This is a genomic window from Streptomyces sp. NPDC102270, assembly GCF_044766405.1.
In the GTDB taxonomy this organism is placed as follows: Bacteria; Actinomycetota; Actinomycetes; order Streptomycetales; family Streptomycetaceae; genus Streptomyces.
Genome location: NZ_JBIWLX010000003.1, coordinates 328,756 through 517,587, shown reverse-complemented (window position 1 = coordinate 517,587; position 188,832 = coordinate 328,756). Strand labels below are relative to the sequence as shown.

At 70.8% G+C, this 188,832-nt stretch carries 170 protein-coding genes, 4 pseudogenes and 1 riboswitch (1 of these 175 only partly in view); of the genes and pseudogenes, 82 read left to right on the top strand and 92 right to left on the bottom strand.

Annotated features, from left to right (window positions below; genetic code table 11):
• The first annotated feature begins 1,536 nt into the window (after window positions 1-1,536).
• The 6 genes from ACIRP7_RS07765 to ACIRP7_RS07740 all read left to right on the top strand — a co-directional run bounded on the left by ACIRP7_RS07765 (window position 1,537) and on the right by ACIRP7_RS07740 (window position 8,947).
• On the top strand, window positions 1,537-2,148 hold the full coding sequence (locus ACIRP7_RS07765) for a TetR/AcrR family transcriptional regulator (protein ID WP_403655108.1): 612 nt from the start codon (window positions 1,537-1,539) through the stop codon (window positions 2,146-2,148).
• A gap of 45 nt (window positions 2,149-2,193) precedes the next feature.
• The gene (locus tag ACIRP7_RS07760; RefSeq protein WP_403655106.1) at window positions 2,194-2,865 is read left to right on the top strand and encodes an enoyl-CoA hydratase-related protein; all 672 of its coding nucleotides are present in this window, start codon (window positions 2,194-2,196) and stop codon (window positions 2,863-2,865) included.
• A gap of 254 nt (window positions 2,866-3,119) precedes the next feature.
• Window positions 3,120-5,477: an alpha-L-fucosidase gene (locus ACIRP7_RS07755; protein ID WP_403655104.1), complete on the top strand. Its 2,358-nt coding sequence runs from the start codon at window positions 3,120-3,122 to the stop codon at window positions 5,475-5,477.
• A gap of 507 nt (window positions 5,478-5,984) precedes the next feature.
• Window positions 5,985-7,478: a rifampin monooxygenase gene (rox, locus tag ACIRP7_RS07750; RefSeq protein ID WP_403655102.1), complete on the top strand. Its 1,494-nt coding sequence runs from the start codon at window positions 5,985-5,987 to the stop codon at window positions 7,476-7,478.
• A 243-nt stretch (window positions 7,479-7,721) separates the two neighbouring features.
• Window positions 7,722-8,177: a hypothetical protein gene (locus ACIRP7_RS07745; RefSeq protein ID WP_403655100.1), complete on the top strand. Its 456-nt coding sequence runs from the start codon at window positions 7,722-7,724 to the stop codon at window positions 8,175-8,177.
• A gap of 152 nt (window positions 8,178-8,329) precedes the next feature.
• Window positions 8,330-8,947 carry a TetR/AcrR family transcriptional regulator gene (locus ACIRP7_RS07740; protein ID WP_403655098.1) on the top strand — a complete coding sequence of 206 codons (618 nt, stop codon included), beginning with the start codon at window positions 8,330-8,332 and terminating at the stop codon, window positions 8,945-8,947.
• Between the two features lie 56 nt (window positions 8,948-9,003).
• On the opposite strand, the gene ACIRP7_RS07735 is transcribed toward ACIRP7_RS07740, so the two are convergent.
• Window positions 9,004-9,612 (bottom strand): TetR/AcrR family transcriptional regulator, encoded by a 609-nt coding sequence (locus ACIRP7_RS07735; protein WP_403655096.1) that lies wholly within the window; start codon window positions 9,610-9,612, stop codon window positions 9,004-9,006.
• 92 nt (window positions 9,613-9,704) lie between these two features.
• On the opposite strand from ACIRP7_RS07735, the gene ACIRP7_RS07730 reads away from it, so the two are divergent.
• The 3 genes from ACIRP7_RS07730 (at window position 9,705) to ACIRP7_RS07720 (ending at window position 11,641) form a co-directional block, all read left to right on the top strand.
• The gene (locus ACIRP7_RS07730) at window positions 9,705-10,445 is read left to right on the top strand and encodes an SDR family NAD(P)-dependent oxidoreductase (protein WP_403655094.1); all 741 of its coding nucleotides are present in this window, start codon (window positions 9,705-9,707) and stop codon (window positions 10,443-10,445) included.
• A gap of 49 nt (window positions 10,446-10,494) precedes the next feature.
• A complete protein-coding gene (locus ACIRP7_RS07725; RefSeq protein ID WP_403655092.1) occupies window positions 10,495-10,887 on the top strand; it encodes an ester cyclase in 393 nt (130 codons plus the stop codon).
• Between the two features lie 67 nt (window positions 10,888-10,954).
• Window positions 10,955-11,641 carry an SDR family NAD(P)-dependent oxidoreductase gene (locus ACIRP7_RS07720; protein ID WP_403655090.1) on the top strand — a complete coding sequence of 229 codons (687 nt, stop codon included), beginning with the start codon at window positions 10,955-10,957 and terminating at the stop codon, window positions 11,639-11,641.
• Window positions 11,642-11,738: 97 nt separating this feature from the next.
• Here the strand turns inward: ACIRP7_RS07720 and ACIRP7_RS07715 are convergent, their stop codons facing one another.
• Window positions 11,739-12,110, bottom strand: coding sequence for a winged helix-turn-helix transcriptional regulator (locus ACIRP7_RS07715; protein ID WP_403655088.1), 372 nt, complete (start codon window positions 12,108-12,110; stop codon window positions 11,739-11,741).
• Window positions 12,111-12,193: 83 nt separating this feature from the next.
• Here ACIRP7_RS07715 and ACIRP7_RS07710 point away from each other — a divergent pair, with 83 nt between their 5' ends.
• Entirely contained in the window at window positions 12,194-13,102 is a 909-nt protein-coding gene (locus ACIRP7_RS07710) for an NAD(P)-dependent oxidoreductase (protein WP_403655086.1), read from the top strand.
• Window positions 13,103-13,192: 90 nt separating this feature from the next.
• Here the strand turns inward: ACIRP7_RS07710 and ACIRP7_RS07705 are convergent, their stop codons facing one another.
• The 5 genes and pseudogenes from ACIRP7_RS07705 to ACIRP7_RS07685 all read right to left on the bottom strand — a co-directional run bounded on the left by ACIRP7_RS07705 (window position 13,193) and on the right by ACIRP7_RS07685 (window position 20,827).
• Window positions 13,193-17,368 carry a beta-galactosidase gene (locus tag ACIRP7_RS07705; RefSeq protein WP_403655084.1) on the bottom strand — a complete coding sequence of 1,392 codons (4,176 nt, stop codon included), beginning with the start codon at window positions 17,366-17,368 and terminating at the stop codon, window positions 13,193-13,195.
• 138 nt (window positions 17,369-17,506) lie between these two features.
• Window positions 17,507-17,668: pseudogene (locus ACIRP7_RS07700) on the bottom strand (sugar kinase); the annotation flags it as partial.
• Between the two features lie 318 nt (window positions 17,669-17,986).
• Entirely contained in the window at window positions 17,987-19,081 is a 1,095-nt protein-coding gene (gene chvE / locus ACIRP7_RS07695) for a multiple monosaccharide ABC transporter substrate-binding protein (protein ID WP_403655082.1), read from the bottom strand.
• A gap of 335 nt (window positions 19,082-19,416) precedes the next feature.
• Window positions 19,417-20,035: pseudogene (locus tag ACIRP7_RS07690) on the bottom strand (RNA-guided endonuclease TnpB family protein); the annotation flags it as partial.
• A 72-nt stretch (window positions 20,036-20,107) separates the two neighbouring features.
• The gene (locus tag ACIRP7_RS07685; RefSeq protein WP_403655080.1) at window positions 20,108-20,827 is read right to left on the bottom strand and encodes a FadR/GntR family transcriptional regulator; all 720 of its coding nucleotides are present in this window, start codon (window positions 20,825-20,827) and stop codon (window positions 20,108-20,110) included.
• A gap of 320 nt (window positions 20,828-21,147) precedes the next feature.
• Here ACIRP7_RS07685 and ACIRP7_RS07680 point away from each other — a divergent pair, with 320 nt between their 5' ends.
• A complete protein-coding gene (locus ACIRP7_RS07680; protein WP_403655078.1) occupies window positions 21,148-23,328 on the top strand; it encodes an alpha-L-fucosidase in 2,181 nt (726 codons plus the stop codon).
• A 24-nt stretch (window positions 23,329-23,352) separates the two neighbouring features.
• On the opposite strand, the gene ACIRP7_RS07675 is transcribed toward ACIRP7_RS07680, so the two are convergent.
• Both ACIRP7_RS07675 and ACIRP7_RS07670 read right to left on the bottom strand, forming a co-directional pair.
• Complete coding sequence (locus ACIRP7_RS07675; RefSeq protein WP_403655076.1) at window positions 23,353-24,624, bottom strand: cellulose binding domain-containing protein; 1,272 nt, start codon at window positions 24,622-24,624, stop codon at window positions 23,353-23,355.
• A gap of 74 nt (window positions 24,625-24,698) precedes the next feature.
• Window positions 24,699-26,345 carry a glycoside hydrolase family 27 protein gene (locus ACIRP7_RS07670; protein WP_403655074.1) on the bottom strand — a complete coding sequence of 549 codons (1,647 nt, stop codon included), beginning with the start codon at window positions 26,343-26,345 and terminating at the stop codon, window positions 24,699-24,701.
• Window positions 26,346-26,729: 384 nt separating this feature from the next.
• Here ACIRP7_RS07670 and ACIRP7_RS07665 point away from each other — a divergent pair, with 384 nt between their 5' ends.
• The gene (locus ACIRP7_RS07665; protein ID WP_403655153.1) at window positions 26,730-28,373 is read left to right on the top strand and encodes a glycoside hydrolase 43 family protein; all 1,644 of its coding nucleotides are present in this window, start codon (window positions 26,730-26,732) and stop codon (window positions 28,371-28,373) included.
• 55 nt (window positions 28,374-28,428) lie between these two features.
• Window positions 28,429-30,447, top strand: a complete 2,019-nt coding sequence (locus tag ACIRP7_RS07660) for a non-reducing end alpha-L-arabinofuranosidase family hydrolase (RefSeq protein ID WP_403655072.1) — start codon at window positions 28,429-28,431, stop codon at window positions 30,445-30,447.
• Between the two features lie 52 nt (window positions 30,448-30,499).
• On the opposite strand, the gene ACIRP7_RS07655 is transcribed toward ACIRP7_RS07660, so the two are convergent.
• Window positions 30,500-31,357: an oxygenase MpaB family protein gene (locus ACIRP7_RS07655; RefSeq protein ID WP_403655070.1), complete on the bottom strand. Its 858-nt coding sequence runs from the start codon at window positions 31,355-31,357 to the stop codon at window positions 30,500-30,502.
• 140 nt (window positions 31,358-31,497) lie between these two features.
• Window positions 31,498-31,647: a hypothetical protein gene (locus tag ACIRP7_RS07650; RefSeq protein ID WP_365657875.1), complete on the bottom strand. Its 150-nt coding sequence runs from the start codon at window positions 31,645-31,647 to the stop codon at window positions 31,498-31,500.
• A gap of 162 nt (window positions 31,648-31,809) precedes the next feature.
• Here ACIRP7_RS07650 and ACIRP7_RS07645 point away from each other — a divergent pair, with 162 nt between their 5' ends.
• On the top strand, window positions 31,810-32,202 hold the full coding sequence (locus ACIRP7_RS07645; protein ID WP_403655068.1) for a VOC family protein: 393 nt from the start codon (window positions 31,810-31,812) through the stop codon (window positions 32,200-32,202).
• Between the two features lie 25 nt (window positions 32,203-32,227).
• Here the strand turns inward: ACIRP7_RS07645 and ACIRP7_RS07640 are convergent, their stop codons facing one another.
• On the bottom strand, window positions 32,228-32,818 hold the full coding sequence (locus ACIRP7_RS07640) for a TetR/AcrR family transcriptional regulator (RefSeq protein WP_403655066.1): 591 nt from the start codon (window positions 32,816-32,818) through the stop codon (window positions 32,228-32,230).
• 135 nt (window positions 32,819-32,953) lie between these two features.
• On the opposite strand from ACIRP7_RS07640, the gene ACIRP7_RS07635 reads away from it, so the two are divergent.
• The gene (locus ACIRP7_RS07635) at window positions 32,954-33,889 is read left to right on the top strand and encodes an alpha/beta fold hydrolase (RefSeq protein WP_403655064.1); all 936 of its coding nucleotides are present in this window, start codon (window positions 32,954-32,956) and stop codon (window positions 33,887-33,889) included.
• A 57-nt stretch (window positions 33,890-33,946) separates the two neighbouring features.
• Here ACIRP7_RS07635 and ACIRP7_RS07630 read toward each other — a convergent pair whose 3' ends face one another.
• On the bottom strand, window positions 33,947-34,741 hold the full coding sequence (locus ACIRP7_RS07630) for an alpha/beta fold hydrolase (protein ID WP_403655062.1): 795 nt from the start codon (window positions 34,739-34,741) through the stop codon (window positions 33,947-33,949).
• 62 nt (window positions 34,742-34,803) lie between these two features.
• On the opposite strand from ACIRP7_RS07630, the gene ACIRP7_RS07625 reads away from it, so the two are divergent.
• From ACIRP7_RS07625 to ACIRP7_RS07610, 4 genes are all read left to right on the top strand, one after another.
• Window positions 34,804-35,226: a MarR family winged helix-turn-helix transcriptional regulator gene (locus ACIRP7_RS07625; RefSeq protein WP_403655060.1), complete on the top strand. Its 423-nt coding sequence runs from the start codon at window positions 34,804-34,806 to the stop codon at window positions 35,224-35,226.
• Between the two features lie 64 nt (window positions 35,227-35,290).
• A complete protein-coding gene (locus tag ACIRP7_RS07620; protein ID WP_403655058.1) occupies window positions 35,291-35,782 on the top strand; it encodes a DUF2975 domain-containing protein in 492 nt (163 codons plus the stop codon).
• A complete protein-coding gene (locus ACIRP7_RS07615) occupies window positions 35,782-36,051 on the top strand; it encodes a helix-turn-helix domain-containing protein (RefSeq protein ID WP_403655056.1) in 270 nt (89 codons plus the stop codon). Before ACIRP7_RS07620 ends, ACIRP7_RS07615 begins: the two co-directional genes overlap by 1 nt.
• A gap of 282 nt (window positions 36,052-36,333) precedes the next feature.
• The gene (locus ACIRP7_RS07610) at window positions 36,334-36,909 is read left to right on the top strand and encodes a hypothetical protein (RefSeq protein ID WP_403655054.1); all 576 of its coding nucleotides are present in this window, start codon (window positions 36,334-36,336) and stop codon (window positions 36,907-36,909) included.
• A 33-nt stretch (window positions 36,910-36,942) separates the two neighbouring features.
• Here the strand turns inward: ACIRP7_RS07610 and ACIRP7_RS07605 are convergent, their stop codons facing one another.
• Window positions 36,943-37,704 (bottom strand): polysaccharide deacetylase family protein, encoded by a 762-nt coding sequence (locus ACIRP7_RS07605; RefSeq protein ID WP_403655052.1) that lies wholly within the window; start codon window positions 37,702-37,704, stop codon window positions 36,943-36,945.
• 230 nt (window positions 37,705-37,934) lie between these two features.
• On the opposite strand from ACIRP7_RS07605, the gene ACIRP7_RS07600 reads away from it, so the two are divergent.
• A complete protein-coding gene (locus ACIRP7_RS07600) occupies window positions 37,935-38,441 on the top strand; it encodes a GIY-YIG nuclease family protein (RefSeq protein WP_403655050.1) in 507 nt (168 codons plus the stop codon).
• Window positions 38,442-38,468: 27 nt separating this feature from the next.
• Here the strand turns inward: ACIRP7_RS07600 and ACIRP7_RS07595 are convergent, their stop codons facing one another.
• The gene (locus tag ACIRP7_RS07595; protein WP_403655048.1) at window positions 38,469-39,398 is read right to left on the bottom strand and encodes a LysR family transcriptional regulator; all 930 of its coding nucleotides are present in this window, start codon (window positions 39,396-39,398) and stop codon (window positions 38,469-38,471) included.
• A gap of 72 nt (window positions 39,399-39,470) precedes the next feature.
• Between ACIRP7_RS07595 and ACIRP7_RS07590 the strand changes: the two genes are divergently transcribed.
• A complete protein-coding gene (locus tag ACIRP7_RS07590) occupies window positions 39,471-40,325 on the top strand; it encodes an alpha/beta fold hydrolase (protein WP_403655046.1) in 855 nt (284 codons plus the stop codon).
• A gap of 102 nt (window positions 40,326-40,427) precedes the next feature.
• Here ACIRP7_RS07590 and ACIRP7_RS07585 read toward each other — a convergent pair whose 3' ends face one another.
• From ACIRP7_RS07585 to ACIRP7_RS07575, 3 genes are all read right to left on the bottom strand, one after another.
• On the bottom strand, window positions 40,428-40,952 hold the full coding sequence (locus ACIRP7_RS07585; protein WP_403655044.1) for an ATP-binding protein: 525 nt from the start codon (window positions 40,950-40,952) through the stop codon (window positions 40,428-40,430).
• An 88-nt stretch (window positions 40,953-41,040) separates the two neighbouring features.
• Complete coding sequence (locus ACIRP7_RS07580; protein ID WP_403655042.1) at window positions 41,041-41,742, bottom strand: GAF and ANTAR domain-containing protein; 702 nt, start codon at window positions 41,740-41,742, stop codon at window positions 41,041-41,043.
• 274 nt (window positions 41,743-42,016) lie between these two features.
• On the bottom strand, window positions 42,017-43,018 hold the full coding sequence (locus ACIRP7_RS07575) for a zinc-binding dehydrogenase (protein WP_403655040.1): 1,002 nt from the start codon (window positions 43,016-43,018) through the stop codon (window positions 42,017-42,019).
• 237 nt (window positions 43,019-43,255) lie between these two features.
• On the opposite strand from ACIRP7_RS07575, the gene ACIRP7_RS07570 reads away from it, so the two are divergent.
• On the top strand, window positions 43,256-45,013 hold the full coding sequence (locus ACIRP7_RS07570; protein WP_403655038.1) for a protein kinase: 1,758 nt from the start codon (window positions 43,256-43,258) through the stop codon (window positions 45,011-45,013).
• Window positions 45,014-45,044: 31 nt separating this feature from the next.
• Here the strand turns inward: ACIRP7_RS07570 and ACIRP7_RS07565 are convergent, their stop codons facing one another.
• The 5 genes from ACIRP7_RS07565 to ACIRP7_RS07545 all read right to left on the bottom strand — a co-directional run bounded on the left by ACIRP7_RS07565 (window position 45,045) and on the right by ACIRP7_RS07545 (window position 52,266).
• Window positions 45,045-45,683, bottom strand: a complete 639-nt coding sequence (locus ACIRP7_RS07565; RefSeq protein WP_403655036.1) for an FG-GAP repeat protein — start codon at window positions 45,681-45,683, stop codon at window positions 45,045-45,047.
• A gap of 23 nt (window positions 45,684-45,706) precedes the next feature.
• A complete protein-coding gene (locus tag ACIRP7_RS07560) occupies window positions 45,707-46,660 on the bottom strand; it encodes an expansin EXLX1 family cellulose-binding protein (RefSeq protein WP_403655034.1) in 954 nt (317 codons plus the stop codon).
• A gap of 53 nt (window positions 46,661-46,713) precedes the next feature.
• Window positions 46,714-47,898 (bottom strand): 4-hydroxybenzoate 3-monooxygenase, encoded by a 1,185-nt coding sequence (locus ACIRP7_RS07555; protein ID WP_403655151.1) that lies wholly within the window; start codon window positions 47,896-47,898, stop codon window positions 46,714-46,716.
• Window positions 47,899-48,032: 134 nt separating this feature from the next.
• Window positions 48,033-49,931 carry a glycoside hydrolase family 97 catalytic domain-containing protein gene (locus tag ACIRP7_RS07550; RefSeq protein WP_403655032.1) on the bottom strand — a complete coding sequence of 633 codons (1,899 nt, stop codon included), beginning with the start codon at window positions 49,929-49,931 and terminating at the stop codon, window positions 48,033-48,035.
• Between the two features lie 25 nt (window positions 49,932-49,956).
• Window positions 49,957-52,266: a glycosyl hydrolase family 95 catalytic domain-containing protein gene (locus ACIRP7_RS07545; protein WP_403655030.1), complete on the bottom strand. Its 2,310-nt coding sequence runs from the start codon at window positions 52,264-52,266 to the stop codon at window positions 49,957-49,959.
• 212 nt (window positions 52,267-52,478) lie between these two features.
• Here ACIRP7_RS07545 and ACIRP7_RS07540 point away from each other — a divergent pair, with 212 nt between their 5' ends.
• Window positions 52,479-53,666 carry an acyl-CoA dehydrogenase family protein gene (locus ACIRP7_RS07540; protein ID WP_403655028.1) on the top strand — a complete coding sequence of 396 codons (1,188 nt, stop codon included), beginning with the start codon at window positions 52,479-52,481 and terminating at the stop codon, window positions 53,664-53,666.
• A gap of 253 nt (window positions 53,667-53,919) precedes the next feature.
• Here ACIRP7_RS07540 and gap read toward each other — a convergent pair whose 3' ends face one another.
• The 10 genes from gap to ACIRP7_RS07490 form a co-directional block, all read right to left on the bottom strand.
• On the bottom strand, window positions 53,920-54,918 hold the full coding sequence (gene gap, locus ACIRP7_RS07535; protein WP_403655026.1) for a type I glyceraldehyde-3-phosphate dehydrogenase: 999 nt from the start codon (window positions 54,916-54,918) through the stop codon (window positions 53,920-53,922).
• Between the two features lie 129 nt (window positions 54,919-55,047).
• Complete coding sequence (locus tag ACIRP7_RS07530) at window positions 55,048-56,004, bottom strand: GlxA family transcriptional regulator (RefSeq protein ID WP_403655024.1); 957 nt, start codon at window positions 56,002-56,004, stop codon at window positions 55,048-55,050.
• Window positions 56,005-56,024: 20 nt separating this feature from the next.
• A complete protein-coding gene (locus ACIRP7_RS07525; RefSeq protein WP_403655022.1) occupies window positions 56,025-56,453 on the bottom strand; it encodes an OsmC family protein in 429 nt (142 codons plus the stop codon).
• A 34-nt stretch (window positions 56,454-56,487) separates the two neighbouring features.
• Entirely contained in the window at window positions 56,488-57,459 is a 972-nt protein-coding gene (locus tag ACIRP7_RS07520; protein ID WP_403655020.1) for a phosphotransferase enzyme family protein, read from the bottom strand.
• 36 nt (window positions 57,460-57,495) lie between these two features.
• The gene (locus tag ACIRP7_RS07515; protein ID WP_403655018.1) at window positions 57,496-59,160 is read right to left on the bottom strand and encodes a hypothetical protein; all 1,665 of its coding nucleotides are present in this window, start codon (window positions 59,158-59,160) and stop codon (window positions 57,496-57,498) included.
• A 138-nt stretch (window positions 59,161-59,298) separates the two neighbouring features.
• Window positions 59,299-60,657 carry a cytochrome P450 gene (locus ACIRP7_RS07510; protein WP_352385129.1) on the bottom strand — a complete coding sequence of 453 codons (1,359 nt, stop codon included), beginning with the start codon at window positions 60,655-60,657 and terminating at the stop codon, window positions 59,299-59,301.
• 52 nt (window positions 60,658-60,709) lie between these two features.
• Window positions 60,710-61,318, bottom strand: coding sequence for an ATP/GTP-binding protein (locus ACIRP7_RS07505; RefSeq protein ID WP_352385127.1), 609 nt, complete (start codon window positions 61,316-61,318; stop codon window positions 60,710-60,712).
• Window positions 61,290-61,667 (bottom strand): DUF742 domain-containing protein, encoded by a 378-nt coding sequence (locus tag ACIRP7_RS07500; RefSeq protein ID WP_007386762.1) that lies wholly within the window; start codon window positions 61,665-61,667, stop codon window positions 61,290-61,292. The genes ACIRP7_RS07505 and ACIRP7_RS07500 overlap by 29 nt, the downstream gene beginning before the upstream one ends.
• Window positions 61,664-62,065, bottom strand: a complete 402-nt coding sequence (locus ACIRP7_RS07495) for a roadblock/LC7 domain-containing protein (protein WP_037713893.1) — start codon at window positions 62,063-62,065, stop codon at window positions 61,664-61,666. The genes ACIRP7_RS07500 and ACIRP7_RS07495 overlap by 4 nt, the downstream gene beginning before the upstream one ends.
• Entirely contained in the window at window positions 62,062-63,249 is a 1,188-nt protein-coding gene (locus ACIRP7_RS07490) for an ATP-binding protein (protein WP_403655015.1), read from the bottom strand. The genes ACIRP7_RS07495 and ACIRP7_RS07490 overlap by 4 nt, the downstream gene beginning before the upstream one ends.
• A 436-nt stretch (window positions 63,250-63,685) precedes the next feature.
• On the opposite strand from ACIRP7_RS07490, the gene ACIRP7_RS07485 reads away from it, so the two are divergent.
• Complete coding sequence (locus ACIRP7_RS07485; RefSeq protein ID WP_403655013.1) at window positions 63,686-64,612, top strand: GNAT family N-acetyltransferase; 927 nt, start codon at window positions 63,686-63,688, stop codon at window positions 64,610-64,612.
• Window positions 64,613-64,636: 24 nt separating this feature from the next.
• On the opposite strand, the gene ACIRP7_RS07480 is transcribed toward ACIRP7_RS07485, so the two are convergent.
• On the bottom strand, window positions 64,637-65,803 hold the full coding sequence (locus tag ACIRP7_RS07480) for a serine hydrolase domain-containing protein (protein ID WP_403655011.1): 1,167 nt from the start codon (window positions 65,801-65,803) through the stop codon (window positions 64,637-64,639).
• A 331-nt stretch (window positions 65,804-66,134) separates the two neighbouring features.
• Window positions 66,135-68,159, bottom strand: coding sequence for a DUF1996 domain-containing protein (locus ACIRP7_RS07475; RefSeq protein ID WP_403655148.1), 2,025 nt, complete (start codon window positions 68,157-68,159; stop codon window positions 66,135-66,137).
• Window positions 68,160-68,423: 264 nt separating this feature from the next.
• Here ACIRP7_RS07475 and ACIRP7_RS07470 point away from each other — a divergent pair.
• The 5 genes and pseudogenes from ACIRP7_RS07470 to ACIRP7_RS07450 all read left to right on the top strand — a co-directional run bounded on the left by ACIRP7_RS07470 (window position 68,424) and on the right by ACIRP7_RS07450 (window position 71,101).
• A pseudogene (locus ACIRP7_RS07470) lies at window positions 68,424-68,992 on the top strand (exonuclease domain-containing protein).
• A complete protein-coding gene (locus ACIRP7_RS07465) occupies window positions 68,989-69,153 on the top strand; it encodes a hypothetical protein (protein WP_403655009.1) in 165 nt (54 codons plus the stop codon). Before ACIRP7_RS07470 ends, ACIRP7_RS07465 begins: the two are co-directional and overlap by 4 nt.
• A gap of 264 nt (window positions 69,154-69,417) precedes the next feature.
• Window positions 69,418-70,092, top strand: coding sequence for a nucleotidyltransferase domain-containing protein (locus ACIRP7_RS07460; protein WP_403655007.1), 675 nt, complete (start codon window positions 69,418-69,420; stop codon window positions 70,090-70,092).
• Entirely contained in the window at window positions 70,089-70,379 is a 291-nt protein-coding gene (locus ACIRP7_RS07455) for a BON domain-containing protein (protein ID WP_403655005.1), read from the top strand. The genes ACIRP7_RS07460 and ACIRP7_RS07455 overlap by 4 nt, the downstream gene beginning before the upstream one ends.
• Window positions 70,376-71,101 (top strand): metallophosphoesterase, encoded by a 726-nt coding sequence (locus ACIRP7_RS07450; protein WP_403655003.1) that lies wholly within the window; start codon window positions 70,376-70,378, stop codon window positions 71,099-71,101. The genes ACIRP7_RS07455 and ACIRP7_RS07450 overlap by 4 nt, the downstream gene beginning before the upstream one ends.
• Window positions 71,102-71,125: 24 nt before the next feature.
• Here the strand turns inward: ACIRP7_RS07450 and ACIRP7_RS07445 are convergent, their stop codons facing one another.
• Window positions 71,126-72,346: an amidohydrolase gene (locus ACIRP7_RS07445; RefSeq protein ID WP_403655001.1), complete on the bottom strand. Its 1,221-nt coding sequence runs from the start codon at window positions 72,344-72,346 to the stop codon at window positions 71,126-71,128.
• 231 nt (window positions 72,347-72,577) lie between these two features.
• Between ACIRP7_RS07445 and ACIRP7_RS07440 the strand changes: the two genes are divergently transcribed.
• On the top strand, window positions 72,578-73,141 hold the full coding sequence (locus ACIRP7_RS07440; protein ID WP_403654999.1) for a hemerythrin domain-containing protein: 564 nt from the start codon (window positions 72,578-72,580) through the stop codon (window positions 73,139-73,141).
• A gap of 66 nt (window positions 73,142-73,207) precedes the next feature.
• Here ACIRP7_RS07440 and ACIRP7_RS07435 read toward each other — a convergent pair whose 3' ends face one another.
• Both ACIRP7_RS07435 and ACIRP7_RS07430 read right to left on the bottom strand, forming a co-directional pair.
• The gene (locus tag ACIRP7_RS07435) at window positions 73,208-73,735 is read right to left on the bottom strand and encodes a hypothetical protein (protein WP_403654997.1); all 528 of its coding nucleotides are present in this window, start codon (window positions 73,733-73,735) and stop codon (window positions 73,208-73,210) included.
• Window positions 73,736-73,864: 129 nt separating this feature from the next.
• Entirely contained in the window at window positions 73,865-74,659 is a 795-nt protein-coding gene (locus ACIRP7_RS07430; protein ID WP_403654995.1) for a maleylpyruvate isomerase family mycothiol-dependent enzyme, read from the bottom strand.
• Window positions 74,660-74,735: 76 nt separating this feature from the next.
• Between ACIRP7_RS07430 and ACIRP7_RS07425 the strand changes: the two genes are divergently transcribed.
• Window positions 74,736-75,368, top strand: a complete 633-nt coding sequence (locus ACIRP7_RS07425) for a lipoprotein (protein WP_403654993.1) — start codon at window positions 74,736-74,738, stop codon at window positions 75,366-75,368.
• An 87-nt stretch (window positions 75,369-75,455) separates the two neighbouring features.
• On the opposite strand, the gene ACIRP7_RS07420 is transcribed toward ACIRP7_RS07425, so the two are convergent.
• From ACIRP7_RS07420 to ACIRP7_RS07405, 4 genes are all read right to left on the bottom strand, one after another.
• A complete protein-coding gene (locus ACIRP7_RS07420; protein WP_403654992.1) occupies window positions 75,456-77,258 on the bottom strand; it encodes an acyl-CoA dehydrogenase in 1,803 nt (600 codons plus the stop codon).
• A 233-nt stretch (window positions 77,259-77,491) separates the two neighbouring features.
• Window positions 77,492-78,706, bottom strand: coding sequence for a DSD1 family PLP-dependent enzyme (locus tag ACIRP7_RS07415; RefSeq protein ID WP_403654990.1), 1,215 nt, complete (start codon window positions 78,704-78,706; stop codon window positions 77,492-77,494).
• 14 nt (window positions 78,707-78,720) lie between these two features.
• Window positions 78,721-79,002: a hypothetical protein gene (locus ACIRP7_RS07410; protein WP_403654988.1), complete on the bottom strand. Its 282-nt coding sequence runs from the start codon at window positions 79,000-79,002 to the stop codon at window positions 78,721-78,723.
• Window positions 79,003-79,009: 7 nt separating this feature from the next.
• Window positions 79,010-79,651: a transcriptional regulator gene (locus ACIRP7_RS07405; RefSeq protein ID WP_403654986.1), complete on the bottom strand. Its 642-nt coding sequence runs from the start codon at window positions 79,649-79,651 to the stop codon at window positions 79,010-79,012.
• A gap of 186 nt (window positions 79,652-79,837) precedes the next feature.
• On the opposite strand from ACIRP7_RS07405, the gene ACIRP7_RS07400 reads away from it, so the two are divergent.
• The 4 genes from ACIRP7_RS07400 to ACIRP7_RS07385 all read left to right on the top strand — a co-directional run bounded on the left by ACIRP7_RS07400 (window position 79,838) and on the right by ACIRP7_RS07385 (window position 88,483).
• Entirely contained in the window at window positions 79,838-82,849 is a 3,012-nt protein-coding gene (locus tag ACIRP7_RS07400; protein WP_403654984.1) for a SpoIIE family protein phosphatase, read from the top strand.
• A 96-nt stretch (window positions 82,850-82,945) separates the two neighbouring features.
• Window positions 82,946-85,738: a SpoIIE family protein phosphatase gene (locus ACIRP7_RS07395; RefSeq protein ID WP_403654982.1), complete on the top strand. Its 2,793-nt coding sequence runs from the start codon at window positions 82,946-82,948 to the stop codon at window positions 85,736-85,738.
• A 133-nt stretch (window positions 85,739-85,871) separates the two neighbouring features.
• On the top strand, window positions 85,872-87,236 hold the full coding sequence (locus tag ACIRP7_RS07390) for an FAD-dependent oxidoreductase (RefSeq protein WP_403654980.1): 1,365 nt from the start codon (window positions 85,872-85,874) through the stop codon (window positions 87,234-87,236).
• Window positions 87,237-87,331: 95 nt separating this feature from the next.
• Window positions 87,332-88,483, top strand: a complete 1,152-nt coding sequence (locus ACIRP7_RS07385) for an FAD-dependent oxidoreductase (protein ID WP_403654978.1) — start codon at window positions 87,332-87,334, stop codon at window positions 88,481-88,483.
• Window positions 88,484-88,502: 19 nt separating this feature from the next.
• Here the strand turns inward: ACIRP7_RS07385 and ACIRP7_RS07380 are convergent, their stop codons facing one another.
• Window positions 88,503-89,480 carry an ABC transporter substrate-binding protein gene (locus ACIRP7_RS07380; RefSeq protein WP_403654976.1) on the bottom strand — a complete coding sequence of 326 codons (978 nt, stop codon included), beginning with the start codon at window positions 89,478-89,480 and terminating at the stop codon, window positions 88,503-88,505.
• Between the two features lie 155 nt (window positions 89,481-89,635).
• Between ACIRP7_RS07380 and ACIRP7_RS07375 the strand changes: the two genes are divergently transcribed.
• Window positions 89,636-91,021, top strand: a complete 1,386-nt coding sequence (locus ACIRP7_RS07375) for an alpha/beta hydrolase family protein (RefSeq protein ID WP_403655146.1) — start codon at window positions 89,636-89,638, stop codon at window positions 91,019-91,021.
• 10 nt (window positions 91,022-91,031) lie between these two features.
• Here the strand turns inward: ACIRP7_RS07375 and ACIRP7_RS07370 are convergent, their stop codons facing one another.
• A complete protein-coding gene (locus ACIRP7_RS07370; protein WP_403654974.1) occupies window positions 91,032-91,937 on the bottom strand; it encodes a peptidoglycan-binding protein in 906 nt (301 codons plus the stop codon).
• A gap of 285 nt (window positions 91,938-92,222) precedes the next feature.
• On the opposite strand from ACIRP7_RS07370, the gene ACIRP7_RS07365 reads away from it, so the two are divergent.
• From ACIRP7_RS07365 to ACIRP7_RS07355, 3 genes are all read left to right on the top strand, one after another.
• The gene (locus tag ACIRP7_RS07365; RefSeq protein WP_403654972.1) at window positions 92,223-93,563 is read left to right on the top strand and encodes a jacalin-like lectin; all 1,341 of its coding nucleotides are present in this window, start codon (window positions 92,223-92,225) and stop codon (window positions 93,561-93,563) included.
• Between the two features lie 170 nt (window positions 93,564-93,733).
• Window positions 93,734-95,110 carry a glycoside hydrolase family 43 protein gene (locus tag ACIRP7_RS07360; RefSeq protein ID WP_403654970.1) on the top strand — a complete coding sequence of 459 codons (1,377 nt, stop codon included), beginning with the start codon at window positions 93,734-93,736 and terminating at the stop codon, window positions 95,108-95,110.
• An 84-nt stretch (window positions 95,111-95,194) separates the two neighbouring features.
• Window positions 95,195-95,689 carry a lamin tail domain-containing protein gene (locus ACIRP7_RS07355; RefSeq protein WP_403654968.1) on the top strand — a complete coding sequence of 165 codons (495 nt, stop codon included), beginning with the start codon at window positions 95,195-95,197 and terminating at the stop codon, window positions 95,687-95,689.
• On the opposite strand, the gene ACIRP7_RS07350 is transcribed toward ACIRP7_RS07355, so the two are convergent.
• Complete coding sequence (locus tag ACIRP7_RS07350) at window positions 95,673-96,677, bottom strand: hypothetical protein (protein WP_403654966.1); 1,005 nt, start codon at window positions 96,675-96,677, stop codon at window positions 95,673-95,675. The two genes, ACIRP7_RS07355 and ACIRP7_RS07350, sit on opposite strands and share 17 nt — an antisense overlap.
• A complete protein-coding gene (locus tag ACIRP7_RS07345) occupies window positions 96,674-97,054 on the bottom strand; it encodes a PadR family transcriptional regulator (protein ID WP_403655144.1) in 381 nt (126 codons plus the stop codon). The genes ACIRP7_RS07350 and ACIRP7_RS07345 overlap by 4 nt, the downstream gene beginning before the upstream one ends.
• Before the next feature lie 352 nt (window positions 97,055-97,406).
• Here ACIRP7_RS07345 and ACIRP7_RS07340 point away from each other — a divergent pair, with 352 nt between their 5' ends.
• Window positions 97,407-98,513, top strand: coding sequence for a hypothetical protein (locus ACIRP7_RS07340; RefSeq protein WP_403654964.1), 1,107 nt, complete (start codon window positions 97,407-97,409; stop codon window positions 98,511-98,513).
• Here ACIRP7_RS07340 and ACIRP7_RS07335 read toward each other — a convergent pair.
• Window positions 98,506-99,165: a maleylpyruvate isomerase N-terminal domain-containing protein gene (locus ACIRP7_RS07335; RefSeq protein ID WP_403654962.1), complete on the bottom strand. Its 660-nt coding sequence runs from the start codon at window positions 99,163-99,165 to the stop codon at window positions 98,506-98,508. The two genes, ACIRP7_RS07340 and ACIRP7_RS07335, sit on opposite strands and share 8 nt — an antisense overlap.
• Window positions 99,166-99,275: 110 nt before the next feature.
• Here ACIRP7_RS07335 and ACIRP7_RS07330 point away from each other — a divergent pair, with 110 nt between their 5' ends.
• The 3 genes from ACIRP7_RS07330 to ACIRP7_RS07320 are packed head-to-tail and all read left to right on the top strand — an operon-like array spanning window position 99,276 to window position 102,952.
• On the top strand, window positions 99,276-99,815 hold the full coding sequence (locus ACIRP7_RS07330) for a (2Fe-2S)-binding protein (RefSeq protein ID WP_403654960.1): 540 nt from the start codon (window positions 99,276-99,278) through the stop codon (window positions 99,813-99,815).
• Complete coding sequence (locus tag ACIRP7_RS07325; RefSeq protein ID WP_403654958.1) at window positions 99,812-100,804, top strand: FAD binding domain-containing protein; 993 nt, start codon at window positions 99,812-99,814, stop codon at window positions 100,802-100,804. Before ACIRP7_RS07330 ends, ACIRP7_RS07325 begins: the two co-directional genes overlap by 4 nt.
• 9 nt (window positions 100,805-100,813) lie before the next feature.
• Entirely contained in the window at window positions 100,814-102,952 is a 2,139-nt protein-coding gene (locus ACIRP7_RS07320) for a xanthine dehydrogenase family protein molybdopterin-binding subunit (RefSeq protein ID WP_403654956.1), read from the top strand.
• Here ACIRP7_RS07320 and ACIRP7_RS07315 read toward each other — a convergent pair.
• The gene (locus ACIRP7_RS07315; protein ID WP_403654954.1) at window positions 102,940-103,968 is read right to left on the bottom strand and encodes a hypothetical protein; all 1,029 of its coding nucleotides are present in this window, start codon (window positions 103,966-103,968) and stop codon (window positions 102,940-102,942) included. The genes ACIRP7_RS07320 and ACIRP7_RS07315 overlap by 13 nt on opposite strands.
• Before the next feature lie 211 nt (window positions 103,969-104,179).
• On the opposite strand from ACIRP7_RS07315, the gene ACIRP7_RS07310 reads away from it, so the two are divergent.
• From ACIRP7_RS07310 to tgmB, 3 genes are all read left to right on the top strand, one after another.
• Window positions 104,180-104,497, top strand: a complete 318-nt coding sequence (locus tag ACIRP7_RS07310) for a YkvA family protein (protein ID WP_403654952.1) — start codon at window positions 104,180-104,182, stop codon at window positions 104,495-104,497.
• A gap of 131 nt (window positions 104,498-104,628) precedes the next feature.
• Complete coding sequence (gene tgmA / locus ACIRP7_RS07305) at window positions 104,629-104,820, top strand: putative ATP-grasp-modified RiPP (RefSeq protein ID WP_352385061.1); 192 nt, start codon at window positions 104,629-104,631, stop codon at window positions 104,818-104,820.
• Window positions 104,821-104,836: 16 nt separating this feature from the next.
• Window positions 104,837-105,808: an ATP-grasp ribosomal peptide maturase gene (gene tgmB, locus ACIRP7_RS07300; RefSeq protein ID WP_403654950.1), complete on the top strand. Its 972-nt coding sequence runs from the start codon at window positions 104,837-104,839 to the stop codon at window positions 105,806-105,808.
• Window positions 105,809-105,815: 7 nt separating this feature from the next.
• Here tgmB and ACIRP7_RS07295 read toward each other — a convergent pair whose 3' ends face one another.
• Together ACIRP7_RS07295 and ACIRP7_RS07290 are read right to left on the bottom strand one after the other, a co-directional pair.
• Complete coding sequence (locus ACIRP7_RS07295) at window positions 105,816-106,031, bottom strand: hypothetical protein (protein ID WP_403654948.1); 216 nt, start codon at window positions 106,029-106,031, stop codon at window positions 105,816-105,818.
• Window positions 106,032-106,148: 117 nt separating this feature from the next.
• The gene (locus ACIRP7_RS07290; protein ID WP_403654946.1) at window positions 106,149-106,604 is read right to left on the bottom strand and encodes a hypothetical protein; all 456 of its coding nucleotides are present in this window, start codon (window positions 106,602-106,604) and stop codon (window positions 106,149-106,151) included.
• Window positions 106,605-106,781: 177 nt separating this feature from the next.
• Here ACIRP7_RS07290 and ACIRP7_RS07285 point away from each other — a divergent pair, with 177 nt between their 5' ends.
• Window positions 106,782-107,756 (top strand): GlxA family transcriptional regulator, encoded by a 975-nt coding sequence (locus ACIRP7_RS07285; protein WP_403654944.1) that lies wholly within the window; start codon window positions 106,782-106,784, stop codon window positions 107,754-107,756.
• Between the two features lie 24 nt (window positions 107,757-107,780).
• Here ACIRP7_RS07285 and ACIRP7_RS07280 read toward each other — a convergent pair whose 3' ends face one another.
• A complete protein-coding gene (locus tag ACIRP7_RS07280) occupies window positions 107,781-108,023 on the bottom strand; it encodes a DUF5133 domain-containing protein (RefSeq protein ID WP_403654942.1) in 243 nt (80 codons plus the stop codon).
• A 173-nt stretch (window positions 108,024-108,196) separates the two neighbouring features.
• On the opposite strand from ACIRP7_RS07280, the gene ACIRP7_RS07275 reads away from it, so the two are divergent.
• Both ACIRP7_RS07275 and ACIRP7_RS07270 read left to right on the top strand, forming a co-directional pair.
• Window positions 108,197-108,544 carry a hypothetical protein gene (locus tag ACIRP7_RS07275; RefSeq protein WP_403654940.1) on the top strand — a complete coding sequence of 116 codons (348 nt, stop codon included), beginning with the start codon at window positions 108,197-108,199 and terminating at the stop codon, window positions 108,542-108,544.
• A 134-nt stretch (window positions 108,545-108,678) separates the two neighbouring features.
• Window positions 108,679-109,019: pseudogene (locus tag ACIRP7_RS07270) on the top strand (IS200/IS605 family accessory protein TnpB-related protein); the annotation flags it as partial.
• Here the strand turns inward: ACIRP7_RS07270 and ACIRP7_RS07265 are convergent.
• From ACIRP7_RS07265 to ACIRP7_RS07255, 3 genes are all read right to left on the bottom strand, one after another.
• Window positions 109,016-109,279, bottom strand: a complete 264-nt coding sequence (locus ACIRP7_RS07265; RefSeq protein WP_403654938.1) for a hypothetical protein — start codon at window positions 109,277-109,279, stop codon at window positions 109,016-109,018. The pseudogene ACIRP7_RS07270 and the gene ACIRP7_RS07265 sit on opposite strands and share 4 nt — an antisense overlap.
• An 88-nt stretch (window positions 109,280-109,367) precedes the next feature.
• Window positions 109,368-109,910 (bottom strand): hypothetical protein, encoded by a 543-nt coding sequence (locus ACIRP7_RS07260; RefSeq protein WP_403654936.1) that lies wholly within the window; start codon window positions 109,908-109,910, stop codon window positions 109,368-109,370.
• A 25-nt stretch (window positions 109,911-109,935) separates the two neighbouring features.
• Complete coding sequence (locus tag ACIRP7_RS07255) at window positions 109,936-110,487, bottom strand: ATP-binding protein (RefSeq protein WP_403654934.1); 552 nt, start codon at window positions 110,485-110,487, stop codon at window positions 109,936-109,938.
• 217 nt (window positions 110,488-110,704) lie between these two features.
• Between ACIRP7_RS07255 and ACIRP7_RS07250 the strand changes: the two genes are divergently transcribed.
• Complete coding sequence (locus ACIRP7_RS07250) at window positions 110,705-110,926, top strand: DUF397 domain-containing protein (RefSeq protein ID WP_393598904.1); 222 nt, start codon at window positions 110,705-110,707, stop codon at window positions 110,924-110,926.
• Window positions 110,927-111,058: 132 nt separating this feature from the next.
• The gene (locus ACIRP7_RS07245) at window positions 111,059-111,976 is read left to right on the top strand and encodes a helix-turn-helix domain-containing protein (protein WP_403654932.1); all 918 of its coding nucleotides are present in this window, start codon (window positions 111,059-111,061) and stop codon (window positions 111,974-111,976) included.
• Here ACIRP7_RS07245 and ACIRP7_RS07240 read toward each other — a convergent pair.
• The 3 genes from ACIRP7_RS07240 to ACIRP7_RS07230 form a co-directional block, all read right to left on the bottom strand.
• Complete coding sequence (locus ACIRP7_RS07240; RefSeq protein ID WP_403654930.1) at window positions 111,964-112,155, bottom strand: hypothetical protein; 192 nt, start codon at window positions 112,153-112,155, stop codon at window positions 111,964-111,966. The genes ACIRP7_RS07245 and ACIRP7_RS07240 overlap by 13 nt on opposite strands.
• Before the next feature lie 242 nt (window positions 112,156-112,397).
• Complete coding sequence (locus ACIRP7_RS07235) at window positions 112,398-113,216, bottom strand: SAM-dependent methyltransferase (RefSeq protein ID WP_403654928.1); 819 nt, start codon at window positions 113,214-113,216, stop codon at window positions 112,398-112,400.
• Window positions 113,217-113,318: 102 nt separating this feature from the next.
• On the bottom strand, window positions 113,319-114,176 hold the full coding sequence (locus ACIRP7_RS07230; protein ID WP_403654926.1) for an aldo/keto reductase: 858 nt from the start codon (window positions 114,174-114,176) through the stop codon (window positions 113,319-113,321).
• A 258-nt stretch (window positions 114,177-114,434) separates the two neighbouring features.
• On the opposite strand from ACIRP7_RS07230, the gene ACIRP7_RS07225 reads away from it, so the two are divergent.
• On the top strand, window positions 114,435-115,334 hold the full coding sequence (locus ACIRP7_RS07225) for a Gfo/Idh/MocA family protein (protein ID WP_403654924.1): 900 nt from the start codon (window positions 114,435-114,437) through the stop codon (window positions 115,332-115,334).
• Between the two features lie 9 nt (window positions 115,335-115,343).
• Here ACIRP7_RS07225 and ACIRP7_RS07220 read toward each other — a convergent pair whose 3' ends face one another.
• Window positions 115,344-115,526 (bottom strand): hypothetical protein, encoded by a 183-nt coding sequence (locus ACIRP7_RS07220; RefSeq protein WP_403654922.1) that lies wholly within the window; start codon window positions 115,524-115,526, stop codon window positions 115,344-115,346.
• 79 nt (window positions 115,527-115,605) lie between these two features.
• A complete protein-coding gene (locus ACIRP7_RS07215; protein WP_403654920.1) occupies window positions 115,606-116,502 on the bottom strand; it encodes a GNAT family N-acetyltransferase in 897 nt (298 codons plus the stop codon).
• Between the two features lie 332 nt (window positions 116,503-116,834).
• Between ACIRP7_RS07215 and ACIRP7_RS07210 the strand changes: the two genes are divergently transcribed.
• Entirely contained in the window at window positions 116,835-118,025 is a 1,191-nt protein-coding gene (locus ACIRP7_RS07210; RefSeq protein ID WP_403654918.1) for a glycoside hydrolase family 64 protein, read from the top strand.
• A gap of 56 nt (window positions 118,026-118,081) precedes the next feature.
• Window positions 118,082-119,161, top strand: a complete 1,080-nt coding sequence (locus ACIRP7_RS07205) for a PP2C family protein-serine/threonine phosphatase (protein ID WP_403655142.1) — start codon at window positions 118,082-118,084, stop codon at window positions 119,159-119,161.
• Here the strand turns inward: ACIRP7_RS07205 and ACIRP7_RS07200 are convergent.
• Complete coding sequence (locus ACIRP7_RS07200) at window positions 119,118-121,367, bottom strand: MMPL family transporter (RefSeq protein ID WP_403654916.1); 2,250 nt, start codon at window positions 121,365-121,367, stop codon at window positions 119,118-119,120. The genes ACIRP7_RS07205 and ACIRP7_RS07200 overlap by 44 nt on opposite strands.
• Before the next feature lie 186 nt (window positions 121,368-121,553).
• Between ACIRP7_RS07200 and ACIRP7_RS07195 the strand changes: the two genes are divergently transcribed.
• Window positions 121,554-121,760, top strand: a complete 207-nt coding sequence (locus ACIRP7_RS07195) for a hypothetical protein (protein ID WP_352385026.1) — start codon at window positions 121,554-121,556, stop codon at window positions 121,758-121,760.
• A gap of 64 nt (window positions 121,761-121,824) precedes the next feature.
• The gene (gene sthA, locus ACIRP7_RS07190) at window positions 121,825-123,228 is read left to right on the top strand and encodes a Si-specific NAD(P)(+) transhydrogenase (RefSeq protein ID WP_403654914.1); all 1,404 of its coding nucleotides are present in this window, start codon (window positions 121,825-121,827) and stop codon (window positions 123,226-123,228) included.
• A gap of 6 nt (window positions 123,229-123,234) precedes the next feature.
• Here sthA and ACIRP7_RS07185 read toward each other — a convergent pair whose 3' ends face one another.
• On the bottom strand, window positions 123,235-123,717 hold the full coding sequence (locus tag ACIRP7_RS07185) for a DUF5709 domain-containing protein (RefSeq protein WP_403654912.1): 483 nt from the start codon (window positions 123,715-123,717) through the stop codon (window positions 123,235-123,237).
• Window positions 123,718-124,077: 360 nt separating this feature from the next.
• On the opposite strand from ACIRP7_RS07185, the gene ACIRP7_RS07180 reads away from it, so the two are divergent.
• A complete protein-coding gene (locus tag ACIRP7_RS07180) occupies window positions 124,078-125,550 on the top strand; it encodes an APC family permease (RefSeq protein ID WP_403654910.1) in 1,473 nt (490 codons plus the stop codon).
• An 11-nt stretch (window positions 125,551-125,561) separates the two neighbouring features.
• Window positions 125,562-126,521: a hypothetical protein gene (locus ACIRP7_RS07175; protein ID WP_403654908.1), complete on the top strand. Its 960-nt coding sequence runs from the start codon at window positions 125,562-125,564 to the stop codon at window positions 126,519-126,521.
• A 15-nt stretch (window positions 126,522-126,536) separates the two neighbouring features.
• On the opposite strand, the gene ACIRP7_RS07170 is transcribed toward ACIRP7_RS07175, so the two are convergent.
• The 5 genes from ACIRP7_RS07170 to ACIRP7_RS07150 all read right to left on the bottom strand — a co-directional run bounded on the left by ACIRP7_RS07170 (window position 126,537) and on the right by ACIRP7_RS07150 (window position 132,992).
• A complete protein-coding gene (locus ACIRP7_RS07170; protein ID WP_403654906.1) occupies window positions 126,537-127,694 on the bottom strand; it encodes a HoxN/HupN/NixA family nickel/cobalt transporter in 1,158 nt (385 codons plus the stop codon).
• A 126-nt stretch (window positions 127,695-127,820) separates the two neighbouring features.
• Window positions 127,821-129,317 carry a hypothetical protein gene (locus ACIRP7_RS07165; protein WP_403654904.1) on the bottom strand — a complete coding sequence of 499 codons (1,497 nt, stop codon included), beginning with the start codon at window positions 129,315-129,317 and terminating at the stop codon, window positions 127,821-127,823.
• Window positions 129,318-129,455: 138 nt separating this feature from the next.
• Entirely contained in the window at window positions 129,456-131,810 is a 2,355-nt protein-coding gene (locus tag ACIRP7_RS07160) for a glycoside hydrolase family 65 protein (RefSeq protein WP_403654902.1), read from the bottom strand.
• Entirely contained in the window at window positions 131,807-132,544 is a 738-nt protein-coding gene (locus ACIRP7_RS07155; protein WP_403654900.1) for a beta-phosphoglucomutase family hydrolase, read from the bottom strand. Before ACIRP7_RS07155 ends, ACIRP7_RS07160 begins: the two co-directional genes overlap by 4 nt.
• 43 nt (window positions 132,545-132,587) lie before the next feature.
• Window positions 132,588-132,992, bottom strand: coding sequence for a YybH family protein (locus ACIRP7_RS07150; RefSeq protein ID WP_403654898.1), 405 nt, complete (start codon window positions 132,990-132,992; stop codon window positions 132,588-132,590).
• A 76-nt stretch (window positions 132,993-133,068) separates the two neighbouring features.
• On the opposite strand from ACIRP7_RS07150, the gene ACIRP7_RS07145 reads away from it, so the two are divergent.
• On the top strand, window positions 133,069-133,716 hold the full coding sequence (locus tag ACIRP7_RS07145; RefSeq protein WP_403654896.1) for a nucleoside/nucleotide kinase family protein: 648 nt from the start codon (window positions 133,069-133,071) through the stop codon (window positions 133,714-133,716).
• A 52-nt stretch (window positions 133,717-133,768) separates the two neighbouring features.
• Here ACIRP7_RS07145 and ACIRP7_RS07140 read toward each other — a convergent pair whose 3' ends face one another.
• The 6 genes from ACIRP7_RS07140 to ACIRP7_RS07115 all read right to left on the bottom strand — a co-directional run bounded on the left by ACIRP7_RS07140 (window position 133,769) and on the right by ACIRP7_RS07115 (window position 142,002).
• Window positions 133,769-135,604 carry a hypothetical protein gene (locus tag ACIRP7_RS07140; protein ID WP_403654894.1) on the bottom strand — a complete coding sequence of 612 codons (1,836 nt, stop codon included), beginning with the start codon at window positions 135,602-135,604 and terminating at the stop codon, window positions 133,769-133,771.
• A gap of 12 nt (window positions 135,605-135,616) precedes the next feature.
• Window positions 135,617-137,326, bottom strand: coding sequence for a hypothetical protein (locus ACIRP7_RS07135; protein ID WP_403654892.1), 1,710 nt, complete (start codon window positions 137,324-137,326; stop codon window positions 135,617-135,619).
• 2 nt (window positions 137,327-137,328) lie between these two features.
• Entirely contained in the window at window positions 137,329-138,231 is a 903-nt protein-coding gene (locus ACIRP7_RS07130) for a carbohydrate ABC transporter permease (RefSeq protein WP_403654890.1), read from the bottom strand.
• Complete coding sequence (locus ACIRP7_RS07125) at window positions 138,228-139,148, bottom strand: carbohydrate ABC transporter permease (RefSeq protein ID WP_403654888.1); 921 nt, start codon at window positions 139,146-139,148, stop codon at window positions 138,228-138,230. The genes ACIRP7_RS07130 and ACIRP7_RS07125 overlap by 4 nt, the downstream gene beginning before the upstream one ends.
• Before the next feature lie 131 nt (window positions 139,149-139,279).
• Window positions 139,280-140,602 (bottom strand): extracellular solute-binding protein, encoded by a 1,323-nt coding sequence (locus ACIRP7_RS07120; protein WP_403654886.1) that lies wholly within the window; start codon window positions 140,600-140,602, stop codon window positions 139,280-139,282.
• A 278-nt stretch (window positions 140,603-140,880) separates the two neighbouring features.
• Window positions 140,881-142,002: an ROK family protein gene (locus ACIRP7_RS07115; protein ID WP_403654884.1), complete on the bottom strand. Its 1,122-nt coding sequence runs from the start codon at window positions 142,000-142,002 to the stop codon at window positions 140,881-140,883.
• A gap of 308 nt (window positions 142,003-142,310) precedes the next feature.
• Here ACIRP7_RS07115 and ACIRP7_RS07110 point away from each other — a divergent pair, with 308 nt between their 5' ends.
• From ACIRP7_RS07110 to ACIRP7_RS07100, 3 genes are all read left to right on the top strand, one after another.
• Window positions 142,311-143,210: an N-acetylglucosamine kinase gene (locus ACIRP7_RS07110; RefSeq protein ID WP_403654883.1), complete on the top strand. Its 900-nt coding sequence runs from the start codon at window positions 142,311-142,313 to the stop codon at window positions 143,208-143,210.
• A 180-nt stretch (window positions 143,211-143,390) separates the two neighbouring features.
• Window positions 143,391-145,322 carry a phosphatase PAP2 family protein gene (locus tag ACIRP7_RS07105; protein WP_403654881.1) on the top strand — a complete coding sequence of 644 codons (1,932 nt, stop codon included), beginning with the start codon at window positions 143,391-143,393 and terminating at the stop codon, window positions 145,320-145,322.
• Window positions 145,323-145,415: 93 nt separating this feature from the next.
• The gene (locus ACIRP7_RS07100; RefSeq protein ID WP_403654879.1) at window positions 145,416-147,095 is read left to right on the top strand and encodes an ArnT family glycosyltransferase; all 1,680 of its coding nucleotides are present in this window, start codon (window positions 145,416-145,418) and stop codon (window positions 147,093-147,095) included.
• 29 nt (window positions 147,096-147,124) lie between these two features.
• Here ACIRP7_RS07100 and ACIRP7_RS07095 read toward each other — a convergent pair whose 3' ends face one another.
• Both ACIRP7_RS07095 and ACIRP7_RS07090 read right to left on the bottom strand, forming a co-directional pair.
• Complete coding sequence (locus tag ACIRP7_RS07095; RefSeq protein ID WP_403654877.1) at window positions 147,125-147,526, bottom strand: DUF3662 domain-containing protein; 402 nt, start codon at window positions 147,524-147,526, stop codon at window positions 147,125-147,127.
• Window positions 147,527-147,566: 40 nt separating this feature from the next.
• Entirely contained in the window at window positions 147,567-147,731 is a 165-nt protein-coding gene (locus tag ACIRP7_RS07090; RefSeq protein WP_403654875.1) for a hypothetical protein, read from the bottom strand.
• Window positions 147,732-147,900: 169 nt separating this feature from the next.
• Between ACIRP7_RS07090 and ACIRP7_RS07085 the strand changes: the two genes are divergently transcribed.
• From ACIRP7_RS07085 to ACIRP7_RS07070, 4 genes are all read left to right on the top strand, one after another.
• Complete coding sequence (locus tag ACIRP7_RS07085; protein WP_403654873.1) at window positions 147,901-148,824, top strand: MurR/RpiR family transcriptional regulator; 924 nt, start codon at window positions 147,901-147,903, stop codon at window positions 148,822-148,824.
• Between the two features lie 354 nt (window positions 148,825-149,178).
• The gene (locus ACIRP7_RS07080) at window positions 149,179-149,565 is read left to right on the top strand and encodes a hypothetical protein (RefSeq protein WP_352384985.1); all 387 of its coding nucleotides are present in this window, start codon (window positions 149,179-149,181) and stop codon (window positions 149,563-149,565) included.
• 50 nt (window positions 149,566-149,615) lie between these two features.
• On the top strand, window positions 149,616-150,182 hold the full coding sequence (locus tag ACIRP7_RS07075; RefSeq protein WP_403654871.1) for an antibiotic biosynthesis monooxygenase: 567 nt from the start codon (window positions 149,616-149,618) through the stop codon (window positions 150,180-150,182).
• 159 nt (window positions 150,183-150,341) lie between these two features.
• Window positions 150,342-152,732 (top strand): SpoIIE family protein phosphatase, encoded by a 2,391-nt coding sequence (locus ACIRP7_RS07070; protein WP_403655140.1) that lies wholly within the window; start codon window positions 150,342-150,344, stop codon window positions 152,730-152,732.
• 195 nt (window positions 152,733-152,927) lie between these two features.
• Here the strand turns inward: ACIRP7_RS07070 and ACIRP7_RS07065 are convergent, their stop codons facing one another.
• The 3 genes from ACIRP7_RS07065 to ACIRP7_RS07055 all read right to left on the bottom strand — a co-directional run bounded on the left by ACIRP7_RS07065 (window position 152,928) and on the right by ACIRP7_RS07055 (window position 155,022).
• Window positions 152,928-153,419: a flavin reductase family protein gene (locus ACIRP7_RS07065; RefSeq protein ID WP_403654869.1), complete on the bottom strand. Its 492-nt coding sequence runs from the start codon at window positions 153,417-153,419 to the stop codon at window positions 152,928-152,930.
• Window positions 153,420-153,428: 9 nt separating this feature from the next.
• Window positions 153,429-154,103 (bottom strand): peptidoglycan-binding protein, encoded by a 675-nt coding sequence (locus ACIRP7_RS07060; RefSeq protein WP_403654867.1) that lies wholly within the window; start codon window positions 154,101-154,103, stop codon window positions 153,429-153,431.
• Between the two features lie 76 nt (window positions 154,104-154,179).
• On the bottom strand, window positions 154,180-155,022 hold the full coding sequence (locus tag ACIRP7_RS07055; protein WP_403654865.1) for a hypothetical protein: 843 nt from the start codon (window positions 155,020-155,022) through the stop codon (window positions 154,180-154,182).
• A 144-nt stretch (window positions 155,023-155,166) separates the two neighbouring features.
• Here ACIRP7_RS07055 and ACIRP7_RS07050 point away from each other — a divergent pair, with 144 nt between their 5' ends.
• Together ACIRP7_RS07050 and ACIRP7_RS07045 are read left to right on the top strand one after the other, a co-directional pair.
• Window positions 155,167-155,856 (top strand): TetR family transcriptional regulator, encoded by a 690-nt coding sequence (locus ACIRP7_RS07050; RefSeq protein WP_403654863.1) that lies wholly within the window; start codon window positions 155,167-155,169, stop codon window positions 155,854-155,856.
• A 159-nt stretch (window positions 155,857-156,015) separates the two neighbouring features.
• On the top strand, window positions 156,016-156,429 hold the full coding sequence (locus ACIRP7_RS07045; protein WP_403654861.1) for a Zn-ribbon domain-containing OB-fold protein: 414 nt from the start codon (window positions 156,016-156,018) through the stop codon (window positions 156,427-156,429).
• Window positions 156,430-156,462: 33 nt separating this feature from the next.
• On the opposite strand, the gene ACIRP7_RS07040 is transcribed toward ACIRP7_RS07045, so the two are convergent.
• Window positions 156,463-157,815 (bottom strand): Gfo/Idh/MocA family protein, encoded by a 1,353-nt coding sequence (locus tag ACIRP7_RS07040; protein ID WP_403654859.1) that lies wholly within the window; start codon window positions 157,813-157,815, stop codon window positions 156,463-156,465.
• 210 nt (window positions 157,816-158,025) lie between these two features.
• Between ACIRP7_RS07040 and ACIRP7_RS07035 the strand changes: the two genes are divergently transcribed.
• Complete coding sequence (locus tag ACIRP7_RS07035) at window positions 158,026-160,770, top strand: alpha/beta hydrolase family protein (RefSeq protein WP_403654857.1); 2,745 nt, start codon at window positions 158,026-158,028, stop codon at window positions 160,768-160,770.
• A 58-nt stretch (window positions 160,771-160,828) separates the two neighbouring features.
• On the opposite strand, the gene ACIRP7_RS07030 is transcribed toward ACIRP7_RS07035, so the two are convergent.
• Complete coding sequence (locus ACIRP7_RS07030) at window positions 160,829-161,209, bottom strand: PPOX class F420-dependent oxidoreductase (protein ID WP_403654855.1); 381 nt, start codon at window positions 161,207-161,209, stop codon at window positions 160,829-160,831.
• A 445-nt stretch (window positions 161,210-161,654) separates the two neighbouring features.
• Between ACIRP7_RS07030 and ACIRP7_RS07025 the strand changes: the two genes are divergently transcribed.
• Window positions 161,655-163,025, top strand: coding sequence for a S1 family peptidase (locus tag ACIRP7_RS07025; protein WP_403654854.1), 1,371 nt, complete (start codon window positions 161,655-161,657; stop codon window positions 163,023-163,025).
• Between the two features lie 12 nt (window positions 163,026-163,037).
• Here ACIRP7_RS07025 and ACIRP7_RS07020 read toward each other — a convergent pair whose 3' ends face one another.
• The 3 genes from ACIRP7_RS07020 to ACIRP7_RS07010 all read right to left on the bottom strand — a co-directional run bounded on the left by ACIRP7_RS07020 (window position 163,038) and on the right by ACIRP7_RS07010 (window position 165,433).
• A complete protein-coding gene (locus tag ACIRP7_RS07020; RefSeq protein ID WP_403654853.1) occupies window positions 163,038-163,898 on the bottom strand; it encodes an EamA family transporter in 861 nt (286 codons plus the stop codon).
• Between the two features lie 54 nt (window positions 163,899-163,952).
• Window positions 163,953-164,138 (bottom strand): hypothetical protein, encoded by a 186-nt coding sequence (locus ACIRP7_RS07015; RefSeq protein WP_403654851.1) that lies wholly within the window; start codon window positions 164,136-164,138, stop codon window positions 163,953-163,955.
• 134 nt (window positions 164,139-164,272) lie between these two features.
• Entirely contained in the window at window positions 164,273-165,433 is a 1,161-nt protein-coding gene (locus ACIRP7_RS07010) for an ROK family protein (RefSeq protein WP_403654849.1), read from the bottom strand.
• Window positions 165,434-165,600: 167 nt separating this feature from the next.
• Here ACIRP7_RS07010 and ACIRP7_RS07005 point away from each other — a divergent pair, with 167 nt between their 5' ends.
• From ACIRP7_RS07005 to ACIRP7_RS06990, 4 genes are read left to right on the top strand one after another with little or no spacing between them, the layout of a single operon-like run.
• On the top strand, window positions 165,601-166,566 hold the full coding sequence (locus ACIRP7_RS07005) for a carbohydrate ABC transporter permease (protein WP_403654847.1): 966 nt from the start codon (window positions 165,601-165,603) through the stop codon (window positions 166,564-166,566).
• Between the two features lie 16 nt (window positions 166,567-166,582).
• Complete coding sequence (locus ACIRP7_RS07000; RefSeq protein ID WP_403654845.1) at window positions 166,583-167,515, top strand: carbohydrate ABC transporter permease; 933 nt, start codon at window positions 166,583-166,585, stop codon at window positions 167,513-167,515.
• Between the two features lie 10 nt (window positions 167,516-167,525).
• Entirely contained in the window at window positions 167,526-168,866 is a 1,341-nt protein-coding gene (locus tag ACIRP7_RS06995; protein ID WP_403654843.1) for an ABC transporter substrate-binding protein, read from the top strand.
• A gap of 29 nt (window positions 168,867-168,895) precedes the next feature.
• The gene (locus ACIRP7_RS06990; RefSeq protein ID WP_403654841.1) at window positions 168,896-170,098 is read left to right on the top strand and encodes a Gfo/Idh/MocA family protein; all 1,203 of its coding nucleotides are present in this window, start codon (window positions 168,896-168,898) and stop codon (window positions 170,096-170,098) included.
• A gap of 29 nt (window positions 170,099-170,127) precedes the next feature.
• Here the strand turns inward: ACIRP7_RS06990 and ACIRP7_RS06985 are convergent, their stop codons facing one another.
• Both ACIRP7_RS06985 and ACIRP7_RS06980 read right to left on the bottom strand, forming a co-directional pair.
• Window positions 170,128-170,823, bottom strand: coding sequence for a L,D-transpeptidase family protein (locus tag ACIRP7_RS06985; RefSeq protein ID WP_403654839.1), 696 nt, complete (start codon window positions 170,821-170,823; stop codon window positions 170,128-170,130).
• Window positions 170,824-170,926: 103 nt separating this feature from the next.
• Complete coding sequence (locus ACIRP7_RS06980) at window positions 170,927-171,730, bottom strand: SDR family NAD(P)-dependent oxidoreductase (protein ID WP_403654837.1); 804 nt, start codon at window positions 171,728-171,730, stop codon at window positions 170,927-170,929.
• A gap of 49 nt (window positions 171,731-171,779) precedes the next feature.
• Between ACIRP7_RS06980 and ACIRP7_RS06975 the strand changes: the two genes are divergently transcribed.
• Window positions 171,780-172,316, top strand: coding sequence for a hypothetical protein (locus tag ACIRP7_RS06975; protein ID WP_403654835.1), 537 nt, complete (start codon window positions 171,780-171,782; stop codon window positions 172,314-172,316).
• Window position 172,317: 1 nt separating this feature from the next.
• On the opposite strand, the gene ACIRP7_RS06970 is transcribed toward ACIRP7_RS06975, so the two are convergent.
• The 3 genes from ACIRP7_RS06970 to ACIRP7_RS06960 all read right to left on the bottom strand — a co-directional run bounded on the left by ACIRP7_RS06970 (window position 172,318) and on the right by ACIRP7_RS06960 (window position 175,068).
• Entirely contained in the window at window positions 172,318-173,232 is a 915-nt protein-coding gene (locus ACIRP7_RS06970) for an SDR family oxidoreductase (RefSeq protein WP_403654833.1), read from the bottom strand.
• A gap of 94 nt (window positions 173,233-173,326) precedes the next feature.
• Complete coding sequence (locus ACIRP7_RS06965; protein ID WP_403654831.1) at window positions 173,327-173,956, bottom strand: MBL fold metallo-hydrolase; 630 nt, start codon at window positions 173,954-173,956, stop codon at window positions 173,327-173,329.
• The gene (locus ACIRP7_RS06960) at window positions 173,956-175,068 is read right to left on the bottom strand and encodes an S-(hydroxymethyl)mycothiol dehydrogenase (RefSeq protein WP_403654829.1); all 1,113 of its coding nucleotides are present in this window, start codon (window positions 175,066-175,068) and stop codon (window positions 173,956-173,958) included. Before ACIRP7_RS06960 ends, ACIRP7_RS06965 begins: the two co-directional genes overlap by 1 nt.
• A gap of 328 nt (window positions 175,069-175,396) precedes the next feature.
• On the opposite strand from ACIRP7_RS06960, the gene ACIRP7_RS06955 reads away from it, so the two are divergent.
• Window positions 175,397-177,151: an ABC transporter ATP-binding protein gene (locus ACIRP7_RS06955; RefSeq protein WP_403654827.1), complete on the top strand. Its 1,755-nt coding sequence runs from the start codon at window positions 175,397-175,399 to the stop codon at window positions 177,149-177,151.
• A gap of 60 nt (window positions 177,152-177,211) precedes the next feature.
• Here ACIRP7_RS06955 and ACIRP7_RS06950 read toward each other — a convergent pair whose 3' ends face one another.
• Window positions 177,212-177,502: a hypothetical protein gene (locus tag ACIRP7_RS06950; protein WP_403654825.1), complete on the bottom strand. Its 291-nt coding sequence runs from the start codon at window positions 177,500-177,502 to the stop codon at window positions 177,212-177,214.
• 172 nt (window positions 177,503-177,674) lie between these two features.
• Between ACIRP7_RS06950 and ACIRP7_RS06945 the strand changes: the two genes are divergently transcribed.
• A complete protein-coding gene (locus ACIRP7_RS06945) occupies window positions 177,675-178,040 on the top strand; it encodes a nuclear transport factor 2 family protein (protein ID WP_403654823.1) in 366 nt (121 codons plus the stop codon).
• Window positions 178,041-178,067: 27 nt separating this feature from the next.
• On the opposite strand, the gene ACIRP7_RS06940 is transcribed toward ACIRP7_RS06945, so the two are convergent.
• Window positions 178,068-178,592, bottom strand: a complete 525-nt coding sequence (locus tag ACIRP7_RS06940; RefSeq protein ID WP_403654821.1) for a MarR family winged helix-turn-helix transcriptional regulator — start codon at window positions 178,590-178,592, stop codon at window positions 178,068-178,070.
• 61 nt (window positions 178,593-178,653) lie between these two features.
• On the opposite strand from ACIRP7_RS06940, the gene ACIRP7_RS06935 reads away from it, so the two are divergent.
• Both ACIRP7_RS06935 and ACIRP7_RS06930 read left to right on the top strand, forming a co-directional pair.
• Window positions 178,654-179,493 carry a hypothetical protein gene (locus ACIRP7_RS06935; protein ID WP_403654819.1) on the top strand — a complete coding sequence of 280 codons (840 nt, stop codon included), beginning with the start codon at window positions 178,654-178,656 and terminating at the stop codon, window positions 179,491-179,493.
• 26 nt (window positions 179,494-179,519) lie between these two features.
• Window positions 179,520-179,602: riboswitch (ZMP/ZTP riboswitch) on the top strand.
• A 22-nt stretch (window positions 179,603-179,624) separates the two neighbouring features.
• Window positions 179,625-180,476 (top strand): bifunctional 5,10-methylenetetrahydrofolate dehydrogenase/5,10-methenyltetrahydrofolate cyclohydrolase, encoded by an 852-nt coding sequence (locus ACIRP7_RS06930; protein WP_403654817.1) that lies wholly within the window; start codon window positions 179,625-179,627, stop codon window positions 180,474-180,476.
• Between the two features lies 1 nt (window position 180,477).
• Here the strand turns inward: ACIRP7_RS06930 and ACIRP7_RS06925 are convergent, their stop codons facing one another.
• Entirely contained in the window at window positions 180,478-182,445 is a 1,968-nt protein-coding gene (locus tag ACIRP7_RS06925; protein ID WP_403654815.1) for a ricin-type beta-trefoil lectin domain protein, read from the bottom strand.
• A 204-nt stretch (window positions 182,446-182,649) separates the two neighbouring features.
• Between ACIRP7_RS06925 and ACIRP7_RS06920 the strand changes: the two genes are divergently transcribed.
• On the top strand, window positions 182,650-183,879 hold the full coding sequence (locus ACIRP7_RS06920) for a glycosyltransferase (protein ID WP_403654813.1): 1,230 nt from the start codon (window positions 182,650-182,652) through the stop codon (window positions 183,877-183,879).
• A 100-nt stretch (window positions 183,880-183,979) separates the two neighbouring features.
• On the opposite strand, the gene ACIRP7_RS06915 is transcribed toward ACIRP7_RS06920, so the two are convergent.
• Window positions 183,980-184,642, bottom strand: a complete 663-nt coding sequence (locus ACIRP7_RS06915) for a TetR/AcrR family transcriptional regulator (protein ID WP_403654811.1) — start codon at window positions 184,640-184,642, stop codon at window positions 183,980-183,982.
• Between the two features lie 183 nt (window positions 184,643-184,825).
• Here ACIRP7_RS06915 and ACIRP7_RS06910 point away from each other — a divergent pair, with 183 nt between their 5' ends.
• Complete coding sequence (locus ACIRP7_RS06910; protein WP_403654809.1) at window positions 184,826-186,070, top strand: YncE family protein; 1,245 nt, start codon at window positions 184,826-184,828, stop codon at window positions 186,068-186,070.
• Window positions 186,071-186,128: 58 nt separating this feature from the next.
• Here the strand turns inward: ACIRP7_RS06910 and ACIRP7_RS06905 are convergent, their stop codons facing one another.
• Window positions 186,129-187,988: an endoglycosylceramidase gene (locus ACIRP7_RS06905; RefSeq protein ID WP_403655138.1), complete on the bottom strand. Its 1,860-nt coding sequence runs from the start codon at window positions 187,986-187,988 to the stop codon at window positions 186,129-186,131.
• Between the two features lie 119 nt (window positions 187,989-188,107).
• On the opposite strand from ACIRP7_RS06905, the gene ACIRP7_RS06900 reads away from it, so the two are divergent.
• On the top strand, window positions 188,108-188,832 hold the 5' portion of the coding sequence (locus tag ACIRP7_RS06900; protein ID WP_403654807.1) for an XdhC family protein. The gene runs 376 nt beyond the window's last position; only the first 725 of its 1,101 coding nucleotides appear in the window; its start codon is at window positions 188,108-188,110; its stop codon lies beyond the right edge, outside the window.

Here is a 188,832-nt window from a genome sequence, read left to right as displayed (position 1 = left end):
CGCATCCCTCCGCCGTTCGGATGGCCCGAGCGCCGCACGCCGAGCGGCTTGGCAGGCGCTGAGGTAAACGCCCACCGCGGGGCACGTCCTGGGTGCGGGTCTGGCGTGGGCCTGACCTGCTGCGCCCTGTTCGGAGGAGCCGACTTTGGTGCCGGAGTCCGGGACCTGCTGACCGGGGGCGCCGAACGCGGCAGGGCCCGGCACACCCTCATCGAACACAGCATCGGGCCGGTCTGGGAGGCCCGCCAGCTGCCTGGCGCAGCATAGGCCGTCGGCCACAGGCCCCACAGTCGGCAACCCGAGCGCACAGGGCAGCCGCAGAACGGCGAGGAGCCTGGTGCATGACCGGGCATGGGTTGGTAGAAGTTCGTCTTGCACAGCTTGGTGCGGTTGATCATCGCCGACACCACCGGGACCGGCCGCACCGGCTGGGGCCTGGCCGTTGCCCTGGGCTCACTCGGCGCGGTCGTCGGCGGCGTACTGACGACGAGATGGCGGCCCCGGCCCGTGATCCTGGTCGGCTACGCGCTGACGGGCCCGACGGCGGTGGCCCCTCTGCTGCTCCCCCTCGCCCCGTACACCTGGCTGCTGGTCCTGGCCGACTTCGTCGCGGGCGTCGGCATTGAGCCCTTGTGCCGGGGCCCTGTCGGCCGGGCCCCGCCACAGGACAGGACGGGTCAGAGGGTGAGGAGGACCTTGGTGGCGCGCCACTCGTCCATGGCCTTGTTGGTCGTTCTGGCACCCCGGGGCGCCGGTTCTGGTTCAGGAAGGCACGGAATCGCCCGGCTACGGTTTCTGCGTATGCCGCCGCCGAGCCCGCCGGAAAGGCCTAGCGGCTCGGCGCATGCCGCCCGCCGGTGGTCCAGGCGGAGGATGGCTCCGTACGGCGTGGGCCTCCCGCAACGTGCGCGACGGTTCCCGGCATGCCGCGCCACCCCGTGGGCCGGGCCCAGCACCACTCGTGTGGGTGATGACAGACCTACGGTCCGGCGAGACGCTCTGCGGAACGTCGAAAACTTCTCCCCGACCACAGACCACTTCAGGGCCCGGTCCGTTCAGCGCGTCCCGGGCTCGCGCCATGCGGCGGCACTGCCGTACCGCAGCGGCCGCGCCGCCGACACGCCGCCTGCTGGCTGAGCGGGAGCGCCGGCAGGCGGCCGTCGCCGCCAAGCACACACCGACCGGGGGGGCGTGGCCCGTTGACGTCGCCGCCGCGCGGCCCGTGACGCGGCCGTCGGCCGGATCGGCGCGGACGTACGAGGTGAAGGTCGGCGGACACCGCCCGTGGCGAGGCAACCGAAGACGGCGTGCGCCGCACGGCCTGGCGCTGACCCGTCAGGGCGTGCCGGCGTACACGCTCCAGCCGAACGCCGTCGAGCAGGGCACGTGGATTCACAAGGCACCGCTCGTCCGGAACACACGAGGCTGAACCACCCTCGCCGCGACTCTTCTCTTGCATGTTCTATGGCCTACCCCTTAAGTTACCGGCAGGTAGCAACCTCCAGGGGCGCTTCGCCGTCGAGGGGACGTGGGTGGGTGAGTCCGCGCAAGAGTGACACCCGGGACCGGATGATCCTCAGCGCCGCTGCTCTGCTGCGCGAGTACGGGGCGAGCGCGACCAGCATCGACCGGGTCCTCGCCCGCAGCGGCGCCCCGCGAGGCTCGGTGTATTACCACTTCCCCGGCGGGCGGGCGCAGCTCATCGACGAGGCTGTGGCTCTGGCGGGGGACTTCATCGCCGGTCTGATCGATGCCGCCCTGCAGGCGGACGACCCGGTGCAGGCCGTCGACGCGTTCTTCGCGCTGTGGCGTGATCGGCTTGTGGAGAGCGGCTTTCGGGCCGGCTGTCCGATCGTGGCGGTGGCCGTCGAGACCAACGACGACGCACCCCAGCTCGCCCGATCGGCCGCCGCCGTGTTCGCCCGCTGGCAGGAAGCCCTCGCGGGACTCTTGCTGCGGCACGGCCTGGGCGAGGAACGCAGCCGCAGACTCGGCGCCTTCATCATCGCCTCGGTCGAAGGGGCGGTCATCATGTGCCGGGCCGAGCGCAGCACCGCCCCGATCGAGGCCGCCGCCGCCGAGATCCACGACCTGCTCCTCCACGCCCTGCGCAACCGCCCGGGCGCAGAACCCGGGCCCCAGGCCTGACCCGCAGCCCCCTGCCATTTCACCGCACAGCTCGAAGGAGTCGCCATGCTCTCGCTCGACCGTCAGGACAACGTCTTCATCCTCGACCTCGGAGACGGTGAGAACCGCTTCCACCCGGACTGGATCGCCGCCTTCGGGGCCGCGCTCGACGAGGTGGAGAAAGCCGAGGGTCCGCGCGCCCTGGTCACCGCCGCCACCGGCAAGTTCTACTCCAACGGGCTCGACCTGGAGTGGCTGTTCGCGCACGCCGACCAGCACCAGGACTATGTCGTCTCCGTCCACGAGCTGTTCGCTCGGCTGCTGTCGCTGCCGGTCATCACGGTGGCCGCACTGCAGGGGCATACCTTCGCCGCCGGCGCGATGCTCTCCCTCGCCCACGACTTCCGCGTCATGCGCGCCGACCGCGGCTACTGGTGCCTGCCCGAAGCGGACATCAACATCCCCTTCACCCCCGGCATGGCAGCCCTCATCCAGGCCCGGCTCACACCTCGGACCGCTCACGAGGCCATGGTCACCGCCCGCCGCTACGGCGGCACCGACGCCGCGGCCGACGGCATCGTCGACCGGGCGACCGGCGAGGACGCCGTGCGCTCCACCGCGATCGAGATCGCCCGGTCGCAGGTGAACAAGGCCGGTGACACCCTCGGCACCATCAAGGCCCGCATGTACGGCCCGGTCCTGGCCACCCTGCGCGACACCGCCGACCCGCTCGGCTGAGGCGGCACCTCACCTCTTGCTGCCCAGGAGAAGCTCATCAATCGCCGAGTTCGCCCCAGGCCGGTTGAAGAGCCTGCCTACACGCGCGTGTCCGTCATCGACCCGCTGCAGATGTCCGGCATCGGCACGACCGGGCGAGCCCATCCAAAGCATCGACCCATCCGACCTCTCCTTCAACTCTCTTCCTTGCTCGCCCCATTGACACTCCCCTACGCCTCCCCAATCATCAAGACATCCGATGATTGGGAGCCGCCATGAGTACGTATCCAAGACGTCAAGTCCTCGGCGTCACGGCGGGTGTCGCTGCCTCAGCCGCTCTTCCCTTCGCCTCCGCGACCGACGCACACGCTGCTCCGACGGCTACAACGGTCGCCCAGCAGAGTCGGACTTGGGCGCCCGTGCCCGCTCCGGTTCCCGTCCCCCTCGACAGCCTCTACGACAACGACGGCATCGACACCACATCCGCCCGGGGCGGCGATTTCGACGGCTCCGGTTACACGTTCCCGGGCGAGGAACTCCCGGCGGGCCAGGTGGAGGTGGACGGCGTTCCCTTCCTCTTCCCGTCCTCGGCCGCAGGCGCCAAGAACAACGTCGTCGCGCTCGGTCAGCGCATCGACCTGCCCAAGGGCCGCTACATGGCGGCCTACTTCCTCACCTCGGGGAGTTACGGCAACGCCTCGGGCAAGGCCACGGTGCACTACGCGGACGGTTCGACCACGACGGCCGGCCTCACCGGAGCGGACTGGTACGCGGCGGGCGGTTCGCTGTCGGCGCCGTACCGCTACGGTCCGAGTGGCGCGAAGGACGAACACAGCGTCGGCATCGGCACATCGGAGGTGTGGGTCGACCCGCAGCGCGAGGCGATCGCCATCACCTTGCCGGTCACGCACGCACCCGAGCCGAACCAGGCCTCGCTGCACGTGTTCGCGCTCTCTCTCCAGCCGGTCGCCCAGGGACGCGCGCTGATCCTGCGCGACGCCCACTCCACCAACTCGCTCCTGCCGTCCACCGGCGCCCAGAGCGTCGAGGCCACCGTCGTCAACGCGGGCACCGCCGCCGTCCTGGCCGGTGACGACGTGTCGGTCCACGTCACGGTGCCGGGTGCCCGAACCGTGGAGCCGGCCGCAGTGCGCCGCCTCGACCCCGGCGAACAGGCTCGCGTCCGCATCGGCATCCGCAACCGCACGGGGACGGCGCCCGGCACCGCCCAGGACGGGGTGGTGACGGTCACCGGCCGCGGCGCCACGGCCGCCACCCAGCGCAGCCGACTGTCCCTCGGCGTCGCCGACTACCAGCCGACCGAGACTTCGCTCTCCGGTCACCAGGCGCCGTACTGGTTCCACAGCGCCAAGTTCGGCATCTTCATCCACTGGGGTGTGTACTCGGTGCCCGCCTGGGCGCCGGTCGGCACGCAGTACGCCGAGTGGTACTGGGACCAGATGCAGGACCCGAACAACCCCACGTACGCCCACCACCGGGACACCTACGGCGAGGACTTCGCCTACGACGACTTCATCCCGCGCTTCACGGCCGAGAAGTTCGACCCGCGATCCTGGGTCGAACTCTTCCGGGACGCCGGTGCCCAGTACCACGTGCTGACCTCCAAGCACCACGAGGGATTCGCCCTGTGGGACACCAAGGTCTCCGACCGCAACGCCGTGAAGATGGGCCCGAAGCGGGACCTGATCAAGGAGCTGTTCGAGGCGTCCCGGCGCTACACGCCCGAGCTCCACCGCGGCCTCTACTTCTCGATGCCCGAGTGGTTCAACCCGGACAACCCCTGGATGGGCCACGCCCCGCGCAACCCGTACACCCTCGACCCCGTGCCCTACACCGGATACACCGCGGGCAAGGATTTCGTGAAGGACTATCAGGCCCCGCAGATGCTGGAGCTGATCCACGGTTACGACCCGGAGCTCATCTGGTGCGACATCGGCGGCGCCAACGACAGCGTGCACGTGCTCGCCGAGTACTTCAACCACGCCAAGAACCGGTCCCGTCCCATCGACGTCACCGTCAACAACCGCTCGGGGATCTCCTTCCACGACTTCACGACGCCCGAGTACACGACGTACGACAACACCGTGATCGCCAAATGGGAGTCCAGCCGCGGTCTGGACCCGTTCAGCTACGGCTACAACCAGGCCACCCCCGACGGTTCCTACATGACGACGGAACAGGTCGTGCAGAGCCTGGTGGACATCGTCTCCAAGAACGGCAACTTCCTGCTCGACATCGGCCCGCGTGCCGACGGCACCATCCCGGAGATCATGCAGACGCGGCTGCGCGAGACGGGCCGGTGGCTGCGGACGAACGGCGAGGCCGTCTACGACACCACGTACTGGTCGAAGATGGCGGAACTGGGTGACGACATCCGCTTCACCGTCCGCCCGAACCGGGCCTTCTACATCCACTCCCTGGTACAGCCGGGCTCACGGCTCACCATCGAGGCGCCGGTCCCGATCCGCAGCGGGGACACGGTGACGGTGCTGGGCCACGACCGGCCACTGACCTGGAGCGTCAGCAAGGGCGCGCTGGTGATCGACGTCCCCGCGGCGGCCCGCAAGGCCGGACAGCACGTCTGGGTCTTCAAGGTGAAGTGGAACTCCTGACCGCTCCACCTCCTGCCGAAGGCAACTCCTTGGCGCCGGCACTCAGTGTGTCGGCGCCGCGGTCAACTCAGGCAGCTGCCGGCGGGGCCCGGATCGCCTACTCGCACTTCTACGTCAGTGAGTACGTGGAGCCCGGCTTCGACCCCACCACACAGGCAGGGCGACGCTCATGCTGTCCGACGCGGAGCCCGTCCCGCAGACGGAACGTTGGCAATGCTCGGCACATGGCCCTATCCCCCGGTGTACGGCGGGCGGATGGAGATGGCCGGCCCGCCGAGCACCGCTGTGGGCACGGTGTGGTGGACGAGGCGTTGACCCGCAGGAAAGGGCTGGACGGGGTGATGATGGGGCTTGTAGCTTGCACTTGACCGTGACACCGCCTGAGGAGGTGAGACCCATGAACGCTGTAGCGATGTGGGTGCTCCCCCTTTCCCGTCATGGCCGGCGATTGACGTAGGTGTCGCCGGGAGCGCCTGGCCAACAAGGCACTCCCGAAAGGCAACACCTATGGACTCTCCGCAGTTCACCGCAGAGCCCTCGTCGGCTTCCGGCACCGATCGCCCGACCCTCCGGTTCGACTTCGACGTGATCATCGCCGGGTGCGGGCCGACCGGCGCGATGCTGGCCGCCGAACTACGGCTGCACGATGTGCGGGTGCTCGTGCTGGAGAAGGACACCGAGCCCGTGTCATTCGTCCGCATCGTCGGTCTCCACATGCGCAGTCTCGAGCTGATGGCCATGCGCGGGCTGCTGGATCGCATTCGCCGACACGGCAGACAGCGACCGGCCGGGGGACTCTTCGCCGCCATCAACAAGCCCGCCCACCAGGGCCTGGACTCCCCCCACCCCTACCTCCTGGGAATCCCGCAGCCCGTCATCGTCGGGCTGCTCGAAGAGCATGCGGCCCAGCAGGGTGCGCAGGTCCGGCGTGGGTGCGCGGTGGCCGGTTTCGAACAGGACGACGAGGGCGTGACCGTCGAGCTGGCCGACGGCGAACGGCTGCGCTCGCGCTACCTCGTCGGCTGCGACGGCGGCCGCAGCACGGTGCGCAAACTGCTCGGCGTCGGGTTCCCCGGCGAGCCCTCGCGGACCGAGACGCTGATGGGCGAGATGGAAGTGGGTGTGCCGCAGGAGGAGATCGCCGCCAAGGTGAACCACCTCCGGGAGACCCTTCATCGGTTCTGGCTCCGACCCTTCGGCGGAGGGGTCTACAGCGTCGTGGTCCCCGCCGCGGGGATCAGCGACCGCACGGATCCGCCCACCCTCGAGGACTTCAGACGACAACTGCGTGCCGTCGCCGGAACCGATTTCGGCGTGCACTCCCCGCGCTGGTTGTCCCGTTTCGGGGACGCCACGCGGCTGGCCGAACGCTATCGGGTCGGGCGGGTGCTGCTGGCCGGCGATGCGGCACACATCCATCCACCCACCGGCGGCCAAGGTCTCAACCTGGGCGTTCAGGATGCGTTCAACCTCGGCTGGAAACTGGCCGCACAGATCCGCGGCCGGGCGCCGGAAACTCTCCTGGACACCTACCAGACCGAACGCCAACCGGTCGCCGAGGACGTGCTGGCCAACACCCGCGCCCAGATGGAACTCCTGTCCCCCGAACCCGGCCCGCAGGCCGTGCGCAAGCTGCTCACCGAGCTGATGGACTTCGACGTGGTGAACCGCCATCTGGTCGAGAAGATCACCGCGACGGGCATCCGCTACGACTTCGGCGACGGCCCCGACCTCCTCGGCCGCCGCCTGCCCGACCTCGACCTGAAACACGGCCGCCTCTACGATCTGCTGCACCGCGGCCGCGGTCTGCTGCTGGACCGCACCGAGCGCCTGACCGTGGGCGGCTGGGCGGACCGGGTCGATTACCTCGCGGACCCCACCGCGGCCCTGGATGTTCCGTGCGTCCTGCTACGCCCCGACGGCCACGTCGCCTGGATCGGCAACGACCAGCACGACCTGGACAACCATCTCTCCCGCTGGTTCGGCAGGCCCATCGACTGATTGAGGGGGGAAAGGCACCGCCGAGTGGATCACTCGGCGTCGCGGGCGGACGACCTGCCGGGGATCACGATCACCGGCAGGTCGTTCGTCGCCCGAGTCTCCTGCGACTCTCCTGCGACGGGATGGGAATCGGACAGCTTGTCGGTCACAGTGGACGCAACTCGGTCGAGGGCGGGGGGATCCGTGGCGGCGGACGAGAGACGAACGACGGAAGCCGGGCTGTTCGGGATGGAAGCCGTCGTCGTGGCGCAGCCGAAGCGTTCGCGGTGGCGCAGGTACACGGGACCGGCTCTGACCGTGTCGACCGTGGAGGGGACCCTGCTCGCCCACGTCACGCACACGGACGACACACACTCGGTCCTCACGAAGGCGTCCGGCGAGTGCCTCGTCCGTATCGAGCAGTTCGAGCCGGCGACGTTCCGCTTCACCGACGACACGGGCCGGGCGGCCGGCACTGCCAGTGCCGGGACGTTCATCAGGACCTGGCAGCTCACGGAGACCGATCCGCATCGGAGTCCGGTACCGGAGGTACTCGGCCGGGTCACGGTGAGTACCCACGACGGGTGGATCGGATTGCAGCAGTACCTTGTCGAGACATCCGCCGGCCTGGACGCCGCCGAGCGGCGGACCGTCATCGCCTCGGTCGTGTGTCTGCACCTGCTCCGTCGTCCTCCGGGCGGCAGCAACGCGCCCGCATGAGCCGCGGCCGGCGTGCGCCCACGGCACTGGTGCCCGGCAAGAGGCGGCCCGACGGCTCGATCTGCCATCATGGCGAAACGGAACTCCGTTCCACAGAGCGATACGGACACGGATCCGCAGTGCGATGTGACGACAGACGAAGGAGACTCGCGGTGAGCGACAGTCGCCAGGGCACGGAGAAGGCCGCCGGGTCCCAGCGCAAGGACGTGCGGCGCAACAAGCAGATCCTGCTGGACGCGGCCGCCGCCGTCTTCGTCACCTCGGGCGTGGACGCGCCGGTGCGCGACATCGCGGCCCGGGCAGGCGTCGGGATCGGCACGGTCTACCGGCACTTCCCCACCCGGGCGGATCTGATCGTCGCGGTCTTCCGCCATCAGGTGGAGACCTGCGCCGCGGCGGGCCCCGCGCTGCTGGCGAGCTGCCCCACCGCCTACGAGGCGCTGGAACAGTGGATCGACCTCTTCGTCGACTTCCTGGTGACCAAGCACGGACTCGCCGCCGCCCTGCAGCATGACAACGCCGGTTTCGAGACGCTGCACGCCTACTTCATCGACCACCTCGTGCCGGTGTGCACGCAGCTCCTCGACTCGGCCGCGGCCGCCGGCGAGATCCGCTCCGACATCGGAGGGCTTGAGCTGATGCGCGGCGTGGGCAACCTGTGCGTCGGCGCGGAGAGCGACCCCACCTATGACCCGCGCACCCTGGTCGCGCTCCTCGTCGCAGGACTGCGCCAACCGCGCCGGGCCCGAGCAGGCCTCCGGCCCGGGTGAGCCGTGATCCGTGCGGCCGGCGTGACCGGTGACCGGAAGACGCATGCCGGGCGGTGTCAGAGGGCGGGCCAGTTGCGCAGGGCGGTGTCGGCCAGCTCCTGGAGTTCGTCGCGGCCCACACCGCTCGCGGCCTGTACGGCGATGCCGTAGGCGAAGGTGGTGACGTAGCGGGCCAGCAGCCCCGGATCGGTGTGCGGAGGCAGATCCCCCTCGTCGACGGCCCGCTGGAACCGCTCCCGGATGCAGGAGCAGCCGTCGGCACGCCAGGCGACGAGGAGGTCACGGACTTCCTGCCCGGAGTCGCTGGTGGACAGGGCGCCCTGGACGCCGAGGCAGCCGTGGGGCCGGGCGGGACGGGTGGTGGTGCGAACCGCTCCCGCCAGGATCGCGGTGGCGACGCCGAGGGCGGTCGGCTCCTCGAGGGCGCGGGCCAGATAGGCGCTCGGGCCTTCGGTGTAGCGCTGCAGGGCCTTGCGGAAGAGCTCCGCCTTGTTGCCGAAGGCCGCGTACATGCTGGTGGTGGAGATGCCCATCGCGTTCGTCAGGGCGGCCGTACTGGCGCCCTCGTAGCCGTGCTCCCAGAAGAGCAGCATGGCGCGCTCGAGAGCCTCGTCGGTGTCGAATCCTCGCGGTCGGCCCGCAGGGCTGTTCCTCTTCGTCTCCACTCCCGCAGCCTACCTCTTCTGCAGTGACCGCTGCGGAAGTGTTACGGTCGACTTCCGCAGCGATCGCTGCAGAACTCGAAGGGACCTTTCTCGTGGGACTACTTGAAGGCAAGACCGCTCTCGTCACCGGGGGCAGCACCGGCATCGGCCTGGCCAGTGCCGTCCGGCTGGCGGCCGAAGGCGCGCACGTGTTCGTCACCGGTCGGCGCAAGACCGAACTCGACGCGGCCGTCGAAGTGATCGGTTCAGCGGCCACCGCGGTGACCGGCGACATCTCGAACCTCGACGACCTGGACCGGCTCTACGCGACGATCCGCAGCCGTGGACACGGGCTGGACGTCCTGTTCGCCAACGCGTCCGTCGCCAGGCTGGTGCCGTTGGAGCAGATCACCGAGGACCACTTCGACGCCCTCTTCGGCGTCAACGTCCGGGGCATGCTGTTCACCGTCCAGAAGGCACTTCCCCTGCTCAACGAGGGGGCGTCGGTCATTCTGAACGGCTCCACCAACGTGGACGTCGGCGACGAGGGGCTCGGCGTGTACGCGGCGACCAAGGCCGCCACCCGATCCTTCGCCCGGACCTGGGCCAACGAACTCAAGGGACGCGGTATCAGGGTCAACACCGTCACGCCCGGACCGACCGACACCCCCGCCCTGTCGGGACTCACCCCCGACCCGGAAGCGTTCCAGCGGCAACTGGCGACACGCGTGCCGCTGGGCCGGCTCGCGCGTCCCGAGGAGATCGCCGCCGCCGTGGCCTTCCTCGCCTCCGGGCAGAGCAGCTTCATCACCGGTTCGAGCCTGTACGTCGACGGAGGCCTGAACCAGATCTGAGTGCGCGCGAACCTCGTCACCCGCAACTGCCCCACGAAAGGGTCCCCTCATGTCCAACGGTGATCTGCGCGCCTTCTACCTGCGGTATATCGAAGCGCTCAACGCCCACGAGTTCGACGGAATGGACGAGTTCATCAACGACCGGACCACCCTGAACGGTGAGCCCGCCACCCGGGACGACCTCATAGCGGTCCAGAAGCACGACGTGGACGCGGTTCCCGACCTGCACTGGGAGCTCAAGGAACTGCTCTTCGACGGCGACCGTCCGGCCGCGCGGCTGGTCAACACCGGTACCCCGGTGAAGACATGGCTCGGCGTGGCGCCGACCGGGGCCTCGTTCGAGATCGCCGAGTACGCCATCTACCAGGTCCGCGACGACCGGTTCGTCCATATGACCGCCCTGCACGACGCCGCTGAGCTTCACCGGCAACTGACTGGCTGAGTCTTCGCCACGACAGTCCGGGCACCATCAACGGCCCTTTCGGGCCATATGACTTGTGAGGACACGCATGCCCATCACACTGATCACCGGAGCCAACAAGGGCATCGGCTTCGAGACCGCCGGACAACTGCTGGCGCTGGGCCACGTCGTCTACATCGGTGCTCGTGACGTCGAGCGGGGCGAGAAGGCCGCGGCCTCGCTCGGTACCCGGTTCGTACAACTCGACGTCACCGACGACGCGTCGGTGCGCAGCGCGCTCGCGACGATCGACTCGGCCGAGGGCCGGCTCGATGTCCTGGTGAACAACGCGGGCGTCCTGGGGAACGGGGCTCTTGACGGGCCCACGGCTCTGCGGGCCTTCGACACCAACGCGGTGGGCATCGTGCGCGTCACGGAGGCGGCGCTTCCCCTGCTGCGCAAGTCCTCGAACCCCACCGTGGTCACCGTGTCCAGCAGCGCCGGGACCTTCTGGGCGGTGAACAATCCGGACCGGCCGGAGTTCAACCTGCCGTTGGCGCTCTACTCCGCGTCCAAGGCCGCGGCCACCATGCTCACCGTCCAGTACGCCAAATCCCAGCCGGGCATCAAGTTCAACGCGGTCGAGCCAGGGACCACCGCGACCGACCTCACCGCGGCGTTCGGGATCGGAAGGTCGCCGGAGGAGAGCGCCAAGGTCGTCGTGCGCCTGGCGACTCTCGACGTGGACAGCCCCACGGGAACCTTCCAGGACGAGAACGGGGTAGTGCCCTGGTAGACAGGTGAACGGGGCGGGGGGCAGCCTCCGGCGGGCTGCCCCGGGACCGTTCCGGCAGGAGGTGTCAAGGCTCCTGAGCGCCGACGCCCCCGCATGCTCAACTGCGTGATGCCTCGGCCACCTCAACCGCTTCGGAGCCTTCGCGGCGTATCCGCTCGGCTCCCCAGGCGCCGAGCGGCTCGAGCGCTTGGTTGAGTGTGTGCCCGTGCTCGGTGAGGGAGTACTCCACGCGCGGCGGCACCTCGGCGTACACCTTCCGGTGCACGAGACCGTCCTCCTCCATCTCGCGCAGGTGCTGTGTCAGCATCTTCTCGCTCACGCCCGGTAAGCCGCGACGAAGCTCAGCGAAGCGGCGTATGCCATGGGCTTCGAGTTCCCAGAGGATCAGCCCCTTCCACTTCCCGCTCACCACGTCGAGTGCGGCGTCGATGCCACAGATGTACGGCCCGCACCTTGGCGGCTTGGCCATCCCCGAACCCCTTACTAAAAGGTAAGTACCGCAGAAAATAGTGGGTACTTCCGACACTAGCCGCGCTCTCCGAGCATGGAGAGGTGAACGAACAACTGCACTCCACCACCGGGCAGAACAGCGCTGTCACCGTGATCGGGCTCGGCCCGATGGGCCGGTCGATGACCCGCACCCTCCTCACCGCCGGCCATCCGGTCACCGTCTGGAACCGCACCGCCGGCCGGGCCGACGGCGTCGTCGCCGACGGAGCGACGCTCGCGGCGACACCCCGCGAGGCGGTCGAGGCGAGCGACCTCGTGATCCTCAGCCTCACCGACTACCAGGCGATGTACGACATCCTCGACAGCGCCACCGCGTCGCTCGCCGGCCGCACACTGGTCAACCTGAGCTCCGACACTCCCGACCGCACACGCGAGGCGGCGAACTGGGCGGCGGGCCATGGCGCCTCGTTCCTCACCGGAGGGGTCATGGTTCCCGCGCCGATGGTCGGCACAGAGGCGGCCTACGTCTACTACAGCGGCCGCGACCAGGCGATGGAGAACCACCGGACCGCGTTGACGGCACTCGGAAAACCCAGGTACTTGGGTGACGACCCGGGCCTCGCCCAGATGATGTACCAGGCCCAACTCGCGGTGTTCCTCTCCAGTCTGTCGGCACTGATGCACGCCACCGCGATGTTGGGTACGGCAGGGCTGAAGGCATCGGAAGCGCTGCCGGAGTTGCTCTCCTTCACCGACTCGATCGGCGACATCCTCAGGGCCGGTGAGGAGAAGCCCGGCACGGCGCTTGACGCCGGACAGCATCCCGGCGACCTCAGCACCGTCACCATGATGGGTGCGACGGCCGACCACATCGTCGCGACCAGCACCGCGCTCGGCCTCGACCTGGCGCTCCCGTTGGCCGTACAGGCCCACTACCGGCACGCGATCGAGAACGGCCACGGCAGCGACCACTGGACCCGCATCATCGACAGCATCCGAGCACCGCACTGACCGACCGCGCCCGGCCGCCTGCGGATAGGCAGTGGAGACCGTGTCGTGGTGCTGACAAGGTGAGACCTCATCCGGACATGTACGCAACCGTCAGCCGCACGTCAGTGTCGGTACCGCCCAGTCGCCGTGGTCGTTGCCGTTGCCGTCTCCGCCATCGCCGACCTTGAGGTCGACCACCTGGGCGCCGCTGACGTCGACGTCGATGGGGACGGCTGTCTGTCGGCCGCTGATCGTCGGGGTGGTGACCAGCGTCTTGCCGTCGGCGATCACGGAGAACGTGACCGTTCCGGCGCCGCCCGTCTCGTCGTCGACGCCGACCTGCGCCGTCAAGCGGGAGCAGTTTCCGGCGAGGTAGAGCTGGACGTCGCTGAGGGCATTGGTGCCGAGGCCCTTGGCGTGGCCCACGCCGCCGATACTGATCCCACGGCCGTCCCCGGCGGCCTGCTCGCCGACGCTGCTGTCGCGCTCGACCGGGCCCCACCCGTTGGTGGAGGACAGGAACGGCAGGTCGCTCACCGCGTTCTTACCGGCCGGAGGAGCCGGTGGTATCCCGCCGATGATGCGCTCGTCGGCTCCGGTGTGCTGCCGTCCGTTCTGGTCGTACCGCACCGCGGTGCTGAGTGCCGAGGCGGCGGGCAGATCCCCGGTCGGTGGCCGGACCGTCCAGGTGAAGGTCGCCGACGCGCCCGGCTGCAGGCGCTTGAGGGACACGGGGCTCGGATCGCTCACCGTCCATCCGTCGGGAGCGGAGAGCGAGGGCGTCAGCCGGGACGCGGGCGATCCGCCCTTGGGCACCCGCACGGTCGTCCGGGCCGTGAAGGTCTCCCCCGGCTGAGCGGTGTCGGGCACATCCAGAGTCACCTCGGCGCCCGGAGGCCTCGGCATCGCGTACTTCCGGGAGTCGTAGCGGGGACTGTCGTTCTGCGCGACGCGCAGGGACGAGGCGTAGCTGCCGTAGTCGGTGAGCGAGACCTTGCCGAGGCCGCCGGTGCTGCCGTCCAGGTTCCACACGGCGATGGCGATGCTGTTGCGGCCGTTCGGGTCGAGGATGCCGTTGGGGACGGGAAACGTGTGCTGCGGGCCGAGGTAGTTGACGTAGTTGCCGACCTGCCAGCCGTTCACGAAGATCGTGGCCCGGTACTTGCGTGCCGGGTCGTCGGTGAACGTCAGGCCCAGTGAGGTGTCCTGGCCGCGCGGCAGGTCCAGAGTGGCGTCGGTGCGGTACCAGGACACTCCGGGGCGGGTGTCGGTCGTCGGCAGGGTGACCCGGTTCCACTTGGCGTCCGGGTAGCCCGGCAGGGACCAGCCCGCCCGCTCGCCGTACAGGCCGCCCGTCGAGAGCGGGCCGCGCACCGTGTCCTGCAGGTCCTCGCCACCGCGTACGCCCTGAAGGCGCCAGGTGACGGAGGTCAGCGGCGCTCCCACGAGGGAGGCGCTGGTCAGACCGCGCGCGGTCTTGTTGCCGTTGGTCGAGTTGTAGTCCTCCTCGTGCCCCATGTTCACGGTGAGCACGGAGAGGACGTTGTCGCCCTTGGACTTGACCGCACCGGCAGGGAAGGTGAAGTCGGCGCTGCCGGTGGTGGAGCTGCCCAGGAAGGTGCCGTTCAGCCAGGCGGAGAACGCCTGTGCGCCGCCACCGGAGTCCGAGACCAGGTGGATGCCGGTCTCCTTGCCGGTGGCGTGGAAGCGGCCGCGGTACCAGGTGTTGCCGGTGTGGAAGCCGTAGTCGTCCGCGTAGAGCACCGGCAATTTGTTGATGCCGGACACGCTGTTGGTCGTGGTCTTGTCGGCCACCTGCCAGCCGGTGTCGTCGAAGCCGGGGGCCGCTTCGGGGGACTCCTCGGCGTGCTTCCAGTTCGTCAGGGCCGGCAGGTGGATCGCGGCGGCGGTCGGGATCCTGCCGGTGAGGCTTCCGGTGGCGGTGTTCCGGGTGTCCACCTTCCGGCCGTTCCAGGTGACGCGGGCCGCAGAGGTGAACACCTCGATGTTCTGGTCGTCGGCGTTGTCGCCGCTGAGCGCCACCGTACGGCCGCCGTTCAGGCTGGTCGCCGTCCGCAGCAGGTGCGTGCCGCGCACCAGGACCGGTCCGGCCGCGGTGTCCTGACGCCAGAAGGTCTTCGCCGTGACCTTGTCGCCCACGAGCAGCAGCAGCGGGCGCTGCCCGCCGCCGCTGACGCTGATCCGGATGAGGCCCTTGTGGGTGTAGTTCAGCCGCAGATCGCCGGTGGCCGGGTCCCAGGTGGTCGTGACGGAACCGCCGGTGGCCGTCACCGTGGGCTTGGATGCGTAGCGAAGGACGGTCTCGCCGTCGCTGTCCGAGTCGCCGTAGAGCACGGCGAGGTCCCGGTCGCCGATGGTCGCGCCGGTCATGATCTCGGAGGTCGAGTACTGCAACTGGGCTTCTCCGAGGCGGTAGTTCGCCACGATCACGTGGGAGTCGCGTCCGTCGAGCGTGATCGCGGTGCCGGGCTGCTCGGGCACGACGGGGTAGGTCGGCTCCGCGGCGGCGTCACCGGTCGGCACGTCGATGGCGTCGATGGCCACGTAGTTGTCGGTGGACCCGGAGCCGTGGTTTCCGGCGACGACGATCTTGAGCGTGTGCGCCCCGGACGGCAGGCCGGTCTTCTGGAAGACGACCGCCTGGTTCTCGGCGCCGGAGTCGTCGACCGTCGCCACCTTGGTGCCGTCGAGGTAGACGTCGGCGTTGCCGTGGTTGTTCGTCTTCGAGCCGATCCAGCGGATCGCGGTGCCGTCGAAGGGGACGGTGACCGAGTCACCGGCCTTGTTGGAGAACGACTCGGTCTTCTTGTAGTCGCCGCCGGTGTAGCTCTGGTTGGCCACGTGCGACCACGAACCGGCGTACTGCAGCGCGGAGTCGGGGTCGTCCCAGGTGTAGGTGGTGTCCCCGGCCGGCTGGGCGTTGAAGTCCAGCGAGATGTGGGCTCTGTCGACCGCCGTGGACGTGGAGTTCCCGTGCCGCAGTACGTGGAACTGGGTCTTGGTGTCCGGGTTCATCCGGGCGGTGTCGACGACCGCGGAGTCGTCCGGTGGCGTGCTCCTGATCGCGTCGGTCTTGGTCAGCGGGGCCACCGACTGGGTGAAGTACCCGATCAGCTTGTCCTCGTCGTACTTCGGATCGAGCTGCCGGGTCTCGCGGATCGCGGCTCCGTAGTCGTACGACGTGTAGTTCTGGGGCATGCTCAGCCAGCCCCAGTTGGTGCCGCCGTAGGTCATGTAGAAGCTCTGCGCGGTCGCGCCGACGGCGATGTTCTGCTTGTAGAACACGTTGGCGAACTGGTCGTTGATCAGCTGGGCGCACTTGTCGTAACCCGGTCCGCCCCAGGGGTCGAAGGCGCCGCCCTGGAACTCGGGCGAGTACAGGGGCTTGCCCGCCGGATGGTCGTAGCTGATGTCGGGGACGCCGTTCCACTTCGTGGGGTTGGAGCAGTCGAAGCCCTGCGGGTAGGAGTCCGGGCCGTCGACGTCCAGGGCGCCGGCACCGGAGTTGAAGGTGCCGTTGTTGTTGCCGGTCAGCGGCACGGTGATGCCGTCGGCGCGGGCCTTGTCCTCCAGGTGCTGCATGTAGGAGCGGGCGGAGGCGGAGCCGTTGTAGTACTCGTTCTCGACCTGATAGGCGATCACGGACCCGGTGCCGTTGGTGAGTTGGTGCCGGGCGATGATCCGGTCGATCTGGGTCAGCCACTCGTCGGCGTACTTGAGGAACCGCGGGTCGTCACTGCGGTTGTCCTCCGCCTTGGTGGTCAGCCAGCCGGGCAGGCCGCCGCTGTCGACCTCCGCGTTGATGTACGGCGCGGGGCGGGCGATGACGTAGAGGCCTGCTTCCTCGGCCATGTCGAGGACCTTGTCGGCGTCGCGCACCCCGGTGAAGTCGTACACCCCCGGCTTGGGCGAGTGGTAGCCCCAGTCGAAGTACAGCGAGGTGGAGTTGAAGCCGGCGGCCTTCATCTTCTGGAAGATGTCCCGCCACAGGTCCGGGCTCGGGAGGCGGAAGTAGTGGAACTCGCCGGACCAGAGGTAGGTGCGCTTGCCGTCGACGAGGAACGAGTAGCCGTCGAGACTCACCGTGTGTGGCTGCGGGTTGGCGGCAGGCGCGGCAGCGGGTGACGGTCCTCCGGTCTCCCGGGCCGCGGCGGGCGCGGTCAGGCCCACGGCCAGGGCGAGGGTCGCGGCCGTCGCGAGGACCGCCCTCCACCACCCGCGGCGACCGGGTCTCGCGGTCTCTGCATCGGTCCGATTGCCTCGCACTGCGGCCTCCCTCTCGCCTGAGCGATCAGCATCAAACAGACTCAGGCAAAGTCGAACAGTAGGGGGGCAGTTGGCTAAGCACAATGGGGCGGGAGAAGACGGACGGGGCGTTGGGGGCGGAAGGTCGGCCCGGGCCGCTCAGGACGTGGTCGTACGTCGCTCGAAGACCAGCTCCCGGGCCGTGCCGAGGGCTGTCGCCACCGCTCCCAGGAGCACCGCGTCCTCGCCCAGCCGACTGGGGACGAGTTTCGGGCGCAGCGGGGTCAGAGCCCTGAGGTTGTCGCGCACCGGCTTCAGCAGATGGCAGTCGTCGGGCGGCGTCGCCGGTGCCGCACCCGGCTCGCTGACCTCACGGCCCTGATGGTGCCGTCGGGGCGGTCTCAGCCTTGAAGGCTTCCGACCGACCCCTTGATCGTCTCACTCCGGTGGCCGACCCGCACTCCGCTGAAACCCTGTCGGACGAACTGGACAGCCACGGACAGCCACGCCAACTGCCGTTCACCAGCGGCTGGGGATCCTGCCAGAGCAGCATCCCGACGAATACAGCGCGTTGCTCCGAGAGTTGTCCGAGCGGCAGCCGGCCTGAGGGCCGGGGCCGGGCTCGGACACATCCCGTCGCTACGTGAGCTCCTCGGCGGTGTAGTAGCCGTCCCTGACCAGTACTTCGACATTGGTCTTGTCGAGGCTCTGCGGCTGGAGCAGGTAGGCGGGCACCTTCTTGACGCCGTCGTTGTAGCTGAACCGGTCGTTGATCCGCGGCGCCCGGCCCCTGAGGATGTCGTCGACCACCCACGCGGCGGCGTCGGCGAGGGCGCGGACGTCCTTGTAGACGGTCTGCGACTGCCGGCCCGCGATGATCGACTTCACCGAGGGCAGCTCGGCGTCCTGACCGGTGACGATCGGGAAGGGCTTGCCGGCGGAGCCGTAGCCCTGCTCCTCCAGCGCGGACAGGACACCGCGGGAGATGCCGTCGTACGGTGACAGGACCGCGTCGAGAGTCCTGCCTACGTACCACCGGCTGAGCAGGCCGCTCATGCGCTTCTGCGCGGTGGGGCCGTCCCAGCGCGGGGTGGTGAGCTGGCCCAGCCCGGTCTGATGGGACGGGACGACCAACTGTTTGCTGTCCAGGAACGGTTGCAGGAGCGCCATCGAGCCGTTGAAGAAGTACTTGGTGTTGTTGTCGTCGGGGGAACCGGCGAAGAGCTCGATGTTGAACGGGCCCTTGCCCTTCTCCAGGCCGAGCTTCCCGATGATGTAGTTGGCTTCCATCCGGCCGACCATCTCGTTGTCGAAGGAGACGTAGTAGTCGACGTTCCCGGTGCCGAGGATGAGCCGATCGTAGGAGATCACCGGGATGCGCGCGTCGGAGGCCCGCTGAAGCACGCCGTTCAGCGACTTGGCGTCGATGGCCGCGATGATCAGTGCGTCGACGCCCTGCTCGATCAGGGTCCCGATCTGTGACAGCTGGGCTTTCGGGTCGTCGTCGCCGTAGACCAGCTTGGTCTTGTACCCCCGTCTCTTCAGACCCTCGACGACGCTCTTGCCGTCGGCGAGCCAGCGCTCGGAGGACTGGGTCGGCATGGCGATGCCGACGGTACCGCCCTCGGTGCGGCTCTGGGAGCTGCCCTCGCTCTCCTTGCCGCAGGCGGACACGGTAAGGGCGAGGGAGGCGGTTCCTGCGAGGGCGGCGAGGGCGGCTCTTCGGTCGAGCATGGTGAATGGGTCCTTGTTCTTGTCGTCGTTGACAGGATGACGGCGCATCAGACGTGCAGGTGCTCGGACGGGTGCCGTGCGGGTGGAGCGGGTGGATACCCGGTTGCCCTGGACGGGCCGAACGTCAGGGGGTCGGCGGTCCTGCCGTACAGACCTGCCTCCCGCTGTTCCGGGCATGCACAGGGGAACCGCCTTCGAATGTCCGAGATTTCGTCACGCGTTCTATATGGCGGCGCGACCGTAGAGGCAGGTGAGGAAGATGTCAACGGTGTGAACACGATCGGTTACAGAGAGCGCGTGCGGGACGGGAACGCCGGACCGGGCGCCGACGGGAGTCACGGCCCTGGCGGGGCCTCGCGCCCGGGAACACGGCCTCGGAGTCCTAGCAGGACTCCGTCAGGTCCGCCATCAGCATCAGCCGGGCTGAGACCCAGACGGACGAGCATCACGCGGGCGGAGTTCTTGTCCCTGGGGGACACGTTTCCGCACGTGGTGCAGGTGTAGGTGTCGGTGTAGGTGCGCTCACCCAGCGGCAGGCGATGCCCGACTCTCGCATCGCAGTGCGCGCAGTCCATCGTGGTATGCGCGGGGTGGACGAGGCGGATGTCCCGCCGGCGTTCGCAGCCCATGTCGATCAGAGCGGCCTTGGTGGCTCCGATGGCGGCGTCAGCGGCCTTGCGGGCCATGGTCACCTTGGGCAGGAACTTCGGGCGGAAGTGCTCGACAGCGATGGCGTCGCGGTCGCGGACCCACCTTCTTGACCCACTCGCGGCGGCTGCCCTCCCGCTTCCTGGTGACCTTCATGTGGGCCTTCGCCCCGCGGTTTCTTCGCCTCGCGGTAGCCCTTCGATGCCGGTTGCCCCTTCTTCGGCCTGCGCGGGCCACCATCCGGGCGTACCGGGTCAGCTTCCCCCGGGCCTTCTTGCCGTGCCGGCGGTGTCGGAGGCGCCTCGCGCGCAGCAAGTCAGGACCGACCAGGCCCTTGGCGGCCCTGCCCCATGAGGACGCGGGCGGGCGGGCTCCCCGTCAGCCCGCGGTCGTACCGGAGGGAAGGGCCTCGGCCGCGCTGAGGTGCGCCTTCAGCCACCGTTCGGTGTTGCTCACGTGCAGCAGCGCCGCCGCCTGACTGAGGACCGCGTCGCGTGCGGCCAGCGCCTCGAAGATCGCCTCGTGCTCGGCGAGGGTGCGGCCCGCCGCCCGGGAGTCGACCAGGCCGCGCCAGATCCGGGCACGCAGCGTGCGGCCGGAAATGCCCTCCAGGAGCGCGAGGAGGGATTCGTTGCCCGTGGCCGAGACGACGGCCCGATGGAAGGCCGCGTCATGGGCGTTGAGTCGTTCGACGTCCTCACGCGCCTCACGCATGGCATCCAAGTGCCCCTTGACTTCGGCCAGTTGGTCGTCGGAGATTCGGGTCGCGGCAAGGGCCGTGGCAACCGGTTCGAGGAGCCGCCGTACCTCCATGAGGTCCTGGAGCGCGACCGAGTCGCCCTGCAACAGTTCCACCGCACCACCGAGTCCCTCCAGCAGAAGGCTCGGCTGGAGGCTGGTCACATAGGTGCCGTCGCCCCGCCGGACCTCCAGGACCCGTGCGACGGCCAGGGCCTTGACCGCTTCACGGGCGAGGTTGCGGGACAGCCCCAGCTGCGCGGCCAGATCCGGTTCCGGAGGGAGCTTCGACCCCGGAGGCAGCGCTCCGGTCCGGATCAGCTCACGGATCTGCTCGATCGCCCTGTCCGTCAGAGACACCGCGCATCCCTTCTCCACGTCGCGCCCCGACCCACGCCGCAGTCCGCGTGCCAAAGGCGACGCTGATGATACGGGGCTGCGTATGACGGGACGGCGACCGCACCGGCGGGCAGAGACGGTCCGGTGCGCCTCATAGACCTCGGCGATGGCAGCAAGACATACGATGTCTGCCTAAGCCAATTCCCCGAGAAAAAATAACAAATAGGGCAACTTGCCTTACGCATCAGCTACTTTCATCCCTGTAAAGTAATTGACATCCCACGGAGCCATGACAGACCGTCATGCGTAACAAGCGGCCCCCACGCCCCAGGGATGTCTCCATGTCGAGTTCCACCAGCAGACGCAACTTGCTGGCCGGTGCCGCCCAGGCGGCGCCCAGCACGTACACGCCCGACTGGAACTCGGTCGACCAGCATCCGCCGGCCCCGGAATGGTTCCAGGACGCGAAGTTCGGCATCTACTTCCACTGGGGCGTCTTCAGCGTCCCCGCCTTCGACAACGAGTGGTATCCGCGCAACATGTACCAGGCCGGGAGCAACGCGAACCGCCATCACATCGCGACCTACGGCCAACCGGCGGCCTGGCCGTACCACAACTTCATCAACGGCGCGCGAGACCTGACGGGCAACACCGTGCAGTTCGCACCGAAGCTGAAGTCGGCCGGCGGGAAGTTCGACCCCGACGAGTGGGTGCAGTTGTTCGTCGACGCCGGGGCCAGGTTCGCCGGTCCGGTCGCCGAGCACCATGACGGCTTTTCCATGTGGGACAGCCAGGTCAACGAGTGGAACTCGGTGAAGAAGGGGCCCGGCCTCGACCTCCTGCGGCTGTTCTCCACGGCGATCCGCGCCAGGGGCCTCAAGCTGCTGGTGGCCATGCACCACGCGTACAACTTCACCGGCTTCTACGAGTTCGCCCCCGCCCAGACGGACCCCAGCCTCAAGAAGCTCTACGGGCAGCTCGCCCCGGCCGCGGAGAACCAGCTCTGGTTCGACAAGCTGAAGGAGGTCATCGATCGCGTCCAGCCCGACATCCTGTGGCAGGACTTCAATCTGGACGCCGTCGACGAGACGCAGCGCCTGAACTTCCTGGCGTACTACTACAACCAGGCCGACAGCTGGGGCCGCGAGGTCGTCGCGACCTACAAGGACGGCATGAACGGCAAAGGTGAGGTCTTCGACTACGAACGCGGCGGCCCTGCCGATCTCACCTCGCCGTACTGGCTGACCGACGACAGCATCTCCAGCAGCAGTTGGTGCTACACGCAAGGCATCGGCTACTACACCGTTCAGCAGATGCTGCACTCGTTCATCGACCGGGTCAGCAAGAACGGCAATGTGCTGCTGAACATCGCGCCGATGGCCGACGGCAGCATCCCCCAGGCGCAGAAGGACATCCTGCTCGGTATCGGTGACCACCTGAGGCGCTTCAGCGAGTCGGTGTACGCAACCCGGGCCTGGACGACGTATGGCGAGGGGCCGACGAAGATGGGCGGCGGCGCCTTCACCAGCCCGACCGCCGGGACCCCACAGGACATCCGCTTCACCCGCGACAAGGCCGACAACGTCCTGTACGCCACCGTCCTGGGCTGGCCGGGCAGTTCACTGACGATCAAGACGCTCGGCTCGGACCGGATCAACCTCTCGTCGCTGACCTCGGTCAAGCTCCTCGGCTCCACCGCCGGCACCTACATCGACCTGCCCGCGCCGGCCCAGACCTCCTCCGGGCTCGCCGTCACCCTGCCGACCTCGGCGCCGTACGGCGCCAACGCCTACGTACTGAAGCTCACCTTCTCCGGCACGATCCCCGCTCTGCGGCCCCTCGCCGGCGCCGTCGTCTTCCCGGACACCGGCTACACCGGCAAGGCCGCCGTGCTCGCCGTCGGCGACTACACCGCGGCGGACCTGAGTGCGGCCGGGCCGGGGCCGGGCACCCTCTCCTCCCTCCGGCCGGCCCCCGGCTACCAGATGATCGGCTACTCCGGCGACGACTTCACCGGAACCGCGTGGACGTTCACCGCCGACAACCCCGATCTGAGGGTCACCGGCAACAACGACCAGATCGCCTCGGTGAGGGTCCAGTTCAACCCGGCGACGTACTTCCGGATCGTCAACGCCACCGACGGCCTCGCCCTGGACAGCGGCGGCAACGTCGCCTCCGGCGCCAACCTCAAGCAGTGGACCTGGGACGGCAGTTCGAACCTGCAGTGGCATGCGGAGGCTGTCGGAGGCGGCTACTACCGGCTGGTCAACCGTACGAACGGCATGGTCGCCGACGGCTGGGGGGCCACCGAGGACGGCTCCGCCGCCCGGCAGGCCCCCTGGAACGGCGGCACCAACCAGCAGTGGACGATCACCCACCGGGGCGGTGACCGCTGTTCGATCGCCAACCGCACCACCGGTCTGGTCCTCGACGGCGGCGGCGACGTCGCTTCGGGCTCCGTCACCAAGCAGTGGACCTTCGGCAACAGCACCAACCTGCTGTGGAGCTTCACGGCGGTGTAGTCGGTCTCTCTGCGGTCGGCTCCGTCAACTCCCCGATACGGCGCAGGCGTTCCCGTTGAGGGTGTAGGAGCCCGGCGCGGCCGTGTCGCCGGTGTGGACGGCCTGGTAGCCGATGCCGACGGAGGCGCCCGGCGCGATGGTGGCGTTGTGGGAGAGGTTCCTGGCCGTGACCTGGCCGGAGGCGGGTGAGTAGTCCGCGTTCCAGCCGGAGGTGATGTTCTGCCCGCCGGGCAGGGTGAAGGCCAGGGACCAGCCGTCGATCGCGGTGGTGCCGGTGATGGTGATGGTGATGTTCGAGGTCAGGCCGCTGGTCCACGCGCTGACGGTGCGGTTGACCTTGCAGGTGGCGGTACCCGGTGACGGGTCGGAGGTCTGGAACTGCGTGAAGAACTTCCACACCTCTCCCGGCACCCAGGTCCTGCCGCTGTCACCGGGCGCCCCGTCCTGCGGGGCGGCGATGTGTCCCTCGTCGAACGCGGCCCAGGCGACCGGATGCCCGGCCGAGCAGCCCGAGTAGGTGGTGACCCGGTGCGTCAGGCTGCCCTGGGCGGGCTCCGGCGGATTCTGCGCGGTGCAGCCGTTGTTCCTGACGAACCGGTCCCGCATCGCCCGTCCGCCGGAGATGCCGAGGACGTTGTCCCTGAGGCCGTGCACTCCGAGGTAGGCGATGGGCTGGGTGCCGCCGGCGCATCCGCTGAGCTGCCCGCCGCTCTGCACCGCGACCGCGCGGAAGACCGTGGCGCGCTCGCACGCGAGGGCGAACGACATGGCGGCGCCGTAGCTGAAGCCGAGCGCGAAGCGCTGGGTGGTGTCGACGCACAGGTCCGCCTCGATCCGCCGGATCATGTCGTCGACGAAGGCGACGTCCTCCCCGCCGGAGTTGGCCCAGCCGTTGTTGAGGCCCTGTGGGGCGACGAAGACGGCGCTGTTGTTCGCCAGTCGCTGCAGCCCGTAGTAGGCCCAGGTGCCGGTGTCGACCGTGCGGCCGGTGGCGACGTCGGTGGAGGTACCGCCCAGCCAGTGGAATCCGAAGACCAGCCGGTAGGGGTGGTTGCGGTCGTAGCCGTCCGGGATCCTCAGGATGAAGCTGCGGTTCTTGCCGCCGCTCTGGATCGTGTGGGTACCGCTGGTCAGCGTGGGGGTCTTCCCGCATCCCGCGGTCGGGGTGGCTGTGCCGGAGGCGGTGAGCGGGACGTTCTCGCCTCGGCCGGCGGCCACTGCCGGGCCTCCCGTGGCCAGCACGAGCAGCACCGCGACAACGGTGTGCCATAAGCGGAATCGTGCCCTTGTCATCATGCGACTCCCCTTGTTCGGCGGGTGCTTTGTCCGGTGGGTGCTTTCCTGGTGGGGGGACAGGAGCGCGACGCCCCTCATGCGCGGGTCCACCTCTGGCCGGCCTGGCCGTTGCAGGTCCACAGGACCAGGGGCGTTCCGTTGGCGGTGCCGGACTGATCGGCGTCGAGGCACAGCCCGGCGTGGAGGTTGCGGATCGTCCCGTCGGAGCCGAGGGTCCACTTCTGGTTGTCCTGGCCGTTGCAGGACCAGATGATGACCCGGGTTCCGTTGGCGGTGCCCTGGTTGTAGGCGTCCAGGCACTTGTCGCCGTAGACGCGGATCTCGCCGCCGGCCCACGTGGTCCACAGTTGGTTGGCGGCCTGGTGGCAGTCCCAGATCAGTGCGGTGGCTCCGGCCGCGGTGGCGGCGTTGTCCACGTCCAGACAGCGGCCGGAGGCGTTGCCGCGCAGTCGCGAGGTGGTGGCGGCCAGCGGGCTGCCACCGCTCACCCGGAACACGGCCACGCCGTGCGCGGGGACGCTCGCCGAGATCTGCCCGGAGGTGCTGGAGGTACCGCCGCTCCACAGGTCCGTCAGGGTGAACGGACCGCCGGACAGCCCGACTTGTGCGGCCGTGGTGGTGAGGGTCGCGGTACCGCTGCCCCGGTTGAACAGCCCGACCGCGACCGAGCCGTCGGACAGGGGCTTGGCGAACACCTCGGCGCTGCCGTCGTCGCGGACCCTGCGCCCGCCGGCGCCCAGTGCGTCCTGGTTCACCGCCAGCAGACGCGGGTTGCGCAGGACCGCGCTCACGTCGGGGGACATGGTGCGGATGTCGTTGCCGGCCATGAGCGGGGCGGCCAGCAGGGCCCACAGGGCGAAGTGGGAGCGGGACTCCGTGAGCGACAGGCCGGGGCGGCCCACGACCAGCATGTCGGGGTCGTTCCAGTGCCCCGGACCCGACTGGGCCGCCAACGGCGCGGTGATGTCCAGGACGTTGCCGACGCCCATCGGATAGCTGTTGGTGTTGCCGTTCTGCCAGATGTCGAGGAGGTCCTCGGTGGTCCGCCACAGGTCGGCGACCTCGCCCCAGTTGTACGTGGCACCGGTGATGGCGTGGAAGCTGTTGGGGTTGATGCTGTAGACGATCGGCCGTCCGGTGGCACGCAGGGCGTCCCGCATCAGCGAGAAACGCGCGACCTGTTCATCGCGGGTGCCGCTGGAGGAGCACCAGTCGTACTTGAGGTAGTCGACGCCCCACGAGGCGAAGGTCGAGGCGTCCTGGGCCTCGTGTCCCCTGCTGCCCGTCGACCCCGGATAGGCACCGCTGGTCTGCGCGCAGGTGCGCTCGCCCGGCACCTGGTAGATACCGAACTTCAGACCTTTGCCGTGGATGTAGTCCCCGAGCGCCTTCATCCCGCTCGGGAACTTGGCCGGACTGGCCCGGAGGTTGCCGGCCGCGTCACGCTGCGGGTCGAACCAGCAGTCGTCGACCACCACGTACCGGTACCCGGCGTCCCGCATGCCCGAGGAGACCATCGCGTCCGCGGCCTGGCGGACCTGTGCCTCGGTGACCCCGCACCCGAAGCTGTTCCAGCTGTTCCAGCCCAGGGGCGGGGTGAGCGCGGGGCTGCCGGGGGCGGCCGAAGCGGTGGAGTGGGCGGAAGCCGTCAGGGACGCGGTGACGGTCAGCGCGGCGGCCGCGAGGACGCGGAGCAGTCGTCTGGCTGAGGGTCGGGGCATCGGTGATTCCTTTCAGGGAACGTCGCGAGACACGGCAAGACAGTGGATGAAACCGCGCGGGGCGACCTCATGTCAGGCGCATGACATTCATCGACGGCTCGAAATTTCGGTCTGGTTTCGGATCGTTGGCTTTACGGATGCTAGAGGTAGTCACGTATGTGTCAACACCTGATGGACTGTCAACTGTTCACTTCAGTACATCGGGACCCTCAAATCGCCGAAACATTTCGATGCCAACAGCGAATCCTGCGATAGGCATTGACGGGATGTGTCAGGCACATATCATCCTGATTGCCCGACACGTCAGTCGGCGTTCACACTCTCGAACGAGCAGGACAGCCCCGCCCCCGCAGCGCTCCCTCGCAGAGAGAACGACACATGGATATGTCATGTCCTCGCCAACCCTTGAATCGCCGACAGGCGTTGACCGTCGGCGGCGGCCTGGTCGCCGGCGCCTTCCTGTCCCTGGCGGGGCCCTCCCCCACCGCCGCTTCCGCTACCGCCCGAGGACCGGCCCCCACGGCCGCCGCGCCGTACACGAACCCGGTGATCTGGCAGGACTTCGCGGACATCGACGTCATCCGCGTCGGCGGCACCTACTACGCCTCCGCCTCGACCATGCACTACTCACCGGGCGCCCCCGTCCTGCGTTCGTACGACCTCGTCAACTGGGAGATCGCCGGTCACTCGGTGCCCGTGCTCGACTTCGGCGCCAAGTACGACCTGAACGGTGCCCGTGGCTACGTCAGGGGGATCTGGGCGTCGTCACTGGCCTACCGTCCGGCCAACAGGACGTTCTACTGGCTCGGCCAGATCGACTTCGCCAGGACGTACGTCTACACCGCCACCGCCGTCGAGGGGCCGTGGAGCAGGCTGACGACGATCAACACCCCGTACTACGACGCGGGGCTGCTCGTCGACACCGACGACACCTTGTACGTGGCGTACGGGAACACCACCATCAGCGTGGCCCAGCTCTCGCCCGACGGCCGGAGCCAGGTCCGCAGCCAGCAGGTGTTCACCACACCGTCGAGCGTCGGCACCCTCGAGGGCTCCCGCTTCTACAAGATCGACGGGCAGTACTACATCTTCCTGACCCGTCCGGCCAACGGGCAGTACATCCTGAAGTCGTCGGGCGGTCCCTTCGGCCCGTACACGATGCGACAGGTCCTCCTCGACCTGCGCGGGCCGATCCCCGGCGGCGGTGTCCCGCACCAGGGCGGGCTGGTGCAGACACAGGGCGGCGCCTGGTACTACATGGCCTTCGTGGACGCCTATCCCGGCGGCCGGGTGCCGGTCCTCGCACCGGTCACCTGGACCCCGGACGGCTGGCCCGTCGTCCAACTGGTGAACGGCGCCTGGGGCACGTCGTACCCCGGCCCCGCCGTGCCCGCTCCGCCCCGCCAGGTCACTCCCATGACCGGCGTGGACACCTTCGACGGCACGGCCCTCAAGCCGAGATGGGAGTGGAACCACAATCCGGACAACACCAAGTGGTCGGCCGGCGACGGCCTGACCCTGCGGACCGCGACCGTCACCGACGACCTGTACTGGGCCCGCAACACCCTCACGCACCGCATCCAGGGGCCCACCTCCACCGCCACGGTCGAGCTCGACCACTCCGCGATGCGGGACGGCGACCGGGCAGGACTCGCGCTGTTCCGCGACTCCTCCGCGTGGATCGGCGTCAAGCGCGACGGTGGCGCGGCGCGGGTGACGATGGTCAATGGGCTGACCATGGACGGCAGTTGGAACACCACCGCGACCGGTACCGAGGTCGCGAGCGCGCCCCTCGCGGGAGGCCGCGTCTGGCTGCGCGCGACCGCGGACATCCGCCCCGGCGCGGCTCGCCCCGGAACCTTCTCCTACAGCACCGACGGCACCCACTTCACCCGGCTCGGGCCCGCCTTCTCCATGGGCAACGACTGGCGTTTCTTCATGGGCTACCGATTCGCCCTCTTCAACCACGCCACCCGGGCGCTCGGCGGCGCGGTCCGCATCGCACGGTTCGAGCTGTCGACGCCCTGATCCCCTCCCGTCCATCGCACGGCGCAACCCCCCACCCGACCGTACGAGGAGAACCATGAACCCGCTGAAGCGGCTCGGCCGTCGCCGAGCCTCGGTGTTGTCCCTGCTGGCCGTGGCCGCCCTGGTCACCCCCGGCGCCGCGAGCGCCGCACCCGACGGCGTCCGGGCCTCCACGCTGGGCGCCCAGGCGGCCCAGTCCGGGCGGTACTTCGGTACCGCCGTGGCCGCCGGACGCCTCGGCGACGGCACGTACACCGGGATCCTGGACCGTGAGTTCAACGCGGTCACGCCCGAGAACGAGATGAAGTGGGACACCATCGAGCGCTCCCGCGGCTCGTTCAACTTCGGCCCCGGCGACCAGATCGCGAACCGGGCCCAGTCACACGGACAACGCCTGCGCGGACACACCCTGGTCTGGCACCAGCAACTGCCCGGCTGGGTCAGCTCCATCAGGGACGCCAACACCCTGCGCAGCGTGATGAACAACCACATCACCCAGGTGATGAACCACTACCGGGGCAAAATCTACGCCTGGGACGTGGTCAACGAGGCCTTCGCCGACGGCGGCAGCGGCCAGATGCGCAGCTCGGTCTTCCGGGACGTGCTGGGCACCGGCTTCATCGAGGAGGCCTTCCGCACCGCGCGCTCGGCCGACCCGTCGGCCAAGCTCTGCTACAACGACTACAACATCGAGAACTGGAGCGACGCCAAGACCCAGGGCGTCTACCGCATGGTGCGCGACTTCAAGGCGCGCGACGTGCCCATCGACTGCGTCGGCCTCCAGTCCCACTTCGGGGCGGGCGGCCCGCCCGGGAGCTTCCAGACGACCCTGTCGAACTTCGCCGCGCTCGGCGTGGACGTCCAGATCACCGAGCTGGACATCGCGCAGGCGCCCACGGCCGCGTACACGAACACGGTGCGGGCCTGCATGAACGTGGCGCGCTGCACCGGCATCACCGTCTGGGGCATCCGCGACAGCGACTCCTGGCGCAGCGGTGAGAACCCGTTGCTGTTCGACCGCAACGGCAACAAGAAGCCCGCCTACCAGTCGACGCTCACGGCGTTGGGCGGCCGCGCCGGGGCACAGCGGACGGACGCATCCGCGGCCCGGTCCGCCGCGGCGCTCCCCTCCTCCTTCCGCTGGAGTTCCAGCGGCGCCCTGATCGGGCCGAAGTCGGACGCGACGCACAACATCGCGGGGATCAAGGACCCGTCGGTCGTCTACTACAACGGCAAGTACCACGTGTTCGCGAGCACCGCGAACTCCGCCGGGTACAACCTGGTGTACCTGAGCTTCTCCGACTGGTCCCAGGCCGGTTCGGCCACGCACCACTACCTGGACCGCACCGCCATCGGCGCCGGGTACCGGGCCGCACCGCAGGTCTTCTACAACGCCCCGCAACGCCTGTGGTACCTCGTCTACCAGACCGGCAACGCGTCGTACTCGACGAACCCCGACATCAGCAACCCCAACGGGTGGAGTGCCCCGAAGAACTTCTACTCGTCGATGCCGGACATCATCCGCCAGAACATCGGCAACGGTTACTGGGTCGACATGTGGGTGATCTGCGACAGCGCCAACTGCTACCTGTTCTCCTCGGACGACAACGGTCATCTCTACCGCTCCCGGACGACAGTGGGCCAGTTCCCCAACGGCTTCACCGACACCGTCATCGCGGCCCAGGACTCCAAGTACGCCCTGTTCGAAGCGAGCAACGTCTACAAGGTGCAGGGCAGCAATCAGTACCTGCTGCTCGTCGAGGCGATCGCCTCGGACGGCCGGCGCTACTTCCGCTCCTGGACTTCCAGCAGTCTCGCCGGCTCGTGGTCACCCCTGGCCGCGTCCGAGAGCAACCCGTTCGCCAAGTCGAACAACGTGACGTTTCCCGCCGGTACCTGGAGCCGGGACATCAGTCACGGCGAGATGATCCGCGCGGGCTACGACCAGACACTCACGATCCCGGCCTGCAAGCTCCAGTACCTGTACCAGGGGAAGGACCCCAACGCCGGCGGTGACTACAACAGCCTGCCCTGGCGGCTGGGTCTGCTGACCCAGACCAACTCGACCTGCTGACCGTGTGGGCCCCGTACGGCGTGCGGGGCCCACATCGTGCGCCCGCCGGGCCTCACTCCACCGGCGAGCGCGCTCCCGGGGTCATGGCCCAGCGGATGGTGTGCGTCAGCAGCAGACCCGCGGGCTGGACGGCGAGCCCCTCCACGACCGGGACCCGGGGCAGTCGCAGGACGCTGCGCGCCCACGGCGGGAGCAGTGCCACCGCGTTCGCCGCCAGGACGCCGTAGAACGGCCGCACGGCGAGCGGAACGGGTGGGTGCAGCAGCAGGAACCGGGCGGCGGCCCGGGCTTCCGGGGTGGCCCGCAGTTCCGGCTGGTAGGTGGCCAGCAGTGCGGCCAGGGCCCGGCGGTCCCGGGGTGGGTCGACCACGCCCAGTGCCTCGGCCACCCGCGCGGTGTCGGCCACGTAGTCGTCGTACTCCGCCGGGTCGAGGAGGCGGGCCCCGTAGCGTTCGTGGGCGCGCAGGAAACTGTGGGTCTCGGCCGCGTGCACCCAGCCCAGCAGATGCGGGTCCGCGGCGTGGTAGGGCAGTCCCTCGGCGGTGGTCCCCCGCACCTGCCGATGGATGGCGCGCACGCGTTCGACGGCTGCCTCGGCGTCGGAGACGGTGCCGTAGGTCGTTACGGCGAGGAAGGTGCTGGTGCGCTGCAGCCGCCCCCAGGGATCTCCGCGAAACCCGGAGTGCGCGGACACGGCGGCCATGGCGAGCGGGTGCAGGGACTGCAGGAGCAGAGCGCTCAGCCCGCCGATGAACATCGACGCGTCGCCGTGGACGGTGCGGATGGGACGTCCGGGGCCGAACCAGCGGGGTCCGGGCGTGTCGTGGATACGGGCGCGGTTGGCGGGGCCGTCCGGCCCGGCCACTCGCCGGAACACGGCCCTGCCCAGCCGATCACGAAGGTCGGTCATCTGCGCCGCACCTCCTTCCCGCCCCGCGGCACGCCCGGTGGTCTGTCTTCCCCGGCAGCCGTGCGGGTGGATGCGGTGTGCTCGGTTTCTTACCGAGCGGCGTCACCGGCGTCCACCCGCCGTGGCGAGCGCGCTCAGGTTCAGTGGCTGCGTCCGCGGAGCCTGCCGAGCAGTTGCCGAGCCTGGGCGCGGCGACGCGGATCGGCCGAGGCACGGCGCACCTGCTCGGCGGCACGCCGTCCCTGCGGGCTCCTGCTGAACTGCTTGATCTTCTCCAACATGCCAGGCACGACTGTCCTCCCGTGAAGGTCGACGACAACTGCCGCACGACATGGCCTGCCGCACGACTTGGTCTTCGTACAGACGCGGTTACCCCGGGCCCGGCGTCCCACCCCTGTGCGACCCGCGCGGCACGTCGGTCTGACAGCAGCGGAACCGGGCAGCACTACTGCATGAAGCCCGCACCGCGTTTCACCTTGGCCGCGACCACTCTGGACGCACCGGACGCCCACGAGCTCGCACGGTTCTACCAGGCCCTGCTCGGGTGGCGGCTGCGGACGGAAGAACCCGGCTGGGTGGAGATCGCATCGGCCGACGGCACCACCGGGTTGTCCTTCCAGACAGAGCCGCTCTTCGCACGCCCGCAGTGGCCTTCCCGCCGGTCCGAGCAGCAGATGATGATGCATCTGGACATCGAGGTGGACGACCTGCCCTCAGCCGTCGAGCACGCCCTCGAACTGGGAGCGACCGTGGCCGATGTCCAGCCTCAGACCGATGTACGGGTCTTGCACGACCCGGCGGGCCACCCGTTCTGCCTCTTCGTGCGCAGCGGCCCCGGCGGCTGACGGGTCGGGTCGGGTCGGCCGGACTTCAGGCGCTCCGGGCCAGCGTGTCCGCCACCGTCGCGCCCGCCAGCCGGGTCACGGCACGCAGTTCCTCGTGCGGCACACCGGCCCGGCTGAGTACACCCAGGGACTGGTTGACGGCGACGACGTACAGGGCGAGTTCGTCCAGCACCTGTGCATCCGCCGCCGCGCTCCCGAGTGCAGCGCGCACCCGGGCGCGCTGGGCGGAGACCAGTGCGCGGACATGGGCGCCGTTCTCCTCGTTGAGCGTCGGCGCCTGGGCCGAGGACTGGGCGATGAGACAGCCGTCCGGCACCGCGGGATCGGCGATCCGGGCCAGGGTCGTGTCGAGGAACGCCGCCACGGCACGCACGGGATCACCGGCGTGCCCGGCGAGCGCCTTCTCCTGGCGGCCGCCGTAGACCGAGACGTACCGGTCGAGGCACTGACGGAACAGGGCGTCCTTGTTGCCGAAGGTGCCGTACAGCGAGCCGCGTCCGAGACCGGTGGCAGATCCCAGGGCGTCGAGCGAGGCGCCCTCGTATCCCTGCTGCCAGAACACGCGCATGGCCTGATCCAGTGCGGCGGTGACGTCGAACTGCTTTCGGCCGGACATGCCGTGCACCTTTCTCCGCGGGATCTCGCTCCGAGTCTACCTCCATCTTGTATCGACCGGTCCAACTATGTTTGACTAATCGTTCCAAGATGGTGGGTGTGCCTGCCGTCGCCATTCCAGCGAAGGTGATCATTGATGACGCCCTCTGCCGCCGCCCTCCTCACCGCCGACGACCCCGGCTCCGTCTCCCGCGCGCCGCAGCTCCCGGACGGCTTCGCCCGCACCTTCACCAGCCACTACGTCGACACCGGCAAGGTCCGCCTGCACGCCGTCACCGGAGGCTCGGGGCCTGCGCTGCTGCTCCTCGCCGGATGGCCTCAGACGTGGTATGCGTGGCGTCTGCTGATGCCGGCCCTCGCCCATGACTTCCAGGTCGTCGCGCTCGACGCCCGCGGGGTGGGCCTGTCGGACAAGCCTCTGGACGGCTACGACACCGGCAACCTCGCGCGCGACGCGGCGGCCGCGATGACGGCGCTCGGGCACGACCGCTTCCACGTCGCCGGGCACGACGTGGGCGTGTGGGTCGGTTACGCGCTGGCCGCCGATCACCCGGGCCGCGTCGACCACCTGGCCGTCGCGGAAGCCCTCATCCCGGGCCTCGCCCCCTCACCGCCCCTGCTCGGCAGCACCGAGAACAACGACCGGCTGTGGCACTTCACGTTCAACCGGCTCCCCGAACTCAACGAGCAACTGGTCCAGGGCCGCGAAGACCTCTTCTTCGGCCGGCAGTTCGCGGCCAAGGCAGCCGCACCACTGCCCGAGCACGCCGTCCGGCACTACATCGACACCCTCGCCGGGGACCCGGACGCCCTCCGTGCGAGCTTTGCGCCCTACCGCGCTCTCGACACCACCATCGCCCAGAACGAGCGGCGCGCGGCCCGTCGCCTGCAACTGCCCGTCCTGGCGATCGGGGGGACGGCGTATCTGGCCGACCACGTCGGCGCGATGATGCGCCTGGCCGCGGACGACGTGGAGACGGTCACTGTCCCGTGCGGCCACTACCCGGCGGAAGAGGCACCCGACGAGACGCTGGCCGCGCTGACGGCATTCCTGACCCGGGGGCGCACATGATGCGGCAGGAAGGGTGGCAGTCGCCGGCGCGCTTTTCGCAACGGTGAGCAGCACCGCTCAGTGCTGGCGCAACCGGCCGTCCGTCTGGCGCAGGTACTCGTCGATCAGCGCGAAGGTGGCGTCCGGCTGCTCGATCTGCGGAAGGTGGCCGGCCCTGGGGATGACCTCGAGCCGGCCGCGGCCGAACGCTTCGGCGTACGCGGCGCCATAGGCGGGCGTGACAATGCGGTCGCTCTCACCCCAGAGCAGGAGAGCGGGCACCTGGACCTGCCCGAGCCGGGACAGCAGCGTGGGGTCGTGCATGTAGGGGTCGCCGGCGAGCAGGCGCATGGTGGCCATGTTGGCCCCTCTGCGTGCCAGTTCTTCGGCCGGGCTCCCGGCCGGGTCCAGGTAGTAGCGGTCCGGTTCGTGCCAGGAGTGCTCCGCGACGCCGCGGGCGTCCAGGGCGAAGAAGTCGGTGATCGGTTCCGTCTCGACCCGCACGCCTACCGCGTCGATCAGGACCAGGCCGGTGACACACCCCGTGGTGTCGCGGGCGGCCATCTCGGCGGCCGTCCAGCCCCCGAGGGAGGAGCCGACGACGAGAACGTCGCGCAGTCGTCGTTCGCACAGGAGGTGCAGGTACGCGAGGGCGAGGTCGTCGATGCCGGTGAGCCACGCCGGGCGGTCCGTGCCGTCCCAGCCGGGATGCACGGGCGTGATCGTGTGAGCGGTGCGGGACAGATGGTGGGCGAGGCCGGCGACGGTGGCGGGGCCTCCGCCGCCGTGCAGGACGAGGACCGGCCTGCCCTCCCCGGCCTCGGACAGAGTGAGCGACAGGTCGGCGTACATGGCGGATGCGTTGGTGGACATGCCGACCACTGTAACTAAACATCTTTATATAAGCTAGCTTGGTCATGTCGTAGACTTGGCGTATGCACGGTGAGCTGCAAGAACTCGGCAGAGCGGTCAAACAGGCCCAGTATCGACAACACCGGGCCCTCGACAGCGCCCTCCAGGCCGTCGGCACGACACTGGCCCAGTGGGACGCACTGCGCGCGATCAGCCGTTCCCCCGGAGCGTCCGCCCGCGAACTGGCCGCAGCGACCTTCCAGACCGAGCAGGCCTTCGGTACGCTCGCCGGCCGTCTCACGGCCCAGGACCTCGTCGAACGCCGGCCCGGACACGGCCGACGCATCGAACACCACCTCACCCCCACCGGCGAGCAGGTCCTGGCGGCCGGCCACAAAGTCGCCGACCACGTACTCGCCGACTGCTTCTCCGCCCTGCCAGGCCCGGACCGCGCCACCCTGCTCGGCCTGCTTCAACGCCTCACGGCGGAGCCGGACGCGCACTGACGACACTTGCTCAATCTATCGAGATTCGATAGATTTCCATCGTTGCTCGATGTTGGGATGGGACATGGGAAAGCTGACCGTCGGTGCCCTGCGCGCCGTGCTCGCAGTGGTGCTCGTCGGCACCCTGTTCGTACAGACGTTGATGGTGTGGACCTTGGTCAGCGGGAGCGACCCGGAGGACGGGTCGCTCCCGCTGACCTCGCTGCGTGTGATCACGATCCTGGGCATGGTGTCGGTCCAGGTGGCACTGGTCTGCGTAGGGCGGCTGGTGACGATGGTGCGACGCGGAACCGTGTTCTCCCTCGCCGCCTTCCGGTACGTGGACGGAGTGATCGGCGCGATTGTGGCGGCCGCCCTCGTGTGGTTCGCGGTCACCCTCGTCAATGCGCCGGGCCAGCGGGACGACCCGGGCGTCACCCTCATCATGGGCGGCATCGGCGTGGCCATCCTGGGAGTCGCCCTCATCGTGCTCGTGCTGCGGATGCTGCTCGCCCAGGCCGTCGCGCGCGACGTCGAAGCATCGCAGCTGCAGGCCGAGTTGGACGGGGTGATCTGATGCCGATCGCCGTCGACATCGACGTGATGCTGGCCAGGCGGAAGATGTCCGTGGGCGAACTCGCCGACCGCGTGGGGATCACGCCCGCCAATCTGGCGGTACTCAAGAACGGCCGCGCCAAGGCGGTACGTTTCGCGACGCTCGCCGCGCTCTGCGAGGTGCTCAAGTGCCAGCCGGGCGACCTGCTGCGCTGGGAGCCCGAGGAGGGCACGGACGAAGACGTGCCCGCAGCAGGCCGGACCGCGGCCGGCGCCACCGGCACCTCCTGACGTGCGGGACGGATCGGGCCGCCGTGGTGGACCCGCTGGACCGCCGGCCTGCTGGACGTGGTGATCTCACGCGCCGGCTCCGGGGAAACGCGAGCGCCACCGCACTCCGTGGGACCAAGGGTGCAGGCAGGCGTACCTCTGCGGGTGCACGGCGGTCACCGCCGTGAGCCGTGTGGGGGAGCAATACGTCAGCTCCGCAGGCGATGTGAGGATCCGTCAGCCGGCGAGAGTCTGTGATGGCGCCCCCGGAGCAGGGGCGCCATCCATGAGGAAGGACCACCGATGAGCCGCAATGCGTCAGCCTCCACCCGCCTCCGTGTCGCCGCGGGCGCCGCCGTCCTGATCACCGTCGCGTGCACCGCCTCCGCCGCGGCCTTCGACCGTTCGCCCGGAACCGACTCCCCCCGCGCGCCCCGGGAAGCCGCGGCCCTGACCGGGTCCGCCAAGCTCTCCCGGACTCTCGGGGACGACATCACCTTCACCTTCGACGCGCATCTCGCCGCCGAGCACCGGATGGAGCCGGCGAAGGCCACCGGGACGTTCCGCTTCAGTCACTACCTCAACGGCGAGGGCGCCTGGGCCAAGGGAAGGATCGACTGTCTGGTGACCGGAGGGAAAGTCGCGGTCGCCACCGGTGTCATCACCGGCAGCGATCTGCCGGGAACGAAGGGCAAGCGGGTCGGCTTCACCGTGCACGACATGGGCCGACACGACCGGCTGGGCTACAGCTGGGCCGTGAGCAACCCGGTGGAGACCAGGAACCTGCCCAAGTGCGTGAGTTCAGCGCCGTTCGAACGCGTGAAGAACGGCACCGGCGACTTCCGCGTCCTGCCCTGGCAACCGGACTTCGTCGGGTAGGGAGTTGTGGGGCGTTTGAAGGAACCCCCCGGTTCAGCGCACGGGGAAGCCGAAGGAGTAGCCCTGCTCCTTGAGCCGGGGCAGGATCTGGCGCAGCGCCTCCACCGTTTGGGAGCGGTCGCCGCCCGCGTCGTGGAACAGGACGGTCGGGCCGCCCGGCAGTTCACGTTCGACCGTGGCGACGATGGCGTCCGTGCCCGGCCGTTCGAAGTCCTTGGAGTCCACGTTCCAGCCCAGCGGACGCATGCCCCGGGAAGCGGCGAGCTTGCGGCTGTAGGGGGTGAAGGCGCCGCCGGGGGCCCGGTAGTACATCGGCCGTACGCCGCCCGAGGCCTGGGTGATCATGCGTTCGGCGTCGAGAATCTGCTGCGACTGGTATGCCTCGGACTTCTTGTCCATGGTGGTGTCGTGGGACACCGAGTGGTCGCACAGCCGGTGTCCGGCGGCGACGACCTGCTTCACCAGGTCAGGGTGGGCCTGCGCCTGCGTTCCCACCATGCAGAACGTGGCCTTGACCCCGTACTCCCGCAACACGTCCAGCACTTGGGGGGTCCATACCGGGTCGGGTCCGTCGTCGATGGTGATGTTGACGCCGCGTGCTCCCTTGTCCGAGGCGTGCACGATGGTCACATCGACGGGCTTCACCGCACTGGCCGGCTTGGACGTCTTGGGCGGCGTGACCCCTACGGTGCCGGCCTGCGCGGTCCACACGGAGGCACCGGCGGCGAGCATCGTCACCCCGAGCGCCGCCCCGAGCACCTTGCCGTTCCAGCCCCGCCCACCGTGCCGTGCCATGTCCGCCCCGCTTTCCCGCAGTTCCTCGTCAATTCCCTGGTCACTCCGTGACCACCTGGCAAGACGAGGAACTGCGGCCACGGGATGCGTCCGTTACGGATCAAGGACAATTCCGGGAGAGTTCACGGACAACCCGGCCGCGGAACACGGTGTCACACCCCCGTGGGAGCGTGAGAGGACGGACAACGGCGCGCGGTCGCCCTGCGCCCCGGACTGAGGGAGGCCGTGTCATGACCGACATCGACACCCAGTTCCTGCGCAGCCTGTTCGACGAGGAAGGCAGCCTGCACACCGCGGGCCGCACCGCCCTGTACCGGCTCTACGGCCTCGAAGGCCTGCTGTACGTCGGCATCTCCACCTGCCCGCTCACCCGTATCCGCACCCATCTGCACCAACAGCCCTGGGGCCCCCGCGTCATCGGCGTCCAGATCGACTACCCCGACGACGCACACGCGGCCGAACGCGAAGCGGTCCACACCGAACGCCCCCTGCACAACGTCGTCTTCAACGGGACCGCCCCTCCCCCACCCCCCAACCGGGCCGCACGACTCAGGGCGGAACTCGCCGCGCACCGCAGGAGGTTGGAAGAACTCGAAGCCGCTGTACCCGAGTCCGCCGCCCACCTACGTCTCATACTCCGCGGCATCACCGCGGCACAGGCGCAAGTCGCCAAACTCGCCGGAGAAGCCGAGGAGGCCGAGGCCGCACAACCCCCGGATCCGACCCGCGCCCCGTGATCCTCCACGCCTCGCAACGGGCGTCCGTCAAGCGCCGGCCGGCGGCCGTGCGAGTTCCGCCGCGACCTCCACGGCGATGTCGACCGCGCGGGCGGCCAGTGGTGAGTGGATACGGCCTGCCTGCCAGTGCAGGTAGATCTCGCGGGGTGGCAGGGACGGCCGTAGTGCGTGGATGCGGAGTCGGTCGTCGGAGGGGACGCCGGCGCCGAGGACGGCGAGCCAGGGCAGGAGCGCCGATCCCAGGCCGGCTCGCACCATCGACAACAAGGTGTCGTTGACCGCGGTGCGGAACACGACCTGCGGACGGGCGCCGGCGCGCGCGACCGCCTGCTCCATCAGCGGCTGGTCGCAGGTCAGCGGCCAGGCCACCATCGGCACGCCGTCGAGCAGTTCCAGCGGCACCGGCCCCTCGGGGAAGGTGCCGGTACGGGCCACCAGCAGGTAGGGATCGTCGAGCAGCTTGCGGTGCTCGACATCGCCGTCGACGCGGCCGTCGTAGAACAGCAGGTCGAGGTCGCCGATCCGCGGCTGCTCCGGCTCCCCCTCGGACAACCTGATGTCGCATCCGGGGTGCTCGTCGCGCAGTCGGCGTACGAGCGACGGCAGGATCACGTTGGACACGCTCTGGAAGGTGCCGATGTCGATCCGGCCGTCCCCCGCCTGGAACCGGTCCACGGCGTCGGCCAGTGCCTCGGCCTTCGCCAGCAGGGCGCGACCGTGGTCCAGGACCACGGAGCCGAGCGGGGTGAGCCGTACCGGCTTGGGGCCGCCCGGCCGGTCGAACACCGGGCCGCCGACGGCTCTCTCCAACGCGGCGATCTGTTGGCTCACCGTCGACTGGGTGTAGCCGAGACGGGTGGCCGCCCGGCCGAACGAACCCTCCTCGGCGATGGCGGCCATCGCCGCCAGATGGCGCAGCTCGACGGTGCTCACGCACGCCAGCCTAGCGACATCCATCGAAGGAAGCGATCAAATCAATCGGAAATCATCGCTTTTCAGAATGGAGTCCGGGGTTCTAGCGTGCTGGACATGACCTCAAATCAATCCCACGGCGAGCGACTGTTCGGGATCAACGGCGTCGAGCTGTGTGTCGAGACCTTCGGAGACCCCGCGGACCCGGCGATCACGCTGGTCGCCGGGGCGGCCGCCTCGATGCTGTGGTGGGACGCCGACCTGTGCGGACAGCTCGCCGCCCGCGGCCGCTTCGTGGTCCGCTACGACCAGCGGGACACCGGCCGGTCGACCTGCTGTCCACCGGGACAGCCGGACTACTCGTCCACGGATCTGAGCCTCGACGTGCTCGGCATCCAGGACGCTCTGGGCATCGAGCGCGCCCATGCGGTCTGCCAGTCGATGTCCGGCGGGATCGGACTCGCCCTCGGTGTCGACCATCCCGACCGGGTCGCGTCGCTGACGTTCGTCTCGACCTCGACCGGTGCCGACGACCTGCCGCCGCCGTCGAGCGACCTGGCCATGGCCGCCGCGCCGGACGTCTCCGACGTGGCCGCGCTCGTGGAGTACGTCGTCGACGGCGCGCGGGCGTACGCCGGCGGCTCGCCGTACTTCGACGAGGCCGCGATCCGGGCGTTGGTCGAGCGGGACGTGGCGCGGGCCAGGAACTACGCGTCGACGTTGGTCAACCACTTCGCCATCCGGTTCGACGGGCCGGCGCGCGGCGGCTTCGGCGACATCGTGGCGCCGACGCTCGTGGTCCACGGCGACCGGGACCCCCTACTGCCGTTGCCGCACGGCGAGGCGCTGCGTGACGCGGTCCCGGGGGCGGAGCTTCTGGTTTTCGGGGGCGCCGGACATGATCTGCCGCGGCCCGTATGGGACGACTTCGTGTCGGCCCTGGTGCGGCACACGGAAGGAGGTCGCTCATGAACCGGCTGCGGTCGGCACACTGATCGCCGCTCTTCGACCGGATCAGCCGTGCCGGCGGCGCCGGGTCCGCCGGGCGCGCCCCTCACCCGGCGCCGGCACTGGTCATGAGGTCTGCCGGGTCCGGTCCGCACGCGGGGCGGACAGCACGGTCCTGTCGAGCGTGCCGGCCTCGTCGCTCGCCACGAGTCGCAGGTGAGCGGTGATCTCCTTGCCGTCGTCACGGGGGGTGACGACGACTCTGTCACTGACCGAGTGCACCAGGCGGAGGCCGTGCCCGCCGACGCGGCACCGGTCGGGCGGCTGGACCACGGGAGCGTCGGGCGAGGTGTCGTACAGGCTGATCGACAGCTCGGTTCCGGACAGCCGGAGCGTCAGCGCACAGGGGCCGGGAGCATGCCGCAAGGCGTTGGTGACGAGCTCGCTGACGACGAGTTCGGCGTCCATGACCCTGGACGAGGGGACGGCGGGGCGGTCGCCGCACGGAGCGTGGGCGAGGACGGCGCGCACATCCCGTCGCGCGTCCACGGCGCGAGGGGTGCTCGGGCCCCAGGCTGCGGCATAGCGCAGCCTGGCCTGCTCGTCTGCGCCCAGTTCATCCGCCGCCTGCTTCATAAGCGGGATGACCATGTAGAACTCTTTCGTCGCGTTCACACTTCGGCCGGTTGCCGCTCTTGCGGCTACCCGTGCGCGGGAGGCGTACGCCAGGTGGTGCGGGTCAGGCCTTCTTCGCGCGGTCGGAACGGACCCGCTGGGCGACGTCGCGCAGCTTGATGTTGTGCTGCTGCGAGATGCGGCGCAGCACGTTGAAGGCGTCGTCCTCGCTCAGCTTGTGGCGTTCCATGAGGATGCCCATGGCCTCGCCGATGGCGTGCCGGGTCTCCATGGCCTCCTCGAGCTGGTCGATGGTGCGGGCGTCGGCGAGGGCGACGGCGGCGTGGGAGGCCAGCAGCCAGCCGGCGGTCTCGATGTCCTTGCCGAAGGCGCCGGGGCGCCGGGAGTACAGGTTCAGCGCGCCGAAGTCCGCGTCGTGGGTGTAGAGCAGTACGCCGGTCATGCTGCCGATACCCAGGTCGCGAGCCGCCGCGCCGAACCGCGGCCAGGACGGTTGCGGCTCGGTGATGTCGGGGATCCGGAAGACACGCTCGCCGTTCACCCCGTCGGCCCGGGCGGCGAGATCGAAGCACGGGCCTTCGGCCAGCTCACCCTGCAGCCGGTCCGATGCCTCCACCAGCTCGCCGCATGCGGAGAGCGTGACCGCCCGCCCCTTGCGGACCGCCAGGATTCCGGCCGCGTCACAGCCGTCCACCAGTCGCACCGCCGACGCCGCGATCTCGTCCAGCGTCCCCTGCACCGACTCCTGCGCCAGCAACTGCCGCGCGAGCTGAGCCATCGCCTCGGCGAACTCTCGCCACTCCACCGCCACCACCCGCCTCGACCTCCGGTGCGGCCACCCTACCGCCGCCCCGTTGTGCGCCTTCGCACCGAGTGCCTCGCCGTGACGCCTGCCGCGCGCGGCGTACTGCCCTGAGGCATGTCCTGGAGTGTGGGCGGTCTCGCCGGCCGCGGCTTCCCCGGCTCGTTGGCTGAACCGGAGAAGCCTGGCCGGTGCGGCCCCCATGGGTGCGCCGCCGCGCCGGCCTGCTCATCAAGTCCCCACCCCGGACAGTGCTACTCCTGTGCAGCCGGTGCCGTCAGTGCCGGACCCGTACGACGAGCTTGCCGGTGGCGCGGTCGTGTTCCATGTCGTCGTGGGCCTGCGGCACCTGCTCCAGGCCGTCGTAGACGCGGTCCACGGGGAAGGTGAGCCGGCCGGCGGCGACCGCGTCGAGGATGTCCTGGAAGGCCTCCCGGGGCAGGTCGGCGGCGTCGCCGAAGTAGCCGGCGAGGCGTACGCCCCTGGGCAGGTACTCGTTCGGGGAGAAGTCCCGCACCGTCCACTGGTTGGAGAGGCTGCCGCCGAAGCAGGCCGTGCCGTGCACGCGTACCGCGCGCAAGGTGTCGGGCAGGGTCGGTGTGCCGACGAGGTCGAGGGCGGCGTCGACGCCGTGCGGGTACAGCTCCCGTACGGCGGGCGCGATCTCGCCGGTGTCGAGCAGGGGGTGGTCGACGCCGTGCTCGGCCAGCAGAGCGAGGCGGTCGGCCCGCCGGGTGGTGGACAGGACGGTGGCGCCGCGCCAGGTGGCCAGCGCGGCCGCTGCCAGGCCGACCGAGGAGGTGCCGCCCCGGATCAGCACGGACTGACCGGGGGTGAGATCCAGGCCGACGGTGAGCGAGCCGTAGGCGGTCTGCACCATCTCCGGCAGGGCGCCCAGCACCTCCCAGGGCAGGTCGGTGTCCACGGGGAGGACCTGGGACAGCGGCACCGAGGTGTACTCGGCGTAGCCGCCGTCGTAGGTGCGCCCCATGTCCCCCATCATCGCGACGACCTTCTGCCCGGGAACCAGTCCGCTGCCGGGCGGGGCCGCGTCGACGGTGCCGGCGGCCTCGATGCCCGGTACCCGGGGAAAGGTGACACCGACGCCCAGGCCCAGCCGCAGTTTCAGCTCCGAGCGGTTGAGGCCGAACGCCTCGACGCGGATGCGTACCCAGCCGTCCCTTGCGGGCGGGACCGGGAGCGTCGTGAGCCGCAGGTTCGCCACGGGGCCGGGAGCGGAGAGCCGGACGGCGCGCATGGTGTTCGGCGAGGACGTCATGAGCCTGCTTTCTTCCCGGGACCGGGGAGTGCCGGTCGGCGGGTGCGCAAACATGCGGAGGCCGCAGGTTCATTCCCGACTCGCCCCGGATCACCTCCCGGTGGGGACTGCGCGGCGCTGTTCCAGCACCCACGGGACGGAGGTGAGCGATTTCCTGAACACTCGCGCGAGCTGAGTTACGCTCTTCTCTCACTGGGGGTGAACTGGCGTGCATCGAACGTGACTTCGGGGGACTTTTTGTCGGTACAGCGGCCGGCGTCGGCGGACGACGCGACTGCCGCGCTGCGGCAGACCGGTGCGTTACCACTGCGGCTCGGCGACCCGGCGCGCGTCGGCCCCTACGCGCCGGTGGCGCTGCTGGGCAGTGGCGGTATGGGTCGGGTCTATCTGGCGCGTCCCGCGGACGACAGTCCGGGGCTGGTCGCGGTGAAGGTGATCAGGCCGGAGTACGCGGAGGATCCCAGGTTCCGGCGCCGCTTCGAGCGCGAGGCAGCGGTGCACGCCCGCCTGCGGACACCGCACGCACCGCGGCTGTGCGGCACGGGCTTCGAGGACGAGCTGCTGTGGATGGCCACGGAGTACCTCCCGGGCTTCGATCTGGCGGAAGCCGTGAAGGAGTACGGCGCCCTGGAGCCGGCCGCGGTGTGGCGGCTGGTCGCGGAGCTGGGGCAGGCGCTTGCGAGCCTCGCCGTCGAGGAGATCGTGCACCGGGACCTGAAGCCGTCCAACGTGCTGCTGTCAGTCCGGGGCGGGCACGTGATCGACTTCGGTATTTCGAAGGCCGCTGACGCGAGTGCGATCACCGGCACGGGCAACCGGGTCGGCACTCCGGCCTACATGTCGCCCGAGCATCTGAGAGAGGGCCGTTCCGACACGGCGTCGGACGTGTTCTCACTGGCCGGGACACTGGTCTACGCGACAACGGGACGTGCGCCGTTCGGTGACGGCACAGGGGTCGACGTGATGCACCGGGTGGCGTACGAGGACCCCAACCCCGAGGTCGTCGACGAGATCTCGGCGGCGGACGAGGAGCTCGGCGCCCTGTTGACCGCCTGTCTGGACAAGGAGCCCGCGCGGCGGCCCACTCCGCAGGAGCTGATCGACGCCGCCCGGGCACGTCCCGTGGCCTCCGCCTGGCCGGAGCCGCTGGGCGGCGAGCTGCTCGCCCGGCAGCAGGCGTACGAGGCGTTGCACCGTCTGCCGGTCGCGAGGATGGACCGACTACGGTCTCCGGACAATCTCCCCCTGCTCCTGTCCGCGCGTCTGCCCCAGCCTGCTGCTTCTCGTGATGCGCAGCCGCCCGCGAAGGCCGAGGGCACTCCGCCCCCGCCCCCGCCGACCCCGTCAGGTGCCCCTGCCCGGAACCGGAGGAGGGCGTTACTGGTCGCCGTCGCGGGCATCACGGTCTGTGTGGTGGCTGCGACGGCGTTGCTGCTGATGCGTCAGGATCCCCCTGCCGTCGCCTCTCCGAAAGCCGGTGCCACCAGGGCGGACGGCACGGGCTCCGGTGACGCCTCCAGTGGTTCGGGGTCCCCGAGTACAGGCGGACTGAGCCGCACGGACGTCGACGGCGCCGCGGCGGAGGACCGCCACACGAAGACGGGGACCTCCTCGGCGCAGCCCAGGGTGTCGGGCTCCGCCGGCGACCGGGACGACGTCGACGCGCCGCCTCCCGATGACGATCCGTCCACCACGCCGTCCCCCACTCCGTCCGCCGACAGCCCGTCGGTCGGAACCGACACCACTCCCTGGCTCTCGGAGTGCACGTACTACGCCGGCAAAAAACGCACCCGCCTCGGCGACAGCGGCAAACGCGTACAGCAGGTGCAGTGCATCCTGACGCAGCGCGGCTACGGCGTCGGAAGCGCCGGTGTGGACGGTGAGTTCGGCTCCGGGACCGAGAGCGCGGTCCGGGCCTTCCAGAACGAGCGGGGCCTCGACGCCGACGGTGTCGTGGCGCACGACACCTGGGTCGCGCTGCGCAGCGCCGAGTGACGGCCCCAAACCCGGACCGGATGCGTCACGCTCACTCGTCGATGACCGCGCCGAAGTGGGCGCCGTGGGCACTCCCGCCGAGGGCGGCGGCGCCGTAGGAACCGAAGCCGTCGGCGAGCAGGCCGTTGCCGCTCGCGGGCAGCAGCCACACCGCGCCGTCACCGGCGTTCTCGTCGGGCGCCGCGGCCACCAGCTCGGCCCGGCCGTCGCCGTCGATCAGCCGCACCTGGACGCCCCAGCCGTCACCGGCCTCGGCGGCTCCTGGGATGCCTCGCGTGTTCTGGTCGAAGTGCTGGTACCCGGTAGCGGTCACGCCCTCGCGCGAGCCGCGCAGCAGCGACACCGCGCCCGCCCTCTGTTCGCCGTCCGCGTCCTCGCCGGGCCCGCCCACCGCCAGGTCGGCATAGCCGTCACCGTCGACGTCGGACACCGAGAGGTCGTTGCCCCGGGCGTCGTGCTCCCCGGGCGAGCCGATCAGGCCCGGGGAGTTCTGCGACCACCACTGCGGGGCGGTCCCGGGGCCCTTCCCCGTTGAATACTGACGCTCCGTCAGTCGACTGGTCCGGCCGACCGGTCTTGTCTCAACGCAGGGTTCGACACGACGACCGCGGAACAGGTTGTGGGGGCCTGGCGTGCTGTGACACGCCAGTGACAACCGTTGCCGCGCCACGACGGCGAAGGGCGGGGGTGGGGTCAGTGCCGGGCGAACTGGACCCCGGTCGACTGCACGACGTCCGGCTTCACGCCGATTCCGTCGATCTCCAGCCGCTCTCCGTAGATGTCGGTGATCCTGATCGCGGCACCGCACCCGCTGCCCTTCTCGGAGAGGAAGTAGTTGTAGCCGGTGCGGGGCAACTCGGTCCATCCGGCAGAGGTCCGGACTTCCAGCCGGGCCAGCGGGTTGCGGTGGCCGATCGCCTGGATGCCGCACCAGTAGCGGGTCGATCCCGTCTTGTACCGGATCGAGATCGTGTCGGAGGTGCTGGGGCTCAGCAGGCTCCACGTGATCGGTGTCTGACCCTGCACGGGGGCGGCGAGTTTCGCGAACGCCTGCGGGCTCAGGTCGAGTTGGCCGGGAGCGCAGGGCAGGGGGCACTCGTTGGTGATGCGGACCGTGACAGAGGCGCCACTCGCGGCCCGGACGAGGATGTACGCCCCGCACGCCTTGGACGTCTCGTAGTCGGTGTGGTTCATCGCGGCGGTCATGACGTCGGTCGTGGGGCCGTACAGACAGGCGCCGTTGCCGTTGCCGACGTCGTAGAAGGTGGCCACGCCGTCGTAGGAGACGCCCGGCTTGATCCGTCCGGTCAGGGAGGCCGACGTGGACGTCTTCCGCGCCGGCTGCGTGACCGGCTTCTTCGAGGGGCGGGGCGAGGCGCTGCTGCTCGCGGTGGCCTTCGGGCTGCCGGTGCGGGCCGACGCCGAGGGGGACGCCGTGGTGGGCTCCGATTTCTCGGTCGTCGGGGTCGGCGTGCCACGGGTGCCGGCGACGCGCGTGGCCGCGGCCGGGCCGGCGTCGGTGTCGTGGTCGGGACTGAAGGCGAGGATCAGCGCTGCCACGAGTGCCACGGCGGCGACGGCGGCCGCCGAGACGAAGGCCGTGCGCCCCCTGCCCGACGAAGGGGAACGATGCGAACGAGATGCCACTGGTGCGTCCTTGGTGATCCGTGCGAGCCTCCGGCGGAGGGCCTTGCGACTTGTCAGTCGCCGCCGGGCCCGGAAAGGTTGCCGCGGATTTCGAGGGCCGCCGCGTCCCCGGCCGGGTCCAGGCCCGTCATGAGTTCGGCGAAGGCGCGAGCCGCGGCCGGGGAGTTGAAGAGGCGGTCCAGGCGGGCGCGGGCCAGGTTGCGCAGGAAGGGTTCGGCGTCGCCCGCGTCGTGCAGGGTGCGGGTGAGCCAGTGGGAGAACTCCTGGTCGTTCCAGACGCGGCGCAGACAGCGCGCCGAGTAGGTGCGCAGGCCGGAGTCGTCGCCACGGACGAAGTCGCGTACGGCCCGGGCCAGGAGATCGGCGTCGTACAGGGCGAGGTTCATGCCCTTGCCGCCCATGGGTGACACGATGTGCGCCGCGTCGCCGACCAGGAAGAGACGGCCGTACTGCATGGGGTCGTGGACGAGGCTGCGGAGCCGGAAGACCTCGCGGTCGGTGATCGGGCCGCGGACGAGGGCGGCGTCGCCGAGCCGGGTACGCAGGGCGTCCCAGACGCGTTCCGCGGGCCAGGCGCCGGGGTCGTCGTCGGGCGGGCACTGGAGGTAGTAGCGGCTCGCGTGCGGACCGCGGGGGAAGTGGGCGGCGAAGCCCTGTCGGCCGGCGGCCAGGAGGGGGTGGGCCGGGGGCGGGGCGTCGGCCAGGACGGTGAGCCAGCCGATGCCGTGGTCGAAGGCGTACGCCGTCAGCTCGCCGGCCGGGACCGACGTACGGCTGACGCCGTGATCGCCGTCGCAGCCGGCGACGATCTCGCAGGTGATCGTGTGGAGCGTGCCGTCGGCGCTGCGGTAGCGGACGGTCGGGCGATCACCGCTGAGGTCGTGCAGGGAGACGTCGGCGGCCTCGAAGCGCAGGTCACCGCCGTCGTCGAGGTAGGTGGCGGTGAGCTTCTGCACGAGGATCTGCTGGGGGCACAGGCGGGCCGCGGAGCCGTCGGAGCCGTCGGAGCCGTCGCTGTCGGACACCAGGTGGCTGCGGCCGTCCACCCGGAACTCCAGAATGCCGTCGTAGGGGACACCGCCGAGGACCTGGTCCGAGAGTCCCCAGGAGTCGAACATGCGGACCGCGCGCGTTTCGACGATGCCGGCCCGCTGGCGTTGCGCCACGTGGTCGCGCGAGCGGCGTTCCAGGACGACGCAGTCGATGCCGCTGTGCCGCAGCAGCGTGGCGACGGTCATCCCGGCCGGGCCGGCGCCGATCACGACGACGGTCGTGGATTCGGGAACCTCGTGCAACTGACTTGTTCTGATGGCCACTTGGGCACCTCCGGCGGCAGCCTAGCGAGGGCTGCCGCCGGAGGTGCCGGATTCGATCAGCGATGGCAGGTGGTGATGCCCGGTCGCCAGGGGCAGGCGAGCCCGGCGAAGCCGCCGTTCGCCACGACGTCGACATCGAGGGTGTCGCCGCCGCGCAGCACCCGCCGGTCCCGGACGAGTCCGTCGGCCCCGTCCCGGATCGTCTCCACCAGCCACCGTCCGGGGCCGAGGGCCAGCGGTACCTCGGCCGTGCGGGCGGCACCGGCGTAGACCCCGCCCAGGAACCAGCGGTTTCCGCCGCGGCGGGCCAGTACGGCCTCCTGCCCGGGTTCGCCGGCCAGGAGGCGGGTGTCGTCCCAGGCCGCGGGGACCTGGTCGAAGTAGGCCCGGGCGAGCGGCCGGGCCTCGTACGACTCCGGGGTGCCCGCGAACATCTGCAGTCCCGACTCGTAGGCGACGGTGAGGCCGATCTCGGCCGCGTCGGAGGTGGGGCGCAGGCCCACCCGCTGGAAGGCGCCGGGGGTGAAGTCCATGGAGCCGATGACGTTGCGGGTGAAGGGCAGGGTGGTGAGGTGGGCGGCGGTGTTGGTGCGCTTCTCCTCGCCCGCGACACCCTCCAGGGTCATGACCTGCGGCCAGGTGCGCTGGATGCCCTTGGGGATGGTGGAGCCGTGGAAGTCGACCATGAGGTGGTGGGCGGCCGTCTCCGCGAGGACGGTGTCGTACCACTGGAGCATGGGCTGCGCCTCGGAGTTCATGAAGTCGATCTTGACTCCCTTCACTCCCCACTTCTCCAGGGTGGGCAGCCACTGGTCGCGTTCCTCGGGGGTGTCGAGGTCGCGCTGGTGGATCCAGACGATGATGCCGACGCCCTTGGCGCGGGCGTACCGGACGAGTTCCGGCATCCAGCTGTCGGTCTGCCAGTCGGGGTCGGTGACGTCCCACTCCCCCGGCCGGTAGTACCAGCCGGCGTCGACCGCCTCGTAGGGCCAGTGGCGTTCGGCCGCGTAGTCGACGTACGCCTTCTGCGCGGCGAGGCTCTGACCCGCCGTCCTGCCGCCGGCGAGCCAGGTCCACAGGACGGTGCCGGGACGGATCCAGGACGTGTCGCGGACCTTGGAGGCGGGGGCGAGGTCGTCGGTGAAGGTGGAGCGGGTGACGGTGGCGAGGTCGCCGGTGACCATGGCCCGCCAGGGGGTGGCAAGGGGGCCGTCGGCCGTCACCCGCTCGTCGGCCAGCTCGATGCGGTAGGTGCCGGTGCCCTGGGTGTGGGCGAGGCGGGCGCCGGAGTAGGCGCCGGCGAGGCCGGACTCGGCGAGCAGGGTGTAGCCGCAGGGGGTCGAGAACAGGGCCTGGTCGGAGTACTCGCCGGTGGGGGCAGCCGCGGCGGTGTAGGGGGCGAACTGGCCCTCGTTGTCCACCCGGTAGGTGCCGAGCCACGCCCGCGCGTCGGCCGGGAGGTTGAAGGCGGACGTCTCACCGAGGACGTCACCGGCTCCGGCGGGCAGGACATAGCGGTAGGCGACACCGTCCGCGGAGGCACGGACGACGAGGTCGAGACGGGCGCCCGCGGCGGTGGCGAAGGACAGCCGGGTCTCGTTCATCCGGACCCGGCGGTCCAGCCGTTTGCCGGACTTGGTGCGGTAACGCTCCTGCACCGTACGGCTCTTGCGGTGCAGGAAGCGCAGGTCCTTGGACAGGTCGGCCTGTTCGGTGACGATGCCGACGGGCGACGGCTCGATGACCGTACGGCCCTCCCGGGACACGGCGAGGCTCAGCGTGCCCGTGGTGTCGTCGAGGGTGACCTGTGCGCGGGGCGCGTGTGCTCCTGCGGACACGGACCACGCCCTGTCGCGCAGGTCGTGCTGTTCGGCTTGTGCGGGTGCGGTGGTGAGGAGTGCGGCCGCCAGCGAGGCGCAGAGTGCGGCGACCGCGGTTCTGATCGGAACCGCCATCGGAATCCTCCGTGTCGTGTGGCCTTTACGGCAGTCCCCACGCCGGCCCCGGCTCGCTGACGGCGACGGGCGCGATGCTCAGGTCGGGACGGGAGCCGGTGTGGACGAGCACCTCGCGGCCACGCGGCAGATCGATGGCAAGGGTGCCGTCGCCGAGGTCGTGGGTGCGGGCCGGGGTGCCGTCGTCCAGCACCGCGGTGAGGCGTCCGGTCAGGCCGTGCCGGAGCTTGAGGGGCTCGCCCGTAAGGCTCCTGACCCTGATGAAGCGGGTGGTGCCCGCCTTGCGGACGGCGCTGACCAGGAAGGCGCCCTGGGTGCGGAAGTTGTGCAGGGTCAGGTCCGCCCAGGCGGTCGGCACGGCCGGGAAGACGCGGATCACTCCGCCCCAGCTCTGGCAGAACATGTCGTGCAGGGACTGCGAGGCGGACAGCGGGGTCTCGATGACCGGGCCGGCCTCGGTGTAGTGGGTGTTGGCCCGGCAGGGGTAGCGGGTGGTGGGGTCGAAGAACTTGCGGAGATAGGTGATCGCGGTGTCACCGTCGCCGGTCATGGCGTACAGCGAGGCGGCGCCGGTGTAGCTGTAGCCGCGGTGGGCGCCGGTCAACGCGTGCCAGTGGACGACCGACTTGGTGATCAGGTCGCGGTTCTCTGGCTGGTCCCAGTTGACGAGGTAGAGCGGGTAGACCATCAGCAGGTGGGAGTAGTGGCGGTGGGACTGGGCGTAGGGGGTGTCTGCGCCGATCATGAAGCCGTTGGCGTCGACCGGGTACGGCGTGAGTCTGGCGAGCACCTCCTGCCAGCGCGGGGCCAACTCGTCCTCGATGCCCAGGAGTTCGGCGGAGTCGATGAGGGTCTGGCAGCCCCAGCGGATCAGGGCGAGGTCGTAGTTGGTGTCCTGCGGCGGCACCACGGGGTATTCGGGCGAGAGGGTGCTGGGCAGATGGAGCTTGCCGTCGCTGCCCGGGGTGAGGAAGTGCAGGTAGTAGTTGATGGCGCGGCGCAGTACCGGGTAGATCGTGTCGCGCAGCAGGGATTCGTCCATGGAATGGCGGTAGGACAGCCACACGTTGTGCAGGGCCCAGGTGAGGTCGCCGGTCTCGGCTCCGGTGCCCGGCCGGCCGACGCCGCGGTTGGCGAACATGTCGGAGCTGCGGCCGATGCCTGAGCTGTCGGCGCGGTAGGCGGCCGGCACGTTGGCGATCAGCTGTTCCTGGTTCTGGCGCAGGGTGGTGGCCAGGGAGTCGAGCTCGGGGTGATTGAAGCCGTGGATGAGCCAGTACTCCAGTTGGACGTTGAGGTTCCACCAGACCGCGGGCCAGGGGGTGGGCTCCAGCCAGGGTCCGGAGGTCGCCATGACGGGGCCGCCGGCGCGGCTGGCGGAGGCGACCTTGTAGAGCTGGATCCAGTGGAAGCTCTGCAGACGCTGGTCGGGGAACGACACGAAGCTCTTGCGGTAGAACGCGTGCCACCAGCGGATGTGCCGTTCCCTGAGCGCGCTGTAGGACTTCGCGCGGCGGAGGTTGCGCAGCGAGTCGGCCTCGGCGGCGGTGTCGGACGGGTGGCTGTGGCCGACGCTGAGGAGCAGGTCGTTGCCGGTGCGGCGGTGGGCGGTGGCGGTCTGGCCGCCGCCGGTGAGGGGCTGGAGGACCTGTTCGGTGCCGTCGGTGGCGGTCCGTGTGGTCCAGGGCGGGTTGGCGGTGTAGTCGGCGGGCGGGGCCTCGCTGATCTTGCGCGGGCTGATGGCCTCCTCGGGGTGGAAGGTCCAGGTGGCCCGTTCACCGCCGGCGGCCTTCACCCGTACGGCCAGGACCTCGTCGTGGATGAGGGCGGCGAGGGTGAGGGTGCCGGCCGAGGTGGTGACGGTGCCGGTGAGTTCGGCGTTCCACAGGCTCAGCCGCCAGTCGACGGCGGTAATGGTACCGACCGGTTCGAGGGTGAGGTGGCCGACGGGGAGGCGGCAGGTGCCCCACCCGCTGCCGAACTCGGGGCGGTGGTCCTGGACTCGGCCGTGCTGGACGGTGAAACGGATCTGGTTGGCGCCGGGTTCCTGGTAGATCATGCTGCCGAGTTGGCCGTCACCGAGGAACGGGCCCTCGTACCAGAGGGTGGGCAACCTGGCCCACAGCAGGTCCTGGTCGCGCAGGAAGCGGGCCCAGGCGCTGTCGGTGGTCATGGTGTCGCGCAGTTTCCAGGGGCTTTTGGCGACCCGCTGCGAAGCCATCAGTTCTTCGGCGTGGGCCGTACCGGGTAACGCGACCGCCGCGGCGCCCCCCAGCGCGGTGCCGAGTACGGCCCTGCGGGGCGGCTGCGCGTGTCTCTCGGGCTGTGAGGTCATCGTCGTCCTCCAGAGCTGGCGGATCCTTGATACATCGGGTGTATCCGGGAACCTAAGAGGCGTCCGTGTGCCTGTCAATGACTCGGCGCCTCACGAATCACTTGACCCATCCGATGTATTGCGCCGCGAGCTGGGCCTGAAAGGAGCGTTGACACCCGTCAGGTTCGGCGTCACGGTGAGGGTTCTCGCGCATCGGGCCCGGAGGTCGTGTCTTGGCTGGTTCATCCGCACCGAACTCGGACGCCGCACTCGTCGAACGCGTACGGAAACTTCAGCCCCTCATCCGTTCGCACGCCCTGCGCACGGAACAGGAACGCCGGGTCACGGGCGAGGTCGTCGCGGCTCTGACGGACGCCGGGGTCCACCGTATGAACGTCCCTCGCCGGTACGGCGGTTACCAGTCCCCGGTGCGCACGCAGGTCGACGTGCTGAGCGAGGTCTCGGCCGCGTGCGGGTCGACCGGGTTCACGGCGCTGATCCAGGCCGGGTGCGCGTTCATCGCGGCGCTCTTCCCCGACGAGGCGCAGGACGAGATCTTCACCGACCCGGGCGTACGGGTCAGCGGCACGCTCGTCCCGAAGGCGAAGGCCCGACCGGTGGACGGCGGTTACGTGGTCGACGGGACCTCACCGTTCGCCACCGGCTGTCAGGACTCCGACTGGCATCTGCTGACCGCTGTGGCGGACTCCGGTGACGGCCGCCCACCGGACCTGCTGTGGACGGCCGTTCCGATGACCGATCTCGACGTGCTCGACGACTGGAAGGTCTCCGGTCTGGCCGGGAGCGGCAGCAACAGTGTCGTGGCCCGAGACGTCCATGTCCCGGCCCACCGCGTGCTGCCGCTGGGACCGTTGCTGGCCGGCTCCTTCCCCTCTCGGCTCAACAGCGCCGACCCCTTCTACGGCATGCCCGTCCTCCTGCTGTTCTGCGCCTGGACGGCGGCCGGCGCGCTCGGTCCGGCGAGGGCGGCGCTGGCGGAGTTCGGCGAGCGCATCCATCAGCGGGGCATCACCTACACGTTCTACGGCCGTCAGCACGAAGCCCCCGTGACGCATCTGCAGTTCGCCGAGGCCGCGATGAAGATCTCCTGCGCCGAACTGCTCACCGCGGACTTCGTCTCGCTGATGGACGCCCAGGTCGCCGACGGCAACTCCTACACGACACAGGAACGGGCTCGGATCCGGGCCCAGGCCGGCTATGTGGCGCGGCTGTGCAAGGAGGCCGTGGATCTGATCGGTTCCGCGTCCGGCGCGTCCTCGCTGAACCTGGAGGTGCCGGTCCAGCGGGCCGTGCGGGACCTGAACGCCCTGAACCTGCACTCCTTCGTCAACCCCGCCGCCAACCTGGAGCTCTACGGCAGGGTCCTGTCCGGACTGGACGCCGGGACGCCGTTCCTCTGAAAGCCCCGGTGCGGCGGGGATTCAACGGCCCGTCAGCGTGGTGACCGGTTCGTCCAGGCCGCCGCCGAAGCGTCCGGAAGGCGTCGCGGCCCGTCGGCGGGTCACCGACGGGCCGGTGGAGGTGGGCGTTCCGCATCCCCGCCGCCTGGGCTCCGAGCAGGTCCCAGGCGGGCGCGGCCACCATCCGAACGCGGTCCGGCGCGCATCCGGCGGTGCCGACGCGAGTCGCCAGACCTCCGTGCCCGAGAGTCGCTCAGCCGTTCGCCAGGAGCTCCAGTGTGTCGATCACGCGGTTCGAGAAGCCCCACTCGTTGTCGTACCAGGCGACGACCTTCACGTGACGGCCCTCCACGCGGGTGAGGGCCGAGTCGAAGATCGACGAGGCGGGGTTGCCCGTGATGTCCGAGGAGACGAGCGGGTCCTCCGAGTACTCCAGGATGCCGGCGAGGGGGCCCTCGGCCGCGGAGCGGTACGCCGCGAGCACGTCCTCGCGGGTCACGTCGCGGGCGACGGTCGTGTTGAGCTCCACGATGGAGCCGACCGGAACCGGGACCCGGATCGAGTCGCCGGACAGCTTGCCGTCCAGGTTCGGCAGCACGAGGCCGATCGCCTTGGCGGCGCCGGTCGTGGTGGGCACGATGTTGACACCGGCGGCGCGGGCACGGCGGGCGTCGCGGTGCGGGCCGTCCTGGAGGTTCTGCTCCTGCGTGTAGGCGTGCACCGTGGTCATGAAGCCGTGCTCGATGCCGGCGAGCTCGTCGAGGACCGACGCCAGCGGGGCGAGCGCGTTGGTCGTGCAGGAGGCGTTGGAGACGATCGTGTGCACGTCCGGGTCGTAGGCGTCGGTGTTGACCCCGTACGCGAGGGTGACGTCCGCGCCGTCCGAGGGCGCGCTGACCAGGACCTTCCGCGCGCCGGCGTCGAGGTGGGCGCGGGCCGCCTTCGCCGAGGTGAACCGGCCGGTGGCCTCCAGCACGAGGTCGACGCCGAGTGCGGCCCAGGGAAGCTGCGCCGGTTCGCGCTCGGCGAGCACGGTGATACGGCGGCCGTCGACGACCAGGGTGTTCCCGTCGACGGTCACCGGACGGCCCAGGCGGCCGGCCGTGCTGTCGTAGGCGAGCAGCCTCGCGAGGGTGGCGGGCTCGGTGAGGTCGTTGACCGCGACGATCTCCAGGGCGCTGTCGCGTTCGAGGAGCGCGCGCAGCACATTGCGTCCGATGCGGCCGAATCCGTTGATGGCGATGCGAGTCATGAATGGTGTCCCGTTTCCGATGTCCACTTCCTACGCCCACCAGGCTCGCGCGCGGCATCCACCGGTGACAGTGGCGCGATCGCCACGGTTCAAAAGGATCGCGCCAAAGGCGGTGCGGACGCGGGGAGGCTACTCGCCCCGGGTGAAAGTGCGCCGGTACTCGCTCGGCGTCGTCCCCAGGATCCGCTGGAAGTGCGTCCGCAGATTCGCGCCCGTCCCGAGCCCGACGTCGGTGGCGATCTGCTCGACACCCCGCTCCGACCGCTCCAGCAGCTCGCGGGCCATGTCGATGCGGGCCCGCATGACCCACTGCATCGGCGTGTACCCGGTCTCCTCGACGAAGCGGCGTGAGAACGTGCGCGGCGACACCGCCGCCTGCCGCGCCAGGACGTCGAGGGTGAGGGGCTGGTCGAGCCGGTGCAGGGCCCACTCCCGGGTGGCGGCGAAGCGCTCACCGAGTGGCTCGGGCACGCTGCGCGGCACGTACTGCGCCTGACCGCCGCTGCGGTAGGGGGCCGCGACCAGGCGCCGGGCCGCGTGGTTGGACGCGGCGACGCCGAGGTCGCCGCGCAGGATGTGCAGACACAGGTCGATGCCGGAGGCGGCGCCGGCCGAGGTCAGCACGCTGCCCTCGTCGACGAACAGCACGTTCTCGTCGACCCGGACGAGGGGATGCCTCGCCGCGAGCGCTCTCGTGTAGTGCCAGTGGGTCGTGGCGCGCCGGCCGTCGAGCAGGCCGGTCGCGGCCAGCGCGAAGGCGCCGGTCGAGATGGCGGCGAGCCGCGCGCCCCTGCTGTGAGCGGCGACCAGGGCCTGGACGACGGCCGGCGGCGGGTCCTCGCGGTCCGGGAACCGGTAGCCGGGGATGAAGACGAGGTCCGCCCACGCGAGCGCCTCCAGACCGTGGGCGACGTGGTACGACAGCCCGTCCCCGCCGCTCACGAGTCCCGGGGCCGCGCCGCACAGCCGTACCTCGTACGGCATGCTCGCGCGCGTGGTGAACACCTGCGCGGGGATGCCGACGTCCAGGGGCTTCGCGCCTTCGAGGACGAGAACGGCGACGCGGCGAAGGCGGGAGGCTGACACGGGGACAGGCTACGCAGAGGTCAGGCGTCCTCGACGGTCGCTGTGACGGGCGTGCCGATCTCGACCGTGCGGCTGACCGTGCACAGGCGGTCGTGGGAGGTCTTCACCGCCCGGGGCAGGATCGTGCGGGCCCGGTCGGCGCCCTCGCCGTCGGGGAAGGCCACGGTGAAGGTGACCGCGAGGTCGGTCAGCCGGTTGCCGAGTTCGTCGTCGACCTTGTTGCCGCTCACCTCGACGGTGAAGGAGCTCGGCTCGGCGTGGCGGCTGGTGGCGAGGTCGACGTCGACCGCCGTGCAGCCGCCGAGCGCGGCGAGAAGCAGTTCGACCGGGGTGAACTCGCTCTCGGAGCCGGTGCCGAAACTGATCGTGCCGCCTCGGGTGTTGGTGGCGACGAAGTGGCCGGTACTGGTGCGTTCGACGGTGACGGACCGCGCGGAGTTTTCGCTCATGCCGAGGACATTAGTGCCGGGCCCGATCCTCGGGTCACCACTCGGCCTCCAGCGCCTCCGTCAGGCGCCGGACGGCGCTCAGGTCGGGCAGGCCGCGCAGCTTGGTCAGGGCCTCGCCGCTCCCGAAGGCGCGCTGCTCGGCGGTCACCGCCGGATCGACCGCGCATGCGGCCTGTACGTACACGTAGTTGAGGTCCGTCGCGAACAGCATGGAGAACGCGTCCGGGCCCTTGACGACCGCGCGGCCGCCGGCGTCCCGGTAGGCGCGCACCAGGCGCCGCGCCGCCTCGGCGTCGAAGCGGTTGCCGCCCGACCACACGTACACGGCACGGGCCAGTTCGCGCTCCGCCGAGACGGGCCCCGCGTTGTCCCAGTCGAGCAGGACCGGTCCGTCCGCGCCGGCCAGGACGTTCTGCGGCCGCACGTCGAGATGGGACGTCACCACCTCACCGGAGGACGACGGCGAGACGTACCGGGCCAGCTCGACGGCCGTCGTGGCCACGAACCGGCCCAACTCCCCCGCCCAGGGCAGGCCGGCCCGCTCCACCTTGCCGAGCAGTTGCGCCCAGTCGGACGCCGGGTTGCAGCGTTCGTACCAGCCGCTCGGGGTGTCGCTCGCGCCCTGACCGGCTTTGTGCAGAAGGGCGAGCGTACGGCCGCACCAGCTCAGGATCTCCGGGTCCGACGGATCGGCCGCGGTGCCGTCGACCCAGTCGTACAGCTTCACGTAGGAACCCCCGGGGAGCCGTACGACATGGGCGCCGGTGCGGTCGGGCAGGAGACGCGGTGCGGAGATGCCCAGCGTCTCGGCCGCGTCGCGCAGTGCGGACTCGGCGCCGACCTCCGGCTCGTCCTTCTCGAAGAGCAGTTCCTTCACGGCCCACGCGGTGCCGTTCCCGGACAGCTTCCAGATCTGTCCCAGGGCACCGCGGGCGACGGGCGTCATCGTCCACTCTCCCGGGCCGAGCGCGTAAGCCTGCGCGATGAAGTCACCCGTGTTAAGCATGCAACTCCCCGCTACCACCGCCCTGTTGCGGAGAGCCTATCCGCAACAGCCAGAACCGGTCTCCAGACGGCAGAAGCACGACGCCTGCACCGGTACGTCTGCCAGCGCGGCGGCGACCCGCAGCTGCTGGGCGACGATCCGTGCCTCTCCTTCCTTCCCCCCGCGGACCAGGCACTCGTGGAGGCCGTGCAGCGCCCACACGTTGCCCGGGTGCTGGAGCGGGCGCGGGAGGGTGTCGTCGAGGCCGAGGTCGGCGCGGTAGACGGCCTCGGCCTCGGTGACGCGACCCTGTTCGAGCAGGAGGGCGCCGTAGGCGTGCCGGGTCGGCTGCATCCAGCCCCAGGGCTCGTCGTAGGGGAGGTTGTCGTCCAGCTCGACCGATCGCTCCAGGGCCGCGAAGGCGGTGTCGAACTCGCCCTTGCGGTAGGCGAGTTCGCCGTCCAGCATCGCCGAGGCGATGGCCAGGATGTCGGCGCACGTGTTGTTGAAGAGCGTGCGGGTCTCGGGGACCTCGCCTACCGCCTCGTGGAACAGGGCGCGTTCGCCCTCCGCCTCGGTGATGCGGCCGAGGGCGGACCAGGCGACACCGCGGGCGTAGTGGAGCATCGCGGTCGTCACGCAGTACAGGCGTGGGTCGGCGGGCAGGGGGAGGTCCAGGATGTCGGCCCAGCGGCCGAAGCGGATCAGGACGTGGACGCGCATCGCGAGGAAGCCTTCCAGCCAGTCGGCCATGGGCGGGCTCTCCACCCGCAGCAGCTCCTCCGGGATCGACTCCTCCAGCTGGGCGGCGGTCTGCAGAGCGGTCTGCGACTGGCCCAGGAACATCGCGCCGTAGATCTTGAAGTGGTAGTTGTGCGAGCGGTAGAGCGTGTAGAAGTTCATCGCTCCGGCCCGGGCGAGGGCCTTCTCGTCTGCGGCGATCGCGGCGCTGTTGTCCGTCACCACTCGCCGGTAGTCGCCGCACAGCACCTCCAGGTGCGAGGGCATGTGCAGCAGGTGTCCGGCGTCGGGCACCAGACCACGCAGCCGGTCCGCGACGGGCAGGGCCAGTTCGGGCGTGGGCGACATCTCCATGAGGTGGACGTACAGGTGCAGGACGCCCGGGTGGCTGCGGCCGAAGGCGCCGGCGAGCGCCCCTTCCAGGACGGCCCGTGCCTCGCGGGTGCGAGCGCCGGCGGCGGGTTCGCCGGTGCGCAGGTCCCACAGCTGCCAGGGCGTGAGGTTCATCAGCGCGTCCGCGTACAGCGCGGCCACGTCCGCGTCGTCCGGGGCGAGTTCATGGACGGCGGCCATGCTGTCGGCGTACGGCACGTTCCACACCGCGCAGTCCTCGGCGGGCTCGGCCTGCGGGTAGCGGGAGCGCAGGGCGCCGATCAGGGCCCGCTCGACCGCGGTGGCCCGCATGGCCGCCTTCTGGTGCGCGGCCTCGACGGCCGCATGGGTGCGCTCGACGGTCCGGGCCAGGTCCCGGTCGTCGAAGAACTCCCAGGGTTTGTTGTAGTTGGGGCCGAGCGCGTAGGCGATGCCCCAGTGGGCCATCGCGCAGTCCGGGTCGGCGGCGGCCGCCTTCTCGAAGCAGGCCACGGCCTCCTCGTGATGAAAGGCGTACGTCCACACCAGGCCGCGGTCGAACCAGAGTTGGGCCTCGGCGGAGTCGGTGGTGACGGGACGGCCGTGAGAGCCGAGGTCGTAGTACTCCATGCACCGCGATTCTGCCCGAAGAAGGGCTTGTCGGCCGCGTGGGAGCCGATCTGTCGCCCGAACGAACGCAGGTGCCGGAGAGGGGACTTGTGAAACGGTCAGCCCTCTCTCCGGCACCTGTCGGGCGGTGCTAAGCCGTCACACACGGAAGATCTCGAGGAAGCTGCTCCAGAAGCCCTTCTTCGCCGGCTTCTGCGACACGGGTGCGGGTGCGGGGACACGCGCCGCCTGCTGGGGCTGCTGGACGACGGTCGGTCGGGGCGCGGTGGGCACGCCGTACGCCGATGCCATCCGGGTGGCCGGGGTGGGGCTGAACCGGACGGGAAGGGCGGCCAGGGCGCGGTGGAACGGGCCGGGACGCCACTGCAGTTCCTGGGCAGGGACGCTCAGGACCAGGTCGGGCAGCGCGTTGAGGATCAGCTCGATGGCGGTGACCGCGATGACCTGGGCCGGGCTCTTGGCCGGGCAGGCGTGCGGGCCCGCACCCCAGGCGAGGTGGGCGCCGCGGCTGTGGGCCTGGCCCGACGAGGCGAGCGCGGGGTCGCTGTTGGCTCCGGCGAAGCTGATGACCAGGGGGGAGTTCGCCTGAACCACCACTCCGCCGAGGTCGACGTCCTGGAGCGGGAAGTGCGTCGCGTAGTTGGCGATGGGCGGGTTGTTGAGCAGGACGTGGTCGAGGGCGTCCTCGATCTGCATGCTCGGCCCGTCCTCGCCGTCCCGGTCCAGGAGCAGGAGCAGGGCGTTGGCGATGAGGTTGCGCTCGGGCTCCACGCCGGCGCCGACCAGCATGACCAGTTGGTCCTTGAGCTCCTCGTCGCTGAGGCCGGCGGGGTGCTGGACCAGCCAGGAGGTGATGTCGTCGCCGGGTTCGCGGCGCTTGAGGGAGACCAGTTCCATGAAGCAGGCGGTGAGTTCGTCGCTGGCCTTCAGCGCGTCCTTGCCGTCGAACATGTCGGCCATCGCGCTGGTCACCCGGTCGCCGATGGCGGCGGGGCAGCCGAAGAGCTTGTTGATCATCAGCAGCGGCAGCAGCTTGGCGTAGTCGTTGATCAGGTCCGCCCGGCCCCGCTCGCTGAACTGGTCGATGAGATAGGCGGCGATCGGCTCGACGTCGCGGCGGATGCGGGTGACGTTGAGGCGGTCGAGGCTCTCGGTGACCGCCTTGCGCAGCCTGAGGTGCTGGGCGCCGTCGGTGAACAGGCAGTTGGGCCGGTAGGCCATCATCGGCAGGACGGGGCTGTCGAGGGGGACCCGGCCGTCGTTGAGGGCGGTCCAGCGGCGGCCGTCGCGCGCGAACAGGTTGGGGTTCTGCAGCACGCGCAGGGCGGTCTCGTGGTCGACGACGAGGGTGGCGTCGACTCCGGGGGCGAGTTCGACCGGGCCGGCGGGGCCGTGGGCCCGGAGGTAGTCGTAGACCTTCTGCGGGTCGGCCGCGAAGGAGCCGTCGTACATGGGGCATCTGGCCGCACCGGTGGCGGCTGTGTCGTGAACGTCCATGTGTGTGTCCTTTGGTGGCCCGGACCGTGCGGTCCGGGCGGGGGGTGGTGGTTCAGGCGGCGCGGTCGAGCAGGTGACGCACGAGGGCGATCAGGGCGCGGGCGGAGGAGCGCTGGTCGCGGGCGTCGCAGTAGATGACGGGAGTGTCCGGAAGCAGGTCGAGGGCTTCGCGGATCTCCTCCTCCTCGAAGTGGCTGGTCTGCGAGAAGGTGTTGACGGCGATCGCGTATTCGAGGCCGTACTCGTCGATCAGGTCGATGACCGGGAACGTCTCCTCAAGGCGTGAGGGGTCGACCAGGAGCAGGGCGCCGAGCGCGCCGCGGGCCATGTCCTCCCACAGCTGCATGAAGCGCTGCTGTCCGGGGGTGCCGAACAGGTACAGCACCAGTTCGTCGCTCAGCGTTAGCCGGCCGAAGTCCAGCGCCACGGTGGTGGTCGCCTTCTCCGGTGCCCCGCGCAGGTCGTCGACGTGCATGGACGCCTGGGTCATCTTCTCCTCGGTGCGCAGAGGAGTGATCTCCGACAGGGACCCGATGAAGGTCGTCTTGCCCACGGCGAAGTGTCCGACCACCAGGATCTTCGCGGCGGTGGTCACGTCGGCGGAGACGTAGATGGAGCCGTTCGCCCCGGGGTCAGCCGATGTTGAGGGTTTCGAGTCCATGCAGAACCTTCTCGAGTATCGCTCGGGGGACGTGCTGGGCGGGGGCCGGTTCAGCGCGGCGCAGGAGGTGCCCCTGTTCGAATAAATCGGACAGCAGCAGTCGGGCCACGCCGACGGGCAGACCCAGATGACCGGCGACCTCGGCGACCGAGAGGTAGCCGCCCGAACACAGCTCCCAGATGGCCCGTACCTCGGGGCCGGCCCCGAGCGGCAGGGTCCGGTCGGGGGCCAGGCACACCAGGGTGTGCAGGGCCAGGTCGTCGTCGGAGGGGAGACGGCGGCCGCCCGTGATGACGTAGGAGCGGACGAAGTCGCTGGTTACCGGAGCGTCCTCGCCTGGCCAGGTCATGCGTCTGCGCCGGTGTGCTGGCGCGGGGTCGCGCTCATCGCCTTGGTCAGCGCGCCCACCGTCTTCTGCATCCGGATCGACATGGCCTCCATGTCGACGTCCAGAGCGGTCGAGACGGCGAGGTAGGAGCCGCTGCCCCCGGCGATGAGGAAGATCCATCCGCCGTCGAACTCGATCAGTGTCTGCTTCCACAGGCCCTTGCCGCCGCCCACGAAGGGGGCCACGCTGCGGCACAGGGACTGCAGCGAGCTCATCGCGGCGGCGTTGCGCTCGGCGTCGTCACGCACGATGCCGTCGGACCGCTGCATCAGCAGACCGTCCGCCGAGACGAGGATGGCGTGGCGGGCTCCGCGTACCTCGAGCACGTCGTTCAGCACCCACGACAGGTCGGGATTCACTGGTTCTGAGGTCCTTCCGTGTTGTCCGAGTCCCGCCCGAGCAGGGTTCCGCGAGCGAATGCCTTGAGCCGTGAGGCGGTCTCCTCGCCGGCCGCGTCCAGGTCGGGCGCCTCGGCCCTGGGGGTGGCGACCATGGAGACGGCGCCGTTGCGGCGACGACGGCGCTTGGGCAGGCCGCCCGCCGTCTGTCCGACGACGAGGGAGGCGACCGGGGTCGGCTTGGCCGCCACGGGCTCGCCCTCCTGGTCGTCGAGTTCGACGGGCGCGGGTGCGGGCACGTCCGCCGTCAGGAGATTCTCGGGCACCCGGATCACCGCACGCACACCTCCGTAGGGGGAGACCGCGTCGACCGAGACGTGGAATCCGTAGTGCGCGGCGAGCTTCCCGGAGAGGGCGAAGCCGAACTTGGGCGGGTCACCGAGGCTCGTGATGTCCACGGAACCGCCGCTGGTCAGCAGGGACGCGGCGCGGGCCTTGGTCTCCTGGTCCATGCCGAGACCGGCGTCGTCGACGATCAGGCAGATCCCGGTGGGGACGGCCTGGATGTTGATCTCGACGGGGGTGCCGGGGGCGCTGTACTTGGTGGCGTTGTCCAGCAGTTCGGCCAGGACCATGGCGACCGGTTCGACCGCGCGGCTGGTGATCGCGACGCTCGCCTGCGAGTGGACCTTGACCCGCTCGAAGTCGCGGATCCGCCCCTGGGCGCTGCGGGCGACGTCGTAGACCGAGGCGTCCCGGTCACGTCGGCCGAGCCAGCCGCCGCAGAGCACCGAGATGCCCTTGGTACGGCGGCTGAACTGGCTGCCGGTGTGGTCGACCAGCATCAGGTCGGCGAGGACCGCGTGGTCGTCGCCGTACTTCTGCTGGAGTCCGTCGAGCAGCGACAGCTGCTCCTCGGCGAGGGTCGCCAGGGTGCCGACGGCCGACTTCAGGGTCGCCTTGGTCGCCGACTCGGCGTCCTTGCGCACCTCTTCCAGATCCGCGGCGTGCCGTGCGCTCACCGACGAGTAGGTCGTCTGGAGCTCGGCGAGCTGGCCTCGCACACTCGCCATGTCGCCGTGCAGTTTGTTGTTGTTCGCGCGGAGTTGGATGTTGGTTCTCCGTGCGCGCATCACTGCGAAAATCGCAGCGATGAGTACCACGAGCAGGACCCACAGGAGTGGATCTTCGAACAATGACGTCATGAGACTCTCTTCAAGTCGCCTCGCGTCGGGAGACTGACCGTGCATGGGACCCCGGAAATGCCCGTCGCCGTGCGGCGCGGACGTCACCGGCGGACCAACCGTCACTCCTTCACGATGGGGCCGTTTTGGCTGTCCCCCGTACGCGCGTATGACGCGTCATCAGCCTACTGAAAAGTGTAATGATCTTATCAGCCGTCACAGTGTCAACAGGCGTACCAGGCGCCACACTTGAGGACTCTCCACAAAGATCCCGCAAAGGACTCATCCACGCCGGGCCGGGGTGGTGGTCGCTGCGGCGGCGGTCCGCAGGGGATCCCCCTGTTCCGGCCGCTCGCTCATGATCAACGGGCGCAGCCTACCAAGGCCATGTGAACGCTTTCCCCCGCTCACGCAAAACTCGTTTGCGACCGCCGCGCCCGCCCCCGACCCTTGGCTCATGCCCTATCTCCTGCGCGCTGCCGCGCCCACCGACGCGCCGGCCGTCACCGAGTTGCTCAACGAGATCGACCGGATCGAGATCGGGCGGCCCGAGACGGATCTGCACACGGTGGAGTCCGATCTGGGGCACCCCGAGACCGACCTCGACCGCGACTCCTGGCTGGCCTTCGACGGACCGCGCCTGGTGGCGTACGCCCTGGTGTGGGACGACTCCAAGGGCGAGCGCATCAACGCCGACCACTATGTGCTCCCCGAACACCAGCAGGCCGGTGAACTCCTCCTGGAGGCGGTCGAGACCAGGGCGCTGGAGAAGGCCCGGGCGAACGGCGCCTCCCGGGCCGTGCTCCATCTGCACCTCAACGCGGCGCCCACGACCGACCTCGGGCTGATACGGGCGCGCGGGTGGTCGGTCGTACGCCGCTATCACGTGCTGGAGCGGGCGCTGCGGGCCGACGAGGACCTGCCGCCCGAGCCGCCCGCGGGCGTACGGGTGCGGGACTGCTCCGACGAAGCGGACCGGAAACAGGCGTACACCCTCTACCAGGCCGCCTTCGCCGAGCACTTCGACTTCCAGGCGCGCCCGTACGAGCAGTGGCTGACCGACATCCACGCCGACCGGCTCGACTGGTCCCTGGTGTGGCTGGTCGCCACCGAGGACCTCGGGGACGTCGGTTTCCTGATCGCCCGCGACGACCGCGAGGCCATGGGGTGGGTCCGCAGCGTCGGAGTCGTCCGCGAGGCCCGCGGCCGGGGCCTCGGAGGGCTGCTGCTGCGGCAGGCCTTCGCGGCGTTCGCGGCCCGGGGGCGGGACACCGTCGGACTCGGCGTGGACACCGAAAACACCACCGGTGCCCCCGCGTTGTACGCGCGCAACGGAATGTCGGTCCATTACGCCGTGGACACCTGGGAAATCGTGGTGGGTTGACCTGCGTATGGCCGCGGAATATCGCTATTGATTCGTGCCGTGCAGCAATGCGCAGACGAAGTTCTCCTGAAGTGCGCGCATTCTTTGCAGCTGTTCCGCGTCGGAGGACCGGGTGATCTGAGCGGTGACCGAGAAGGTCAGTGAACGGCGGCCGTCGGGGGTGGCCGCGATCAATTGGGTATATCCGAGCGTGTTGCCGGTGTGCCCGAGGACGACACCGCAGCGCGTCTCGTAGCGGAAGAGGGCCAGGCCCGCGGAGTTGCGTCCCGGTCCGGCGGGTTCGGACGCGCCGCCCTCGACCCATCGCCGTTGCTGCTCCACGACCGGCCCGCCGTACAGCCGTCCGCCGGCGTAGTTCCCGATGAAGCGGGTCATGTCGGCCGGTGTGGAGACGATGCCCCCGGAGGCCCAGACGCCCGACATGCCGATGACCTCGCTGACGTCCTCCGGGGCCGCGGGCCGGCTCACGTCGTAGCCGTGCAGATAGGGCTTCGGCATCCGATTGCCCTGCGGCAGGCTGGTGGAGTGCAGCCCGAGCGGCTCCTGGACGATGTCCCGCAGGAGTTCCTCGTACGGCCTGTGGGTCGCCGCCTGGGCCATGAGCGCTACGGCGATGTTGTCCGAGTTGGAGTAGCGGTACTGCGTGCCCGGCTTGAAGAGCAGGGGCTGGCCGGCGACGTAGTCGAGCAGACGCTGGGAGTCGAAGTGATGGAGGGGGTCGGCCCGCAACTGGTCGAGGAACCCGTCGCTCCGGGAGTAGTCGGGCAGACCGCTGGTGTGGTTGAGGAGTTGACGGAGCGTCACGGACTCCCATGCGGCGGGGAGTTGGGGAAGCCGCTCGCCCAGCGTGTCGTGCAGGTGCAGAGCGCGCCGGTCGACCAGGGTCAGGGCCACCGCCCCGCTGAAGGCCTTGGCCGTGCTCGCGATGCGCATGTGGTCGTCGGGGCTGGGCCGGCGGTCCGTGCCGACCTCGGCGACGCCGGCGCGCACGACTCTCGTCCCCTTCTCGGTCCGCAGGACGGCGATGGCTCCGGGCGGGCCGCCCGAGCGGCGCACGAATTCGTCGAGCTGACGCTGAAGCGCCTGGTCACCCGATGGATCGGCGGTGGCACCGGCCGTCGTCGGGGCCAGCGCGGCCAGGCAGACCGCCAGGACGGATGCCGCTCGCAGGCGGGGTCGGCGTAGAGACATGGGGGCTCCCGGAGCTGGGACGTCCTGGCCCGTCAGGCCACGCCGGGAGCCACGGTCCCCTGCTTCCCGGGCTGCCGCATATGGACCAGTGGCGGGGTCACGGAGTAGTGCCGTGAATTCACCCCGCCGGGATCAGCGGCCGCCCGTGTTCAGCTTGGTTTGCGGATACAACGACCTTTCCCGAGGCGGTCGCGGGGTAGGGTCCGAATTCGGTTTCCCAGACCAAGGGTAACCACGTCGATTTCGAGGTGCATGTCAGCCGCCGAGGTGGCTGTCCGCCGGTGGAACCGCGCGGCGGACAGCCACTCCGCTTGTCATTCGTGCCGGTTGATCACATCGAGCGGCGGCTGGTGCGTCGTAGGAGGACGAAACCGGAGATCAGGAGGATCGCGCCGAGTGCGGCCGGCCACAGCTGGGTGCCGGTCTCGGCGAGACTGCTCTGGTTGCCCTGGGGTTCCGGCTGTGCGGCGACCGGGGGCTGGGCGACGGCAGCGGGGGCGTCGGTGGCGGTGTCGTCCTGGGGAGCGGGCTGGGTCGCCTGGTTGTTGCCGGTTCCGGTGCCGGCCACGGTGCCGGTCCCGTTCTCGGTCTCAGGCGAAGGGGCGGTCGTGCTGTGGGCGGTGGGTGAGCTGTAGGTCTTGGGCTCGTTGTCGGCCGGGGCGGTCGTCTGCCCGCCTGCGGGGGCTTCGGCGGTCTGCGTCGGCTGCTGCTGCGGCTCGTCGTTGTTTCCGGGGTTGTCCTCGGATCCGTTGTCGCCGCCGTTGCCGTTGTCGTTCCCGTTGCCCGGGTTCTGGCTGGCGCCGGGGTCCGGGGCGGAGCCGCCGCCGTTGTCGCCGTTGCCGCCACCGTTGCCGCCGCCGTTGCCGTTGTCGCCGCCGCCGTTGCCCGGGTCGTCCTGGCCCGTGCCCGCGCCGCACTGACGGCCGTCGTTGATGCAGCCGACCATCTCGTTCATCAGGTCCTCGTCGAAGACGTTGATGAAGTCGCCGTGGTCGGTGACGGGCTTGTGGAGCTGCTCCGGGAAGGAGTCGACCGCGAACAGCGGGGTCGTACGGCCGCCGTCGTTCAAGCTCGGCGCGTCGACGTCGTAGACGATCCGCTGGACCAGCTGCGGGATGGCCTCGAAGCCCTGCGGGCAGGTGCCGTCGTTCTGGGCGAACGCCACGTGGGTGCGGTGGTTGGCGCTGTCGATGTTGCGGCCGTCCCAGCAGCTCTGGAACTTGAAGGTGCGCACCACGTCACTGCCCTGCGGGCACAGCGGGTACTTGTCCTTGAGCTGCCGGTCCTCGAACCCGGTGCAGCTCCAGGACGCGTTGGCGTTGGCGGTGCCGTTGACGAATGCCTTGGCGTCGCCGGTGATGATGCGCAGCAGCCGCGGCATCGCGGTGACCTTGCTGCGGGGGTTGCCCACGAACGTCAGCGTCACCTCCTTGGGGGTGACGATCTCGCCGGCGTTGCCCTCGACGCCGCCGCCGGGCGAGTTGGCGTCCTGTTCCTGCGTTCCGTTCTGGAGCCGGATCACGGGCCAGTAGTACGTGGACTTGTCGCCCTGGTCGACGCAGCTCGTCTCGGCGTTCGCCAGGTCCTGGTCGCTCGCAAAGGCGGTGTTGGACTGGTTGCCGATGTAGTCGTGGAAGTGGTGGGCGCCGTTGGAGACACCCGGGGCGACGATGACGTTGTCCGAGTTGAACAGGCCGTTCGCGTTCACACCACAGCTGGTGACGAAGGTTCCGCGGGAGGCGTCGCCCTGAGCCTGCGGCGCCTGTGCGGTGGACGGAGCGCTGTTGATGTCGGCGTAGTCCGCGGCGACGGGGCCGTTGCCCGCCTGCCCGCCGTTGCCCTGCTGACCACCCTGGTCCTGGCCGTCACCCTGCTGGCCGTTGCCCTGCTGGCCGTCCTGGTTCTGACCGTCGCCCTGCTGGTCTCCCTGGTCCTGACCGTCGCCCTGCTGCTGGTCCTGACCGTCGCCGTTCTGGTTCTCGGTCTCGCGCAGGGTGCAGTCGGCCATGTCGCCGAGGCCGTCCGGCTGCTCTCCCGCACCTTCGAGCGCGGCGCCGATGCGCTGGATCGTGGCGGCGCGGTTCTCCTGGAGCGGGTCGACGATACGACTCTGCGCGTCCTCGCGGTTCTGCACCGACGGGTCCTGGAGTTGCTGGTAGGCCTCGGCCACCTGCTGGTCCAGCAGGGCGAGTTCCTTGTCGACATCCGCCCTCGACCCGTCCGGGACACTGGTGAGCGTGTCCCCGACGTCCGGGCAGTCGATCGTGACGGCTCCCCACGACGTCTGCTGCGGCGTGCCGCTCTCCGTGGCGGAGGCGTACACATTCGCCGCGACCAGGCCACCACCCCCCAGCATCAAGGCCACTGCGGCGAAGGTCGCACGTCGTGCGCCTGTCGGTCGTCTGCGATTGCTGCGTCCCACGGAAGTACTCCTGCGCGTGTCGGCTCTCCGGGCATGCAAATCCCTCGCCCCATACGGACGGCGGGCCCCCGGCGTTCAAGCGCCTCGGAAATTCACAGCACTCTCATACGGAACACCGGGTTCCATCACTCCTTCTCGAACCTCCTTGCAGGGAAAACGAGATGACTCGCACACATCTGCGCCCTTACGGTTCTCGTCATGAACGGCACGGGCAGTGGGCGCCTCCTGAACGTGGTGGACGTCGAAGCCACGTGCTGGCCGGGCTCCCCTCCCCCGGGTGCGGTCGGCGAGATCATCGAGATCGGACTGACGGTGGTGGACCTGTCGACGGTCGAGCGCGTCGAACGGCACCGGATCCTGGTGCGGCCCGCCCGGTCCGAGGTCAGCGACTTCTGCACGGAGTTGACCGGACTGACCCGGGAAGAGGTCGACGGCGGGCTGTCGTTCGGGGAGGCCTGCCGGCTGCTGGCCGCGGAACACGCCTCCGGGGCGCGGCCGTGGGCGAGTTGGGGCGACTACGACCGCCACCAGTTCATCCGGCAGTGCGGGGCCACGAGGGCGCCGTATCCCTTCGGCCGCCGCCACCTCAACGCCAAGGCGGTCTTCACCGAGGTGCACGGGCTGCGCAAGCGCCCCGGGATGGCGCAGGCGCTCGAGATCGCCGGGCTGCCTCTCGAAGGACGGCATCACGCGGCGAGGACGACGCGTGGAACATCGCGGCACTTGTGCTGCATCTGGCGGCGCGGGACGGCTGGCCCCAGGAATGAGCGAGCCGGTCACCGAGCCCGACGGCACCCTCGCCGTGGCCGCCGCCGTGACCATCCCGGTCCGGACGCCTTCTCGTCGCCGGCAGGACCAGGTCCGGGCACTCACGTCGCTGGAGCGGGTCCCGATGACGACGACCGTCTACGACAGTGTCGGCCGGTGATCGTGGTGCCTCCACCTGCTGGAGGTTGAAGTGCCCCTGGCGACGACCGACACTTCCGCCGGCCGAGGGCCGACCCGTCCCCTTCTCGCAGGCCAACCACCCACCGGCCCACGTTGACCCGCCCCCCGGCCGCAGGCCAACGCCTCCACTCCCCCAGGGCGCCCGCCCACGCCCGACGTCCCGCCGTGTCGAAGCCCGACCCCCGGGTACTCGGGGCTCGCCGTCACGGCCCCTCGGTGCGGGCCGTCCAGGAAGGGGGCACTGATGACGCAGCACGCCGACGACGACGTCGACCGCCACGGGGGCGTCGCCGGACTGCGACTGGCGACCGAGAGCGCCGCGGACGCGCTCGCCTCGAGTCTGCCTGTCGACCGCAACCAGGCGATCCTGGAGGCGGCCAAGCAGGTCGGGGCGATCCTGAAACGGGAAGGGCACCCGTTCGCGCTGGCGGGCAGCGTCGCCGTGTACGCCCACGGCGGCGCCCAGAATCTTCAGCACGACGTCGACTTCGCGATCCTCCCCGAGGACGCGCAGGCCGTGGCCGAAACCCTCAGCCAGGCGGGTCTGGAGGTCCGGACGCCTCCGGAGGACTGGCTGCTGAAGGCCGACTGCATGGGCCAGCAGGTCGACCTGATCTTCGAGCTGGCCCACCAGCCCGTCACCGGGGAACTGCTGGCGCGGGCCGACGAACTCTCGGTGGACTCGGTGCTCATGCCCGTGCTGTCCCCGACCGACCTGCTGCACAGCCTGCTGTCCGCGTTCTCCGAGCACCACTGCAACTTCGGTGCCGTCCTGCCGATCGCCCGCGCGCTGCGGGAGAAGGTCGACTGGGAGGCCGTACGCAGGGACTGCGGGGACGCACCGATGCCGGACGCGTTCTTCTACTTCCTGGAACGCCTGAAGGTCATCGAGCCGAGGACGACGGAGGGACGGCCATGAGCGATCCTCTGACGCAAGGCTCCGAGGAGACCGGCGAGAACGAGGAGAACGTCGAGTACCGCGTCGCCCACCTGCGCGACCGGCTCGCCGCGGAGGAACTCGGCGAACTGGGTGTCCGCGCGGAGGTGCGGGCCGGGGCGGTCGTGGTCACCGGCACGGTGCCGTCCGCGCAGTGCCGGGAGACCGTGCTGCGGACGGTCCGTGAGGAGCTCGCCGGGCTCGCCGTGCACACCGACGTGGTGGTGGCGGAGACCGCCACGCCCGATCATGCGGAGGAACTGCCGTGATCCGTGTCGCCGCCGTGGGGGACATCCACATGGGACTGGAGAGCCAGGGCGTGCTGCGTCCGGCCTTCGACACGCTGCCCGACTGCGCCGACCTGCTCCTGCTGGCCGGGGACCTCACCCGGCACGGCACGCCGGAGGAGGCCCGGGTGGTGGCCCAGGAGGTGCGGGGCCTCCCGGTGCCGGTCGTGGCGGTCCTCGGCAACCACGACCACCACGACGAACAGCCCGAGAAGGTCGCCGCCCTCCTGGAGGACGCCGGCGTGCGGGTGCTGGAGGGCGAGGGGACGGTCGTGGAGTGCGGCGACACGCGCGTGGGCATCGCCGGCACCAAGGGGTTCGGCGGCGGGTTCGTGGGCCGCAGCGCCGGGGAGTTCGGCGAGCCGCTGATGAAGGAGTTCGTACGGTACTCACGGCGCTGCGCGGACGGGCTGCGCACCGCGCTGGAGGAACTGGAGCGGCAGGGCTGCGGGACGCGGGTCGCGCTCACCCACTTCTCCCCCGTCGCCGACACGCTCGCCGGTGAGCCGCCGGAGATCTATCCGTTCCTCGGCAGCTATCTGCTGGCCGAGGCGATCGACACCGCGGGGGCCGATCTGAGCGTGCACGGACACGCCCACGCGGGCACCGAGCACGGGGTGACGGCCGGCGGCGTACGGGTGCGGAACGTGGCCCAGCCCGTGATCCGGCGGGCTTTCAACGTCTACCACCTGCACGCCGACTGACGGCCCGGCCCTCAAAAGCGGACCTCAAATCGGGCGCAGACTCAGACGCGGGCACGGGCGGGGGGCGGACGCCCGGTCGTGGTCCTCCCACGCCTCGTCCCGCAGCTCGGGGCGCAACAGGACCTCCACCGCGGTGCGGGCCAGCGCCTCCGCTGCCGCGAGCATCACCTGCCGGCCGCGCTCGGAACCGGCCGCGACGGCGAACTCGGGGGTGTGGTCCGAGCCGTCCTCCTCCATGATCGCCACGAAGGGGTGGATGGCGGGCACTCGACCGCTGACGTTGCCGACGTCGGAGGAGCCCAGGTAGACGCCCGGGGCGGGCGGTGTCATCTCGATGCCCGTGTCCGCCAGGTGCCGGGCGAACCGGGCCGAGAGCACCGTGCTGTCCCGGAAGTGCTCGTAGCGCGGCGTGGCCCGTTCCACCGTGACCGTCGTGCCGGTCGCCCGCGCCACCCCCTGGGCGCAGGTCAGCAGCTCCCCCGCCAGGTCCTCCAGGGCGGACGTCGTCACCGCGCGCAGCCCGAAGAGGCCCTCCGCGTACTCGGGGACGATGTTGGTCGCCCGGCCGCCCTGCGTGACGATGCCCTGCACGTGCGAGCCCTCGGGCAGTCTGCGCCCCAGCACGGCCAGCGTGTTGAACAGCTGGATGAGCGCGGCGAGCGCGTCGATGCCCTCGGTGGGGTTCCCGGTCGGGTGGGCGGCGCGTCCGCGGAACGCGACCCGGTACTGGGCCTGTGCAGTCAGGGGCGCCCACTGCCAGTTGTGCACACCGGGGTGGAACATCAACGCGGCGTCGACGTCGTCGAACACTCCGGCATCGGTCTCGGCGACCTTGCCTCCGCCGCCCTCCTCGGCGGGCGTGCCGATGGCCCACACGGTGCCCGCGTCCCGGTCGAGCACGGCACGGGCGGCCAACGCCGCGCCCAGGCCGGCCGCGGCGATCAGATTGTGGCCGCAGGCGTGGCCGAGGCCGGGCAGGGCGTCGTACTCCAGCATCAGGGCCACCGCGGGGCGGGCCCTGGTGCCGGAACGTGCGGTGAAGGCGGTGGGGAGTCCGGCGACGTCCCGCCGCACCTCGAACCCCGCCCATTCCAGTTCCCCGCACAGCAGTGCCGCCGCCCGGTGCTCCTCGAAGGCGTACTCCGGGTCGGAGTGCAGCATCCGCGCCATGTCCCACAGCCGATCCGCCCGTGCGGCCACCTCTCCGCGCACTCGCGCCAGCACCTCGTCCACGGCGTCGGTCACATCGGCCTCCCAGGAACGTCGTACGCCTGTGTCCTGGAGCGGGTTCCTTCCAGCGGGCCGCCTTACACCCCGGGCGCCGCCACCGGCTCAAACCGGCCGCCCGCGCGGGCTTTCTTCGGAGCAGCGCAGTCTCCGTACTGATCGAACAATCGTCCCCACGGCTTGCGGCAAGCCTGTGACCAGGCATAGAGAGGGCGGCACAGGGCACCCGGGGGCCGGAGGTGAAAGAACATGGGACACGGAGGAAACGTCATCGACGAGCTGGTGACCGATCACCGCGAGGTCGAGGAACTGTTCGGGAAGATCGAGGCGCTGGCACCCGGTGAGAAGGACCGGAAGGTGTACGCCGACCAGGTCACCATGGAGCTGATCCGGCACTCGGTCGCTGAGGAGGAGTACCTCTACCCGGCGGTGCGGGAACACCTGGTCAACGGGAACACCATGGCCGACCGGGAGATCGAGGACCACTCCAAGGCCGAGCAGCTCATGAAGGACCTGGAGAGCTGCGAGGCGGACGATCCCGAGTTCGACCGGCTCGTGGGTGAGTTGATGGGAGAGGTCCGCTCGCACATCGCCGAGGAGGAGGAGACCCTCTTCCCGCAGCTGCGGGTCGCGTGCTCGGCCGAGGAGCTGGACAAGCTGGGCGACAAGGTGCGCCGCGCCAAGAAGATGGCGCCGACCCGCCCCCACCCCTCGGCCCCGGACACACCTCCGGCGAACAAGCTCCTCGCCCCGGGGGCCGGCCTGGTCGACCGGCTGCGGGACGCGCTCTCGGGCCGCGGCAAGCAGGACTGAGGTCCGGGGACGAGAAACGGCGGGGGCGCCGGCCGACGCCGGCCTCGCTGCTCCCGGCGCCCGCCGTCAGGCGACGAGCGCCTCGTCCGACCCGAGCCGGTCCAGAAGCTCGCCCCGGTGCAGCCCGGCCACCGGCGCGAGCAGGTCCGGGTGGCGGAGCAGGGCGGCGGCATTCCGGTCCGTCGCGTCCGGGGCGAGCAGACGACGGAACGCGGCAGGTGAGCCCGTCGTGTGCTCGCCCTCCGCCAGGTCGGCCACCGCTCGCTCGGCCAGGTCGGGGTGCGTGAGCAGACAGGCCGCCCAGCTGGCCACGACCTCGTCCACCCAGGTGCGCCAGGCGTGCTCCTCGGCGCCCTGGTCGATGGTGGCGTCCGCGCCGGTGACCCAGTCGAGACGGGCGGAGCCGCCGGGACCCGCCATGCCGACGAGCGCGGCGTCCATCGTCGTCGGATAGCGCAGCCACGCGGCGACCGTCACGGCCTGTCGTGCCTGCACCTCACACAGCGCGGCGGCCAGCGCGCCGCCCGCCGACGGGTAGGCGCGGGTCAGCCAGTGTGCGGTCGCCGCGATGACCGGTGAGAGATCTGCTTGCACTGCCGGGCCGCCCGAGGGACTGGTGGAAGAGGGGACTGCGCGAACGGTAGCCCGCGCTCCCGCCAGGACGACATGGCTCCGGCCTCACCCGGCACGTGGCTTCGGCCACACCGAGGGTCGCTCGCGCGCCTACGCCTCCAGCCAGAACCGGGTGCGCCTCAGCCACAGATCCAGCAGCCCCGAGTCCCCTCGCGTCTCGGCACCGGGCGCCGGGCGGGCGTAGAGGAACAGGAGCAGGTCGGTCACCGGCCCGCGCACGCTGACGGTGGCCGCGCCGGCCCCGCGCCGCCACACCGGCCGTTCTCCGCCGAGGTCGAGCAGCCACTCCCCCGCCGTCCCCGCGTCGAAGCCCACGGTCCGCCCGTGCCCGAGCAGCCCGGGCACACCCGGCAGGGTCTCGTAGGCCTCGGGCACGGTGGAGAATTCCAGCCACTCCTCCACGGCGTCCACCGCGAGGGACTCCTCGGCCAGGAACTCCGCCCCGGTCACGAGCGCCGCGTCGGCCCGGTGCAGCAGCGTCTCGTACGTCATGCGCCGGGCCCAGAACATCGCGGACTGCTCGACCAGTTGCTCGTCGGCGGGGGTCCACACCGGCAGGTCGGGCCCAGCCGCACGCAGGGTGCCGGCCAGCCTCGTGGCGCCCTCGGCGAGCCAGCCGCCGAGCTCGGAGTCGACGACGCCGGCGTAGGCCGCGGGGTCGTTGACCGAGCCGTCGTCGACGGGCTCGGTGGCCCGGGTCCGTACGATCTCCTCCGCCCAGCGGTGATCGCCGCCCACGTGCCGCAGCAGCCGGCCCAGGTCCCAGCCGGGGCAGGTGGGCACCGCGAGGGTCGGATCGGCGCCCTTGACGTGGCGGGCGAGCAGTTCGGTCTGGGCGACGATCGCGTCGCAGTACTCGTCGAAGGCCAACAACGCTTCCCCCATCGCTGCACGATTCGTTATTCCTGCCACCCAACCTGACTCCTTCGAGTACCACCACTGAATAGAGGGAGACACGGCCATGCTGGTCAGGGCGGGGAACACGTGGCTTCGGATGGCCCATGTGGCGTTGCTGGCTGGTGTGCTGACGGGCTGTTCGGAGGCCGCCGAGGGGGACGACTCCCGCGGGTCCGCGCGGCCGTCGGCGGCGGCGCGGACGTCCGCTCCCGACGACACGGCCGCGAGCAGCGGGGGCTCGGTCGGCGCCGCCGGCTCGGCGTGCGAGCTGCCCGTCACCTTCGACACGGCGAAGAGCTGGAGGGCCGAGGCGGTGAAGGCGCCTCTGAGTCAGGGGCCCGTCAGCTTGGCATGCGAGATCGACGCGAAGCCCGCGGGCAACATCGGCTTCCTCCGCGTCTGGGCCGGAAAGCCCGGTGCCGCCGACGCCCGCACCGTGCTGGAGGCCTTCGTCGCGGCCGAGGACGGGGTGAGCAAGGAGAAGTACAGCGCCTTCACGTCCGGTGGCCTGTCGGGGGTGCAGGTCGAGTACCTGTACGCGAGCGAACTGCTGGAGGAGACGAAGAAGGAGAGCGCCTTCGCCGTCACGACCGCGGACGGGCCGGTGGTGGTGCACCTCGGCGGCCTCGACACCGACGAGCACGAGGAGATGCTCCCGGCGTACGAGCTCGCGCGGCGCACTCTGCGCACCGCCTGAGCCGGGGATGTGAGCCAGGCCTTGAAACAGAAGTCCGGGGCCGCGGAGTGTGCCGCGGCCCCCGGGCTCAGGACGCGGTGAAGCCGGTCACGCCGGTACCACCTCGGATCGCAACATGGGATGGCGCGCCGTGATCTCGTCCGACACGGCGAAGGCTTCGGTGAGCGAGAGGGCGTGCGGCACCAGTGCGGCGACGGTGGCCTCCAGGACCTCCGGCAGGTACCGGACCTGCTCGGCGGTCAGTCTCTCGTGCGCGAGCAGTTCACCGCTGTGCGCGGCCACGTACCGCAGGGCGAACAGCCGGTGGAGGTGCTCCAGCAACAGGGCCACCTGCGGGTCGGTCACCTGCGCGGCGGCGGCGAGGAGTTCCTGTGCGGCCAGCCGGTGGACGTGGGCGTCGACCAGGGACAGTGCCGCGCCGGAGGCGCCGTTCCAGCGGTCCAGGGGCGAGCCGGCCCGTTTCGCGCGCAGCCGCACACGGGCCCGCTCGTGACGTATTCGTTCCAGGTCCCCCATCAGGTCGTGCAGGTGGGCCGGATCGTGCAGGCTCCGGGTGGCCGGGGGCACCTCACTGGGCGGCCTCGGAGTGAAGCCGCCCAGCAGCATCTCCCCGGCCGCCTTGACCCAGATGACGGCGTTGTCGCCCTCCGCGGTGATCGTTCCCTCGTTGGCCGCGAGCTGGCCCGCGATCCCGTTGGAGAGCAACAGGCCCTGGGCGCCGCAGCGTTCCCGGCACTCGGTCATGACGGCGCGCGCCTGCCAGGTGATCCACCCCTTGGCCACGGCCACGAGCCGCTCGGCCTCCTCGCGCTCCTCCCCCTCGGCCTTCGCCCATCGCCGTACGACCTCACGCTGCAGCAGGGTGGCGGCGTAGGTCGTGGCGAGCGCCTCCACGAGCGGGGCGTGGTGGGTGCGGTGGGCGAACAGCGGCACCCGCTGCCCGCTGGTCATGCCCGTGGTGACCCGCTGGTGGGCGTGGCGCACGGCGACGGTGAGGGCGTGCCGCGTCACCCCCAGGCTGTAGGCGCTCATGCACAGCTTGCCCATGGTCACGCGGCCGATGGAGCGCAGGAACCGTTTGCGTGGACTCCCCAGGCAGGAGACGAGTTCGCCCTCGTCCGTCAGCCTGCCGTGTTCACCCTGGAGCATGGCCGTCCGCGGCAGTCGCACGCCATGGAAGGAGGTGGCGCAGTGGTCGACCGGGCTGCTGGCGGTCTGCGGCAGCAACTCCACTTCCACGCCCGGCAGATGACGGCCGTTCGTGTCGGTCAGCGAGGTCAGGAAGAGGAAGACGCCCTGGTCCTTGCCGTCGATCACCAGACGGGCGGCGACCAGGGCGTCCTTCGGGCCGCCTGCCACTGACGTGTTGGGCATCCACTTGCGTGCCCCCCGCGTCGGGGTGCTCAGCACGAATCCGCCCGTGGCCCGGTCCAGGGTCGCGGTGGTCTCCAGCTGGGGGGCGTCGTTGCCGTGCGCCTGCTCGGTGCACAGGAAGGTGCCGATGCGTTCCATCCGCAGATAGGGGCCCAAGTCCCGCCCCTCGTGGTCGTGTTCGAGCAGACTGCCGAGGAACAGGTTGTAGTGGATGCTGGCGATCGTCGTCATGCCGGCGTCCACCACCCCGGCCCACTCGTGCAGGGCGCTCAGGGCGACCGGGTCCCGCGCCAGGGCCTGGGGGTCGGGTACCGCCGCGTTCAGTGTGCGCAGGCGTTGATAGGACAGTTCCGTGCGCTCCTGGTGGGTGAGCCCCTCGTGGTAGGCGAACACGTCGGAGCTGAACAGGCGGCGCCAGGGTTCGTGGATCTCGCCCTGTGCGCCGAAGAGGAGGTGCCGGATCGCGGCCGTCTCGGTCAGCGGGGGTGCCGTTACGGGGAGTTGAGAGGTGATCACAGCGGCAACGTAGTCCGAGGCGGCCCCTGATCACATCATGATCATCACCACGATTGAACGCCCGCGTGCGGTGGTAGTTACCCCTTAAACGGCCTCTCTAATACCACAAGCCACGATCTACACAAGGGTGATTCCCCTCCCACACGGCACTTTACGCCCGTGTGTCGGAACGACTTTCGGTCACCGTCCCCGGCGTGTCGCCACGGGGGCCGGGGGTGGTGATCACCACTTGATCACCACCCGCTGACCCGGCTCCAGAAGGCCTGGACGACCGGCGCGCCCGCCGTCGCCGACGTGCTGTCGACCACGTGGTAGCCGTGGTGTTGGGCCGCGGTGGCGCAGGCGTGGTTGGGCAGCACGCGCAGGCGGGTGCCGATCGGCAGGTCGGGCAGGGGGGCGCCGTCACGGGCGGTGAGGGTGCCGTGTTCCTGGCTCGCGGCCGTCATGACCAGACCCGGGACCGGATTGCCGTCGAGGTCGGCGACCAGGCCGTACCCCTGGTCCTGTGCCTGGGCCGCGGTGCCGCGGTCGCGGGACATGGCCATCCAGCCGCCGTCGGTGAGGATCCAGCCGAGCTCGGGGCGGTGGCCGATGACGGTGACGACGACCGACAGGGCGAGGTCGTCGAGGCGGCATACACCGAGGCCGGCCATCACCAGGTCGAAGAACACGTAGTTCCCCGCCCGCAGTTCGGTGACCCCGGTGAGGTCCTCGGCGGCATGGGCGGTGGGGGTGGAACCGACGCTGACGGTGGCAACGGGCAGGCCCGCCGCGCGCAGCCGCTCGGCCGCGGCGACAGCACTGTCGCGTTCGTTCCCCGCGGCCAGGCGCTGCTCCTCGGCGGTCCGGGCGAAGTAGGACTCGCCCGCGTGGGCCAACACCCCGTCCAGGCAGCCCGCTTCGTGCAGGACGCGGCCGATCTCGGCGAGAGCGGGCGCATCGGGCCGGAGGCCGCCGCGGTGACCGTCGCAGTCGATCTCGATCTGGGCGGGGACGGGAAGTCCGGCCCGGCGCGAGGCCTCGGCAACGAAGTCCGCCTGCTCCGCGCTGTCCAGCAGGACGCGCAGGGTGACCCCGCGTCGCAACAGGGCGACGACACGCGGGAGTTTGTGGGGGTCGATCCCCACGGCGTAGGTGATGTCGGTGTAACCGCCGTCGGCGAACGCCTCGGCCTCGGCCAGGGTGGACACGGTGACCGGGCAGGGCGGGGCGCCTTCGTGCAGGAGAGCGGCGATTTCGAGGCTCTTGGCCGTCTTCACGTGGGGCCGCAGGGTGACACCGAGCCGCTGGGCCCTGGCCGCCAGCCGCTCGACGTTGCGCCTCACCCTGTGGACGTCGATGACGGCGAACGGGGTGTCGGGATCGGCCAGGGTCCGCGCGGCGGCGCTCGCGGGGGTCCGGACAGGGCTTGCGGGGGCCGCAGGACTCACGGGACTCACAGGACCCATAGGGCTCACGTCGCTCACAGGGAGATGTCCATCCTCTTGAGTAGGGCCAAGCCCGGATACAGGTCCTGCACTCCGATCCCGGAGCTGTCGAAGACCGTGATGTCGCCGTCGGAGAACACTGGGGCGCGGGCGAAGAGTTCGAAGACCGGGCCGTCCACCGTCGCGGCGAAGGCGACGCGGGCGGCTGCCAGGGTCAGATCCTCGTCGACGGGCGCGGCGGTCCACTCCTCCGTGATGTGCGGCAGGGCGCGGGCGGCCGGTGACGGGCCGGGGTGCGAGCCGGCGGAGATCATCACGGGCCCCTCACTTGCTGTAGTTGTAGACGGTCGCCCGGGACACGCCGAGCAGATCCGCGATGGTCTGCGCGGCGTCCCGCGAGTCGAAGTAGCCGTCCCGGTGCAGCCGCCGTACGAGCTCCTTCTTGTCCTGTCTGCTCAGCGAGCGGGGCGTGGCGGCGCGCTCCGCGGCCAACTCCTCCACCGTCCGGCGCAGTTCGCGCATGGTGCGGTCCCGCAAGGTCTCCAGCGGCTGCTCGCGATGCTCGGTGTCGGTGGCCACGAGGTTCGACAAGGCGAGCGTCACGGGTGACAGCACCGACACGTCGAGATTGAGACACAGGGCCGCGACGTACTCACCGGCCTCGTTCTTTATCCCGATGGACGTGCTCTTGGCCGGACGGCCGTCGGGGAACCGATTGGGGTAGTTCTGGATCACGCTCGGGTACTCCGGATCGGCGATGCGCGCCAGCCCCAGCTCGGTCGCGGAGTCCCCGACCCGGCGGCCGGAGAGGTTGTTCTCGATCGCCCGGATCGCCTGCCGCGGATCCCGCAGATCGTGCAGCACCACCTCGCACAGGCCCGGAAACATACGGCCGAGCGCGACAGCGATCTTCTCGGCCTCACCGATGAGGTGCTCGTCCGCACCGTCGACGTCGCCCTTCACCATCGGCGCTCCGTCCAGGGATTCGGTAGACTTATTGTCTAAATCTGGAGGTTCAGCCTAAGAGCCCGACCGGTGGTTGTCCAGCAGGGTGGGGGAGGTATACATATGGCCGCCCGGGTGCGGGCCGGTGTCCTTGTGGCGCATTCTTGCTGTGTCGCCCGCGGGACGGTGCACGGACTAGGTAGGCCGATGACTGGGAGCGTCGAGGACCCACGACCCACGGCCGGGCGGCTGGCGGCGCTGCTGATCGACGCTTCGACAGAGGCGATCAGTGCGGCCGGCGGCCACGCCGGAGGGGTCTATCTGCGCTCCCGCACGCCCGGACTGCTCCGGCTCGCCGTCCTGTCGGGGCTCCCCGGACCGCTGTTCCGCCCCTGGTGGCGGCTCCACGCCGACCGCCCTTTCCCCGTCGCCGACGCCTACCGGCTCGGTGTCCAGGTGGTCCTGCCGAACGCCACCGAGACGATGCGGCGCTACCCGCAGTTCGCCGCCGGCCTGCCGTTCCAGTTCGGTTCGCTCTACGTGCCCGTCGTCTTCGGTTCGACGACCTACGGTGTGCTGACCGTGCTGCGCCCGGCCGTCACCGATGCCGCCGAGGTGCTGTCCGGCCGCGACCGGATGGTGCGCCTCGCCCAGGAGCTGGGCGAGGCGCTGCGGGGCCTGGAGGAGGCGAACCCGGACCAGGTCGCCTGGGAGGGTGAGCCGGTCTGCCTGCGGCCGCCGACCTCCTCCACGTCCGTGGGACGCGCCGGACGCTTCGCCTGGGACCCCGAAACGGCCGACATCGCCCTGGACGAGGACCTCCACACCCTCCTGGGCGTGCCACCCAGCGAGTTCTCCGGCACGACCGAGGCGTTCGCCGAGGCCGTGGCCCCCAGCGACGCGCACCGCATCCTGGCCTCCCTGCGCGACACCGCCACCGGCCGCCCTCCCGCGCTGCCCCTCTACCTGCGGGCGGAGGACGGCGAGCTGCGCCTGCTGGACCTGTGGAACGCCTACGAACCGCCCGCCGCCCCCGCGGTCCGGGGCGTCGTCGTGGCCCCGGGTCCGGCCCCCACCGCGGACTCGGCGGCCGACCTGCTGCCCGACGGCGTGTTCTGCGTGGACCGGCTGGGCCTGGTCGTCTACGCGAACCCGCGCGCCGCCGAGCTCCTGGGCCGCCCCCGCGCCGAGCTCGTCGGCCGCGACCTGTGGGAGGCCGTGCCCTGGCTGGCCCGCCCCGAGTTCGAGGACCACCTGAGAGCGGCCCTCCTCACCTCGGACCCGGTCCACTTCCATCTCGTACGACCACCCACGCAGGACTCCGAGACACGGCCGACCGCTGAGGACACCGGGTCACCGCGGCCCACTCGGGACGCCGGGCCGCCACCTGCCCAGGACGCGGGGTCGCTGAGGTCCACTCAACAGACCGGGCCACCACCCGCCAGGGACGCCGGCCCACCGCCTGCCCAGGACACCGGGTCACCGCGGCCCACTCGGGACGCCGGGCCGCCACCTGCCCAGGACGCGGGGTCGCTGAGGTCCACTCAACAGACTGGGCCACCACCCGCCGGGGACGCCGGCCCACCGCCTGCCCAGGACACCGGGTCACCGCGGCCCGCTCAACAGACCGGACCACCACCGCCCACCCGCGACGCCGGACGAACACCGCCTGCCCCGCACACCGACTCGCCGTCTCCCGCCCAGGACACGGGATCGCCGTCCTCTGCCCACCACACCGAGTCACCAGCGCCCGCCCACCCCACCGCACCCCCCGCTGACCACACCGCCCCACCCCCACCCCCTCAAGCGCCCCCACAAGACCCCGCCCCCGCCCACCAGCCGTACGAAGGCGACTGGCTCGCCCTCTCCGTGCACCCCGGGCCGGACCGGCTGACCTGTACGGTGCGGCCCGCGAGCCGGGTGACGGGCAGTCCCGCGGGGCAGGGGGCCGCCCAGGTGTCCGAGGCGGGCGTGAGCCCCCTGGCGCACCTGTACCGGCCGATCGCGCTGGCCATCGCCCTGACCGAGGCGGTCACCGCCCGGCAGGTGTCCGCCGTCGTGATGCGGGAGCTGCTGCCGGCGTTCGGCGGCCGCCGGCTCGCGATCTACCTGCTCCAGGAACGGCATCTGTACCTGGAGTGGGAGACCGGCTTCCCCAAGGGCTTCCTCGCGCCCTTCGACGGTGTGGACATGGGCACGCACCTGCCCGGCGTGGAGACCCTCACCACCGGCCGTCCGCTGTTCTTCGACTCGATGGAACAGCTGACGGCCGCCTATCCCGGCATCGCCCTGGACGCCACCGAGGGCGCCCGGGCCTTCCTGCCGCTGATCGCCTCCGGGCGCCCGGTCGGCTCCTGCATCCTCGGCTTCGACCGGCCGCGCAGCTTCAGCACCGAGGAGCGCACGGTCCTCACCGCGCTGGCCGGACTCATCGCCCACGCCATGGAGAAGGCGCAGCGCTACGAGTCGGAGACCGTGCTCGCCCGGGGCCTCCAGCAGGCGCTCCTGCCCCGCCGTCTGTCGGCGCATCCGCTGGTGGAGACCGCCGGGCGCTATCTGCCGGGCACCGCGGGGATGGACGTCGGCGGCGACTGGTACGACGTCGTCGAGTCCGGTGACGGGCTGGCCCTGGTCATCGGGGACGTCCAGGGGCACGGGGTGCAGGCGGCGGCCACCATGGGGCAGCTGCGCAGCGCGGTCAGGGCGTTCGCGCTCGGGGACCGGCCGCCGGACGAGGTCATGAGCAGCACCAACCATCTCCTCATCGACCTCGATCCCGGCCTGTTCGCCAGTTGCTGCTACATCCGGCTCGACCCCGCCACCGGCGTGGCGAGGGCGGCCCGCGCCGGACATCCGCCGCCCCTGCTGCGCAGCCCAGACGGCCGCACCCGGGTCCTGGACCTGCCCGGCGGGGTCGTCCTCGGGGTGGCCCCGCGGGCCCGCTATCCGGTGACCGAGCTCCAGATGGAGCCGGGCGCGATCCTGGCGCTCTACACCGACGGGCTGGTGGAACGGTCCGGCACCGACATCGACGAGGGGATCACCGCCCTGCGGGTGGCCCTCGCGAAGGCCGGCACTCCTGCTGCCCGGCCGGGCAGCAGGTTCCTGGCGGCCGTGGCGGACCGGCTCACGGCGACCGCCCGGCACGCCGTGGACCGGCCCGACGACATCGCGCTGCTGCTCGCCACCCGGCGGACAGCTCCGTCGCGGTCACTGTGAGGAGCTCCGTATGACAAGCTGTGCCGGTTTTCGATGGGCCGTCACACCGTGTGACGGCCCTCGCCTCCTGGGGCGCGGCAGTGTAGACATGGGCACATGGTCCGACTCCTGGGCCGCTTCGGGGGCGGGCCGGCCCGTCGCCCCGGCGGTCCCCGCCCACCGCAGACACTTGACCACGCCGACGACCGCCACGAGGGCCCACTGAGGGGCAGTTCGCCCACGCGGGCGGAGCGCGACGGAGCCCGGACGCGACGGCCGCCGGGAGCGCTGCGGGCGGCGGTCGGCGGACGCAGCGTGGCCGGACAGGTGTTCGTCCTCCAGGTCGTGATCGTGCTGCTGCTGGTCGTGGCCGCGGTGGTGGCGCTGGTGCTCCAGGTGCGGCACGACAGCACCGTCGAGGCCCGCAACCGTTCGGTGGCCGTCGCCCAGGCGTTCGCCAACGCCCCGGGCACCGTCGAGGCCCTCAGCAGTCCGGACCCCTCCGCGGTGCTCCAGCCGCGTGCCGAGGCGGCCCGTCGGGCGACCGACGTGGACTTCATCGTCGTCATGGACACCGAAGGCATCCGGTACACGCACCCCAAGCCGGACCGCATCGGCAAGAAGTTCGTCGGGAACATCGCCCCCGCGCTGGCCGGCCGTGTGGTGACCGAGGACATCACGGGCACCATCGGACCACTCGTGCAGGCCGTCGTCCCGATCAAGGCGGACGACGGCAAGGTCGTGGGCCTGGTGTCGGCCGGCATCACCACCGCCAAGGTGGGCGGCACCGCCAACCAGCAGCTGCCGCTGCTCCTGATGGCCGCCGCGGTGGGGCTCGCCCTGGCCACGGCGGGCACGGCGCTGGTCAGCCGACGGCTGCTGCGCCAGACGCACGGCCTGGGTCCGCACGAGATGACCCGCATGTACGAGCACCACGACGCGGTGCTGCACGCCGTACGCGAGGGTGTGCTGATCGTCGGCGGCGAGGGGCGGCTGCTGCTCGCCAACGACGAGGCGCACCGGCTGCTCGACCTGCCCGCCGACTCCGAGGGCCGGCACGTCCTGGACCTCGCGCTCCCCGCCGACATCGCCGGGCTGCTGGCGTCCGGGCGCGTCGCCACCGATGAGGTGCACCGGGTCAAGGACCGTCTCCTCGCGGTCAACCAGCGGCCCACCGACATCCAGGGCGGCCCGCCGGGCAGCGTCGCCACCCTGCGCGACTCCACCGAGCTGCGCGCCCTGTCCGGACGCGCCGAGGTCGCCCGCGAGCGCCTCGACATGCTGTACGACGCCACGGTCGGCATCGGCACGAGCCTGGACGTGACCCGCACCGCCGAGGAACTGGCCGAGCTCGCCGTTCCGAGGTTCGCGGACTTCGCCACCGTCGACCTCTTCGACGCGGTGCTCAGCGGGGGCCAGCCGGAGGCGGCGACCACCCTGCGCCGCACCGCGCTCAGCGGCATCCGCGAGGACGCCCCGCTGTACAAGGTCGGCGAGCGCATCCCCCTGGTCGACTCCGCTCCCCAGTCCCGCGGCATCAGCAGCGGCCGGGCCGTCCTGGAGCCGCGTCTGGCAGAGGCCGCCGGATGGCGCGCACAGGACAAGGAGCGCTCCGCCCACGTCCTCGAATACGGCATCCACTCGCTGATCGCCGTCCCCCTGCGGGCCGGCAGCCTCGTCCTGGGCACGGTCAGCTTCTGGCGCTCGGACAAGCCCCAGCCCTTCGACACCGAAGAGGTCGCCCTCGCCGAGGAGCTCGTCACCCGGGCCGCGGTCTCCATCGACAACGCCCGCCGCTACACCCGCGAGCACACCATGGCGGTGACGCTCCAGCGCAGTCTGCTGCCGCGCCGGCTGCCCGAGCAGGACGCCCTGGACATCGCCTACAAGTACCTGCCCGCGCAGGCCGGGGTGGGCGGCGACTGGTTCGACGTACTCCCGCTGTCCGGTGCGCGGGTGGCGCTCGTGGTCGGCGACGTCGTGGGGCACGGGCTGCACGCCGCGGCCACGATGGGCAGGCTGCGCACGGCGGTGCACAACTTCTCCGCCCTGGACCTGCCGCCCGACGAACTGCTTGCCCTGCTCGACGAGTTGGTCGCCCGGATCGACCAGGACGAGGCGGAGGAGAGCGGCAACTCACCGGTCACGGGGGCCACTTGTCTGTACGCCGTCTACGACCCGGTCTCCCGGCTGTGCACGGTCGCCCGGGCCGGCCATCCGCCGCCCGCCGTCATCCACCCCGACGGCAGTGTCGAGTACGCCGACGTGCCCGCCGGTCCCCCGCTCGGCCTCGGCGGCCTGCCGTTCGAGACGGCCGACCTGGAACTCGCCGAGGGCAGCCGCCTGGTGCTCTACACGGACGGGCTGGTGGAGGACCGGGAGCGCGACATCGACGTGGGCCTGGAGCTGCTCCGCACCGCACTGGAGCAGGCCGGCCCCTCGCCCGAGGACACCTGCCGGGCCGTGCTGGACGCGCGGCCGCCGGCCCGGGCCACCGACGACATCGCCCTGATAGTGGCCCGTACCCGGGCGCTGGCGGCCGACCGGATCGCCGAGTGGCAGGTCCCCGGCGACCCGGCGGCCGTCGCCGACGTCCGGGCGACCGTGTCCCGGCAGCTCGCCCGCTGGGACCTGGACGACCTCGCGTTCACCACGGAGCTGATCCTGAGCGAGCTGGTCACCAACGCGATCCGCTACGGTGGCGACCCCATCCACGTCCGCGTGCTGTACGACCGCGCCCTGATCTGCGAGGTCTACGACAGCAGCAATACCTCACCGCATCTGCGGTACGCGGCCATGACCGACGAGGGCGGCCGCGGACTGTTCCTCGTCGCCCAGCTCAGCGACCGCTGGGGCACCCGCTACACCCCGGCGGGCAAGGTCATCTGGGCGGAACAGCAGCTCCCGTGACCGGCTTCGAGACCCTTGGCCACTCATAAGGTGACCTTATGAGCTCATAGAGTGGACCCGCGTACCGACTTAGGCTTGCCTTAGCTTAGGCTTCCCTCGAGTTGATCTGTCACCGCTCGAAGGGAACCTGATCATGCCCCGCCCCCTGCGGGTAGCCATCGTCGGAGCCGGCCCCGCCGGGATCTACGCCGCCGACGCGCTGCTCAAGTCCGATGTGGCCGCCGAACCCGGTGTCTCCATCGACCTCTTCGAGCGGATGCCGGCCCCGTTCGGACTGATCCGTTACGGCGTGGCTCCGGACCACCCCCGGATCAAGGGCATCATCACGGCCCTGCACCAGGTGCTCGACAAGCCGCAGATCCGTCTCTTCGGCAACGTCGACTACCCGACCGACATCAACCTGGACGACCTGCGCGCGTTCTACGACGCCGTGATCTTCTCCACGGGCGCGACCGCCGACCGCGAGCTGCGCATACCGGGCATCGAGCTCGACGGCTCCTACGGCGCCGCCGACTTCGTCTCCTGGTACGACGGCCACCCGGACGTGCCGCGCACCTGGCCCCTGGACGCCGAGAAGGTCGCCGTCCTCGGCGTCGGCAACGTCGCCCTCGACGTGGCGCGCATCCTGGCCAAGACGGCCGACGAACTCCTGCCCACGGAGATCCCGCCGAACGTCCACGAGGGCCTCAAGGCCAACAAGGCTCTGGAGGTCCACGTCTTCGGCCGCCGTGGCCCGGCGCAGGCGAAGTTCTCCCCGATGGAGCTGCGCGAGTTGGACCACTCCCCCAACATCGAGGTCATCGTCGACCCCGAGGACATCGACTACGACGAGGGCTCGATCGAGACCCGGCGCGGCAACAAGCAGGCCGACATGGTCGCCAAGACCCTGGAGAACTGGGCGATCCGCGATGTCGGCGACCGTCCGCACAAGCTGTTCCTGCACTTCTTCGAGTCGCCCACCGAGATCCTCGGTGAGGACGGCAAGGTCGTCGGTCTGCGCACCGAGCGCACCGCCCTCGACGGCACCGGCAACGTCAAGGGCACCGGCGAGTTCAAGGACTGGGACGTCACCGCGGTGTACCGCGCGGTCGGCTACCTCTCCGACAAGCTGCCCAAGCTGCCCTGGGACATCGACTCGGGCACGGTCCCCGACGAGGGCGGCCGGGTCCTGCAGGAGAGCGGCGAGCACCTGCAGTCGACGTACGTCACCGGCTGGATCCGGCGCGGTCCGGTGGGCCTCATCGGCCACACCAAGGGCGACGCCAACGAGACGGTGTCCAACCTCCTGGACGACTTCGCCAACGACCGCCTCCAGACCCCGGGTTCGCCCGAGCCGGAGGCCGTGGACGCGTTCCTCGCCGAGCGGAACGTCCGCTTCACCACCTGGGAGGGCTGGTACAAGCTGGACGCCGCCGAGAAGGCGCTGGGCGAGCCGCAGGGCCGCGCGCGCGTGAAGCTCGTCGAGCGCGAGGACATGCTGCGCGAGAGCGGCGCCTGACCGGACGGGACGGCGGCGGAACCCCCGCCGCCGTCCGGTCGTTCCTTCCGTGTCCGTACGACCGTGCGGGCCGACGCGGGACGAACGGGGTGGGTGTGGCACGCGTACTGGTCATCGGCGGCGGTATCGCCGGTACGGCGGTGGCTCTGGCACTGGACAGGGCGGGCTTCGAGGCCGTCGTGCACGAGGCGCATCCCGACTCGGCGGAGGACATCGGCGCGTTCCTCACCCTGGCGAGCAACGGCATGCGCGCCCTGGCCCAGTTGGACGCCTCCGCTGCGGTCACCGCGATGGGCTTCCCGCTGACCTCACTGCGGGTCCTCGACGACACGGGCACCGAGCGGGCGCACGCCCCCATGGGCGAGACCTCCGACCCGCTGCTCCACTACCGGTGCCTGCGCCGCGGCGACCTCAACACCGCGCTCCAGGCGGAGGCCGCGCGCCGGGGCATCACCGTCCGGCACGGCGCACGGCTCGCCTCCGTCGAGGACGGTCCCGGCGGGGTCACCGCGCACTTCGCCGACGGCACCACCGCGACCGGCGACCTGCTGATCGGCGCCGACGGCCTGAACTCCACCGTACGACGCTCGGTCTCACCCGGGACGCGGCCCTTCTACGCCGGTCAGTACGTCTTCTACGGCTACACGCGCGCCGCCTCTCCTCCCGGCACGGACGCCTGCATCACCATGGTCCGCGGCAGCGGGGCCGCCTTCGGGTACGCGGTGTCGCCGGACGGGGAGGCGTACTGGTTCGCCAGGGTGAGCGGCGACCCGCTGCCCGCCGAGGAGTTGGCGCAGGGTACGCCCGCCGACTGGCGTGCCCTGTTGCTGCCGCTGCTGCGCAAGGACGCCACGCCGGCCGCGGATCTCGTCGCGGCTACCGGCGACGACCTCATGGTCACCAACGCCACCGAGATCCCCACCGGCACCCCGTGGCGGTCAGGACGGACCGTGCTCATCGGCGACGCCGCCCACGCGGCCTCCCCCGCGACCGGCCAGGGCGCCTCGATGGCGCTGGAGGACGCCGTCGTCCTGGCCAAGTCCCTGCGGGACGCACCGGACACGGAGGCCGCGCTCGGCCTCTACGAGAGACTGCGCCGCCCCCGCGTGGAGCACAACATCACCGTCAGCGGCAACATCTCCCGCGGCACCCACACCCCCTCGGCCGCGCCCCGCCCGTCCGACGAGGACCTCGCCCGGCTCCTGGAATGGGGCGGCGACCTCTGGGCCGAACGGCACCCTCTCTAGAGCTCAGCCCCCTGCCCCCTCAGGAGAACAGCGCCTGGATGTCCGGCTTCTTGTCGCCGAAGATGCCGTCCTCCTCGCCGAGCGCGGCGAGCTTCTCCAGTGAGGCCGTGTCGACCTGGGGCGGCCAGCTCGGGAGGATGAGCTTGGTCAGCACATCGCCGCTGATCTTGGTGTAGACGGTGAGGATCTGCCGGGCCTCGTCCGGGTGGCCGGAGGCGTACTTCAGTGACTCCGTCATGGCCTCGGTGAACTTCTTCACCAGGTCGGGGTTCTGCTGTGCGATCTTCGTCGAGGTGAACCAGGTCGCGACGGTGAGATTCGGATCTGTCTCGGCGAAGGGCGAGGCGATGACCCGGGCGCCCTGCGCCTTGGCCACGGTCTGGGCCGGCTCGCCCATCCACGCGGCGTCCACGCGACCGCCGTCCAGCGCGGCCGGCATCTGGTCGAAGGGGATCTCGACGAACTTCACCTTCGCCGGGTCGCCGCCGTCCTCGCGCACCGACTCGCGGACCGTGGTGTCCCCGATGTTCTGCAGGGTGTTCACGGCGACCGTGCGCCCGGCCAGGTCCTTCGCGGACTTCACCGGGCTGTCCTTCTTCACCAGGACACCGGTGACGTCGGCTCCGACCTTGCCGTTGGAAGCCGCCCCGTTGACCACGGACTTCACAGGGACGCCCTTGGTCTGGGCGAGCATCAGGGACGTGGTGTTGCTGAAGCCGAACTGGAACTGACCGCTCACCACCCCGGGGATGATCGCCGCACCGCCCTGCGCGGTCACCATCTTCAGCTCGATCCCGCGACGGGCGAAGAACCCCTGCTTCTGCCCGAGGTAGAGCGGCGCCACGTCGACGATGGGGATGACACCGACGGTGACCTGGGTCTTCTTCGCTCCGTCCGCGGACGATGTGCCGCCGCTCCCGGAGTTCGACGATCCGCATCCGGCGGCGCCCGCGAGGGTCACCACCGCAACGGCAAGTCCGAGCACACGCCTTTGCATGGGGCCCTCCTGACGAGGCGTCAGAGCGCCTCACGACCCGTCCACTGATGTTGTGCACATCATTGACGCCCGCAATGTACACGCCTACTTTCGCCGGTGTCAGTCCCCCCGACCGCAGCAAAATACGGACTGCCCCAAGGAGCCCACGTCTCGTGATGCACCGCATCCGCACCCGCACGCTCGTCACCGTGGCGGCACTGCTGCTCGCCGCTCCCCTCACCCCGGCCGCCCACGCCGCCGAGGACGTCCATCTCGAGGGCCGCCTGCCGTCCGGCGCGACCTACCTCATGGACGTGCCGGCCGGCTGGAACGGCACGGTCCTCCTCTACAGCCACGGCTACACACCGCCCGGCGTCCCCAACGCGGCCCGCAACGCGCCCGACGACACCACGAAGTCCCTGCTCCTGAAGCAGGGTTACGCGCTCATCGGATCCTCGTACGCCACCACCGGCTGGGCCGTCACCGAGGCCGTACCCGACCAGCTCGCCACCCTCGACACCTTCACCGCCCGCTTCGGACGCGCGGGACGCACCATCGCCTGGGGCACGTCCTACGGCGGCTTCGTCACGACCGCCCTCGCGGAACGCCACGCGTCCCGTCTCGCCGGTTCCCTGTCGATGTGCGGTCTGGTCCAGGGCGGTGTCGCCAACTGGAACAGCACGCTGGACCCGGTCTTCGCGCTGAAGGCGCTCCTCGCACCCGGCTCCGGCATCCCGCTGACCGGGCTGCCGAGCCCGGCCGCCGCCACCCGGGCCTCCGACGACATGACGGCTGTCCTCACCGAGGCGCAGCGGACCGCCGACGGACGGGCCCGCATCGCGCTCGCCGCGGCCCTGCACAACATCCCCGGCTGGAACGATCCTTCACAGCCCCGGCCCGAGCCCACCGACCGGGACGCCCAGCAGTTGGGCCAGTACCAGGCCGTCGTCGGACTGGTGAAGTTCCCCGCCTTCGTGTGGCGTCAGGAGGCCGAGGCCCGGGCGGGCGGGAACATGTCGTGGAACACCGGCGTGGACTACCACGCGATGCTCCGCGGCTCCCCCTACCTCAAGGAGGTCAAGGAGCTGTACGCGAAGGCCGGTCTCTCGCTGAAGTCCGACCTCAACACCCTCGACAAGGCCCCGCGCACCCGCGCCGACAGGAAGGCCGTCGACTGGATGACCCGTACGAGCACCTTCACCGGCCGCCTCAGCAAGCCCCAACTGAACATTCACACCACCGGCGACGCACTGATCCCGGTGCAGTCCGAGAGCGCCTACCTCCGGGCCGCGACCGCCGGGGGCTCGGCTCCACTGCTGCGGCAGCGCTACGTCGACAACGCGGGCCACTGCACCTTCAGCCCCGGCGAGCAGATCGCCGCCCTGCACGCGCTGGAGGACCGGATCAGGAGCGGCCACTGGCTCGGCAGTGATCCCGCCGCACTCAACTCCCGTGCCACCGAAGCCGATCCGGCCTCACCGGCCCGCTATCTCCCCTACGCGCCGACCGGTTACCCCCGCCCCTACGACCGGGCACACCCATCCGACGGGCACCGGAAGTAGCCCCAGGCCGTCACGGCTGCGAGGTCTCCGACTCGAGCGCGGCGCGCGTCGCCGTGCCGTAGACGCCGGGCTCGTCCTTGGTGACGAAGCGGGTGACCTGGTAGGTGCGCACCGCGCTCTCGACCTGCTGGTCGAAGTCGCCGTCGGCCTCCCCGGCGTAGACGCCGAGCTGCCGCAGGCGGAGCTGGAGTTCGACGACCTCGGGCCCCTGGTCACCGAGGCCGAGGACAGGAGGCCGGCCGCTCGACGCCGTCGGGCCGGGGCCCACCGTGGCCGTGGCGGCGGCGCTCGACGGGGCGCGGGTCGGGGTGGTGGTGCCCGTCGGGGACGCGCTGTCACTGGACTCCGCGCTCGGCGAGGAGGAGGGCGGTGCGGACGACCGCGTCGAGGTCGCCGTAGGGGAAGACGCCGTGACGGAGGGAGCGCTCGACGACGGGGGCGCCTCCGGCACGCCCGCGCGTACGCCGCCGACCACGGAGCCGTCCCGTGAAGGGCCGTCGTAGGTGAAGAGCCCGCCGACGAATCCGCCCGTGACCAGGACGGCGACGGCTGCTCCCGCCCCGGCGACGATCAGGTTCCGCCGCCCGCGGCCGTGCGGGGCGCTGTCGGCCGGGGACGGGACGCGCGGCTCCTCGCGAGTTGCCGGTCCCGCGTCCACCGGGACCAGGACGGTCTCACTCAAGTCCCCTGCCGGGGCCGGTCGTTCCGGCTCTCCGGCCGGGTCCGCCGGTTCCTCGCCGACCTCCACGAAGGGCCGGATGCGCACCGGATCGAAGTCCTCCACCGCGGCCGCCTCGGCCGTACGGGACTCGCGGTGGGCCTCGGATGCGCGGTGTGCGCAGGTGCAGGAGGGAGTGCCGTCCGCCGCCCTGGGCGCCCCGCACTCCGGGCAGACGAGGACTGGTGGTTCACTCACACGCGTCCCCTCTCCCTACGATCTTCATATCGTAGACAGATATGCCGCGCAGAAATTCCACACCCCGTATCGCTCGGAAACCATGGCATCCACAGGGCCGGGATTCAGCCACCGTGCGTGAAGGAGAGATGAACGTCGGTGGGCACGGGGCCCCAACGCCCGGTCCGGCGCTGGGAACTTGGCGATCCGGGCGTGCAGAAGACGGCGACAACATGGGGTAACCAGCGGTAACTTCTCTCCCGCCCCGCCACTTCACCCGTGCCACTCCTCCAGGAGACACCCCCCATGCGCAGACTTCTCGCCGCTCTGGCGACGACCACCGCCGTCCTCGGCGGACTCACCGCGGCCGCCCCGACCGCCACGGCCGCCGACTCGGGCAGCTTCAGTGTCCTCAGCTACAACGTGGCCGGCCTGCCCTCGGCCATCTCCAGCGCATCGACACCCCGTGAGTCGAGCACCACGGCGATCGGCCAGCGGATCGCGCCGTACGACATCGTCCACGTGGAGGAGGACTTCAACTACCACGCCTACCTCTACGCGGGCGACACGAACCACGCCTACCGCACGCCCACCAGCGGCGGCGCCGGCATCGGCAGCGGCCTGAACACCCTGTCCAAAATCCCCTACGACGCCGACGACTTCGAGCGGGTGCGCTGGAACTCCTGCCAGGTGGACTCGGGCGACTGCCTCACGCCCAAGGGCTTCACCTTCATGCGCGAGCGCCTCGCCGAGGGCGTCTACGTCGACTTCTACAACCTGCACACCAACGCCGGCACCAACGACGGGGACCTCGCCTCGCGCGCGGACAACCTCAACCAGCTCACCGCGTTCATCAAGGCCCACTCCGCCGGCAACGCCGTCGTGGTCATGGGTGACACCAACACCCGCTACACCCGCTCCGGTGACACCATCGCCGAGTTCGCCGCCGCCAACGGCCTCACCGACCCCTGGGTCCAGCTGATCCGTGGCGGCACCCCGCCCGCCAAGGGCAGCGACGCCCTGGTCTGCGACCAGACCGGCACCACCGTCCCCAACACCTGCGAGGTCGTCGACAAGGTCCTCTACCGCAGCAGCCCCCTCGTCTCCCTCAACGCGACCTCGTACAACAACGAGCACGCCAAGTTCCTCACCAGCGACAATCTGATGCTCTCCGACCACGACCCGATCACCGTCGGCTTCACCTGGTCGCGCAACTCCGCCTACCGGCTCAGCGACCAGTACGGCGGCCCGCACGGCGACTACTTCAACGACATCGCCGCCGTCCCCGCCGGTGCCCGCGCCACCACGGTCGCCCTGCGGGCCGGATCCCGCGTCGACCAGCTGGGCCTCACGCTGGCGAACGGCACCGCGCTCACCCACGGCGGAACCGGCGGCACCGCATCCTCCCTGTCCCTGGGCAGCGGGGAGTACGTGACCGCGGCCCAGCTCTGCCAGGGCGAGTACAGCGGCCACACGCGGATCTTCTACGCCAAGTTCTCGACCAACCTCGGCCGCACCCTGGCCGGCGGCACCACCACCTCCGACTGCGTGACCCGCACCGCACCGACCGGCTGGCAGATCACCGGGTTCCACGGCCGTGGCGGCGACGAGGTCGACAAGCTCGGCTTCATCTACACCCAGCGCTGACCCACCCGCCCCGGGGCGCTCCCGAGCGCCCCGGGTGCACAGGAATCACAAAAGAGTGACAGGACGATTGACGCGCCCACGGCCAGGGCCTACTTTCTGACCGATTTACCGAACCGCGTTCGAAATACCGGTCACTTGAGGTGCCCCCGCACGCCAGCTTGGAGAACAAGATGAGCGCAAACCCCCACCTGTCCCGTCGCGGCCTCCTGGGCATGACGGCCGCCGTGCCGCTCGCCCTGACGCTCGGCGCGGGCACCGCGCAGGCCGCCGACTCGGCGTACGCGATGGTCTACTTCACCGAGTCGACCAACCTCGGCGACGGCACCGACTACGGGCTCCACCTGGCCGTGAGCCCCGACGGGCTCAACTGGACGCCGCTCAACCAGAACAACCCCCTGGTCACCCCCACCGCCGGCGCCCTGGGCCTGCGCGACCCGTTTCTCATGCGCAAGCAGGACGGCACCTTCGTCGTACTCGCCACCGACCTCAAGGGCACCGACTGGAGCTACAACAGCCAGTACATCCACGTCTGGGACTCCGCCGACCTGCGCACCTTCACCGGCTACCGGCGCCTGAAGCTGCACGACATGACGACCCACAGCTGGGCGCCCGAGGCGTTCTGGGACGCGAGCCGGGGCCAGTACGCGGTGATCTACTCCGCGGTCAACTCCAGCGGCCACAACGTGATCATGGTCAACTACACCAGCGACTTCGTCACCGCCTCGGCCCCGCAGGTCTTCTTCGACCCCGGCTACGACGTCATCGACGGCGACATGGCCCTCGGGGTGAGCGGCTACAACTACCTCTTCTTCAAGAAGAACCAGACCCTGGTGAGCGCCCGATCCACCACCCTGAACCCGGGCAGCTTCACCGAGTACAGCGCGGGCGTGGCCCACGGCGGCACCGAAGCCCCCACCGTGGTCAAGTCCCTCACCTCCGGAACCTGGTGGCTGTGGGGAGACACCTACACCCCCAACGGCGTCTTCTACGCCTGGCAGTCCAGCAGCCCCGCCACCGGCACCTGGACCGCTCTCGACCAGAAGACCTACACCCAGCCGGTCAACTCCAAGCACTGCGGCATCGCCACGATCACCACCGCCGAGTACAACAACCTGCTCACCAAGTGGGGCGCGCCGACCTGGAACCGGCTCAAGTCCTACAACTTCCCGGCCCGTTACGTCCGCCACTCCGACTACACGGGCCGCATCGACGAGTACCCGATCGAGCCGTACAAGGACTCCCTGTGGACCCTCGTCCCGGGTCTCGCCGACAGTTCCGGCGTGTCCTTCCGGTCGGTCAACTACCCCGACCGCTACCTGCGGCACTACAACTACCAGCTCCGGCTCGACGTCAACGACGGCACGTCGACCTTCGCCGGTGACGCGACCTTCTACCGCACCGCGGGCCTCGCGGACGCGAGCTGGGCCTCCTTCCGCTCGTACAACAACCCGACCCGCTACATCCGCCACTCCAACTACGTCCTGCGCATCGACCCGGTGTCCACGACCACGGAAAAGCAGGACGCCACATTCCGGGTAGGTTACTGATTCAACCGAAAAGCCCCCCTTGGCGCCCCGCGTTGTATACGCTCCAGGTCTTCTTCACGAGACCTTCACAGGGGGGCTTTTCCCATGCGCAGAGGACACATAGCCGTCGTCGCGGCCGCAGGCGCGCTGACCGTGCTGACCGCGGTCCCGGCCCACGCCGCCGAGTACTCGTCGGCGCTGAAGATCAAGGGCGTCCAGTACGACGCCCCGGGCCGGGACTCCAACAGCTGTGCCACCGGCAACACCGACGAGGAGTACCTGACGATCAAGAACTACTCGAGGACCGCGACGGTGAACCTCAAGGGGTACGTCGTCCGGGACTCCACCAGCACCAACAAGTTCACGTTCACGAAGAACCACACGCTCCAGCCCGGCGACCATGTGAAGCTGCGCGGCGGCCACGGCACCGATTCCGACGGGAACAACGTCGTCTACCGCAACAACTGCAACTTCATCTGGAACAACGACAAGGACACGATCTACCTCTACAAGCCCTCGGGCGCGCACGCCGACACCCACGCGTACACCAAGAGGGCCGACGACCGGGACGGCAACGGGTACATCACGTACCACGGCTGAGCAAGTCGCGTCCGCTCACCACGGCCAACGCGGCGGTCAGGGTTACCAGGACCACCGCCTGGGTCAGGACACCCACGCGCAGCGCCCCGGGCAGGACGTCGAGCCACGGGTAGACCGCGGTGATCCGGACCGCCAGCAGGAGCAGCCCCAGTGCCGCGAGGGCGGCGGCCTCCTCGGCGGGGACGCGGCGCTCGCCCCGCACGCGGTACAGCAGCCGGGCGAGGGCCGTCACGAGGTAGCAGGTGACGAGCGCCCAGACGGTGCCGACCCCGCCGGGCAGCGCCACGGCGGAGCCGCCCATCAGCACGCAGGAGGCCGCGAAGACCAGGCCGGGCGTGCCCGCGGGCAGGGCCGCCGCGGGCGCGTCGCGGTGGTGGGCAGTGCACAGCGCCAGCGCCGACGCCCAGGCCGGCACGGCGGCCGCGACGACGTAGGCGGAGTCCGACGGGGCGAAGTCACGGGCCCAGATGTCGACCAGCGGCCACAGCGTCGGCAGGGCCGCCACGAGCGCGGAGACCTGGGCGAGGCGGCGGTGGTCGCGCAGGAGGGCGACGTAGGCGACCGTCCACAGCAGCGGCAGGAACCACTGGGCGAGCGCGCCGGCACCAACCCATACTCCGTGGCCCGCAAAGCCGTCCGTGAACATGTCCCACTGGCTCCCGCCACGGGTCGACGCCCAGGTCAGCCCGAGGACCCGGTCGGCCACGGCGGACGCCGCCTGGAGCAGGACGGCGAAGAGCGCGAAGAGACGGACGGCCGAGCCGACTACGGCGTAGCGGCGAGGCGCACCGCCCGCGCCGAGCCTGCTGCGCACGGCCAGGGCGACGATGCTCGCCACCTCCCCGAGGGTGGGCCGGCTCTGCTCCTGGGTCTCCTGGTCGACGTCCCAGAGGTAGGTCTCGACCATCTCCTCCTCCCGCTCGTGCCGGTAATAGGCGGGCAGCAGGCGCAGGACGGCGCGGTAACGGGCTTCGAGCAGCGTCGTCATGCCAGACCTCCGGCGAGTCCGGGCCCCGTCGCGGGCACGTCGGTGGTGCCAGGAGCACCTTGGGATGTACGGCGCCCCTCGGCGATCCGCTTCTTGGCGGCGCTCGCTCCGGCGGCCAGCCGCTCAGCCTCGGCGGCCAGGGCCGCGGTGCCCTCGTCGGTGAGGCGGTAGTAACGCCGGAGCCTGCCCGACTGCACCTCCTCGCGGTCCAGCACGATCAGTCCGTCGGCGGCGAGCCGGTCCAGTACGCCGTAGAGGGTGCCGACGCGCATCTGCACGGCACCCTCGGAGAGGTCCTCGACCTCGCGCAGGATGCCGTAGCCGTGCCGCGGCTGATCGGCGAGGGCGGTCAGGACGAAGAAGGCCGCCTGTGTCATGTTCCTCGGTGCCATGAACACGAATATATCGGCTGCCGATATATACAGCCAGCCGAATCGCGCAAGCGGGCGGAGACGACGAACAGGGCTCGCCCCAATGCGGATGGTGGGCGGGCCCTGTTCGAGAGGTCATTTTGGCGTGCCGGCCCGCGAACCGGGCACGAGTGAACCGCGGTTGCTCTGTGCGAAGCGTGTGCGCCCCGTGTGCGCGGGGCAGTTCACGGTGAGCGTTCCGTACCGGCGGGCGCCGCACGCCGGGCGTGTCCGCCTGCCGGACCCCGCCTGGTCCGCAAGGGCCGGCGACGACGATACTTGGCCCTGGCACGCACCACTCCTTCTCACAGATGGACCCATGTCAAGCACTCCCACGGCAGACCCCACGGCACCTTCCACCGTCTGGCTGGCCCACGGCCGCCATCTCGGATCCGATGCGGCCGACGTCCTGCGCCGAAACCTGGAGCGACTGAAGGAGAACGCGACCCTCGACGACTTCCAGGAGCCGTCCGAGACCGGGGACGCCCCGGAGCGGATCTTCGAGGCCCGCTGGCGGGTCGCCGACGAGGTGACCGTCCGGGCCCGGCTCTCGCTCGCCCCCGTGTCGAGCGGCGGACAGGAGTGGGTGCTGGCGGCCGAGGCCGAGCAGCCGTGGGACCTGCGGTGGCCCTCGCCCGCGACCATGTTCTGGCCCGACGGTGATGACGTCTTCTGGGACCGCGACGCCGCCACAGGGCTGCGCCTGAGGGACCTGAGCATGCTGCCCGAGGAGGACAAGGACGTACGGCGGGTGCTCCGGCAGGCCGTGCGCGGCAGCTGGGCGGTGCATGTCGTCGTCCACGAAGCCATGACCCCTGGCGCGAGCGGCCGCCGACCGCTGGCGGACATGCTGCCGCCGAGCCTGCGCCACCGGGTGGTCGAGCACCGGGCGCAGCCGCACCAACTGCGGGTCCTGAACTGGGCGGTGAAGGAGTTCGGCGTGGAGGTGCCGCGCGGCGGTGCCGTGGTGCTGCCCGGGACGCCGGTGCCGCCCGGCTTCGACGGCCAGGACTTCTCCGTACGCAATGTGTTCCTCGACGGCTCGGAGCCCACCGAGCTGATCGCGACCGTGACGCGGTACGCCGCGATGCCCAAGCCGCTCCCGGCGGGCGCCGAGGCGGCCGTGACCGCGCTGCGGGAGCAGTGGCAGCTGTTGACGCTGGAGGAGGAGCTCGAACGCGAACGGGCGCTCGTGGCGATGTACGCCGAGGCGCTGGAGGCCATGACGAAGTCCCGGGACCTGTACCGGGAGGCAGCCGAGCGGGCCAACGAGGCCCTGGCGATCTACCGCGAGAACGCCCCGGAGCCCCGGGCGGACCCGGAGGCCGCCTCGCCGTTGCAGCAGCTGTCCAAGACGTTCGGGCGCTGGAAGGGCACCCTGCGGCCGCCGGCCCGTGACGAGGACCCGGACCGGCAGATCAGCTGAAGAGCGGGAACCGGTCCGCGTCCGCGCCGAGGGCACCGCGTTCGGGCTCCGTGAGCGGTGCGCGTCCGGTGGCGGCGCGGGCGTAGTGCTCGTCGCTCCAGTCGAGCGGAAGGGGCCGCCCGAGGAGGCCGTCGAGCGTGGCACGCACCGCGGCCAGTCCGGCAGGTGCGGGGCCGGGCGCGTCCGGCAGGTCGATGACGAGGTCGAGGTGGTGGACGGTGGCCTCGACGACGAGGGTGACCACGAGGTCCCCGGTCGTCAGCACATGGCCCTGGGTGGCGACCCGCAGATCCGGCCGGGCGTCGGCGGCGGCGTTCACGGTGGCCGTGGTGGTCTCCAGGTACAGGTCGCGCAGCTGACGGAAATCGAGGAACATGCTGGCGCTCACCCGGTTGAAGCGCCGCCCGTTCGCCGCGCCGGCCGGGTCCGGCGCCCAGTCCCGCCAGTAGGTCACCGCGTCCCGGTCGGGCGGTCCGGCCGCGGGCGTGTGCAGGGCGACCAGGGCCCGCTGGGCGTCCGCGGTGCAGTGGAAGACCAGGTCGCGCACCGCCCAGCCCGCGCAGCCGGTGGGCCGCCAGGACTCCTCGTCGTCGAGCGGGCGTACCACGGCCGCGAAGGCCTCGTAGGCGGCCCGCAAGACGTCTGCGTTCATGGGACCAGCCTAAGCGGGCTCATTTCGCGGGTGGCGGGAGGTGTCGGAGGGCCCGCTGTGGATACGCGGTGGGGACAGCACCTCGGCCCGTCCGGAAGGTCACCGTCATCATGAGCGGCGAGAACAGCGACCACGCCACCTGCTCGGAGACGACGCTCACGGTCAACGGAAAACCCCACACCCTCCTCGTGGACCACCGGCGCGTCCTGCTCGACGTCCTGCGCGAGGATCTGGAGCTGTGGGGTGCCAGGAAGGGCTGTGACCACGGACAGTGCGGGGCCTGCACGGTCCTGGTGGACGGGCGCCGGGTCAACAGCTGTCTGCTGCTCGCGGTCGCCCTGGACGGCAGCGAGGTCCGGACCGTCGAGGGCCTCGGCGGCGACGGGGAGCAACTGCATCCCCTGCAACAGGCCTTCCTCGACCGCGACGCCTTCCAGTGCGGTTACTGCACCCCCGGCCAGCTCTGCTCGGCGCTCGGCATGCTCGACGAGGCCGCGGCGGGTCACCCCTCGCGCGTCACCGGCGAGATGCCGGCCGGCCGCCCCGTACCGCTGGACCGGGACGAGATCCGTGAGCGGCTCAACGGCAATCTGTGCCGCTGCGGCGCCTATCCCCGCATCGTCGACGCGGTCGAGGACGTGATCCGGTGAAGACCTTCGACTACGTACGGGCCTCCAGCCCCGAAGAGGCGGCGGAGCTCTTCGCCGCCCGCCCCGGCGCCCGCTATCTCGGCGGCGGCACCAACCTGGTCGACCTGATGAAGCTCGGCGTCGAACAGCCGGACGTGCTCGTCGACGTCAGCCGCCTGCCCCTGGACGAGGTTCAGGAGCTCCCGGACGGCTCGCTGCGCGTCGGCGCCACGGTCCGCAACAGCGACCTGGCGGCCCATCCGGCCGTGCGTGAGCGCTATCCGGCCCTCTCCCAGGCCCTGCTCGCGGGTGCCTCGGGGCAACTGCGCAACGCGGCCACCACGGGCGGCAACCTGCTCCAGCGCACCCGCTGCCCCTACTTCCAGGACCTGTCCAAACCCTGCAACAAACGGGCACCGGGCAGCGGTTGCGGCGCACGCGAGGGCGTGCACCGGGACCACGCGGTGCTCGGGCATTCCCCGCACTGCATCGCCACGCACCCCTCGGACATGGCCGTAGCACTCGCCGCGCTGGACGCTCACGTGGAGCTGTACGGCACCGAGGGCCCCCGGAGCGTGCCCGTGGCCGACTTCCACCGGTTGCCGGGGGAACATCCCGAGCAGGACACCGAGATCCTCCCCGGCGAACTCATCACCGGAGTGCTGCTCCCCGCGTCCCCAGCCGGACTGCCGTCCGCCTATCGCAAGGCCAGGGACCGGGCGTCGTACGCCTTCGCCCTCGCCTCGGTGGCCGCCGTGGTGCGGGTGACGGACGGGGTGGTCGACCATGCCGGGATCGCCTTCGGCGCGCTGGCGCACCGGCCCTGGCGGGCCCGGCGGGCGGAGCAGGCGCTGCTGGGTGCCGCGCCCACGGCGGCCGCGTTCGAGCACGCGGTCGACCTGGAGCTCTCCGCCGCCGAGCCACTGCGGGACAACGGCTACAAGGTGCCCCTGGCGCGCTCGCTCGCCCTGGACGTCCTGACCCGCCTCACCGCGGCCGCAAGGATTTGAGGAGGACGCATGGACGCCCCTGCGCAAACCGCCGCCACCGGCCTGGGTGCTCCCGTCGAGCGCCGCGAAGGCCGGGAGAAGGTCACCGGCACCGCCCGCTACGCCGCCGAACAGCCCGCTGCCGGCCGCGCGCACGCCTGGCCCGTGCCCGCCTCGATCGCCCGGGGCCGAGTCACCGGCATCGACACCGCGGCCGCTCTGGACGTGCCCGGAGTCCTGGCCGTGCTCACCCACGAGAACGCGCCGAAACTGTCCGAGCCGGAAGACCCCACGCTCGCCGTGCTGCGCGACTCCCGCGTCCCGCACCGCGGTTGGTTCGTCGCCCTGGTGGTGGGCGAGACCCTGGAGGCCGCCCGCGCCGGTGCCGCCGCCGTCCGCGTCGACTACGCCGTGGAGGACCACGACGTCACGCTGACCGCCACACACCCGGCCGCGTACGCCCCCGAGCAGGCCAACGACGGATACCCCGGAACCCGTGAACGCGGCGATCCTGAGAGCGTGTTCGCGTCCGCCGAGTTCCGCGTCGACGTCGACTACCGGGTGCCCCCGCTGCACAACCACCCGATGGAACCGCATGCCACGACAGCCGAGTGGCACGACGACCGGCTCACGGTGCACACCTCCACACAGGGCTCCACGGTGGTACGCACCGTCCTGGCCGACCTGTTCGGCCTCCCGGAGGACCACGTCACCGTTCTCGCCGAGCACGTGGGAGGCGGTTTCGGGTCCAAGGGCACCCCCCGTCCGGACGTGGTGCTCGCCGCGATGGCGGCCCGGCACACCGGACGGCCGGTCACCCTGGCGCTCCCCCGCCGCTCCATGCCCGCCGTCGTCGGGCACCGGGCCCCCACCCTGCATCGACTGCGCCTCGCGGCCCATCCGGACGGACGGCTCACCTCCCTGATCCACGAGGTCACCACCCACACCTCGCGGATCAAGGAGTTCGTGGAGCAGGCCGCCGTGCCCGCACGGGTGATGTACGCCGCCCCCGACTCCCGTACGACGCACCGCGTGGCACCGCTCGACGTGCCCACCCCGTCCTGGATGCGGGCCCCCGGCGAGGCTCCCGGCATGTACGCCCTGGAGTCGGCCATGGACGAACTCGCCGCCGAACTCGACATGGATCCGGTGGAGTTGAGGATCGTCAACGAACCGGACACCGAGCCTGACAGCGGCAAGCCCTTCAGCAGCAGGCACCTGGTCGAGTGCCTGCGCGAGGGCGCCCGGCGCTTCGACTGGGCCGAGAGAGACCCACGGCCGCGCTCTCGCGCCGAGGGCCCGCTGCTGGTGGGGTCGGGGGTCGCGGCCGCCACGTATCCCGTTCTGGTGCATTCGTCCACGGCTGCGGCGCGGGCGATGCCCGACGGGACCTTCCTCGTACGGATCAACGCCACCGACATCGGCACGGGCGCCCGGACCGTGCTCACGCAGATCGCCGCGGACGCGCTCGCCGTGCCGGTGGCGCGCGTGCGGACCGAGGTGGGCAGCAGCGACCTGCCCGCAGCGTCATTGGCCGGCGGCTCGTCGGGCACCGCCTCGTGGGGCTGGGCGGTGCATGAGGCGTGCGCCCGGCTCGCGGAGCGCCTGGCCGAAGGGCCGCCGCTGCCCGTGGAGGGCATCGAGGTCCGGGCCGACACGGCCGGCCGGGCCGACGCCGACAGCCCCTTCGCCCGGCACGCCTTCGGCGCCCACTTCGCGGAGGTCACCGTCGACACGGTCACCGGCGAGACCCGGGTGCGCCGGCTGCTCGGGGTGTACGCCGCCGGGCACATCCTGAACGCCCGCACCGCGCGCTCCCAGTTCGTCGGCGGCATGACCATGGGACTCGGCATGGCCCTGACCGAGGGCAGCACGATGGACGCCGCGTTCGGCGACTTCACCGAGTCGGATCTGGCCGCGTACCACGTGCCCACGCACGCCGACGTGCCCGACATCGAGGCGCACTGGATCGACGAGGTCGACACCCGCCTCAACCCGATGGGCAGCAAGGGCATCGGCGAGATCGGCATCGTGGGGACGGCCGCCGCGATCGGCAACGCCGTCTTCCACGCCACCGGCGTACGCCTGCGCGAGCTGCCCCTGACACCGGACCGCGTACTGAGCGGCCTGCGGGCAGGGGGCAGCTCCCAGCGGCTTCAGGGACGCTGAGCGGACAGCGGAGCGTCGGCCGTCTCGCGGAGCGCCTCCACGATCCGCCGCTCCGTCGGGCTGCTCCTCGCAGGTGCCTGGGACGCGAGATGGACCACCAGAGCGGTCAGCGCGGCCAGCGACGCGCACACGGCCGCCGTCCCCGCGAGCCAGGCCGGCGCGAGCGGAAGTTCCACGGCCCGGGCGAGCCCGGCCGAGCGGAACCGTCCGTCGAGCAGCTGGCCCGCGGCGATCCCGGCCGGCACGACGACCCCGAGGGCCAGCACCGCAAGGACGGGCCGGAGCGTCAGCAGGGCGAGCAGGACGCACAGCGCTGACACCGCGAGCGCGAACCCGTACACCTGCGGCGACGCCCCGTCCAGGTACGCCGGGAAGCACAGCACACCGCAGACCAGCAGTGCCAGGGCGGCGACCCTGGCCGGCCAGACCGATGTCCTTCGGGGCCGCATCGACGCGGGCGGATGCGGTGGCGGGGCCGGGAAGGCGCCCGGCCCCGGCAACTCCGGTTCGGGCCGCCACTCCTCGCCGTACGGCTCGTGCGCCTCGTACGACGGCTGCGGGGGTGTCTCCGTCGCCAACCGCCCGATGAGTTCGACGAGTTCCTCGACGGGCCGGCCGGTCGCCGCCGCGCGCACCGCCTCCTGCCCGCAGTGCGGCTGGAGTTCGGACCGGTTCAGCAGGGCCACCAGACGGGTCACGTCCTCGACGGGACGGGACTCGACGGCGGCCCGGATCGCCTCGTCGGCGCTGTCCGCGTCCCGGGGCGGCCGGGTCAGCAGGGCGACCAGCCGGGTGACGTCCTCCACGGACCGGTCCACGCCGACGGTACGCAGGGCCGCGACGGTGGCCTGCGCGTACTGGGGCGACTGTTCCATCAGGGTGATGAGGTGGACGACGTCCTCCAGAGGACGGTCGGCCACGGCGGCACGCACCAGGTCGCCGACGGGATCGCCGTACGACCGGTCCATCGGTATGGCGGGTTCGTTCGGGTGAGCTGCTGTCGGGCCGGTGGTCATGCTCTGCTCCAGACAAAGAGTGCGGTCGCTCCTACGCGCCCCCGGCGTGCGACCGCGACATTGAGATGACCCATTCGTAAGCGGGTACCCGGCGGCGTGCCACTCGGATGAGCCACGGGTGTGAGAGGGCCCTCGGTGAGCCATACGGGGACCGGATACGGGAATCCGTCAGACAGCGGGCCGTTCGGCGCCCGGAGGAGGAGGTCGGCCCGTGGATTCGACCACAGCACTGATCGTCGTCGTCGCGGTGCTCGCGGCGCTGGCGCTCGCGGTGGCCGTGGGGCTGCTGGTGCGGCTCGTGAGAACCCGTCGCGGTCTGCGGCGGGCGGGACTGCCCACTGGGCCCCGCTGGGTCTTCTGGGGCGCCCTGCTGTACTTCGTGCTGCCCACCGATCTGGTGCCGGACCCGGTGTACCTCGACGACATCGGTGTCCTGCTGCTCGCCCTGCGCACGCTGCGCGGTTCCGCCGCCGACCGGGCGGCGCTACGGCTCGACGGGCGGGAGCGGGAGACGTCCCGCCGACCGTGATTACGCAGTGTAAGGAAACCAATCACTCGTTCGATTCGTATAAGTCTCTGGAAGCCGAAGGAAGTCGGCTGACCTGACGGCGTCGTGGGGAGAGGCCGTCGGTGGGAGGCAGTACCGGCGAGGGAGAGACGATGCAACCGTTCGCGCTCAACTACGCACGTCCGGCAGCGACGTTGGAGGCGACCACTCCGTACGTCTACGACTCCGGGCTGCAGTTGAACGTGCTCAGGGACGGCCGGGTCGCGGCCCGCGACCACGCGCTGATGAGGGAACTGGGGACCACCACGAGCACGGCGGGCTCCAAGACTCACTTCGACGACTGAACACGGCCCGCGTCCGATGACCGTGTTGATTCTTACCTGCGAAGAGGACGTGACGGCCGACATGGTCGTCGTGCACCTCAACGCCACGGGGGTACCGGTGGTCCGGCTCGACCCTGCCGACCTGACCGACGGTGTCGCACTGTCCGGGGAGTACGTCCACGGCAGCTTCCGCGGCCACCTGTCGGTCGGCGGCCGCCTGGTGGGCATCTCCGGGCTGCGCTCGATCTGGGTCCGCCGTCCGGGCACCCCCGCGGCGCGGGCGGCCGCGCCCTCCGAGTGGCTGACCGAGGAGTCCGCCCAGGCGCTGTACGGCATGCTCCGGGGCAGCGAGGCCCGCTGGATGAACCACCCCGACGCGGCCCGCCGGGCCCGTCACAAGCCCTGGCAGCTACGGCTCGCCCAGCGCTGCGGTCTGCCCGTCCCGGCCACGATCGTGACGACGTTCCCGCAGGCCGCCCGCGAGTTCGCCGAGCGCTACCCCGATCTGGTGGTCAAGCCGGTCTCCGGCGCGCACCCGCAGGATCCGCCGCGGGCGGTGCCGACCAGCCGGGTCGCACCCGACGCCGACTTCGCGGCCGTCGCGTACGGCCCGACCCTGCTGCAGCGGCGGGTGGCCAAACGGGCCGACATCCGCCTGACCGTCGTGGGCGAGACGATGCTGGCCGCCCGGAAGGTCACCGGGGCGGACGACGAGGTGGATGTCCGTTTCGCCCCGTCCACGTCCTCCTGGCAGCCCACGGAAGTCCCGCCGCGCGTGGCCGCGGCCGTCCGGGACTATCTCCGGGCGGCCGAACTCGCCTACGGGGCCTTCGACTTCGCCGAGGACGGGGACGGGACCTGGTGGTTCCTGGAGTGCAACCAGTCCGGGCAGTTCGGCTTCATCGAGGTGGAGACGGGCCAGCCGATCGCACGCGGCATCGCCGAGTGGCTGGCCCGGCCCGGTGACCCGCGCTCCCGCGCCAACGGCGCGGACTCCGCGGTGTCCTGAGGCCGGGTCAGTAGGGCCGCGGGGCGGCGGGCGGCAGGGCCGGCACCCATCCCTGACCGGGCGAGGCCGGGCGGTCGGGGACGGGTGGAGGCATGAAGGACTGCAGCGGCCGCATGACGTACTCCAGTTCCCTGCGTACGCGCTCGGCCTCCCTGCGGGTTGAAGCGGGGACGTCGCCGCGCTCGGCGACGAGTCGGTCGTAGATGGGGGAATCCTGGAACACCCGTCAACGCGCCTTTCGTTTTCGCGGGCCCACGCGCGTGGGCACGGCTGCCGAGTCTAGGCGCCCGAACACACCGACGTACGAATTCCGGTGTCGGGCTTGACGGCCCGCGGGCGGTCATGCGCCGGTGGTGGACCCCGGACGCACGATCATCAGGACGGTCACGGTCGCCCACAGAAGGTTGAAGATGCCCGTGAACATGGCCAGTTGGACGGTGGCGCCGCGTTCGACGCTGCCCTGTCCGGTCAGTTCCTCGAGCAGTTCGCCCTGCCGGGGCAGGACGAAGGCGGCGAGGACCCCGGCGGCCGCGGCCGTCAGAGTCATGGACGTGGTCAGCCACGCGTCGCCCAGCACGCCCATCGCGGCTCCGGTGGCGATACCGAGGACGGGGACCGCGACGCCGATGCCCGCGTAGACGCGGCAGATGCGGTGCAGCAGCCGTACCGTGCCGACGCCGGCCTCCTCCGCGTGGGCCCGGCGGGCCGCGGGCGGGAACATGCTGGCCGCCACGGTCACCGGCCCCACGGCGACGATGGCGACGAGGACGTGCAGGGCCAGCAGGAACTTGGTCATGGGGTGGCGTGTCCTTCTCCGGTGCGGTCGGTGCCCGCCCACCCTAGGAACCCGCCGGATGATCACACAGGGGCTGAAACGACAGCTTCCAACGGATTCCCGCCAACGCGCCCGACAAGCACTTCTGCCTGCCCCCGTGGTCGTGACGGTGGCGGGAACCTGCCTATCGTGGCCGTCATGCACTCCGTGGCGATCCTGGTTCTCGACGATGTGGTGCCCTTCGACATGGCGGCACCCATGCAGGTGTTCGACTGGACGCGGCTCCCCGACGGCCGTCCCGCCTACCGGGTCCGGCTGTGCGCCGAGTCACCGGAGGTCCGCGCGGACGGCGGTTTCACGCTGCGGGTCGAACACGGACTGGAAGCCCTCGCGGAGGCGGACACGATCATCGTGCCGGGCTGCTCGCCCACCGCCGCACCGCCCTCACCGCGGGTCCTTTCCGCGCTGCGGGAGGCCGCGGCCGCCGGCACCCGGATCGCGTCCGTGTGTGTCGGCGCGTTCGTGCTGGCGGAGGCCGGACTCCTCGACGGGCTGCGCGCCACCACGCACTGGGTGGCCGCGGACGACCTGGCGCGCCGCTTCCCCGCCGTCGAGGTCCGGCCGGACGTGCTGTACGTCGACAACGGTCAGCTCCTGACCTCCGCGGGTGCGGCCGCGGCCCTCGACATGTGTCTGCACATGATCCGCCGGGATCTCGGCTCGGCGGTCGCCGCGCATGCCGCCCGGATGTCGGTGATGCCGCTCGAACGGGAGGGCGGACAGGCCCAGTTCATCGTGTACGACCACCCGCCCGTGCCCCGGGGTTCGACACTGGAGCCGCTGCTGGAGTGGATCGAGGACAACCTGGCCCACGAGATCACCCTCGGGGCGATGGCGGCCCGTTCGGGAATGAGCGAGCGCACCTTCAGCCGCCGCTTCCGTGAGCAGACGGGCAGCACACCTCTGCAGTGGGTGCTGCGGGCCCGGGTGCGGCGCGCCCAGTACCTGCTGGAGAACACCGGCCACCCGGTCGAACGGATCGCGCGGCAGGCGGGGTTCGGCTCCCCCACGGCGTTCCGGGAACGCTTCCGCCGGGTCGTCGGCACCACCCCGCAGGCGTACCGCGCGGCCTTCCACGCGAAGGACGCCGTCCCGGCGGCGGCGCGCTCCTGACCGCCCGCCGGGCCCGGCGTGGTCTCATCCCGCCAGCGGCAGGCTGCCCTCACCGTCCGGGTCCGCGCACCCGGCGGCCGGCAGCAGCGCATCCGCCCTGGCGACCGCTTCCCGCACGTCCGTGGTGCCCATCATCACGCACAGGGTGTAACTGACGTCCGCCAGCTCACGAACCGTCGCCGGAGTCTCCCTCTCCGCCTGGGCGATCCTCAGTGACGCATAGCGGGTCAGCAGGGTTCTGACGGTCTTCGGGTCCGGTACGAGCACGAAGCGCCCCTCTCTCGAATTTTTCGCTGCGTATGCCCCCTCTGCGCCGGCCCAATCCCGTCCGCCGCTCCCCGGCATGCGATTGGCGCAATACCGTGCGGGCGGACCCGCTTCCCGAAGGGCCGCAAACCGTTGAACAAGGGGCATCCCTCGCACATGAACGGTATACGCCCATGAACCGCTCCGCAGGTCTCCTCAGCGCCCTCTATCTCGCGACGAGCACCGGACTCGCCTGGACCGCGTTTCTCACGCTGCGCCAAGGCCCGCCGTGGGCCGCGTGTCTGTTCGCCGCCGCGAGCCTGGTCCCGGTCATCGCGGTCGTGCGCGAGAGCGTGCTGCAGGACCAGCGACACACTCTGGCCGAATTGCGCGCAAGGGCCGACGGGCCCGGTGCGGGGGCCGCCGACGACATCGTCCGTGCCGAACTCGACACCGCGTGCTGTGAACGCTGGTGGACGAGCTGCGGCACCGACCACGACTCGACGTGCCCCGGCCGCGTGCCGCGGAGCAGCGTGGCCTGAGGTCCGGCGCGCCTCAGGCGACCTGTCCGGCGTGCAGACGACGTCGTCGGCGGTGACGCCCCACACGCCGTAGTACGACACCAGCGCGGCCCCGGTGAGGACCAGCACGCCGACCACGTTGAGCACGACTCAGGCCATCGCACTGGCAGAAACCGCTGACCCCCCACACCGCACACCGTCCCGGCACGATGTGGCGAGCATCGCGATCGGGCGACGCGCCCTCGGGCATCGGATCCGGCGACGGACGACACCGCCCCCGCCCCACCAGAGTGAGGGTGCGGGGCATCGGACCGTCCAGGCCCGACCGGACACCCGCAGGCGTGAGGGAACCCGCCCCCACGTTCCCGGACCGCGCACCGGATGCGCGCCGCCGGGTAGTGGAGCGAAAGCGGGCGACCAGGGTGCCCACCACCGTTCGGGACACCCGGCTGAGCATGGGTCCTGGCAACAGGACCCACTCCCGCTCAGTCTTTAGGAACGGTAGTTGACCAGCAGGATGAACAGGATGACGCCGGTGCTCGTCCAGAGCCGGGTGATCGGCTGGTGCTGGACGACGGTGTCGATGATGGACGCGGTGACCAGCGGCAGCAGCCAGATCGGGCTGTGCTTGACGGTGAACACCGCGACGGCCACGGCCAGTCGGCGGCGGTCGGCGCGGAGCAGGTAGCCGAGGGTGCGGAGCGGGTGTTCGCCCCGGGAGCGATGGTCGAGCGGTCTTGCCGGCGACGAGGCCATCGTCGGTGGTCCTTCCGGCTGCCGAGTCGAGGGCAAGCGCTTTCTCCCCCTCGTCGGCCAGGAGTACACCAGGTGGCGGCGAGCACTCCTACTCGTCCAGGGTGCGGGCGAGTTCCGTGGTGGCGTGGGCGATCTCGCTGTCGTCGTCGGCCATCAGCCGCTCGATGACGCCGCTCTTGGCGCGGACGGCCTGGCGGGCCCGGCGCTCCCACACCACGGGGTTCTCGCGGTGGTTGAGCAGCTTGGGATAGACGGCCGCCGTGCTCTCCCACTGGCGGGCGCCGGCGATGCTCCTGAGCAGTTGGATGATCTCCGCCCGGCAGGTCACGTGGGGCAGTTGGGCCAGCTCCCAGAGGAAGGGGACGGTGGCGGCGGTGGCCTGCTCCACGACGAAGCCGTACTGGCAGATGCGCCTGCGCAGGTCGCCGAGTGCGGCGCAGGCGGTCTCGGGATCCCCCCAGGCCACGCTGTTGAGGAGCAGGGGGATGGCCGCGGCGCAGCCGGTGGAGTCCTGGATCTCGCCCCAGGGCACCCGGCTCAGCGCCGCGAGGGGCGTGGTCCGCGCCACCCCGGTCGTGGGCACGGGGCAGCTGGTGCGCTCGTTGCTCGGCTGGTCCGGAGCGGTGCGCATGGCGTGAAACCTTTCCGCGGTCATGTCAGGGAGGAGGGGTGGTCGACAGCTTGGCCCAGACGGTCTTGCCGGCGGGGGGCCGTGAGGTCCAGCCCCACTCCTGAGCCAGGGCGTCGACGATGTACAGGCCCCGGCCGTGCTCCCGCAGGGAGGTGGCGTCGTCGGGCGTGTACGCGGGCGGCTCGTCACCGGGGTCGGAGACGGTCACCAGTAGATGGGCGGGATCGAAGGACAGCCCCAGCCACACCTCGGGGACACCGTCCGCCGCGGGCCTGAGGACCGCGTGGGCCACGGCGTTGGCCGCGAGTTCGGTGATCACGAGGGTGGCGTCGTCGCTGCGGTGGTCCAGGGACCAGCCGCTCAGCGTCTCGCGGGTGAAGGCCCGGGCCCGGGCGAACCCCTCCGCACTGCACCGGACGAGCAGCGCGGCGGAGACGAAGGGGCCGAGCACCGGTGGCCGCCGCTGCGGGTGGGCGGGGCCGGGACGCCCCGAGGTCGCACCGGCCGGGCCGGCATCACCCACCTCCGGCACAGCCTGGCTCGGCGGCCGGAGCACGTGATTCGCAGGTGACGACACGGCATCTCCTTGATGCGACGTCAAGACGGGGCGCAACCGCGGGGGTTGACGCCGCAGCTATTATCCACGCTGAAGGCGTCCGCGTGCAATTGCACGAGAAATTGCGCGAAGATTGGGTGGGGCCACGGGGGTTGCGGTTGCGCGCCCCTGTCCCGCCCCGCACGGCCGGGCACAGCGCCCGGCACAGATCGTGAACAGCAAGGAGACTGCAGTGCCAGTGCAGAACGGAGTGCGGGCGAGTTCGCTCGACGCCCGCTGGGTCAAGAGCCGTCACAGCAACGCCGAGGGCAACTGCGTCGAAGTGGCCTCACTGGTCGACGGCGGCGTCGCGCTGCGCAACTCCCGTGATCCCGACGGCCCCGCGCTGGTCTACACACCGGCCGAGGTCGCGGCGTTCCTCGCCGGCGCGAAGGACGGGGAGTTCGACCACCTCCTGTGAGGTGCCGAGGCCCCCGGGGGCGACGGCGGCCCGAACTCCCGGGCCGCCACCGGCTTCTACGGAATGGTGCGCTGCGGCCACGCTGCGTGCGATAGTGTGAGTCGTCTCTGTGCCGGTTTACTGGGAGTCAGGATGTCTGCCGCGTCCCACCGCATCTCCCGCCTGGAACCGTATCTGGACCGGACCGAGCCGGCTCCCACGCTGCTGAAGATGCTGGTCGGCGTGCAGTTGGCGGGATTCCGCGAGGATGCCGGGCTCGCTCAGGACCAGGCGGCGCGGGCCCTCGGGTTCAGTCCCGCCAAGCTGTCCCGTATCGAGTCGGGCAAGGGCCGCAAGCCTCCGTCGGAGAGCGACGTCCGCGCCCTCCTCGAGCTGTACGGCACCGGTGACCACGAGTCCTCGGTGCTCCTCAAGCTGCTCCAGCGCGCCGGTGACCCGGGCTGGTGGCAGCGGTACGACAAGCGGCTGATGCCCGAGTGGTTCGACCGGCTGGTCGGGCTCCAGGAAGCCGCCGCGGCCATCCGTACCTTCGAGATCCAGTACGTCCCCGGCCTGCTGCAGACCCCGGACTACACCCGTGCGGTGGTGGAGCGCGGTCTGCCCGCCGCTGCGTCGAACGAGGTGGCACGCCGCGTCGAACTGCGTATGCGGCGCGCGCAGTTGCTGCTGCGCGAGGACGCCCCACAGCTGTGGGCGGTGATCGACGAGTCGGTGCTGCTGCGGGTACTGGGCAGCCGGGAGATCATGCGGGAGCAGCTGACCCACCTCATCACGATGGCCCAGCGCCCCAATGTGACGGTGCAGGTCATCCCCCTGGACGTGACGAACGCCTCCGCTCCCGCCATCCCGATCACGTATCTGCGCTTCGGCGGGCTCGATCTGCCGGACGTCGTCTACCTGGAGCACATCAAGAGCGCCAACTTCCTGGAGGACCGGGACGAGACCGAGGAGTACCGGCTCGCCCTGGACCGGCTGGCGGACGACGCGCTCGAACCCCGGGACTCGCTGGCGCTGTTGACCAAGACGAGGGACGAGCGCTACGGCGCCTGAGTTGACCGAGGCGGAGGGCTCGGGCGGCTCTTCGCGCCTGCGACGTTCCTCGAACGGCACTTGGCGGAGTCGTAGATCAGGTCGTAGGTGTCGCGGAGTTCGGTGCCCGACAGGGTGAAGGCGTCACCGCACAGGAAGCGGACGCCGACCGCCGTCTCGGGCGTACGCTCCTCGGCCAAGGCGACGGGGACGGTAGAGATCGAGGACGCGACCGACGGCGACCAGGCCGCGGTCGAGGTACGACACCAATTTCTCGCCCGCTTCGCCACGAAGAACGGCCCGGCTTGGCGCGGTCCGCGTAGATGCCGTCCCACCAGGAACCGGCGCCGGCCGGTGCGAGGGCCCGGGTCGGTCTGCCGCCGGCATGGGTACGCCCCCGGCGCGGGCCCTCGCGGTCGTGCCAGGGGCGTTCGTGGCCGGGTCAGCTCAGTCGGCCCACGCCTCCGAACTCGATCCACTCGTGGGTGAGTTGGCGCGGGGCCACATCGGTGTCGGGGCGCCAGGTGGAGACCTCCACGAGACCCGGTTCGAGGATCTCCAGACCCTCGAACCACTCGGCGACGTCCTTCTCCTGGCGGACCCGGCCCCAGTGGCCCTGGGTGGCCTTGTCCATGAAGTCGGTGACGAAGTCGCGGACCTCGGAGTCCTCGCTGACAAGCTGGCACATCACCATGAAGCTGCCGGGCGCGAGCCGCTCGCGCACCCGTCGGGCCACGGCGGCCGGCCCGTCCGTCTCGCTGTCCGGGATGCAGTGCATGACCGAGTTGAACAGCACGGCCACCGGCTGCGAGAAGTCGATCAGCCGCTGGGTGTCCTCGTGCGCGAAGATCGCGTCGGTCTCCCGCATGTCGGCGTGGATGACGGTGGTCCGATCGTCCTGCTGCAGCAGCGCCCGGCCGTGGACGAGGACCATCGGGTCGTTGTCGACGTAGACCACGTGCGTGGTGGGGTCGATGCGCTGGGCGACCTGGTGGACGTTGTCCTGGGTGGGCAGGCCGGAGCCGTGGTCCAGGTACTGGCGGATGCCGTACTCGGCCGAGAGGGTGCGCACCACCCGCTGGAGGAAGCGCCGGTTGTTCACCGCGAGCCTGCGGGTGCTCGGGACGACCTTGTCGAGCTCCTCGCATGCGGCCCGGTCGGCCGCGTAGTTGTCTTTGCCGCCGAGGTAGTGGTCGTACATGCGCGCGGCCGTGGGTACCGAGGCGTCGATCGACGTGGACAGGTTCTTACCGGTGCTCATGATTCCCCCAGCTTGTGCCGCCAACTGGCCCGGCAGGACAGGGAGTCCATCCTAGGGACACCGCGATCGCCGGTGCCAGTCCACAGGGGGGTGAGCGAGGGGTCAGGCGGCGTCCAGCTCCGTGAGTTCGTCCGCGTCGAGCACGAGACCCGCCGCGGCGAAGGAGTCGCGGATCGTCTCGGGACGGCTCGCGCCCGGGATCGGCACGACCACCGGCGACTTGGCGAGCATCCAGGCCAGGCAGACCTGCTGCGGGCTCACCCCGTACTTCTCGGCGATCCGCGCGAACGGGGCGTGCGCCGAGCCCAGTCCACCGGCCCGGGAGATGCCGCCCAGGGGGCTCCAGGGCAGGAAGGCGATGCCGAGCTCGTCGCACAGACGCAGTTCCGGTTCGCTGGAGCGGAAGGCCGGGGAGAACTGGTTCTGCACGGAGACCAGTCGGCCGCCGAGGATCTCGTTGGCCAGCCGGATCTGGTCGGGGTTCGCATTGGAGATGCCCGCCCGGAGGACCTTGCCCTCGTCGAGGAGGTCGCGCACCGCGCCGACGGACTCCTCGTAGGGGACGCGGGGGTCGGGGCGGTGGAACTGGTAGAGCCCGATCGCCTCCACACCCAGCCGGCTCAGCGAGGCCTCGCAGGCCTCCTTGAGGTGCCGGGGGCTGCCGTCTAGCGTCCAACTGCCGTCCCCGGGACGCAGATGCCCGCCCTTCGTGGCCACGAGGACGTCACCGCCCCGGTCGTGGGAGGCGAGGGCCTTGGCGATCAGGGTCTCGTTGTGACCGACCTCGTCGGCGTCCCGGTGGTAGGCGTCGGCGGTGTCGATCAGGGTCACGCCCGCGTCGAGTGCGGCGTGGATGGTGGCGATGGAGCGTTCCTCGTCCGGCCGTCCCTCGATGGACATGGGCATGGCGCCCAGTCCGATCGAGCTCACTTCGACATCACCGATGCGGCGGGTGTGCATGGCCTTGGACCTCTTTCGCCTGTCACGTGGATCTGGGCCCTCACCAGCCTGGCCGCGCAGCCGCCGTAGGTCCAATAGAAGAATGAGAACGCATTCAGCGACAGCAGTACTGAATCCGGAACGTGCCGCCGCCGAGCCGACCGGGTGGCGAGACGGGGTTGCGTGGCCGCGGTGTCCGTGTGAAACGCTCACCTGGACCGGCAGCTGGTCCAGTCCGGTCGTCGTGAGGTTCGGCAGTACGGCGAGAGAGGCGGCGGTATGCGCATCGGACTGCTCGGTACCGGTCCCTGGGCCAGGATGGCTCACGCTCCCGCGCTGAGCGCGCATCCGGAGCTGGACTTCGCCGGGGTGTGGGGCCGTCGCACGGAGGCCGCCAAGGAGCTGGCGGACGAGCACGGCACGCGCGCCTACGACGATGTCGACGCGCTGCTCGCCGACGTGGACGCCGTCGCCGTCGCCCTGCCGCCGGCCGTGCAGGCCTCTCTCGCGGCGCGGGCCGCGCGGGCGGGGTGCCATCTGCTGTTGGACAAGCCCCTCGCGACGACGGTCGAGCAGGGGCGGGAGGTGGTCGACGCCGTCCGGGAGTCCCAGGTCGCCTCGGTGGTGTTCTTCACCTCGCGCTTTCTGGCCGAGACCGAGGCGTGGATCGCTGAACAGGCGGGCGTGGAGGGCTGGTTCACGGCGCGCGCGGAATGGCTGGGGTCGGTGTTCACCGACGACAGCCCCTTCGCCGACTCACCGTGGCGGCAGGAGAAGGGCGCCCTGTGGGACGTGGGGCCGCACGCTCTGTCGGTGCTGCTGCCGGTGCTGGGCGAGGTGCGTGAGGTGGCGGCGGCCGCGCACGGTCGCGGCGACACCGTCCATCTGGTCCTCCGGCACACCAGCGGTGCGTCGAGCACCCTGACGCTGAGTCTCACGGCCCCGCCGGCGGCCGCGGGAGCCGGCGTCGAACTGCGGGGCGCGGGCGGAGTCGTCCAGCTCCCGGAGTCGTCCGAGGGCGTGGTGCCCGCCGTGCTCCGGGCCGCCGACGGACTGCTCGCCGCCGCCCGCACCGGGCGGGCCCACCCGTGCGACGCCGCGTTCGGTCTGCGGGTCACCGAGATCCTCGTCGAGGCGGAGACCCTGCTGGACGGCGGAACGGGCGTACCGACTGCGTAGGCCGGCGGCTCAGTCTTCCGGCGCCTCCTGCGCGAACGGCTCGTCGCTCCACCGGAACCAGGCACGGTCGCCCTCGATGTGCAGCAGGAACTCGGGCACGGGACCGCCCGGCGCGTGCAGCGACATACGTCGCCGGACCTCGTCGTAGACGTCCTCCCACTCCTGCCGTCTCTCCTCGTCTCCCTCCTCCATGGGGGCGCGTTGGCGTGCGAACAGCTCGCGCCGCCACCGGCACCGACAGCCGGGTCGGCTGCCGGTGCCGGACGAGCGCTCAGGCGGTCTGCGTGGGCCGGTAGTTGAGGCGTTCCCGTACGACGGGATAGCCCGCCTTGGCGAAGTTCGCGGCCATGGGGAAGTTCCCCCGGTCCGTCGCGCCGGAGACGAACTCGGCGCCGCGCTCGACGAGATAGCGGGTGCACTCGGCGAGCAGGTCGTAGGCGTAGCCGTGTCCGCGGTGTTCCGGCACCACGCCGATGAACCCGACGCAGGGTCCCGACGGGTTGTGGGCCGGAATGTGGATCCCGGCGACGTCTCCCTGCGGGGTGTGGGCGATCTGCCACCACTCGCGGGGCGAGGGGCACCAGTGGAAGAAGTCGAGTTCCTCCTGGGCGGCCCGGTCGAGTCCGTCCTCCTCGATGGCGGTGAGGGCGTGCGCGTCGAGGGTGGCGGAGTGGATGCGGCGCAGCAGGTCGAAGAAGACCGCGTCGTCCGGTTCGGGCCGGAACTCCAGGCGTCCGGGCCGCTCGGGCAGCCGGTGCTCCGGTGTCCACCGGTACAGGAACCGCTCGACCAGAAGCGCGTACCCGGCCTTGTGCGCGGCGGAGAAGCGGGTCTCGGCGGCGGCCCGCAGCCCGGGGTCCTCGCGCCACCCCGCGGGCAGGTTCATCTCGAGCTCGACCTGCCAGGGGGCGGTGCGCAGGAGTTCCGCGCCGGCCTCCTCCTCCCCTTCGGCCACGTCGAACCAGTTGACGTTGACGGGGGCGGTGTCGTCGGGGCCGCCCCACCAGGCGCCGCGTGCCACCACTTGGCCGTCGCGCAGGGCGACGCGCTTCCAGTCGGGGCGGTGCCGGGTGAGCCGGTGGGACTCGCCGGCGCCGAGAGGGTCGGGAAGGGTGTCGAAGACAGGGGCTGTGCGCTCGTCGAGCGCGCGGATGACCAGATCGGTCATGGGTGGATTCCTCCGGGATGCGTACTGCGGGGAGCGCTCCCGGTCAGATGAGGCACGCCGGGGCGACGGAGAGGGAGCGCTGAAGGGTGGGGAACTGCACGGCACTCGCCTCCTTCCGCTGGTTCGGGGCGTGGCCGCTTACGCTACGGGATCTTCGTGAGCGGCGTCCATCGTTTTTCGCGGCGCGCGTCCGGTCCCGGGCCGCCGCTTAAACGGTCCTTAAGGCCGGGTTAAACGCCGTCCGCTCTGTATACCGCCGAGCCTTTGGTCCGTACCATCGACCCTCGTCCACATCCTGAGAGCGCTCTCAATTCTCCGAGGAGACCCCCCACATGACACCCCGTCACCAGCGCCATCTCGGGCGCCGCAAGGTCCTCTTCGCCCTCGGCGGGGCGATGGCCGCCGCGCCCGCTCTCGCCGCGCTGGCCCCCCACGCCCTCGCCGAGAGCAACGGCGCCTCGGCGACCGGCGCCCTGCCGCTGACCGTCGTCAACAACACCGGCGCGTTCGACAACGCGAACGTCCACGTCTACATCGTGGGCAACCAGGACGGCAGGCAGGTCCGTGTCACCCCGGACGGCAAGCTCGCTCCGGTCGCCCTCTCCGACAACGGCACCGACGGTTACACCGACTACGCGATAACCCTGGCCGGCAGTGGCGAGGCCAGCCTGTCCCTGCCCTACCTGTCCGGCCGGATCTACGTGTCCCTGGGCGCGAAGCTGAAGTTCAAGGTCGTCACCGACGGCAACGGCAACCCCGCCCTCCAGTACCCGGCCGGCTGGGTGACCTCGGACCCCAACTACCGGGTCCTGCACGACTGTGCGGAATTCACGTACAACTCGGCCGGCATGTTCTGCAACACCACCATGGTGGACATGTTCAGCGTGCCACTGAGCATCCGGCTGACCGGGGCACGGGACCAGACGACGGGCACCCTGCGCGTCTCCGGGCGGGCCGGTGCCTTCGCCGCCGTACGCCAGGTCCAGGAGTTCGCGTCGCTCGTCGTGGACGACACGCGGATCATCGCGCCCGGTCACGGTCTGGACGCCGGCCTGTTCCCGGCGGGCTACCTCGCGCCGTACATCGACGAGGTGTGGAGCACCTACACCGGCAGGGACCTGGCCGTCACCACGAACGCTGGGACCTTCACCGGGCGGGTGCGCGGCGACCGGCTCGTGTTCACCGGGCCCGCGCAGGTCTCCTTCGGCCGGCCCTCGACGCGGGACGTGCTCTTCTGCGACGGCGCGCTCGCCGCTCCCAACGACGGCACGACCGGGCCGGTCGCGGCAGTGCTCGGAGCCGGGTTCAACCGGTCGACGCTGGTGAGTTCCGCCGCGCAACCGACCACCGACCCCGCCACCTTCTACCGGACCGCGCTCACCAACCACTACGCCAAGGCCCTGCACGCGGCCACGGCGGACGGCAAGGCGTACGGCTTCGCCTTCGACGACGTGGCCGACTTCGCCTCCTACGTCCAGGACACGGCGCCGACCAGGATCCGACTGACACTCACCCCGTTCTAGAGACGGTTCGGGGTGCGGGGACCGGCGGGTCGTAGCAGCGTGGTGGTGTGAGCGGACTGCGCGACCGGGACCGGCGGAGCTGGCTGCGGGGCGCGCCGCCGCCGGGCTGGGTGCGGGCACTGCCCGCCGCGCTGCTGGCGGGGGTGTGCGTGGCGACCCTCGTGAGCCCCCATCCGCTCGACATCGGGTTCCTGCTGGGCGCCATCCCGCCGATGGCCGTGCTGTCGTACCCGCCGCTGGCCACCGCGGTGCTCGGGGCGCTGGTCCTGGTCGTGCTGAACGTGCCGGCGTTCCAGCTGAACGATCCGGGCAGCACGGATGTGCTGACCGTGGGCTTCGTCGCGGCGCTCAGTGTGGTCGTGTCGTACGTCCGCAGCCGGCGTGACGCCCAGCTGGTGACCGAGCGCGCGGTCGCGGAGGCAGCGCAGCGGGCCGTCGTGCCGCCGCTGCCCGAGCGGGTGGGAGGCGTGCGGTGTGCGGGGCTGTACCGGGCCGCGCAGCGCGGGACGCTGGTCGGGGGTGACTTCTTCGACGTACGGGAGGGTCCCTGCGGGGTGCGGGTGGTGATGGGCGATGTGCAGGGGCACGGGCTGTCGGCCGTCTCGACCGTCGCCTCGCTGCTGGGGGCCTTCAGGGAGGCTGTGCTGGACCGGCCGGATCTCGAGTCGGTGGCCGCGCGGCTGGACCGCAGGCTGGCGGTGGACTCCGCGGCCGTACGGCACTCGGAGCTGTTCGCGACGGCGGTGGTGCTGGAGTTCGGCGCCGGCGCTGCGGCCGTACGGATCGTGGCGTGCGGGCAGCCCGGCCCGGTCCTGCTGCGCGACCGGCGGGCCGTGGAACTGGACGTGCCGGTGGGCACCCCGCTCGGCCTGGGCGTGTCCGACGCCTCGCCGCCGACCGGGGTCACGGTCGCGCTGCACCCCGGCGACCGGCTCTTCCTGGCCTCGGACGGGGTCTGGGAGGCGCGGAACGCCGCCGGGGTGTTCTACCCGCTGCTCGACCGGATCGCCGGGTTCGCGGACGAGCCCCAGGATCTCGTCGAGCGGGTCTGGGCCGACCTTGTCCGCTACGCCCCCGCCCTGCAGGACGACGTCACGATGCTCGTTCTCGCGCCCGCTTCCCCCGAGTCCCGCTGACCGCCCCGTCCGCCTCCTGCTCCCCCTCGGCGTCGATGTGCGGGAGCATCCGGTCGAGCCAGTGGGGTGCCCACCAGGCGTGGCGGCCCAGCAGGGTCATGACGGCCGGGACCATGAGGAGCCGTACGACGGTCGCGTCGATCAGCACGCTCACCGCGAGGCCCAGTCCGAGCATCTTGACCACGATGTCGTCGCTGACGATGAAGGCCGCGAAGACGCTCACCATGATCAGTGCCGCGCAGGTGATGACCCGGGCAGTGATCTCCAGGGCGTGGGCCACGGAGGCCTTGGCGTCCCCGGTGCGCAGCCAGGCCTCGTGCACCCGGGAGAGCAGGAAGATCTCGTAGTCCATGCTCAGCCCGAAGATGATCGCGAACATCATCATCGGCACATAGCTCTCGATGGGCACCTTGCCGGAGACGCCGAGCGCGGGGCCGCCCCAGCCCCACTGGAAGACGGCGACGACGACGCCGTAGGAGGCGGCGATCGACAGGACGTTGAGGACGGCGGCCTTCAGGGCGACGAGCAGCCCGCGGAAGACCGCGAGGATGATGAGGAAGGCGAGGGCGACGACCACCCCGATGATCAGCGGCAGCCGACTGGAGACGATGTCGCGGAAGTCGACCTGGGCGGCGGTCGTGCCGGTGACGTACCCCTTGGCGTCGGTGCCGGAGACCGCGGCCGGCAAGGTGGTGTCCACGAGGCGGTTGGTGAGATCCGTGGTGCCGGCGTTCTGCGGGGACTGCTTGGAGTAGACGGTGGCGAGCAGGACGTCCCCGTCCTTGGTGGGCGTCAGCGAGGTCACCACGGCGGCCCCGGACACGCCGCCGAGGCTCTTCTGCGCCTGGGAGGACAGGGCCGAGCGCTGGGAGGACGGTACGGACGTCTGGTCGATGACGACGGTGAGCGGGCCGTTGGAGCCGGGACCGAAGGCGTCGGTCATCCGGTCGTAGGCCCGCCGGTCGGTGAACGAGGTGGGGTCGGCGCCGTCGCCGATGTGGCCGAGTTGGAGGGAGAAGACCGGGATGGCGAGGACGACGACGGCCGTCACGCCTGCGGCCAGGTATCGCCACGGCCGCCGCTCTACCCGCTGGGCATAGCGGTGCCACGTCCCCTGCGCCGTCTCGCCCTCGGCGGCGTTCGTCTCGGCGACCGGACGGCGCACCCGGTAGCGGTCGATCCGGGTGCCGGTCAGTCCCAGCAGGGCGGGGACCAGGGTCAGGGCACCCAGGACGGCGGAGACGACCGTGACGGCGGCGGCGAGCCCGAGTTTCGCGATGAACGAGACCCCGGACACGGACAGCCCCGCCAGGGCGATGATCACCGTGCAACCGGAGACCAGGACGGCCCGTCCGCTGGTGGCGGTGGCCCCACCGGCCGCGTGCACCGGATCCTTCCCGTCCATCAGGCTCTGCCGGTGGCGGGTGAGCTGGAAGAGCGCGTAGTCGATGCCGACGCCCAGGCCGATCATCGTGGCCAGGGTGGGCGAGACGGTCGCGAAGGTGAATGCCGCGGCCAGCAGGCCGAGGCAGGCGAGCCCCCCGATCACACTGATCAAGGCCGTCACCAGGGGGATTCCGGCGGCGATCACACTGCCGAAGCCGACGAGCAGGACGACGATCGCGACGGCGAATCCGATCAGCTCGCTCACCCGGTCGTCCGCGTCGGGGCGCGCGAGTTCGCCGAGCTGGCCGCCGTACTCGACGTCGACGCCGGCTGCCCGCAGGGGCTGTACGGCGTTGTCGACACCGTGGAGGTAGCCGTCGCCCAGGGTCGAGGGCTGCACGTCGAAGCGGACGGTGATGTAGGCCGTCTTCGCGTCCGACGACAGCGGCCCGACCTTCGAGGCGGGCACGGACAGCGGGTTCTGCACCGACAGGACGTGCGGCAGCTTCTGGAGATCGGTGACGGTCGTGGAGACCTGCGAGCCGAGCGAGGTGAGCGCCTTGTCACCGGTGTGGAGAACGATCTGGCTGCCGTACCCCCCGGCCGCCGGGTCGTGCTTCTTCAGGACGTCCTGGCCCTCCTGCGACTGGACGCCGGGCAGGGAGAAGTTGTCGGAGTACTCTCCGCCGAAGGACCGGTTCAGGGTCTGCAGGGCGACCAGGGCCACGAGCCAGGCCACCAGGACGATCACGAAGTGCCGGGCGCACCACTCGCCCAGTCTGCGCAGGGCGCCCTTGGGGTTGTTTCGCGTACGGGACATGGCATCGTCTTCCCTGCCGAACCCGATGGGGCAATACTCCCATTACACGGCTTTACGATCATCCGGGCATCCTGAGCATTCCGGGCGCTTCGGGATGCAGGGTCGGCCCGGGCGTTGAATGGTGATATCGGACCCGTTGACAGCACCGGGACCGCACAGCGACTCCGGATCCGAGGAGCAGAGATCATGCCGACGTCACAGCCCGACGTATCCGGGCCGTCCGAGGACCGCACCACCCCGGACGACCTGCTCCACGCCCGTACCGGCACCGAAGTCTCGCCGGAGGACCTCATCCTTGCCTCGGGCAAGGACATCACCCCGCACAGCCTCGAGTGGGCCCGGCGCAAGCTGGAGGCGGAGGGCCCGGCGGCGCTGGACAAACTGCTGCCCTGATCGAGGACTTACTCGTCGTCCTCGCCCTATCGAAACAGGCCCCGCGGCTGTCAGACTCCCGAGGGTGCCCGACTTCGACATGCTTGTCATCGGATCCGGTCCGGGTGGCCAGAAGGCCGCGATCGCCGCGGCCAAGCTGGGCCGCCGGGTCGCCGTCGTCGACCGCCCCGACATGGTCGGCGGGGTCTCCATCCACACCGGCACCATCCCCTCCAAGACCCTGCGCGAGGCGGTGCTGTACCTGACCGGCCTCACCCAGCGCGACCTCTACGGCCAGAGCTACCGGCTCAAGGAGGACATCACCGTCTCCGACCTGACCGCGCGCACCCAGCACGTGGTGGGCCGCGAGGTCGACGTGATCCGCAGTCAGCTCTCCCGCAACCACATCGCCCTCCACGCCGGCACCGGCCGTTTCGTGGATCCGCACACCATCGCCCTGCGCGAGGTCACCGGTCACGAACGGCTGCTCAGCGCCGAGCACATCGTCATCGCCACCGGCACCCGCCCGGCGCGGCCGGACAGCGTCGAGTTCGACGGCCGCACGATCATGGACTCCGACAACGTCCTCGCCCTCGAACGCGTCCCGCGCTCCATGGTCATCGTCGGCGCCGGGGTCATCGGGATGGAGTACGCCTCCATGTTCGCCGCGCTCGGCAGCAAGGTGACGGTCGTCGAGAAGCGGCCCGGGATGCTCGACATCTGCGACGTCGAGGTCATCGAGGCGCTGAAGTACCACCTGCGCGACCTCGCCGTGACGTTCCGGTTCGGGGAGACCGTCGCCGCGGTCGAACGCCACCCGCGCGGCACGCTGACCATCCTGGAGAGCGGCAAGAAGATCCCCGCCGACGCGGTGATGTACTCGGCCGGCCGGCAGGGTCTGACCGATGAACTCGACCTGGGCAAGGCCGGGTTGAGTGCCGACCGGCGCGGCCGGATCACGGTCGACGAGCACTACCGCACCGAGGTGGCGCACATCTACGCCGTCGGAGACGTGATCGGCTTCCCGGCGCTGGCGGCGACCGCCATGGAACAGGGCAGGGCGGCCGCCTACCACGCCTTCGGCGAGCCGGTCGGGCAGATGCACCGTCTGCAGCCCATCGGCATCTACACCATCCCGGAGATCAGCTTCGTCGGCCGGACCGAGGATCAACTCACCGAGGACAGCGTGCCCTTCGAGGTCGGCATCTCCCGTTACCGCGAGCTCGCCCGCGGCCAGATCATCGGGGACTCCCACGGCATGCTGAAGCTGCTGGTGTCCCCGGAGGACCGAACCCTGCTGGGGGTGCACTGCTTCGGCACCGGGGCCACCGAACTGATCCACATCGGGCAGACCGTGATGGGCTGCGGCGGCACGGTCGACTACCTGGTCGACGCGGTGTTCAACTACCCGACCCTCGCCGAGTCCTACAAGGTCGCGGCCCTGGACGCCACGAACAAGCTCCGTCAGATCGACCGGATCGGGGACTGACCCGCCTCAGAGTCGGTCGGGGTCCTCGACCACGTGCACCGCGGCCTCCTCCGCGCCGGCCGCGCCCGCGTCGATGCCCACGTCGGTGGCGACCTCGTCCTTCGTGGTCGTGGGGTGGGCGCCCTCGTCGGGGGCGACGAGGCGTCCGGCGCGGTCGGTGCCGGCCTGCGGGTCGACGGGTTCGCCCTCGCCGCCGGGCAGGTCGCCGATCTCGTCACCGAGGGGCTCGGTTCCCTCAGGAACCTCCTGGGCGAGGCGTTCGTCGAGGGTCTCACCCTCGTGCTGTTCGGCCGCGGTGGTGCCGTGCCGGGTGACACCGAGGGGCTTCTCCGGCGGCGAGTAGCCCTCGTCGAGGACGTCGTCGTAGGTCCGTTCGTCGACGGCGTCCTGGAGGTCGAGCGGGGACGCGTCCTCCTGCTCCTCGTTGGTTCCGGTGGGCTGGTAGGCGTCGTCGGCCATCGACTCGGCAGGTGTCGGTTCGGTGCCCATGGGCTGCCTCCCTCGCGCATCGCGTGCGGTTCCGTGTGTGTCCTGATCCGCGTTTCCCCGTATGCGCTCCCCAACCTCAAAAGACTGCCGGAGTAAGGCGTTCCACAGCCGGAAGGTTACCCCCCAGTTAATCTTGAAGGGTCAAGGAATAGGGCTATCATCACTCGCACACACGGAGTGACCGGTCGTCCACGCAGCGACCGTACGGTCCCCCGCACCACACCCCCTTGGTACCTCTCTACACCGACCCCTGCCCGAGGCCATCCCTCTCGCGGTCCGGGGCGGAGCCACCCCCCACCCCCTCTTGCGACGTACGGTCCCCTCCCCCGTGCGTCGTGCCCTATCGAAAGCAGCACAACCATGAGCATCAGCAGGGGCAGAGGGCTGCAGGCCAATGCCCTCGGTACCTTCGACACCGTGGTGATGGCCGTCGCGGGCAGCGCGCCGGCGTACTCGATCGCCGCGACCACCGCGGTTCTGGTCGGCTCGGTGGGCCTGGCCAGTCCGGCGGCGCTGCTGTACTGCGCGATTCCGATGCTGGGCATCGCGCTCGCGTTCAGCTATCTCAGCCGGATCGACGTGAACGCGGGAGCCAGTTACTCCTGGGTGGGCCGTACGCTCCATCCCTTTCTGGGGTTCGTCTCCGGCTGGGCGCTGGTGATCTCGGCGACCATCTTCATGGTGGCCGGCTCGCTGCCCGCCGGTTCCATGACACTGGCCCTCTTCGACCAGGACCTCGCGGACAACACCGCGCTGTCGACGGTCGTGGGCGCAGCCTGGTTCGTGCTGATGCTGCTCGTGGTGCTCGGCGGTGCCCGGCTCACCGTGCGCGCCCAGCTCGTCATGTCCGGTGTGGAGCTCGCGATACTGGCCCTGTTCGCGGTGCTCGCCCTCTTCCACACGGGCAACGCGCGCACCTTCGAGTGGTCCTGGCTGGGCTTCGGCCATTTCGACGGCATGTCCGGCTTCGCGTCGGGCGCGCTGATCGCCGCGTTCTACTACTGGGGCTGGGACGTCACCAGCAACCTGAGCGAGGAGACCCGCAACAGCCGCCGTACGACGGGACTCGCGGGCCTCATCGGCGTCGGCATCGTCTTCCTCCTCTTCGAGGTGTTCACCATCGCGGTGAACGTCATCCTCACCTCGAAGCAGATCGAGGACAACAACGCCAATGTCCTTGCCGTGCTGGGCGAGGAGATCTGGCCGGGCTGGGGCGGCAAGCTGCTGATCGTCGCGGTGATGCTGTCGACCATCGCCACCCTGGAGACCACGCTGATCCAGGTCACACGCTCGCTGTTCGCGATGGGCCGGGACCGTACGATGCCGTCCGCGCTGGGCCGGGTGCACCGCCGCTGGAACACCCCGTGGGTGGCGATCGTGGTGGTCGGCGGCGTGGCGCTGCTGATGTTCATCGCCTCCAACGCGCTGGGCTCGGTGGGCGACATCCTCTTGGACGCGATCTCGGCGATCGGTCTGCAGATCGCCGTCTACTACGGCCTCAGCGGCCTTGCGGTCGTCGTCGCGTACCGCAAGATGCTGCTGAAGTCTCCGACCGACTTCCTGCTCGGCGGGCTGTGGCCGCTGCTGGGTGCCCTGTTCATGTTCTGGATCTTCGTCGAGTCGCTGAGCGAGCTGAACACCGCCGCGATCACGATCGGCGTCGGCGGGCTGGCCGTGGGGCTGGTCCCGATGCTCTGGTACTGGCGGCGGGGCAGCGACTACTACCGGCCCGCGCGGCTTGACGCGAGCCGTACTGTCGAGGCGGACTACGTGCCCGACGGCGGAGAGTCCGGGCCCTCACTCGTCCACGAGGGTCTCCCCACCGACTTCTGAGGGGTTGTGCGATGGCGAGAGACCGTTTCGCCCCCGAGTTCGATCCCGACTGCGGCGACCTCCCGCTCACCAGCGCGCGCCAGGACATCGTCATCGGCCGCTGGCAGGGCCTGCGTGAACTGCTCGGTGCCACCGGCCCGGACTGGCTCTCGCGGGGCCACCGGGTGCGGGTGCTCGCCCAGACCTGCGCGGGCAGTTCGACGGTCGAGTCGTGGCTCGCGGCGGAGCCGTACAGCGGGGACGCACTGGTGCTGCGGGCGGCCACCGAGACGGCCAGGGCGTTCAACCTGGCCATCGCCGCGGGCCGGGGTGTGCCGATCGACCAGCGGCGCGTGGACGCCGCGGTGATGGCCTGTCTTCAGGCGGCGGAGGCGTTCGTGGACGACCCGACGCCGTGGATCTCCCTGATCTCGGTGGCCAGGCTGTACCCGGCCGGGGTGCGGCGCCAGGAACTGGGGCGCTGGTGGGACGAGTTGCACGGGCGCGACCCGTACAGCGTCGAGGGCCACCTCCAGGTGCTGCACTACTACTCGGCCCGCTGGCACGGGTCGAACGGCCTGATGTACGACTTCGCCCGCGACGCGGCCGGCGTGGCGCCGCCGGGTTCGGCGCTGCCGGTGCTGGTGCAGTACGCGCGGGTCGAGGAGTACCGGACCGCGACGGACGCCGCCGAGGACAGACGCACGTCCGTGGGTCTGGGGCAGCACTGGAAGAACGACGGCGCCATCAGTGACGTACGGCGCACCTTCCAGCGCTGGATCGTGGGCCGCGCCGACCGCACCGTGGCACCCGGCGAGCTGCGTGACCTCAACTACCTGGCCCACGCGGCCTGCCACGCGGGCCTCCCGGAGGTCGCCGTCCCGCTCCTGCGCATGCTGGACCGCCGGGGCACCCGCACTCCGTGGTCGTACACCGGCGATCCGGAACAGCAGTTCACCAAGTGGCGCAAGGAGTTCAAGGTACGGGCCTGAGCATGGCCGGCAGGGTCAGCCGCCGGCCCGCTCCCCCGCCAGTCCGGCCGTCCACTTCTCCTCGATCCGGCCGACCTTCCACACCACCAGGGCGACGATCCACGTGGCGAAGAACAGGCCGACGATGACGAAACCGAGGAGGTTGAGGTCGAGGCCGCTGATCCAGGTCCAGAAGGGGCCGTGCAGGTCCAGTCTGTCGGCCAGCAGGCCCAGGAGTTCGGCCGTGCCGATGAGGAGGGCCACCGCGACGGACAGGCCGGTGATCGTGAGGTTGTAGTAGACCTTGCGGACCGGCTTCGAGAACGCCCAGCCGTAGGCGAAGTTCATGAAGGAGCCGTCGATCGTGTCCAGGAGGGACATGCCGGCCGCGAAGAGGACCGGCAGGGTGAGGATCGCGTACCAGGGCAGCCCGGAGGCCGCGCCCGACCCGGCCAGGACCAGCAGCGCGATCTCCGTCGCCGTGTCGAAGCCGAGGCCGAAGAGCAGGCCGAGGGGGTACATCTGCCACGGCTTGGTGATCGACTTCATGACACGGCCGAGCAGGCGGTTCATGAAGCCGCGGTTGTTCAGCTGTTCCTCCAGCGCGGCCTCGTCGTAGCGGCCGGTGCGCATCCGCCGGAACACCTTCCAGATGCCCACCAGGACGACCAGGTTGACCGCGGCGATCAGATAGAGGAACGCGCCCGAGACGGTCGTACCGATCAGCGCGGTCACGTCGTGGAGGCGGGAGTCGTCGTCGCGCACCGGTCCCGTGAGGGCCTTCACCCCGAGCGAGAGCAGCAGCGCCAGGACGAAGACGACGCTGGAGTGGCCGAGCGAGAACCAGAAGCCCACCGACAGCGGCCGCTGCCCCTCCCCCATCAGCTTGCGGGTGGTGTTGTCGATCGCCGCGATGTGGTCGGCGTCGAAGGCGTGCCGCATCCCGAGCGTGTAGGCGGTCACCCCGATGCCGATGCCGAAGGACTTCTCGCCGACGCCGTAGTGGTGCGGGGCGACGATCGCGACGAGGGTGAACCAGCCGATGACGTGCAGCGCCACCACCACCGCGGCCATGCCGCCCGCCCTGGCCCACTCCTGCCGCGTCATGGAGCCACGGACGCGGTGCCATACCGAGCCCCTCGCGGGGACGGTGGCGGGGAGGAGGTGCGGAGCGGGGTCAGGGGCGGCCGTCATAGGGCGGAGGATCCTCTTCGGTGGGCACGGCCGCGTTCAGCAGCCTTGCGCCATCCTGCAGTACCTGCAAGTGATGTGCAGTAAAGCCCGTGGCAGGTCTTTTCCACGACTGGGGAAAGTCCCCTGTCAGGGCTTCGCGCCGGGCCCGTGCGCGCGCACGTTCGGCGCCACGTGGATGTCCATCCCGGCGGCGGGCAGGGTGCGCCAGTCGCGGGCGTAGGCGGGCGGCGCGCCACCGTGCCGGGTGAGGACGGCGACGGGCTTACGGCGGGATGCCCCGACGATCCGCGACTCGGTGCTGTTGGTGTTGGGGCCGAGCGCCGCCGCCGAGGTGCACCCGGCGTAGAACGCGACGGGGACCGACAGGTGGCCGGTGAGCAGACAGGGCGGGCGCACCCCGAGGCGGTTCAGCTCGGCCGCGGTGTCGGCCCAGTCGCGGTGGTGGCCCGTGGTGCGGTCAACCGTGCGCTCCAGCACGGCGTACTGCACCGCCAGGTGGCCCGCGAGACCGATCGCGAGGAAAACCGCCGCCACCGGACGCCACCGGCCGGCCGGAGTGGTCGCGAGGTGGAACAGGGCGTCGGCGACCGGGATCGCCACCAACGCGTAGGCGGGCAGCAGGAAGCGCGGGGCCGCGTACCCGATCAGGAAGAGGTAGGGCACGGCGGCCGTCGTGGCGCAGGCCAGCGTGACGAGGGTGACGCGCGTGCGCCGGGCCCGGACCGCGACCACCAGTCCGAGGACGGCCAGCAGCGGCAGGACGGCCCACCAGGCCATGACGGCGGGATCGGGCAGCGGCCCGGTGCAGGGGCGGCACAGCGCCCGGCCGCCCAGGCTGCGCAGTTGGTCGTCGACGGCGAACTGCGGGCCGAGCCCGCCCTGGATACGGGAGCCCTCGTGCAGGCGCTCGGCCAGACCGCCGTAGCTGACGTACGCCTCGATCACCCACTGCGCACCGCCCGCCACCAGTCCGGCCACGAGGGCGAGGGCGGCCCGCGGGCGGCGGCCGACGGCGGCGGTGACGAGCAGCGGGAGGGTGACCCACACCGCGTCGGTGGGCCGCATCCACGCCATGAGGCAGGCACCTGCCGCTACTCCCCACAGGGCCCTCGGGTGCTCTCGGGCCCGCAGGAAGCAGCCGACAGCGCCCAGTCCCCCGACGGCGACCCAGTAGTTGGGCATGGCCTGGGGACCGTAGAACAGGGTGATCCACAGGGAGGCGAACAGGGCGCCGCCGACCGCGAGGACGCGGGCCGGGAAGAGGCCGCGCCAGGCGCGCAGCGCCAGGTAGAGGCCGAGGCCGGACAGCACGGCGAGATAGACGCGCAGGAGTTCCGTCGAGGTCGACCAGCTCGCGATCGGCGCCACCAGCAGGGAGACGCCGCGGGCGCGCGGGGCGCTGAAGAAGGCGGCCGGGGCCTGGGCGCCGACCTGGCTGACGTACACGGTCTCGTCCCAGCCGAGGCCCATCCCGGGCCGCACCAGGGCGAGTTGGGCCAGGGTGAAGGCGGCGGCCACCGCCGCAATCAGCCGGTTGCCGCGCGCCCGCAGGGACACCTCGGAGGCGACCGGCGGTGTGCGTCGGTCGCCTCCGAGGAGCAGGGCGCTTTCGCCGTGGGCCATCGTCCTCGTCCACCCCTCACCCCGTATGCCGCGGGGACTTGGTCCAATCCACAAAGGCAGGGACAACCTAACCCGCGGCACAGGAGGGTGCAGGACGGGGTTCGGCCAAGCGGTGCCCGTCCGGTTCGCCCGCCCGGGTCAGCGGGCGTGCGGGGCGCGGTGCGGGGGCTGGTTCGGGGCCGGTCGGTCCTGCGGTGCCGGGACGGGACGGACGACCGGATCGTCGCCGTTCAAGGTGAGCGGGGTGCCGTGGTGACGGATCGTCAGGGGAGCTCCCGACATCAGGGTGTACGTCGCCTTGTCCGGGCCGATCTCCACCCGCAGGCAGCGGCCGAGGAGCTGGAGGTTGAAGGCGAGGCGGCTGAGCCGCTCCGGCAGCCGGGGTGCGAAGCGGAGGGAGGCGCCGTCGCGGCGCAGCCCGCCGAAACCTGCGACCAGGGCCGTCCAGGTGCCGGCGAGGGAAGCGATGTGGAGTCCGTCGCGGGTGTTGTTCTCCAGGTCGGCGAGGTCCATCAGCGCCGCCTCGCCCGTGTAGGCGTAGGCGAGCGACAGGTGTCCGGCGCGGGCGGCGACGACCGCCTGGACGCAGGCCGACAGGGAGGAGTCCCGTACGGTCAGGGGTTCGTAGTAGGCGAAGTTGCGGGCGATCTGCTCCTCGTCGTGGAACTCCTCGAACCAGCCGCTGCACAGGTACATCGCCAGCACCAGGTCGGCCTGTTTGACAACCTGTTTGCGGTAGATGTCGAAGTAGGGGAAGTGCAGCATCAGCGGGTACTGGTCGGCACGGGTGCTGCCGAAGTCCCAGCGCTGGTGGCGGGTGAAGCCCGCGTCCTGTTCGTGCACGCCGAGTTCGTGGTTGTAGGGGATGTGCACGGCCTCGGCGGAGTCCCGCCAGGCGGCGCTCTCCTCCTCGTCGACGCCGAGCGCGGCGGCCTGCTGCGGATGCCGGCCGCAGGCTTCGGCGGCCGCGAGGAGGTTCGCGCGGGCCATGAGGTTGGTGTACGTGTTGTCGTCGACGACCGCGCTGTACTCGTCGGGTCCGGTGACACCGTCGATGTGGAAGACGCCGTGGTGGTCGTGGTGGCCCAGCGAGCGCCACAACCGGGCCGTCTCCACGAGGAGTTCGAGACCGGTTTCGCGTTCGAACTCGGTGTCCCCGGTGGCCTCGGTGTAGCGCACGACGGCGTCCGCGACGGCGGCGTTGACATGGAAGGCGGCGGTGCCCGCGGGCCAGTACGCCGACCCTTCCGAGCCGTCGATGGTCCGCCACGGGAAGGCGGCGCCCTTCAGGCCGAGTTGCGCGGCGCGCTCGCGGGCGGCGGGCAGCGTCTTCTGCCGCCAGCGCAGGGCCTCGGACACGGCACGGGGCTCGGTGTAGGTGAGCAGGGGCAGGACGAAGGTCTCGGTGTCCCAGAAGGCGTGTCCGTCGTAGCCGGAACCGGTCAGTCCCTTGGCGGGAATGGCCCGTTCCTCCGCGCGGGCGCCTGCCTGGAGCACATGGAAGAGGGCGAAGCGGACCGCCTGCTGGATCTCCTCGTCGCCGCCGACCTCGACATCGGCACGGGCCCAGAAATCGTCGAGGTAGGACCGCTGTTCGTCCAGGAGTCCGTCCCAGCCGCTGTGGGCCGCGGCCGCGAGTGCCGCGTCGACCTGGTCGCTCATCGCGGGCCGGGAGCGGGCCCCGGACCAGCCGTGGGCGACCAGCTTCTGCACCCGCAGCCGCTGTCCGGGCTCCAGGACGGAGGTGACGGTCAGCCGCGCCAGGTCGATCGTCTCCTCGCTGCTCGTGGTGGTGCGCTCGGGTCCTTCGATCACGTGGTCGGCGGCCACCGCGACCCTCAGTTTGCTCTGCCGGGTGCGGTGCACGAGCCGCAGCCGGGTGCCCTCGGCGTAGCCCTCCTCGTGCTCCAGCGGCGACTTCAGGGCCTTGGAGGCGCGCGGGTCGCCGTTGGGTCCGGGCAGGCTCTCGTTGGTGACCAGCTCGGACTGGATCACCACCCGGGTGCGGCTGTCGACGGGCTCCACCTCGTAGGACACGGCGGCGACCGCCCGCTGCGTGAGCGAGACGAGCCGGGTCGAGCGCACCCGGATCCGCGATCCCGCCGGCGAGATCCACTCGCAGGACCGCTCGAGGACGCCCCGGCGCAGGTCGAGGGTGCGTTCGTGGGCCACCAGACGGCCGTAGCGCAGGTCGAAGGGCTCGTCGTCGACGAGGAGCCGCACGATCTTGCCGTTGGTGACGTCGATGACGCTCTGGCCGGACTCCGGATAGCCGTAGCCGGCCTCGGCGTACGGCAGCGGGTGCAGTTCGTGGACACCGTTGAGGTAGGAGCCGGGCAGGCCGTGCGGTTCGCCCTCGTCGAGGTTGCCGCGCCAGCCGACATGGCCGTTGGACAGGGCGAACACGGACTCGCTCTGCGCCAGGACGTCGAGGTTCAGGTCGGTCTCGCGGACGGCCCAGGGCTCGACGGTGTAGGAACGCTGGGTGATCACGTGTGTCCTCCCAGCTCGGCGAGGCCCTTCACGACGATGTCCGCGCCGTGCTCGTACAGGGCGTCGGCCTGTCCGACGCGGTCGAGGCCGACGACGTATCCGAAGCCTCCGGCGCGGCCCGCGTCCATGCCGGCGAGGGCGTCCTCGAAGACGGCGGAGCGGGGTGCGTCCAGGCCCAGGTCCTGGGCGGCGGCGAGGAAGGTGTCGGGGCGCGGCTTGCCGGGCAGGCTGCGCTCGGCCGCGACCACGCCGTCGATGCGTACGTCGAAGAGGTCCTCGGCGTCGATGGCGCGCAGCACGTCACGGCAGTTCGCGCTGGAGGAGACGATCGCGGTGCGCAGACCCTGGGCGCGGGCCGCCCGGATGTAGGCCAGGGTGTCGTCGTAGGCCTCGACGCCGTCCGTGCGGATCTTCTCCAGGACGAGGGCGTTCTTGCGGTTGCCGAGGCCGTGGACCGTCTCCGCGCCCGGTGGATCGTCGGGATCGCCGTCCGGCAGTTCGATGTCGCGGGAGGCGAGGAAGGTGCGCACACCGTCGGCCCGCGGCAGACCGTCGACGTACTTGTCGTAGTCGTGGTCGTCGAATGGCCGGAAGTGTTCGCCCTCGCGTTCACGCAGGAACGCGTCGAACATCTCCTTCCACGCGGCCGCGTGCACGACGGCCGTCCTGGTGACGACCCCGTCGAGGTCGAACAGGCAGGCCTTGATCTCTTCTGGCAGACCGAGCTCCTTCATACAGAACCCGGTTCCCTGCCAGACGCCCGGTCAACAGGTGGATTCACTCGTGCGGGAAGGAATGGTGCTCGTGGGCCACCAGCCAGCGGCCGCGCTCCTTGCGCAGACCGAAGGTGAGCCTGAGCCGGAAGCCGGGGTGGGCGGCGAGTTCCTCCGGGGTGGCGCAGCGCACCAGGGCGTGGGCGTAGGCGACGTCCGTGCCCGCGGTGATGTGCAGGGACTCGATGTCGAAGCAGGCGCCCTGGGCCTGCCACGCGAAGACGGGCGGCCAGGCCGCCCGGTAGGCGGCGAGGCCCCGGATGCCGTGGTGGAGCGGCGCCACGTCGAACATCACGATGTCCTGGGCATGGCCGGCGATCACACCCGCGAGGTCGCCGCGGTGGACGGCCGCGGCCCACCCGGTGATGAGGGCGCGGATCTGCGCCTCGTCGTCGAAGTCATGGGGCACTGGCTGTCCTCCTCTCTCCCTTTCCGCATCCAGGGTGCCTGGCCGGTCCGGCTTCGCCGAATGACAGACTCGGAGTGTGCCGCTGACCTTTGACGACCTTGTGACCCGCGCCCGCTCCCTCACCGAGCACGGAGGACGGGCCGTCCTCGGCATCTCCGGCTCCCCCGGCGCGGGCAAGACGACCCTCGCCGAGCACCTGGTGCGGGCGCTCAACGGCTTCGGAGAGCCCTGGGTGGCGCACGTGCCCATGGACGGCTTCCACCTCGCCGACGTGGAGCTGGACCGGCTCGGTCTGCGCGACCGCAAGGGTGCGCCCGAGACCTTCGACGCCGCCGGGTACGCGGCGCTGCTGCGGCGGCTGCGCGAGGAGAGCGACGGGGACATCGTGTACGCGCCGGGTTTCGAGCGGGTGCTGGAGCAGCCGATCGCCGGGGCGATCCCGGTGCCGCCGACGGCCCGTCTGGTGGTGACCGAGGGCAACTACCTGCTGCTGGACACCGGCGTCTGGACGCGGGTCGGGCCCGCCCTGGACGAGGTGTGGTTCTGCGAACTGGACGAGGACGAGCGGGTGCGCCGGCTGGTGGCCCGGCACGAGGAGTTCGGCAAGAGCCACGAGGAGGCGGTGGCCTGGGTGGAGCGCTCGGACCAGCGCAACGCGCAGCTGGTGGCGGGCACCCGGGAGCGGGCCGACCTGGTGGTGCCGTGCCTGGACGTGGGCGTGTGAGGGGGAAAGGGTTCCGGCTCCTGGCCCGGCCCTTCCTCCCTTCCCTCACGCCTCAGCAGGCCGACAGTGTCAGTTCCGGCTCTCCGTGGGCGTCGCCCGCCGGGTCGCCGATCCTTGCCGTGAAGGCCTCGGTGCGTACCGTCAGTCCGCCGCCGTCCCGGGCGAAGGCCGCCGTGAGAGGGGCGGTCCCGGGGCCGTAGCGCACGGCGAAGACGTGCAGGTCCTCCGGCGCGTCCGGGACGGGGTCCGCCTCCAGGGCCGTGGAGCTGACCAGGTGGCTCCAGCCCTCGTCGGGGTTGCCGTAGCCACGGGGGTCGGCTGCCAGGGCGAAGGCCGCCTGCTCCTGGGTGGTCTCCAAGCGGGCGTCGAAGTGGTCGATGCCCTCCCTCTCGGGGTGCGTCAGCCGCAGGGCGCCCACCGCGCTCACCTCGCCCTCGGCCGTCCGGCGCACCTGGTCGCCGTCGTCCTCGGCGTACGGCAGCCCGGCCAGGAGGTAGGGCGTGCCGGGGAGGCGTTCGACGGTGACCGTGGTCCACAGGCTGGTGCCGTCGGTGACGTACAGGGACTGGAGGTGGCGCAGGACGTGGTCGCGCCCGACGACCGGCTTGGTGACCAGCTTGGCCGCGAGGCCGTCGGTGCGCACGTCGCGCACCCGGACCTCGCCCATGGGACGGCAGAACAGGAAGCCGTCGACGACCGGACCGAAGCCGTGGTGGCGGTTGACGGCCGCGGGCAGGTAGTAGGTGCCCGCCGCCTCCACGACCGCCGGTGTCATCCGGGAGTCGAAGGCCACCGAGACGCCGCCGGCCCGCAGTTGGTGGCGGGCGGTCGCCGTGGACGGCTTCCGGTGCCAGCGGGTGGTGTCCTGGATCTGCCAGACCAGCATCCAGGCGAAGTGACCGTCCACTCCGCCGTCCGCCTTGACCGCGTGCCGGGCCCAGCGGCTGTCGCCCCGGTAGCGGCCGAGGTCGGCGCCGATGCGGGCACCGAAGTAGCGCAGGCCGAGGACCGACTCGAACGCGGAGTGCTGCTCGCTGTAGCGCGGGCCGCCGTTGTCGTAGCCGCCGCCCGTCAGGCGGGCGTCGATGTAGCGGGCCAGGGTGTCGCCGTCCTCGGCGAAGATCTCCTCGCCGCTGATCCGGTGGGCCTGGGCGAGGAAGGACAGGGAGATCGGGCCGTAGTTGTTGTCGTAGGCGCCGCCGTGCTCGGGGGGCAGGGCCGCGCCGCGGTCCTCGACCCGGTGCGCGTGGATCTCGTCCCGGTACAGCCGAAGGGCGCGCGCACGGACCGACTCGGCCTCCGGGCCCGGCAGATGGGCCGCCAGCATCAGGCCGCCGACCACACAGCCGATCGCCTGGTTGCCGGCTTCCTGCGGGTTGAAGAAGGTCGCCTCGGTCAGCCAGCGCCAGTATCCGCGGGCCACGTCGAGGAGTTCGGCGCGCTGTTCGTCGTCGACGAGCCCCTCGGCCGCGTCCAGGACGTTGACCGCCTGGAGCAGCGCCCACACCGTGCTCGGCCAGTCACCGATGGGGTGGGCGCCCGCCGCCAGGGTGTAACGGGCGTACGGCAGACGGAAGTTGCGCACCTTCAGGTTCGGGTACCCAGGGTTGTCGTCGGTGTACACCCGCTCGCGCAGATGGAAGGCGAGGCTGCGGCCGACCGCCTCCGGCAGCCTCGGGTCCTTGCTCCGCTGCCAGGCGAACGCCAGCAGGGAGGTGATGCCGAGCGAGGTGTCGCCGATGTCGTCCACGCACTCGGGGTGTTCGAGGTTGCCCTCGGGCGTCAGCCGGGCGAGGGCCTGCTCGACGACGTCGGCGAGGACGGTGTCGTACGCCTCCGGGGTGTCCGGAAGGTCGTGCAGCGGGCCGCGCTGGTGCGTGAGGTGCACGGGATCAGTCCTTCATGCCTGAGAGGTGGCGCGCAGGGTGAGGGTCAGTGTCTGCGGTCCGTGCCCGCCGAGGTAGACCCGGTTTCCGGTCGTCGCGTCGGTGCCGCCCACCACGGTGTAGTCCTGCCCGGGGTCGTAGCGCAGTACGTCGCTCCGGTCCGGTCCGGCGAGCGGTTCGCCCGTCTCGACGGCGGCCTCGACCCGGATCTCGTCGTCGCCGACGCGGTAGGTCAACGGCTCGGTCGTCAGGCACCAGCTTCCGTCGCCGAGCGGTACGGCACCCTGTGGCTCGCCGCCCGGCCGGAAGGTCAGTTCGAGGGCCCAGGGCACCGATGGGCCGCTGATGTCGATCCGCAGGTCGGCCCCGTCCTCCCGCAGGTCGACCTCGACTCGGGTCGTGTGGGAGATCTCGTCCTGAGGGCGGTCGGGGAAGGCCATCGCCGCGGAGAAGCGGCCCTCGTCCACCAGGCGGTAGGCGCCGTCGTCGCGCCTCAGGTCCTTCGGGAGCGGCTGGTAGTAGGCGGTTGTGAGGGTTTGGGTGAGCCGGTACCGGTTGTCGGCGAGCTGTTCCATGTCGTCGGCACGGAACGGGCCCAGGTCGAAGAACACCCGCGAGAGGCGGACCGCGTCGAGGACGGCGGCACCGGCGAACATGCGCAGGAAGGTGGGGTTGCAGGCGAGGCCCGAGCGGATGCGCCGGTGCTCGGGCACGTCGGAGCCGCCGTACACGACGGTGTGCGCGGTGGCCGAGGCGTGTGCGGCGAGGCGGGCGGTGGTGAGGTACCTGGCGCGGGTCAGGGTCTCGGGGGCCGGTGCGGGCAGTGGGCGGCACAGGTCCGGGGTGAGGAGGGTCTCGGCGAGCAGGTCGGGGTCGTCGATGCCACCGGCGGCCGCCAGATGCGCGGCCCGGCTGAAGTCGCCTCGGCCGGTGCGGATCGCGAGCAGCCGGTAGTGCGGCAGGTACGGCCACAGCGGGAACGAGAGCTTCTGGTCCTGGCGGCGCGAGTGGACGGTCTCCACCGTGCCGTCCGGCCTGATCAGGTCCAGGGTCGTGGTGAGGTTGCGTTCGACGGCGTCCAGCAGCTCGGTACGCCCGAGCACCTCGGCCAGCGACAGCAGCGACGGGTTGGTCACGAGGGCCGCGTAGACGGCGCTGCGCTCCGAGTACAGGCCCTCCGCGTCGATGTCGACGCCCTCGGAGAGCCATTCCTCGGCGCGGTCGAGGAGCCGGTCGTCGGGGAACGACCGGTGCAGCCGGGCGAGCGCCGCGCTCAGCTCCCAGCGGTGGTTCGGGGTATGCACGCCACCGGTCAGGAGACTGTCCGCGGCGGCGCCGGCGATCTCGGCGAGCGCGGCCGTGACCTCGCGCAGTTCCTGCCCCGCGCCGGTGGCGAGGACGTGCGCGTCGCACACGTCGTTGACGGTGAACGCGGAGTCCGGCGGCGACTGCACGTTGTCGCCGCCGGCGAAGAGACCGGTGGGGGTCTGGGCGGCCCGCAGGGCGCGCAGGTGGGTCGTCGCGGCGGCGACGGCCTGCCCGCTGCCGTGCAGGGCCGAGTCCGGGGAACGGTATGCCGCGACCAGGGTCTTCACCCGGCGCGCCAGATCACGGTGCGGCACACCGGCGGGTTCCTCGTCGGGGCGGGCCGCCAGCGGGACGGCCTGCCGGTCGGCGGCGCGGGCCACCGACCGGACGAACTCGTGGTCGAGCGGGCTGGGCACGGTCAGTCCTTCAGGCCGGCGTTGATGTCGGCGTTCATGACGTACCGCTGGAACACCAGGAAGACGAGGATCAGCGGGATCATGGAGATGACCGAACCGCCGAGCAGCACCGACCAGTTGATGTTCTGCGCGCCGACGAGGCTCTGGATGCCGATCTGCACGGTGAACTTGTCGGGGTCGTTGAGCATCAGCAGCGGCCAGATGTAGTCGTTCCACCGCCACTGGAACGACAGGATGGCGAGCGTCAGCATGATGGGCCGGGAGATCGGCACCATGATCCGCAGGAAGATCGACAGTTCGCGGGCGCCGTCGATACGGGCGGCCTCGACGAGCTCGTCGGGGACCGTCAGGAAGAACTGGCGGAACATGAAGCATCCGGTCGCGGTGAGCACGGCCGGGAGGATGATGCCGCTGAAGGAGTTGTAGAGGCCGAGGTCGCGGACGACCAGGAACTCCGGGGCGAGCATGACCTCGGAGGGCAGCATCGTGGTGGCCAGGATGCACAGGAAGAACGCCTTGAGCCACTTGTTGTCGTACTTGGCCAGCGCGTACCCGGTGCAGCAGCTGGCCCCCACCGTGAGGACCGTCGTGATCACGCACACGAGGGCCGTGTTGATGAAGTACTGGGAGAAGTTGGCGCTGTCCCACGCCGCCTTGTAACCCGACAGGGTGGGGTTGTGCGGCAGCACCGTCAGCGGAAGCGAGAACAGGTCTCCGGCCGGCTTGAAGGAGCTGAGGACGAACCACAGCACCGGCAGCCCGTACAGACCCGCCAGGATCCACAGCAGTGTCGTCGCCGGCACCGCCCTCCGGAGCCCACCGCTGCGGGCGCCGCGGGGCCGCTTCTTGGAGACGGCCCGCACCGGCTCGGCGTCGAGGGGGCGGGGAAGATCTGTGGTGGTCATCGGTTCTCCATCCGCCGGTTGACGATCAGCTGGATGATCGCGACGGCCATCAGGATGAGCATGAGCACGAACGAGGCGGCGCTCGCGTAGCCGATCTGGCCCGTTTTGAAGCCGGTTTGGTAGATGTACTGGACGAGCAGGTTGTTCGAGGTTCCCGGTCCGCCGTTGTTGAGGGCGAGGAAGAGCGGGTATTCCTTCATCGCGTTGATCGTGTTGAGCAGGATCACGATGAAGGACGTGGGCGCGATGCTCGGCAGGGTGATGCTGATGAACTGGCGCCAGGGGCCCGCGCCGTCGAGCGAGGCCGCCTCGTAGTACGAGGTGGGCACGTTCTTGATCGCCGCGATGAACAGCAGCATCGAGAACGCCGTTCCCCACCAGGCGCCCGCCATGACGACCACGCCCATGGACAGGTCCGCGTTGGACTGCCAGGCGATCGCGTTCCCGCCGAGCTTCTCGATGACGTAGTTGATCAGTCCGAAGTTCTCACCGAACAGCCACCGCCACAGGACACCCACGACGATGGGCGAGATGAGCCACGGGACGAAGAAGACGACACGGGCGACCGACGCGCCCTTGGCCTGCTTGCTCACCACCAGGTTGGCGATGAGCAGCGAGAGCACGAAGTTCAGCGGGACGACGAGCACGGTGTACAGCAGCGTCCGGGACAGCGCGTCGTAGAAGGTGGAGTCGCCGAACAGGTGCTGGTAGTTGTCCAGTCCGACGAACTGGAACGCCCCCACTCCCGTGTAGTTCGTGAAGGAGTAGACGAGCCCGATCACCGCAGGCCAGACGAAGAACAGCGAGAAGAGCACGACATTGGCCGCGATGAGGACGAGCGGCGCAAGGGTGTACTTACTGCGTCTCCTGGGCGGGCTCGCGGACACGGCGGACACGTCCGAGGCGCGTTTTGTCATCTTCCTGACTCCGTGCTGGTGGAATGGATTGCGAGGGGCTCACGCCAAGAGGCCCTGAGCCCGGCACCACTGGGCGCCCGAGGCCGGGCGGCGGGGTCGAGACGCCACCGCCCGGGCCTGCCGGACTGCGCTCAGCCGCCGACCTGCTGGTTGTAGCCGTCCACGATGTTCTGCAGGGCCTTGTCGGCCGACTGCTGGCCGTTGATCGCCTTGCCGAGCTCCGTCTTGGTCGGGTCCTCGGTGAGGCTCTTGCCCTTCAGCACCCAGTCCGTCTGCGCGGTGTTGAAGTAGCCGGAGATCGGGGCGTAGAGCGGGATCTCCTCGTTGTAGAGCTTGAACGCCGCCTGCGCCGCCTCGGACTTGAAGGGGTACTTCGGGTTCAGGCCGCTCTCGACCGGCAGGAAGCCGGACGCCTCGCACAGCGCCTGGTAGTGGGCCGGCTCGTACAGCCAGGACAGGAACTTCGTCGCGGCCTTGGAAGCGTCGCCGTTGTTGTTGAAGCCGACCGTCATGCCGCCGCTGTTGACGTCACTCGCCTGCACCGGCTGCGCGGGGGTCGGGACGCTCGCCCACTCGAACTTCTTGATGCTGTCCGCGAAGGCGGGCACCTGCCACACGCCGGACCAGTAGGCGACCACGTCACCGCTCTGGAACATGGCCGACGGGTCGGCACCGCTGGTCCACACCGACTTGGGCATGACCTTGTCGTCGTTCCATCCGACGAAGGTGTTCACGGCCTTCTTGGTCGCCGCGTCCACCGAGAACTTGCCGGAGGAGTCCGCGTGGACGTACTTGCCGCCCAACTCGTACACCATGGCGCGCAGCCGGGACGGCGACTGGTCGAAGGTCAGGGAGTACTTGGCGCCGGTCTTCTCGCGGACCTTGTTCGCCGCCGCGATGAAGTCGGTCCAGGTCCAGGTCTTCGACGGCGAGGCCGGGAAGGAGACGCCGGCCTTCTCGAACAGCGACTTGTTGATGAACAGACCGGAGGCGGTCACGTCCGAGGGGATGGACAGCACCTTCCCGGACGAGTCCTTCGCCAGGAAGTTGGCGTTGATGTTGTTGCTCTTCTTGTTGGCGATGGAGCTGAGGTCGATCAACTTGCTCGACCAGATCGGGTCCAGCGCCGGCACGGCCGCCACGTCGGGCAGGGAGTTCGCCTGCGCGGCGTTGTGCAGCTTCGTCGTGTAGCCGTCGTAGGGAATGTTGACGAGCTTGACGGCGACGCCAGTTTCCTTCTTGTACTGCGCCACCATCTTCTTCCAGCCCGCGTCCTGGCCCGGAACCGTGGAGATCCAGAACGTCAGGGACTTGGAGGTTCCGCCCGAGTCGCCCCCCGATCCGCAGGCGGTGAGGAGCAGGGCACCCGCCGAGGCGGCCGCAGCGAGGGAAACCAGGCGGCGCGTGCCGCCGCGGCCGAGACGGCTGGAGCGCCGCACACCCACAGTGGTCATCTTCGATCCCTTTTTTTCGTCGTAGGGGACGGAGCACGGCGCCGACGGAAGCGGCACGGGTGCATCTTGCAGGAAAGGTCTGCTTTCCGAGGGCGCGGCCTCGCCCGGCCGCGTCATCCTGACGGGCGAGGGTCCCCGGCCGCTGGGGCCGTCACCGCACGGGCACGCCCTCGTGCGGTTGCCGTACGTCGTGTACGGGCGGGACGCTCGCCCAAGCCGGCGTCCCGGCCGACTTAGAAAGCGCTTGTCCGGACATTGGCAGACCGAGTCCGAAACCGTCAATCCTTCGTCCGCGCGGCCTGGGTCACGGTTTGGACTCCTCGGGCGACCGCGAGCCGCGCGGCGCCCACGACAGTGCCGAGATCACCGACCTGGCTGCTGACCACCTCGGTGGGCCAGCTGAGCCGCTCCAGCTCGGCCCGCACACCGGGCAGGAGCTGCGGATACGCGCCGGTGCTGCCGCCCAGCACGAGCAGTCCGGGGTCGAGCACGGCGGTCACGGCGGCGGCCAGCCGGCCCACGTCCACGGCGTGCCTGGCGACGACCGCGCGGGCCGTGGCACTGCCCTGTCCGGCGAGGGCGAAGAGCCGCTCGGCCGTGCGGGGGCACGCACCGGCGGATGCGGGCCAGGCCTCGGCGGCCCGGCGCAGCAGGGAGCGGGACCCGATGTACTCCTCCAGGGCCTCGTGGCGGGGCTCCAGGTCGTCGTCCCAGGGGTAGGGCAGTCGGGCGAGCTCTCCGGCGGCGCCGTTGGCCCCGGCCAGCACCTGTCCCCCTACGACGATGCCGAGACCGATACCGACGCCGATCCGCAGATAGCCGAAGGTGTGACGGCCCCGGGCCGCGCCCTCGTGGAGTTCGGCGAGGGCGGCGCAGTTGACGTTGTTCTCCAGGTGGACGGGGACTCCGGGCGGCAGTGCGACGGTCACGGCGTCGAAGAGGGGTCCGGCCTTGGCCGTGGCGGGGCGCATCTTCTGCGGCGCGGTGACGTCACCGACGGCCACGACGATGGTGCGCAGCGGGGCGTCGGGGGGCAGCGCGGACAGGGCCTCGCGGACCACGTCGACGGCCTCCTCGCGGGGCCCGGTGGCCTCGGCGAGCAGGGTGCCGTCCAGGGCGCAGCCGCGGACCCGGGTGAGGGCGGGCCCGAGGTCGACGGCGAGCACGGCGCCCGCGGCCGGGCCGAGGCGGTACACGGCGGCGCTGCGGCCCGTGCCGCCGGAGGAGGTGCCGGAGTGGGCGGCGAGATGGACGCCCTCCAGCTCGGCCACGGCGGAGGAGACCGTCGGCTTGGACAGCCGCGCGAGACTCGCCAACTGCGGTCGCGTCGCCGTACCCGCCTGCGCGAGCACGGCGAATACAGCGCCGGCACTTTCGGTCAGACGGGGGGCTCCAGCCACGTCGTGTTCCACACTTCCCCCAGGTCACAGGCCGCTCTCCCAGGCCGAGCGGCTCGGCGGGAGGCGGCGATGGGTTGCTCCGGCGTCTTGCGCCCCGCCCGGGTCGGGGGGCCCGGGAAGTCGAGTGCGCGACGCCTATTGACACGCACTGTACTTCGTTAGTTAACTTCCTAACGAACGTCACGGTACTCGCCTGCCGTGGTCCGTCAGAGGCCCGTCCCGGGGCTTCCCTAGATCTTCAACTGCCTTGCCCCACGACACGGTTCGCCCACCGTCGCAGCACACAGCGCAACGACGAAAGAGGTTCCGTGCAGGACACCGCACCCCTGGTTGTCGGCATCGACGTGGGCGGCACCAAGACACACTTCCGCGCGTTCGCGGGCGATGCTCCGGTCGCCGATCACGTCCGGTCCAGCAGCGGCTGGCGGCCCCACGACCCGGTGGCCGCCGCCGGATGGCTGGCCGCCCTGGCCGCCGACGCGCTTCCCGCGGGCGCCCGCCCGTCCGCCCTCGCCGTCGGTGGGCACGCCTGCGAGACCCCGCGCCAGTGCGCGCAGATCCGCACCGCCCTCCAACTCCACTTCGACGCACCCGCGCTGGTCGTGGGCGATGCCGAACTGCTCGTTCCCGCGGCGGGCCTGGACAAGGGGGTCGGCCTGGTCGCCGGCACCGGCTCGGTCGCCGTGGGCCGGTTCGCCGACGGCACACCGGTCCAGGTCGGCGGCTGGGGCGCGCTCCTCGGCGACGAGGGCGGCGCCGCCGGTCTGGTCCGCGAGGCCGTGCGTGCCGTATGGGCGGCGCACGACCGCGGCGAGGAGCCCGACGCCCTGGCGCTCGGCCTGCTGGCCGGGTTCGACGTTCCCGAAGTGCCCGCGCTCGGCGCCGCGCTGGAGCACGCCACGGCCGCCTCCGCCGACTGGGGCCGGCAGGCCCCGGCCGTCTTCGCCGCCGCCGAGGCCGGGTCCGCCCTCGCCCGTACCGTGATCGCCGAGGCGGGCCGCGCCCTGGCCGCACTCGTGGAGCGGCTCGCCGCCCGCGGGGTGGTGGTCGACGACGTCGTGGTCGCGGGCAGTACCGTCCTCGCCCAGCCCTCGCTGTACGACGCGTTCGCGTCGGCGCTGGCCGACGCGGTGCCGACGGCACGGCCGCGTCCCCTACGGGCGCCCCCGGTGGACGGCGCGGTGGCGTTGGCCCGTTCACTTCTGTGACATCCGCCGGACGCCGGGTCTCCTCCGGTCCGTCATGACTCGCCCGTAGATCTTCGCTCGTACGCAGCTCTAGGACTTCAGAAAGCGCATTCGACGCACCCGTCGACTGCCGCATCATGAGTCGCATCCGTACCACCTCCCCGGCCGCACGGCCGCAGAACTTCAAAGAGAGGCAGACCCATGCCGTCATCCGCCGGGCAGCACTCCCCCGCGCCGCTCACCGCACGCGCCATGAAGCGAAGGGGCTTCCTCAAGTCCTCCCTGGGCGTCTCGGCCGGTGTCCTGGCCGCGCCCACCTTCGCCTCCTGGCTGGGCGCCGCGGACGCCAAGGCCGCCACCGGCGCGCTCGCCTTCGTGGACGACTACAAGTCCAACGTCATGGCGAACCTGACGCCCGAGACCAACGCGGTGGTGCGGATCCTCGGCGGCTTCGCCCGGGTGTGGAAGACCGGCGGCGCCTGGAACACCGGCACCCCGCTCAGGCCCGAGATACTGCGCGCCAACATGCGCTACTGCGCCCGCGTCACCAAGGCGCGCACCGAGGCCCAGGCCAAGGAGGCCTTCCTCTACGACCGCCAGCACCAGAGCTACGCCATGATCGGCGGCCTCGGCCCGCTCGCCGGCCTCTACCGCTCCGGCGCCAAGGCGGTCACCTCGATCACCAGCGCGCCCGACACCACCCCGGCGACCACGATCAGCGACGCCGTCCCGGCCGACGCCCCCGCGGGCTCCGCGCTCGGCGCGGGCTCCTACGACTCCTCGCTCGGCCTGGTGGCCAAGCTGGTCGACACCGTGCGCGGCCCGTACGCCTCCGGAAACCCCGGCAAGTACGCCTTCCAGTACCCGCGCCCCTGGCGCATGAACGAGGACAGCGAGGTCGTCGACACCGGCGCCAAGGACGCGCTCGGCTACCCGGTCTACGACTCCGAGGTGGTCGTCGCCCCCCAGCTCCTGCGCCAGCGCAGCACCTCACCGGTGGACGACGGCGGCTTCCCCAGCGGCCACACCAACGCCTTCCACCTGGCGGGCCTGGCCTTCGCGTACGCCGTACCCGAGCGCTTCCAGGAACTGGTCACCCGCGCCTTCGAGCTGAGCCACACCCGGATCATGTCCGGCATGCACTCGACGGTCGACGTCATGGGCGGCCGCATCATGGCCACCGCGCTGGCCGCCGCCACGCTGGCCGACTCCGCGAACGCCGACCTCAAGGCCGCGGCCCGGGCGCAGGCGCTGAAGTACTTCACCGAGCAGACCGGCAGCACGCCCGACACGCTGTTCGCCTACGCCCACTCGGACGCCGCCGACGCGTACGCGGACCGGGACGCCAACGCCCGTTCCGTGGGGCCCCGGTTGACCTATGTGCTGCACCGGGACGGCGGCAACGAGCCGTTCAGCGTGCCCAAGGGCGCGGAGGTGCTGCTGGAGACACGGCTGCCGTACCTGGACGCGGCCCAGCGCCGTGAGGTGCTGCGGACCACCGGGCTGCCCTCGGGCTATGTCCTGCTGGACGGCTTCGAGCAGTGGGGCCGGATCGACCTGTTCGCGGCGGCGGACGGTTACGGCTCCTTCGACTCCGACGTCACCGTCACGCTCGACGCGGCCTCAGGCGGTTTCCACGCGGCCGACGCCTGGCGCAACGACATCGACGGCTGTGGCTCCCTGACCAAGCGGGGCAGCGGCACGCTCACCCTGACGGGGCACAACCGGTACACCGGCGGAACCGTCCTGAAGGAGGGCGCGCTGGTCGCCGGTTCGGCCCACGCGCTCGGCCACGGCGACGTACGGGTGCAGGGCGGGAAGCTGACACTGGCCGGCACGTCGCTCCAGGTGCACGGCACGTACAGCCAGGAGGGCGGCGCACTGGAGCTGACCCTGCGCTCGGGCCAGGAGCCGGTCCTGGAGGTGACGCGGCGCGCGGTGCTCGGCGCGGGCAGTGTGCTGTCGCTGGAGCTGGACGCGAAGAACCCTCCGAAGGCGGGGCGCACGGTCCGGGTCCTCGGCTGCCACGGCCTGCGCGGCCAGTTCGATCGCGTCGAACTGAACTCCGACACCCTGCGGGCCGTACCCGTCTACACGACGGAAGGTCTGTCGGTACGACTCCTGAAGCGGTGAGGCCCGCGGGGCGGGAGCTGATGCGAGAGTGGCCCTCATGAGGTGCCCGCGGATCGCTCCCGCCACCGCCCGGCCGGTCGCACCGCGGGGTGGATGATGGCGAGCGAGCAGCAGACGGTCCTGGACCCGGTTTCCGGCTCCGGGTCCCGCGACGACGAGGTGCGGCAGCCGCGACCGGCCCGGCGGTGGCTGGTGCCGCTCCTGGTCGTCGTGCTGCTCGCGCAGCTGGCGGCCGTCATGGTGACGACCGCCGTGCAGCAGACCCCCACGATCGACGAACCGGTCTACGTGGCCACGGCCGCCGAGTACCTGCACGGTCAGGGCATCCGCTACAACCCCGAGCACCCGCCGCTCGGCAAACTCGTCATCGCCGCCGGGGTGGCGATCGCCGACCCGCACGTGGACACGGCATTCCACGGGCCCCAGATCGACCTGGGCCCCCATCTGCTGTACGAGTCGGGCAACGACCCCTGGCAGCTGATGTTCTGGGCCCGGCTCCCGGTGATCGTGCTGACGCTGCTGTTCGGGCTGGTCGTGTTCGCGTTCGCCCGGGAACTCGCCGGAACGGCGGCGGGCCTCGCGGCACTCGCCCTGTACGCCTTCTCCCCCGACGTCGTCGCCCACGGTTCACTGGCCACGCTCGACGTGCCGACGGCCGGGTTCCTGCTCACCTCGGTGTGGCTGCTGTGGCGGGCCCGCGCACGGCCACGGCTGTACGTGCCACTCGCAGGCCTGGCGCTCGGGGCGGCGCTGGCGACGAAGATGAGCGCGCTGCCGGCCGTGCCGGTCCTGCTGGGGCTGGCCGCCCTCTCAGTGTGGACCGTGTGTCACGGTGACGAGAGGCGCCGGCGGCTGCTCCATGTGCTCGCCGCGGCCGCGGTCCTGACCCTGGCCGCCGTCGCCGTCGTATGGGCGTCGTACCTCGTCGTCGATCCGCGGCTGCGGTGGACGTCCCAGGACCAGGTGCCGGTGGTGCGCGGACTGCGGGGGACCCTCGTCGATCTGCTGCCGTTCCCGCAGGCGTACGCGGACGGGATGCGGATCCAGTTCCACTTCGAGAACTATCCGTGGGAGGGCTTCCTGTTCGGGCGGCTCTACACCGGACACCTCTGGTACTACCTGCCGGCGGCGCTCCTGGTGAAGACCCCGCTGGCCCTGCTCGCCCTGTGGGCCGCAGGGGCCGTCGTGCTCCTGGCGATACGGCGACTGCGGCACGCCGCGCCGTATCTGCTCGTGCCCTCCGGGGTGCTGCTGGCCTCCGCCATGACGGGGTCACGCGACTTCGGCACCCGGTACGCGCTCTTCCTGCCCATGTTCCTGACCGTGGCCGCCGGATGCGTCCTGGCGGTCCGCCGACGCTGGGCGACGATCGCGACCGGGGCGCTCGTGCTGTTCGTCGCGGTCAGCTCGGTGCGGACCTTTCCCTACTATCTGCCGTACTCCAACGAGGCGTTCGGCGGACCGGCCCGGACCCATCTGCGGCTGCACGACTCCAACGTCGACTGGGGCCAGGACCTGGGCCGGCTCGCCGACCGGCTGCGCGAGCGCTACCCGGACGAGCGGATCTGGCTCGTCTACAAGGGCAGCGGGCTGCCGTCCGCCTACGGCATCGAGGCGTCCGATCCGCGCGAGGTGCCGGCGGACGACGTGCGCGGGCTGCTGGTCGTGTCGGACTCCTCGGTAGCCAAGGCGAAGGGCCGGCTGGCCGAGTTGATCGACAGCAGCCGTCCGGTCGACGAGGTCGGTCACTCGATCACGATCTATCGCCGATGACCACCGCGGCGAGCGTGCCCCGCGTCCGCTCAGCGGACCGCTTGCTGGAACGCCTCGGCGCTCACGTGCGGCATCGCCCCGCTCGTCACGCGGTAACGGCCGTTGGGCACCCGGTCGGACCTGGAGATGTGTACGGTGAGCGGGCCCGCCCATTCGTAGCCCTGCTGCTCGCCGTGCCGGGCCAGGCTGTCCGTGAGCTCCTGGCCCACATCGCTGCCCCGGCGCACCAGTTCGTCGTAGGCGAAGTCCGCGAGCTCGACGTCGTACGCGTTCGGGACCACCACCCTGCTCTCACTGCACACGACCACCTTGCTGTCGCACTCACGCCGCAGCGCGTCGAGGAGTTCGACGGGCTCCCTGCCGACGACCCGCGCCCACAGCGACTCCCACCCATGCTCCATTGCCCGTTCCAGCGCGCTCAGCGCACCCATGCCCTCTTCACCTGCCAACCCTCTGGTTTCGCGTGCGGTGTCATTCCTGGGCGAAGTCGCCGGGTTGCACCCGCGCTTCCTCGAACGCCTCGCGCAGGGTGCGGCCGCTGCCGCCGGGGGCGGGGGCCCCGCCCTCCTCGTGCCGGTGCTGCAGAAGCTCGTCGGTGGCCTCGGTCTTGCGCCGGTTCTCCTCGGGGACCGTCATACGGGGCTGCTCCTCAGGTGTCGTCGAACGTCTTGCCCAGCGGCGGGTTCCCGCTCGGGCGCGGCGTACCCGTCCCATTCGGCGCTCGCCGGATGCTTCCGCACAAGCGCTGGTCACCGGGGGGTGTGAGCTATGTTGACTCCCCGTGGCAGACAAAGGAGGCGCCTCGGTGTCATCGCCGCAGCAGGCACGCGCTCAGGCATCCGCGATCACCTCGGGAAAGACCGCACCGGAGACGGAGCCGGCCCCGGCCTCCCAGCTCAGAACGCTCTTCGACCGGCCTCGGCTCTCCCCCGGACAGCGGCGCATCGCGCAGTACCTGATCGAGCACATCACCGAGGCGGCGTTCCTCTCCATCACCGATCTCGCGGAGCGCGTGGGAGTCAGCCAGCCCTCGGTGACGCGGTTCGCCGCGGCCGTGGGCTTCAGCGGCTACCCCGCCCTGCGGGAGAAGCTCCAGTCCATCGCCCTCGGCACGCTCGCCGGCGGGCCGGTCGCCGACGACGAGTCACGCGGCAACGAACTCCAGGCAGCGGTCGACGCGGAGATCGAGAACCTGGAGAACCTGCGCCGCGACTTCGCCGACCCCGACCAGGTGATCGAACTCGGTCGCAAGCTGTCCGAGTCGACCCCGCTGACCGTCCTGGGCCTGCGCATCTCGGCGTCCCTGGCCGAGTACTTCGCCTACGCGGCCCGCCGTATCCATCCCGACGTACGACCGGTCACCCGCGGCGGCAGCGTCGCCTACGACGCTCTGCTGCAGTCCCGTGAGGCGGGCGGCACCTGGGTGCTCGCGTTCTCGATGCCGCGGCACGCCCAGGAGACTCTCACCGCCCTGCGGGTCGCCCGCAGTGCCGGACTGAAGGTCGCCCTCGTCACGGACCTGGTGCTCGGACACGTGGCCGACGAGGCCGACGTCCTCTTCTCCACCGGCACCGGCTCAAGGCTGGTCTTCGACTCCTACGCCGCGCCCGGCGTGATCGCCGCCGCCCTGCTCCAGGCCATGACCGACGCCGATCCCGAGCGCACCCAGGCCCGGCTGGAGGAGTACGAGCAGATCTCCGACCAGCACCAGTTCTTTCTCAGGGACTGACCTCGCCCACCCCCGGTCATACACCTGCACACCGGGACCAGCCGTAATAAATCGAGCATGAATGTTTTCATACGCCTTGCCAAGCGGACGGCATATATAAATACTGCTCACGGATCACACCGGGATCACTCCCGGACCGTCCGCACCCCTGTCCCCGTCCCCACCCCCACGCTGCCCGAAAGGGCTCCTTCGCGGACATCCCGAGCCGTCGTCACCTACCCGCGTCGGCGCCCGGGATGTTCGGTAGGGCCTCGCCTGCACGCGAGCCCATGGCGGCCCCGGTCATCCCCTAGGCCGGGGCCGCCCAATCCGTCGGAACACCCGCACGACGCCGCACACCCGGAAGCGATCACCATGCCCCTGACGACCACGCGGACCATCACTCGTCCCGGCCCGGACTGGCCCTGCCAGGTCAAGACGCCCGGCAGCTACGACTGGGAGCGCTCCGCGGCCAAGTGGCTGCGGGAGCTGGTGCCGACGCGGTACGCGAGCTATCCGGCCCTGATGCGGCACACCGTGCTCCTCGCCCGGCACGCGCAGATCCAGGTCCAGCACGAGATCCGGGTCGCGCGCACCGCGCTGCAGACCGCCCGGGCGGACCTGCCGGCGCTCGGGCTGCCGGAGTCGGTCATCGAGCACACCATCAAGCTGTACGCGGCCGAGGTGCTCCAACTGCAGCACATCGCCCGCAGCATCCGCGCGGTCACGCAGGCCCTGGTCGACCACCACCACGGGCGCTGACCTCTCGCGCAGGGCATGACCCGTGCCGTGCGGGGGAATCCGTGGAGACCATGAGCACCACCGACGTACGGCACGGCGACCCGGTCACCACGGTCCTCACCTGGGAGGTGCGTCCCGGCCGGGAGCGGGAGTTCGAGCGCTGGACGCGGGGGATCACCCGCTGCGCCAGACGGTTCCCCGGCAACGAGGGCGTCTCCTGGCTGCGTCCCGAGGACGGTCACCGCTTCCACGCGGTGCTGCGCTGGTCCGACGCGCACCGGCTCACCGCCTGGCTGGAGTCGGACGAGCGGGCGGCCTGGCACACGCGGATCGACGACATCGCCACGGAGCTGGGCAGCGAACGGCAGTCGACGACCGGGCTGGAGACCTGGTTCAGTCTGCCCGGCACCACCGTGCGACCTCCGGTCCGCTGGAAGATGGTGCTGACGACGTTCCTCGGTGCCTTCCCCTGCACGCTGCTGATCCAGTGGCTGGTGGCGCCCCGCACCGCCGCCTGGCCCCTGCCGCTGCGGGCCGCGGTGTTCCCGGTGGTCCTGCTGCCGCTGCTCACCTATCTGGTCATGCCACTGCTGAGCCGGGTCCTGCGACGGTGGCTCTACCCGCCGCCCGGCCACTGATCCGCCACGGACCGGGGGCCCGGCCGGTTTCGTCAACCGGCGATGTCACCGGTGGGTGGGATGCGTGTGCACGAGAGCGGGAACGGCACATGGCGCATGTGCGATGCTCAACCCGTGAGCGAGTCAGCCGGCCATGAGCACACCGGTACCGCGCCCGACATGGCAGCGCTGGCCAAGGTCGTGGCCAGACAGCGTGCCGAAATGGACCGGTTGCGGGACCAGGTCGCCACGTCCGCGGTGCTGGAGCGGGCCAAGGGCGTCATCATGGCGCTGACCGGGTGCACCCCGGACGCGGCCGGTGAGGATCTGCTCCAGCGCGCCAAGGCCGGCAACCGCACGCTGCTGGAGGAGTGCTGGATCACCCTCGGCTCCCTGACCCCGCTCGGCGCCGCCACCCAGCCCCGCGTCGGCGACGACATGCCGGGCGCGCCCTTGTCGGTGGTGCCCGGGCCGGCCGGTCCGCCGTCCGTTCTGTCGGGCACCGTCGTCCCTGCCGGGCGGGACACCAGCGACCTCGACGACGGCTTCACCGCGCTCGGCCGCCTCGGCAAGGCCCTCGTCCACGTGGCCACACCGCAGGCCCTGGCCGGCTGTCTCCTGGAGGAACTCAGGGAGGGCGTCGACGCCGACGCGCTCCTGCTCTTCCGGTCGCTGCCGACCGGAGGGCTCGAACTGATCGGCCACGCCGGTGTCGACGCCACCCTGGCCGGCCAGTGGGCGCGGGTTCCCCCGCTGAGCGGCATCGCCGCGCTCGAAGCACTCCGGGCGCGGGAGCCCCGCTGGCTGGAGGACTTCGCGGCGGACCGCAAGCGGCACCTGCTGATAGGGGATCCGCCCGAGCGCTGGCTGTCCCGCGCCTGGCTGCCGGTGCCGACCGGCGACGGGGCCGAGGTCTGCATCGGGATACTGCGCGCCCGCAGCGGACCGTTCTCCCCGCAGGACCGGCAGCTCCTGCGGGCCGTCGTGCGGCTGTGTGCCGGCCGGCTGCGGTCCTTCGGCACCCGGCCCCGGCCCGGCGCCGCCGCCACGGCCGCGGCCGTGCAGCCCGTGCTCGACTCGCTGCCGGGTTCGGCGATGCTGCTCACGCCGGTGCGCGGCCCCTCCGGGGAGGTCGCGGACTACCGTGTCGACGCCGCCACCGAGCAGGCGGTCGACGTCGTGGGGCGCACCGGCAGGCAACTGCTGGGCCGCCTGATCCTGGAGTGCTTCCCGAGCATGGCGGACGAGGCGGTATGGCACGGCCTGCTGCGCACGCTGACCACCGGCGAGCCGTTCGAGGGCGAGCCGTTCGCCTACCAGGAGGTCGTGGACGGCGCCGCCGAACTGTCCACGTACACGCTGCACGCGGCCCGCCTCGGCGGCGCCCTGGTCGTCACCTGGGTCCGCCACAACTCCTCCGACCGGCAGGAACAGCGCCTGGCGGACGTGCAGCGGCTGGGGAACCTGGGCTGGGCGAACTGGAACCTGGTCACCGGCGAGGGCAGTTGGTCCTCCCAGACCTTCCTCGTCATGAACCGGGATCCCGCGCTCGGACCGGTCCCGCTGGGCGACCTTCCGCGGCTCGCGCTGCCCGAGGACGCACCGGTACTGGCCCACGCCGTGCAGGAGCTCGTGCGCGCCGGCCGTCAGTTCGACGTCCCGTTCCGGATCCGGGCCGGGGACGAGGTCCGCCATCTGCGGATGGTCGCCGAAGTCGTGACGGACACCGAGAACGAACCCGTCGAAGTGCACGGCTTCGTCCAGGACCTCACCGCGCAGCGCAGCGCCGAACTGGCCCTTGTCGAGAGCGAGCAGGCGATCGTGACGCAGCACGGGGTGCTGCACGCCGAGCGGGCCATGGCCGCCCGCCTGCAGCACGCACTGCTGCCCCTGCCCACCCGGCCGGTCCGGCTCGCCGGACTCCGGGTCGAAGTGGCCTATCTGCCCGCCCAGTCCGGGATTCACGTCGGCGGCGACTGGTTCAGCGCCATCGAACTGCCCGACGGCGACGCGCTGTTCGTGGTCGGTGACGTCGCCGGGCACGGTATCGACGCCGTGGCCACCATGGCCCAACTGCGCTTCACCGCCAAGGGCATGGTCATCACGGGCTCGTCGCTGACCGGTGCGCTCGCCCGTCTCAACACTCTGCTGCTGCACTCGCGCGACTCCCACGGCACCGCGACCATGGTCCTGGCCCGCTACGACCCCGACGAGCACTGCCTCGTGTGGGCCCAGGCGGGCCATCCGCCACCGCTGCTGGTGCGCGGCGGACAAGTGCGCTATCTGGAGCGGCCGTTGGGCATGCTGCTGGGGGCGTGCTCCGATCCGGACTTCCAGGAGGCGCGCTGTCTCCTGGAGCCGGGTGACCGCGTCCTGCTCTACACCGACGGCCTGGTCGAGAGGCCTCCGGACGGCATCGACCACGGCCTGGACCGGCTCGCCGCGGCCGTCGCGGCCCACCCCACGGACGAGCGCGGCTCCCTGGCCCCGCTGCTGGCCTCGGTGCTGGAGGGCGAGCGGCGCGACGACGTCTGTGTCGTGGACATCCGGATGCCGTCCGGGCGGGTGTGAGCCGCCGGGACCCGCGCGATGTTCCCGGCCGGGCGATTCCGGGGCGTGCGCTCCAGCGGGTCGGTGAGCAGGGTGTTCAGTGCGCCGGTGGCGTCCTTGCCGGTGGCCAGGAACTTCCGGCGGCCCTGCGTCTCGGGCCGCCGCTGCTCGTCCGCCGCCGGTTTCAGGGTCGGGGTCGTCGGACACCTGCCGTGCTCAGTCCGCCGGGTGCCCGGGCGAGATGGAGACGGCGTCGGACAGCCGCAGCAGCTTCGCGCCCCCGGTGTCCTCGCGCTCGCCCCACGCCTCCGGTTCCAGGACGAACCCGAGGTGGTCACCGCCCTCGACACGCAGCACGATCCTGCCGACGAACCACGCCGCCGCGTCCTCCAGTACGACGGCCCCGCCGGCCTCCTCCCGCCAGCGGACCCGGGCGAACTTGTCCGTCCGGTCCCCCGTCTCCCCGCCGAACAGCTCGGCCAGGCCATGCTGTTCGCGGGTCAGGAGATGGACCGCGAGGCGGTCCGCGGTGCGCGCCACCCGGTAGGTGCGGTTGGCCTTCGACAGCCACACCGCATACCGCACGGGCTCGATCGAGCACTGTGAGGCGAATCCGACGAGACAGCCCGCGCGGTCGCCGTCCGTGGCGGCGGTCACGACGCACATGTCGGGGTCGAGCCGGTCGATGAACGCGTCCATGCCAGCCATCCTCGTCGATCAGCCGCCGCCCGTGCGGGACTCCAGGTCCCGTCGTGTGTCGTCGCCGTACACGCCGTCCTCGTCGCCGCGGATGCCGTACCAGAGCTGGAAGCGGGCCACGGCGGCGGTCAGGGTCGTGTCGTAGGTGCCGTCGGTGGGGCCGTTGTCGTAGACGTTCGGGATGTGCCGCAGGCGTTCCTGCAGGTCGGTCACCTCGGGGCCGCTGTCTCCCTGACGGAGGGTGCCGGGGCCGTCGGGATCGGCGGCGCCGGAGGCCGTCGCGGTCGGCGTGGGCGTCGCGGCGGTGGTGGTCGAGGTCGGCTGCGGGGCCGCCGTGGCGGTGGTCTCCGTGCGGTCGGCGAGCAGGAGAGCACCGCCGAAGCCGATCACCGCGGCGGCGGTGACGGCCGCCGCGATCGCCGTGCGGCGCAGTCCCGACACCCGTCCGCGGGGGACGTCACGGGAGCGGCGGGTGCGGTCGTGGTCGTCCCTGACGGGCGGCAGTTCCTCGGTCGCGTCCTCGGTTCCCGACGGCCGGCCGGGCAGCGTGAAGGACTCGTATCCGACGGCCGCTCGGGGCGGCAGGTCCTTCATCAGCTCCGCGAGCGCGTCGGTACGGCGCGGACGCAGCACCCGGATGGGTTCGAGCGGCGTGCGGTCCGGCGGCGCCCCTCGGTCGGACGGTGTCGGCATCCTGGTCTCCTTCCGTCCCGCGCTCACGGGTCTGGCCGTCCCCCACGAAGAGATACGGCGAGTCGGGCCCGGGAGTTCAGCGCTCGCGCTCCGTACCCCGGGCGAGAAACCCGTGCAGGGACGTCTTCATGGCCGCGACGAAGGCGTCCCTGCCCGCCTCGTCCAGGGCGTCCAGGGAGAGATACGGGTTGAGGTCCTCCAGCTCGACCAGCAGGAGTCCGCCGCCCGGGGCCCGGCAGGCGTCCACGCGCTGGATGCCGTGACCGAGGGCGTTCCAGTCGATGAAACGCCGGGCGAACTCCAGGTCGTCCGGGGTGGGGTCGTACGGCTCCAGGGCCCAGCGCCGGTCGGCGTGCGGGGCGTACAGGGCGTACTGGAAGTCGTGGTCGACGAAGTAGAAGGACACCTCGTAGGCGAAGTCGACGCACGGCTGGACGAGGACCTGCCCGTCGATGTGGTCGCGCACCTCGTCGGCGGAGACGATCCGCAGGCCGATGGAGTCGGCGCCGAGCCTGGGCTTGACGACGTACCGGTCCGTCGCGGGCAGCCGGTCCAGGTCCTCGGCGCGGTCGACGGTCGGGATGACGGGGTAGCCCGCGGCCGTGAGATCGAGCAGGTACTGCTTGCCGGCCATGTCGGCCTTGCCGAACAGGGGGTTGTACACGCGTGTGCGCTGTCGCAGCGCCTGCTCGCGGAAGGCGTCGTACGCCTCCTGGTACGCCAGGACGGGCCCGCTGTTGCGGACGACGACGGCGTCGAAGCGATCCGCCAGCGCGGCGGCGTCCAGGGGGTGGCACAGGGCGAGGTCGAAGTCCTCCCTGAGGCGGGAGGTGAGGAGGATGTCCTCGTCGCAGTAGCGGCGCCCGCGGGCCTGGTAGGCCAGGTCGGTGACGTACAGGAGGGTGGGGCGGCGGGACATGTGGGGACTCCTTCGGCGGGCGACAGCCGATCGTATGCGGCGACACCCCACCGACACCCCACCGCGCAACACAAAGGGCACTCAGTTCCCTCCTCGTACTGCACCCAGTGCCATAGCGGCGGTTCAGGTGCTACGTTCGCGACCATGAGCTCCACCAAGCCCGCCATGCGGGACGCGCTGGTCGCGGCCGCCTTCCAGCTGTTCCTGGAACGGGGTTACGAGCAGACCACCGTCGATGACATCGTCGCGCTCGCCGGAGTCGGACGCCGCTCGTTCTTCCGGTACTTCCCGTCCAAGGAGGACGTGGTCTTCCCCGACCACGAGCGGTGCCTGACCGACATGACGGCCTTCCTGGCCGCGAGCGACCCCGGGTGCGACCCGCTCGAACGGGTCTGCGAGGCGGTGCGCCTCGTGCTGCGCATGTACACCGAGAACCCGACGTTCTCCGTGCAGCGCTACCGCCTCACCAAGCAGGTGCCCGGTCTGCGCGCCTATGAGCTGTCCGTGGTGTGGCGCTACGAGCGCGCCTTCGCCGAGTACCTGCGCGGGCGCCTGAAGGGGCTGCACGACGGGACGCTCCGGGCCGACGTGATCGCCGCCGCCGTGGCCGCGGCGCACAACAACGCCCTGCGCTCTTGGCTGCGCTCGGACGGGCACGGCGACGCCGACCAGGCGGTGGAGCACGCGCTCGGCTATGTGCAGGCCGCCTTCGGGAGGCCCGGCGCGCCGTCCGCCGACGAGCCGGCCGAGGACGTGGTGGTGATCGTCTCCCGCCGTGGTGCCCCGCTGTGGCGGGTGGTCCAGGAGATCGAGTCCACGCTCGACCGGGACTGAGCCGTACCGCCCGCCCAAAATGAGGGTACGCAGTACCTTTACGGCCGACACTGAGTGCCATACGCTGATGGTGTGCACGGCGGCACAGGGAGCCGCGCACGTCCGTGCACGGTTACCCGAGCACGTGGGATTCCGGCCGAGCGCAGGGAGTTGACCAGCGTGTACCACCACTCAGGAAACATTGCTCGTCAGGCAGCCGGCTCCGGGACGGGCTTGCTCGAGCCCGCCGCCCCGGCCACGGACGCGATCCTCTTCCAGCGCTGCACCTGGTGCGGTACCGCGATGTACCACCGGCTGCTGTGTCCGGTCTGTCAGGGCGGCGACCTGCGCACGGAGCGCAGCGAGGGCGTGGGCACGGTCCGCCACTCCACGGTCGTCCACCGCAACACCCCCGCCGCCCGCAATGTGTCGCTGATCGAGCTGGCCGAGGGATTCGTCGTCCGGGGCCGGGTCATGGGGCCGCCCGCCGCGATCCACAGCGGTGACCGGGTGCGGATGTCGACGGCCAAGGACCCGGTCCGCGGCGAGCCGGTCTTCCAGCTGCTCGACGAGCCGTACCGCGCCTGGAGCTGACGCACCATCAACTCCTGGTGATTGCACGGGGTCTCACCACGCCCCGGGGATCAGCTCCCGCACCCGCACCGGCTGCCCCGTCTCGAAGCACCGGTTGGCGGCGATCCCCACACCCAGCGCCAGGGCACCGTCCCGTTCGGTGGCCGTCGGATGCCCCGCCGCACCGGCGTCCTCGCTCACGGGCCCCCCACCGGGATCCACGGGCCCGAAGAGCGCGTCGAGCATGCGCGGGTCTCCCCCGCCGTGCGCCTCGTGGTCGGTGACGAGCGGCACGTCGACCGGGGGCTGCCACAGCGGGCGCAGGGTCAGCCGAGCACCGCCCGCGTGGTCGGCCGCGGTGTCCCCGTGCAGCGCGCCGCTCGCCGAGCTGATCCTGGTCCGGGGTGCCTGCCAGCGGCTCTCCTCGACCTCAAGTTCCAGCCGGCCCGCGCTGCCGTTGAACATGACCCGGTAGCCCTCCCACGGGGAGTAGGCGGTGAGGTGGTACGTCATCGTCGCGCCCCGGGCGTGGCGGACCAGGAGCGCCATGTCGTCCTCGATGGTGACGGGCCCGTCGAAGACGTTGCGGTCGCGGAGGTAGCCGTCGTCCTGCTCCGCGTCGAGGTACAGGGCACGCAGGGTGTCGTCGGCCGCGAGGTCGAGGGCGAAGGGGTCGTCGGCGGCCGGGCCCGCCCCGTGGGCCCGGGTGTAGTCGCGGCGCAGGCCATGGCGTTCGCCCGCCGCGCGTCCGTAGAAGCCGAGCCGTCCGTAGCCGAAGACCTCCTGCGGCTCGTCGGCGAGCCACCAGTTGACCAGGTCGAAGTGGTGACTCGCCTTGTGGACCATCAGGCCGCCGCTGTGCCGCTTCTCGCGGTGCCAGCGGCGGAAGTAGTCCGCTCCGTGCCGGGTGTCGAGGAGCCATTCGAAGTGCACGGAGAGGATCTCGCCGATCGCGCCCTCGGCGAGCAGGACGCGGACAGTCTCGTGCACGGGGTTGAAGCGGTAGTTGAAGGCGACGGTGAGGGAGTTGCTGGTGGCCTTGACCGTGTCCAGGATGCGGGCGCAGCGGTCGGCGTCCACCGTCATCGGCTTTTCGGTGACCACCCGGCAACCGGCCTGGAGCGCGGGGACGATGTAGCGGTCATGTTCGGCGTCGACGGTGGTGACGACGACCTCGTCGATGCCCTCCTCGGTGAGCAGCTCGGCGAAGCGCTCGGGTTCCCACTGGGCGGCGGTGGGTTCGCCGGCCTCGGCGAGCAGGCGGTTGTGGAAGGCCATGCGGGTGGGGCTGGGATCGCACAGGGCGGCGACCCGGTGACCGGGGCGTGCGGCCAGCGCCCGGGTGAACAGCTGGGCGCGGTGGCCGGTGCCGACGACGGCTGCGCGCAGGTGGGGAGTTCGGCTCATGGAAAGCGCTTCCCCCGTCCGGTGATCCGCTAGTCCCCGCGCCTTCAGTGGCTTGTTCGCGTTCCTGTTCCGCGATCCACGGCACCTCACAGACAACCCACAGACGCCTCCCTCTCGTCCTAGGTGACGCGAGAGGCGCCCGGGACCGACGGGACGTCTGCGCACGGGGTTTCGAGGAGAGAACCATTGATCCATGCCCGGCGAATATGTGTGACCGCCGTGGCGGTGGTGGCGGCCCTGGCGGGCTCGCCCGGACTGGCACAGGCTCAACAACTGTCTCAGGCAAGGTCGTTGAGCACTACGGACGACAACAGACTTCCGCCGGGATGGCGGATCGACGGGGAGCACGGGGCGCGTGAGCTGGTCTGGCGCGCGCCGAAGTCCGTGCCCATGGGGGACGCACGCGTCGAGTTCCGCGCCGGGGACCGGCTGCTCGGTGTGCCGAAACCGGCGAAGGACGGGCGGACCTTCCGGCTCGCGCTCGACGAAGCCGGATCCACCGCACTGACCGACCTGCAAGTCACCGCCGCGGGACGCCGGTTGGACGCGGCGGCCGACCAGCCGCGCGAGTCCGACGCACCAGGGGTGCCGCTCCCCGCGCAGGCACCGGCGAACGGTGTCGATCCCGGGAAGCCCGGCTCGTACCGCACGGTCAGCGGCTCCTACGACCTCGCCCCCGTGCGCCTGCCGGGGTTCGCCACCCCGGTCGAGATGCGTGCCCAGGTGGTGGCGCCGAAGGGTGCCACCGGCAGCCGGCCGCTCGCGCTGTTCCTGCACGGCCGTCACGCGACCTGCTACAAGCCGGGCAGCGAGGACGACGTGACGATCGACTGGCCCTGCGCGGACGGCTACAAGCCGATCCCCAGCGACAAGGGCTATCTGCGCGACCAGAAACTCCTGGCCTCCCAGGGCTATGTGACCGTGTCGATCTCGGCCAACGGCATCAACGCCCAGGACTGGCAGCCCGAGGACGCCGGCGCGCAGGCGCGCTCCTCGCTGGTACGGCAGCACCTCGCCCGCTGGGCCGACTGGACCGCCCACCGCTCCACCGCCCCGGCCGTCGTACGCCAGGCACCGAAGGCCGACCTCTCGCGGGTCCTGCTCGTCGGCCACTCGCGCGGCGGCGAGGGCGTCAACCGGGCCGCCATGGACAGCCTCTACCCGCCACCCGCCGCCGAGGACGGTTACCGGGGGCCGGTGCGCTGGAAGGTACGCGGGACCGTGCTGGTCGGACCGACGATCTTCGGCCAGAATCCGGTCGCCGACGTGCCGTCCGTGACCCTGCTGCCGGGCTGCGACGGCGATGTCTCCGACCTTCAGGGCGAGGACTTCGTCGACGGCACCCGCGGTGTCAGCCGGGGCACCGCGCTGCACAGCGCGGTCTACGTGGTGGGCGCCAACCACAACTACTTCAACAGCGAGTGGACTCCGGGCACGGCCGAGGCCCCGGCCCAGGACGACTTCGGAACCGACCCGGAGCAGACCGACCCGGTGTGCACGCCGGGCGCCCCGACCCGGCTGACCGCCGCCCAGCAGCACAAGGCGGGTTCCACCTACATCGCCGCGGCGGCCCGGCTCTTCCTCGCCGGTGACGACCGGGTGCGTCCGCTGCTCGACGGTTCCGGCAGGCGGGCCCCGTCCGCCGATCCGGCGCGGGTGCTGACCCACGCGGTCGGCGGTCGGCGCATCGGTGGCTTCCTGCCGGACGCCGGCGCCAAGGTGACCGGCGCCCGGCGGTGTTCGGCGATCGATCCGAACCCGGCCGTGGCCTGTCTGGACCCGGAGACTCCCGGCTCGTCCCCGCACTTCGCGTGGTGGGAGACGGAGAAGGAGACCGGCCGCAGCGCGGTGGACCTGAAGTGGTCCGCACCGGGCACCGCCGCGCGCGTCACCCCCGCCAAGCCGGTCTCCCTGCACGGCTCCCAGAAGCTCGCACTGCGGGTCTTCGTACCACCGAACACGACCGGCACGAAGTTCGACGTGTCCGTCACCGACTCCGCCGACCGCCGGGTGACGCTGGGCCGGGCCACGGTGGCGGGCCTGCCGGGCTCCGCGAGGACCGCGTCCTACTGGGCTCAGGAGCTGCGGGTCCCGCTGACGGCGGCGACCCGGGCCGGGCTCGATCTCCGGCACGTCAAGTCCCTTGAGCTGACACCCCGTTCGCGGTCCGGGCGGGCCTGGCTGATGGACGCCTGGGGCTGGGCGCCCGGCACTCCCGCCGTCAAGGCGGCCGCACTGCCCCGCGTCGACGTGGGCCGCACGATCGTCAAGGAGGGCGACTCGGGCACCCGCACCTACCGCATCCCGGTCAGGATCTCCGGGCACGGCAGCGGCCAGGTCCGGGTGTACGTCCTCGAACCGGACAGCGGCCGGGCCCGGAGCAGGCTGGTGACCGTCCGGCCCGGCAGCCACGCGATCGACGTGCCGGTCGAGGTGAAGGGCGACACGGTCTACGGCGAGGACGTGCAGCACGACATCGCGGTCAAGGCCGTGCGGGGCACCGTCGTCGGGAAGCACCGGGGTGGGCTCACCGTCGAGAACGACGACCCCGAGCCGGTGATCACCCTGTCGCCGGTCGCGGACCGGGTGACCGAGGGAGAGACGCTGACCTGGCGGCTGTCCATCGACGCGCCCTCGGTGGTCGACATCTGGCAGCCGGTGCGGGTGCTTCCGGTCACCGAGGGCACCGAGATGTCCACCAAGGACGTGGACCCGCAGTGGCTCAAGGACTGGTCCGGTGACGTGCCCGACCCCGAGCGCCGGCTGTCCGACGCCAATCTGTGGGTGTGGCTGAACATCCCGCCCGGGAGCACCAGCGTGGACTTCATCACGCCGACCGTCCAGGACCAGGTGGCCGAGCCGACCGAGTCGATGCGTATCGCGCTGACCGACCGCAACGCCGAGCCGCTGCCCGACAGGCCGGCGCTGACCGGCACGGTGCTCGACCGGCCGTGAGTCCCCTCTCGCGCGGTTGAGCCTGTGGTGCGGGGCCCGGAAGACCGGGCCCCGCACGTCACAGGGTCACGCGGATCCCGACCGTGCCGTCCAGCCCCCGCCGCAGCCTGCTGCCGAGGAGGGTGAGCCGGCCGAGGACGCCGTATTTGCGGGCCAGGAGTTCTCGGTAGCGGGCGGTGGTCGCCGCGTCGCAGATCTCCGCCGTGGCCGGCATCTGGTCGCCGGTCGGATTGCCCCGCGCGTCGCAAGGGCCGACGAGGACGTCCGCGCGGGCCCGGATCCGCTTCACCTTCCACGCGTCGGCGGCCGACCACACGCCGAGCGCGTCCCCGTCACGGACCACCCACACCGGGGTGGCGACCGGCGTGCCGTTCTTGCGGAAGCTGGTGAGCAGCAGGTACTTGCCCGCGCCGAGCCGCTCCAGCGGCGTGTCGTCCATGACGGAAGTCTAGGCAATGGAGTCCGATCCGCGCGCAGGCGCGGGGCGGGTGCCTGGTCAGGGGGCATGTGTGGGTGCCTGATCAGGGGGGCATGAGGGGCGCCGACACCACCTCGCCTCCGTGTGATCGTCGGCTACGGCGTGCGGATGGCGTACGGCTGTGCCGGCGATCCCCGACCGTCTCGCGGCCCAGGCGCGCGGCGGGCTCGGCGACCGCGGGTGCAATGGGCCGGCGTAGTCGCCGACGTCCGGAGCCCGGCTGCACCTGGACCAGCCAACACCGCTGCTGACATGGCTGGTTGAGGCGCCTCGGGGCGATCCCGTCGTACCGGATCACCGGCTGTCGTGAACGCGCCCGGGCCGGGCCGCGTATGGAAGGAGGGCACTCAACGACCGGAGGGCCCTGCGGTGCCTGGCACCGCTTGTTCGGTTTCGGGAGCCATGCATGAGGCACGCACGACGACGGGTCGTCCGGCGAGTGACACGGCTGGCGGCAGTCGGCGGACTCCTCCTGGGAGGTGTGATGGTCACGCGAGCCGTCGCGAGCGAGCCTCCCGCGACCACCGCCGTGCCGCACACCTACGCCATGAAGGCAGGGCAGACGGGCGCGGATCTCGTGTCGCGGCTCGGCAGCTCCCGTACCGCCGGCACCTGGATCGGCGCCGACGGCAAGCCGGTCGTCGCGGTCACCGACGAGCAGGCGGCGGCCGCGGTACGCGCGGCGGGGGCCAGGGCGAAGAAGGTCGGGCACAGCATGGACGAGCTCAAGTCGGCGGCGAAGACGCTGCGTTCGGCGCCCCGGGTCGCCGGGACCGCCTGGTCCATGGACTACCGGACCAACGAGGTGGTCGTGCAGGGCGACAGCACCGTCTCGGCGTCCGACTGGGCCGCGATGACACAGGTCGCGGACGGTATCGGCGGCTTCGTCCGCATGGAGCGTACGGAGGGCACCTTCACTCCTCGCCTGAACGGCGCGCAGCCCATCCTGTCGACCGGCGGACGCTGTTCGGCCGGCTTCAACGTGACCAACGGCCAGAGCGACTTCATCCTCACGGCCGGGCACTGCGGTCCCACCGGGTCGGTCTGGTTCGCGGACACCGGGGGCACCAACCAGCTCGGCAGGACGGTCACCCAGAGCTTCCCGGGCAACGACTTCTCGCTGGTGCAGTATGCCAACGGGAAGGCGGGCGACGGCGCCGGGGTCGTGTTCATCGGCAACGGCAAGGGCGTGCAGATCACCGGCGCGGGCGATCCGTCCATCGGGCAGCGGGTGTTCCGCAGCGGCAGCACCAGCGGCCTGCGCGACGGCCAGGTGACGGGCGTCAACTCGACGGTGAACTACCCGGAGGGCACGGTCACCGGGCTGATCGAGACGAACGTGTGCGCCGAGCCCGGGGACAGCGGCGGTCCGATGTTCTCCGAGGGGATCGCGCTCGGCATCACCTCGGGCGGCAGCGGTGACTGCACCCAGGGCGGTACGACGTTCTTCCAGCCGGTGACGAAGGCGCTGAAGGAGCTCGGCATGCAGTTGATCGTGTCGAACCCGGCCGCCACCGCGGGCGGGGCCTCTCCCGCGCCGTCCGCCACCTCCGCGCAGGGCTCGATCGCTCCCGGCGCCGCCTCTCCCGGTTCCGCGGCTGCGGTGCAGGGGGCCGAGGGCACGCCCCTGCTGAGCCGGCTCACGGACACCCGGAACGTCGGGCCCGGTCTGCTGGTCGTCGGGGGAAGTCTGATCGCGCTGGTGGCGACGCGGTACATCCGCTCGGAACAGGACCGCAAGGCGTATCAGCGGTACTACTCGGCGACTTGGGGCTGAGTCCGACCTTCCTCATCCCAGGCTGAGCAGGACCGTCGCGACCCCGGCCGCCAGGAGGCCCACCACCTGTGTGCGGCCCAGCCGTTCGTGCAGCAGGGCGAGTCCGAGGATCACGGGCAGGGCCGGGTAGAGGGAGGCCAGGACGACGGCGACGGCCAGCAACTGCCGCTGCGCGGCGAGCAGATAGAGGATGAGCCCGAGGGCGGCGCCCGCTCCGACGAGCACCGCCTGAACGGCTCGTACGGGCGGCAGGCGCAGCCGCCGGGGATGCCGTGCCGCAGCGGGCAACAGCACGAGTACGGCGGCGGCCCGCCCCGCGGCCACCGGCCACAGCCCGCTGGAGGCACCGGCCTGGGCGAGGGTGATGTACTGGAGCGCGACACCGGCACTGGCCAAGAGCCCGTCGGGGACTCCGCCGCCGTCGTCGGTGCCGCCGCCGCAGACCATCCACAGCGCGGGCGCCGAGAGGGCGATCCCCAGCCAGGCCACGGCGGTCGGCCGGTCGCCGAGCGCCACCCCGCACACCACGGAGAGACCGACCGCGGCGACGGCGCTGACGGGCACGACGACGCTCATCGCGCCGCGGCTGAGGCCGCGGTTGAGGAAGTGCATGGCGGCACCGCTGCCGACGCCGGACAGGGCACCCCACAGGAGGTCGACAGGATGTACGGCGTCGGCGGGCAGGAGCAGCGCGGCGGTGGTCGCGAGCAGCAGGCCGCCGATCTGACCGAGGAGGGTGACGGCGGCGAAGTGGACGCGACGGGACAGCAGGCCGCCGGAGGTGGGGGCACCTCCCGGTTCGAGCGAAGCCGAGAACTGGGGGACGACGATGCCGTAGCAGACCGCTGAGGCCAGTGCGAGGAGAGGGCCCATCCCGTCAGGGGTGCCCAGGGACGGGGCGGTGATTCCCCGCGCGGTACGCGGGGGTCAGGCCGCCCGGACCGGCTGCGGAGCGGCGGCGGCCCACTCCAGGACGAGGCGCTGGTATTCCTCACGCTGCTCGCCGCTCAGTGTCCCGCCCGCCCGGCGCCACAGGGCCCGGATCTCCTCGTTGACCTCGTCGGCCGATCGATCGGTCACGGGTTCAACAGTGGTGGACATGGCGTGAAGCATACGGCTCCGGAAGTGAAGGCGTCGTGAGTAATCACATCAGAAACGGGCATAGCGGACCGTGTTACTGATCACGTCGCCCTGTCAAGGCGCCCGATGTCAAGAGGCGCGGCCAGATTCACACTTGGTGACCCGGTTCACACTTCGGCCACACCCAGGACCAGCACCTGGATCGCCAGTACGGCGGCTCCGCGGGCCCAGTCATGGAAGTCGGACACCCTGGTCTCCAGATCGATCGGGGCGGCCAGGGGATGGCGGTGGGAGCGGATCGTGTCCTCGACGGTCTTGCCTGCCACGTCCATGAGCCCGACACCCTCTCCGGCGAGCATGATCTTCTGCGGCATGGCGAAGTTGGCGATCTGGGCGACCAGGACACCGAGGGCGCGCCCGGCCTCGTCGATGACGCGGGCGGGCATGGGGTCGCCCGCCGCGGCGCGGGCGAGGATCTCCTCGTAGGTGTGGTCGCGGCCGGTGGCGGCCTGCACCTGGTAGCGGATGTTGGGGATGGTGAGCAGGGAGACGGCGCTGCCGCGGTTGCCGTCGGGCGTGAGGGGTCCGTTGGGGTCGATGATCCAGTGCCGTCCGAAGCCCCGGTCCTCCTCGGCGTAGGGGACGCGCCGGCCACCGAGGACCAGGCCGTAGCCGATGCCGGCGCCGATGGTGAGGACGACGAAGCGGTCGAGGCCGCGGCCGGCGCCGAACCAGGTCTCGGCCTCGACGAGGGCGGAGACGTCGTTCTCGACGACCACCGGCAACCCCGTGCGCTCCTCGACGAGTTCACCGAGGGGGACGTCCCGCCAGTGCAGGAAGGGGGACTCGCCGACCACGGCACGCTCCTGGACGAAGCCGCCGACGCCGATGCCGATTCCGGCGAGCCGCGGGTACGCGCGGGCCAGTTCGCTCGTCATCTCCGCGAGCAGGTCGGCCACTTCGGCGGGGTCGTGACTGACCAGGGAGCGGTCGTGGCGGGCGACGATCTCGCTCCTGAGGGTGGTGACGACGCCGTAGACCATGTCCTCGGTGATCTTGAAGCCGATGAAGGAGCGGGATTCGGCGACCACGTCGAGGGGCTGCGAGGGGCGCCCCTGGCGCCCCTCGGCCGGGGTGCCCGCCTCGGGGACCTCGATCAGCAGGCCCGACTCGATGAGCGGTTTGGTCAGGCGGGTGAGGCTGCCCGCGGAGAGGTCGAGGCGGCGGGCGAGTTCGGTGCGCGACAGCGGGCCGTGGACGAGCACCTCGATCGCCACCGAGCGCTCGCCGGCGCTCAGGGGTAGCCAGCTGGCGGCAACTGCGGTCATGAAGGTCAGACTCCCACATGATTTCTTTCACCATAAAAGCAACACGTCCAGACTAAGGCGCTACCGACGGCCCTGAAAAGATGTTCGCCGGGGTATTGACGCATGGATTCTTTCGCGACAAAAGTAAGTGGCCGAGGACGAGCCACCGAAGACGAGGGAGTCTCCCGATGACCATCGCCTCCAGCAGCCCTCCGTCACGACTGCCGCTCAGCGGCACCGAGGGGCCACGGACCGAACCGGGCACGCAGCGGAGCTCCGGCGGGTCGAACGGAGGCGACGGGCGCCTGGCCGCGGTGTTCATCGCCCCGGCCCTGGCGGGCTTCGTGGTCTTCCTGCTCTGGCCCACGCTGCGGGGCATCTACCTGAGCTTTACCCGCTTCAACCTGCTGACCCCGGCGGAGTGGGTGGGCCTCGCCAACTACGACCGGATGATCCACGACCCCATCTTCTGGGAGTCGCTGAAGGTCACCGTGGAGTACGTGGTCATCAACATCGGCGTCCAGACGGTGTCCGCCCTCGCCATCGCCGTGCTCCTGCAGCGCCTGACGCAGTCCCCGGTGCTGCGCGGCATCGTGCTCACGCCGTATCTGATGTCGAACGTCGTCGCGGGCCTGGTCTGGCTGTGGATCCTCGACAACCAGCTCGGCATCGGCAACGAGATCATCGCCGGGCTCGGCTTCGACCGGATCCCCTTCCTCGCGGACGAGACCTGGGCGATCCCGACGATCGCCCTGATCAATGTGTGGCGGCACGTCGGCTACACCGCGCTGCTGCTGTTCGCGGGGCTCATGGCCATCCCGAACGACATGTACGAGGCGGCGAAGGTGGACGGCGCGAGCGAGTGGCGGATGTTCTGGCGGATCACCATGCCGTTGCTGCGGCCGGTCCTGGCGGTCGTGCTGATCATGACGGTGATCGGTTCGTTCCAGGTGTTCGACACGGTCGCCGTGACCACCGCGGGCGGTCCGGCGAACGCCACCAACGTGCTCCAGTTCTACATCTACCAATCGGCCTTCGGCCGCTTCCAGTTCGGCTACGCGTCCGCGATGTCGGTGGCCCTCCTGGTCGTGCTGAGCGCGATCACCGTCCTGCAGTACCGGCTCACCCGGGCCGGCCAGACCGATCTCGGCTGACCCGGAAGGAGTCGACATGGCTGCCGTGACCACGACCACGACCACGACGACACGTGTACGGCCCACGGGGCGCCGCCCCCTCACTCCCGGCCGGGTCCTGGCCTGGACGGCGATGGGCGCGATCGTGCTCGTGACCCTGCTGCCGTTCTACTGGATCCTGCGCACCGCGCTGTCCACCAACTCCGGGCTCGCCGCCCACGCCTCCGACCCCCTGCCGGTGAATCCGACCGGCACCGGCTTCGCCCGTGCCCTGGGCCTGGAGTCCACGAAGGACGCGATCGCCCAGGGCGGCGCGGGCGGTGGGCTGAAGTTCTGGCGCTACCTGCTCAACTCGGTGATCGTGTCGACCCTGGTGACCGCCTGTCAGATCTTCTTCTCCGCGATGGCCGCGTACGCCTTCGCCCGGCTGCGCTGGCGGGGCCGTGACCAGGTGTTCGCGCTGTTCCTGGCCGGGCTGATGGTGCCGACCATCTTCACCCTGCTGCCCAACTTCGTGCTCATCAAGGAACTCGGCCTGATCGACAACCTGTTGGGCATCGCGCTGCCGACGATGTTCATGACGCCGTTCGCGGTGTTCTTCTTGCGGCAGTTCTTCATGAATGTGCCCCGCGAGGTCGAGGAGGCGGCCCTGCTGGACGGTGCCGGCAAGGTGCGGATCTTCTTCCGGGTGCTGCTGCCGATGGCGTCCGCGCCGGTCCTCACCCTCGCCGTGCTGACGTACATCACGTCCTGGAACGACTACTTCTGGCCGCTGATGGTGTCCTACAGCGACAGCTCACGCGTGCTGACCGTCGCGCTGGCCATCTTCCGGGCCCAGACCCCGCAGTCGGGTGTCGACTGGTCGGGTCTCATGGCGGCGACGCTCATCGCCGCGCTGCCGATGCTGGCGCTGTTCGGGTTCTTCGCGCGCCGCATCGTGTCCACCATCAGCTTCACCGGGATCAAGTGAGGGACTCCTGATGCGACTTCGTACGCTGACCGCACTGGCCGGCGCACTGGCTCTCTGTCTGACGGGGTGTGCGCGGAGCGGCTCCGCCGGGTCCTCCTCGCACACGGTGACGTACTGGCTGTGGGACTCCAACCAGCAGCCCGCCTACCAGGCCTGCGCCAAGGACTTCGAGAAGCAGAACCCCGGACTGCACGTGAAGATCACCCAGTTGGGCTGGGACGACTACTGGACCAAGCTCACCGCGAGCTTCATCGCGGGCACCGAGCCGGACGTGTTCACCGACCACATCCAGAAGTTCGGCCAGTTCGCCGACCTCAAGGTCCTCGAACCCCTCGACGACCTGGGCATCGACGACTCCGCCTACCAGCCCGGTCTTGCGGCCAACTGGATGGGCCAGGACGGTCACCGCTACGGCGCTCCCAAGGACTGGGACACCGTCGCCCTCTTCTACAACGAGAAGCTGACCGACACGGCCGGGCTCACGGCGGCCCAGCTGAACGATCTCGCCTGGAACCCGAAGGACGGCGGCACCTTCGAGAAGGCCGTCGCCCACCTCACCGTCGACAAGAACGGCAAGCGGGGCGACGAACCGGGCTTCGACAAGAACAACGTCAAGGTGTACGGCCTCGCCACCAACGGCGGCGGGGACGGCGACGGCCAGACCCAGTGGAGCACCTTCACCGCCTCCGCCGGCTGGAGCTACACCAACAAGAGGCGGTGGGGCACGAAGTACCGGTACGACAGTCCCGCCTTCCAGTCCGCCGTCAAGTGGTACTTCGGTCTGGCGAAGAAGGGCTACATGGCGCCCTTCACCGACTACAACTCCCAGTCCAACCAGGCCAACACCCAGGTCGCTGCGGGCAAGGCGGCGACCGCCTTCGACGGGGCCTGGATGATCTCGACGTACGCCGGGTTCAAGGGCCACGACATGCGCACCGCGGTCACCCCCGAAGGCCCCACCGGCAAGCGCGCCACCATGATGAACGGCCTCGCCGACTCCATCAGCAAGAACGCCCGCAACAAGGACGGCGCCCGCAAGTGGGTGACGTACCTGTCCTCGGACGAGTGCCAGAGGACGGTGGGCAGCTACGGCATCGTCTTCCCCGCCACACCTGACGGCACCGCGGCCGCCGTGGCCGCCTACAAGAAGAAGGGGATCGACGTCACGGCCTTCACGAAGCCGGTCGCCGACAAGAAGGACTTCACGACCTTCTCCTACCCCATCACCAACTACGCCGCGGACGTGTTCGCGTTGATGCATCCCGCCATGCAGGACATCTTCGGCAACGGCAGGTCCGTGACCAGCCTCGACCAGACCAACGACCAGATCAACCTGATCCTCTCGCAGTGATCCCGCGACCAGTGAAGGACACACCCCGCATGACGTTCTCCCTCGGCATCGTCGGCGCCGGCCAGTTCTCCGGCCAGTTCGCCACGCTGTTCCAGGCCCACCCCGGTGTCGGCGACGTCTACGTCACCGATCTGCTGCCCGAACGGGCCGAGCAACTCGCCTCGGCGCAGGGCCTGGCCGGCACCTTCCCCACCTACGAGGCCATGCTGGAGTCGAAGGAGGTCGACGCGGTCGCGATCTTCACCCAGCGCTGGACGCACGGCCCCCTGGTGCTCCAGGGCCTGAACGCCTGCAAGCATGTGTACTCCGCGGTCCCCATGGCCATCACCACCGAGGAGATAGCGGCCATCATCGACGCGGTCCGGGCGACCGGGCTGACGTACATGATGGGCGAGACGAGCCAGTACAACCCGGCGACTGTGCACGCCCGCAACCAGATCGCCGAGGGCGCCTTCGGGCGGCTCTTCTACGCCGAGGGCGACTACGTCCACGACATGGACCTCGGGTTCTACGAGGCGTACCAGTACAGCGGCGGCGAGAAGTGGAAGGAGACCGCCAGCTATCCCCCGCTGCTCTACCCCACGCACTCGGTCGGTGGGGTGCTCGGCGCCTGGCAGACGCACGCGGTGAGCGTGTCGGCGATCGGCGTGGTCGACGACCGCGGAGACGGCGTGTTCGACAAGGAGGTCAGCCAGTTCGGCAACGACTTCTCCAACGCGACCGCGCTGTTCGAGGTGACGGGCGGCGGGTCGTTCCGTACGAACGAGTTCCGGCGGGTGGGCTACCCCTCCCACATCCGGGAGTCGCGTTTCCGGTTCTTCGGGACCGAGGCGAGCATGGAGCAGCTCGCGACGGTCGCCCTCTGGCAGGACAAGAAGGGCGTGCAGGACATCAGTGAGCTGCTGGAGCCCAAGCCCACCATGGCTCCTGACGACCCGTCACTCCAGCACATCGCGCCGGACCTGCGGGCCGCTTTCACGTCCGGGTCGGCGCCCGTACACGACCGGGCGCGCCTGCCGCGGGAGTTCGACCACCTGCACAACGGCCACGAGGGCAGCCACCACTTCCTGGTGGACGACTTCGTGACCGCGGTGAACACCCGCACCCTGCCGTCGGTGAACGCCTGGGTGGCGGCCCGCTACACCCTGCCGGGCATCGTCGCGCACGACTCCGCGCGGCAGGGCGGGGCAAGGCTGGAGATCCCGGACTTCGGGGACGCGCCTGACGCGTGACCGTGCGCTCGCGCCGGGCGCCTGGTGTCTCAGGTGCCCGGCTTGCGGCCGTACACGAAGACGTCGTCGCCCTTCTTCAGCAGCGACCAGTACTTCTTGGCGTCCTTGGGGGTCATGTTGGTGCAGCCGTGCGAGCCCGGCGGGTTCCACATGCTGAGGTTCACCGAGTGGAAGGCCTGGCCGCCGTCGAAGAACTGGCTGTAGGGCATCGGCACGTTGTAGATGTTCGACACGTGGTCGATGTCGCGCCAGTAGATCTTCTTCAGGCCGGTGCGGGTCTCGTAACCGTCGCGGCCGGTGCGGACCGGGACGGGGCCGTAGACGAGCCGGTCGCCGTCCTGGATCCAGCTCAGCTGGAGGGTGAGGTTCACGCAGGCGATGCGGCCCTTGTTCGTCGGGCACTTGCCGTCCCGGTTGGGGTTCGAGCCGACGGCCTTCTGCTTGTTCATCAGGTCCATCACACCCCAGGTGACGGACCCCGCGTAGCCGATGTTCGGTGAGATGCCGTGCTTGGTCTGGAAGGCCTTGATCGCCTGGCAGTCGGCGGCGGACTGCCTGCCGTCGACCGGTCGGCCCAAAAACTTCTCCACCTTCTTCTGGTACGGCCCCGCCTGCGTGGTGCAGCTCGCCGCCTGCGCGGGCGCGGCGCCCAGCGCGATGGTCAGCGGTGCGACGAGTCCGGTGATGCCGAGTGCGATGGCACCCCGTCTGCGTATGTCCCCCATGGCCCTGTCCCCTTCATAGGTCCTGCGATCTCTTACCTCTAGACAGGTCGTCGAGCCACTTCGTTGTACCCCGGGGCGTGCTGGGACGGAACGGTGACAAATCTCATGACGAAGACCCCCGGCCGGGATGGACCGCCGTGTGGAAGCCGGTGTTGACCGCGGTGAGGCCTCCGTCGACGACCAGTGTCGTGCCGGTGATCCACGCCGCGTCCGAGGAGGCCAGGAAGGCGACCGCGGCGGCGATGTCCTCGGGTTCACCGACCCGGCCGAGAGGATACAGCCCCTGCAGCTCGGTGAGCTCGCTCTCGCGCCCTTCCCAGGCGGAGGTGCGGACCGTGCCCGGGACGACCAGGTTGACGCGCACCCCGCGGGCGGCCGCGTGCCCGGCGAGGGTACGGGTCAGTGAGCCGAGTCCCGCCTTGGCGGCGCTGTAGGCGTGGTTGCCGAAGTCCTGGAGGCCGTTGACGGAGCCGATGTTGACGATCGCACCGCGCCCCGAGGCGACCAGGTGCGGGAGCGCGGCCCGCGAGCAGCGGTACGGCCCGCCGAGGGTGACGTCCAGGTCACGCGCCCACTCGTCGTCCGAGTCGTCCTCGAAGAGCGGGGTCTCCGGGGTACACCGGGCGGCGCAGTTGACCAGGACGTCGAGCGAGCCGAACGCGTCGACGGCATGGACGACCGCTGCCTCCACCGCCGTACGGTCCGCCACGTCGCACTCCGCCGCCCGGGCGGTGAGACCCTGGTCACGCAGGCGAGCGGCGGTGTTCTCGACCACCGGCCCGTCGCGGTCGGCCAGCACGACCCGTGCCCCCTCCTCGGCGAGCCGGCGGGCCGCCGCCGCGCCGATTCCGCGGGCGGCGCCCGTGACCAGAGCCGCGTATCCCTCGAAGCGCTTGGTGTGGGTCATGGGCCGAAGATAGCCCGTCGGTGATCAACGGGGCAGATACCGTGCGTGCATGTCCGCGTTCATACAGCAACTCCCCGCGCTCATCGGTGTCGTCATCGGCGCACTGGGTTCGTATGCGGCGGTCGTGCGCAGCGACCGCGCGCGCTTTCACCGTGAAAGGGCGGCCCGTTGGGAGGAGCGGCGGCCGGCCGTGTACTCCGACTACGCGCGGACGCTGAAAAAGACCATCACGCTGGCGTGCCGGGTGGCGTCCCACTTCGGCAACGACCCCCATCCGCATCCGCTCTCCCCGGAGGAGGCCGCCCCGCTGCTGGCGGAGTCCACGCTCGCCCGGGACCCGGACGGGGAGGCGCTGCTTCTGCTGGGGAGCCCCCAGGTGGTGGAGAAGGCGCGGGTCTGGGTCACGGTGGTGCTGGAGATGGAGCAGTTCCTGCGTGACGGGACGCGCGATCCGGCGGGGTGGCGGGCGCTGCTCGAGCGGCATCGTCACCGGCGGGACGGCTACTACGCCGCCGTACGCGACGACCTGGCACTGCCACCGGGCCTGGCGGTGCGGTGGCAGCTGCCGCCGGTGCACCCCTCCTGATCTAGCGGTAACCCGTCACGTCCGCCGGCTTGCCCGCGTCCTGGACCTCGACCATGTACCGCCAGGCGTCGGGGCGGCTGCCGTCGACGTCCGTGAAGCCGTAGGTCCGGGCGAGCGAGCCGCTGTCGAGGGACGTGCCGTTCCAGCGGGCCACGTCGGGGTCGGCGGCCAGCGCGGCGACGGCGCGGCCCACATAGCGCGGGGTCTCGGAGATGGCGAAGTGGGGGACGCGGTCGAGGGCGTCGCGCCAGTTGTCCTCCCGCACCCCGAAGTGGTCGAGCATCATCTCCGAGCGCAGCCAGCCCGGGGTCAGGGCGACGGCGGTGGCGCCGCGCGGACCGAGTTCGTGGCCGAGGGAGAACGCCATGCGCAGGACGGACGTCTTGGCGAGGTCGTAGAAGAAGGAGACGCGGTAGTTCTCGCGGTTGTAGGCGTCGGTTCCGTCGGTCATCTCGACGACCAGGCCGCCGGGCCGGCGCAGCAGCAGGGGCAGGGCGTGGTGGCTGGTGATCGCGTGCGTCTCGACCGCGAGCCGGAGCAGGCGCAGGCCGTTGTCGAGGTCGTGCTCCCACACCGGGCTGTCCCATGCGAAGAGGTGTTCACCGCCCCAGATGTCGTTCACGAGGACGTCGAGGCGGCCCTGCTCGCCGGCGATCCGGTCGACGAGTGAGCGGACCTGCGCGGGGTCCAGGTGGTCGGTGGGTACGGCGATGCCCTGGCCGCCGGCGGCGGTGACGAGGTCGGCGGTGTCCTCGACGGTCTCGGGGCGGTCGTACTCGGAGCGGCGGGCCCGGGTGCTGCGTCCGGTGACGTACACGGTGGCGCCCGCCGCCCCGAGCTCCACGGCGATCCCGCGCCCGGCTCCCCGGGTCGCCCCGGCGACCAGCGCGACCTTGCCCTGCAGCGGCTGTGACATGTCCGACCTCCCGTTGTGCCCGATGTCTCTTCGAGCATGACCGGGAAGCCGGACAACCTCTGTCGTGATTTACGGGCGGGTCACCCGATCGGCGTCAGTGGCCGCGGTCGATCCATTCCTGCAGGTGCGGCGCCTCGGCGCCGATCGTGGTCGGGTCGCCGTGGCCGGTGAGGACCTTCGTCTCGGGCGGCAGGGCCAGCAGGCGGTCGCGGATCGAGTCGATGATCGTCGGGAAGTGGGAGTAGGAGCGTCCGGTGGCGCCCGGGCCGCCCTGGAAGAGGGTGTCGCCGGTGAAGACGGTGCCGAGGCCGGGATCGTAGAGGCATACGGCGCCCGGCGCGTGGCCGGGGGTGTGCAGCACCCTGAGGTCGGCGCCCGCGGCCTCGATGACCAGGCCGTCGCGCAGATGGGCGTCGGGGTCGCGGTCGGGGTGGGTCTGCTTCCACAGCGGCAGGTCGTCGGGATGCAGCCAGATCGTGGCGCCGGTGCGGTCGGCGAGGGCGGGTGCGGCGTCGATGTGGTCGTTGTGGGCGTGGGTGCAGACGATCGCGGTCAGCCTGCGGTCCCCCACCGCCTCCACGATGGCGTCGGCGTCGTGGGCGGCGTCGATGACGATCGCCTCGTGGTCGTCGCCGACGATCCAGACGTTGTTGTCGACGTCCCAGGTGCCGCCGTCGAGGCTGAACTGCCCGGAGGTGACGAGGCGTTCGATGCGGACGGACATCAGAGCACCACCACCGAACGCAGGACGTCGCCGTGGTGCATGCGCTCGAACGCCTTCTCCACCTCGTCGAGTTGGATGGTCTCGGTCACGAACGCCTCCAGGTCCAGGCGGCCCTGCAGATGCAGGTCGATCAGCATGGGGAAGTCGCGGGAGGGCAGACAGTCGCCGTACCAGGACGACTTGAGCGACCCGCCACGCCCGAAGACGTCCAGGAGCGGCAGCTCCAGCTTCATCTCGGGGGTGGGCACGCCGACGAGGACGACCGTGCCGGCGAGGTCACGGGCGTAGAAGGCCTGCTTGTACGTCTCGGGGCGGCCGACCGCCTCGATGACGACGTCGGCGCCGAAACCGCCGGTCAGCTCACGGATCGCCTCGACCGGATCTGCGTCTTTCGAGTTGACGGTGTGGGTCGCGCCCATCGTGCGGGCCTTCTCCAGCTTCCGGTCGTCGATGTCCACGGCGATGATCTTCGCCGCGCCCGCGAGGTTCGAGCCGGCGATCGCCGCGTCACCGACGCCGCCGCAGCCGATGACGGCTACGGTGTCGCCCCGGCCGACGTTGCCCGTGTTGATCGCGGCGCCGATACCGGCCATCACGCCACAGCCCAGGAGCCCCGCGACGGCGGCCGAGACCGAGGGGTCGACCTTGGTGCACTGTCCGGCGGCGACCAGCGTCTTCTCGGCGAAGGCACCGATGCCGAGGGCGGGCGAGAGTGCGGTGCCTCCCCCAGACTTCGTCCGGGAGGTGCTCCCAGTGAGGGTCATCTTCTGCTTCGCGTTGTGGGTGTTGAAGCAGTACCAGGGTCGCCCGCGCAGACAGGCACGGCAATTGCCGCACACGGCACGCCAGTTGAGGATTACGAAGTCGCCGGGCGCGACATCGGTCACCCCCTCGCCGACCGACTCCACCACGCCGGCGGCCTCGTGGCCGAGCAGGAAGGGGAAGTCGTCGTTGATCCCGCCCTGCTTGTAGTGCAGGTCGGTGTGACAGACCCCGCAGGCCTGCACCTGGACGACGGCTTCTCCCGGCCCCGGATCGGGCACCACGATCGTCTCCACCCGCACCGGCTCGTCCTTGCCGGGTGCGATCACTCCGCGTACCTCCTGCGCCATGGTCCTGACCCTTTCCGTCGCCCGGTGCACGTCCCTTTGACCCTACGCGCGACTGATCGGTAACGGCACGGCAGACCGGGAACCGCCGGCCCCGTCCGCGCGGCGCCGCCCCGAGGCTCTCTGTTCGCGGCGGTGACCTCCCCCTGCGGCCACCGGCGGGGCGGTGTCCGGGCAGCCGCCGTCCGACCCTCGGGATCGCTCAGCCACTGCTGCAGCCCCGTCTCGGTCATCTTGATCACGCCCGTCCCGGTCGCAACCTGGTCCGCGCCGCGCGGGAACGCGGACGTAGCCTGAAGGCTCTGCACGCCGTCGGGCCCGAAGGAGCACCGTGAGCAGCACCGAGACGGAGACCGGTCTTCCCACCTGGCGGCTGCTCCTCGGGTACGTACGGCCGCACCGGTGGACCCTGCTCGCTGGTGCCGTGCTGTCACTGCTGACGGGCGCCACGGGTCTGCTGCTGCCGCTGGTGGCACGGGAGTTGATCGACGACCTGTCCCACGACCGCACGATCACCGGCGCGTTGCTCGTCATGTCGGTGCTGGTGGTCGGCAACGCGGCGGTGGGGGCGCTGGGTTCGTATGTGCTGCGGCGCACCGCGGAGTCGGTGGTGCTGGGTGCGCGGCGGGCACTGTCGTCGTATCTGCTCCGCCTGCGCATCGCGGCCGTGGACCGTACCGAACCCGGCGACCTGATGGCCCGCATCACCTCGGACACCACTCTGCTGCGCGAGGTCACCACCGACTCGCTCGTGGGCCTGGGGACCGGTGGGCTCACGCTGGTGGCGACCGTGGTGATGATGGGCCTGGTCGACCCGGTACTGCTGGGTGTCACGCTGGCGGTCATCCTGGTGGCGGGCACCGTCCTCGGTGTGATCGTGCCGCGCATCAACCGGGCGAGCCGACAGGCCCAGGACGCCGTCGGCGTGATGGGTGCCGCACTGGAACGCATCCTCGGCGCGCTGCGCACGGTCAAGGCGTCCGGCGCCGAGCACCGGGAGGAGCGGACGCTGCACGCGGCGGCCGAGGAGTCGTGGCGGCAGAGCGTGCGGGCCGCCAAGTGGTCGGCGGCCGCGGGCAATACGGCGGGGCTGGCGATGCAGATCGCGTTCATCACGGTGCTCGCGGTGGGCGGCGCGCGGGTCGCGACCGGTGCCATCGAGGTCGGCACGCTGGTCGCGTTCCTGCTGTACGTGTTCTATCTGATGTCGCCGATCCAGCAGGTCGTCGGGGCGATCACGCAGTACCAGACGGGAGCCGCGGCGCTCGCCCGGATCCAGGAGGCGCTGCGACTGCCCGCCGAATCGGCCGCGCTGCCCGCGCCGTTGCCGACCGACGGGGCCGCGCCGGCTTCCGTCGCCTTCACGGACGTCCGGTTCCGGTATGCCGACGATCTGCCGTACGTCCATCACGGGGTGACGTTCGAGGTGCCCGCGCGGGGCATGACGGCGTTCGTCGGGCCGTCGGGCGCGGGCAAGACGACGGTGTTCTCGTTGATCGAGCGGTTCTACGACCCCGAGGCCGGGGTCGTCACCCTGGACGGCCGGGACCTCGCGGAGTGGGATCTGCCTCAACTCCGGTCCGCGATCGGGTACGTGGAGCAGGACGCGCCCGTCCTGTCGGGATCGCTGCGGGAGAATCTGCTGCTCGGGAATCCGGACGCGGACGAGGACGCGGTGGCGCGGGTGCTGAAGACGACCCGGCTCGACGGTCTGGTGGCCAAGCTGCCCAGTGGGCTGGAGACGCTGGTCGGGCACCGGGGTACCAAGCTGTCGGGTGGGGAGCGGCAACGGGTGGCGATCGCACGGGCCTTGCTGCGGCGGCCTCGGCTGCTGCTGTTGGACGAGGCCACGTCCCAGCTGGACGCGGTGAACGAGGCGGCCCTGCGGGACACGGTGGCGGATGTGGCGCGTACGACCACGGTGCTGGTCGTCGCGCACCGGTTGTCCACGGTGACGATGGCCGACCGGATCGTGGTCATGGACGCGGGGCGGGTCCGCGCGGTGGGGACGCATCGGGAACTGGTCGCCGGGGACCCCTTGTACGGCGAACTCGCGGCGACGCAGTTCCTTTCCACGGCGGGGTGAGCGGACATGCGTCGAGGGCCGCCCGGAGATCCGGGCGGCCCTCGTCTGCGTGCGGGAGGGTCAGTGGACGGCCGGCACCAGCCCGGTGACGGGGGCGACGAGACCGGTGACCTGGCCCAGCTGGTTCAGGTCGTTGAGCTGGTTGAGGCCCGCCAGCTGCCGGGAGACCGACGGGATCTCGTCCTTGTGCTCCGCGGGGATGCTGCTCGCCGCGAGCGAGTCGATCACGGCGACCGGGTTGAGCCCGCCGCCCGGGGCGGCCACGTCGGCCGCGTTCGCGAGGGGGGCGGTGAGGCCGGTGACGCCGACGGCGAGACCGACGGCGGCAACGATACGTCGAGTTGAGATCATGCTTTCAGCAACGGGGGCGGGCCCCTCACGGACACGGCCGACTCGTGCCCCTCACCCGTCAGGCGGAGCGCCCGCCCTGCGCTTGCCGTGGCCGCCGGAGCGGAGGAGTCTCGAAGAAACAGGGCCTGCGCGGTCCGCTCCTCGTCGGGCCGGGCCCTCGAAGGAGGTCACCATGGGCACCGCGGCAAGCTCGGGCTTCGACACCGACACCCTGCGCCGGGGCATCGAAGGCCACACCCCCGAGACGCTTCTGTCTCTCTACACGGACGACGCGGAGATACGCCTCGTCAACCGGAACGCCACACCCAGCCACCCCAAGGTCCTGCACGGCCGTGACGAGATCGGCGCGATGCTGAGCGACGTCTACAGCCGCGACATGACTCACAAACTGGAAGGGTGCGTGGTCCAGGGCGATCGCGCGGCCTACAGCGAGTCCTGCCAGTACGCGGACGGGATGCGCGTCCTGTCCGAGTCGATGGTCACCCTGCGCGACGGCAGGATCTCCGAGCAGATCATCGTCGAGGCGTGGGACGAGTAGGAACCCGAACCGAGGGGGCCTGTCAGGTCACGGCTGTGACCTGGGCCTTCTCGGTCCGTCCAGGGCGGACTCGGCGGTCACGACCAGTTTCCGCAGCAGGTCGGCGAGCGTGCGCCGCTCCGCCGGGGTGAGGGCGGCGAGCAGCGCGAGCTCGCCCGCCTCCTCCGAGAGGACCTGCTGTTCGAACGCGGCATGCCCGGCCTCGGTGAGCCGGACCCGCACCCGTCGCCGGTCGTCGTCCTCGTGCGTCCGGACGACCAGCCCGGCCTCCTCCAGCGGCGCCAGCCGGGCCGACAGGGCTCCCCGGGTCAGTCCGAGGTGGTCGGCGAGGAGCGAGGGGCTCCCGGTGTACGGCGGCCCGAGCCGGCGCAGGGTGAGCAGCACCTTGTACTGCCAGTTCCGCAGTCCGTCGCCGTCGAGGGTGTCTCGGCGGGCCTGGGACGCGTACCGGGCCAGGATCGCCAGCCGCGCGAAGATCGCCTCCTTGACCGGGTCCATCCAGCCCAGCTCCTTCGCCCACACCTCGACGTGCCGGTCGACCGAGTCCCGCATTACCCGCCCCCTGCAATGGTTTTCTTGTGGATGGTTTTTTGCCTGACTACCTTCCCCTGTCATGACGAACACCACGGGCACAACGGTCGCATTCGACGAACTCCTGGTCGCGGCAAGAGAGTTGTCGCTGGCGGGAAGGTGGGAAACAGCCCTGCGCCTCCTGGACGCGACGACCTGTGACACCGCCGGGGACCGCGGCCGGCTCGCCCTCGCGTCGGCCGAGGTCGCCCTGCAGAGCGACTGGTTCGGCGGTACGGACCTCACGGCCCGCCGTGCCGAGCACGCGGAGAAGGAGTCACCGGGCGCCGACTGGGACCTGGCCTTCGTACGGCTGCGACACGACTACCTCAGGCTGCTGCGCGGCGAAGGCACCTTCCGGCCCGGTCCCGAGGGCAAGGATCCCGAGGCACTCGCCGGAATCCGGCGCACCGCGCACGACCTGCACGAGGAAGGTCCCGACGGGGTGCGGTGCGGCTGGGCCTCGATGTACCTGGGGCTGATCGCCGACAACCTCTTCGCCGAGCGCACGGCCGCACCCGCCCACTACGAGGCCGCCCTGCGCGCCGGTGAGGCGGGCGGCGACGATCTGCTGGTCCGCGAGGCGCTACGGCATCTCGGCGACCACGACCACGACGGCGGCGACCACGACCGCGCCCTGGAGCGCTGGGGGCGGGCAACCGCTCTGGGCGCGCGGGCCGGGATGGTCCCCGGTGTGCTCAGCCAGCAGATGCTGCTCGCGGTCCTGGCCCGGGACATCGGCGACGCGGCCGGGGCGACCGTGCTGGCCCGGGAGATCGCCCGCTGGGCCGAGGCGATCGGCGCCGAGCACGTCCACGCCCAGGCGGTCGGCTTCCTCGCGGGGGCCGACCCGACGGCGCCGCCGCGGGAAAGCGGGTCCTGACCGTCGTAGCGCGTCGGTTAATGTGAGGGCCGGACCGTGACTGGCGCTGAGGTGGAGCACCACCGTGGAGCGGTCCGCACACTCGATGCCGTGCGCCTGGGCGATTCCTTCGATCGGCTCAGGAGTGGATCATGTCTCAGGCACGGCTCATGGACGGCACTGCTCTCGCCCGGCGCATCGTCGAGGAGACCGCCGAACGGGCGGCCGACCTCACCGGGCGCACCGGAAAGGCGCCCTGTCTCGCGACGGTGCTGGTCGGCGAGGACCCCGCCTCCGTCACCTATGTCCGTATGAAGCGCAACCGGTGCCGCACGGCCGGTATCGAGTCGCGGCACGTGGAGCTGCCCGCGGCCACCACCACCGAGGAACTGGTCGGCACGCTGCGCACCCTCTCCGCCGATCCCACCGTGCACGGCATCCTGCTCCAGCACCCGATGGGCCCGCACATCCACGAGCGGGCCGCGTTCGAGGCGATCGCGCCGGAGAAGGACGTCGACGGGGTCACCTTCGCCTCCTTCGCGACGATGAGTTTCGGACTGCCGGGCTTCGTGTCGTGCACACCCGGAGGGATCATGCGGCTGCTCGACGAGTACGGCGTCGACCCGACCGGAAAGCGGGCCGTGGTCGTGGGCCGCAGCGCGATCCTCGGCAAGCCGGCCGGGATGCTGCTGCTCGCCCGGGACGCCACGGTGACCTACTGCCACTCCTGTACGGCGGACCTGTCGGCGGCCGTACGGGAGGCGGACATCGTGGTCGCGGCGGTGGGCCGGCCCCGGCTGATCCGGGGCCAGGACATCAAGCCCGGCGCGGTCGTGATCGACGCCGGCTACAACGAGGGGAACGTCGGAGACGTCGACTTCGACTCCGCGGTGGAACGGGCCTCACTGATCACGCCGGTGCCGGGCGGGGTCGGTCCGATGACCATCGCCACGCTGCTGGAGCAGACCGTTCAGGCAGCGGAGGCGGCCGCCCGGCAGCGCTAGATCAGTTCAGCGTCCACTTCTGGTTGGCCTGGCCGTTGCACGACCACAGCACCGTCTGGGTGCCGTTGGCGGTGCCCGCGTTGTAGGCGTCCAGGCAGAGACCGGCGTTGACGTTGGTGATCGTGCCGTCGCTGTTGACGTTCCACTTCTGGTTGTTCTGGCCGTTGCAGTCCCAGATCACGACCTTGGTGCCGTTGGTCGTGCCGAGGTTGTAGGCGTCCAGGCACTTGTTGCCGTACACCACGAGTTCCTTGCGGGAGGTGTACGTCCACTGCTGGTTCTGGCCGCCGTTGCAGTCCCACAGCTCGGCCTGGGTGCCGTTGCCGATGGTGTTGTCGTAGAGGTCGAGGCAGCGGCCTGACTGGGTGCCCACGGCTAGGGTGCTGTTGGTGCCGGGCAGCGGGCGGACCGTGATGTCGGCGAGTGTCGGGGCGCCCGTGAAGGTCAGCGTGTTGGAGGAGCCCTTGGACAGGCCGACCTGGACCGAGACGGTGCCCTGGGAGGAACCGGTGGGCGGGAAGGAGACCGTGGTCGCGCCTTGGCCGTTGACTTCGAGGGTCGCGGTGCGGGCCGCCGAGGTGTTGTTGGTGTAGGCGATGTCGACGGTCTTGATCCCGGTGTTCGGGGCGACGACTCCGGAGAAGCTCGACGTGCCGGTGTAGGTGCTGCTCGCGGCCTCGGTGCCGCCGGTGACCGTGAGCAGCACCGAGCCGCCCGCCGGGACGCTGGTGGTGTAACCCGTGCCGTACGAGCCGACGTTGGAGCGCGCCCACAGGTCACGGACGGTGGCGTTCGCGTTGGTGAGGCCCAGGTCGGACCAGCGGACGGTGGTGTTCTGGGCGACGGAGGTGCGGTTGAGGAGGACGACGGCACGGTTGCCGGTGCCGGACAGGACCTTGCCGTAGACCTGGAGCCCGGTGGCGTCCTCGGCGACCTTGACGCCCTGGAGGCCGCGCGGGTCCTGGTCGACGGCGACGACCTCGGGGTTCTTGAGGATGTCGGCCGTCTCGGCGGTCATGGTCGCCAGGTTGTTCCCGGCGAGCAGCGGGGCTCCGGAGATGGCCCACAGGTCCATGTGGGTGCGGTTCTGGGCGGCGTTGAAACCGTCCATCCCGACTATCAGCATGTCCGCGTCGTTGTAGTAGCCGGTGTGTTGCGCGGTGGGGTGCAGGTTCCTGTCGTAGTTGGTCAGGAGCCTGCCCATGGACGCCTGTTCACCGTAGAAGATGATGTCGTCGTTGGTCCGCCACATCGTGCCCTGTCCCGGCGCCCAGTTCCATGTGTTCTGGCGGCCCCAGTTGCACAGCGACAGGGTCATCGGGCGGCCTGTGGTGGCCGTCGCCCTGGTGATCGCGTCGCTGATGGCCCGGTACGTCGACTTCGCGTCGAGTCCCTCCCTCTCACCGCCGCACCAGTCGACCTTCACGAAGTCGAAGCCCCACTGGGAGAACTGCAGGAAGTCCTGGTCGTAGTGGCCCTCGCTGCCCGAGCCGGGCGCGGCGGGGCGGCCGGTCGGGTAGTAGTAGCCGCAGCCGTCCTTGCCCGCGTCGGTGTAGATGCCCGCCTTCAGGCCCTTGCTGTGGATGTAGTCGGCGATGGCCTTCATACCGCCGGGCCACTCGGACTCGTCGACGGTGATGTTCCCGGCGCTGTCGCGAGTGCCCTGCCACCAGCCCTCGTCGATGTTGATGTACTTGTATCCCGCCGCCGGGAGACCGGACGCGACGAACGCGTCGACCTGCGCCTTGATGACGCTGTAGTCGATCTTCGCGGCGAAGCTGTTCCACGACGCCCAGCCCATCGGGGCCGAGGGCACCGGTATCTGCCGGGAGGTGGCGGCCTGCGCGGGGGACGGCTGGGCGAAGAGCAGCGCGGCACAGGCGGTCAGGGCGAGGACGAGAGCGCGGACGGCCGCGGCTCGGAAGCGACGTGCGAGACCCCTGCGGGTCGTTCGCGACGGGGGGTACATGCGGCTCCTTCAGCGGGGGGACATCAGCATTCGATCGATATTTCGAACCAAGGTCGATCATTCGAACATCGTGCGCGCTGAAGCTAGAGCCACGGGCGGGTGAAGTCAACGGCTGTGACAAGGGTGAACTGGCCTGAGAGCACGGGGTCTTCGCGCGGGACGGCCGCCTGCGGCGCCATACTGTCCGGCGTGCGAGTAGCGATCATGACAGCGGGTTCCCGGGGCGACGTGGCCCCGTTCACGGGCCTGGGGCACGGTCTGGCGCGGGCCGGGCACGAGGTCACCCTGGTCACCCACGAGCGCTTCGAGCCGCTGGCGGCGCGGGCCGGTATCGGCTTCCACGCGCTGCCGGTCGATCCCCGGGCGGAGCTGGAGTCCTCGCGCGGGCAGGCGCTGCACCGCAGCACGACCGGCGTGGGCAAGCTGGTGCGGGTGGTCGCGATGGCCCGGTCCCTGGCCGGGCGGATGGCGGACGACCTGGTGACAGCCGCCCGGGCGAGCGACGCACTGCTCCTCTCCGGATCGGTGGCCCCGCTGGGCCACGCCGTCGCCGAGGGCCTGAGACTGCCCAGCCTCGGGCTCAACCTCCAACCCCTCGCGGCCACCCGGGAGTTCGCACCACCCATGCTGGGCGTCGGCTCCTGGGGGCCGTTCGGCAACCGGGTCGCCGGGCTGGGCCTGAACCTGGCGGTGGAGCAGGTCTTCGGCGCGGCCCTCCCGCCGGTCCGGGCCCGCCTCGGTCTGCCTCCGCTGGGCACGGCCGCGGCACTGCGCTCCCGCGAGCGCCAGGGCTGGCCGGTCCTGCACGGCTTCAGCCCCCGGGTGGTCGCCCGGCCCCGCGACTGGCGGTCCGGACTCGAGGTGACGGGCTACTGGTGGCCGTACGACGGCGACGCCCCGCTCCCCGGCGACCTGCGGAGGTTCGTCGAGGCCGGCCCTCCCCCGGTCTTCGTGGGCCTGGGCAGCGCGACCGTGCCCGATCCCGCGCGCACCAGCGCCGAGATCGTACGGGCGCTGCGCCGGGCCGGGCTGCGCGGTGTGATCCAGCGCGGCTGGGCGGGTCTGGCGGCGGCGGGGGACGACATGCTGACCATCGACGAGGTGCCCCACTCAGCGTTGTTCCCGCACATGGCGGCGGTGGTCCACCACGCGGGCGCGGGCACGACGGCCGCGGGCCTGCGCGCGGGAGTTCCGGCGGTGCCGGTACCGATCCAGTTCGACGAGAGCTTCTGGGCCGCACGGCTGGTCGCCCTGGGCGTGGCCCCGCGCGCCCTTCCGTTGCGGCGGCTGACCGCCGAGGCGCTGGGGGAGGCACTGGTCCTGGCGACGAGGGACGCGGAACATCGGGAGCGGGCGCGGACGCTGGGCGCACACATCCGGGCGGAGGACGGCGTGCGCCCCGTGGTGGACGCGGTGAACCGACTGGAAGGCTGACGACGGCGTCGTCTCAGGGACACCGGGCCAGGTCGACATGCGACTCGGCCGCGTGGGCGGGACCGGCCACGACGGCACCGCACCCCGAGCCCCACCGGCCTCACCCCTGCGCCGGCTCCCACCCCGGCGGCTGGAGAATCCCCAGCAGCTGCCGCACGAGTTCCTCCACGACCTCGTCCAAGGTCGCGTCCACCCACCCGGCGTTCCAGTCGTGCAGCAGCCCGTTCACACTGCCGATGAACCCGGTCGCCGCCAGCCGGTAGTCGCGTGGGGCCGCCTCCCCCCGCGCGACGGCCCGGTTCGCCTCGGCGCACACCAGATCCACCCAGTGCGCCCGACGGGCCAGCCGCTGCTCCTCCAGCCGCGCACTGACGCCGATGATCTCCACGAACGTGATCCGTACCCGGCGGGGATCGGAGGTGACGTTCGCCGCGTACGCACGGAAGATCGCGGCCGCTCGCTCGGCGAGCGGCAGGTGGTCCGCGTCGGCCACCGCGGCCACCACGGCCGCCGTCGCCCAGTCGTTGACCTCCAGGTGAAGCTCGGCCAGGACGTCCTCGAGGGTGCGGAACTCCTCGTAGAACTGGCGGGTGGACAGGCCCGCGGCCTCGCTGAGGGCCGCGACGGTCGTGACGCGGTAGCCGGGAGCGTCCCCGAAGAGCTGGAGTGCCGCGTCCAGGAAACGGCGGCGTCGTTCGGCCTGCCGCTCGGCGGCCGTCTTGCCGCCGTAGCGACCGGTCGGGGCCCTGAGCCTGCCCGTCACCGCACCTCCCACCCGGGCCGGAGCGTCCGACCTCCCGTATGAGCGCAATTTTGTCGTGTACGGAGTCTTGTGGAGAAGGGCCCCCCTTCCTTACTTTGCAGTAAGTTCAATCTGAAAGTACGCGTCTTCAGTTTTGCCATCTTGGCATGCCCCCGTCATGAGCCGCCCAGAGGGAGATCCGTCATGCCTGTTCTCAAGCCCAGACACCTGTGTGCCATGGCCGCCGCTGTCGTCCTGACCGTCACCGCCCCGGCGACCGCCGCCTCCGCCGCGGACTCGGCCGCTCTGCGCGAAGTGCTGTTCGTGGCCAACAACTGGGACGGCACCGCCGACGTCATCAAGTCCTCCGGCGACCTCGCGAAGATCGGCCGGATCAACGTCATCCCCGACAAGGACGCGCGGATGGCGGAGATCAACGCGAATCCGATCAAGTGGATCTACTTCATGGCGATCCGCAACAGCGTCGGCGAGGGCCACGACCAGTTCGCCGACGACATGTACTCCACGCCGGACGGAAAGTCGGTGGTCGTCTCACGGCCGAGCTTCGCGGACGTGGTGTCGATCGACCTGGCCACCGGGAAGGTCAACTGGCGCTTCCCGGTCTCGGGTTACCGCGCGGACCACATGGCGGTCTCCCCCGACGGCACCCGGGTCGCGGTGTCCGCCTCCACCGCGAACACCGTGCACGTGCTGAACATCAACACGGGGCAGCAGCTCGGCTCGTTCGCCACCGGCGACAAGCCGCACGAGAACATCTTCACCAAGGACGGCAAGTACATCTGGAACATGGCGATCGGTGACGTCAACACCGACTCCGACGCGCCCTGGCTGGACTGGACGAAGGGCGACCGGCACATCACGGTGGTGGACGCGACCACCTACAAGCAGGTCAAGACCATCGACATGCGGGACAAGCTGGACGCGATCGGTCTCACGGACTACTCGGACGCCGTCCGCCCCGCCGTGTTCTCGCCGGACGAGTCCAAGCTGTACTTCCAGGTGTCGTTCTTCAACGGCTTCTTCGAGTACGACGTCGCCACCGACAAGATCACCCGTACGAAGACGCTGCCGAAGAACCCGGCGACCAGCGACGACCGCACCACCATGGTCAACGACTCGCGTCACCACGGCATTTCGATGAGCCCGGACGGCAGCAAGCTGTGTGTCGCGGGCACGATGGACGACTACGCGACCGTCGTGAACCGCACCACCCTCCAGGAGGGCCCGCTCGTCCCCGCCTCGAAGCCCTACTGGGCCACTGTCAGCGGTGACGGCAAGAGCTGTGTCGTCTCGGAGAGCGGGGCCGACCAGGTCACCGCGATCGACTTCGCGACCGGGCGGAAGACGGTCTCCGTGCCGGTGGGCGACCACCCGCAGCGGGTGCGGCTCGGGCACGTGGCCGCCGACTGGACGAGTCCTTCCTCGTAGAGGTTCACGCACCTTCCCTCGCGTCGGGGCCCGCTTCGGCCCCGACGCGAGGGGACGGTCAACCGATCTTCTGGTTCGCCCAGTTGGCCAGCTCGGACCTGGCCGCGTTCAGCACGGACGCCGAGGGCGAGCTCGCCCCGTTGGTCACCAGCGCGTAGTGCAGGACACCGGAGTCCGAGTCGGTCAGGAGCAGCCGCCGGCTGCCCGTTCCGCCCGGTTCGACAGCCGCCCCGACCGGGGTGGACGAGGTGTACGCGGGCGGGCCGTAGACCGTGCCCAGGTCGGAGACCACCGTGGTCGTCGCGGTCGGGAAGGACGCGGGCAGGTGCAGTTCGGTGGGCGCCGAGCCGCTTCCCGAGCGCCACACCAGCACCGCGTACTGGCCGGACCCGACCAGCGACGACACATTGGGCAGGCTGCTCGGCACCGGGTTCCAGGTCAGGGTCGTGGAACCGTCGCGCGAGCGGTCCTCGTAGGTGAAGGCGAGCGTCGTACCCGAGGCGGCGCTCGGGTAGACCCGGTCGAGGAGCCGGGTGTCCTGGCGGAGTACCGCCGTGCCCGAGTCGTCGAGCTTCACGGCCGACAGGTCCTCGTCGTTCCAGGCGTCGCCCGAGGTCATGACCTTGTCGGGGTTGTCGTTCATCAGCTCGTGGTGACGGCCGTTGTAGATGTCCCACTGCCACTGCGTGCCGGAGAGGACCGGTCCCGAACCGGCGGGCGCGGACCACCAGTTGGCGCCCTTCACCCGGGAGTCGAGGGCCTGGTACATGGCCTTGAGGACGGTGGGCGCCTTGCCGGCCGTCGAGCCGTTCAGCGGGTGCCCGAACTCGCTGACCACGGCCGCCGTGCCGGTGGCCGCCGCGCGGTCGCGGACGGTGCCGAAGTCGCCGACGTACTGGCCGTCGGAGGCATTGCCCCACATCAGGATGCCGGAGATGGCCTTCTGGTCGTAGAAGTGGGTGTTGAAGACGTACCGGGAGCCGAGCGTGCCGGCGTCGAGAAGGCCGCCCTCCTCCTTGCTGACGTTGCCGTTCCAGAAGAGGTTCGGCTCCACCATGGCGGGCTTGTCCGTCCAGCCCGCCGCGTCCATCCGGGCCCGGAACTTCACGTAGAAGGGCCACAGCAGGTCACGTTCCCAGGTGCGGCTGTTCTGCCCGGAGTCGTAGCTGCCGGCGTAGGGCTCGTTGTACGGGTCGAAGCCGACCACACCGGCGAACTCCTCGGAGCTGAGGTTCGCCTTGAGGTACGCCATGGTCTTCTGGGCGGTGGCCAGGAAGGCGTCCTGGAGGCCGTGGTTGTTGTGCCAGAAATCGTACTGGCCGGCCTTCACCGCGCCGTTCTGCGTGATGTTCTGGCCCCACGTGAAGCAGATGCCGCAGGACTCGGCGGGGTAGTTGCCGAGCGCGACGGCCCACGCGGGGGCGCCGTCGCCGGTGTACCAGCTGCCCGAGTTGAACAGCCAGCGCGAGTACAGGTCCTGGTGGAAGTCGGGGTAGACCCGGATGCCCGCGTCGAGGAAGGCCCGCAACTGCGCGGTGGCGTTCGCCAGGTACGCGGTGTCGACCTGGCCCTTCACCGGTTCCGCGTAGGCCCATGAGAGCAGGAAGCGCACGGAGTTGCCGCCGCCGAGGGCTCTCAGCGCGGTGGCCGACTTCCTGGCGTCGGCGACCGAGGCGAAGGGCAGGCCCTTGTTCTCGGCGAGCTTGGTCTCGCCGGAGACGTTGTAGCCGCGCAGCACGACCTCGCGGCCGTTGCCGTCGACGAACCGCCCGTTCTGGACGGTGAGGGGGGTGTCGTCGAAAGAGAGGGAGTCGGCGATGGTGGCGGCGGAGGCGGACGGGGTACCCGCCACCGTCAGGAATCCACAGAGGACAACCAGAACAACGAGCAGACGCGCACGCATATTCGGCATGTCCATAACAGTCCGACTCATCCGGCACACCGTCAACACTTATGACTGATGAGTAAGTTTCAGCTTTTTCGGGTAGGGGTCGTCCGATAAGGGACCGGGGAGGGCGGTGGCGAAAGGAGCCGAGGATGCGTGACATCCTCCCGGTGTTGAACGGCTGGTACGCGGCAGGGACACCGTTCGGCCTGGCCACGGTCGTCTCGACGAGCCGCAGCGCGCCGCGCGACCCCGGCGCGGCCATGGCCGTGGGCCCGGACGACGAGGTCGTCGGCAGTGTGTCCGGCGGCTGTGTCGAGGGGGCCGTCTTCGAACTGGCGCAGGAGGTCGTGGCGAGCGGCGAGGCCCGTCTGGAGACCTTCGGGTACAGCGACGAGGACGCGTTCGCGGTGGGGCTGACCTGCGGCGGGGAGATCACCCTTCTGGTACGGCCCGTGACGGCCGCCCTCGATCCCGCGTTCGGCGAGATCGCGGAGTCGGTCGCCGCGGGCCGCCCGGTGACCGTGGCGACGGTGACCGACGGCCCCGCCTCCCGCGGTGCCACGCTGGCCGTGTGGCCGGACCGCGTCGCGGGCACCCTCGGCACCACGGGCCTGGACGTGGCGGTCACGGCCGACGCGCGCGGCGAACTCGCCCTGGGTGCAACGGGGTTGAGGCACTACGGCCCGCGCGGGGAGCGCCGTGAGGACGCGGTCACGGTGTTCCTGCACTCCTTCGCCCCGCCGCCCCGCATGCTGGTCTTCGGCGCGATCGACTACGCGGCCGCGGTCGCCCGGATCGGCGCCTTCCTCGGCTACCGGGTCACCGTCTGCGACGCCCGCCCGGTCTTCGCCACGCCGAAGCGCTTCCCGGAGGG

Bases quoted from the DNA above. Each gene is read 5' to 3' on its own strand.
- ACIRP7_RS07760 (WP_403655106.1), top strand. From the start codon at position 2,194: ATGCTCTCGCTCGACCGTCAGGACAACGTCTTCATCCTCGACCTCGGA.
- ACIRP7_RS07755 (WP_403655104.1), top strand. From the start codon at position 3,120: ATGAGTACGTATCCAAGACGTCAAGTCCTCGGCGTCACGGCGGGTGTC.
- rox (WP_403655102.1), top strand. From the start codon at position 5,985: ATGGACTCTCCGCAGTTCACCGCAGAGCCCTCGTCGGCTTCCGGCACC.
- ACIRP7_RS07725 (WP_403655092.1), top strand. From the start codon at position 10,495: ATGTCCAACGGTGATCTGCGCGCCTTCTACCTGCGGTATATCGAAGCG.
- ACIRP7_RS07720 (WP_403655090.1), top strand. From the start codon at position 10,955: ATGCCCATCACACTGATCACCGGAGCCAACAAGGGCATCGGCTTCGAG.
- ACIRP7_RS07715 (WP_403655088.1), bottom strand. From the start codon at position 12,110: ATGGCCAAGCCGCCAAGGTGCGGGCCGTACATCTGTGGCATCGACGCC.
- chvE (WP_403655082.1), bottom strand. From the start codon at position 19,081: ATGCTCGACCGAAGAGCCGCCCTCGCCGCCCTCGCAGGAACCGCCTCC.
- ACIRP7_RS07680 (WP_403655078.1), top strand. From the start codon at position 21,148: ATGTCGAGTTCCACCAGCAGACGCAACTTGCTGGCCGGTGCCGCCCAG.
- ACIRP7_RS07675 (WP_403655076.1), bottom strand. From the start codon at position 24,624: ATGATGACAAGGGCACGATTCCGCTTATGGCACACCGTTGTCGCGGTG.
- ACIRP7_RS07670 (WP_403655074.1), bottom strand. From the start codon at position 26,345: ATGCCCCGACCCTCAGCCAGACGACTGCTCCGCGTCCTCGCGGCCGCC.
- ACIRP7_RS07665 (WP_403655153.1), top strand. From the start codon at position 26,730: ATGTCATGTCCTCGCCAACCCTTGAATCGCCGACAGGCGTTGACCGTC.
- ACIRP7_RS07660 (WP_403655072.1), top strand. From the start codon at position 28,429: ATGAACCCGCTGAAGCGGCTCGGCCGTCGCCGAGCCTCGGTGTTGTCC.
- ACIRP7_RS07655 (WP_403655070.1), bottom strand. From the start codon at position 31,357: ATGACCGACCTTCGTGATCGGCTGGGCAGGGCCGTGTTCCGGCGAGTG.
- ACIRP7_RS07645 (WP_403655068.1), top strand. From the start codon at position 31,810: ATGAAGCCCGCACCGCGTTTCACCTTGGCCGCGACCACTCTGGACGCA.
- ACIRP7_RS07640 (WP_403655066.1), bottom strand. From the start codon at position 32,818: ATGTCCGGCCGAAAGCAGTTCGACGTCACCGCCGCACTGGATCAGGCC.
- ACIRP7_RS07635 (WP_403655064.1), top strand. From the start codon at position 32,954: ATGACGCCCTCTGCCGCCGCCCTCCTCACCGCCGACGACCCCGGCTCC.
- ACIRP7_RS07630 (WP_403655062.1), bottom strand. From the start codon at position 34,741: ATGTCCACCAACGCATCCGCCATGTACGCCGACCTGTCGCTCACTCTG.
- ACIRP7_RS07625 (WP_403655060.1), top strand. From the start codon at position 34,804: ATGCACGGTGAGCTGCAAGAACTCGGCAGAGCGGTCAAACAGGCCCAG.
- ACIRP7_RS07620 (WP_403655058.1), top strand. From the start codon at position 35,291: ATGGGAAAGCTGACCGTCGGTGCCCTGCGCGCCGTGCTCGCAGTGGTG.
- ACIRP7_RS07615 (WP_403655056.1), top strand. From the start codon at position 35,782: ATGCCGATCGCCGTCGACATCGACGTGATGCTGGCCAGGCGGAAGATG.
- ACIRP7_RS07610 (WP_403655054.1), top strand. From the start codon at position 36,334: ATGAGCCGCAATGCGTCAGCCTCCACCCGCCTCCGTGTCGCCGCGGGC.
- ACIRP7_RS07605 (WP_403655052.1), bottom strand. From the start codon at position 37,704: ATGGCACGGCACGGTGGGCGGGGCTGGAACGGCAAGGTGCTCGGGGCG.
- ACIRP7_RS07600 (WP_403655050.1), top strand. From the start codon at position 37,935: ATGACCGACATCGACACCCAGTTCCTGCGCAGCCTGTTCGACGAGGAA.
- ACIRP7_RS07595 (WP_403655048.1), bottom strand. From the start codon at position 39,398: ATGGATGTCGCTAGGCTGGCGTGCGTGAGCACCGTCGAGCTGCGCCAT.
- ACIRP7_RS07590 (WP_403655046.1), top strand. From the start codon at position 39,471: ATGACCTCAAATCAATCCCACGGCGAGCGACTGTTCGGGATCAACGGC.
- ACIRP7_RS07585 (WP_403655044.1), bottom strand. From the start codon at position 40,952: ATGGTCATCCCGCTTATGAAGCAGGCGGCGGATGAACTGGGCGCAGAC.
- ACIRP7_RS07575 (WP_403655040.1), bottom strand. From the start codon at position 43,018: ATGACGTCCTCGCCGAACACCATGCGCGCCGTCCGGCTCTCCGCTCCC.
- ACIRP7_RS07555 (WP_403655151.1), bottom strand. From the start codon at position 47,898: ATGACCGTCGCCACGCTGCTGCGGCACAGCGGCATCGACTGCGTCGTC.
- ACIRP7_RS07550 (WP_403655032.1), bottom strand. From the start codon at position 49,931: ATGGCGGTTCCGATCAGAACCGCGGTCGCCGCACTCTGCGCCTCGCTG.
- ACIRP7_RS07545 (WP_403655030.1), bottom strand. From the start codon at position 52,266: ATGACCTCACAGCCCGAGAGACACGCGCAGCCGCCCCGCAGGGCCGTA.
- gap (WP_403655026.1), bottom strand. From the start codon at position 54,918: ATGACTCGCATCGCCATCAACGGATTCGGCCGCATCGGACGCAATGTG.
- ACIRP7_RS07525 (WP_403655022.1), bottom strand. From the start codon at position 56,453: ATGAGCGAAAACTCCGCGCGGTCCGTCACCGTCGAACGCACCAGTACC.
- ACIRP7_RS07520 (WP_403655020.1), bottom strand. From the start codon at position 57,459: ATGCTTAACACGGGTGACTTCATCGCGCAGGCTTACGCGCTCGGCCCG.
- ACIRP7_RS07515 (WP_403655018.1), bottom strand. From the start codon at position 59,160: ATGGAGTACTACGACCTCGGCTCTCACGGCCGTCCCGTCACCACCGAC.
- ACIRP7_RS07510 (WP_352385129.1), bottom strand. From the start codon at position 60,657: ATGGACGTTCACGACACAGCCGCCACCGGTGCGGCCAGATGCCCCATG.
- ACIRP7_RS07505 (WP_352385127.1), bottom strand. From the start codon at position 61,318: ATGGACTCGAAACCCTCAACATCGGCTGACCCCGGGGCGAACGGCTCC.
- ACIRP7_RS07500 (WP_007386762.1), bottom strand. From the start codon at position 61,667: ATGACCTGGCCAGGCGAGGACGCTCCGGTAACCAGCGACTTCGTCCGC.
- ACIRP7_RS07490 (WP_403655015.1), bottom strand. From the start codon at position 63,249: ATGACGTCATTGTTCGAAGATCCACTCCTGTGGGTCCTGCTCGTGGTA.
- ACIRP7_RS07485 (WP_403655013.1), top strand. From the start codon at position 63,686: ATGCCCTATCTCCTGCGCGCTGCCGCGCCCACCGACGCGCCGGCCGTC.
- ACIRP7_RS07480 (WP_403655011.1), bottom strand. From the start codon at position 65,803: ATGTCTCTACGCCGACCCCGCCTGCGAGCGGCATCCGTCCTGGCGGTC.
- ACIRP7_RS07475 (WP_403655148.1), bottom strand. From the start codon at position 68,159: ATGCTGGGGGGTGGTGGCCTGGTCGCGGCGAATGTGTACGCCTCCGCC.
- ACIRP7_RS07465 (WP_403655009.1), top strand. From the start codon at position 68,989: ATGAGCGAGCCGGTCACCGAGCCCGACGGCACCCTCGCCGTGGCCGCC.
- ACIRP7_RS07460 (WP_403655007.1), top strand. From the start codon at position 69,418: ATGACGCAGCACGCCGACGACGACGTCGACCGCCACGGGGGCGTCGCC.
- ACIRP7_RS07455 (WP_403655005.1), top strand. From the start codon at position 70,089: ATGAGCGATCCTCTGACGCAAGGCTCCGAGGAGACCGGCGAGAACGAG.
- ACIRP7_RS07440 (WP_403654999.1), top strand. From the start codon at position 72,578: ATGGGACACGGAGGAAACGTCATCGACGAGCTGGTGACCGATCACCGC.
- ACIRP7_RS07430 (WP_403654995.1), bottom strand. From the start codon at position 74,659: ATGGGGGAAGCGTTGTTGGCCTTCGACGAGTACTGCGACGCGATCGTC.
- ACIRP7_RS07425 (WP_403654993.1), top strand. From the start codon at position 74,736: ATGCTGGTCAGGGCGGGGAACACGTGGCTTCGGATGGCCCATGTGGCG.
- ACIRP7_RS07415 (WP_403654990.1), bottom strand. From the start codon at position 78,706: ATGGGTCCTGTGAGTCCCGTGAGTCCTGCGGCCCCCGCAAGCCCTGTC.
- ACIRP7_RS07405 (WP_403654986.1), bottom strand. From the start codon at position 79,651: ATGGTGAAGGGCGACGTCGACGGTGCGGACGAGCACCTCATCGGTGAG.
- ACIRP7_RS07400 (WP_403654984.1), top strand. From the start codon at position 79,838: ATGACTGGGAGCGTCGAGGACCCACGACCCACGGCCGGGCGGCTGGCG.
- ACIRP7_RS07395 (WP_403654982.1), top strand. From the start codon at position 82,946: ATGGTCCGACTCCTGGGCCGCTTCGGGGGCGGGCCGGCCCGTCGCCCC.
- ACIRP7_RS07390 (WP_403654980.1), top strand. From the start codon at position 85,872: ATGCCCCGCCCCCTGCGGGTAGCCATCGTCGGAGCCGGCCCCGCCGGG.
- ACIRP7_RS07380 (WP_403654976.1), bottom strand. From the start codon at position 89,480: ATGCAAAGGCGTGTGCTCGGACTTGCCGTTGCGGTGGTGACCCTCGCG.
- ACIRP7_RS07375 (WP_403655146.1), top strand. From the start codon at position 89,636: ATGCACCGCATCCGCACCCGCACGCTCGTCACCGTGGCGGCACTGCTG.
- ACIRP7_RS07365 (WP_403654972.1), top strand. From the start codon at position 92,223: ATGCGCAGACTTCTCGCCGCTCTGGCGACGACCACCGCCGTCCTCGGC.
- ACIRP7_RS07360 (WP_403654970.1), top strand. From the start codon at position 93,734: ATGAGCGCAAACCCCCACCTGTCCCGTCGCGGCCTCCTGGGCATGACG.
- ACIRP7_RS07355 (WP_403654968.1), top strand. From the start codon at position 95,195: ATGCGCAGAGGACACATAGCCGTCGTCGCGGCCGCAGGCGCGCTGACC.
- ACIRP7_RS07350 (WP_403654966.1), bottom strand. From the start codon at position 96,677: ATGACGACGCTGCTCGAAGCCCGTTACCGCGCCGTCCTGCGCCTGCTG.
- ACIRP7_RS07345 (WP_403655144.1), bottom strand. From the start codon at position 97,054: ATGACACAGGCGGCCTTCTTCGTCCTGACCGCCCTCGCCGATCAGCCG.
- ACIRP7_RS07340 (WP_403654964.1), top strand. From the start codon at position 97,407: ATGTCAAGCACTCCCACGGCAGACCCCACGGCACCTTCCACCGTCTGG.
- ACIRP7_RS07335 (WP_403654962.1), bottom strand. From the start codon at position 99,165: ATGAACGCAGACGTCTTGCGGGCCGCCTACGAGGCCTTCGCGGCCGTG.
- ACIRP7_RS07330 (WP_403654960.1), top strand. From the start codon at position 99,276: ATGAGCGGCGAGAACAGCGACCACGCCACCTGCTCGGAGACGACGCTC.
- ACIRP7_RS07320 (WP_403654956.1), top strand. From the start codon at position 100,814: ATGGACGCCCCTGCGCAAACCGCCGCCACCGGCCTGGGTGCTCCCGTC.
- ACIRP7_RS07315 (WP_403654954.1), bottom strand. From the start codon at position 103,968: ATGACCACCGGCCCGACAGCAGCTCACCCGAACGAACCCGCCATACCG.
- tgmA (WP_352385061.1), top strand. From the start codon at position 104,629: ATGCAACCGTTCGCGCTCAACTACGCACGTCCGGCAGCGACGTTGGAG.
- tgmB (WP_403654950.1), top strand. From the start codon at position 104,837: ATGACCGTGTTGATTCTTACCTGCGAAGAGGACGTGACGGCCGACATG.
- ACIRP7_RS07290 (WP_403654946.1), bottom strand. From the start codon at position 106,604: ATGACCAAGTTCCTGCTGGCCCTGCACGTCCTCGTCGCCATCGTCGCC.
- ACIRP7_RS07285 (WP_403654944.1), top strand. From the start codon at position 106,782: ATGCACTCCGTGGCGATCCTGGTTCTCGACGATGTGGTGCCCTTCGAC.
- ACIRP7_RS07275 (WP_403654940.1), top strand. From the start codon at position 108,197: ATGAACCGCTCCGCAGGTCTCCTCAGCGCCCTCTATCTCGCGACGAGC.
- ACIRP7_RS07265 (WP_403654938.1), bottom strand. From the start codon at position 109,279: ATGGCCTCGTCGCCGGCAAGACCGCTCGACCATCGCTCCCGGGGCGAA.
- ACIRP7_RS07260 (WP_403654936.1), bottom strand. From the start codon at position 109,910: ATGCGCACCGCTCCGGACCAGCCGAGCAACGAGCGCACCAGCTGCCCC.
- ACIRP7_RS07245 (WP_403654932.1), top strand. From the start codon at position 111,059: ATGTCTGCCGCGTCCCACCGCATCTCCCGCCTGGAACCGTATCTGGAC.
- ACIRP7_RS07235 (WP_403654928.1), bottom strand. From the start codon at position 113,216: ATGAGCACCGGTAAGAACCTGTCCACGTCGATCGACGCCTCGGTACCC.
- ACIRP7_RS07230 (WP_403654926.1), bottom strand. From the start codon at position 114,176: ATGCACACCCGCCGCATCGGTGATGTCGAAGTGAGCTCGATCGGACTG.
- ACIRP7_RS07225 (WP_403654924.1), top strand. From the start codon at position 114,435: ATGCGCATCGGACTGCTCGGTACCGGTCCCTGGGCCAGGATGGCTCAC.
- ACIRP7_RS07220 (WP_403654922.1), bottom strand. From the start codon at position 115,526: ATGGAGGAGGGAGACGAGGAGAGACGGCAGGAGTGGGAGGACGTCTAC.
- ACIRP7_RS07215 (WP_403654920.1), bottom strand. From the start codon at position 116,502: ATGACCGATCTGGTCATCCGCGCGCTCGACGAGCGCACAGCCCCTGTC.
- ACIRP7_RS07210 (WP_403654918.1), top strand. From the start codon at position 116,835: ATGACACCCCGTCACCAGCGCCATCTCGGGCGCCGCAAGGTCCTCTTC.
- ACIRP7_RS07200 (WP_403654916.1), bottom strand. From the start codon at position 121,367: ATGTCCCGTACGCGAAACAACCCCAAGGGCGCCCTGCGCAGACTGGGC.
- ACIRP7_RS07195 (WP_352385026.1), top strand. From the start codon at position 121,554: ATGCCGACGTCACAGCCCGACGTATCCGGGCCGTCCGAGGACCGCACC.
- ACIRP7_RS07185 (WP_403654912.1), bottom strand. From the start codon at position 123,717: ATGGGCACCGAACCGACACCTGCCGAGTCGATGGCCGACGACGCCTAC.
- ACIRP7_RS07180 (WP_403654910.1), top strand. From the start codon at position 124,078: ATGAGCATCAGCAGGGGCAGAGGGCTGCAGGCCAATGCCCTCGGTACC.
- ACIRP7_RS07175 (WP_403654908.1), top strand. From the start codon at position 125,562: ATGGCGAGAGACCGTTTCGCCCCCGAGTTCGATCCCGACTGCGGCGAC.
- ACIRP7_RS07170 (WP_403654906.1), bottom strand. From the start codon at position 127,694: ATGACGGCCGCCCCTGACCCCGCTCCGCACCTCCTCCCCGCCACCGTC.
- ACIRP7_RS07165 (WP_403654904.1), bottom strand. From the start codon at position 129,317: ATGGCCCACGGCGAAAGCGCCCTGCTCCTCGGAGGCGACCGACGCACA.
- ACIRP7_RS07155 (WP_403654900.1), bottom strand. From the start codon at position 132,544: ATGAAGGAGCTCGGTCTGCCAGAAGAGATCAAGGCCTGCCTGTTCGAC.
- ACIRP7_RS07130 (WP_403654890.1), bottom strand. From the start codon at position 138,231: ATGACCACCACAGATCTTCCCCGCCCCCTCGACGCCGAGCCGGTGCGG.
- ACIRP7_RS07125 (WP_403654888.1), bottom strand. From the start codon at position 139,148: ATGACAAAACGCGCCTCGGACGTGTCCGCCGTGTCCGCGAGCCCGCCC.
- ACIRP7_RS07120 (WP_403654886.1), bottom strand. From the start codon at position 140,602: ATGACCACTGTGGGTGTGCGGCGCTCCAGCCGTCTCGGCCGCGGCGGC.
- ACIRP7_RS07105 (WP_403654881.1), top strand. From the start codon at position 143,391: ATGCCGTCATCCGCCGGGCAGCACTCCCCCGCGCCGCTCACCGCACGC.
- ACIRP7_RS07100 (WP_403654879.1), top strand. From the start codon at position 145,416: ATGATGGCGAGCGAGCAGCAGACGGTCCTGGACCCGGTTTCCGGCTCC.
- ACIRP7_RS07095 (WP_403654877.1), bottom strand. From the start codon at position 147,526: ATGGGTGCGCTGAGCGCGCTGGAACGGGCAATGGAGCATGGGTGGGAG.
- ACIRP7_RS07090 (WP_403654875.1), bottom strand. From the start codon at position 147,731: ATGACGGTCCCCGAGGAGAACCGGCGCAAGACCGAGGCCACCGACGAG.
- ACIRP7_RS07080 (WP_352384985.1), top strand. From the start codon at position 149,179: ATGCCCCTGACGACCACGCGGACCATCACTCGTCCCGGCCCGGACTGG.
- ACIRP7_RS07075 (WP_403654871.1), top strand. From the start codon at position 149,616: ATGAGCACCACCGACGTACGGCACGGCGACCCGGTCACCACGGTCCTC.
- ACIRP7_RS07070 (WP_403655140.1), top strand. From the start codon at position 150,342: ATGGCAGCGCTGGCCAAGGTCGTGGCCAGACAGCGTGCCGAAATGGAC.
- ACIRP7_RS07065 (WP_403654869.1), bottom strand. From the start codon at position 153,419: ATGGCTGGCATGGACGCGTTCATCGACCGGCTCGACCCCGACATGTGC.
- ACIRP7_RS07060 (WP_403654867.1), bottom strand. From the start codon at position 154,103: ATGCCGACACCGTCCGACCGAGGGGCGCCGCCGGACCGCACGCCGCTC.
- ACIRP7_RS07055 (WP_403654865.1), bottom strand. From the start codon at position 155,022: ATGTCCCGCCGCCCCACCCTCCTGTACGTCACCGACCTGGCCTACCAG.
- ACIRP7_RS07050 (WP_403654863.1), top strand. From the start codon at position 155,167: ATGAGCTCCACCAAGCCCGCCATGCGGGACGCGCTGGTCGCGGCCGCC.
- ACIRP7_RS07040 (WP_403654859.1), bottom strand. From the start codon at position 157,815: ATGAGCCGAACTCCCCACCTGCGCGCAGCCGTCGTCGGCACCGGCCAC.
- ACIRP7_RS07030 (WP_403654855.1), bottom strand. From the start codon at position 161,209: ATGGACGACACGCCGCTGGAGCGGCTCGGCGCGGGCAAGTACCTGCTG.
- ACIRP7_RS07025 (WP_403654854.1), top strand. From the start codon at position 161,655: ATGAGGCACGCACGACGACGGGTCGTCCGGCGAGTGACACGGCTGGCG.
- ACIRP7_RS07020 (WP_403654853.1), bottom strand. From the start codon at position 163,898: ATGGGCCCTCTCCTCGCACTGGCCTCAGCGGTCTGCTACGGCATCGTC.
- ACIRP7_RS07015 (WP_403654851.1), bottom strand. From the start codon at position 164,138: ATGCTTCACGCCATGTCCACCACTGTTGAACCCGTGACCGATCGATCG.
- ACIRP7_RS07010 (WP_403654849.1), bottom strand. From the start codon at position 165,433: ATGACCGCAGTTGCCGCCAGCTGGCTACCCCTGAGCGCCGGCGAGCGC.
- ACIRP7_RS07005 (WP_403654847.1), top strand. From the start codon at position 165,601: ATGACCATCGCCTCCAGCAGCCCTCCGTCACGACTGCCGCTCAGCGGC.
- ACIRP7_RS07000 (WP_403654845.1), top strand. From the start codon at position 166,583: ATGGCTGCCGTGACCACGACCACGACCACGACGACACGTGTACGGCCC.
- ACIRP7_RS06995 (WP_403654843.1), top strand. From the start codon at position 167,526: ATGCGACTTCGTACGCTGACCGCACTGGCCGGCGCACTGGCTCTCTGT.
- ACIRP7_RS06990 (WP_403654841.1), top strand. From the start codon at position 168,896: ATGACGTTCTCCCTCGGCATCGTCGGCGCCGGCCAGTTCTCCGGCCAG.
- ACIRP7_RS06985 (WP_403654839.1), bottom strand. From the start codon at position 170,823: ATGGGGGACATACGCAGACGGGGTGCCATCGCACTCGGCATCACCGGA.
- ACIRP7_RS06980 (WP_403654837.1), bottom strand. From the start codon at position 171,730: ATGACCCACACCAAGCGCTTCGAGGGATACGCGGCTCTGGTCACGGGC.
- ACIRP7_RS06975 (WP_403654835.1), top strand. From the start codon at position 171,780: ATGTCCGCGTTCATACAGCAACTCCCCGCGCTCATCGGTGTCGTCATC.
- ACIRP7_RS06970 (WP_403654833.1), bottom strand. From the start codon at position 173,232: ATGTCACAGCCGCTGCAGGGCAAGGTCGCGCTGGTCGCCGGGGCGACC.
- ACIRP7_RS06965 (WP_403654831.1), bottom strand. From the start codon at position 173,956: ATGTCCGTCCGCATCGAACGCCTCGTCACCTCCGGGCAGTTCAGCCTC.
- ACIRP7_RS06960 (WP_403654829.1), bottom strand. From the start codon at position 175,068: ATGGCGCAGGAGGTACGCGGAGTGATCGCACCCGGCAAGGACGAGCCG.
- ACIRP7_RS06950 (WP_403654825.1), bottom strand. From the start codon at position 177,502: ATGATCTCAACTCGACGTATCGTTGCCGCCGTCGGTCTCGCCGTCGGC.
- ACIRP7_RS06945 (WP_403654823.1), top strand. From the start codon at position 177,675: ATGGGCACCGCGGCAAGCTCGGGCTTCGACACCGACACCCTGCGCCGG.
- ACIRP7_RS06940 (WP_403654821.1), bottom strand. From the start codon at position 178,592: ATGCGGGACTCGGTCGACCGGCACGTCGAGGTGTGGGCGAAGGAGCTG.
- ACIRP7_RS06935 (WP_403654819.1), top strand. From the start codon at position 178,654: ATGACGAACACCACGGGCACAACGGTCGCATTCGACGAACTCCTGGTC.
- ACIRP7_RS06930 (WP_403654817.1), top strand. From the start codon at position 179,625: ATGTCTCAGGCACGGCTCATGGACGGCACTGCTCTCGCCCGGCGCATC.
- ACIRP7_RS06925 (WP_403654815.1), bottom strand. From the start codon at position 182,445: ATGTACCCCCCGTCGCGAACGACCCGCAGGGGTCTCGCACGTCGCTTC.
- ACIRP7_RS06920 (WP_403654813.1), top strand. From the start codon at position 182,650: ATGACAGCGGGTTCCCGGGGCGACGTGGCCCCGTTCACGGGCCTGGGG.
- ACIRP7_RS06910 (WP_403654809.1), top strand. From the start codon at position 184,826: ATGCCTGTTCTCAAGCCCAGACACCTGTGTGCCATGGCCGCCGCTGTC.
- ACIRP7_RS06905 (WP_403655138.1), bottom strand. From the start codon at position 187,988: ATGGACATGCCGAATATGCGTGCGCGTCTGCTCGTTGTTCTGGTTGTC.